General features: G+C 67.1%; 194 protein-coding genes, 1 tRNA gene and 5 pseudogenes (2 of these 200 cut by a window edge). 105 read left to right on the top strand and 95 right to left on the bottom strand.

What is annotated here, in order from left to right; genetic code table 11:
* Positions 1-381, bottom strand: the 5' portion of a protein-coding gene (locus OG947_RS07170; RefSeq protein WP_328813481.1) for a GntR family transcriptional regulator. The gene continues 369 nt to the left of window position 1, outside the view; the window shows 381 of its 750 coding nt (coding positions 1-381); its start codon is at positions 379-381; its stop codon lies off the left edge, out of view.
* Positions 382-717: 336 nt separating this feature from the next.
* Between OG947_RS07170 and OG947_RS07175 the strand changes: the two genes are divergently transcribed.
* The 3 genes from OG947_RS07175 (at position 718) to OG947_RS07185 (ending at position 4,842) form a co-directional block, all read left to right on the top strand.
* Positions 718-1,278: a hypothetical protein gene (locus OG947_RS07175; protein WP_328810447.1), complete on the top strand. Its 561-nt coding sequence runs from the start codon at positions 718-720 to the stop codon at positions 1,276-1,278.
* On the top strand, positions 1,275-2,465 hold the full coding sequence (locus OG947_RS07180) for a PrsW family intramembrane metalloprotease (RefSeq protein WP_328813482.1): 1,191 nt from the start codon (positions 1,275-1,277) through the stop codon (positions 2,463-2,465). Before OG947_RS07175 ends, OG947_RS07180 begins: the two co-directional genes overlap by 4 nt.
* Before the next feature lie 64 nt (positions 2,466-2,529).
* Positions 2,530-4,842 (top strand): putative bifunctional diguanylate cyclase/phosphodiesterase, encoded by a 2,313-nt coding sequence (locus OG947_RS07185; RefSeq protein ID WP_328810449.1) that lies wholly within the window; start codon positions 2,530-2,532, stop codon positions 4,840-4,842.
* A gap of 925 nt (positions 4,843-5,767) precedes the next feature.
* On the opposite strand, the gene OG947_RS07190 is transcribed toward OG947_RS07185, so the two are convergent.
* The 5 genes and pseudogenes from OG947_RS07190 to OG947_RS07210 all read right to left on the bottom strand — a co-directional run.
* Positions 5,768-6,940, bottom strand: coding sequence for a GDSL-type esterase/lipase family protein (locus OG947_RS07190; protein WP_328813989.1), 1,173 nt, complete (start codon positions 6,938-6,940; stop codon positions 5,768-5,770).
* An 804-nt stretch (positions 6,941-7,744) separates the two neighbouring features.
* On the bottom strand, positions 7,745-8,995 hold the full coding sequence (locus OG947_RS07195; protein WP_328813483.1) for an MCE family protein: 1,251 nt from the start codon (positions 8,993-8,995) through the stop codon (positions 7,745-7,747).
* Positions 8,992-9,333 (bottom strand): hypothetical protein, encoded by a 342-nt coding sequence (locus OG947_RS07200; RefSeq protein ID WP_328813484.1) that lies wholly within the window; start codon positions 9,331-9,333, stop codon positions 8,992-8,994. The genes OG947_RS07195 and OG947_RS07200 overlap by 4 nt, the downstream gene beginning before the upstream one ends.
* On the bottom strand, positions 9,281-10,405 hold the full coding sequence (locus OG947_RS07205) for an MFS transporter (protein ID WP_328813485.1): 1,125 nt from the start codon (positions 10,403-10,405) through the stop codon (positions 9,281-9,283). The genes OG947_RS07200 and OG947_RS07205 overlap by 53 nt, the downstream gene beginning before the upstream one ends.
* 16 nt (positions 10,406-10,421) lie before the next feature.
* A pseudogene (locus tag OG947_RS07210) lies at positions 10,422-10,583 on the bottom strand (XRE family transcriptional regulator); the annotation flags it as partial.
* 156 nt (positions 10,584-10,739) lie between these two features.
* On the opposite strand from OG947_RS07210, the gene OG947_RS07215 reads away from it, so the two are divergent.
* Positions 10,740-11,333: a TetR/AcrR family transcriptional regulator gene (locus OG947_RS07215; RefSeq protein ID WP_328813486.1), complete on the top strand. Its 594-nt coding sequence runs from the start codon at positions 10,740-10,742 to the stop codon at positions 11,331-11,333.
* A 418-nt stretch (positions 11,334-11,751) separates the two neighbouring features.
* Here OG947_RS07215 and OG947_RS07220 read toward each other — a convergent pair whose 3' ends face one another.
* Positions 11,752-11,931 (bottom strand): WhiB family transcriptional regulator, encoded by a 180-nt coding sequence (locus OG947_RS07220; protein ID WP_328813487.1) that lies wholly within the window; start codon positions 11,929-11,931, stop codon positions 11,752-11,754.
* Positions 11,924-12,301 (bottom strand): annotated as a pseudogene (locus OG947_RS07225) (PaaX family transcriptional regulator C-terminal domain-containing protein); the annotation flags it as partial. The gene OG947_RS07220 and the pseudogene OG947_RS07225, both read right to left, overlap by 8 nt.
* A 212-nt stretch (positions 12,302-12,513) precedes the next feature.
* Between OG947_RS07225 and OG947_RS07230 the strand changes: the two are divergent.
* Together OG947_RS07230 and OG947_RS07235 are read left to right on the top strand one after the other, a co-directional pair.
* Positions 12,514-12,891 (top strand): AMP-binding enzyme, encoded by a 378-nt coding sequence (locus OG947_RS07230; RefSeq protein ID WP_328813488.1) that lies wholly within the window; start codon positions 12,514-12,516, stop codon positions 12,889-12,891.
* Positions 12,892-13,144: 253 nt separating this feature from the next.
* Complete coding sequence (locus OG947_RS07235) at positions 13,145-13,513, top strand: hypothetical protein (RefSeq protein WP_328813489.1); 369 nt, start codon at positions 13,145-13,147, stop codon at positions 13,511-13,513.
* Between the two features lie 305 nt (positions 13,514-13,818).
* On the opposite strand, the gene OG947_RS07240 is transcribed toward OG947_RS07235, so the two are convergent.
* Positions 13,819-15,231 carry an amidase gene (locus OG947_RS07240; protein ID WP_328813490.1) on the bottom strand — a complete coding sequence of 471 codons (1,413 nt, stop codon included), beginning with the start codon at positions 15,229-15,231 and terminating at the stop codon, positions 13,819-13,821.
* A gap of 1,165 nt (positions 15,232-16,396) precedes the next feature.
* Here OG947_RS07240 and OG947_RS07245 point away from each other — a divergent pair.
* Positions 16,397-17,902, top strand: coding sequence for an MDR family MFS transporter (locus OG947_RS07245; protein WP_328813491.1), 1,506 nt, complete (start codon positions 16,397-16,399; stop codon positions 17,900-17,902).
* A 514-nt stretch (positions 17,903-18,416) separates the two neighbouring features.
* On the opposite strand, the gene OG947_RS07250 is transcribed toward OG947_RS07245, so the two are convergent.
* Genes OG947_RS07250 through OG947_RS07270 form a run of 5 tightly spaced genes read right to left on the bottom strand, consistent with a single transcriptional unit; the run spans position 18,417 to position 22,522 of the window.
* On the bottom strand, positions 18,417-19,814 hold the full coding sequence (locus OG947_RS07250; RefSeq protein ID WP_328813492.1) for a cytochrome P450: 1,398 nt from the start codon (positions 19,812-19,814) through the stop codon (positions 18,417-18,419).
* Between the two features lie 11 nt (positions 19,815-19,825).
* Positions 19,826-20,950 carry a DUF6545 domain-containing protein gene (locus OG947_RS07255; protein WP_328813493.1) on the bottom strand — a complete coding sequence of 375 codons (1,125 nt, stop codon included), beginning with the start codon at positions 20,948-20,950 and terminating at the stop codon, positions 19,826-19,828.
* Between the two features lie 8 nt (positions 20,951-20,958).
* The gene (locus tag OG947_RS07260) at positions 20,959-21,414 is read right to left on the bottom strand and encodes a hypothetical protein (protein WP_328813494.1); all 456 of its coding nucleotides are present in this window, start codon (positions 21,412-21,414) and stop codon (positions 20,959-20,961) included.
* 59 nt (positions 21,415-21,473) lie between these two features.
* Positions 21,474-21,863: a hypothetical protein gene (locus tag OG947_RS07265; protein WP_328813495.1), complete on the bottom strand. Its 390-nt coding sequence runs from the start codon at positions 21,861-21,863 to the stop codon at positions 21,474-21,476.
* A 23-nt stretch (positions 21,864-21,886) separates the two neighbouring features.
* A complete protein-coding gene (locus OG947_RS07270; RefSeq protein WP_328813496.1) occupies positions 21,887-22,522 on the bottom strand; it encodes an XRE family transcriptional regulator in 636 nt (211 codons plus the stop codon).
* A gap of 945 nt (positions 22,523-23,467) precedes the next feature.
* On the opposite strand from OG947_RS07270, the gene OG947_RS07275 reads away from it, so the two are divergent.
* The 17 genes and pseudogenes from OG947_RS07275 to OG947_RS07355 all read left to right on the top strand — a co-directional run bounded on the left by OG947_RS07275 (position 23,468) and on the right by OG947_RS07355 (position 37,332).
* Positions 23,468-24,175 carry a hypothetical protein gene (locus OG947_RS07275; protein ID WP_328813497.1) on the top strand — a complete coding sequence of 236 codons (708 nt, stop codon included), beginning with the start codon at positions 23,468-23,470 and terminating at the stop codon, positions 24,173-24,175.
* A 72-nt stretch (positions 24,176-24,247) separates the two neighbouring features.
* Positions 24,248-25,066, top strand: coding sequence for a hypothetical protein (locus OG947_RS07280; RefSeq protein WP_328813498.1), 819 nt, complete (start codon positions 24,248-24,250; stop codon positions 25,064-25,066).
* Positions 25,067-25,092: 26 nt separating this feature from the next.
* Entirely contained in the window at positions 25,093-26,745 is a 1,653-nt protein-coding gene (locus OG947_RS07285) for a cutinase family protein (protein ID WP_328813499.1), read from the top strand.
* A gap of 29 nt (positions 26,746-26,774) precedes the next feature.
* Entirely contained in the window at positions 26,775-27,419 is a 645-nt protein-coding gene (locus OG947_RS07290) for a DUF6668 family protein (RefSeq protein WP_328813500.1), read from the top strand.
* Positions 27,420-27,462: 43 nt separating this feature from the next.
* On the top strand, positions 27,463-27,756 hold the full coding sequence (locus OG947_RS07295; RefSeq protein ID WP_328813501.1) for a hypothetical protein: 294 nt from the start codon (positions 27,463-27,465) through the stop codon (positions 27,754-27,756).
* The gene (locus tag OG947_RS07300) at positions 27,753-28,061 is read left to right on the top strand and encodes a hypothetical protein (protein ID WP_328813502.1); all 309 of its coding nucleotides are present in this window, start codon (positions 27,753-27,755) and stop codon (positions 28,059-28,061) included. Before OG947_RS07295 ends, OG947_RS07300 begins: the two co-directional genes overlap by 4 nt.
* A complete protein-coding gene (locus tag OG947_RS07305) occupies positions 28,058-28,342 on the top strand; it encodes a hypothetical protein (RefSeq protein WP_328813503.1) in 285 nt (94 codons plus the stop codon). The genes OG947_RS07300 and OG947_RS07305 overlap by 4 nt, the downstream gene beginning before the upstream one ends.
* Before the next feature lie 40 nt (positions 28,343-28,382).
* Entirely contained in the window at positions 28,383-29,018 is a 636-nt protein-coding gene (locus tag OG947_RS07310; RefSeq protein ID WP_328813504.1) for a hypothetical protein, read from the top strand.
* Entirely contained in the window at positions 29,015-29,851 is an 837-nt protein-coding gene (locus OG947_RS07315) for a hypothetical protein (protein WP_328813505.1), read from the top strand. The genes OG947_RS07310 and OG947_RS07315 overlap by 4 nt, the downstream gene beginning before the upstream one ends.
* Complete coding sequence (locus tag OG947_RS07320) at positions 29,848-31,362, top strand: hypothetical protein (protein WP_328813506.1); 1,515 nt, start codon at positions 29,848-29,850, stop codon at positions 31,360-31,362. The genes OG947_RS07315 and OG947_RS07320 overlap by 4 nt, the downstream gene beginning before the upstream one ends.
* On the top strand, positions 31,359-32,876 hold the full coding sequence (locus tag OG947_RS07325; RefSeq protein WP_328813507.1) for an SCO6880 family protein: 1,518 nt from the start codon (positions 31,359-31,361) through the stop codon (positions 32,874-32,876). The genes OG947_RS07320 and OG947_RS07325 overlap by 4 nt, the downstream gene beginning before the upstream one ends.
* Before the next feature lie 76 nt (positions 32,877-32,952).
* Positions 32,953-34,770, top strand: a complete 1,818-nt coding sequence (locus OG947_RS07330) for an ATP/GTP-binding protein (protein WP_328813508.1) — start codon at positions 32,953-32,955, stop codon at positions 34,768-34,770.
* Positions 34,770-35,096, top strand: coding sequence for a transposase (locus OG947_RS07335; protein ID WP_328813509.1), 327 nt, complete (start codon positions 34,770-34,772; stop codon positions 35,094-35,096). Before OG947_RS07330 ends, OG947_RS07335 begins: the two co-directional genes overlap by 1 nt.
* Entirely contained in the window at positions 35,093-36,073 is a 981-nt protein-coding gene (locus tag OG947_RS07340; RefSeq protein ID WP_328813510.1) for a M23 family metallopeptidase, read from the top strand. The genes OG947_RS07335 and OG947_RS07340 overlap by 4 nt, the downstream gene beginning before the upstream one ends.
* A 216-nt stretch (positions 36,074-36,289) precedes the next feature.
* Positions 36,290-36,469 (top strand): annotated as a pseudogene (locus OG947_RS07345) (transglycosylase SLT domain-containing protein); the annotation flags it as partial.
* Between the two features lie 51 nt (positions 36,470-36,520).
* Complete coding sequence (locus OG947_RS07350) at positions 36,521-36,739, top strand: lytic transglycosylase domain-containing protein (RefSeq protein WP_328813511.1); 219 nt, start codon at positions 36,521-36,523, stop codon at positions 36,737-36,739.
* 17 nt (positions 36,740-36,756) lie between these two features.
* Positions 36,757-37,332: a hypothetical protein gene (locus OG947_RS07355; protein ID WP_328813512.1), complete on the top strand. Its 576-nt coding sequence runs from the start codon at positions 36,757-36,759 to the stop codon at positions 37,330-37,332.
* Here the strand turns inward: OG947_RS07355 and OG947_RS22635 are convergent.
* Both OG947_RS22635 and OG947_RS22640 read right to left on the bottom strand, forming a co-directional pair.
* Positions 37,305-37,448 carry an Lsr2 family DNA-binding protein gene (locus OG947_RS22635; RefSeq protein ID WP_442973122.1) on the bottom strand — a complete coding sequence of 48 codons (144 nt, stop codon included), beginning with the start codon at positions 37,446-37,448 and terminating at the stop codon, positions 37,305-37,307. The two genes, OG947_RS07355 and OG947_RS22635, sit on opposite strands and share 28 nt — an antisense overlap.
* A 122-nt stretch (positions 37,449-37,570) precedes the next feature.
* Complete coding sequence (locus tag OG947_RS22640; RefSeq protein ID WP_442973100.1) at positions 37,571-37,708, bottom strand: Lsr2 dimerization domain-containing protein; 138 nt, start codon at positions 37,706-37,708, stop codon at positions 37,571-37,573.
* 149 nt (positions 37,709-37,857) lie between these two features.
* Here OG947_RS22640 and OG947_RS07365 point away from each other — a divergent pair, with 149 nt between their 5' ends.
* Positions 37,858-38,148 carry a hypothetical protein gene (locus OG947_RS07365; RefSeq protein ID WP_328813513.1) on the top strand — a complete coding sequence of 97 codons (291 nt, stop codon included), beginning with the start codon at positions 37,858-37,860 and terminating at the stop codon, positions 38,146-38,148.
* A 48-nt stretch (positions 38,149-38,196) separates the two neighbouring features.
* Here OG947_RS07365 and OG947_RS07370 read toward each other — a convergent pair whose 3' ends face one another.
* The 13 genes and pseudogenes from OG947_RS07370 to OG947_RS07430 all read right to left on the bottom strand — a co-directional run bounded on the left by OG947_RS07370 (position 38,197) and on the right by OG947_RS07430 (position 50,045).
* Positions 38,197-38,451 (bottom strand): hypothetical protein, encoded by a 255-nt coding sequence (locus tag OG947_RS07370; RefSeq protein WP_328813514.1) that lies wholly within the window; start codon positions 38,449-38,451, stop codon positions 38,197-38,199.
* Between the two features lie 756 nt (positions 38,452-39,207).
* Positions 39,208-40,314, bottom strand: a complete 1,107-nt coding sequence (locus OG947_RS07375; RefSeq protein ID WP_328813515.1) for an XdhC family protein — start codon at positions 40,312-40,314, stop codon at positions 39,208-39,210.
* Positions 40,315-40,319: 5 nt separating this feature from the next.
* Positions 40,320-40,952, bottom strand: a complete 633-nt coding sequence (locus tag OG947_RS07380; protein ID WP_328813516.1) for an SRPBCC family protein — start codon at positions 40,950-40,952, stop codon at positions 40,320-40,322.
* Complete coding sequence (locus OG947_RS07385) at positions 40,949-41,458, bottom strand: (2Fe-2S)-binding protein (protein ID WP_328813517.1); 510 nt, start codon at positions 41,456-41,458, stop codon at positions 40,949-40,951. The genes OG947_RS07380 and OG947_RS07385 overlap by 4 nt, the downstream gene beginning before the upstream one ends.
* Positions 41,455-43,821, bottom strand: a complete 2,367-nt coding sequence (locus OG947_RS07390) for a xanthine dehydrogenase family protein molybdopterin-binding subunit (RefSeq protein ID WP_328813518.1) — start codon at positions 43,819-43,821, stop codon at positions 41,455-41,457. Before OG947_RS07390 ends, OG947_RS07385 begins: the two co-directional genes overlap by 4 nt.
* Positions 43,818-44,447: an FAD binding domain-containing protein gene (locus OG947_RS07395; RefSeq protein ID WP_328813519.1), complete on the bottom strand. Its 630-nt coding sequence runs from the start codon at positions 44,445-44,447 to the stop codon at positions 43,818-43,820. Before OG947_RS07395 ends, OG947_RS07390 begins: the two co-directional genes overlap by 4 nt.
* 61 nt (positions 44,448-44,508) lie before the next feature.
* A pseudogene (locus OG947_RS07400) lies at positions 44,509-44,670 on the bottom strand (FAD binding domain-containing protein); the annotation flags it as partial.
* The gene (locus tag OG947_RS07405) at positions 44,670-45,104 is read right to left on the bottom strand and encodes an MFS transporter (RefSeq protein WP_328813520.1); all 435 of its coding nucleotides are present in this window, start codon (positions 45,102-45,104) and stop codon (positions 44,670-44,672) included. The pseudogene OG947_RS07400 and the gene OG947_RS07405, both read right to left, overlap by 1 nt.
* Positions 45,105-45,138: 34 nt before the next feature.
* Positions 45,139-46,398, bottom strand: coding sequence for an FAD-dependent monooxygenase (locus tag OG947_RS07410; protein ID WP_328813521.1), 1,260 nt, complete (start codon positions 46,396-46,398; stop codon positions 45,139-45,141).
* A 1-nt stretch (position 46,399) separates the two neighbouring features.
* The gene (locus tag OG947_RS07415) at positions 46,400-47,431 is read right to left on the bottom strand and encodes a hypothetical protein (protein ID WP_328813522.1); all 1,032 of its coding nucleotides are present in this window, start codon (positions 47,429-47,431) and stop codon (positions 46,400-46,402) included.
* Positions 47,409-48,245 (bottom strand): carbon-nitrogen hydrolase family protein, encoded by an 837-nt coding sequence (locus OG947_RS07420; protein ID WP_328813523.1) that lies wholly within the window; start codon positions 48,243-48,245, stop codon positions 47,409-47,411. Before OG947_RS07420 ends, OG947_RS07415 begins: the two co-directional genes overlap by 23 nt.
* A complete protein-coding gene (locus tag OG947_RS07425) occupies positions 48,242-48,811 on the bottom strand; it encodes a flavin reductase family protein (RefSeq protein ID WP_328813524.1) in 570 nt (189 codons plus the stop codon). The genes OG947_RS07420 and OG947_RS07425 overlap by 4 nt, the downstream gene beginning before the upstream one ends.
* Positions 48,812-49,001: 190 nt before the next feature.
* Positions 49,002-50,045 carry a formamidase gene (locus OG947_RS07430; protein WP_328813525.1) on the bottom strand — a complete coding sequence of 348 codons (1,044 nt, stop codon included), beginning with the start codon at positions 50,043-50,045 and terminating at the stop codon, positions 49,002-49,004.
* A 118-nt stretch (positions 50,046-50,163) separates the two neighbouring features.
* On the opposite strand from OG947_RS07430, the gene OG947_RS07435 reads away from it, so the two are divergent.
* The gene (locus OG947_RS07435) at positions 50,164-51,174 is read left to right on the top strand and encodes a LacI family DNA-binding transcriptional regulator (protein ID WP_328813526.1); all 1,011 of its coding nucleotides are present in this window, start codon (positions 50,164-50,166) and stop codon (positions 51,172-51,174) included.
* 65 nt (positions 51,175-51,239) lie between these two features.
* Here the strand turns inward: OG947_RS07435 and OG947_RS07440 are convergent, their stop codons facing one another.
* The 3 genes from OG947_RS07440 to OG947_RS07450 form a co-directional block, all read right to left on the bottom strand.
* On the bottom strand, positions 51,240-52,886 hold the full coding sequence (locus OG947_RS07440; protein ID WP_328813527.1) for a tannase/feruloyl esterase family alpha/beta hydrolase: 1,647 nt from the start codon (positions 52,884-52,886) through the stop codon (positions 51,240-51,242).
* A 1,594-nt stretch (positions 52,887-54,480) separates the two neighbouring features.
* A complete protein-coding gene (gene acs / locus OG947_RS07445; RefSeq protein WP_328813528.1) occupies positions 54,481-56,400 on the bottom strand; it encodes an acetate--CoA ligase in 1,920 nt (639 codons plus the stop codon).
* Between the two features lie 567 nt (positions 56,401-56,967).
* Positions 56,968-57,264 (bottom strand): transposase, encoded by a 297-nt coding sequence (locus OG947_RS07450; RefSeq protein WP_328813529.1) that lies wholly within the window; start codon positions 57,262-57,264, stop codon positions 56,968-56,970.
* A gap of 228 nt (positions 57,265-57,492) precedes the next feature.
* On the opposite strand from OG947_RS07450, the gene OG947_RS07455 reads away from it, so the two are divergent.
* From OG947_RS07455 to OG947_RS07500, 10 genes are all read left to right on the top strand, one after another.
* Positions 57,493-58,083, top strand: coding sequence for a TetR/AcrR family transcriptional regulator (locus tag OG947_RS07455; RefSeq protein WP_328813530.1), 591 nt, complete (start codon positions 57,493-57,495; stop codon positions 58,081-58,083).
* A gap of 1,165 nt (positions 58,084-59,248) precedes the next feature.
* Positions 59,249-60,706, top strand: a complete 1,458-nt coding sequence (locus tag OG947_RS07460; RefSeq protein WP_328813531.1) for an amidase — start codon at positions 59,249-59,251, stop codon at positions 60,704-60,706.
* A gap of 11 nt (positions 60,707-60,717) precedes the next feature.
* Entirely contained in the window at positions 60,718-62,184 is a 1,467-nt protein-coding gene (locus OG947_RS07465) for an MFS transporter (RefSeq protein WP_328813532.1), read from the top strand.
* 110 nt (positions 62,185-62,294) lie between these two features.
* Positions 62,295-63,866, top strand: a complete 1,572-nt coding sequence (locus tag OG947_RS07470) for a tannase/feruloyl esterase family alpha/beta hydrolase (RefSeq protein ID WP_328813533.1) — start codon at positions 62,295-62,297, stop codon at positions 63,864-63,866.
* 80 nt (positions 63,867-63,946) lie between these two features.
* Positions 63,947-65,416, top strand: coding sequence for an amidase (locus OG947_RS07475; protein WP_328813534.1), 1,470 nt, complete (start codon positions 63,947-63,949; stop codon positions 65,414-65,416).
* 168 nt (positions 65,417-65,584) lie between these two features.
* Complete coding sequence (locus OG947_RS07480; RefSeq protein WP_328813535.1) at positions 65,585-67,105, top strand: AMP-binding protein; 1,521 nt, start codon at positions 65,585-65,587, stop codon at positions 67,103-67,105.
* 63 nt (positions 67,106-67,168) lie between these two features.
* Positions 67,169-68,764, top strand: a complete 1,596-nt coding sequence (locus tag OG947_RS07485; protein WP_328813536.1) for a tannase/feruloyl esterase family alpha/beta hydrolase — start codon at positions 67,169-67,171, stop codon at positions 68,762-68,764.
* A 219-nt stretch (positions 68,765-68,983) separates the two neighbouring features.
* On the top strand, positions 68,984-70,177 hold the full coding sequence (locus OG947_RS07490) for an alpha/beta hydrolase (protein ID WP_328813537.1): 1,194 nt from the start codon (positions 68,984-68,986) through the stop codon (positions 70,175-70,177).
* Between the two features lie 705 nt (positions 70,178-70,882).
* Entirely contained in the window at positions 70,883-71,476 is a 594-nt protein-coding gene (locus OG947_RS07495) for a hypothetical protein (protein ID WP_328813538.1), read from the top strand.
* The gene (locus tag OG947_RS07500; protein ID WP_328813539.1) at positions 71,476-72,381 is read left to right on the top strand and encodes a hypothetical protein; all 906 of its coding nucleotides are present in this window, start codon (positions 71,476-71,478) and stop codon (positions 72,379-72,381) included. The genes OG947_RS07495 and OG947_RS07500 overlap by 1 nt, the downstream gene beginning before the upstream one ends.
* Before the next feature lie 234 nt (positions 72,382-72,615).
* On the opposite strand, the gene OG947_RS07505 is transcribed toward OG947_RS07500, so the two are convergent.
* Positions 72,616-73,224 (bottom strand): mobilome CxxCx(11)CxxC protein, encoded by a 609-nt coding sequence (locus tag OG947_RS07505; RefSeq protein ID WP_328813540.1) that lies wholly within the window; start codon positions 73,222-73,224, stop codon positions 72,616-72,618.
* Between the two features lie 384 nt (positions 73,225-73,608).
* On the opposite strand from OG947_RS07505, the gene OG947_RS07510 reads away from it, so the two are divergent.
* Both OG947_RS07510 and OG947_RS07515 read left to right on the top strand, forming a co-directional pair.
* Entirely contained in the window at positions 73,609-75,528 is a 1,920-nt protein-coding gene (locus OG947_RS07510; protein WP_328813541.1) for a type IV secretory system conjugative DNA transfer family protein, read from the top strand.
* Positions 75,525-75,983: a hypothetical protein gene (locus OG947_RS07515; protein ID WP_328813542.1), complete on the top strand. Its 459-nt coding sequence runs from the start codon at positions 75,525-75,527 to the stop codon at positions 75,981-75,983. The genes OG947_RS07510 and OG947_RS07515 overlap by 4 nt, the downstream gene beginning before the upstream one ends.
* A 104-nt stretch (positions 75,984-76,087) precedes the next feature.
* Here OG947_RS07515 and mobF read toward each other — a convergent pair whose 3' ends face one another.
* Positions 76,088-80,812 carry a MobF family relaxase gene (gene mobF / locus OG947_RS07520; RefSeq protein ID WP_328813543.1) on the bottom strand — a complete coding sequence of 1,575 codons (4,725 nt, stop codon included), beginning with the start codon at positions 80,810-80,812 and terminating at the stop codon, positions 76,088-76,090.
* Positions 80,813-81,143: 331 nt separating this feature from the next.
* On the opposite strand from mobF, the gene OG947_RS07525 reads away from it, so the two are divergent.
* From OG947_RS07525 to OG947_RS07560, 8 genes are all read left to right on the top strand, one after another.
* Positions 81,144-81,503 carry a hypothetical protein gene (locus tag OG947_RS07525; protein WP_328813544.1) on the top strand — a complete coding sequence of 120 codons (360 nt, stop codon included), beginning with the start codon at positions 81,144-81,146 and terminating at the stop codon, positions 81,501-81,503.
* A gap of 17 nt (positions 81,504-81,520) precedes the next feature.
* Positions 81,521-82,138: a hypothetical protein gene (locus OG947_RS07530; RefSeq protein WP_328813545.1), complete on the top strand. Its 618-nt coding sequence runs from the start codon at positions 81,521-81,523 to the stop codon at positions 82,136-82,138.
* A gap of 124 nt (positions 82,139-82,262) precedes the next feature.
* On the top strand, positions 82,263-82,709 hold the full coding sequence (locus tag OG947_RS07535; RefSeq protein ID WP_328813546.1) for a VOC family protein: 447 nt from the start codon (positions 82,263-82,265) through the stop codon (positions 82,707-82,709).
* Between the two features lie 170 nt (positions 82,710-82,879).
* Entirely contained in the window at positions 82,880-83,155 is a 276-nt protein-coding gene (locus OG947_RS07540) for a hypothetical protein (protein WP_328813547.1), read from the top strand.
* A gap of 196 nt (positions 83,156-83,351) precedes the next feature.
* Positions 83,352-83,729, top strand: a complete 378-nt coding sequence (locus tag OG947_RS07545; protein WP_328813548.1) for a hypothetical protein — start codon at positions 83,352-83,354, stop codon at positions 83,727-83,729.
* Positions 83,726-84,718 (top strand): hypothetical protein, encoded by a 993-nt coding sequence (locus tag OG947_RS07550; RefSeq protein WP_328813549.1) that lies wholly within the window; start codon positions 83,726-83,728, stop codon positions 84,716-84,718. The genes OG947_RS07545 and OG947_RS07550 overlap by 4 nt, the downstream gene beginning before the upstream one ends.
* Complete coding sequence (locus OG947_RS07555) at positions 84,715-85,290, top strand: thermonuclease family protein (RefSeq protein ID WP_328813550.1); 576 nt, start codon at positions 84,715-84,717, stop codon at positions 85,288-85,290. Before OG947_RS07550 ends, OG947_RS07555 begins: the two co-directional genes overlap by 4 nt.
* Positions 85,291-85,401: 111 nt before the next feature.
* Positions 85,402-85,998: a hypothetical protein gene (locus OG947_RS07560; RefSeq protein WP_328813551.1), complete on the top strand. Its 597-nt coding sequence runs from the start codon at positions 85,402-85,404 to the stop codon at positions 85,996-85,998.
* 30 nt (positions 85,999-86,028) lie between these two features.
* Here the strand turns inward: OG947_RS07560 and OG947_RS07565 are convergent, their stop codons facing one another.
* The 4 genes from OG947_RS07565 to nrdH all read right to left on the bottom strand — a co-directional run bounded on the left by OG947_RS07565 (position 86,029) and on the right by nrdH (position 87,796).
* Positions 86,029-86,487 (bottom strand): hypothetical protein, encoded by a 459-nt coding sequence (locus tag OG947_RS07565; protein ID WP_328813552.1) that lies wholly within the window; start codon positions 86,485-86,487, stop codon positions 86,029-86,031.
* Positions 86,488-86,761: 274 nt separating this feature from the next.
* Positions 86,762-87,349, bottom strand: a complete 588-nt coding sequence (locus OG947_RS07570; RefSeq protein WP_328813553.1) for a DnaB-like helicase N-terminal domain-containing protein — start codon at positions 87,347-87,349, stop codon at positions 86,762-86,764.
* Between the two features lie 12 nt (positions 87,350-87,361).
* Positions 87,362-87,511 carry a hypothetical protein gene (locus OG947_RS07575; RefSeq protein WP_328813554.1) on the bottom strand — a complete coding sequence of 50 codons (150 nt, stop codon included), beginning with the start codon at positions 87,509-87,511 and terminating at the stop codon, positions 87,362-87,364.
* A gap of 42 nt (positions 87,512-87,553) precedes the next feature.
* A complete protein-coding gene (gene nrdH, locus OG947_RS07580) occupies positions 87,554-87,796 on the bottom strand; it encodes a glutaredoxin-like protein NrdH (RefSeq protein ID WP_328813555.1) in 243 nt (80 codons plus the stop codon).
* A 233-nt stretch (positions 87,797-88,029) separates the two neighbouring features.
* Between nrdH and OG947_RS07585 the strand changes: the two genes are divergently transcribed.
* Entirely contained in the window at positions 88,030-88,212 is a 183-nt protein-coding gene (locus OG947_RS07585; protein ID WP_328813556.1) for a hypothetical protein, read from the top strand.
* Between the two features lie 278 nt (positions 88,213-88,490).
* On the opposite strand, the gene OG947_RS07590 is transcribed toward OG947_RS07585, so the two are convergent.
* The 4 genes from OG947_RS07590 to OG947_RS07605 all read right to left on the bottom strand — a co-directional run bounded on the left by OG947_RS07590 (position 88,491) and on the right by OG947_RS07605 (position 90,961).
* Positions 88,491-89,474, bottom strand: coding sequence for a DUF4192 family protein (locus OG947_RS07590; protein WP_328813557.1), 984 nt, complete (start codon positions 89,472-89,474; stop codon positions 88,491-88,493).
* Between the two features lie 45 nt (positions 89,475-89,519).
* Positions 89,520-89,660 (bottom strand): hypothetical protein, encoded by a 141-nt coding sequence (locus OG947_RS07595; protein ID WP_328813558.1) that lies wholly within the window; start codon positions 89,658-89,660, stop codon positions 89,520-89,522.
* A gap of 556 nt (positions 89,661-90,216) precedes the next feature.
* Positions 90,217-90,456: a hypothetical protein gene (locus OG947_RS07600; protein ID WP_328813559.1), complete on the bottom strand. Its 240-nt coding sequence runs from the start codon at positions 90,454-90,456 to the stop codon at positions 90,217-90,219.
* 178 nt (positions 90,457-90,634) lie between these two features.
* Entirely contained in the window at positions 90,635-90,961 is a 327-nt protein-coding gene (locus OG947_RS07605; protein ID WP_328813560.1) for a hypothetical protein, read from the bottom strand.
* 284 nt (positions 90,962-91,245) lie between these two features.
* Here OG947_RS07605 and OG947_RS07610 point away from each other — a divergent pair, with 284 nt between their 5' ends.
* Entirely contained in the window at positions 91,246-91,425 is a 180-nt protein-coding gene (locus OG947_RS07610) for a hypothetical protein (protein WP_328813561.1), read from the top strand.
* A gap of 63 nt (positions 91,426-91,488) precedes the next feature.
* The gene (locus OG947_RS07615; protein ID WP_328813562.1) at positions 91,489-91,863 is read left to right on the top strand and encodes a histone-like nucleoid-structuring protein Lsr2; all 375 of its coding nucleotides are present in this window, start codon (positions 91,489-91,491) and stop codon (positions 91,861-91,863) included.
* 380 nt (positions 91,864-92,243) lie between these two features.
* On the opposite strand, the gene OG947_RS07620 is transcribed toward OG947_RS07615, so the two are convergent.
* The 5 genes from OG947_RS07620 to OG947_RS07640 form a co-directional block, all read right to left on the bottom strand.
* On the bottom strand, positions 92,244-93,908 hold the full coding sequence (locus tag OG947_RS07620; protein ID WP_328813563.1) for a ParB/RepB/Spo0J family partition protein: 1,665 nt from the start codon (positions 93,906-93,908) through the stop codon (positions 92,244-92,246).
* Positions 93,909-94,046: 138 nt separating this feature from the next.
* Positions 94,047-94,307, bottom strand: coding sequence for a hypothetical protein (locus OG947_RS07625; RefSeq protein ID WP_328813564.1), 261 nt, complete (start codon positions 94,305-94,307; stop codon positions 94,047-94,049).
* A 458-nt stretch (positions 94,308-94,765) separates the two neighbouring features.
* Positions 94,766-94,936 (bottom strand): hypothetical protein, encoded by a 171-nt coding sequence (locus tag OG947_RS07630; RefSeq protein WP_222633471.1) that lies wholly within the window; start codon positions 94,934-94,936, stop codon positions 94,766-94,768.
* Positions 94,933-95,262, bottom strand: a complete 330-nt coding sequence (locus OG947_RS07635; protein ID WP_328813566.1) for a hypothetical protein — start codon at positions 95,260-95,262, stop codon at positions 94,933-94,935. The genes OG947_RS07630 and OG947_RS07635 overlap by 4 nt, the downstream gene beginning before the upstream one ends.
* 31 nt (positions 95,263-95,293) lie before the next feature.
* The gene (locus OG947_RS07640; protein ID WP_328813567.1) at positions 95,294-96,052 is read right to left on the bottom strand and encodes an ArdC-like ssDNA-binding domain-containing protein; all 759 of its coding nucleotides are present in this window, start codon (positions 96,050-96,052) and stop codon (positions 95,294-95,296) included.
* Positions 96,053-96,298: 246 nt separating this feature from the next.
* Between OG947_RS07640 and OG947_RS07645 the strand changes: the two genes are divergently transcribed.
* Complete coding sequence (locus OG947_RS07645) at positions 96,299-98,386, top strand: heavy metal translocating P-type ATPase (protein ID WP_328813568.1); 2,088 nt, start codon at positions 96,299-96,301, stop codon at positions 98,384-98,386.
* 101 nt (positions 98,387-98,487) lie between these two features.
* Here OG947_RS07645 and OG947_RS07650 read toward each other — a convergent pair whose 3' ends face one another.
* Positions 98,488-99,123, bottom strand: a complete 636-nt coding sequence (locus OG947_RS07650) for a DUF305 domain-containing protein (protein ID WP_328813569.1) — start codon at positions 99,121-99,123, stop codon at positions 98,488-98,490.
* An 84-nt stretch (positions 99,124-99,207) separates the two neighbouring features.
* On the bottom strand, positions 99,208-99,636 hold the full coding sequence (locus OG947_RS07655; RefSeq protein ID WP_328813570.1) for a hypothetical protein: 429 nt from the start codon (positions 99,634-99,636) through the stop codon (positions 99,208-99,210).
* Positions 99,637-99,910: 274 nt separating this feature from the next.
* Here OG947_RS07655 and OG947_RS07660 point away from each other — a divergent pair, with 274 nt between their 5' ends.
* The 4 genes from OG947_RS07660 (at position 99,911) to OG947_RS07675 (ending at position 103,331) form a co-directional block, all read left to right on the top strand.
* The gene (locus OG947_RS07660) at positions 99,911-100,375 is read left to right on the top strand and encodes a VOC family protein (protein ID WP_328813571.1); all 465 of its coding nucleotides are present in this window, start codon (positions 99,911-99,913) and stop codon (positions 100,373-100,375) included.
* 78 nt (positions 100,376-100,453) lie between these two features.
* Positions 100,454-101,584, top strand: a complete 1,131-nt coding sequence (locus OG947_RS07665; RefSeq protein ID WP_328813572.1) for a tyrosine-type recombinase/integrase — start codon at positions 100,454-100,456, stop codon at positions 101,582-101,584.
* Positions 101,584-101,931, top strand: coding sequence for a helix-turn-helix domain-containing protein (locus OG947_RS07670; protein ID WP_328813573.1), 348 nt, complete (start codon positions 101,584-101,586; stop codon positions 101,929-101,931). The genes OG947_RS07665 and OG947_RS07670 overlap by 1 nt, the downstream gene beginning before the upstream one ends.
* A complete protein-coding gene (locus tag OG947_RS07675) occupies positions 101,928-103,331 on the top strand; it encodes a hypothetical protein (RefSeq protein WP_328813574.1) in 1,404 nt (467 codons plus the stop codon). Before OG947_RS07670 ends, OG947_RS07675 begins: the two co-directional genes overlap by 4 nt.
* On the opposite strand, the gene OG947_RS07680 is transcribed toward OG947_RS07675, so the two are convergent.
* From OG947_RS07680 to OG947_RS07705, 6 genes and pseudogenes are all read right to left on the bottom strand, one after another.
* Positions 103,307-103,549: a hypothetical protein gene (locus tag OG947_RS07680; RefSeq protein WP_328813575.1), complete on the bottom strand. Its 243-nt coding sequence runs from the start codon at positions 103,547-103,549 to the stop codon at positions 103,307-103,309. The genes OG947_RS07675 and OG947_RS07680 overlap by 25 nt on opposite strands.
* A gap of 796 nt (positions 103,550-104,345) precedes the next feature.
* The gene (locus OG947_RS07685; RefSeq protein WP_328813576.1) at positions 104,346-105,566 is read right to left on the bottom strand and encodes a PrsW family intramembrane metalloprotease; all 1,221 of its coding nucleotides are present in this window, start codon (positions 105,564-105,566) and stop codon (positions 104,346-104,348) included.
* Complete coding sequence (locus tag OG947_RS07690; RefSeq protein WP_328813577.1) at positions 105,563-106,195, bottom strand: hypothetical protein; 633 nt, start codon at positions 106,193-106,195, stop codon at positions 105,563-105,565. Before OG947_RS07690 ends, OG947_RS07685 begins: the two co-directional genes overlap by 4 nt.
* Positions 106,192-107,379: a PrsW family intramembrane metalloprotease gene (locus OG947_RS07695; protein WP_328813578.1), complete on the bottom strand. Its 1,188-nt coding sequence runs from the start codon at positions 107,377-107,379 to the stop codon at positions 106,192-106,194. Before OG947_RS07695 ends, OG947_RS07690 begins: the two co-directional genes overlap by 4 nt.
* The gene (locus OG947_RS07700; RefSeq protein WP_328813579.1) at positions 107,376-107,918 is read right to left on the bottom strand and encodes a hypothetical protein; all 543 of its coding nucleotides are present in this window, start codon (positions 107,916-107,918) and stop codon (positions 107,376-107,378) included. Before OG947_RS07700 ends, OG947_RS07695 begins: the two co-directional genes overlap by 4 nt.
* A 461-nt stretch (positions 107,919-108,379) precedes the next feature.
* A pseudogene (locus OG947_RS07705) lies at positions 108,380-109,515 on the bottom strand (IS110 family transposase).
* 332 nt (positions 109,516-109,847) lie between these two features.
* On the opposite strand from OG947_RS07705, the gene OG947_RS07710 reads away from it, so the two are divergent.
* Positions 109,848-110,639 (top strand): hypothetical protein, encoded by a 792-nt coding sequence (locus OG947_RS07710; protein WP_328813580.1) that lies wholly within the window; start codon positions 109,848-109,850, stop codon positions 110,637-110,639.
* 95 nt (positions 110,640-110,734) lie between these two features.
* Positions 110,735-111,472 (top strand): nucleotide-binding protein, encoded by a 738-nt coding sequence (locus OG947_RS07715; RefSeq protein WP_328813581.1) that lies wholly within the window; start codon positions 110,735-110,737, stop codon positions 111,470-111,472.
* A 261-nt stretch (positions 111,473-111,733) separates the two neighbouring features.
* Here OG947_RS07715 and OG947_RS07720 read toward each other — a convergent pair whose 3' ends face one another.
* The 3 genes from OG947_RS07720 to OG947_RS07730 form a co-directional block, all read right to left on the bottom strand.
* Complete coding sequence (locus OG947_RS07720) at positions 111,734-112,309, bottom strand: recombinase family protein (RefSeq protein WP_328813583.1); 576 nt, start codon at positions 112,307-112,309, stop codon at positions 111,734-111,736.
* 274 nt (positions 112,310-112,583) lie between these two features.
* Positions 112,584-113,561 carry a hypothetical protein gene (locus OG947_RS07725; protein ID WP_328813584.1) on the bottom strand — a complete coding sequence of 326 codons (978 nt, stop codon included), beginning with the start codon at positions 113,559-113,561 and terminating at the stop codon, positions 112,584-112,586.
* Positions 113,562-113,676: 115 nt separating this feature from the next.
* Positions 113,677-114,039 carry a hypothetical protein gene (locus OG947_RS07730; RefSeq protein ID WP_328813585.1) on the bottom strand — a complete coding sequence of 121 codons (363 nt, stop codon included), beginning with the start codon at positions 114,037-114,039 and terminating at the stop codon, positions 113,677-113,679.
* A gap of 414 nt (positions 114,040-114,453) precedes the next feature.
* Between OG947_RS07730 and OG947_RS07735 the strand changes: the two genes are divergently transcribed.
* A complete protein-coding gene (locus OG947_RS07735) occupies positions 114,454-114,786 on the top strand; it encodes a hypothetical protein (RefSeq protein ID WP_328813586.1) in 333 nt (110 codons plus the stop codon).
* A gap of 278 nt (positions 114,787-115,064) precedes the next feature.
* Positions 115,065-117,839 carry a DUF4365 domain-containing protein gene (locus tag OG947_RS07740; RefSeq protein ID WP_328813587.1) on the top strand — a complete coding sequence of 925 codons (2,775 nt, stop codon included), beginning with the start codon at positions 115,065-115,067 and terminating at the stop codon, positions 117,837-117,839.
* A gap of 219 nt (positions 117,840-118,058) precedes the next feature.
* Here the strand turns inward: OG947_RS07740 and OG947_RS07745 are convergent, their stop codons facing one another.
* From OG947_RS07745 to OG947_RS07770, 6 genes are all read right to left on the bottom strand, one after another.
* The gene (locus OG947_RS07745; protein WP_328813588.1) at positions 118,059-118,700 is read right to left on the bottom strand and encodes an RloB family protein; all 642 of its coding nucleotides are present in this window, start codon (positions 118,698-118,700) and stop codon (positions 118,059-118,061) included.
* On the bottom strand, positions 118,687-119,931 hold the full coding sequence (locus OG947_RS07750) for an AAA family ATPase (RefSeq protein ID WP_328813589.1): 1,245 nt from the start codon (positions 119,929-119,931) through the stop codon (positions 118,687-118,689). The genes OG947_RS07745 and OG947_RS07750 overlap by 14 nt, the downstream gene beginning before the upstream one ends.
* Positions 119,932-120,218: 287 nt before the next feature.
* Positions 120,219-121,391: a site-specific integrase gene (locus OG947_RS07755; RefSeq protein ID WP_328813590.1), complete on the bottom strand. Its 1,173-nt coding sequence runs from the start codon at positions 121,389-121,391 to the stop codon at positions 120,219-120,221.
* A gap of 124 nt (positions 121,392-121,515) precedes the next feature.
* On the bottom strand, positions 121,516-121,857 hold the full coding sequence (locus tag OG947_RS07760) for a hypothetical protein (RefSeq protein ID WP_328813591.1): 342 nt from the start codon (positions 121,855-121,857) through the stop codon (positions 121,516-121,518).
* Positions 121,844-122,644, bottom strand: a complete 801-nt coding sequence (locus tag OG947_RS07765) for a ParA family protein (RefSeq protein WP_328813592.1) — start codon at positions 122,642-122,644, stop codon at positions 121,844-121,846. Before OG947_RS07765 ends, OG947_RS07760 begins: the two co-directional genes overlap by 14 nt.
* A gap of 846 nt (positions 122,645-123,490) precedes the next feature.
* Complete coding sequence (locus OG947_RS07770; RefSeq protein ID WP_027506918.1) at positions 123,491-123,688, bottom strand: excisionase family DNA-binding protein; 198 nt, start codon at positions 123,686-123,688, stop codon at positions 123,491-123,493.
* A gap of 273 nt (positions 123,689-123,961) precedes the next feature.
* Between OG947_RS07770 and OG947_RS07775 the strand changes: the two genes are divergently transcribed.
* The gene (locus tag OG947_RS07775; protein ID WP_328813594.1) at positions 123,962-124,459 is read left to right on the top strand and encodes an XRE family transcriptional regulator; all 498 of its coding nucleotides are present in this window, start codon (positions 123,962-123,964) and stop codon (positions 124,457-124,459) included.
* A 293-nt stretch (positions 124,460-124,752) separates the two neighbouring features.
* On the top strand, positions 124,753-125,757 hold the full coding sequence (locus OG947_RS07780; protein WP_328813595.1) for a tyrosine-type recombinase/integrase: 1,005 nt from the start codon (positions 124,753-124,755) through the stop codon (positions 125,755-125,757).
* Between the two features lie 138 nt (positions 125,758-125,895).
* Here OG947_RS07780 and OG947_RS07785 read toward each other — a convergent pair.
* The 3 genes from OG947_RS07785 to OG947_RS07795 all read right to left on the bottom strand — a co-directional run bounded on the left by OG947_RS07785 (position 125,896) and on the right by OG947_RS07795 (position 128,384).
* A tRNA-Thr gene (locus OG947_RS07785) sits at positions 125,896-125,970 on the bottom strand.
* 25 nt (positions 125,971-125,995) lie between these two features.
* On the bottom strand, positions 125,996-127,132 hold the full coding sequence (locus OG947_RS07790; protein WP_328813596.1) for a GGDEF domain-containing protein: 1,137 nt from the start codon (positions 127,130-127,132) through the stop codon (positions 125,996-125,998).
* 160 nt (positions 127,133-127,292) lie between these two features.
* Positions 127,293-128,384, bottom strand: coding sequence for a GGDEF domain-containing protein (locus tag OG947_RS07795; RefSeq protein ID WP_328813597.1), 1,092 nt, complete (start codon positions 128,382-128,384; stop codon positions 127,293-127,295).
* Positions 128,385-128,587: 203 nt separating this feature from the next.
* On the opposite strand from OG947_RS07795, the gene OG947_RS07800 reads away from it, so the two are divergent.
* Positions 128,588-130,057, top strand: coding sequence for a threonine/serine ThrE exporter family protein (locus OG947_RS07800; RefSeq protein ID WP_373425300.1), 1,470 nt, complete (start codon positions 128,588-128,590; stop codon positions 130,055-130,057).
* A gap of 3 nt (positions 130,058-130,060) precedes the next feature.
* On the opposite strand, the gene OG947_RS07805 is transcribed toward OG947_RS07800, so the two are convergent.
* The 4 genes from OG947_RS07805 to OG947_RS07820 all read right to left on the bottom strand — a co-directional run bounded on the left by OG947_RS07805 (position 130,061) and on the right by OG947_RS07820 (position 148,689).
* A complete protein-coding gene (locus tag OG947_RS07805; protein WP_027506921.1) occupies positions 130,061-130,309 on the bottom strand; it encodes an MbtH family protein in 249 nt (82 codons plus the stop codon).
* Positions 130,306-131,679: a lysine N(6)-hydroxylase/L-ornithine N(5)-oxygenase family protein gene (locus tag OG947_RS07810; protein WP_328813598.1), complete on the bottom strand. Its 1,374-nt coding sequence runs from the start codon at positions 131,677-131,679 to the stop codon at positions 130,306-130,308. Before OG947_RS07810 ends, OG947_RS07805 begins: the two co-directional genes overlap by 4 nt.
* An 86-nt stretch (positions 131,680-131,765) precedes the next feature.
* Positions 131,766-147,845, bottom strand: a complete 16,080-nt coding sequence (locus tag OG947_RS07815) for a non-ribosomal peptide synthetase (protein ID WP_328813599.1) — start codon at positions 147,843-147,845, stop codon at positions 131,766-131,768.
* Between the two features lie 31 nt (positions 147,846-147,876).
* Positions 147,877-148,689, bottom strand: a complete 813-nt coding sequence (locus tag OG947_RS07820) for an alpha/beta fold hydrolase (protein WP_027506922.1) — start codon at positions 148,687-148,689, stop codon at positions 147,877-147,879.
* 163 nt (positions 148,690-148,852) lie between these two features.
* Here OG947_RS07820 and OG947_RS07825 point away from each other — a divergent pair, with 163 nt between their 5' ends.
* From OG947_RS07825 to OG947_RS07835, 3 genes are all read left to right on the top strand, one after another.
* Positions 148,853-149,020 (top strand): hypothetical protein, encoded by a 168-nt coding sequence (locus OG947_RS07825; RefSeq protein WP_200933864.1) that lies wholly within the window; start codon positions 148,853-148,855, stop codon positions 149,018-149,020.
* A gap of 119 nt (positions 149,021-149,139) precedes the next feature.
* Positions 149,140-150,615, top strand: a complete 1,476-nt coding sequence (locus tag OG947_RS07830; protein WP_027506923.1) for an alpha,alpha-trehalose-phosphate synthase (UDP-forming) — start codon at positions 149,140-149,142, stop codon at positions 150,613-150,615.
* 13 nt (positions 150,616-150,628) lie between these two features.
* A complete protein-coding gene (locus tag OG947_RS07835; RefSeq protein WP_442973101.1) occupies positions 150,629-151,384 on the top strand; it encodes an FAD-binding oxidoreductase in 756 nt (251 codons plus the stop codon).
* Positions 151,385-151,387: 3 nt separating this feature from the next.
* Here OG947_RS07835 and OG947_RS07840 read toward each other — a convergent pair whose 3' ends face one another.
* Genes OG947_RS07840 through dnaK form a run of 4 tightly spaced genes read right to left on the bottom strand, consistent with a single transcriptional unit; the run spans position 151,388 to position 155,512 of the window.
* Positions 151,388-151,810, bottom strand: coding sequence for a heat shock protein transcriptional repressor HspR (locus OG947_RS07840; RefSeq protein ID WP_027506925.1), 423 nt, complete (start codon positions 151,808-151,810; stop codon positions 151,388-151,390).
* Between the two features lie 27 nt (positions 151,811-151,837).
* Entirely contained in the window at positions 151,838-153,019 is a 1,182-nt protein-coding gene (dnaJ, locus tag OG947_RS07845; protein ID WP_027506926.1) for a molecular chaperone DnaJ, read from the bottom strand.
* Between the two features lie 43 nt (positions 153,020-153,062).
* Positions 153,063-153,671 carry a nucleotide exchange factor GrpE gene (grpE, locus tag OG947_RS07850; RefSeq protein ID WP_328813601.1) on the bottom strand — a complete coding sequence of 203 codons (609 nt, stop codon included), beginning with the start codon at positions 153,669-153,671 and terminating at the stop codon, positions 153,063-153,065.
* Complete coding sequence (dnaK, locus tag OG947_RS07855) at positions 153,668-155,512, bottom strand: molecular chaperone DnaK (RefSeq protein ID WP_027506927.1); 1,845 nt, start codon at positions 155,510-155,512, stop codon at positions 153,668-153,670. The genes grpE and dnaK overlap by 4 nt, the downstream gene beginning before the upstream one ends.
* Before the next feature lie 452 nt (positions 155,513-155,964).
* Between dnaK and OG947_RS07860 the strand changes: the two genes are divergently transcribed.
* Positions 155,965-156,822, top strand: coding sequence for an ABC transporter ATP-binding protein (locus OG947_RS07860; protein ID WP_328813602.1), 858 nt, complete (start codon positions 155,965-155,967; stop codon positions 156,820-156,822).
* Between the two features lies 1 nt (position 156,823).
* Positions 156,824-157,951, top strand: a complete 1,128-nt coding sequence (locus OG947_RS07865; protein ID WP_328813603.1) for an ABC transporter permease — start codon at positions 156,824-156,826, stop codon at positions 157,949-157,951.
* Positions 157,952-157,956: 5 nt separating this feature from the next.
* Here OG947_RS07865 and OG947_RS07870 read toward each other — a convergent pair whose 3' ends face one another.
* Positions 157,957-158,673: an SDR family oxidoreductase gene (locus OG947_RS07870; protein WP_328813604.1), complete on the bottom strand. Its 717-nt coding sequence runs from the start codon at positions 158,671-158,673 to the stop codon at positions 157,957-157,959.
* Positions 158,674-158,824: 151 nt separating this feature from the next.
* Between OG947_RS07870 and OG947_RS07875 the strand changes: the two genes are divergently transcribed.
* Positions 158,825-159,658 (top strand): hypothetical protein, encoded by an 834-nt coding sequence (locus tag OG947_RS07875; RefSeq protein ID WP_328813605.1) that lies wholly within the window; start codon positions 158,825-158,827, stop codon positions 159,656-159,658.
* Positions 159,659-159,682: 24 nt separating this feature from the next.
* Here OG947_RS07875 and OG947_RS07880 read toward each other — a convergent pair whose 3' ends face one another.
* A complete protein-coding gene (locus OG947_RS07880) occupies positions 159,683-160,978 on the bottom strand; it encodes a lipase family protein (RefSeq protein WP_328813606.1) in 1,296 nt (431 codons plus the stop codon).
* 181 nt (positions 160,979-161,159) lie between these two features.
* On the opposite strand from OG947_RS07880, the gene OG947_RS07885 reads away from it, so the two are divergent.
* Positions 161,160-161,717 carry a hypothetical protein gene (locus tag OG947_RS07885; RefSeq protein WP_222633014.1) on the top strand — a complete coding sequence of 186 codons (558 nt, stop codon included), beginning with the start codon at positions 161,160-161,162 and terminating at the stop codon, positions 161,715-161,717.
* A gap of 2 nt (positions 161,718-161,719) precedes the next feature.
* Here the strand turns inward: OG947_RS07885 and OG947_RS07890 are convergent, their stop codons facing one another.
* From OG947_RS07890 to OG947_RS07900, 3 genes are all read right to left on the bottom strand, one after another.
* A complete protein-coding gene (locus OG947_RS07890) occupies positions 161,720-163,189 on the bottom strand; it encodes a dynamin family protein (protein WP_328813607.1) in 1,470 nt (489 codons plus the stop codon).
* Entirely contained in the window at positions 163,186-165,108 is a 1,923-nt protein-coding gene (locus OG947_RS07895; RefSeq protein WP_442973102.1) for a dynamin family protein, read from the bottom strand. The genes OG947_RS07890 and OG947_RS07895 overlap by 4 nt, the downstream gene beginning before the upstream one ends.
* Before the next feature lie 146 nt (positions 165,109-165,254).
* Positions 165,255-170,900: an IniB N-terminal domain-containing protein gene (locus tag OG947_RS07900; protein WP_328813609.1), complete on the bottom strand. Its 5,646-nt coding sequence runs from the start codon at positions 170,898-170,900 to the stop codon at positions 165,255-165,257.
* Between the two features lie 308 nt (positions 170,901-171,208).
* Between OG947_RS07900 and OG947_RS07905 the strand changes: the two genes are divergently transcribed.
* From OG947_RS07905 to OG947_RS07930, 6 genes are all read left to right on the top strand, one after another.
* Positions 171,209-173,074: an Hsp70 family protein gene (locus OG947_RS07905; protein ID WP_328813611.1), complete on the top strand. Its 1,866-nt coding sequence runs from the start codon at positions 171,209-171,211 to the stop codon at positions 173,072-173,074.
* Positions 173,071-175,014, top strand: coding sequence for a LuxR C-terminal-related transcriptional regulator (locus tag OG947_RS07910; RefSeq protein WP_328813612.1), 1,944 nt, complete (start codon positions 173,071-173,073; stop codon positions 175,012-175,014). Before OG947_RS07905 ends, OG947_RS07910 begins: the two co-directional genes overlap by 4 nt.
* Complete coding sequence (locus tag OG947_RS07915; protein WP_328813613.1) at positions 175,011-176,111, top strand: hypothetical protein; 1,101 nt, start codon at positions 175,011-175,013, stop codon at positions 176,109-176,111. Before OG947_RS07910 ends, OG947_RS07915 begins: the two co-directional genes overlap by 4 nt.
* 127 nt (positions 176,112-176,238) lie before the next feature.
* Complete coding sequence (locus tag OG947_RS07920) at positions 176,239-177,348, top strand: hypothetical protein (RefSeq protein ID WP_328813614.1); 1,110 nt, start codon at positions 176,239-176,241, stop codon at positions 177,346-177,348.
* Between the two features lie 201 nt (positions 177,349-177,549).
* Positions 177,550-178,821 carry a S1 family peptidase gene (locus OG947_RS07925; protein ID WP_328813992.1) on the top strand — a complete coding sequence of 424 codons (1,272 nt, stop codon included), beginning with the start codon at positions 177,550-177,552 and terminating at the stop codon, positions 178,819-178,821.
* Between the two features lie 454 nt (positions 178,822-179,275).
* The gene (locus OG947_RS07930; protein WP_328813615.1) at positions 179,276-179,614 is read left to right on the top strand and encodes a hypothetical protein; all 339 of its coding nucleotides are present in this window, start codon (positions 179,276-179,278) and stop codon (positions 179,612-179,614) included.
* 68 nt (positions 179,615-179,682) lie between these two features.
* Here OG947_RS07930 and OG947_RS07935 read toward each other — a convergent pair whose 3' ends face one another.
* A complete protein-coding gene (locus tag OG947_RS07935) occupies positions 179,683-180,393 on the bottom strand; it encodes an ammonium transporter (protein WP_328813616.1) in 711 nt (236 codons plus the stop codon).
* Positions 180,394-180,886: 493 nt separating this feature from the next.
* Between OG947_RS07935 and OG947_RS07940 the strand changes: the two genes are divergently transcribed.
* Together OG947_RS07940 and OG947_RS07945 are read left to right on the top strand one after the other, a co-directional pair.
* Positions 180,887-184,273, top strand: a complete 3,387-nt coding sequence (locus OG947_RS07940; protein WP_328813617.1) for a (Fe-S)-binding protein — start codon at positions 180,887-180,889, stop codon at positions 184,271-184,273.
* 296 nt (positions 184,274-184,569) lie between these two features.
* Positions 184,570-185,490 (top strand): type IV toxin-antitoxin system AbiEi family antitoxin domain-containing protein, encoded by a 921-nt coding sequence (locus OG947_RS07945; RefSeq protein ID WP_328813618.1) that lies wholly within the window; start codon positions 184,570-184,572, stop codon positions 185,488-185,490.
* A 283-nt stretch (positions 185,491-185,773) separates the two neighbouring features.
* Here the strand turns inward: OG947_RS07945 and OG947_RS07950 are convergent, their stop codons facing one another.
* The 4 genes from OG947_RS07950 to OG947_RS07965 all read right to left on the bottom strand — a co-directional run bounded on the left by OG947_RS07950 (position 185,774) and on the right by OG947_RS07965 (position 188,672).
* Complete coding sequence (locus OG947_RS07950) at positions 185,774-186,241, bottom strand: SRPBCC family protein (RefSeq protein WP_056444006.1); 468 nt, start codon at positions 186,239-186,241, stop codon at positions 185,774-185,776.
* A complete protein-coding gene (locus OG947_RS07955) occupies positions 186,238-187,290 on the bottom strand; it encodes an AAA family ATPase (RefSeq protein WP_328813619.1) in 1,053 nt (350 codons plus the stop codon). The genes OG947_RS07950 and OG947_RS07955 overlap by 4 nt, the downstream gene beginning before the upstream one ends.
* Entirely contained in the window at positions 187,287-187,916 is a 630-nt protein-coding gene (gene pnuC, locus OG947_RS07960) for a nicotinamide riboside transporter PnuC (RefSeq protein ID WP_037186937.1), read from the bottom strand. The genes OG947_RS07955 and pnuC overlap by 4 nt, the downstream gene beginning before the upstream one ends.
* A gap of 69 nt (positions 187,917-187,985) precedes the next feature.
* A complete protein-coding gene (locus tag OG947_RS07965) occupies positions 187,986-188,672 on the bottom strand; it encodes an SOS response-associated peptidase (RefSeq protein ID WP_307109460.1) in 687 nt (228 codons plus the stop codon).
* A gap of 85 nt (positions 188,673-188,757) precedes the next feature.
* On the opposite strand from OG947_RS07965, the gene OG947_RS07970 reads away from it, so the two are divergent.
* Genes OG947_RS07970 through galK form a run of 4 tightly spaced genes read left to right on the top strand, consistent with a single transcriptional unit; the run spans position 188,758 to position 193,418 of the window.
* Complete coding sequence (locus tag OG947_RS07970) at positions 188,758-189,531, top strand: ABC transporter ATP-binding protein (protein ID WP_328813620.1); 774 nt, start codon at positions 188,758-188,760, stop codon at positions 189,529-189,531.
* Entirely contained in the window at positions 189,516-191,063 is a 1,548-nt protein-coding gene (locus OG947_RS07975) for a hypothetical protein (protein WP_328813621.1), read from the top strand. Before OG947_RS07970 ends, OG947_RS07975 begins: the two co-directional genes overlap by 16 nt.
* A 55-nt stretch (positions 191,064-191,118) precedes the next feature.
* On the top strand, positions 191,119-192,264 hold the full coding sequence (galT, locus tag OG947_RS07980; protein ID WP_328813622.1) for a galactose-1-phosphate uridylyltransferase: 1,146 nt from the start codon (positions 191,119-191,121) through the stop codon (positions 192,262-192,264).
* Positions 192,261-193,418, top strand: coding sequence for a galactokinase (gene galK / locus OG947_RS07985; RefSeq protein WP_328813623.1), 1,158 nt, complete (start codon positions 192,261-192,263; stop codon positions 193,416-193,418). Before galT ends, galK begins: the two co-directional genes overlap by 4 nt.
* On the opposite strand, the gene OG947_RS07990 is transcribed toward galK, so the two are convergent.
* Positions 193,409-194,425 (bottom strand): DUF3068 domain-containing protein, encoded by a 1,017-nt coding sequence (locus OG947_RS07990; protein ID WP_162246758.1) that lies wholly within the window; start codon positions 194,423-194,425, stop codon positions 193,409-193,411. The two genes, galK and OG947_RS07990, sit on opposite strands and share 10 nt — an antisense overlap.
* A 5-nt stretch (positions 194,426-194,430) precedes the next feature.
* Positions 194,431-194,610 carry a DUF2613 domain-containing protein gene (locus OG947_RS07995; RefSeq protein ID WP_235579024.1) on the bottom strand — a complete coding sequence of 60 codons (180 nt, stop codon included), beginning with the start codon at positions 194,608-194,610 and terminating at the stop codon, positions 194,431-194,433.
* A gap of 147 nt (positions 194,611-194,757) precedes the next feature.
* Between OG947_RS07995 and OG947_RS08000 the strand changes: the two genes are divergently transcribed.
* From OG947_RS08000 to OG947_RS08050, 11 genes are all read left to right on the top strand, one after another.
* Positions 194,758-195,198 (top strand): phage holin family protein, encoded by a 441-nt coding sequence (locus OG947_RS08000; RefSeq protein ID WP_328813624.1) that lies wholly within the window; start codon positions 194,758-194,760, stop codon positions 195,196-195,198.
* On the top strand, positions 195,195-195,566 hold the full coding sequence (locus OG947_RS08005; protein WP_222647317.1) for a DUF3618 domain-containing protein: 372 nt from the start codon (positions 195,195-195,197) through the stop codon (positions 195,564-195,566). The genes OG947_RS08000 and OG947_RS08005 overlap by 4 nt, the downstream gene beginning before the upstream one ends.
* Complete coding sequence (locus OG947_RS08010) at positions 195,563-195,835, top strand: DUF4235 domain-containing protein (RefSeq protein ID WP_027506952.1); 273 nt, start codon at positions 195,563-195,565, stop codon at positions 195,833-195,835. Before OG947_RS08005 ends, OG947_RS08010 begins: the two co-directional genes overlap by 4 nt.
* A gap of 22 nt (positions 195,836-195,857) precedes the next feature.
* Positions 195,858-196,436, top strand: a complete 579-nt coding sequence (locus tag OG947_RS08015) for a hypothetical protein (RefSeq protein ID WP_328813625.1) — start codon at positions 195,858-195,860, stop codon at positions 196,434-196,436.
* The gene (locus tag OG947_RS08020; RefSeq protein WP_222626572.1) at positions 196,433-197,080 is read left to right on the top strand and encodes a hypothetical protein; all 648 of its coding nucleotides are present in this window, start codon (positions 196,433-196,435) and stop codon (positions 197,078-197,080) included. The genes OG947_RS08015 and OG947_RS08020 overlap by 4 nt, the downstream gene beginning before the upstream one ends.
* 85 nt (positions 197,081-197,165) lie before the next feature.
* Positions 197,166-198,437 carry a pyridoxal phosphate-dependent aminotransferase gene (locus OG947_RS08025; protein ID WP_027506955.1) on the top strand — a complete coding sequence of 424 codons (1,272 nt, stop codon included), beginning with the start codon at positions 197,166-197,168 and terminating at the stop codon, positions 198,435-198,437.
* Positions 198,434-199,441, top strand: coding sequence for an adenosine deaminase (gene add / locus OG947_RS08030; RefSeq protein WP_328813626.1), 1,008 nt, complete (start codon positions 198,434-198,436; stop codon positions 199,439-199,441). Before OG947_RS08025 ends, add begins: the two co-directional genes overlap by 4 nt.
* Positions 199,442-199,903: 462 nt before the next feature.
* Positions 199,904-201,157, top strand: coding sequence for a YibE/F family protein (locus tag OG947_RS08035; RefSeq protein ID WP_056443987.1), 1,254 nt, complete (start codon positions 199,904-199,906; stop codon positions 201,155-201,157).
* A gap of 155 nt (positions 201,158-201,312) precedes the next feature.
* Positions 201,313-201,567: an acyl carrier protein gene (locus tag OG947_RS08040; protein ID WP_027506958.1), complete on the top strand. Its 255-nt coding sequence runs from the start codon at positions 201,313-201,315 to the stop codon at positions 201,565-201,567.
* Between the two features lie 6 nt (positions 201,568-201,573).
* Entirely contained in the window at positions 201,574-202,770 is a 1,197-nt protein-coding gene (locus OG947_RS08045) for an acyl-CoA dehydrogenase family protein (RefSeq protein WP_027506959.1), read from the top strand.
* A 2-nt stretch (positions 202,771-202,772) separates the two neighbouring features.
* A complete protein-coding gene (locus OG947_RS08050; protein ID WP_027506960.1) occupies positions 202,773-203,717 on the top strand; it encodes an amino acid--[acyl-carrier-protein] ligase in 945 nt (314 codons plus the stop codon).
* 1 nt (position 203,718) lies between these two features.
* On the opposite strand, the gene OG947_RS08055 is transcribed toward OG947_RS08050, so the two are convergent.
* From OG947_RS08055 to OG947_RS08065, 3 genes are all read right to left on the bottom strand, one after another.
* Positions 203,719-206,151 carry a glycosyl hydrolase 2 galactose-binding domain-containing protein gene (locus OG947_RS08055; RefSeq protein WP_328813627.1) on the bottom strand — a complete coding sequence of 811 codons (2,433 nt, stop codon included), beginning with the start codon at positions 206,149-206,151 and terminating at the stop codon, positions 203,719-203,721.
* Entirely contained in the window at positions 206,148-207,152 is a 1,005-nt protein-coding gene (locus OG947_RS08060) for a DUF1839 family protein (RefSeq protein ID WP_442973103.1), read from the bottom strand. Before OG947_RS08060 ends, OG947_RS08055 begins: the two co-directional genes overlap by 4 nt.
* A 79-nt stretch (positions 207,153-207,231) precedes the next feature.
* A complete protein-coding gene (locus OG947_RS08065) occupies positions 207,232-208,206 on the bottom strand; it encodes an Hsp70 family protein (protein WP_328813628.1) in 975 nt (324 codons plus the stop codon).
* A 472-nt stretch (positions 208,207-208,678) separates the two neighbouring features.
* Here OG947_RS08065 and OG947_RS08070 point away from each other — a divergent pair, with 472 nt between their 5' ends.
* The 8 genes from OG947_RS08070 (at position 208,679) to OG947_RS08105 (ending at position 219,801) form a co-directional block, all read left to right on the top strand.
* Positions 208,679-209,761, top strand: a complete 1,083-nt coding sequence (locus OG947_RS08070) for a glycosyltransferase family 4 protein (protein WP_027506964.1) — start codon at positions 208,679-208,681, stop codon at positions 209,759-209,761.
* Positions 209,758-210,915 carry a glycosyltransferase family 4 protein gene (locus OG947_RS08075; protein WP_328813629.1) on the top strand — a complete coding sequence of 386 codons (1,158 nt, stop codon included), beginning with the start codon at positions 209,758-209,760 and terminating at the stop codon, positions 210,913-210,915. The genes OG947_RS08070 and OG947_RS08075 overlap by 4 nt, the downstream gene beginning before the upstream one ends.
* Complete coding sequence (locus OG947_RS08080; RefSeq protein ID WP_222640702.1) at positions 210,905-212,290, top strand: lipopolysaccharide biosynthesis protein; 1,386 nt, start codon at positions 210,905-210,907, stop codon at positions 212,288-212,290. Before OG947_RS08075 ends, OG947_RS08080 begins: the two co-directional genes overlap by 11 nt.
* Entirely contained in the window at positions 212,287-213,288 is a 1,002-nt protein-coding gene (locus OG947_RS08085) for a CgeB family protein (RefSeq protein WP_328813631.1), read from the top strand. The genes OG947_RS08080 and OG947_RS08085 overlap by 4 nt, the downstream gene beginning before the upstream one ends.
* A 36-nt stretch (positions 213,289-213,324) precedes the next feature.
* The gene (locus tag OG947_RS08090) at positions 213,325-214,731 is read left to right on the top strand and encodes a hypothetical protein (protein ID WP_051613634.1); all 1,407 of its coding nucleotides are present in this window, start codon (positions 213,325-213,327) and stop codon (positions 214,729-214,731) included.
* Positions 214,722-216,689 (top strand): Wzz/FepE/Etk N-terminal domain-containing protein, encoded by a 1,968-nt coding sequence (locus tag OG947_RS08095; protein WP_328813632.1) that lies wholly within the window; start codon positions 214,722-214,724, stop codon positions 216,687-216,689. Before OG947_RS08090 ends, OG947_RS08095 begins: the two co-directional genes overlap by 10 nt.
* 68 nt (positions 216,690-216,757) lie before the next feature.
* Complete coding sequence (locus OG947_RS08100; RefSeq protein ID WP_156380614.1) at positions 216,758-218,452, top strand: alpha/beta fold hydrolase; 1,695 nt, start codon at positions 216,758-216,760, stop codon at positions 218,450-218,452.
* Positions 218,449-219,801, top strand: a complete 1,353-nt coding sequence (locus OG947_RS08105; RefSeq protein ID WP_027506969.1) for a glycosyl hydrolase family 28-related protein — start codon at positions 218,449-218,451, stop codon at positions 219,799-219,801. The genes OG947_RS08100 and OG947_RS08105 overlap by 4 nt, the downstream gene beginning before the upstream one ends.
* 3 nt (positions 219,802-219,804) lie before the next feature.
* On the opposite strand, the gene OG947_RS08110 is transcribed toward OG947_RS08105, so the two are convergent.
* Together OG947_RS08110 and OG947_RS08115 are read right to left on the bottom strand one after the other, a co-directional pair.
* A complete protein-coding gene (locus OG947_RS08110; RefSeq protein WP_231476457.1) occupies positions 219,805-221,064 on the bottom strand; it encodes a glycosyl hydrolase family 28-related protein in 1,260 nt (419 codons plus the stop codon).
* A gap of 231 nt (positions 221,065-221,295) precedes the next feature.
* Entirely contained in the window at positions 221,296-222,072 is a 777-nt protein-coding gene (locus tag OG947_RS08115) for a GNAT family N-acetyltransferase (RefSeq protein WP_222640710.1), read from the bottom strand.
* 180 nt (positions 222,073-222,252) lie between these two features.
* Here OG947_RS08115 and OG947_RS08120 point away from each other — a divergent pair, with 180 nt between their 5' ends.
* From OG947_RS08120 to OG947_RS08130, 3 genes are read left to right on the top strand one after another with little or no spacing between them, the layout of a single operon-like run.
* Positions 222,253-222,543: a phosphopantetheine-binding protein gene (locus OG947_RS08120; RefSeq protein WP_285187499.1), complete on the top strand. Its 291-nt coding sequence runs from the start codon at positions 222,253-222,255 to the stop codon at positions 222,541-222,543.
* Positions 222,540-224,102 carry a sugar transferase gene (locus tag OG947_RS08125; RefSeq protein WP_222650760.1) on the top strand — a complete coding sequence of 521 codons (1,563 nt, stop codon included), beginning with the start codon at positions 222,540-222,542 and terminating at the stop codon, positions 224,100-224,102. The genes OG947_RS08120 and OG947_RS08125 overlap by 4 nt, the downstream gene beginning before the upstream one ends.
* Positions 224,103-224,107: 5 nt before the next feature.
* Positions 224,108-224,644 carry a YdcF family protein gene (locus tag OG947_RS08130; RefSeq protein WP_328810703.1) on the top strand — a complete coding sequence of 179 codons (537 nt, stop codon included), beginning with the start codon at positions 224,108-224,110 and terminating at the stop codon, positions 224,642-224,644.
* Between the two features lie 140 nt (positions 224,645-224,784).
* Here the strand turns inward: OG947_RS08130 and OG947_RS08135 are convergent, their stop codons facing one another.
* On the bottom strand, positions 224,785-226,341 hold the full coding sequence (locus OG947_RS08135) for an Hsp70 family protein (RefSeq protein WP_328813633.1): 1,557 nt from the start codon (positions 226,339-226,341) through the stop codon (positions 224,785-224,787).
* 137 nt (positions 226,342-226,478) lie between these two features.
* Positions 226,479-227,801, bottom strand: coding sequence for an NAD(P)/FAD-dependent oxidoreductase (locus OG947_RS08140; protein ID WP_328813634.1), 1,323 nt, complete (start codon positions 227,799-227,801; stop codon positions 226,479-226,481).
* 112 nt (positions 227,802-227,913) lie between these two features.
* On the opposite strand from OG947_RS08140, the gene OG947_RS08145 reads away from it, so the two are divergent.
* From OG947_RS08145 to OG947_RS08155, 3 genes are all read left to right on the top strand, one after another.
* The gene (locus tag OG947_RS08145; protein ID WP_328813635.1) at positions 227,914-229,026 is read left to right on the top strand and encodes a GGDEF domain-containing protein; all 1,113 of its coding nucleotides are present in this window, start codon (positions 227,914-227,916) and stop codon (positions 229,024-229,026) included.
* A 26-nt stretch (positions 229,027-229,052) separates the two neighbouring features.
* The gene (locus tag OG947_RS08150) at positions 229,053-229,565 is read left to right on the top strand and encodes an arsenate reductase/protein-tyrosine-phosphatase family protein (RefSeq protein WP_027506976.1); all 513 of its coding nucleotides are present in this window, start codon (positions 229,053-229,055) and stop codon (positions 229,563-229,565) included.
* Between the two features lie 85 nt (positions 229,566-229,650).
* Positions 229,651-230,025, top strand: coding sequence for a hypothetical protein (locus OG947_RS08155; protein WP_037186942.1), 375 nt, complete (start codon positions 229,651-229,653; stop codon positions 230,023-230,025).
* A gap of 237 nt (positions 230,026-230,262) precedes the next feature.
* Here OG947_RS08155 and OG947_RS08160 read toward each other — a convergent pair whose 3' ends face one another.
* Positions 230,263-230,686, bottom strand: partial view of a polysaccharide biosynthesis tyrosine autokinase gene (locus tag OG947_RS08160; RefSeq protein ID WP_328813637.1) — the end only. 1,196 nt of this gene lie beyond the right edge of the window; 424 of the gene's 1,620 nt are visible here — the last part of the coding sequence; its start codon lies off the right edge, out of view; the stop codon is at positions 230,263-230,265.

Below are 230,686 nucleotides of genomic sequence, written 5' to 3' on the forward strand. Positions count from 1 at the left end.
GCGAACAACTTCGACCACGAAATCGTCGATGTCGATCCCCAGCGTCTGGGCAGCGACTGCTGACGCCCGCCGACGCGACACCTCCAGCGTCTTGCTGCCCGATCTACGCCCAGTGCGCCGCGCCCACTGAGAGAACGGAGTGAACGTGTCCAGGGTCTGCGCAGAATGATCGGAGCGCACCACGGCCGGACGACCTCGAGAAAGGTGGACCGCCCCCTCTGCTGCGAGCGACGCCAACGCTTGTCGCACCGGCCCGCGAGAGACTCCGTACTCGGCGCAGAGCGCACTCTCACTCGGAAGCGACTGCCCCACCGCATAGTCGCCACTCGCGATCAACGCACGAAGTCGCCGAGCGACGAACTCGTGCCTCGCCTCGGCCACGCTCGATCACATCCCCCCACTCGACAGGTACGACCCCAATCGTAAGCCGCAGCTCGGCGACCTCCCGCACGACGGTCGCCGCCCGCCCGCGAGTGGTGTGCGTTCGACGCATCGCGCGGATCGGCCCGCATGTCATTCGACCGAATGACACGGCGATCAATCGAACTGCGTCGACACGACGAGGACCCCACGCAATGCTTCATCATCTGAAATAGTGATTGCACCCAAACATCGGAGAACACGTTGGTATCCCACACAGAATCACCGACAAGACCCGAGCATCCTCACCGCCGCCGGCCACCCGCCGACCACCGCTTCCTCGGCCTCGACACCCGCGTGTTCCCGCACGCCCTGGTGATCCTCGCCGTCTGGCTGCTCTGGGTCATCGCCGTCCCGGCCCTCGACTCCGCTGTGTCGCAGGAGAACCCCGTGCGCTCCGGTGATCGGCTCTCGATCACCGACAGCGTGACGATGACACCGGCCACCGAATGGAACATCGCCAGCGGATTCCGAGTCGACGAGCGCGCGACCGACGACTCCCTGCCGAGCATCGAACTGACTCGGGGCAACATCTTCCTGACCGTGCGCGCCGACTCCTTCGACGGGACACCCGACGACCTGCTCACCCAGGTCGACACCGTCAGCGCCTCCGTCAGCGGGAACTCGGTCCTCGGCCTGTCCGGAGCGCGTACCCCGTTCGTCACCGACACCGGTCTGACCGGTGTGCAGGTCACCTTCACCACTCCCAGTGCCGCCGGGTCGCTCACCGCCTTCGTCGTCGACGGCACCGGTCTCGACGTCGAGGTGTCCGGTCCGCCGGCACAGATCACCGACCGCACTCCCGAGATCACCGCCATGATCGCCAGCATCACCGCCGAGAATCGAGCAGCCCAGTGAGCACCGACACCGTCAGCGCCCGCAGCCGCGCCCTCGAGACGACCGCGTGGGGCGAGAAGTTCCACTTCGTGCAGCCCCGCAACATCGTGTTCTGGATCTACCTGTGGCTCTGCGCCGCAGGGCTCGTGAAAGGGTGGCAGGAATTCTCCCCCTTCGCCGGGTACTTCGGTCGCGCCCTGCTCATCGCCGGCGTCGTCGGCGCCGTCAGCGTCGCGGTGTGGACGTGGTGGTTCCGACACATCGACCGCTACGAACGCCAGCCACTGGCCCTGGTGATCACAGCCTTCGTCTGGGGCGCCACCGCCGCCCCCTTCGCCATCGCCCTCACCGCCAACGGCGCCATGGGATCGCTGTACGCGAAATTCTTCGGCCAGGTCTTCGCGCAGGACTGGCAAGCAGGACTGACCGCCCCGTTCGTGGAGGAGACCGCCAAGGGAGTCGGGATCGTCGTCCTCCTCGCCCTGGCACCGCGTCTGGTGCGCACCCCAGTCGACGGCCTGCTGCTGGGCGCGTTCCTGGGCCTGGGATTCCAGACCAGTGAGGATCTGCTGTACTCCATCGCAGGCGCAACCCAGGGTTTCGGAGCACACCAGACCGACGGACTGATCGAATCCATCGGTACCCGGATCTTCTCCGACATCGTCTCCCACCCCCTCTTCACCGCCCTCTTCAGCGCCGGCGTGATCTACCTGATCGGCACACCAGCGCAACCGAGACGCATCGTCCGAGGCCTGGCACTGATGCTCGCACCGGTCGTGGTGCACGGAATCTGGGATTCGATGGTCGCCCTGTCCGGTGGCAGCCAGGTCCTGGCGGGCGTGCTCCTGATCGGCGACTTCGTGTTCGCCTTCACCGCGCTGTGGATCGCGTTCGTATGGGCGCACCCACGCGAGTCACAGTTCGTCCGTGAAGTCCTCGCGCCCGAAGTCGAGTCCGGGGTCCTCACCGACGAGGAGATCACCGCCGCCGGTGGATGGCGCCAACGACGCCACTACGTCAAGGCCGGAACCGACCGTGCCGACCGGCGTCGACGCGGGCACATCCTCGCTGCGGCTCTCGATCTCCTGGCCGACCTCGCCGCCGGCAAGGGACACGACACCCCCGACGTGATCGCCGCACGCGAGGAGATCACCCGCATCCGCGGCGGCGCACTGCACTCCGACACGCACCCGTCGACCGCGCCGTGACGCAACGCCCTTCTCACGCGCGGACGGTTCTCGGCTTCTGCGACCGCCAGGTGCGCAGCCCGAGATGATCCCGCGCACGGGGGACACGTCCCCACGGGGAACAACTCTGCGCGATGCATCGCCGCCGCCGCCCACGTCGAGGATGTGGACGGCGGCGGCGATCGCCGTCGGGATCACCGCCATCGGCGTGGCGTTGGCCCTCACCCCTGGTGACCACTTCTTTCGCGGTGAGTTCGAGTGGTCGTATCTCCTGACACCGGTTGTCGGTGCGTACACCTGTTCCCTGGCAGCAACCCGGACCCGAGGTATCGACCGCCGGTTCTGGTCCCTCATGACAGCGTCGATGGCGATCTGGCCCGTCGGGCAGCTGATGTTCATCATCACCTCGGCCGTAGGCGCCTACACGTTCCCCTCCTGGGTCGAGATCCCCGTCGTCGCCTCCAACACGATCACGGTCGTCGCGCTGGTGCTCTATCCCCGGCACGGGGCGGCATTCACCGCGCGCAACGTCCTCGACGCCTTGATGGTCAGCCTCTCCGTCGGCCTGATCACCTGGCACCTCTGGCTGCGCCCACTGGTCGAAAACCTGGACGGCGCAGCCGAACTGCGCAGCGTCGCCGGGTTGTACTTCCCTCTCGTCGGTGCCTTGCAGCTGACGCTCGGCATCCTTGCGCTGGGTCGTGCGAAGTACCGCGACCAGCTCCCGCTGACCGTCATCGTGCTGGGTCTCGTCCTGTTGGCAGCCGGCGGGATCTGGTACGCGCAATGGCAATCCGACGGTTCCACATCCACGTCGGGCTTCGCCTTCAACATGCTCGGCAACCTGTGCACGACCCTGGCTCCGCTTCTCGTCTTTCGATCAGCCGACCGATCCCGACGGGCACGGGCAGTGCTGTATCCGACATCCATCGTCCCGTACATCCCCGCCGCCGCTGCTGTCACCCTGTCTGTGGTCTCCGTGCACCGGGGCACCGCGCAATCGGCCGAACTCCTCGTCGTCCTCGTGGTGATTCTGATGCTCTCCGCTCGCCAGTACGCCGTGCTGTGGCAGAACACCCAGCTCCGGCGAACCATCGAGGACACCGAACGACAGATGCGCCACCGCGCCCACCACGACGCACTGACCTCGCTGGCCAATCGGGCTCACCTGCGGGAGAGACTCGACCACCTGACCGAGGCGCGCGAGGAATCCGCGGCCACGGTGTCGCTTCTGTTCATCGATCTGGACGACTACAAGATCGTCAATGACACGCTCGGACACCGGATCGGCGACCAGGTGCTCGTCGACTTCGCCGCGCGCCTGCGGAACGGTATCCGCCGGGCGGACACGATCGCACGCCTGGGCGGCGACGAGTTCGTCGTCCTGCTCGACGACGTCGACGAGGCCGCGAGCACCGTCGCCGCACGAGTGCTCGAGATCCTCGACGAACCGTTCACCCACGACGGCCACACCGTCACCGTTTCCGGCAGCATCGGCGTCGTCACCCACGGGCCGTCGGACCCTCCCACGACATCGGAGGAGATGCTCGCCCGCGGGGACACCGCGATGCTGCGAGCCAAGCGATCCGGGAAGGGCACCGTCGTCGAGTTCGACACCGGCATGGCCCTGGTCGACCTCGACGACACACACCTGCGCGCGGCGCTCACCACCGCGATAGAGCTCGAGACGCTCGGCATCGCACTGCAGCCCATCGTCGACACCGCCACCGGACGGATACGGGGAACCGAAGCGTTGCTACGCCTCTCGCGCGGAAGCACGGCAGTCGACCCACTGTCGGTCGTCGCCGCCGCGAGCCGGGGAGGCATCCTCCCGGAACTCACATCCGCCGTCCTGCAGCACACCGGCCGGCGCATCGCACCCAGCGCCGGCGACTCTCCGCACCCTGGAACCATCCACGTCAACGTTCTCCCTGTCGAACTCGACACTGCGCACCTCGAAGCGTCACTGAGATCCGTGTTCGACACCGGTCTACTACGACCCGACGACCTGGTTCTCGAGATCGCCGAGAACGCCATCGCAGCGCACCACGAGGACATCCGCCGCGGCATCGCGAAGATGCACGCCCTCGGCGTGCGGATCGCGCTCGACGACTTCGGCAGCACCGACACCAGCCTGTCGACTCTGGCTGCGCTCGACGTCGACATCGTGAAACTCGCACCGACACTCGTCGACGCACTCGATCGACTGCCCAGGATGGCCACAGTCGTCAGCTCTCTGGTGCAGTTGGCCGACAGCCTGGGCGCCGTGGTCATCGCAGAAGGTGTCGAACGGCCCGGGCAGCTCGACATGCTGCGCCACCTCGGAGTGCCCCTCGCCCAGGGGTACCTGCTCGGTGCTCCCCACCTCGACACCGCGCGGTCCGCTACCGCGATCTGACGCCACAACACACCTCTGGGCAGGCGTCGGCCCTGGCCTTCGTCGGGCGGCCCGGCCCCCATCACGAGGCTGTCGAGAACGAACGGTTCATCCCGTCGATGAAGGTATGAACACGTCCATGCCGCCGGCGATCGACGCGAAGCGAGTGGTGTCCGTCCACAGAAGTCCTTGCAAGTCCGCGACGGTAGTGGCCATTCCTGCGCTGAAGTCCACCCACGGCCACTGACGTCCACCCGCGTCCATCGAACGAGTTACGAACGAGTTGTGACAACTCGTGACATCGAGCCGAGATTCGGCAGTTCTCGCAGGTGACCGGACGCCCCGGACCTGCGCGGACGTACCGGGGGAAGTCGTGAAACGAGAGGTCAGATCAGGCTATTTAGGAGCATTTGTGCTGGTCAGAGGCATATCGAGAGCCTCCTTTCGGGATTGAACCGAAGACCGCTCGCTTAAAAGGCTTCGACGACCCGATCAGGTGGATTCACCTGGACTCACCAAAACCGCCCTGATCTGCGTATTCGTCCATCAGCGTCCGTCCCGGTCCACCTCCGTCCGTCCCGACTTGTGACACTCTCGTGACACCGAGAGCGCATCACCTCGATCACACTGCGTCCTAATCCGTTGCATCGCAGCATAGGTCACCAACAATGGGGACAACCACTTCAGACACATCGGGATCGCTGTGGCAGCAATCAAGGAGTTCGCGAGTTCATCAGACCTGTCGTCTGCACGCACATGCCTGTGCGGCGGCGCCGGCCCTGCGCAGACATACGGCTCTCATTGACCGGGAGAGCGGCCCACGCAGTGGGTCACTCCCCTCCACAGCCCTGCAAATTATGGAACGGAGAAGACCCGCTTCGACTGAGAGAACACCGAAGTCGCTGAACCCGCTCTACGTTCACAGCGCCGGCGCAAAGAAGCGATCTCAACAGCCGTCGTTGCCGAGGACTGCGAGGTCGACGACTTCTGCCATGCGCGCGTAACCCGCCGCGTTCGGGTGGAGATTGTCGACACCCGCGTATCTCGCATCGAGGATGTCGGTGTTCGACGGGTCACGGAGCGCAGCATCGAAATCGACGATGGTGTCTGCGGGAGAGGAGTGGCGAATCCATTCATTGAGCCGGAGTCGTGTGGCGTTCGCGAACGGGGCGGTGACACCGTCCGGGATCGCGTTGGAAGCCGGCAACAAGGTTCCCTGGTGCACTCGAATTCCTGCGGTTTGGAGTCGATCGATAGCCGTGACGTACGCCCCGACCAGTTCGTCGTAGGTCGCCCACGGGGGTATTCCAAGATCGTTGATGCCCTGCTGAAGGATGACATCAGAGACACCCGCGACCGCGATCGCGTCCTCGTCCAATCTCGACAGGCCGCTCCGCCCCGTCGGAGGCGCCAACGAATCAGCTGTCAGCTTCGACCCGGACACACCAGAATTCACCACGGACAGGGAGCGTCCGGAAGAGTCCACTCTGCGCTGCAGGAAGTCGGTGTACCTGAGATCGGTCCCCACTTCCGCTGCCGATTGCGGGACCGAGATCGGGCCCCCTGCGAGGAACCCGTCGGTGATCGAGTCCCCGTATGCGACGACTGCGGACGTTTCGCCCGTGGCCATGACATCCAGCCCTGACGCCAACACCCCCATCGTGGTGTTCAGAGTGAACGCATCACCGGTCAGATCGTCGGACCTGTCGCCACTGTTCGGCGGGGTGTAGTAGGTGGTGTCGTTCGCTGTCCAGTGTCCGGTCGGGAACGTCGTCGCGTCGGGAAGGTAGGTGGTCACCAGAACCGGCTGGAACGAGCGCAATTCGAGTTCCACAGGATCGGAGACGACGTCCATCCCTGGTGGAATGGTCACGGTGGTAGCTCCGCCGAAGGTGAGGCCGGTGGGCTCGGTGGCGAGGGACGCGCCGACACCTTGCTCAGCGATGGACACCGTGCCGACCACCATGGGGCCCGCGCTGTACCGGTTCGTCAGGTGCACCCGCACGCGGTCACCGGCGAGATGTGGCGTGAGGACGGAACGAAGCGTCTGGTCGCGCACGAAGGACGTCGGACGAAGGGACGCGTCGACGATCGACAATCCGTCGGACGGAGCCCACATCACGCTGTTGACCCAATGCTGTTCGCAGCCCCGGTTTTCGGACGCAGCATATGCATTCACTGGTACACCGGTGACGAGCAGAACGGAGACGCTTGCCGCCGCGAGAACACGGCCCGCGTGTCGAGATGAGAATCGGAACATCCTGGTGTGCCTTTCGTTACTGGGACGGGCCCGCCCGCGTCGTGGCAACCCACGGCCGAATGGTCAGTCCGCCTGATGTTTTGGTTCAGATGATGGTGCCCACCTCGGACCACAGCGGTGTCCAGGGCGCGCCCTGCCACCGCCGTGGTGGTCTCGACATGGTGCAAGCAACGGAGTTTTGCGGGCAGCGTGGCGCCACCTGGACGACACCGGAGTGAACCGGGACGTCAGGCGGCCGACCGACCGCTCTCTTCACGGATCATCTCCGCGGGTATCGACCGCCGAACCACCGAACGCGCGGAAGACGCCCGAGTCCGTCGGTCACTGCAGGCCACGCTCGACAGTCACCAACAAACAACGCTGGAGACAACGGGGCTCGCTGTGCGCGTGCGTGGATGCCTCACTCACCACGCTCTGAGCGGGTGCTCCGGGCGCGCTTGCCCGCGATCAAGGTCCGCAGCGGATCTGATGACGGTCACATGGCACGCAAGTCTTCACCATCGAATCCCCCCCGAGGTTCGAAAACCCACCGACGTCACCCCCGGTGGAGCCTCGACCGCGTCGGCCGAGTGACCAAAATCTGACAGATACCGTCGACGGTGTCAAGTGCAAGGTGCGGAAGCCCCAGGGACGGGCGGCCGGATCCAACCGTCCCTGGACCTGTCACCGAACTGTGACGCCGAGCAGCGGGGCAAGTTGTTGCGCTATGGAATTCAGGTCCAGAGCACCGGGGTCGACCTTCGGCTTGTCGTCCCATGGTTGCGGCACAGCAGGATCGAGGTATGGGACGCTGCCCGCACCGCGCACGCCGGTGACCGACCCCCTCGGCGCTGCGCATCCCGCCGACAGGTCGATCGGGAAGTCCTGCGCGGTCTCGTCGAAGTTCGGATCGAGCGCACGTTCACGTTCGAGAATGCGCTGGGTTCCCTCGTACCCGACCGTGCACGGAGATGGGTTGTTCGTCTCCAGCACAAGACCGAAGTGAGTGGTCCCGTCGCCAGGACTCTGCGACTTCGCGCCCTCCGCCAGACCGGGGAGAAACTGCAGCAGTGGCCGCAACGCCCATATTCGCGGAGCGATCGACGACGTCGTCGTTGCGAGGTCGGACGCGACGGACGTGAGTGCCGGCCCGGCGGCCGTGACCAGCGCCCCGGTCTCGAGGGCGGCGTCGGTACCGGTGTCGATGATGCGACGTAGATCGCCGTCGTTCGATCGCAGCTGCGCAGTGATTTGATCCAGTCCGGTGCTGAAGTCGATGATCGCAGAGGCGCGATCGCTCTGCGTGTCGAGGACGGTCCTGCCGTCTCGGACCAGCTCGACCGTCGCGGGCAGGGCCTCGAGCTGCGCCGCACTGAGGCCGTCGAGCGAGTCGACGAGCGTTTCCAGCTCGTCGCCCATGCCGTCGAAGCCGTCGCCCAGCTCGGTCACGACGGTTCTCAGGTCGTCGACGGGGATGCTACGAGCAAGCCCGTCGACGTTCGCAAGGAGGCTTTCCACCGGGATGGGGAGGGAGGTGCGGTCACGATCAATGACGGATCCGTCGGCCAGATATGGGCCGGCGTCGGTGTTCGGCCGGAGATATATGTATTGCTCACCGATGGCCGAGCGCGCGGCGACGACGGCCGCGCTGGACGCGGAGATCGGCGGCGCGTCGTCGTCGATGAACACGTCGACGTCGACGCCGTCGTCCACCAGCCGCAGCGCGCCGACCCTCCCGACGGGAATGCCACGGGAGGTCACCTCGGCATTGGTGAAGATGCCGCCGGAGTCGGTGAGCTCCACGGTAACGGTGTACTGGCCGATGCCGAGCAGGGAGCCCATCCGGACGTATGACCCGCCCGCGACGGCGACCGCGACAGCCACCACCGCGAGGGCGCCAAGCTTGACGTACGTCGACCGGTCCGTGGCGCTCATACCGTCGTGACCTTGGCGCGATGCGCCGCTCGATCGGGGGCCGTGCGGGGGCGCGACGGTAGGAAGATTGCCGCCACCACGGCGCCCACCGCGGTGACTCCGGCCGCCACGTACGAGCCGGCCGCGAGACCGTCGAGGAAAGCACTGTTCGCCGCGTCGGTGACCGACTGCGCCAGCCCGGAATCGCCCCCGGCGCGGATCTGCTCCGACACGACGACGGCCTGACCGACGGACTCGCCGGCGATATCGCGAACCTCGGACGGCAGCGCCTGGACGACGGCCGAATCACTCAGCGACGATACGTACAGTGACGCGTAGACACTGCCGATGACGGCCACACCGAGCGTGCCGCCGACCTCCCTGGTCGCGTCGTTCATTCCGGGAACCGATGCCGGCCATCTCCGGTGTGACGGCACCCATGATCGCCTCGGTCGCGGGGGCCGACGTCAAGCCCAGACCGAGGCCCAGAGGAATCATCTGCAGTGCGATCTCGAGGTACGAGGTGTACTCGCTCACGGTGGAGATCCAGAGGAATGCGCCGGAGAACAGGACGAGGCCGCCGGCGACCACCAGCTTGTTGCCGATCCGCAGCGCGAGCACCGTGCCCAGTACCGAGCCGACGGCGATGGAGGCGGCCACGGGAATGAACTTCACTCCGGTGTCCAGCGGGCCGAATCCCCGCACCAGCTGGAAGTACTGCGAGATGAGGAAGATAAAGCCGAAGAGGGCGAAGTAGGCGAAGGTCACGGACGCGCTCGCCGCGGTGAAACGCATGTTCGCATACAGGCTCACGTCGATCATCAGATCGTCCTGGCGTCGCTCCCACAGCACCAGGCCGATGAACAGCGCGGCAGCGGTGGCGAATCCGACCAGGGTGGTGACGCTACTCCAGCCGTGTTCCGGTGCCTCGATGACCGTGAACACGAGAATGCCCACAGCAAGAACCGAGAGCACCAGTCCCCCATGGTCGATGCGAGGGGTCGCCGGGTCTCGTGAGGTGGTGATCACCACGACCGAGACGAGAACGGCCACGGCCGCACCGACGGCGAGAGCGAGGAACACACTGCCCCACCAGAAGTGCTCGAGAAGCCACCCACCGAGGACCGGCCCGCACGCCACCCCGACACCGGTGGTCGCACCCCAGATGCCGATCGCGCGCGCCTTCTCGGCCCGCCCGGTGAAGACGTTCGACAGGATCGACAGCGTGGTCGGGTAGACGAACGCCGCACCCAGGCCCATGACGCCCTGCCACGCGATCAGCTGCCCGGAGCTCTCCGCGAACGACGCACCGACGGCGCCGCCGCCGAAGACGGACAGTCCCAGGACGAGCGCACCCTTGCGTCCGTACCGGTCGCTGAGACTGCCGAAGGCGAGAACGAACGTGGCGAACAGGAGGTTGTACGCATCCACGATCCACTGCAACGCCCAGCGGGATAATTGTCTGACCGTTCCTTGTGGCTATGGGTCGCATGCTGATGCGCGGGTTACCGGTCGGCGGCGCGTCGACCAGCTCGTACAGCGTCACGCCGTGGAGGCGTGAGAGCGGCAGCAGTTCCTCGATAGTCGGCCGGCGCAAGCCGGCCTCAAGGAGTACACACTCGACGCCGCCGTAGCGCTCTCGGCGGTCACCCACCCATCAGCCGCCTGTCACCGACCCGATGGCCGGGTACCGCTAAGCGCACAGTCTATTGTGTGAACACGTCGTGTGTGCTCTTGCGCACCATGGAGAACAAGAGGGGCCTTAATGGCGAAAGTAACAAGCCTGCAGGAACAACAACGCGAATTTACGAGGTATCGCCTAGTCGATTCAGCATTCGAGCTGTTTCGCACTAAGGGCTACATCGCGACCACAGCGGAGGACATTGCATCGGCGGTGGGGTGTAGCCGCGCTACTTTTTACCTTCACTTTAAGAGTAAATCTGCTGTCCTCATTGAGTACTTGTCGCGGGTGTGGCCCTCGGTTGATGACGCAATGAACGAGTTCGCGACGGCAGTGGCCGAAGGAATGACGAAAGAGGACTTGCGTCGGCGGCTCGGTGACCAGCTTCGCGAGTGGCACTCTGTCGCCGGCGCACCGACGGCGCTCAGCGTCGCACGGATGACGGACCCGGACATCCGGCTATGGTTCAACAGCAGAAGTGCCCGATCAGCCGAACTTGTGGCGGACGCGCTCTCAACCGCGCGAGGAGAACCACCCGAGGGCCACTTAGCGCGGATTACGCTACTCGGTGAAATGTCCTTCGCAGCAATGACCCTCGAAGAGGGCGAACGCAAATTTTCGGATAATGACGTCGTCGACTACTTGACAGACCTGTGGGCGACACTGCTCATCACCTAACTTCAAACCATCTTTAGTTTCCCCGAATACTGTAGCCTCGCGTGGCGCATCGAGAGGTGGGCCTGTCTCCTTGCGTGTGTAAACCCACCAATTCGTTCGCGGCGATGTCGAGTTCACCAGCGGTGTTGATCGAGATCCTTACCAGCGACGCACCGTCAATTCCAGCGAGCGCTTTCGACAGGTATCAGACAGTGCATCTTCCGGCGGACGAACGATCGGCCTCAGATTACACGGATTAGAGTATTCGCGCATCGCATTTTCTCCGGGCACCTATTGGGTAGAAGTGACGACGCACGCGTCTGGCCGCATGTGCTTACACTCGGACGGGGGCTCATCCGAAGTGATACATACATATGAGCGAGACATCTGCGTCGTTCGCGGAGGGTGTGCATCATCCAGTAGCACGCAGCTCCTCCACTCACCACGATGCTGCCCGGTAGTAGGCACGCCGCTGGCCCATCGACCTGCCGCCCCAAATGCCGTTGGTCTCGTGCACGGACAAAGCGGAGTCTAGGCATTCCCTGCGGACCGGGCATCGACTGCATATGCCCTTTGCCGGTGTCGGATCGAAAAGCTTTCCTCGGGCTACCCAATCCAAGCCATGTCAGCTTGGTGCGCAGCTGATGACGAAGTTTACGCCGAGACTCCGAAATGGACACGGAGAGCACAAGCCATCGGCCGTCCCAGGGTCGCCCGCTTCGCAGGAAGCTGTAGATGCGGTCGGCCCCCTGCTCCAACAGGGTTCGACCTAGTGGGGTCAGTGACCACAGCACTCGGCGCCCACGGCGCGTTGACGTCAAGAAACCCTCGGCGGCGGTCCGGGTCAGCGCCTGGCGGGCCGACTTTCCCTCCACGCCGAGCGCTCCGAGGGCCTCGATGAAAGTTACAGTCCACACCGATTCCCCCCTCGGGTGAACGAATTCGCCGAGGACGTTCAACAGTTTTGAGCAAGCGCTGGCCGACCCCACCGGGGGCCGCTGGGTTTCGGCCTGGCACCACAGGGACCGCCGTTCCCGCGTACGACGTCGTCATTCGTGATGACAAGGGTCGTGACGTCCCTGCTGGACAGCCTGGATACCTTCACGTCAATGGCGCCTCGATCGCGGTCGGCTACTTGCGGCGCCCAGAGGACGCTCGCCACGTATTCCGTGGCGACTGGCTGGTCATCGACGACACCTACGTGCGTGACGAGGACGGCTACCTCACCTGCTTAGGCCCAGAGTCTGACCTGCTCAGGGCAGGTGGAATTTGGGTCTCGCCCACGGAAGGGGAGTCACGCCTGCTCGAACACCCTGCAGTTGTTGAGGCGGCGGTGGTCGGCCGCAATGATGACGATTGGCTGGAAAAACCTGTCGCGGTCGTAGTCATTACTGCGGGCGCGACCGTAAGCGGACCCGCCCTCATCATGTGGTGCCGAGGGAGCCTCGCACACTTCAAGGCGCCCCGCCAGGCGATCTTCACAGACGAACTACCTAAGACCCCAACTCGAAAACTACAGCGGTTCAAGGTGCGGTCGCTGCTCGCCGCCACGTACTACGAAGAAGTATTTGATGCCTGATGCGATCATTAGGCATTCGTGACCACTGAACTACGAATGCTTGGCCGAGTCGAATTAGGAGGTTCCAGCAACAGGCGCCAGGCGGTGCACGAGGAAGTAACGTCATGACTACGCTATATCCGAAACGGGCACCGCGCTCGGGCCTGTATCAGACGCCGTCTGGCGTCCAATTAGCCTCCAGTTCAAGTCGTCGGTGCCGCTTCACCGCTGACAAGGGGAAAGCGAGGCCTGACTTGGGGCGGCGGGTTGCTCGATGAGCCACAGCGCGGAAGAACACCGGACCGAGCCGGCCACCTACACCGCCGCGGTCACCCTGAACGACGCGGCGTGTGAGTTAAAGGTCAGCGATCACCGGATCAACGGCGGCAGCCTGTCGCAGCTGGTGGAAAGCATCGGGGCTCAGTACACGCCAACACGCTTCTTCGGTGATGCGCACGTCGGTTTCGCGTACGGCCCATTCGGTGCAAACACCGTCATGATCAACGGCAAGCCGCCCGCTCTTTGGCCGACGTTCCGGCTCAGGCCGAGAACTCCGCATCCGCACGGTCGAATTCGTCGACATAAACAGCGAGTCGTTCGATATTCAGGGGATGCGCACACAGCCAGCCAAGATTGCCAATGATAACTCTGCACTCAAAAATAGCTCGTGTTCCAGGGATTTCTGGCTAGCGATCTCGAACCAACAACAACAAGCTTCCCGAGGTCGTTGCATCGGTCTACTGCCGAGGTCAACTTGCGTATTTCGCTTCAGGAAGTCGATTGAACGCGCTACCGCTGACTCTTGATCCACACTTGTGACTGTGCAAAGCCTCTGCAGAACAGCGGGTTACATTGCGCGCGACGAGAACGGGAGTGACGGCGCAAGCGCCGGGACCAAGCCCTGATGCCGATAGGGCGGGTTGACTACCCGATCGGCCTCTGCGTCGGTCAGCAGGCGACAGCGGGTCTCTCAGGACGGGGAAAGGCGTCGAGGAAACTCTTCGCCGCTCGGAAGAGCAAGTCCTCACGGCCCGGACGAGCTACCAGTTGCATACCCACGGGCAGACCGTCGATGAAACCGCACGGAACAGTCAGCGCGGGGAAACCCAGAAGATTGAACAATGCGGTGTGAGCGGCGTACGAGGTGAAGATGAGGTCTCGCCCTTGGAGCCCCCACTCCTCGAACGTCTTCGGCAGCAGCAGGGTGGTCGGGCTGGCGATGATGTCGTTGCTGTCAAAGACTCGCATGGTCGTCGACCACAGGCGCTTGCGCTCCAGGGCGGCGGCCTCGTAGTCCGCCGCAGTCGCCTCCGGTACATCGACTACCGCCGTTTGCTCTTCCGGCTCGAGCCCGAGAGCGACGTCGTAGGCCGCATTACGTCCCTGGACCTCCTTGAGGTCGACAGGAAGGTCGGGTGACATCCTCTTCATTGCTCCCTGGAGTGCGAAAAAGGCTCCCAGCGAGTTTCCCCACACCTCCGTTGTGGTGTTCACCGCCGCGCCCAGAGATCTGAACTCGAAAGCTGACCTACGGGAAGCGGCAACGACCGCTACGCTTTCTTCTCGGTGATAAATGCTCGACCATCCGAAGTCGTCGGTCCAGGCGATTCGCAGACCTGATACACCTTTGTCAAGCGCGGCGAGGTAGTCCCTCGGCTCGTCCTGAATGGAGAGGAAATCTCGGCCGTCCGGGCCGGCGATGGCCTGCGTGATAACGGCGGCATCGCGGGCGTCACGAGTGATCGGGCCAACACTTACGCCGAACAATAGGCCGGGCTTCTCGTAGTTGATGTGCGGGATCAACCCACGGGAAGGGTGCAATCCCAGTAGACCGTTCCACGCGGCAGGCAGCCGAGTCGATCCTGCGCCGTCTTGCGCAAGAGTGAAAGGCAACAGTCCGCCGGACACAGCCGCGGCGCTGCCCCTGCTGGAGTTCCCGGTGTCTCGATCAAGGTTCCATGGATTGCGGGGGCGATCCTCCGGCTTGAAGTAATACGAGTTGGTGGTGCCGACGACAATCGCACCAGCGGCGCGCAGTCTTTCGACCACCAGGTCATCTGCGGAGCAACTTTCAGAGCCCCATGGAATTGACGGCATCCCCTTGACCCTCGTCATCTCCATCACAGCGAAAGGGACACCGTGCAAAGTTCCCAGGGTTTCTCCGTTCGCGACGTCGTCCTCAGCGCGCTTGGCCTGCTCCAATGCTCCAGCAGCGTCCAGATGTGCGAATGCGTGCAGCGTGGAGTCGAGTTTCTCGATACGATCGAGAAAATGTTGCGTCACTTCGATTGGAGACACCTCGCGCGCCGCGACAAGAGCGGCGATACGCCAGGCGGGTAGCCACGTCAAATCCTCAGTCATGTTGCCTACTTCCCGTTGATGAATCGCAGGACGCAGCCACCGACCGCACACCGTACCGATTCTGGTGGCAGTGGGGTTCGTCTGCGTTGCGGCGGAGCCTTTCTCTAATTTCGACAGACGATGCTCGCCCAGACCGGATCTTGATAGTCGCTGGACCGCGTCTGCCACCGCCACCCTCTTGTGTGACTGATGTCATACTTACATGACACTAGACACATCGTCAACTCACACGATGGCATGTATTGTCAGGTTCAGCAAGAGCGCCGTCACATCTGCCGAGCACCGCGACCCGCCCACCCATGGCGAGGGCCGGGCTCGGCCTCCCGTGTGCAAGACGCAGTGAGAACCAAGTCCGCATCCAACTACAAACCGGATATGACCGGCCGAACCAAGGGATACGCGCGCAGATCACCTCACAACGGTCACCATCGAACGGAGGAACGACTGAACCGCAGCCGCGGACCCGCTTCTCGACCACAGGCTAGGCGCTCGGCGCAATCATCAGGGGCGACACGGCTGGCTGTCCACGCGGTTTTGACCAGTAAGCGAGCATGAGTTCGGGACTTAGCGCCCCTACAATTTCTCGGCGCTCGAAGAGGTGGTTTTAAACTGAGCAGCGGATTCTGCGGCGTACGCACCGGAGCACAGGTGCACGTCAACTCCAATCAGGCGTCTCGTGCACAAGACCCTGTTGCTCAAATCTACCGACGACTCCACCAACCGAGCGATCAAACTCCCGTAAACCCATTTCAGTCCGGCGAGGTTGAGAGCATCTGGACGGATGGACTCCAATCACTGAGCGACGTCAGATGCGAAATCACTTTCACTGCAAGAGGGGAATCCTCGTTCAATAAAGAACCGAAAGAAAGTGGTTGGAGATACTGCCGCGTGACGAAAGATGTCATCGACAGTTGTCGAGGCACCTTCCGGCGCTCAAACAGTTGAAGTGCAGCACGTGACACCTAGAACCCGGTCTCGTGCCGTGTCGCTCCCTCAGATGAGGGTCACGGCTGCCGTCGACCGTCGCTGCATGCGGCCCGTTCGCGGCACCCCCCAAAAAATTGCTGATGGTAGTACGTTTCACATTGACAGTCACTGTTATATAGGAACGCAATGCCAAGTAGAAAGAACTATCACTCATGGTCAAGCCACGAAAGCTCCCCACATGCACATACATGAAGTAGAAACCCACTCGGAACCTGTACCCGACGCGGATCACACACCGGGCAACAAGCTCCTCATCGGCGTCTTGGTCATCGCGACTTTCGTGATGGTCTTCAACGAGACGATCATGAGCGTCGCCCTCCCTAAGCTGATGGTCGACCTCGAGGTGACCGCCAGCACAGCCCAGTGGCTCACCACTGGATTTCTTCTCACAATGGCAGTCGTAATTCCCACGACCGGATACTTGTTCCAGCGCTTCACGCTGCGGCAGGTTTTCGTCTCAGCCATGTTGCTGTTCACGACCGGCACCCTGCTGGCTGCAACTGCACCGGGATTCGAACTGCTGCTGGTCGGCCGGGTAATCCAGGCGAGCGGGACTGCGATTATGCTGCCACTGCTGATGACAACGGTCCTTCGACTCATACCAGCGCACGAGCGTGGTCGCATGATGGGGATAATCTCGATCGTCATTGCAGTCGCGCCCGCAGTCGGACCCACCATTTCGGGAATAATTTTAGACTCACTCGATTGGCGGTGGATGTTCTGGCTGGTCTTGCCCATTGCAATAGTTGCGTTTGCGATCGGCACCGCTCTGATCAAGAATTTCACCACCGTCGGCACGACACCATTCGACGCTATCTCGGTCGTGATGTCCGCCTTGGCGTTCGGTGGCATCGTTTACGGGCTCAGCAGTCTCGGTCATTCGGCGGAAGCTCCGCCCGTCCCGATCTGGATTTCACTAACGGTCGGCATCGTAGCCTTGTTGCTTTTCGTATTGCGCCAACTGTCGCGCCAACGTAGCGGTCGTGCACTACTCGACCTGCGCCCCTTCGCCACACAGACCTTCAGTGTCGGTCTGGGCATGACCGCGGTCAGCATGATGGCACTCTTCGGTGCACTCATTCTCCTGCCAATGTACCTGCAGAACGTACTCGGCCTGGATACACTCTCTACCGGTCTGACATTGCTGCCGGGCGGTCTTTTGATGGGTATCATGGCACCGCTGGTCGGTCATGTTTACGACCGGATAGGACCGCGCCCGCTGGTAATACCTGGCGCGGTCATCATCAGCGCGTCGCTGTGGCTCATGACTCTGCTGGACACTGAAACTTCGGCCACGATGGTCGTCGCGACACACATGATGCTTTCGGCCGGCCTTGCCCTAGTTATGACTCCGTTGATGACATCGTCACTTGGCGCTCTCCCGCGAAACCTCTATTCCCACGGCAGCGCCATCTTCAACACGGTGCAGCAATTAGCAGGCGCGGCAGGTACCGCACTGTTCATTACGGTCATGACGCGAACGACGGATTCGGCGATCGCAGGTGGTAGGACCGAGATCGTATCGGCGGAGTCCGGAATCCACACGGCATTCCTCGTTGGGGCCTTCGTGTCTCTGGTCGCGGTAGCCGCATCGTTCGTTGTCGGTCGGTCGGTCGTGGCGAACAAGTCGACGCGTGCGAGTGGCGCCACGTCCGCACCCGCTTCGAACGCCGAGGAAGAATAGCCCTGGTGTAGTTGTGGAAACATCGGTAGACCGGGGTCCAAACGCCGGCCGTTTGACCGACCTGTCTGAGCTATGTCGCCTTAGAAGTGGCGGCAACCGTAAAGACCGGGCAGCCAATCAACTAGTCGGTGTCGAAAGACGACCCGCGGTACCTCAACACTGGACCCACTGCGGCGACCATCTTCGTCGATCAAATCCCAAACACGCTGACCGGGTGCCCCGCGCTGGCGAAAAGTGCGCATCGCTTATCGCTTTCATCAGGTTCCACGGTCCTGCGACCTACTGATTGCTCCGCGCGAAGGCCGGCATCTGCCGCATCTCGTCCACGGAGAACCTTCGCATCTCCAACTCGTGACATCGGGGCGTGCCGCCTATCTCCACGAAGGGACGAAGTCGCGAAACCCCAGGTCACGGCACCTAAAGTCGGAGCCTCCTGTCAGGATTGAACTGGCGACCTATCGCTTACGAAGTCGAAGGGCTGAGCCTGCTTGCCGACAAGGCTTCGCCTTCTAGGTCAGGGAACCCAATCGTATCGTTCAAGGGTCTGCACGGTCAGATTTCGGGGCTTCAAAGTGACCGTCTCGTCGACCTTCAACGAGTAACCAGATGCCGCGATCAAGTCGACTCGACCAACTATGAGGGCGAGAGCGACGAGCACCTCGTGGTACGCGAACTGCCTACCGATGCAGGCGCGCAGGCCCGTTCCGAACGGCTTGTACAGATCAGCCAGGTTCCCCGGAACGCGACTGCGCTCGAACCGATCCGGGTCGAACTTCTCTGGGTCGGCACCCCACGCCGCATCACGATGCAGTTGCAGCAGCACCACGAACACCCACTCCCCCTTCTCGAAGGGGTGCTCCCCGACCATTGTGTCTCGCCTAGCTTTCCGGTAGTAACCGGGCGCCACCGGCCACAGCCGCAACGTTTCGTCGACCACGCGCCGTAGGTACCGCAGCTTGCCCACGTGATCGAAATGGAGATCACCATCGGGGCACACCGCCGTGAGCTCCGCGCGGATTCGCTCGACCACGTCCGGGTGGGTCGACAAGAAGTGCAGAGCGAACGCCATCACCCCGGCTGACGTCTCCTGGCCCGCCACCAGGAACGTGAGGATCTGGTTGCGAATGTTCTGATCGGACAGCCGCTCCCCCGTTGCCGGGTCCGCGGTGCCCAGCATCAGGTCGAGAAGATCACCGCTCCCCGGGGCGTCTCGCTCGCGCCGCGTCGCGACGATGTCGTCCACGAGCCGTTGAGCTATTTCGATATCGTCTCGGTGCTGGTTACGTTCATGCCTGTATATCGTCGCCTCGACAGCGGGGTGGGAGTACGCGGCCCGGTTGATGTACTTCAGTGCACGGGAGATCCGCACCACCAACTCGTGCGGTGCTGCGTCGTCGAACGATCCGAAGTCGTAGCCGAAGGCCACCTCGCCGATCACTCCGAGAGCGAGTTTGTTCATATCCGCCGGTACGTCGATCCACGCTTTCGGACCTCGGGCGGTCCACGAGGACAGCAGTTGCTCCGTCTTGCCCACCATCGTGCCGTGATATCGGCGCATCGACGACTGGGTGAACGCTGGTGCCAGAATCGCGTGGGCGGTAGCCCAGGACGGTTCCGAGTTGTACGCGGTGAACAGCCCGTCGCCGGCTACTTGTCGGAGGTTGCCCATGGGAACACCGAGGAACTTGGCCCATGTCGTCTCGTCGTTCACCGCCGCGACCTCGACGGGTCCCGACACGTACGTCACGCGGGTCCCGAACACGTTGCGTTCGTAGATCGATCCGTACTTCTGTGCGTCCCGCATCGCCCATTGGCTGGACTCGGTGACGTGGAGGTCAAGGATGTCGCCGACTACTGGTAGTCGCCGTGGTGGATGCGGCAGCACGCGGTCGGACGCTCGTACAGGTCTCACGGTGTTGTCGTTCATTTCTGCTCCCCCTGCGTTGTTGCGACAAGTCTCGGCTCGGTCGGCCAGTGACGGCCGATGGCGGCCAGCACTCGAACTTCTTGCTTCAAGTCGACCGACGGCTCGATCGGCACTTTGGTGAACGCTCCTGCCGGCTTGTCGGCGCGTCGTCTGTGCGCTGCGAGGTAGTAGACCTCTGCGGCCGACCGGCTGTCGACCGGCCCCTCCGCAGGGAGGTCTCCAACGTATCGGCCCAGCAGACTCAGCGAATCCCTGATCTCCACGCACATGCGATGAGCTCGGTGCACGGGCGACGACTGCGGAGACGGGTGACGGAGGACAACCTCCGGACAGGTCTGAACGAGGTCGGACCACATGGGCGTCAGAGAGCGGATCGACCGGGTCCAGCTGTCGACGCCCAGCGACTCGGTGACGGCTCGCCAGAGAGGTAACGCCGCGCACAGCGTTGCCACTGCCAGCAAGTAGATGAAGCTGACCTCGTTCAGCGTCACCCGCAAGGCCACGAAGGCCCGAGCAATTCCGATTGCGGCGAACACTCCCATCAGCAAGATCGAGACGGCCTCCTCCAAACCCCACACGGCCACGATCGCGAACAGCCAGAACACCATCGACACTTGTGTTGGCAGCTGACCGCGGCGCAGCTCCCCCACAGAAACACGCAGGTAGAGATACGGCATGGACGCTGCCCACGCAGAGAACAGCGCGAAGTACACCGCCGTTCGCCAACCCGGTTGGACATCGATGTACTCGCCAGAGCCCCGCGCCGAGGAACCGACGACGATCATCAACGCTCCGCTGGCAAGTGCAAGCATCATCACTGTGGTCGTCGAGGCGTGTCCCTCAGGTCGTCGCCAGCGGAGGGCGATAGCGATCAGCGGTGCAAGCGCCAGAAGTAGCGCCACGGTACCGACTTGCTGCATCAGCGGCACGTTGATCACGGTGCCGGTCGCTGACGCCACCGCCGATTGAATCGCCCGTTCGCGAGCGAGACCAGACGAAATACCTAGGGCCAAAGCAATATTGACGAGACGAGAGGTGGCAGTCCGGCTCGCAAGCACAAGCCTGGCGAGGAGGATGCCAACGCTCCACAGCAGCAGTGGGTATGACACCAGCACTGGCACCGAAGACGTCACGTCAGACCCAAAAAGTCGTGCATCGCGGAGGAACGCCGGTAGCGCGACACTGCCGCCGACATGAGCAGATCAGCGAAGGTCTCGGCTTCGCCTTCCTGATCATCATCGAAGTTCGACCTTTTCATGACCGATTCGAGCGCATCGAAGTCGATGTCGGGGCAGAGATCGCGGAGCGTGGTGTCTGCAGCTGTCGATCCCCCGTGACCCAGCATCATGTGTCCGACTTCGTGCATGATCGTCTGGTCGACGTGGTAACTCGATGAGTCCGCGTGAAAGCCGATTTCGTCATGATCGCGGAACTGCAGCCACAGTCCGCACGGCAAGCCCTGCAGCGTCACCGCGTCAATGGGAACCAGCGCGATCGGCCGACCTCTGTGATGCGAGAGAGCTTCGAGGAAGGCTGTTCTGTTCCACGGGCGCGGAACCAAGAGTTCGATGGCGCGAGCAGCCACGATCACATCATGTGCTGAAAATGTCATTTCCCCCCCAGGAATGTGCGAATCAAACGCTGTTAGGGGCCGGCCTCGCGCGCGCGGCGCAAGTCGGCCAAGAGATCTGTGAGGTGCTCGATGCGAAGACGTTCGTCACCTGTTCGGAGCCTCATGCCGGTGATCCCCCCATGGAGCACCTCTTCGATCAAACTGAGTTGGCTGTGGATGTTCGGCGCTGCCGAGTCATCGAGTAGGTAGCTGCTGCTCGACGGGAACACGGTCGAGATCGCCTCGAGCATGTCTCGTGTGGCAGTACGCGTCCCCTCGCGTAGGGCGGCGATGTCGCGTGCGGTGACGCGCCTGCCCAGAACCGTAGTGACGTCCGATGCCACAGACTCGGGGCTTCGCTCCGAGCCATCCTGGGTGCGCCAGACCTTGAATAGCAGGTCCAGTCGCAGATTGACTGGCACTGCCTCCTGCGCTGCAGTTCCCGTCACTTCTGCCCCTTGTGTAGTCGCGCTTCGAACCGGGCCACCGTCTCCGCCGGCACATCGACGTCACGACCGGCGAGCCAGCGTCGGTAAAGACGCTCCTCCCGCTCCACCTCGTCGGTGGACTCACTCGGCTCGTCGAGTAGTTGCCCGAACATTGCGTAGATCGGCGACAGCGAACCGTTCCGTCGCCTATTCTCCTCGAACAGGCGCGTGACGTACTCGCCGTAGATCGGACGCAGGGCAACTCCCATACGTCGCGACAGAGCACTCAGTCCGGCGAGGTCTTGGCGGTCGCGCGCCATCGCGTCCAGTTCTCGGGAGATGGACAACAGGTCGAGGACCACTCGCACGGACACGACAACCGTGTCGGGGCCCAGAACGGCGTCCACGTCGGTCGACGACTTGCTCCGCGGTTCGCCACCTCGAAGGACATCGGCGGCGCTCCCTGGCTGCCACTCGAGACCGGTGTCCAGCTTGCCGAGCGTTCCGGCCGACACGGTCCGCCCACTTCCCTCCTCGATGTCCTTGAGAGTCGGCACTGATGGGCCGCCCCGCTCGCGGACTTGCGGACGCGACAGACCGAGCTGCGTACGGCGCTTCCACGCGTACTCGGCCAAACGTCCATAACCGTCCACGCTCGGAACAGTAGGGGGTCCGAACCTGGACCGGCAAGAAAAGCCAAGACCAACGCGGCTGCCTGGAGATCTCACAACATCTTCCGAATTTATCGAACGTAGTTGTTTTTATAGCTTTATTTGCGTTTTTCTTGCTATCTTTACCGTGCTGCAACGACGGGGGTAAGCGACATGGCATCAGAGAGCGATACGGCAACCGGGCCTGGGTGTGCGGAGACTGTCGTCGACGTAGTCACGGGCGACCGCTTCCGCTGCTCGTTGGTCGAACACCTCGACCGCGAGCACGAATCGTGGTCGGACGACGGACTCGTCGTCGCGCGGTGGGTCGCACCGAGACCGCTCACCCTGTGCGAGCCGGACTTCGCGGCGAGATGAGGGCCGCGATCGGAATAACCGAACGTTGAGCGCAACGGCACGTCACAGTGTCATCCCGAGTTCGACCCTCTGACCCGGGCGGGCACTCTCGAACCTCGATGTGGTTGTGCCACAACCAACTAGGCAAGGAACTCTGCAATGCACAAGGCCGTTAGACACAACGTTCATCGATACCGAGCAGGAGCGTGCACTGCGATGCCTCTCTTGATCGCACTCACGGTCGGTCAGGGAATAGCGAAAGGTGCGCCACAAGACTTCGTCACCGCGCCCGACACGGCCCAGTCTGGAACAACGGACACCACTCCCCCAGCTCAGCCGCCCGAGCCCACCGCGGAACGAGATTTTCTACCGGGCTTCCAGGCGTCACCTCGCGTGCAGCAGACCGACTGGCGTAGCTACGACGACTATCGATCCGGCAATCAACAGCCGTCTTACGTCAAGCAGGCACTCGAGTCGGCGGCGGTGACGCCATCTCCTCGTCCATCGTCACCGCCCGCACCGACATTGCGTCGCACAGCCATTGCGCCCGTCGACATTCCGAACGGGTACATCGGCGTCGGCGGTGAAATCGTGCCGTATGACGCGACGGTAGTCGACCCGAATCTGGTGGAGCAGTTCAACAACACCAGTCAGGCCTTGCAGGCAGACGGCGGGAACTTCCTCGTCGACGCCGGATTCGCCGACGCATCCCGTGCCGACCGCATCTCCGCGGGGGTCGCCACCGGCATCGTCGCCGGCGGTACCGCAGGGCTTTTGACCTCGCTCGTCCCGGCGACCGTCATCACGGCTACCGGGGCAGGACTCGGCGGCGCGCTCGGTGTCGCTGCGAGCACCGGTAGCGGGGCGATCGTGTGGGGTGGACCCGTCGGGTGGGTGTTCCTCCCCGGTGCAGCCGCGCTGGCCGGTGGGGTTGCGGGCGCGGCATTGTCCGCGCCGATCGTCCTGGGTCTGACCGTCACCGGCGCCGCACTCGGCGGCCTCCTCGGCGCCACGGTGACCGGTGGTGAGCAGCAGACTATCGAGGAGCCCGCCCCTGTCCTCGCACCTGCAGCCGAGGCACAGGCTCCCGCCCCCGCCGCTCCGGTGTGGCCGCCCCCGCAGGACGTCCTGCAGGTGATCGACACGGCCCCGGCTTATGTCGAGCAGGCCCGTCAGGCAGTCACAGACATGCCCGTCGGCGCCGACGTCGAGACCGTGATCGCCGACAACGCCCCCGCGCTCGATCAGGGCGCAGCAGCCCTGTCCGGCGCACTGTCCGCTCTGAACATCGGAGCCTGACCGATGTCGGGTGCGGCAGGCACCGCTCGTCCGCACCCGACGCTCGCCCGATCCAACCGAGGAGGTCCCGCTGTGGTTCATCCCGACGACACAGCAGCCGACGACTGGTTCGCCGCAGCACAGCCCGCCACGGGCGGGCGGTCGCCCGTCCCGACCGACAGGCCCGCCGCGTCCACCGACACGCCCCCGAACCGACGCCTCACCGTCCTCGCCGACCGAGACCCCCAGTTAGACGACGACGGTTGGCTCGCGGACGCTCCGACACCGTCGTTCGACGCGGCGACCGAGACTATGCGCAGCGGAGCCGCCGGCCCCGCTGTCAGGCCCTCGTGGTGGCGTCGTCGCCGGTCCGGCGTGGTGGTCACCGCGTCCCTCCTGGTCCTGGTGGGTGCGGTAGGAGCCACCGCGGTGTTCCTCACCGGAGCCACCGAGGACACCCTGACCGCGGATCCGGCACCACTTCTTCCGACCACGCAGGCCGCTCCTACCGTCGCGGCGGAACCAGCAGCGGGCGGTGTTGCCGCTGCGGACTTCACCTGGTGCGCCGGTCAAGGTGCCGGTGAGCCGGTCACCGAGGACACCACCGATCCCGGACTGAGCGCGATCTGGCGCTTCGAGAAGGCGTTCTACTACGACCGTGACCCGGTTGCGGCCCGCGCCGTCGGTGCACCGGAAGCCGTCATGGCGTCGGCGGAGCGCCTGCGCATGGGCATCGACGCCCTCGAACCGGCGGTCGAGTTCTGCGTGCTCGCCGACCCCGTCTCATCCGGCGTCTACGACGTGACCGTTCTCGAACGCGGACCCGGCATCGACCCGCGCACCTCCTCTCAACGCTTCACCATCGCCGAGTCCGGCGGCACCACCTCCATCACCGCCATCACCCGCCGCTGATCCCAGCTCGACGAGAGGCACCACCCATGACCCCCGCCCTGCACCGCAGAACGGCTCGCGTCGCCGTCGCGGGCACCGCTGTCGCCGCGACCCTGCTCGCCGCCGCGACCGCGCACGCCGCGCCGACCACGACAGCACCCGCCGCCGACGGGTGCGCACCGCTGCACCTGGTCGTCGTCCCCGGTACCACCGAGATCGACGAGAACAGCTCACCCGACGCCGATTCCGGGTTCTTCTCCCGGCTCACCGTCCCGGCCATGCGCGACGCCAACTCCGGCGCACAACCCGCGCTGGACCGCAGCTACGTCCCGTACCCGGCGTCGTTCGGCGGCAAGCCCGGTGACCCCTCCTCCGACACCTACGCGACATCTGTGCAGACCGGCATCGACAACGCCACCACCATGATCGGCGACATCGCCGAGAAGTGTCCCGGCACCAGGGTGTTCGTCTCCGGGTACTCCCAGGGTGGTCAGATCGCCTCCGAGGTCATCCGCAAGATCGGAGCCGGGACCGGACCCATCGACGCCGACCGGTTCGCCGGCGGTGCACTGTTCTCCGACCCCACGCGCGGACAGGGCGAACCGGTCCTCGGCGGAGGTGACGCCAGTCCCGCACCCGCCCCCGGTACCGACGGCGCGGCGGTGCAGTCCGTGCAGCTCGCACCGGCCGTCGCCTCGACACCACCCGCCGGGGGCGGCATCGCCCCCGACCCCGCCGAGGCCGACTTCGGCGCAGTCGCCGACCGCGTCGCCTCGTACTGCACCGCAGGCGATCTCGCGTGCGACACACCCGCGAACACCCCCGCGGCGAAGATGGTCGCCAACATCGCCGGACAGTCCTCGATGGACACCCGCGACCCGGTGCGGATCCTCACCGATGTCTCCACCGCCGTCGGACGCTCCGCACTGCTCACCGGCGCCTCGGTGGTCAACGACAACCTCGACTTCGACAGTGCCCGCGGTCAGTTCGAGGTCACCAGCGCCCCCGACACAGTGCTCGGGAAGATGGACAAGTACTCCGACCCGACGGCCGTCGGCGACGACGAAGCCATCGACGAGGCGGTCAGCGCGGTCACCAAGATCGCGGGCATGGCGATCGGCGCTGCCATCACCGTCGCCAAGGACGTCATCACCCCGGAGACCATCGGCCAGCTCGCCGCCGTCGGCCTGACCAACCCCCCTGCCGCACTGGGCATCCTCGCCGCGAGGGTCGGCACCGCCGCGGTCGAGCTGGTGCCCCCGGCAACGATCGACTCCGCCGTGAACGTCGCGTTCGAGGAAGTCACCCGCACCATCGACGACAACGCCGGTCTCGCGCAGCTCGTCACCGATACCTCGTACTGGAACACCGCCGTCAAACACGGCTCCTACGACAGCGTCCCGGTCGGCACCCGCGGCGAGACTCCGGTGCAGTTGACGGTGCGGTGGATCGTCGCGCTCGCCGCGGATCTCACCGGCGACAGCACCCTCGCTGACAAGGTCGGGGCCGTCCTCGGCCGCAGCGCCCAGCTCCTCGCCACCCCCGACACCGTCCGCAGCGCAGGCCAGATCCTCACCGCGAGTGCGCGGACCGCCGTCGGCGCTGCACCGACCAGCAGCCGGTCCGCGACCACCAGCGGCACCACCACCACGCCGGCACCGCCGACGACGGCCGGGTCCACCCCGACCGCCGCCAGGTGACCGACTCACCCGCAGAAGGAGACGTCGACATGGCCGCACAGCCGATCGACAATCACGAGCTCTACAGCGACGACACCTCGGGATCGGCCCCCGTCGTCCCCGCCGGTCTGCGGATCCCACCGGCCGATCGCCAGGCACCGGTCCACACAGAACCGGTCGCCGGTGTCGGGCGACCGCCGGTGATGTGGCTGCTCGGCGCGCACGGCGGCGCGGGAGTGTCCACTCTCGCGCGCGTCTGGGCACCCGCCGCCGATGCGCACGGTGGGTGGCCGGCCCACGACCGGTACCGGTCGGTCATCGTCGTCGCCCGCACCCACCGCACCGGGCTCGCCGCCGCCCACGACCTGCTGCTCCAGTCGGCCGCCGGTCTCACCGGTGGGTGCACCGTCCTCGGTCTGGCTCTGGTCCCGGACGCACCGGGGAAGTTGCCGAAGACGCTGCGGCGCAGCGCCGACGTGGTGGCGTCCGCCGCACCCGCGGTGTGGCATCTGCCGTGGGTGCCGGACCTGCGCGTGCACACCTACTCCGACCTCGCGGTGTGGTCACCGGCCGAACCGGACCCACCGCCTCCTGGCCGGATGCGGTCGGTGACCTCCGCGGCCGCCCCGCACCCCGGCCTCGTCGCCGCCGGTCACACCGCCTTCGACTCCGCCCGCCTCGCTGCTCAGCACTGACCCTAGGTCGGTTCGATCTACCCCGTTTCCGAAAGGACCCACCATGCTCTCCACGCTTCGCACCGACGTCACCGTGTTCCTCGCTCAGAACATCGGCGACGTCGAACCCATCATGCCCAGTGGGGAATTCGGCGACAAGATCAACATGCTCATGGGCTGGCTGATGATGGGCTGCATCTTCGGTTCCATCGCCGCAGCCTCCATCTGCAGCGTCAAGCTCGGCTACGACAAATTGACCGGTAGAGGTGGCGACGCCACGGGCGCGCTCGGGTACATCCTTGTCGGGGCGGTCGTTCTCGGTTCCGCCTCCGGCCTGATCAACGGCCTCGTCCTGTGAGCGCCGTCGCGATCGTTCGCATGGGCTTAGCCGAACTCGAAGATGCCACAACCGATGTTCTCAACTCGGCGCTTGGGCTTCTCGATACGATCGCCCGCGGAACCCTGATAGCGTCCGGTATCGCCATCGCCTTCGGAATAATTCTGTTGGCGTCCGGTAGTTCTCGCGCCCTGGGCACTCTGCTCAGCGGCATCTGCGGCTTAGCGATCTGCGCTGTCGCCCTCAGCGGCGGAACTGACTGGATGATCGACAGCGCCCAGACGACCGCCGTCGCCACCTCCACGGACGGCAGTACCGCACCGTGATACCTGCAGTATCGATCATTGTGGTCCTCGCGCAGCCGCCGACCGGCCCGGTGACGTTCCCCGCCGAGGTGTGGGATCCGCTGATGAGCGCTCTCTCATGGCTGATGGGGTTTGCCGTCGTTGTCTGCATCGCAGCGCTGTTCGTGTGCGGAGCGGTCTTCGTCAACCAGCGCAAGTCCACCGGCACGCAGGTCGTCGAAGACGGCACCCTTGCCCGCATCCTCCTTTGCGCCGCCGTCATCGGTTCCGCCGCCGGCATAGCCAGAGCGGTCTTGGCGTGAATCCCCGGCACTGCGTCGATCCCCGAAAGGTGCACCGCCCGTGACACTGTCCCGTACCGCCCGCCTGACCTCCGCCGTCGCCGTCGTCCTGATCGCCGCAGCCTGCGGGTCGGAGTCGAGCGACACCGCCGCGCCTGCCGAGGAACAGATCGACACCGCCTCCGCACCGGCCGACCTCGAGTGGCGCACCGTCGGGGGCGTCGACGTGCCCAGCTCGCCCAGTGCCGGACCGTCGGCGGGAACCGGAGTCACTCGCCACGGATACGACAAGACCCCGCAGGGAGCGGTTCTGGCCGCGATCAACGGGCAGACCGCGCTCGCCGTGGCCGACGACCGCACCTGGCCCGAGGTGGTCAACACCGTCACCGCGCCGGGCCCGGGACGCGACGCGTTCGCGGTCGCCCGCGCCGCCGTCACCGTCGCCGGGGCCGTGCCGCAAGGGTCCGCGCCGCGGTTCGTCGGCTTCGACGTCACCGCCTACGAGCCCGACGCGTCGACCGCCGCAGTGTCGGTGGCACAAACAATCGGCGAGGACTCGCAGCTCTACAGCTACCCCGTCGCCCTGCAGTGGGTCGGCGACGACTGGCGGATCGTGCTCCCCACTCCCGAGGAGAACATCGACGCCGCCGAGCTCGACGACCTCGCCGGCTATACCGAACTGAAAGCTGCCTCATGAGTACCCTCGTCCGCCGGTTGCTGATCGCGGCCGCCGTCCTCGTCGTCCTGGCCGTCATCGGTGGCCTGATCTTCGTCGTCCCGAACCTCGGGGACGACGACGCGGCCACCGACACCGCCAACCCGTCGACGACGTCTGCGCCGGCACCGGCCCCGTCCGTCCCCGGCTCGATCGACAACGGCCGCACAGGGTTCGGCACCCCCGTCGTGGACATCCTCGGCCGCAAGGTCACCGTCCCGAACAACCCTGTCGGAGCACCGCTCACGCAGGAACCGGCAGGCGAACGCAGCGGATGCGCCACCGCCGGACCTGTCTCCTCTCCTACCGGCGTGCAGATCCAGCAGACCGTCGGACTGCCCACGCTGGTCTCCACCAGCGACGGCCCCACCCGCGTCGACGGCAACGTCCTCACCGGGTACGCCCGCACCCCCCAGGGTGCGGCGCTCGCCGGGTGGAACTGGATCGGCCGCGTCTACGGCCCCGGCCCGGTAGCGAAGGACGCCTACGAGAAGTTGACCGTCGCCACCGACGAGCTGGCGCAGAAGTCGGCCGGCCAGTCCTGGGACGGTGAAGGACTCAGCGGTTCCTCGTTCCCCGCCCCCGAGGCGTTCCGGATCGTCAGTTGCACCGACGACTTCGCCTCCGTCGAGTATGCGATCAACATCCCCATCGACGACAACGGTCAACGGCGCACCACCCCCGCCTGGACCGTGATGCGAGCCGCACTGTTCCACGACAGCGGCGAGTGGCGCGCTCGACTCGACGGTCGATCGGTCTCCGCGACACCCGACGTCACGAGCATCGCCGGATTCACCCCCTGGACACTCTCGTGACGCGGCTGGCGCGGCTCACCGCGGCAGTCGTCGTTCTCCTCGCCCTGCTCGGTCTCGGCGCCGGCACCGCAACCGCCCAGGAACCGACCCCACTCCCGGTGGCCCCGGTGACCGGCATCGCCGACGACGGCAACGCCTTCCAACAGGATCGGCGCGAATGCCTCGCCGAGACCGACGCACCGTGGATCGGCGACCTGATCAACGGTGCAACCGGAAACCTCGTACCGGAATCCTTGTGCCTGATCAACGCGTTTGAGGACAACCCCGGCGCAGCCGTGGCCACCGCAGCCTCGTCCGCCGCCTCCGCGTTCTGGGGCGACTCCGTCGGCGACTTCGCCAAAGCCGTCATGGAAGGCAACGCCCAAGCCTTCCGCACCGTGATGACGTTCTGGATGACCACCGGCATACCGGGACTCGGAGCCGAAACGGCGATGTCGGGACTACGCAACATCGTCTCCGGCTTCACCATCGCGGCACTGTTCGCCTCCATCGTTATCGCCATGACCAAACTCGCCATCGCCCGCAAACAAGCCGTGATGGAAGGCGCGACGGAGACCGCGAACATGTTGGTACGCAGCGTCTTCACCGTCTCGCTGCTTCCGATGCTGGTGCTCATGCTCCACCAGGGCGGGGATGCCGCATCGGCGTTCGCCCTGAAGGAGTTCGTCGGGGCGGACCTGAACGAGAAGATCACCGCCATCACCGCGTTCGACGACAAGACCGGCCTCGGCCCGGTGTTCGCCCTCGCGTGCGCCGGATTCGCCTTCCTCGGCTCCGTCGCCCAGCTCATCGCCCTGCTCATCCGCGAGGCGGTGCTCTGCGTCGTCGTCGCGGTCATCCCGCTCGCCGCGGCATCCTCGGCAACGGCCACCGGCCGCTCGTCCTACAAGTCGATGATCGCCTTCACCATCGGTGCGTTGCTGTTCAAGCCCGTCGCGACCCTGCTGTACCTGTTCGCGTTCTGGGCGCAGTCCGCGACGTCCGGTGATCCGGTGTCCTCGGTCATCATCGGGTCGGTGCTGCTGGCGATCGTCGGATTCGCCCTACCCACGCTGGTGCGGATCATCGCCCCGGCCGCGGAGACCATCGCCGCCGGGGGATCGCAGGCCGCGGGCCTCGCCGCCGCCGGCGGCGCGCTGGCGGGTGGGGCCGCCGCGACCGGTGCCCGCGCACTGGGCGGTATGGCACGGGCCATCTCACCGGCGGCGTCCGGCGGCGGTGGCGGCGGGATGGGCGCTGCGGGCACCGGCGCGAAACCCGTCCCCGGAATGCAGGGCCGCTACACCGGCAGATCGGCCTCGGCCGGCTCGTCGAGACGATCCGGACCCACGGGCGCGCTGTCGAGAGCGGCCTCCGGCGGCCGCCAGGCAACGGACGGTGTCATGTCCGGAGCCGCGGGTGCGATGCGCACTGCCGGGTCCGGCGTCCGAGGTGCCGCACAGATCGCCGGGAGCCTCGGCGCCGCCGCCGACGGCGCAGTCGGCAACGACCACGGACGGGTTCAGCGATGACCACACCCACGTTCTCCTCCACTGCGGCCGTCCACGAGGAACCGGCGATCTACTCCGCCGGAACACGCCCCAAAAGCACCTTCGCGTTCGGGCTCTCCAACAAGGTCATCGCCTACGCAGGCGGCTTCTTCGCCCTCGCGTTCGCCGTCCTGATCTGGGGCAACGTCCCCGCCGGCCTCGCCCTCATGGCGTTCGGCGCAGTGCTCCTCGCGCCGCTGGCGATCGCGCCGGGCGGGCGCTCCCTCTACGAGAAAGGCCACCTGAGAATGCAGTTCTTCCGCAGCCGCGTCAGCCGCTCCGCCGAGTACCACGCCGGACCGCACTCTTCGATCCCCGGTGGCCGCTACCGCCTGCCCGGGTGGCTCGCGCACACCAAGCTCTACGTCGGAATCGACCGGCACGGCAACGAGTTCGGGATGATCCACCACCCCAAGAAACAGCGCTACACCGTCGTCATCGACTGTCTCCCCGGCGGCGACGAGGCGGTCGCCCGCGGGGAGAAGGACCTTTACACCGCCGAATGGGGTGTCTACCTCGCCGACCTCGGACTGCCGGGCGACATCGTCGGCGCCGAGGTGGTCGTGGAGAACATTCCCGCGACCGGGCTGCGCCTGTCTCGTCTGGTCGAGCGTGAAGTCGTCCCGTACGCGCCGGAGCTGTCCACGGCGTTCGTGCGGCAATCGTCGGTGCGGATGCCGTCGGGCCGTCACCGCACGCTGGCCCGGTTGTCGATCACCTTCCGCGCCACCACCAAGGAACGGCAGAACGATCCGGAGGAGATGGCGGTCGAGCTGGCGCGGCGCCTGCCGGACCTCTACGGCAACCTCGCCGGTGCGGGCATCGACGCCCAACCGATGACCGCGGCGGAGATCACCGCCGCGGTGCACCGCTCGTACAACCCGTCGACGGAGAACGACTTCGAAGAACTCGACATCGCCGGCCTCGATCACGGGGTGGCGTGGGAGGACGCCGGTCCCGGCCGAGCCTCCTCGGTGTGGGGACAGTACCGGCACGACGGAGTCGTCTCCGTCGTCTACGAGATGGCCGCGCCGCCGGAATCGGTGTTCACCGACACCGTCCTCAAGCCGCTGCTCCAACCCCACGACGACCTGCTCCGCAAGCGCCTCACCCTGATCTACCGGCCGTTCTCCGCCGGTGACGCGGCCAAGAAGGTCGAGAAGCAGCACCGAGACGCCCTGCACGCCATCAACTCCCGCGGAGCGAAGATCAGCTCCGCCGAAGCGGAGAAGCGCCTCGAGATCACCTCCCAGACCCGCAAGGAGATGGTCGCCGGGGCAGGACAACTGCGCTACTCGGCGCTGGTGACCATCACCGTCGCCGATCCCGCCGACGTCGCGAACGCCGCCGCGGTCATCGAATCGCTCGCCGCCCGCGCCCGCCTCGGACTGCGCCGCGCCCACGGCTTCCAGGACGCCGCGTTCGCCGCCGGCCTGGGCGTCGGATTCCTGCTGCCCGACCACGTCACCACCTCGGCGCTGTTGCGGCACAGCTGATCTGCTGCACCACTCACCTCCGCACCACCCACGCCTGCTCCGCCACCCGCCCGCCGTTCCCACCGGAAGGTTCCCCATGAGCGCAACCACCAGTCCCCGCGACGACCTCGTGCCGGAGGGCGGCGTGGAGGTCCAGCTGCAGATGCTCCCTCGCGGGGTGCGCTGGTTGATCGCCGACGTCGACTACGAGCAGTTGGCGCAGCGCATCTCCGACGGCGACGACGACGAACCGGCCTGGTGGTCGCGCACCGGCCTCGGGCTGGTCCGGTGGCGCAACGCCCACGGTGAGGTGACCGAGGAACTGGCGGGCGATCCCTGGTGGCGCGGAGCCAAGCGCGCCACCTCCCGCGGCTACACCGGCCCGGGCGGCGGCCGGATGCTCGCCAGCCCCGCGCCCATCGAATACGAGGCGTCGTCGGTGCAGGTCTGCGGGTTCAACCCGTGGGCCATCGGCGCCGCCGCACCGGCCTCGGGCACCATCGTCGGCCAGCACGCCATTACCGGCGAGGCCGTCTCATGCGATCCGTTCGCCTACTTCCGCGACAACCACATCGCCAACCCGTCGATGTTCGTCCTGTCCCTGCCAGGGCTCGGCAAGTCCTCGCTCATCCGCAAGATCCTGCTCGGCGCGATCGCGTGGGGGCAGACGCCCATCGTCGCCGGCGACATCAAGGCCGAGTACGTCAAGCTGGCGCATCTCGTCGGCGGCCAGGTCGTCACCCTCGGCTACGGCGGCGGGCACCTCAACCCGCTCGCCGCCGGAACCCTGGGGCAAGCCGTCGCCCGCATCCGCCGCGCCCGCATCGACGCCGCGGCCGCCGGGGACCGCGCCAGGATCGCCCAGCTCGACGAGCTGATCGGCACGGCCGAGCTGACCGTGCGGACCCGGCAGGTCAACGCCGTGTGCGCCCTTGTGGAGCTGATCCGCTACGACACGCACTCGGTGAAGGCGTTCGAGAACTCCCTCATCGGTACCGCCCTCGACGAGCTCTACGCCGACGGCGGTTTCAGCTACGACCGGCCCCCGCTGCTGGTGGACCTGTACGAGCGCATCGACGCCGGATCCGCGGCGATGCAGCGCGCGGCCTACCAGACGACGCGCGAGGGATACCGGGAACAGATCACCGAGCTGATGCAGGCGCTCGGAGCGCTCATCTCCGGCCCACTCGGTGACATCTTCGCCGACCACACCTCCGAACCGCTCGACCTCGACGCCCCCATGATCGTCATCGACGTCTCCTCCCTCGACCGCGGCGACACCACCCTCAAAGCGGCCGTGATGCTCTCCTGCTGGGCCGACGCCTACGGCACCGTGGAAGCGGCGCACCTGCTCGCCGACGCCGGACTGGACCGCCAGCGTCTGTTCCTGCTCGCCCTGGACGAGCTGTGGCAAGTCATCGGGGCCGGCCCCGGCATGGTCGCCCGCGTCAACGAGATCTCCCGACTCAACCGCACTGACGGCGCCGGACTGCTGATGATCACCCACACCGGCCGCGACCTCGAGACCCTGCCCACCGAAGCGGACATCAAGACCGCGAAAGGGTTCATCGACCGCGCCGGGATGGTCGTGTGCGGGGGGCTGCCCATCGGTGAGGTCGAACGACTCTCCGGCGAGCTCAAGTTCACCCCCGCCGAAGCGAGCATGGTGACCTCCTGGTCCCGCGGGGCCGCGCTGCGCTCGGCGGAACGGCGCACCGCACGAGCACCCATCGGGCGGGGAAAGTTCCTGATCAAGGTCGCCAAGGACAACACCCCCGGCATACCGATCCAGACGGTGTTCACCGATGTCGAGCTCGACACCGGAGTCCACGACACCAACGCCCGCTTCGCGGAGTACTTCCAGGGCAATCGCGGCGATCTCGTCGCCGCCCACACCGGCACCGGGGACTTCTGATGCGGCCCCGCTACGAGGCGGACGTCCGGAGCTGGGCGCTGAGCACCTACCGGTCCTCGCGCCCCAACTACGCCTCCCGCGACCAGTGCGTCACCGCCATCGCCGAGCAGATCGGCGCGCACGGGAACACCGTGAACCGGTGGATCAAGACCGAGTTCGGGCCCTCCCGCGCCCCGGCCGCGGACGAGGTCGTGGCGAGACTGCGGGCCGCCGAGGCCGAGATCGAGCGGCTGCTCGCGGTCAACCGCCGACTCACCGACCGGCTCGCCGCCACCGCACCGCGTTCGGTGGCCGCCGAGTCGGTCATGAGCGGGGCGCGGCTGTGAAGAAGGGCGGGATCGTCGCCCTCGTCGCGGTCCTCGCGGCGGCACTGTTCGTGGTCCTGTTCGTCACCACCCTGAGCCCCAGCGGCGACGAGGACTGCCTGCCGTCGGGCACCTCTGTTCCGTCGGCCGGGGGCGTCCCGGCCGGATCGTTCGCCAAGCCCATGAAGACCGGCGAAGCGCAGCTCACCAGCGGCTTCGGGCCACGGTGGGGCACCCAGCACAACGGCATCGACCTCGCCGGTCCGATCGGCACACCCATCTACGCCTACGCCGACGGTGTCGTCGCCAAAGCCGGTGAGGCGCAGGGATTCGGGCAGTGGATCGTCCTCGACCACAACATCGGCGGGCGCGTCGTCTCCACCGTCTACGGGCACATGTTCCCCGACGGCGTCCTCGTCAAGGTGGGGGACCGGGTCACCGCCGGGCAGCACATCGCGAACGAGGGCAACAACGGTGACACCACCGGAGCGCACCTGCACTTCGAGTACCACCCAGGCGGGTGGGCACCCGGCAACGCCGTCGACCCGGCACCGTTCTACGCCGGAGCCGCCGAGCCCGGTTCCGGTGCAGCTGGTTCCGGAACGCCGGGCAGCTCGCCGTCGACCACCCCGCCGGCCCCGGCCGCACCGGACGTCGCCGTGTCGGCGAATGGCGCGGAGTTGGCAGCGCTCCCCGCGGCGGTCGGGTCGGAGGAGCACTTCCAGGTCGACACCGTCCGCGTCGCCCGCGCCGTCCACGCGAAGTTCCCGCAGATCACGTCCATCGGCGGATGGCGGGCAGACGGCGGCGGCTTCGACGACCACCCGTCCGGCCGGGCCGCGGACATCATGATCGACAACTGGCCCTCGGAGGAAGGCAAGGCGCTCGGCGATCAGGTGAAGGACTATCTCTGGGCCAACCGTCAGGTGTTGCAGATCGAGTACATGATCTGGCGACAGCAGTACATCCCCTCCGACGGTGAACCGAACGTCATGTAGGACAGAGGATCACCGACGCAGAACCACTTCGACCACGTCCACGTCACCACCATCGGCCACGGACCGCCCGCACCCGGGCAGAGTTACGGGGCGCCGCCGGGTGTAGCGGGATCGGCCCCGAAGGCGAACGGCACCTGCACCACCGCACCCGGCGCGGGGATCGGCGACCACGCCGACCTCGCAGCCGGTCAGATCCCACCGGAGTTCGAGAAGTGGCTGCCGCTCTCCGCGGCGCAGTGCCGCGAACTCTCCCCGGCGATCCTCGCCGCACAGCTCGAGCAGGAGTCCGGGTTTCGTCCCGGCCTGACCAGTCCTGCCGGGGCGCGGGGTTACACCCAGTTCCTGCCCGGCACCTGGGCGTCCTACGGGTTCCCCGTCGACGACGAGACCGGCGAGGTCACCGGACCCGCCGGAGCCGGTGACCCGGACGACGTCGGGGATGCGGTCGTGGCGCAAGGACGGTACAACTGCGCCGTCCTCGACGATCTGCGCCCGGGTATGGAATCCGGTGCCGTCACCGGTGATCCGGTGGAGCTGATGCTCGCCGGTTACAACGCCGGCCCCGGAGCCGTGCAGCAGTTCGGCGGCATCCCCCCGTATGTGGAGACGCAGAACTACGTCACCACCATCACAGCCGCCGCCGGCGACTACGACCTCGCCCGATGACCCGACAAGGAGGACCCGTGTTCGACACCCACCACCGCCGACGCCTCACCGCCGTCGTCCTGTTCGCGGCCCTGGCTGTCGTCCTGATCGTCGCCGTCGGCACCGCCGCCGCGCTGTGGGTCACCGGCGACCGTGACGACACCCCCGCGGCTGGGGGAACCGACGCCGGGTTCACCATCGACCCTGTCGGCACCGATCCGGTCGACGTCGCCACCGTCGTCATGGCCGGCGTGTTCACCTGGCAACCGGCAGTGCAGGACTCGACGTGGGACGCCCTGCACACCCAGGCCGGGCATCTCACCGGCCCGATGGCCACCGCCGCCGCGCAGGCGCCGTCACCGGCCCCGAAACCCATCTCGGAGTGGGCGGCATGGGGGCGCAGCGGCGACACCCTCACCGCCGTCGTACGGCCCGATGGGGACACCGCCGTCGACGGCGACACCGCCACAGTTCCGGTCACCATCGCGCAGACCGTGCAGCACCAGTCCGGGCAGGCCACCCCGTACACCACCTACACCGCCACCATCACCCTCAACGACGCTGCGGGGGAATGGAAGGTCAGCGACTACCGGATCACCAGCAGCAGCCTGTGAGAGCAACTAATGGTCGGCGTCGAACGCTCCACCACTGCCGCGGGGAACCGGCCGCGGTCGCTGACCTCGTACCCGCTCGCGTTCGCCCACTCCCGGATCGCCCGCGTCTGTTCCAGATCACGCTTCGTCGATTTCCCGGCGGCCGCCGGGAAGTCGCGAGCTGCGGAAGATGAGCGGTCCGCTTGCGGCCACCGACCCGCTCGCTGTGCTCGATGTAGTAGTCGAGCTTGCGGTCAAACTATCTCGAATTCTTCTCTTCCGGGTCGATTCGGTAGTCGATTCCGTTGACGGAGAAGTCGATCGTTTCCCCGGCTCCGTCGGCGATGCTGCTGACGTCTATATCGTCGGTCAATTCCACGATCTCGCGTTTCGCCACGACAGGAGCCTAGTGCTCGTTCTTCACCCTTCGATTCACTACACGCGACCCTTTTGAGGGATGCGACGGTTATTGGCGGCCAGCCTGGCAACGAGCGCACATCGGGTTCGAGTAGATATTGGGGTGTGCGATCACAGGGCGAGCCCACGGTGTCTCTGTTCGTCGAGTATGGGTCACCGTTCCCCGTCTGGCTGTTCGACTACCCGTTCTGTGGGCGCCGAGGACCGATGAACGTCGAGAAGAACGAATTGCCGTTGACCGGCGATCTGATCCGCGACCTGTACGACTTTCAGCACAACTTCGACGAGTGCTACGACGCCTTTGCTGGCTGGAAGACCCCGGGCGAAGAGCGTTCGTACCACGAGCAGGGCGCACGGTTGCTCCTGGACCTGCAAACGCAGACGCGGCACCTCGGGTTGATGGTCGTGTCGAAGTACTGACAACCGTGCGCAGGTGTCGATGCGCATGGAAGTCGGTGCGGTTGAACGTCAGACCCACAGAATGCCGTCGACGGCATTCTCGGCCGGGGGGTAGGAGCGCATGGCGGCCTGCTCGGCGAGCACCTCGGCTATGTAGCTGGGCGCGCTCTCCACTCTCTGGCCGTTCTCGTCGTAAATGTTGCATCGAGCGATAAGCGTGAGCCCTGCGTACGCGGCGTGGCGAAAGGTCACGTGCACCTGCCCGTGTGGCCATGCACCCGTGAACGACACGCGGACATCGGTGATGTCGGCGGAAATCGACATGGAACCGACCTGCGCGAGGCAGTATCGGACATAGGAATCATGGTCCAACGGTTCTGTACCAGGGGGCGGCACCGGTCGGTGATGTCGATGTCACCAGCGGGCACAACTGTCAGCTCGCCCCTGGTGTCAACGACCGTGACGCCGTACTCGCCGGGCCCGGTGGTCGCCCACATAGCCCATCGGACGTTATCGTGTCAGCGGTGGGATGCAGTCGTGCGACGTTCTACCTCCACTTCCGTAGTAATACGGCTGTCTTGATCAAGTACCTCACTAGGGTCTGGCCCTCGGTGGATGGTGCGACGGACGACGTCGCGGCGACGGTGGCTAGGGGAATTACGAAGAGGGAGTTGCGCGAGAGAATCAGCGACCAACTCCTACTGTGGCGGGCGGTTGAGGGCGCGCCGACTGCAATCAGCGTCACGCGGCTTACCGACCCAGACGTGCGTGTGTGGCTGGACACGAAGAACACCCGTTCCATCGCTGCCGTTGTCGCCGCAGCCACTCACCAGCCGGGACACGTGGACCGTGTTCGTCGATCGCGTATCGCCCTCCTCACCAATATGACGTCCACCGCCATGAGTCTCGAGGACAATGAACTCCAAGTTCTCCCGCGATGATCAAGTCGACTACTTGACCGATCTGTGGGCCGATCTCAGCGTCTGAGTGACTGCCTGACGCTTCGACCCACGTACACGACGCCAGCACCGATGGTTGCGCCGCTAGCCAGAACCTATGGTGGGTCTCGTCGGCGACTCGTCACATCGTGCTTGCTGATCCTCTGATTGATCCAACGCCACGACGCAACGCCCCTCCCGAACGCCCGCGACCAGACGCGACTATCTCCGCCACGATGGACAATGCCATCTCGTGTGTAGTGTGACCGCCGATATCGAGGCCGATTGGAGAGTGCAATCGTGCTGTTTCCTCGACACTGAGACCGTGTTCCAGAAGGCGGGTTATTCGATTCTCGTGGGTTCGACGACTACCGAGCACCCCGATGTATCGGGCCGCAGTTCGTACCGCTACTTCCAGCAGGGGTTCGTCGAACTTGCTGTCGTGAGTGAGAACACACAAAACGGTTGAAGGATCAACAGATCCGGCATCCGACTGCTGTTGCAGATACTGATGTGGCCAAGCGTGTACGACTTCGTCTGCATGAGGGAACCGACTGGCGGTAGCGAACACCGGGCGTGCGTCGCATACGACCACGCGGTAGCCGACGAGCTTCGCGATTTGCGCAACCGCATCTGCGAGGTCGAGACCGCCAAAGACGAGCATTCGTGGTGGTCCAGGGAATGAGTGTACGAAGACCTCGATCGCCGCACCATCCGATTCGACATGCGCCAGTCCCGAGGTACCAGAATGAAGCATCTCCCGGCCGAGTCGTGTAGCGGCAGCATCGATTTCAGGCGTTCCAAAAGATCCATACATCTCGGATGGACTAACCACCAGGTGGACAGGTCCGGAGGTCGCATTCAGATCCACGATCTCGCACACGGCCGACTGGCAACCTACGTGATCCAACAACGTTCGATAGTGCGGCCGCGTTCGACAATCCAGCCTCTCGACGACGATCTCGATCTCGCCGCCGCATGTCAGCGCGACCGCAAAGGGGTCGGTGTCGTTCGCTCCGAACCACAGTCGGTCTCGTGTGCCGTCGAGCGCAGCTGCTGACGCGGCGTCGAACACCACTCCTTCTACGCAACCGCCGGACACCCCGCCGACCGCCTGTCCGTGCGGGCCGACGGCCAGCATAGCCCCGACCCCGTGAACAGCACTCCCTCTCGCTCGAACCACAGTTGCCAGGCCGACGGGGGATCCCTCTACATACCATTGCTTCAACGACTTCACGAGCTCGCGCACTGGGGTCAACGCCTAGTGAAAGCTCTGGAAATCAACCATCCTTCGATGGCTCCTGCGGTGAAGATGCCGACGTAGGGTGCGTACTTTTTTACCGATGTCGGTGCGAAAGACATCACGTTCAACTCACTTGAGACCTGTTCCATGGCCCTCGTCGGGACAACATGGAGTTGTGGTGCAGCATCAGTCCCAAGCGATCGTTCATTCAGGAGCGCACCGAGGTTGACCGCGAACTGTTGCATGACCTTGTTCGACACCGCAACGATAGCGCCCTTGCCGAACGAGACGATCTTGCCACTTATGACGAGGTCGGTACGCAACGTCAGCCGTGACCTGTCGCCCATGGATTCGACCGCCAGGTCGACTTGGGCCTCGGCGTCACCGTTGCCGTGGGAATCCGCCCCTTTGGCTTCCAACGTCAGCGTGTGAGCTTCGCTGTCGACCTCGATGAAACGGATCGTACCGGCGTAGGACGCGCTGATCGGCCCTACTTTGACCTTGACGCCGCCGAGGAAAGTGTCGCCGTCCTTACCCGTGATCGCCGCGCCGGGTACACAGGTGGCGACTTTCTCGACGTCGTTGATCAGCCGGAAGACGTCGTCGGCGGACGCATCGATGTCGAGGGTGTTGGTCAGTATCACTGCGGAACTCCGTTCATTTTCACGCAGCCGGCGCAACGACGTTGCTCGGCGCACGAGTCGATGGCTTCGACGATGGTTTGGTAACCGGTGCATCGGCAATAATTCGACGCGACGACTTCCCGAATTTCGTCTATTTTCGCGTCTGGGTTTTCGGCAAGGAATCCTTCGGCCAGCATCAGGAACCCAGGTGTACAGAAGCCGCATTGCAGGCCGTGGTGTGCGGAGAACGCTTGCTGGAGGTCACTCAGAGTGTCGCCGTTGGACAACGATTCGACAGTGCGTATGTCCGTGTTCTCGACCTGTGCTGCGAAGGTCAGGCATGCACGAGTCGGTTTGCCGTCGATGAGGACGGTGCAGGCTCCGCAGACGCCGTGCTCGCACCCGACGTGGGTGCCCGTCAGGCGCAGATTGTGACGCAGTACGTCCACGAGTGTGCGACGCGGTTCGATGACCACCTCGTGCTCCGTGCCGTTCACAGTGAGTTCGATCAGGTGCTTGTTGCTCATGCTGGTCCCTTCGCCAGTGCGGCCTGTACGGCAACAGGCGTGATCGGCGTGTTGTTCAATTCGACTCCGGTGAAGCGTAGTCCGTCGTTAACGGCGTTAAGCACGGCTGCCGGAGCGCCGATCGTGCCGCCCTCCCCCGCACCCTTGGCACCGGATTCAGTGAACAGGCAGGGGGTTTCGAGGTGCGCGATGCCGATGTCGGGGATCTCGCAGGCAGTCGGCACCTTGTAGTCGATGAAGCTCGCACACAGCGGATTGCCGTTTACGTCGTACGACACCTGCTCGAACAGGGCGCCCGCGATGCCCTGTGCAATACCGCCGCGGCACTGACCTTCGACGATCTTGGGGTTGATGGCGACGCCGCAGTCTTCGACGCAGAAGTAGCGCAATATCTCGACCTTGCCGGTGCCCTCGTGCAGTTCCACGACCACTCCGTGCGTGGCGTTGGAAAAGGTGCCGTCGTTGAACACGTCGAAGCTTGCGGTCGCGGACAGTCCCGGTTCGACGCCCTTGGGCATCAAGTGCGCCTTGAGATACGAGACGTCCGCAATATCTATGTAGGTGACGAACTTCGAATGGTCGTCACGCTGGCGGACGAGGCCCGACCCCAATTCGACATTGTCGTGTCGAGTTTCCATCAAATGTGCCGCAATCTCGCAGAGCTTCTCGCCCAGTTTGTTCGATGCCAGAGCGACCGCGCTGCCGCCGATAGTGATAGATCGCGATGCGAACGAACCGAATCCGTAGGTGATCCGGTCGGTATCGCCCTGCACAATCTTGACCTGCTCCACCTCGATGCCGAGGCAGTCGGCGACAATCTGCGCCATGGTCGTTTCGTGGCTCTGGCCGTGGCTCATCGTGCCGGTGGTGACGACGACGGTCCCGGAGGTGTCCATCTTGACCTCGGAGATGTCGAATCCCGGGACCACGTTCATCTTGCGCGCTGCGAACGCGCTGCTGCCGTAGCCGGTCCGCTCGCTGAAGCAGGAGTAGCCGATGCCGACGTGCCGTCCGGCGGCGAGCGCCCGCTCTTGATACGAGTACCAGCCTTCGTCGCGCAGCGTCTTCTCGCACAGGTTCAGGGCTTCGAGGTAGGAGCCGGGGTCGTAGGTGATGTTGTTGACGCCGGTGTACGGGAACGCGGTGATTACGTTGCGGCGACGGATCTCGACGGCGTCGAGCCCGAGCGCCCGTGCCGCCCGCTCGAACAGTCGCTCCATCACCATGACGTACTGCGGCCGAGAGACGCCGCGATACGGAGCGGTCGGGGTCTTGTTGCTAAAGATCGACCGTCCGCGCACGCGGTATGCCGGAACCTTATACACACCGGGCATTTCCGCCGAGGCCATCAGCGGTTCGATACCGGCGGTGAACGGGTAGCACGAGTAAGCTCCCATATCGCAGACGACGTCCGCGTCGAGCCCCAGGATGTGTCCTTCGGAGTCGAACGCTGCGCGCACGTCGTACTGCTGCTCGCGAGCGAGGAACGACGCGGTCAACGCGTCTTTTCGGTCCTCGATCCACTTGACCGGGCGACCTAGCTTCAGCGCGGCTGCCGCTACGGCAATCTCTTCGCGACCCACGACGCACTTCTGGCCGAATCCGCCGCCCATGTCGGGGACGACGACGCGCACCTGACGCTCGTCCAGCCCGAGACACAGCGCGGTGACGGTACGGACCTGGTGCGGGACCTGGGTGCAAATGTAAATGATCAACTGCTCGTCGCGGCCGTCCCAGTAGGCGAGGCAACCACGAGTCTCGAGGGGCAGTGCGTTCTGACGTCCGGTCCGCGATCGAACGGTAACGATGGTGTGGGCGTCGTCGAAGATCACGTCGATGCCCTCCGTCGCGAACATCTGTACGTCGACGACCGTGTTGTTCGGGACGCCGTCATGCACCAGCGGGACGCCGTCGCTCACCGCCTGATCGGCGGACGTGATCGCGGTGTCGGTCTGGTAGGCCACGCGTGCTGCCTCGAGCCCGTCCTCGACGGTGTAGGCATCGTCGGCGACGACCAACGCCAGCGGTTCCCCCACGTATCTGACAACATCGCTACTGAGCACGGGCATGTCTGTCGGCACGAATTCCGACAGTGGGCGAACCAATACGGCGCGAATTGGCTTCAAGTCGAGGTCCGCGGCAGTGAACACGGCGCGGACGCCGTCGACCTCGGTCACATCACTGACGTCCAGGGTCGTCACCGAGCCGGCGGCCACTGTACTGCGCACGAACTGCGCGTGGAGCATGCCCGGCATGGCGATGTCGTCGACAAAACGGCCGCGCCCGGTCAACAACCGGGGATCCTCCCGACGGGCCACCGATGTTCCGACGAACTTGGGGGTCAGCACTTCGGTACTACTCATGTATGGGCTCCTTGACTGACCAGCGCGTCGCCATACGCATCCGTAACGAGGGTGCGTACGAGGGTGCGGCGGTATTCGACGGTGAACATGCCTTCGTCTTCGAGGTCCAGGGCGTCCGCAGCTGCATCGGCGCAGTCGGCGAACGTGCCGCCCGCAGCGAGGACTGCTTCAGCGGCTGGCGATCGCACTGGAGTGGCGCCGACGCCGGCGAGGGCTACGCGGCCCCCGACGACTTCGACGCCGTCCAGGTCGAGCGATACTGCCGCGGCGACGATCGCGAAATCACCTCGACGCTCGGCGAATTCGGTCACCGCGGCATGGGGTGCCCGGTTCGGGAAGAAGATCTCTACGATCATCTCGTCGAACGCCAGGTCGGTTGCGTAGTAACCGAAGAAGAATGAATCTGCCTCGATCATCCGACGCCCACGCACGCTTTCGACCACGATGCGAGCATCGAGCAGGATGGCCAGCAAACACCATTCCGCCGTCGCGTCGGCGTGGGCGATGCTGCCGCCGACGGTGCCACGCGTTCGGATCGGGTAGTGCCCGACCCAGCGCATGGCGTCGCGCAGCACTACGAAATCCGTTCCCAGGTAGCCGGTCTCGACCTGTTGATGCGTCGTCAAAGGCTCCAATGTGCAGGCCGTCGGACTCCTCGCGGATGTACTGCAGCGAGTTGAGACCGCCAACGTCGACGAGGTGCCCCGGCCGGGCGAGTCGGAAGTTCATCATGGCGACCAGGGATTGGCCTCCGGCGATGATCTTCGCGTCCTCGCCCAACTCGGTGAGCAGTCGTAGTGCGCCCTGAACGTCGCGAGCGCGGTGGTAGTTGAACTGTGCGGGTTTCATCAGACCCGAGCCTCGCTTGCAATGACGTGGGGAGTGTCGTCGACGAGGGTGTCGAGTTCTCGGCCCTTGGTTACCGGTGCGAAGTACGCCATCCAGATTATTGCGAACAGGACGAACGCGGTGACGATGCCAAACGTCAATGGCAAACGCAGGATTGGCCACATACCTGAGCCGAACAGCAGTGGCGCGAAGCCGGTAGCGACGCGGCTGACCGAAGACGCGTAGCCCAAGCCCGACGCTCTGATCTGCGTCGGATACAGCTCGGAGTCACAGCAATACAAAACTGGGAAGTACGAGCCGAGGAGCGGGGTGAGGACGCCGTTAAGTGCGACGTCCCATGCGTCGAACATGTAGCCGAGGCCGCCGATTGTGAAGATCTTTCCCTGGACACCCCATTTCCAGGGGAGCTCTGTTATTTGTTCACCTGTCTTCATCGCAGCCTCCGGCGCGGCGTTGTCGTCCGAGCACTCATCGAGCGAACGAGTAGTGGAATTTCTCGTCGTCGCTGTCGTCGAGCGGCGTTCCGCTCCACAGCCAGTCGTACGAGATATCGGACTCTCCTTCGAACGACGCCAGTGTCGCGTCCCGCTTCTCCTGTTCGGGTCCATCGGGAATGTGGTAAAAGGTTTTGTTCCGCAGGCTCGCATCCTGCACCATTCGGGCGTGCCTGGCTCGTCGAAAGACATACCGTGCCAACGCTCCGTCAATTCCGGCGGTGGTCACCTTCGCGAGTTCTTCGGCTAGCACAGCGGCGTCCTCCATCGCCTGAGATGCACCTTGAGCTTGGTACGGCAACATGGCGTGGCACGCGTCGCCCAAGAGTGCGACGCGGCCGTCGGTCCACCGAGGGTCCGGCTTGCGGTAGTACAGTGCCTGGCACAGGACATTCTCGTCGGCCTTTGACAGCATCGCGTGTGCGCGGTCGTCCCAATCCGGAAACGTGGCCATCAGTTCCTCGGGCCCGACGAGCCGTGGACCACCGTCGCGGACCTCGTCGGTACACGGGGCCAGAGCCACGATGTTGAGGTATTCGCCGTCACGGATCATGTAATGCACCAGGTGGCGGTCCGGGCCGTACCAGATGGTGCTCTGGTAGCGGTCGACGAGCCATCGCGTGGCCAGGTCCTTGACAATGCGGTCGCCGGGAATCAGTGCGCGATACGCCATTTCGCCGGAAAATACCAGGGTGTCCGGCAGACCGATGAGATCGCGGACCGTGGAACGGATGCCGTCGGCGCCGATCAACAGGTCGGATTCGTAGCGCTTGCCATTCGAGGTCACGGTGACCGGGCGCAGCGGGTTCGTGCGGTCGACCTCGACCACCTTCGCGTCTGTCTCGAAGGCCACCATCGGGCCGGGGCCGTCGGGATCGAGGCATCTGGCGTGGATGGCGGAGTGCAGGTCGGCTCGGTGGTAGTGCCAGTACGGTGCGTTGAACGTCTCCTTGCAGTACTCGCCCAGGGCCGTCAGGGCAATGACCTTACCGTTTTCCCACCGTCGACGCACCTGATCCATAGGTTCGGTCTTGATCGCCTCAAGCTGCTTGCGCATACCGAGTGCGATGAGGATCCGGCTGGCGTTGGGCGCGGTCTGAATGCCCGCACCGACCTCACCGAGTTGCGATGCAGCTTCGAGCACTGTGACGGCAATACCGCGATGGCGCAACGACAGTGCTGCTGTCAGGCCGCCGAGCCCGCCGCCTGCAATGACAACTTCGATCGGTGCCATATCAGTTCTCCACCAGTCGGCCCTCGTTGACGACGTCGATGCCGTCGATAGAAACGGTGCATCCACGCATGCCGATGTCGAGGTGCGCGTACGAGTCTCTCCCGAGCACGGGGTGTGGTCCGGTGGACCACAGGAAGCTGCCTGCGAATGCGCGGGCGTCCATACCCATGATGTCGTCCTTGCCGTACATCGCTGCAGCGAACCAGTCGCCGGTCTTCATCAGGCCCCAGCCCATGTGCGAGAGGTAGCGCGACCACTTGTCGTTGGAGTCATCGAAAAACATGTTGAGCAGTGCCGCTTCGCCGCCGCCGGTGACCTCGTCGATGTGCCCGTTGGTGATCGTCAGCGCGGTCTTGTCGCGAACGTACTCTTTGAACGGCAGCAGAATGTCGCCCTCGGACAACACGATCTGCCCGTTCGAGATCTCGGGCCAGCACAGCACCATCGTCGACGGCCAGTGATCCCAACGTCCCTCGTCGTCGGCGAATCCGACTTGAAATTCGGGCTGCGAGTTACTCAGCTGTACGGTCAGGTCCGTGCCTGCGTCGTTGGTGATCTGCATGATCGACCCGTTGCGGACCAGATCGACGCCTGCCTTCACTCGTTCCTTGTCGCCATCCTGGGGCATGTTGCGTATCAACACATCCGGGGCATCGCAAACGAAGATGATGCGTGTTCCGGTTGCGAGGATCTCCTGCTGAATCGGTGCGTGGATGAAACCCTCTGCGGTCAGATCGACGACCAGGTCCGCACCCTTGAGCATGTCCTGAGCCACCGAGCTATTCATGACGGAGAGGAGTCCGGGTCCGGCACCGGTGTGGGTGCTGGGCATCGGGGCCGGGCTTCCGCCCGGTACTGTCGCCGCGAGTACCTGTGCGCCGAGGCTCTGTGCCGCGCCGAAGGCGGCAGAGATGTAGTCACCGCGGCTCGATGGTTCGGCGAGGATCACCACTTGCTCACCTGGCTGGACATTGCACAGCTCAAGCTGACGGGTGAACGCACCTAGTAGATCAGCGGATCGCAGATCGAACATATCGGTTCCTCTCATTAATGTCAGTGATGCCGCCGAGGCGGTCGAGATCTCGCAGATACGGCACTTCGTCTCGTGCTTCCAGAATCGCCTGACTGGCGACTGCAGCGGAGACTGCACCGACCCGTTCGTCCATTTCGATGATCGTGCGTCCACGTGGGTCGACGATGACGCTGTGACCAGCGAATCGTGGCCCGTCGCCGCACTGACCTGTCAACCCGGCGGCCGCGACGACGACACCGTTCTCGAGAGCGCGAGAGCGAGTGAGAAGTTTCCACACATGAAGTCGGACGTGGCCGAAAGCTGACGGGACGGCCACGATCTCGGCACCGCGTCGCGCGAGATCGCGGACCGCCTCGGGAAAGCCGGCTTCGTAGCAGATAACGACGCCGACCGTACCGAACGGGGTCTGTACGACGAGTCCGCTGTCTGCCCCGGGGGTAAATACCGTCTTCTCACCTGCCCAGAGAAAACGTTTGTGGCCTATCGCAAGTAGGCCTCCAGGGCCGACGACGAGCGAACTATCCGAGATGCCGCCACCGGGTAGTCGGAGCGCGATCGCCGTGACGAGCACGGTGCCGGTCTCCACGGCCAACGCGGTCAACGCACGCGACGTTCGTCCTGGCACCACTTCCGCGAGTTCTTGAATGCCCGTGCCGAGGTCGTAGCCGGTCGCAAACAATTCGGGTAGCACGATGATTCTCGACCCGTGTCTGGCGAGACTTCGAACCTGCGCGCCAGCGGCGTCGATGTTCTCTTCCCAGGCGCCGAGCGACGACAGTGTTTGCACGACCGCGACACGGAACTGCCGCGTCACTGCGCCACTCGGTTCATCTCGGTCACGTAGTATGGTCCCGCTAATCGACCCAGGAAGGGATGCGCCAGGGTGTCTACGTGCAGGTTGTCGGCCAGGAGACCAGCTCTGCTCGTGACGGTCACCACGGTTCCGAGTACTAGCGTGTCGGTCCCCAGCGCAACTTCCTGGTGTGTCTCGCACTCGAGCGATATGAGCGCTTCCATCACTGAAGGAGCAGTAACGGATTGCGAGTCAATTGCAGTCATCCCGGACAGGTCGAATTCATCGATGTTGGGATGAACCGTGTCGCAGCTGACTGTCACTGCATCCGCACTGTCTGCCGATGGAATATTGACAACGAAGTTTCCCGTGTCTCGGATATTGACGAGTGTGTCCTTCTGTTCACCTGGACACCCGATGCGTTCGCCTATCGAAACCATCAGAGTTGCGGGACTCCGTGACGCGACGTTGAAAAAACTGAAGGGTGCCAAATTGTTGACACCAGTCGCCGAGACGGTCGAGATCCATGCGATCGGCCGTGGCTGGACAGCGCATGACAGCAATTTGTAAATGTCGTCTTCGGTCATGGTTGTGATGTCGTGACATGCTCTGCCCGGCACCGCAATGCGTGCGCCAATCGTAGAGTCCACTGCTAAGCCCTCTCTTCTGCAACAGGTTGTGCAACCGGTTGCGTCACCAAAGTACAGACAAATCCGACAGTGTGTCGACCGTTGGGGCAAGTATCGCCGGTAGTTAATCAGCCCGTTACACAGCGCGTCACTCTGTCGCTGCGCCCCGCAAGCCGGCGCGCGCGGAATCAACAGGATTGTCCGCAGTGCGCGGCGGACCATAGCCCTCCGAAGATCCGTCCAAAACCTGCACGTCTGCTTCCCAGGGGACCTGGTAGCGACCATCGACCAGCGCCTTCATGTAGGAATACGGGCAGTCACGGGCGCCACCAGCAAGGGCTGTATAACCGCGGTGCCCGAGTTGGTAGATGTTGTTCTCCACCCCCCACTCGCGTCGGGCCACGTCGGCGCGAGTTGGCTCGATCGAGGTCGTGACGATGCGGCCCGGCGTCGAATCCCCTTGCTCCACGATCGTGCCCTCGTAATCGCATACCATGGCCTCGCCCATCGACGGAATTCCATTGCCGTCGTCACCCGCCAGACACACTGAGGCTGTAAACGCAAGGTTTTGAAATGCGTTCGCCTCGTTAGTGATACGCCACGCTTGCGCCAACGGGAACTTGTACCCCGCCGTACGGAGCAGCACGTTCGCACCGCGGTAGCATGCCTCACGCGCCATTTCCGGGAACATTCCGTCGTGGCAGATGAGCAGGGACAACACTGCCCCCTTCGGTCCCTCGCAGACGGGAACACCGAGATCACCCGGTTCCCACGGCTCCTTCGGTGTCCAGGGATGGAGCTTGCGGACGTAGAGCACAATTTCACCGTCGGCGTCGACGATGATCCCGGAGTTGAAGGGCGCACCGTTCGGGTTGCGTTCCATGACGCTGAAACAACCCCACATTGTCGACTCTCGGCAGACCTCACGCAGCCGGTCTACCTGTGGACCGTCCATGTCGCACATGACGTCGTCGAGAGCCCATGACGATTTTCGCAGACCATGCAGGGAGTATTCCGGGAAGACCAGCATGTCGAGGGAGCCAAACCCGGACTTGGCCTCACGCACCGTTCGACACACTAGATCGGTTGTCGCATCGACGTCCGCGATGGTGCTGATCAACGGCACCTGCTGTTGCACTAGTCCAAGCGTCAGCGCGGTCGAGGTTGGGTTGAGTCCTCCGAGACTGGTCATCGACGTCCTTTCTCTGAGCGATTTGGTGCGCAGTCGTTTGCACACAAAGTGCTAGTTTTATTCGGCCGGTAGCTCCGCTGCGGACTGGCGCGAAATGGAGGACACGACGGTGAGGAGTGTGACGCAGGGAACTGTCACGCTGCGGACAGTCGCACAGGCGGCCGGGGTGCACGTTTCGACGGTGTCGCGTGCTCTCCGACGGGTGGCCGCAGATCGGAACGGCGCAACTGCTGGCGACCTCAGGCTGTTTGAACTCGCGCAGAACTTGGGCTATGTGCCGAATCCGAACGCGGCCAGCTTGACCACCAAGAAGTCGACCGCTTTCGGAGTTCTCGTCCCCCGCCTTACCGATATCGTGCTGTCCGCCATGTACGACGCTATCGAGGACACCGCTAACCGAGCGGGATACGAGACTTTCGTGGCGAACACGCACGACGATCCGATCCAGCAACGCCGACGGATAGACCTGCTGCTCGGTCGCAACGTCGACGGCCTCATCGTCGGTGATGCCCGGCTGGACAACGACAACCTCGATCAACTCGCCCGTCGTCAGGTGGAATTCGTCCTTGTCAGTCGTAGCTACCCCGGTGTGCTGTCGGCGACGTGCGATGACTTCAGAGGTGGCTGGCTCGCGGGCGAGCACCTCGCAAGACTCGGCCACACACAGGTCGCGGTAGTGTCCGGCCCCACCTGGACCAGTACTGGTCTCGACCGTCAACGCGGATTTGTGGCTGCTCTTTCCGACTCGGGAATCGATATCCCTCCCGAGTACATTCGCGCGGAAGGCTTCGACTCTGCTGCAGGTACGCGGGGCGCTGAGGCTCTGCTCAGTTTGCGAAGACCGCCTACCGCCATCTTTGCCACCAACGACTTCAGCGCGATCGGCGTACTCGGCGTGTTGCGACAACGCGCCCTCGAACCAGGGCGGGACGTTGCCGTGATCGGATACAATGACATCTCTATAAGTTCGGACCTCACGGTCCCTCTCAGCACAATAAGAACTCCGCATCACGAGATCGGTGTTCGTGCCGCTGAAATGCTCCTCGCCATCACGCATGGCTTGCCTGTTTCCTCTGTAGCATTACAACCAACCCTTATGGTACGTGAATCGACGGCCCCCTCTGACTAGAGTCAATGACGAAGAGAGGGTATCGAGCTCTTTTCATGCTAATCCGTAGCGGCTCTGGGGTTCTGTCAATCCTGCAATGTGGATGGCTCGTAATTGACAGCTTGAAGGGGATCACCGCTTCCGAGATACTGTGCGACGGCAGGGTACGGGTAGATCGGTCTGGTCGAGAGTATCTCGACACCACCCTTGTCCCAGCGCTCTGCGATGAATGAGGTCGGAGCAATGCCTTCTTCTACCCATTTCATCAGGCCGGACATAGCTGCACTTGCCGTCAGGCCCGGACCTTCGCCGTCTGCGCTAATATGCCCGGCACCCGGCGCCAAGAACAAGCGTGCGAAAGTGGACGTCTTGTCTAAGCCGCCCATTTCGTGCAAGACCCGTTCGAAATACAAAACGGATCCTTGATGTGGTATTACCTCGTCATCCATTGCGTGGGTCAACAGAAGTTTGCCCCCAGCTTCCCGAAAGTTGGACAAGTTCGGATCGTCGGTATCAGTGAACGCCATTTCTTCGATGCTCTGCTGAAACAAGTCGTGATAGCTTTTCAATGTAAGGTCGCGCCAGTTCCATTCATCTCTCTTCGCGATCCACCCACCGAGGTAACGCTCAGCAATAAAGAATGGAGCGGGCTCTGGACCTTCCGGCGTGTCAGCGACAACAGCCAGCCCGATTGCGCCCCAGCTGCGAACTCCGGGTCGCAAACCAAACCATAGCGGTGAACCGTCATCGGCTTTGGGACCCTCCCAGATTTGCTGCATCACGGACGCATCCGCTTCAGTGATCACACCCTCGGAAGTGACCGTGTCGATGAGGTCGAAGGGGTCGACGTCGACAGGGTCGAGTGTCGACACAAAATTCAAACCGTCTTGTAGAGATCCGCCGCCAGCGATTACCGCCGCTTCCCTGAAAGCTTCAAATTTGGCGGGAGGCATGGGGTTCTCGGCGGCGTGCATCACCATTGCCGGCCAGAATTCCGCCGGGTACAACTTGCTGTAGCTAATGACCGGATCCTGAGACCAAATTCCCTGGTAGTCATCAGGATACCGCTGGGCCTCCATCAGGGCCTGGCGGCCGCCACCTGACCCACCAAAGAAATAGCTGAATAGGGGCGGTTTGTCGTGAATCGCCTCGGTCACAGCTTTGCCGATCACCGTCATATCGTGCGTGCTCCGGTGCACCCAGTTTTGAATCAGCTCCATATCGAGTGTGCCTGTGTCTCCAATGAGCGGCCAGTCGATCATCCGGGGATCCGTGATTCCCCCGTCCGTCGACGCGCTTGAGAACCCGTTCCGAATCGCGTCAGGTAGAGAGAGGATTTGAGCGGTCTGTGGAGGATCCATGATCATGGAGTTACCACCGGGCCGGTTCCCACCGCCTCCGAGTCCCAGGAAGCGCTCATTCCAGATAAGGGGAACCCAAACCCTAACGTGGGCATAGTGGCCACCTGGGGTTTTCATCTGCACAGACACATCGACGAAACTGGGCAGTCCGTTGATCGTTGAGACTGGAATGGGGAGCCAGGGCGGTGGTTCTGTGGCGACGATTCCGTCAATGTTCAAACTGACGGACAGCAATCGGGCGCCGTCGATATGGTTGAGGGCACCACTGATGATTTCCGACGTGGCCCTGTCCTGGGCGTCACTGGTGCTGGCGTCCCCGTCCATAGTGATCCAGCGACGTGGCGCAAGCCCTGTGTATTCGAAATTTGACATGTCTTCTCCTTTAGTCAGAGGGGGTCGGATCTCATTTGCGTTCGTCGCTGCACCTAGGAGAATGACTCGGAGGACTGTCGTCCTCAAGAGCTCTTTCCACGAACGACCGCACTGAGCAACGTGACAAGCGCCGTCACGCCGGTATCGAACCGGTTGCCCTAGGTGTGTCTGCGCCCTGACGGCCAGCGTCCTGCACTCGGCTACTGGGCTACTGGGCTACTGGGCAAGGATCTCGACGGTCATGCGCCGTTGAAGACGTCAGGTAGGTGACACGCGGCCAAAGGTCCGTACTCGCACCCAACGGTCAGTTCTGCCGTCGCGGTTCCTCGTCCCTGTGCGCTAACACATCGAGTTGGGGGCTGTCACCCTGCAGAACTGCGCTGTTCTGCAGCCGATTGCTTCGACCGTACACAGTGTCTCACAATTGGACGATATGTCTACCCGAATGCCCCGCGCCCACGACGGAGAACCGGAACAGGTGTCGATCGGGTCTCGGCGCCTACTTCTGGCACGAACCGGCGCTACTGGTGGTCCGGTAGCCATCGACCGTCCACTTTCAGCGAGGTCGTCGAGGGTAAGGGTTACGGTGTGCGTGTGGCAGGGCTTGGCTCGCAGGACTGGCGCCGCACGGTCTGCGCGACGGTGATCGCCACCGTGATCTGTGTCGCCGTCGACGGCGGTGTCCATGTCGGCCCATTCGACGCGGTGAGGTGTCGCCGCTGCGCGTCGACGCCCCCCCCGCGTTGGGTTTCGGGGCCGGTGACGGTGGTTGTACAACGGCGATGGTCATCGGTCCGGTATAGGGTGCTCGGTCCTGGTGTCCAGTGCCTCCAGGTCGAATCTTGCACTGCCAGTCTCGAGGTGATCGCCCCGGCGGACAACGAGGGCGATATCGTGCGCCGGTCGGAGTTGCTACATCGCAGAGCGGTGCTGCTTCCAGCTGGCCGATGAGGTCACGGTTGAAGCGCCGCGGCCGGTCGATCTCCGCCTTTGCAGTTCGCAGTTTCGCGGTGATCTCATCCGCGGCCGGTGTACGGGGCCGAACCGACCCTCGATTCACCGGTTCTCGGTGTGGAAGTACGCACCGATCTGACTGGCCGGGGCGCGACGCACCCGGCGCACGACGAATGCTTCTCGCGGGATTCGTGGTTCTGGTCAATCGTCAAGGATCAGGTGCAGGAGTCGTGGTCCGTGGACCGCCTCCCGCATCTTGGGGCTCTGTTCCGATGCGTTCTTCAAGGTCTCAGATCAAGAAGTGACGCAGACACGTGAACAATTGCATTGAGGTTCGCTACCACCCAGGAGGAGGTCGAGACCTGTTGTGTCGGGTACTTCGATGTCGTACCGCCCGAACATGACTAGTGGTCGACCGTAGTCACTTTCTCTAGGCGCACCATTGGGCAGATTGTGATTGGACGCCAAACGCCCCTACGCTCGGTCGCCCGGCGCACCTCGATATCCTCACTCGCCTCGCCTCGCCTCGCCTTGACCGGACCGCACGGCGCAACGCGTGGCGCAGTCCGTTCGCTCCCATCGGGTTATGCCCCCGGGGTGGCGTCGAGATGCCCAACAGCTCAGGTGCAGCAGTGTCGCGCTATCGGCTGTTGGTGATCGCGTCGAAGACCGCCGGGTCGACGAGGGTCGAGGTGTCACCGAGGTCGCGGCCCTCGGCGACGTCGCGGAGCAGGCGGCGCATGATCTTGCCCGAGCGGGTCTTGGGCAGCTCCGGCACGACCGTGATCTGTCGCGGCTTGGCGATCGGGGAGATCTCCTTGGACACCTGAGCCTTCAGCTCGGTGATCAGCGCGTCGCCGGTGTTCTCGATGCCCTCGCGCAGGATGACGAAGGCGACGATGCCCTGGCCGGTGGTCTCGTCCGCCGCGCCCACGACGGCTGCCTCGGCGACACCGGGGTGGGTCACCAGAGCCGACTCCACCTCGGAGGTGGAGATGCGGTGACCGGAGACGTTCATGACGTCGTCGACGCGTCCGAGGACCCAGAGGTCGCCGTCGTCGTCGAAGCGCGCACCGTCACCGGCGAAGTACCAACCCTCGGTGGCGTAGCGGGACCAGTAGTTGTCCTTGTAGCGCTCCATGTCGCCCCAGATACCGCGCAGCATCGACGGCCACGGCTCGTCGAGTACGAGGTACCCGTTGCCACCGGGCCCGAGCATCTTCGCGTCGTCGTCCACGATGGCGGCCGAGATGCCGGGGAGCGGTGTCTGGGCCGATCCCGGCTTGGTGGCGGTGACACCGGGGAGCGGCGAGACCATGATCGCGCCGGTCTCGGTCTGCCACCAGGTGTCGACGATCGGGGCGCTGCCGGCGCCGATGACGTCGCGGAACCAGCGCCACGCCTCGGGATTGATGGGTTCGCCGACGCTGCCGAGCAGGCGGATCGAGGAGAGGTCGTGTGCGTCGGGGATCTGTCGTCCCCACTTCATGAACGTGCGCACGAGCGTGGGCGCCGTGTAGTAGATGGTGACGCCGTACTTCTCGACGATGTTCCAGTGCCGGTGCTCGTCGGGAGAGTTGGGCGTGCCCTCGTAGACCACCTGCGTGGCGCCGTTGGCCAGCGGGCCGTAGACGATGTAGCTGTGCCCGGTGACCCAGCCGATGTCGGCCGTGCACCAGTAGACGTCCTTGCCCTGCTTGTGGTCGAAGACGTAGTGGTGCGTGTAGGCGGTCTGCGTCAGGTAGCCGCCGGAGGTGTGGATGATGCCCTTCGGCTTACCGGTGGTTCCCGAGGTGTAGAGGATGAAGAGTGGGTGCTCGGAGTCGAACGCCTGCGCCTCGTGCTCGGGGGAGGCGGATCCGACGGTGTCGTGCCACCAGAGGTCGCGGCCCTCGGTCCACTGCACGTCGATGTCGGTGCGCTTGACCACCAGGACGTGCTCGATCGACGCGGCGCCGTCCACGGCCTCGTCGACCGAGTCCTTGAGCGGCGCGGCCTTGCCGCGGCGCCACTGGCCGTCGGTGGTGACGACGAGCTTGGCCTCGGCGTCGTCGATGCGCGAGCGCAGTGCGGAGGACGAGAAGCCTGCGAAGACGACGCTGTGGGTCAGGCCGAGGCGCGCGCAGGCGAGCATCGAGACGATGGCCTCGGGGACCATGGGCATGTAGATGGCGACGCGGTCACCCGAGACGAGCCCGAGATCGGTGAAGGCGTTCGCGGCGCGGCTGACCTCGGCGAGGAGGTCGGAGTAGGTCATCTCGCGGCTGTCCCCGGGCTCGCCCTCCCAGTGGATCGCCACCTGGTCGCCGCGGCCCTCGACCACGTGCCGGTCGACGCAGTTGTAGGCGACGTTCAGTTCACCGCCGACGAACCACTTCGCGACGGGGGCGTCGGACCAGTCGAGGACCTGCTCGAACGGGGTGTGCCAGTGCAGCCGGTTCGCCTGCTCCGCCCAGAACGCGAGTCGGTCGTCCTTCGCCGACGCGTACAGCTCGGCCCCGGCGTTGGCCTGCGCGACGAAGTCGTCGCTGGGTGGGTAGCAGTCTTCCACAGGTTCCACTGACAACTCTCTTTTCATGTCTACCGTGGTCATCGAAGGCACGCTTCTCGGTGACAGCCGATCTTGAGCATCTGGTCGAACCGGGTCCCAGCGCCAACGGTCAACTGTCAAAAGGACGCGTTGGTTCGGTCGGCAGTTCGGTAGGTCGACATACGTCGAAAGCAAGGTAGTGCCGACGGAGACGTACCCACGCCGACCGTCACGGATTAGCCTCGTAGCTGACATAGTGTCATCTATCAAGACGAGATGTCAAGTCATTAGGGTATGTGCATGCGCGCCGACCGGAATGAGGTCGCTATCGTCACCGGCGGAGACGTGACCTCGACGTATGTCAACGTCAAAGTCACGGAATCGACTACCGAATCGACCCGGGAGAGAAGAATTCGAGACAGTTTGACTGCAAGCTGTACTACTACATCGAGCACAGCGAGCGGTCGGTGGCCGCAAGCGGACCGCTCACCTTCCGCAGCTCGCGACTTCCCGGCGGCCGCCGGGAGGTCTACGAAGCGTGATCTGGAACAGACGCGGGCGATCCGGGAGTGGGCGAACGCGCGGGTACGCCCTTCTTCACAGCGCTGCCGCTCCGATTGACTGGGCTGCGAAAGAGCGGTGGGCTCGGGCCGCGAGGCGTTCGGTCAGAGTGCGGTTCTCCTGGCGCAGGCGTTCGCACTCCGCCTCGGCAGCACGCAACTTCGCGGTCATCTCATCGGCAGCGGGTGAGCGCGGTGATCCGAACTCCGCCTTGATCCACAGCGCGACGGTGTCCTCGTGCGCCCCGATCGCTTTCGCGATCGCGGCGACGCACTCGGCTGCGGGTCCACCGCCAACAACCAGAACGCGCCGGCGACTACTCGCAGCAGGCATGCGAACCCCGTACGACGACGTGGATGCGTCGGCAGATGACATGGCGCCGCGCCACGAGGGGTGGCTCTAGACCCCGCAGTGCGTCCCGCTGGGAGAGGAAGCCGTCGATCAGTGGGATAACCCAGAGCCAGACCATGACATACTGTTGAGAAACTAGTCATGATGGTCGGCCAATGAAGAGGCGATGCATGTGGTCAGACTCTGTGTAGCGGACTGCAGGAGGAGATAGTGGAGAATCGATCCACGCTGCTAGAACAGAAGCGCGAATTTACGCGGACACGGCTCCTCGACGAGGCCCTGGAGTTGTTCCGGACGAAGGGCTACGTCGAAACCACGGCAGAGGATATTGCCTCGGCGGTCGGGTGTAGTCGAGCAACCTTCTACCTGCATTTCAAGAGCAAATCTGAAATAATGATCGGGATCTTGGAACGAGTGTGGCCGTCGGTCGACGACTCGGTGGATGAGTTTGCAGCGGCAGTTGCAGCGGGATTAACCAAGGATGAACTCCGCGTCCGAATCTCCAACGACCGGGCCGTCTGGAGTATGTACGCCGGTGGACTTCGAGCGTTTAATGTGGCGCAGATGGTGGACCCGGAGGTTACCAAGTGGCTGGAATCAAAGGCGGCCCGAGCAGTCGAGCGAGTTTCCCGAGCTGCCCCAGAGAAGATCCATATGTCACCGCGAGTGCAACGCACGAGAATTGTGATACTTAGCCGAATCGCCAATGGCGCCCTCGAAATGGAAGACAGCGTTGACTGTCCGAGTTCGGAGGTTGTGGATTACCTCACCGACCTATGGGCAGATCTCATCTGCGTATGAACAGGCGCGGCCGTCCGAGAGGACACCGACGCTGTCATGATCGGCTGACGAGGTGACCTAACTGACTGTCGTCGACACGGCAGGCACGCATTATAGGACCTCCAGCTGAGCCGATCGCGCTTCCGGGCGACCCTTTCTCGTGATCGCCAAGAGCGCAGCCCGAGCATCCAGTCGCATCGCGACTTATTTCCTTACTCGGGTTGCACTTGCCGCACGAATGACACGAGGTTATGGGTTTCGGAGACACGGCGCGGTCGGCTCTCTTTCGACACTCCGCGCCGACGGGAAACCGTGCGCAAGAAGGAAAGCCCGCCGCCGCGGGACCGCCGGCGCGATCGGGGCAGTTCTGCTCGTCCTGCTCGTGTTAGGGCCACAGCGAACTCCTTAACTATGTCCGCTGCATCTCGGCGTCATCGGGGAACCATCTAGTCGCGCTCCGACGTGTGACGCCGTCGTTGGACTTTACCGCTCCCGTGAAACTGCCCGCGGCGATAACGTGCGAACTCCCGGGCCGCAGGCAGCACGAGCAGATGCCGTATTTGTCATTCTGTGTGACTCCGTTAAAGAATCGCACCCGCTGGTCGATGACCGAGGCGCGGTGGCCGGGGGCCAATGTCAGAGAGCAGCCCGGTCCGGTCGGATCGAAGATCTGGCGAAAGTAACTGTTTCAGGTTGCGGCCATCGCCTTGGCTACTCCTGAGTCAGGAACTCCCTCTCCGTGCATCAAGCTGGCCCACGAGTGCAGTTCCGGCACGCCGGCGTGACCGGCGCGGGTGATCCGACTGATATCGAACTGGCCCTCTGTCATCGACGGCTTCCTCTCCCAGCTCGATGCCAGCGGGGTCTAGAACCACCCCTCGTGGCGCGCGCCATGTCATCTGCCGACGCATTCACGTCGTCGTACGGGTTCGCATGCACGGTGCTTGTCGCGCCTTCATCGGCGAACGTCCCGCTCACAACAGAACGACAAAGTGCTTGACACGGCGTCTAGTACTACGGCATTGTGACTGGTGTCACGCCGATCTCCTGAGGGGATTGACTCCGTGACGGCATCAGGCGCCATCCGCGGCGTCTGGCCGCGACCCGAGCGTCCCGGAAACGGCGCCGCTGTGTGTGCAGGGCACGGCTACGTGCGAAAAGACCGGATCACCCTGAAGGGCTACGAATGAGTGACGATCTGACTTGGCTTCCCGCGTGGCGAATTGCCGCCCTCATAGCAGCGCGTGAAGTGACTGCGGTAGATGTGACCAAGCATTTCCTGCGGCGCATCGCCGCATTGGACCCGTCTCTGCACTCCTTCTCCTACCTTGATGAGGCAGGAGCCATGGAACAAGCCGGGCGCGCAGCGGAAGCGGTCGAAAGCGGCCAGCGCCTGGGGCCGCTGCACGGCATTCCGTTCGCTGTGATGGACCTGACCCGCGTCAAGGGCATGCCCACTGCCGGGGACTCCACGCCGAGCCGGTGGGACAGCGTTGCCGTTGAACGGTTGCGAGATGCTGGCGCAGTAGTGTTCGGCACCCTGAACACGTACTTCTTCGAGGCCGACACACGGCCGCGCAATGTTTGGGATCTGAACCGGGATCCCGGCAACTCAAGCCGGGGTAGCGCCACTGCGGTCGCAGCTGGAATGTTGCCGTTCGCCCTCGCGGAGGATGGCGCTGGGTCTACGCGCTTGCCGGCTAGCTGGAATGGTGTGCTGGGGCTGCACCCAACGCGAGGTCTCATCCCGCGGATAGATCACGACAATCCCGCGCAGATGAACGCTCACGGCGCCTCCGTCGGTCCGATTGCGCGGGACGTCCGCGACTGCGCGATCATCACGAACGCGCTCGCCGGACCGGATGGCCGGGACCAAACCGTCATCCAGTCCACCCCTCGCAACTACATCGCTGACCTAGATCGAGGAGTCTCCGATCTAAGGATCGCGTGGACCGATGACTTCGGTTGGTCAGGAATTCATGCGAGCGAAGAGACTCCCAAGGTCACTTCGATCGCCCGAGGCGCGGCGTTTGAACTTGCCTCGCTGGGAGCGACTGTACGGCCCACCCCCGAGGTGTGGGAGGACCCGCTGCCAGCGAACGGCACCTTCGGACGACTGATCGTCTCGTCGGGCTTCATCCTTGCTCTGGCTGGGGATCAAGCCCAGGCTCGCCAAGACCGGCTCGACCGGGCGCTGGGGCTCGAGCCAGCAGAGGCACCCATGGTCCCGGAATTCACGAGCCCGACCGCCGATGAGGTCGCAGCTGCCTGCGACCTGCGAGACCGCCTCTGGCGCACGACGATGCGCGCTCTCGAACAAGATGACATCATCGCCAGCCCGACGACACTAATCCTGCCCAAGACCCTCGAGGAGTGGGGCCTGCAAGGACGAGAGTTCATTTTCTCGTCGTACAGCGCCCATACGTCGATGTTCAATCTACTTGGGTTTCCCGCGCTGACAGTCCCCTGCGGTTTTGAGGAGGGGCTACCCGTCGGCCTGCAGCTCGCGACGCGACCGGGGCGCGAGGATCTCCTGTTCCGCGCCGCAAAGTCGTACCTAGACGCTTTCCCGCAGCGTTCACAACCGCCAGTCGCGACCACAGCCGCCCTTGACCCCACTCGATCTTTTTCACCTGCCAGATAATGGAGCCGCAAATGACCAGCAACATTGCGACCGTGAATGAATTCTCCGACCACCTTTCACCCAATCGTCGCCGTGCCACGATCGGCATCATTGCGGCCACTGGGTTTATTATCGCCACCAACTCGGCAGCGATCCCGCCGCTCCTCCCTCTTCTCGGAACTCAGCTGAGCCTGACTGTCGGTCAAACATCATGGGCCCTAACCGCTTTACTGCTGGCTTCCGGCATCTCCGCGCTCGTCATCCCCAGGATGGCCGATCTCAGAGGGGATAGATGGGCACTGATAACGCTGCCTGTATTCACGACGGCTGGCTGCGCCATGGTGGCATTCGCAAACGGCGCCGTGATGCTGATACTTGGTGCCGTCCTCGTTGGCATGGGGATTCCTATTTCGGTGGCCGCGATGAACGCCTATCGGCGCTTGCTCGGCGAAGAGCACATTGGGAGGGCTGTCTCGGCCGCGACCGTTTGTGTGATGGTGGGTTCCGCAGTGGGCGGGGTTATCGCAGGTGCGCTCGCCGATAAAGTCGGCCTTCCCGCAACCTTTCTGACGCTGACTGTGGTGAGCATTTGCTTGGTCATCACAGTATTTGTCGTTGTGCCCCATATGCCACCTGCCGAGAAGGGAACCGTCGGGATCGTTAGCGTCATCCTTGTTGCAGCTTGGGTGGTCGCGTTGCTGTTCGGCTTGTCTCAGGGACCCACCTGGGGATGGGGTGAACCCAATACCTGGATCACAATCGGGTCCGCAGTGGTGGTAGCAGCGCTGTGGGCAATGCGCGAGCACCGCCTCGCGACCCCCCTGGTCGACTTTTCCGTCTTCCGCGAAAGTGCTGTGACTCGGGCAGTCGTCGCAGGATTCCTCGTTGGTTTTCCGGTCACCAGTCTCTACGTGCTCTTACCGATGATCACGCAGATGGACCCCGCCGTGGCATCGTGGGGACTAGGAAGAAGCGCACTGGCGACTGCTCTCATCATGGCTCCGTACTCACTCATCGGAGCTGTGGGAGCGGCTATCTGCGGAAGATTCGTTTCCCGAGGCTACCCACTTACGGTTGCAGCGGGCGGCGCCATCCTCCATCTCATAGCTGCTGTCACACTCGGATTCCGGCACGACTCGGTGGCCGTGCTAGCCGCAGGAGCCGTGATTTACGGCATGGGTGTCGGCTTTGTCACCGCCGGTCTCTACGGATCGATCCAGCGCTCCGTTCCACCCGAGCGTGCCGGCATGGGCGCCGGCGTGCTTGCACTCGCGCAGACCATCGGCGGCGCTGCTGGCCCGATCGTCGTGTCCATTGTTCTGGCACGCGAAACGCTCCCTGCGAATCCAGCAGTTCCGGCCGGCGGGGCAGTCACGCACGCATTCTTCGTCGCGGCTACATGCGAGGTAGTCGTCATTGCGGTCTGTGCCAGCGGCATCATGCGCGAGGTACGGGCGCGCCGATCTCAGGTCCTTAGGGCGGAGACGCTCGCTGTGTGAGGTTCTCCCGCAACAACTTCAGCCATTAGCGCGTGGCGTTAATTCCTGAACAGTTTTGTTTCTGAAGTCAAGGAGGAATGAGCATGGATAGTGCACCGACGTACGGTCCGATGAGCACAACGCACTGGGTGGATGTCGAGCATCTCGCCCGCGATCCGAAGGTCGTGGACCGTTGCACTCCCGAGGGCGTTGCCGCCGGACTGGCCCACCTGGGCGGGGTGGAGGTCGTCTCGGTCACCGTCAACACCAGCGGACGGTTCCAGCCGCCGCCGCCCAACATGGTCCTGTCGATCCCGCCACCTCCGGAGCTGGTCGGCTTGCCGGACTACTGCGACGTCCGCATCCGTCACACGGGCCTGGGCGGGCACGTCGCCGACATCGTGGTGTGGCTTCCGCTGGACTGGAACGGCAGGTTCCTGGGCTGCGCCGGAGGGGGAAACCGAACGGAAACGTCCTGGTATTACCCCTTCGCAATGCCGTGCCGGGCAATCAGCCTGGAGAGAGCGGTGGTGAATGGATTCGCTACGGCCACAACCGATGCGGGCAATCGTGATTCGCGGTCTGTCGCCTGGGGGTTGGACCCCGCGACGAGGGAGTTGGATTGGGACTTGATCGAGAACTGGGTGCACCGTAGTACCCACGAGATGACCGTCATCGGCAAGGCAGTCACCGAGGCGATCTACGGGACACCGCCGCAGTACTCCTACTTCCAGGGCTCCTCCGGCGGCGGGCGGCAAGCGATGATGCAGGCCCAACGGTACCCGGACGACTACGACGGGATCTGGAGTTCAGACCCGGCGATCAACTGGAGCCGCTTCATCCCGGCCGAGATCTGGCCGGCGCTGGTGATGAAGGAAGAGAACAACCCCCTGGCACCAGCCAAGCTCGCAGCGTTCCGGGACGCGTTCCTGACAGCGGTCAACGGACCTGACGGGGAGCGCTACCTGACCGAGGTCGCAGTTCCGGACTGGGATCCACACAGCCTCGTGGGCACCGAGACCGACGCCGGGGTGATCACCGAAACCGATGCCCAGGTGATACGCAAGATCTGGGACGGTCCCCGTCGCGCCACCGGCGAGCAACTCTGGTACGGCCTGCGCCCCGGCACCGAATCCGAGGGCAGGCTGATGGGGGCTGCGCTCGCGTACACCGAGATCATCGACGGACAACTCCGGCCGGTCCCATTTTCGCTGGCGGCGGACTACCTGGGGGCTTGGATTGCGCGCGAGCCGGAGTGGGACTGGACCACCCTGACCTACCAGCAGTTCGAGGAGTACTTCGATCGCAGCGTGGCCGAGTTCGCCGCGACCGACACCGACGACCCGGACCTGTCCGGTTTGCGCGACGCCGGCGGCAAGGTGCTGCTCTCCCAGGCCCTCGCTGACCAGGTCATCTTCCCCGAAGGCACCCTGCAGTACTACCAGCGGGTTCTGGACACCATGGGTGGCCAACAGCACACCAACCCGTACCTGCAGCTGTATGTGTCTCCCGGCGACGGTCACAGCACGATCAGCGCGGATGGACCTGGTCTGACCCTGGCTGCCGGCATGGCCGCGCTGATGAACTGGGTCGAGCACGACACCGTCCCGGCGTCGATCGTCGGAGAGCGCTACGACCCGAGCGGAAACCACCTCGGTTCGCACCCGCTGTTGCCCTACGAGGCACAGCGTGAGCACCCGTAACACACCTGCACCGTGCTCACCCGCGAGGTTCGCTTGCGATTCCTGGATGCATCTACACCACGTACAAGAGAGGGATTCGAATGACTGACACGATCGTCACGGCCGCAGGAGATTCGGCTGTTTTGCCCGACGACTTCGTTTGGACGCCGGCCTGGCGTGTGTGCGAACTCATCGCTAACCGGGACGTCTCTCCAGTGGACGTGCTCGAACTGTTCCTGGCCCGCATCGAACGTCTCGAACCGACTCTGAACGCGTTCGCCTACCTCGATGCTGAAGGTGCACGGAACGCAGCCCGCGAGGCCGAACGAGCGTTCGACGCCGGCGATCCGATCGGCCCCCTCCACGGGTTGCCCGTCGCGATCATGGACGGCATCAAAGTCAAGGGCATGCCCACCCCCCATTGGGGTTGGAAGGTCGCCGGCTACGACGATCTCGCCGTTGAGCGCCTGCGAGAGGCAGGTGCCATCATCCTCGGCACGACGCACACCTACCTTTTCGATCCCCACAAGCGGCCCCGGAACCCATGGAACCTCGAGCGCGACCCCGGCAACTCCAGTCGGGGCAACGGCCCGGCAGTGGCAGCGGCGCTGGTACCCGTCGCAGTTGGAATGGACGGCGCCGGTTCGACCAGGCTTCCCGCCGCCTGGTCAGGGCTTGTTGGGGTGAACCCCAGCCGAGGGCTGATCCCTTACACGGATTACGAGGGGCCCGGCCTGCTACTCACGACGACCGTCGGCCCTATGGCGCGGACGGCGCGCGACGCGGCGCTGCTTCTGCAGGTCATGGCAGGGCCAGACGGGCGCGACTACGTATCGACGCAGGCTGCGCCCCCCGATTTCATTGCCGGCATCGACGGGGGCGTGAATGGGGTGCGGATCGCTTGGACGGACGACTTCGGCTACTCGCGGCCGCACTGGCAGGAGGAGTCCGAACGAGTCGTCGCCGTCGCGCGTGAGGCAGCATTCGCCCTACAGAGCGCGGGCGCTGAAGTAGAGCAGATCAACGACGAGTGGGAAGATCCGCACCCGACGATGTTCGCCCTCGGAGCGATCTTGTCGTCAGTGGCCTACGTTCCGCCGGTGAACTTGGACGAGATGACTGAACGTATTCGTCTTGTCGATGAAGTTAGCGGGCGCGTCAGCGACAAGCCGGCAGGAATGACGGTGCCTGCCACCGGATTGCCTCCGGAGCCGACGCCAGAGGACTACCGAAGGGTATCGGAGCAGCGGCGCGCCGCATGGAACACGATGCGGCACGTGCTCGCCAAGCATGACGTCATTGCGGCAGTCACCACTCCCCTGCTGCCTCGGACGCTCAAGGAATGGGGCCTGCAGGGCCACGATCTCATGTGGCACGTTCAGACGGCCCACACCACACTGTTTAACCTGCTCGGATTCCCGGCCATTTCCGTGCCGTGCGGATTGCTCGACGGACTCCCCGTCAGCATCCAACTGGCGGGGCTCCCCGGCAGTGAGGACCTCCTGCTCCGCGTAGCCGCCAGCATCCAGGCCCAAAACCCCCTGCCCGAACGCCCAACTGCGATCGCCTAGCGAGAGTGAGTTCCCTCGGTCGCCACCGACCGAGGGAACTCACTCTCGCAGAACCCGTTCGGCGCGCACGAGCGAACTAGTGGTGGTCATCTCCGTCGGTTCGTGCCTACCGCCATGCCGTCGACGAGAAGGCCGGGGAGCCGGCCAAACATACTTGGAGGAGCATCCATGAAGGTCCCGTTCAGCATCCGCGATTTCCTCGATCGTCCGCACACCGTCTATCCCGACCGGATCGCGATCGTCGACGAGCCGCGCCAGACCGCACCGTCGTGGGGCGAACTCACATATCGCGATGTCATGCGGCTCGCTCGTTCGCAGGCCGCGACCCTCGACGAGCTCGGCATCGAGCGCGGGGCCCGGGTGGCGTGCGTCTCCCACAACTCGGCCCGGTTACTGGTGTCGTTCTTCGGTGTCTCGGGGTGGGGACGCATCTTCGTGCCGGTCAACTTCCGACTAGCGCCGGCGGAGGTTGAGTACATCGTCGAGCACAGCGGTGCCGAGGTTGTGCTCATCGACCCCGATCTCGCTCACCTCGCCGACATTGTGAAAGCGAAGCACGTGTTCATCCTCGGTGAGGACGATGAGAAGATTTGGTCGAGCACGGCCGAGCCCAAACCCTGGGAGACGGACGAGGACTCAACAGCCACCATCAACTACACCTCGGGGACTACAGCTCGACCCAAGGGCGTGCAGCAGACACACCGCGCGCTTTGGACGAATGCAACGGTCTTCGGCTGGCAGGCGTCGGTGAACGACAGGGATGTCTATCTGCACACGCTCCCGATGTTTCATTGCAACGGCTGGGGACAGGTCTACTCCGTCAGCGGCATGGGCGGCCAGCACATCGTTCTCCGGCAAATCGACGGCGCAGAGATCTTGCGCCGCATCGAGCAGTACCAGGTGACTTACCTGTGCTGCGCTCCAGCCGTGCTGGCAATCGTGCTCGACGCGTTAAAGGACTGGGATGGGCCGACCGGCCGCGGTCGCATCCGTTGTGTGGTCGCCGGTGCCCCGCCGCCCACACGCACGATCGAGCGGGTGCGCGAGGAACTCGGTTGGGAGTTCATCCAGATCTACGGACTCACCGAGACCGCTCCCTTGCTGACCATGAGTCGGATGCGTCTCGAGTGGGAGGGCGAGGACCCCACCGAGCAGGCACGACTCCTCGGCCGGGCCGGGGCGCCCGCACTGTCCACGCGGCTCATGGTTGACGATGCAGGGGAGATCCTCACCCGTTCCAATACCGTGCTGGAGGGCTACTGGGAGAACCCAGAGGCAACCGCAGAGGCCCTAGCGGGTGGCTGGTTCCACACCGGCGACGGCGGCACCTTCGAGGACGGCTATGTCGCGATCCTGGACCGCAAGAAGGATGTCATCGTCTCCGGTGGGGAGAATGTCTCCTCAGTCGAAGTCGAGGACGCTCTCGGCTCACATCCGGCCGTGCGCGAGGTCGCGGTCATCGGCATCCCCGACGACAAATGGGGCGAGCTTGTCACCGCCCTCGTGGTGGTCGAGGGCGAGCTCACCGACGACGAGCTGAAGGCCCACGCCCGCGAGCGACTCGCCGGTTACAAGGTACCGAAACGCTTCGTGTTCCGCGACGAGCTCGCTCGCACCGCGACTGGAAAAGTGCAGAAGTTCAAACTGCGCCAAGAGTTCTGGTCCGGTCGTGAACGCACGATCAACTGACCAACGTCATTTCAGTGAGCCCAGTAACCACCATGCTTTCAAGAATTTTGAATGGAGAGATTCGTGAACAACGCTGACGAACCCAGGCGGATCACGCCGTACGAGTGGATGCCGGCGCCGAGTTCGGAGCCGGATCAGACTGACATCCTGGCGCGCTGCACCGACGTTGTGATCGGTGCTGCGGTCGCCGGGATCAAAGGCGCAGAACTGAAGTCAGTCAACGTCAATCGTGCGGGATCGCTGGACGTACCCACCAGCACGCTTGGCGTGCCCGCTTTCACCGAGACGGATCTTCCCGTCTACTGTCAGGCAGTCGTTCATCAGACCAGCCCCGCTGGGAGTGTCGCTGAGGTGCTGGTGTGGGTGCCGCTGGTGTGGAATGGACGTTTCCTCGGTACTGGAGGCGGGGGAACGCGAACTACAGGTGGTCACCTGCCCCGGGGCTTTGGGAGGTCGGCGACGCTTGCGAGCAGCGTCCGAAACGGCTTCGCGAGCGCCAGAACCGATGGCGGGGTCGGCACAGACCCGCGCCCCGACGAGTGGGTTCTCGATGAAGACACCGGTCAACTGGATTCGGACCTGTTCGAGAACTGGGCGTACCGCAGCACGCACGAGATGACGGTCATCGGTAAAGCCGTCACCGCTGCAATCCATGGACGAAATCCCGACTACTCCTACTTCCAGGGTTTCTCCGGGGGTGGACGTCAGGCCCTCGCGCAGGCCCAGCGATACCCCGATGACTACGACGGAGTTTGGGCAGGCGACCCCGGGATCAATTGGACTCGCACAATTCCGGCGATGATGTGGCCACCGCTGGTTATGAAGGAACTCGGCGCGCTCGCTCCCGAAAAGTTCGACGAATTCCGCTCAGCCGCTGTCATCGAAGCCAATGGACCCGGCAGCGCATGCGGGTGGAAAGCTCAGTACGACGAGTCCAGTTTTGACGCTAACCGCCTCGTGGGTCAGGTCACTGAAGCTGGTGAGATCACCGAGAACGATGCGATCGTGATGAACAAAATCTGGCAGGGCCCCGTGTCACCGACCGGCGAACAGTTGTGGTTCGGGCTGCGTCCCGGCGTCGAAAGCTGGGGAGGAGAGCCGCTCGGGGGGCAAGGTATTTGTCTGACATCGATCAACAACGAAGGGCACCGCGAACCCAAGCCATTCGCTTTGGCGCATTCGTGGCTCCAGACGTGGCTTTTGCGAGATCCCGAATGGGACTGGCGGACACTCACATTTGATGAATACGCCAAACTATTCGAGCAGAGCGTCACCGACTTCGCACCTGTGGCAACCGATGATCCCGACCTCGCTCCTCTTCGGAACTCCGGCGCGAAATTGCTGGTCACTCAAGGGGCCGAAGACCAGGTGATCGCGGCACAAGGCACCAGACTGTACTTCGACCAGGTATTCGACAGCATCGGAGGAGTCGAAGCTACGGCGGAGTTCGCACGATTATTCCTCTGTCCAGGTGACGGACATAGCTCTCCCATCGTCGGGGGTTTCGGCGTCGACCTCGCGATTGGAATGATTGCGCTCATGAAGTGGGTGGAGAACGGTGTGGCACCCGAAACGCTCGAGATCCTGCAAACAGGTGCAGACGGCACCGCCCAATCAGCTCATCAAGTGACCGCCTACCGCGGTCAGGTCCAGAAGTAAGACATCGTTGCGACTCCGACACGGCGGCTTCGATCTCGGACGGTAGGCCGATGCCCGCCGCAGAATCGGATCCATTGCCCAGCTGTGAGTGAGTTCCGCCTTTCATGTACGGAGCAGCGGGACGGAAATCGATTTCGCCATCGACCGACGTTCAAGAAGATATTGATCCCCGCTTTGTATAAAGCGTCTCTACCCCCAATCCTGACGTGAGGTGTATGTATGACCATGGAAGTTCCCGCCTACGACATTCATCGACCAGCACAAGAGACCGCCCGCGGAGAACGAGACGGTTCCTCTGCGGGTCGCGATCTGGCACGCCCCGCGCTCGACGCGGAAATGTACGAACTGATGTGGCGGGACGTGGAGGCCGGCGAAAGTCCTGCTCTGTTGGCCACACAGACCGCCGAAGGTATTCCGGAACTACGCGAGCGGTCGACAAAATTCCTTGCCAATGACGAGGACTTGAGCCTGGGTGGCCGAGTGGAGTTCGAGGAGCTCAGCGTTCCCGGCTACGAGGGGGGCCCCGACGTCTCGGTGCTGATCTTGCGCCCGGCCGGGCTGAGCTCCCCTCGGCCCGCCATCGTTCTCACAAACTGCGGCGGCAAAATACTGAGCGACCGTCGCCTCCTCAAAGGCACTGGGTTCGTAGAGGTAGTGGCGGATTTTGACGTATCCATGGTCGTCGTCGGAATGCGGGTGGGTCCAGAGCACAGACACCCAGCTCAAGTGCACGACGCTTACGCCGGCCTGTGTTGGACGGCACAGAACACCGACGCGTTGCGCATCGACCCGGGCCGTATCGCGGTCATGGGTGTGAGCGGCGGCGGTGGTGTCGCGGCTGCGACGGCCCTGTTCGCTCGTGATCACGGCGGTCCCGAGATCAGCCAACTCATCCTGTTGACGCCCATGCTCGACGACCGCGAAATCACCGTCTCGAACTGGTTCCAGGATGTCAGCTGGCCGCGTGCCTCCAACCATGTGGGGTGGACGGCGATGCTGGGAGACGCCAAAGGCGGCCCACTTGTCGACGCTTACGCTGCCCCGTCGCGCGCCGACTACCTCGGGGCCTTGCCCCCCATGTACATGGAGACGGGTTCGGCCGACACGTTCCGCGACGAGATTCTTGACTTCGCGGCCCGGGCCGGTCACGCCGGCGTGCCGGTAGAACTGCACTCGTGGGCCGGGTTGATGCATGGAGCGGGGGTTCCCGACACAGAAGTAGCCAAGGCGATGGCCGCAGCCCGAAACAGTTACTTCCGCCGGATCTTCGGGCCGACCGGCACCGGGCTGGTCCCTAACACCAGGCCCCCGGCGACCGCGCCTCGGTCGTCGACAAGCAACTTCGACCTCGACACAACGAGCTCGGACCGGACTGTCGTCGGGATGGGTGGCCTAGGGTGGCAACCCCTCTAGTTCGCGCCATCTGTGTAGAGGCGGTCGCTTCCTCGAATGAGGGGTATCAATGCATCTTCTCTTGCCCGGCGGTGACAATGCTCGCTCGATGACCGAAGCTACGTAAAGTGATCTTCTGACTGGGATGTGTCTGATCGTCGATGTGCCCCGATGTACTGATCGACCACCGAGCGTCCGGGTTGGCGAGCCAACTCGGTATGGATGTGCTCGTCGAGGTGCCGCCGATTCAGCTTGCGCCGGGATGCTGCAATCATGGTCAGGCCTGATGCGCCGCCAAGCTTGTGACACTGATAACCACTACCGATAATTATATTATGACATATACGCTGCTTGATGGCCTCCCAGGACCCACCCTAACCGTGAATCGTTGTCGAGGTCGCCTGCCTCGCCAGCCGTGCACACGTAGGTGCGACAGCGACAGCGACAGCGACTGCGTCGGCGAGCGCGCCATTGGGTTCACCTGGGCTCAGCCCGCACAGCTTGAGAGTGGCCCGCAAGCATCTGTCGGTGCTTACGTGTATGGATTGCATGTACGGAATAGTCGAGGGATTCTCACCGGGGGGCGATCAGTGAGCTCGTTCAGTCCAACCAGATGGCAGCCGCAGCGACGGATCTTCGCCTCGATGAGGTCAAGATGAGCCCCCGCAGCGCGCAAGAGGCATTGTGAAAGCCTCAACGCGCGTCCGGACTACGGCCTACATCGTCGTGGGCGCCTACTCGGTTGTGTTCCTGATCTATGGCATCTCATTGCCGCACGCCGCGGGCAAGGTTCTCGGTTTCTTACCCACCGTGTTGGCGTTGCTTTTCGGGGCGTACGACACCTACGCGTGGCACTGGGGCCCGCTGTTGCGTGCGGCCCGCCAGCCCTATCTCGTCGGAACATGGCACGGCGAGCTCAAGTCTTACCGCAGGGACAACGACGGAGTGCCAATTGACTCCACCCATGAGGTCTTCTTTGTGATCCGCCAGACGCTGACCACGATCTCGATCACGATGATCAGCGCAGAGAGCAAATCTCGGTCGGCCGCGGCCCAAGTCGTCCAGAATCAGGCACAGGACTTCTCCGTCCAGTACCAGTATCAGAACGAGCCCCGCCTTGAGTTCAGGCAAGCGGGCAGTGCGACGCATACGGGTGGGTCCTCTATCGAACTAGGAGGCCTGCGTCCCATGACGCTCACCGGTGAGTACTGGACCGCTCGCGAGACCCGTGGCACCTACCAAGCCAGTCGAGTCGGGAAGGATCTAGTCAACACGTTCGACGAGGGGCAGCGGATGGTGCGGGAGACAGGAGGAAGCTAGTGGACTGGGAATCATGGCTACGCAGTGCTGCAAAGCGGCCGAGTGACAACGAGGAATCTAAACGCGATCGCACTGAGCAGCAGATCCGTGCCGCTCTCAACGACTACGTGCCTCTATCGGGCAAGTACAGGGTCTACGTCAAGGGTTCGTACGCCAACAACACGAATGTCCGGCTTAATTACGATGTCGACGTAGCGGTTGAATACACGGGCTACTTCTATTCAGACCTCTGCTTTGACCTACAGGGTCACGACGATTCTGAGGTTGGTGTTTACGCCTCAGACGACACCTACAGTCGAGAAGACTTCAAGCGAGACATAAAAGCTGCACTCATCAATACCTTTGGCTCGGACGCTATCGAGATTGGGAAGATTGCTTATCGCGTGCGGGAAGATAAGACAACCCTGCCGGCTGATGTAGTGCCCTCGTGGGAGTATCGCCGTTTCGACCGAATCAATGCTTGGGGCGACCCCGTGGTACATGTGGGCTCACGCGTCTACCCGAGCGATGGTGGATACAAGAACAACTTTCCAAAAATTCAGGTGATCCGCGGTACCGAGAAAAATGAACGAACGCACCGCCGGTACAAGCGGATGGTTCGCTGTCTAAAGAAAATGCAGACTCGTCTAATGGATGCTGGTGTGCTTGAAAACGAACTTCCTTCCTACCTGGTTGAGTGTCTCGTTTACAACGTGCCAGACTCCTTATTCAACAACTCAACCTACCTGGAAGATTTCCGAAAAGTTGTCTGCACTATTTGGGGATCGACACAGCCAAACGGCGACTGGGATGAGTGGGAAGAGGCGCATGGCCTCCACTATCTCTTTAAGGGAAGTTTTGCTGGCATGCGCGCAGACGCGCACACACTTGCTGACAAAGCCTGGGACGAGGTCGGTATCGAGTAGCTACTCGAGGTGTCCCAGATGTGTCACCCCGAAGTGGGCGGAGTGTTTCAACGACCACAACAGGCGCAGGTCGATCCTGTTGGCCCAAGACTGACCCGACTTGCTCCAAAACTTTTTCGGAGACTCGTCCGTTCAGTAGCTCCGCCTTGGTTGTAACGGTTCAGAACCCTGATGAACTCTTGTTGCTCTTCAGGTCGTAACTCGACAAACCCGTTGAGAACGAGACCTACCCGCCTACTTGGCCCAGCGCTTGGGGAAGTCACCACACACTCCGCAATCTGTCGGTTTCAATGATGTCGGGACGATAGTACATCCAGCACAGGGTTTGCCGCGGGAAAACAGAGCACAACGCATACCAAACCGTTTCTCTTGGCGTGTTATTTGGTTGGCTAAATCACTATCCTGTTGAGCAAAGTCTCTTGCTTCAATTACGTCGAGAGCGCTTTGTAAATCATCCACGTCAGGCGGCGGTTGGGTCGCGAGACGCGTATAGGACTCCGCAAGCTGGCGGTTTGTCATCATCGATTGAATCGCGTGACTATTTTTCCCGCTCCAGTTTGCCACCAATGACCACAAGCTCCAGACTAATTGAATACCGCCCAATGCGGCCGCAACTATTAACACAACATCGACTGCCGACGCCGGTAAGCCAATTGCTGCAACGATGCCGACAATAATTGGGATACCAAAACCTGCAAAGGACAACGCATTCAATCGCCCGCCTAATCTACCTGCGCGAGCTTCGAACAGGCTAGCCGTGCCGGACGCGTCAAGAGCGCGATCCCAGGCTTTCCGCCGGAGGAAGTCCGTCGACTGAGGCGGCAGCGGAGGCGTCGATGTCATCAGCTCATTCTGGCCCATACGAGTACGGGCCGCCCCCTATCCACATTTCGGCTGCGTGCGCCCAACACCCGGGGGATCTTTCACCTCGCGGTACTCCTCATCCCCTTGGTACCCCATTCCTGTCGATTGGTCACTTACTCACGGGCCGCCGGCGTTGCCAGATCGCCCCCGCTCGCACCGCACCGAGATCGGCTATCGTGAACCGTGTTCGACCGTCGATGAGGGTCACGGTCAAGCGTCCATCCCGTCAAAAGGGTCGGTGTCGCTGCGCATGACGATGCGGCGGCCCTGGCCCTGCGGTGTCGTGCCGACGCTCCCGAAAAGGACCCTCATGAGATCCATTGCCCTCATTTCCTTCGCACTTGCCCGGACGGCGGTCGTCCAGTGACACGCCGCAAAGACGGTGTGATCGTCCGCGACCTCTACCGCAACGAGATGTGGGCGACCGTTGCGTTGTGGTTGTTCGGATTATTCGTTATTGCAGCCGTGCTCGTCACGGTTGCCGCGGTGTGGGGGTCGGCCCTGGCGCACGGTGACGGCGACGTCTCCTACAACCCGTTCGCCACGGTTCCCGCGTTGCTGACCGGGGAGGTCGTGTGGCACCCCGCGTCCACGGTCGTCGCAGTGGTGCTGGCCGCTGTTCTTGTCGTCGCCGCGGGATTCGCGGTTCGGGCAGCGGCGCGGCGCCGGTCGCGGGCGCCGATGCCCACACCGGAAGGTCTCGCGACGAAGGCAGACCTGCACCGGTCGGGGATGACTGAGAAGAGTGTCCGCCTCCGGGGGCAGGAGAACTCGGCCCGCTACGAGCACACCGCGACACTGGCCACCGACTCCGGTGCTGCCGCGTTCACGAAAGACGGCGGAGCGACTCGTCGTCGCGGCTCCGAACACGACGACACCTCGGTTCCGTCGACCCGTTATGGCGCTCTGTTGGGTTTGGAGCACGCCTCCGGCGTTCCGGTGTGGGTTCAGCACGCCGATTCCCACCTGATCGAGGGGCCGGCACAGGCGGGTAAGACCTCGCAGATCGTCGTTCCGAACGCCCTTCCCGCGCCGGGGGCGTTGGTGCTGTCCAGCACGAAAGCTGAGATCGTCTATCTGACGTGGTTGCCCCGCTCGCGGCAGGGCACGATCGCCGTGTTCGATCCGGAGAACATCTCGCAGTGGCCGGACCGGATCAAGTTCTCGGCGGTCGCGGGGTGCGAGGATCCGGATGTCGCTATCCGGCGAGCCGTTGCGCTGGTCTCGGCCCGCCCGATGGAAGGCGCGACCGGCGCGGACTTCTTCGAGGGCCGCGCCAAGACGATGCTGCGGTGCTACCTGCACGCCGCGGCGCTCGCCGATCTCGGCCTGGCCGCGGTCGCCCGCTGGTGCTCGTCGAAAGCGCCCGAAGAAGCGTTGCGAATCCTGAGCGAACACCGCCCCGACTGGGCCGAAGCGCTCAGCGGCATCCTCGACTCCCGTGCAGACAAGACCACCGACACAATCGTCCAGGTGCTCTCGTCCATCATGGAACCGCTCGCCTCCCCCGCGCTGCTCGCCGCGGTGGACTGCCCGGCCGAAGAGTCCTTCGACGTCGCGGAGTTCGTGCGCACCAACACAGGCACTCTGTACCTGCTCTCCGAAGGTGGCAACGAGTCCGTCGCACCGTTCGTGGCATTGCTCGCGGCGGAGGTGTTCAAGGTCGCCTCGGACTACTCCCAGACCTTGCCCTCGCGTCGGATCGACCCGCCACTCAAGATGCTCCTCGACGAGGTCAACAACGTTGCCCCGATCCCGGAGCTGCCGGAGAAGATGAGCGATTCCGGCGGGCGCGGGATCTCGCTGTGGTGCTTCACCCACAACCGCTCGCAGACCGAGAAACGCTGGGGGCGAGAGGGGGCTGCCCTGTTCGTCGGATCGGCGAACACCCGGATCGTGCTGCCCGGCTTGCTCGACACCAACGCGCTGCGTGAGATCTCCACGCTGATCGGGCAGCGCGAGGAACTGGTGCTGAACGCTCCCGACAACAAACGCGACGGGGGAATGACCCGGCAGCGGCAAGGATCGCTGGTGGTGCGGCCGATCATGACCGAGAGCGCGATCCGCGAGATGCCCGACAAGACCGCGCTCGTCATCCGCCGCAACTCCAAGGCGGTGATGGTGACGTTGCTCGGTTACTACGAGGATCCCGCCATCGCCGAGATCGTCGCCGAGTCGGAACAATGGGCACTGCGCAGTGTGGCGGCCGGGCGGGTGCTCACGCCGACGTCCGCCGACGGAGTCGTCGTCGACGAAGAGCAGGGCCAGGAGGCGAGACTGTGACCGATTTCGACGACGTCGCGGACCTCGAAGGCGAGGTGCCCACCGCAGGGGACGCCGATGTGGTGTCGTATCGGTGGGCCAATCTGGACGCCGACCGGGCGGAGGAGCTGTGGGGACGCCTGACGGTCTGGGTCGAGTGGTTCCGGCGGCGGTACCCGGCGCCGGCCGACCTCGCGATCCCTCCCTGCTGGTTCCGGCACAGCGTGGCCGTGGAGGAGCTGACCGCGTTGATGGTCGCCCACGACGCGGCCTACTACAACGGTGAGCCGGGGTCCGATCTCGTTGCGTGGCATGTGATGTGGTGCTGGCCGGTCCTGGGTCGCCTGGGCGGCACCGCCCGGTGGAACGAGTGCTCCCACACTGCTGTGGATGGGTGCGTGTACGTGCCGGCGACGGTGATCGAGGACGTCGACGGCGCGGCCACGTTCATCTACGACGACTTGGGCAACCGATAGGACACCGAACCAGTAACGACGTGCGCGCCCCCGAATCTCCAGGGGCGCGCAGTCGTGTGCGGGCTGTGAGCCTGCAGGGCCACCGCGCCGACGCAGCGGCTCGGTCAGAGCTGCCGTTCACTTCCCCGATTCGCACGCTCGCGCTGCACCTCGGCCGCTCGCTCACTGGCTTGTTGGCGTTCGAGCTGCGCCTGTGTGGCGGCGACGTGGGCGGCATCCCGGTACGTCTCACCGTCACCGGTTCCTCGTGTGGTCTCGACCTCCGCGGGGCGGCGGAGCTGCTGTTCGATGCGGGTCGACGAGTCGTCGAGGCCGCCTCTGCGTTCGCTCTCCTCACGTAAGCGACGCCGGAGTGCGGCGACACTTTCGCGGTCGCGCTCCACTCGTACGGCTGCGGCGTCGGCTCGCTCGGCGACGGAGCGGTCACGCTCGGCGGCCGCGGCAAGCCTGTCGTCGAGAGTGGCTTCCGATCGCGCCGCGGCCTCGATCAGTGCTGCGCGTTGGGCGGGGGGCGGCGCCGCCTGCGTCGCTCGGCGCACGTCGTCCGCTGCGGCGAATCGTGCGACGTTGAGTTGTTCACGCTCGGCTGTCAGGGCAGCGATGCGCTCGCGTGCTTCGGCCTTGGCCGCGCCGGCGAACCGCCCGGCCCTTGCGAGGTCCAGTTGCGCGGCGTCGAGGCCGCGGACTGTGGCGGCGAACTTGGCGTCGAGCTGGTCCTTGCGGGCGCGTGCCTTCTCCACGGCCACCGCCGCCGCTGCGGGTGCTGCTACCGCTGCGTGCTCTGCGCGCACCGCGTGGACCGACCGCTGCCCCAAAGCCGCGGCCTTCGCTGCACGAGCGAGGCGCATCTGCTGGTCCAGTGTCGCCCGGCGACGAGCTGCGTCCGCCAGCGCCGCGTCGAGGTCCTGCGTGGTCAGGAGTCGCAGCGGGTCGCGGGACATCGCCGCTGCGACCTCTCTTGTCTCGGCGTCGGCGCGCGTGGGCAGCGCAGGATCGGTGCGGGCACCGCGGTCATCGAGCACGGGAGTCGGCATTGGCGTCGAGCGGTCCACCCTCTCGGCGGCGGAACCGGGCCGGTCGGCCCGGGGTGCCTCCGCGTCGGCCTTGGTTTCTGCCTGCCTGCGGGAGTCGGGCAGGTCGAGGTAGCCGCGCAGCTCGTCGACGTACACCGCCAGGTCGACGTCGGCGGTGTCGACGGCGAGGGTCTGTGCGAGTGTGCGCACGGCTTCAGCTTCCGTGGTGTCGAAGCGGGCGAGGCTGAGCTCGAGACGGTCTGCGGCTCCGTCCACGGCCTGCGCGGTGTCGACGACGCGGCGGGTCAGTTCGGTCCAGTCGCGGTCGGTGAGGGTGTCGGCGACGCGATCGGGCAGCGCGTGTTGCAGGGCGGTGTCGGTGTCGGTGTCGATCAGCGCCCGCACCGCGTTCCGGTACGCCTGTTGCTGGGGGTGGGTGTAGTCGAGGTCCGTCGCCCACACCGCGTCGGGGCCGTGCGGGTCGATGATCGCCGCGACCATCGCGGTGGCGAAGGTGCGCAGTTCCGTGTCCGCTCCGTGGTGCTGCGGGGGCAGCACGGGCACCGTCGACGGGGCCGCCGGTGTCTGAACGTTCTTGAGGCGGGCGAGGATCGCGACGGGGATGTTGCCGGCGCTGTGCAAGCCACGGTCGCTGAGGACGTCGATGACGGAGTCGACGTCGGCGCCGCGGGCGATGGCGTCGCGGACACCGGCCACGGCGGCGTCCCACCCGCGCTGCGCTCGGGCGGTGGTGTGGATCGCGGCCGGGAGCACCGTGTCGAGCAGGTGGCGGGCGTGGGCGTCGCCGAGTTTCGCGGCGGCGGTGTCGTAGTACTCGCGGAACCGGTGCGGGTCCGATGCCCGGGCCAACCCGGCGCGTAGGTGCTCCACGGCGGCGCGTTCTTCGCCGTCGCGCGCGAGAATGCCGGCGAACACTGTCGTCGGTGTCGCTTCCGGCCGCGGGGCGTGGTCGAGGTCCGGGTCGGGGAGCTGGTCGGTGACGAGGTAGGCGTAGTTACCGGCCTTGCCTCGGGTCATCGCCACGTACGCGGCCTGTCTGTCCACGGCGTCGGAGAGCAGTGCGCGGCCGACGTCGACGGTGAGCCCCTGGGCGCGGTGGATGGTGTGGGCGTAGCCGAGTTCGGTGTGCCCTTGGGCGTACCAGGCGGGCAGGACGGTGCGCGCGCCGTGCCGGTTGCCGGTGACGGCGATACTGCCGTCCTCACCGACACCGGTGACGGTCCACAGGTCACCGTTCTGCACGGAGAAGCGGCGTCCGGCGGCGTCGGTGGCGCGCAGCTCGGCGCGGTTGCGCCTGGTGACCACGACGTCGCCGACGTGTGCGCGGGCGGTGTCCGACAGCGGCGCGGAGATCCCGTCGCCGGTGCCGGCTTCGGTGTGGTGGATCGCCTGGGCGGCGGTGTTGAGCCGGCGGACCTGCTCGTTGGTGGGGGCGAGCATCACCGACGACAAACCGTCGCGGGTGTCGGCGAGGTTATCGTCGAGCAGACGCACCAGCAGCTCGTCGTCCGTGCCGCCGATCATGCGGTCGTGGGTGCGGTAGAACTCGATCGCCGTGTCGTCGCCGGTGCGCAGTGACAGCGACGCGGTCGCCTCCGCGGGGTCGCGGAAGCGCACCACGTCGACGAGCTCGGGCGCACTCGTCTCGCGGGCGAGCATGCCGAGCGCGCCGCCCGCGTCGACGGCGCCCAGCTGTGCGGAGTCGCCGATCATGCGCACCACCGCGCCGCGCTCGGCGGCCAGGGCCACGAGTTTGTCGAGGTCGCGGGTCGAGGCCATGCCCGCTTCGTCGACGAGGATCAGGGTGCCGCGATCGATACCGGTCTCGGTGCCGATGGCGTGCCGGTGCAGTACGGCGGCGATAGTGCGGCCGGGCACACCGACGTCCTCGCCGAGCACCGTCGCGGCGGCGGCGGACGGTCCCAGCGCGAGGACGGTGCGGCCTTGTTCGTGCCAGGAGTCGACGAGCAGTTTCATCGAGGCGGTCTTGCCGGTGCCGGCGGGACCGATACCGACGGCGACGAGTGTTTCCGCGGTGGCCAGGCGGCGTGCCATGTCGAGCTGTCCGTCGTTGAACACGAACTCTCCGCCCGTGCGGGCGGATTCGAGTGCTTCGCGGCGTGCGCGGGCACCGTCGAACGCGGCCTCCGAGACGGTGAACACCGTCTGGGTGTGGGCGGCGTCGATGAGGCGCTGTTCGGCGTCGAGGACTGCTGCGGAGGAGTAGCGGGATGCGCCGTGGTCGGTGAACACCGACTCCCCCGATGCGCGCGTCAGCGCGGACGGGAGGTCGTCGAGGGTGATGTCGAGGAGCAGTGATTCGCGGTGCAGGGCGGCGTGGGTGACCTGTTCGACGGCGCGGCGGGCGTGGGCCGGGTCGGCGAACCGGATGCGGGAGAGCTCGTCCTCGACGACGGTGCGCACGTTCGCCTCCGTCCACGTCGACCGGGCGGTGGACACGCGGTCGATGACGCGCTCCGCCCACTGGTCCGCGTCGATGTCGGTGACGATGTCGAACGTGGCGGTCGGCGATTGCACCGAGGTGAGGAGTGCGTCCACCCCGCCGTCGATGCCGCGCTCGGCGAGGAGGGTCTCGGCGCGTTCACGCCACTGACCGCGCATCACCGACAGCGACACCGGCGGCGCTTTGCCCGACCGGGTGTCGAGCGTCGCCTGCTGCACGAGTCGGATCTGCTGCGCCTTCGACGGGGCGCGTCCGTGCTCGGCGCGGTACTCCTCGGTGAGCTCGCGGGCGCGGTCCATGATCGCGTCGCGGCGGGAGAACTCCGACAACAGTTCCTGGTCGAACCCGACGATCTCGCGCACCGGACGTTTGCCGTCGGCGCGGGCGCGGTCCTCGAACTGGACGCCGGCGTAGCGGGCGGTCTTGTCCGCGACGAGGGAGTTGTAGCGGGCGGCCGCGGCGACCGCGGCGCGGTGCAACGGACGCGCGTCGAGGGCGCGCCACTTGCCGTCGACGGTGGTGCGGACCTTGTTCGACACCGCGCAGTGCGTGTGCAGGTTCGGATCCCCCGTGCGGTTGTCGTAGTGCACGAACTGGGCGATGACCAACCCGTCCGTCTCGACCTGCTCGGTCGATCCGTTGCCGCGGCGGGTGAACCCGGCCTCTGCCTGGATCCACTCCAACGTCTCGTTCACCGCTTCGGTGTGGGCACGCTCGACCGCTTCCTTGGCGGTGGCGTCACCGAGTCCCCACAGGGCGCTGATCGACTTCTGCGGGGTGAACACCAGGTCGTATCCGGCGACGGGGTGACGCACCTTCGACTCCTGGGCGCGGATGAACTCCGTGAGCTCCTTCGGCAGTCCGTCGCGTCCGTGCGCGTCGCGGAAGAACGACTGCGCGACGTCGAGGCGGACACGCTGACGCTCCCCCGCCGACAACGCCTTACCGGCGTCCTTCGCCGCGGCGTTCGCCGCGTCCTTGACGGCGGCGAGGTAGGGCACCTTGTTCTCGAAGCTGGGGAACGGGCGACCGAGCTGCTGCGCGGCGGCGGTGCGGTCGACGTTCTCCCCCGATACCGCGGCGCGGGCGATGTTCGCCTCCGCGTCCGGGTGCAGCCCTTCGCCGAACAGTGCCTTCATCTGCGTCTCGGACACCACACCGTCGACACCGAGTGCGGTCGCTCCGCGGCCGGCCCACAGTCCGGGAGGTGCGCCCTCGGCGGTGTAGTAGTCGGCGATGTTCTGCCCGCGCGTGACGGTGTGATCGCACGCCGCGACCTGCTTCGTGAGGTAGGTGTATCCGTCGCCCGCGTGCAGGCGGTGCAGCGTCATCACCGCACACCACCGCCCCTGACACCCGTGAGCAGTGCCCCTGCAGGGTGTTCTGCTGGGGTGCAAAATGGCCGCTCAGCGGCCCATTCGGGGCGCGTCAGACCCCCCTTGTAGGGGTCGAGCGACCGGGTGTGCACAGTCCGATAGTGCCGCAGGCGCTCTGCGAGAGCAAATGGTGTGTGAAGTCGGGGTGAGACGAGGAACGAGGTGCTGGGTGACGACGGAGGAGGAATGGTGGTTTCGTGGTCGACAGCGGAGCGGAACGTCGACACGGGTGGGGGTTGTGTTAGGAATCGGCGGGCAAGTGGCGATTGCGGTTAGGGTGACCGGCATGGCGTCCACCTCGGCCCGCGTCGCGGCGCGCACTCGCGCACGCGACGCGCAACGCAAAGTCCTCGCCGCCCGCGCCGAACGCGACAAGGCGAACATGGACTCGCTCACCGAGTTCTTCACCGCAGCCGAAGAGATCGAGGCTTCCCGCCGCCGTCAGGCCGGCGCCCTCGCCGCGATCCGTCAGCGGGAGGGAACGCTCACTGCGGCCGCTGCGCTGGCCGGCCTCACCCTCGGCGAAGCGCGCACGCTGCTCGCCGTGCTCACCGCGCCGGGCCCGGCGCCCGACGACGCCGCCGCGGCGACGTCGACCACGAATCCCGTCCCGCACACCGCCGACGCTTCCGACTCGGCGGTCTAGCACCACTGCGGGTGCAAATGCCTCCCCCCGATCCGGCGTTGCACGACCCGGTCCCCGGTCAACTCGCCCTGCCCGGTCTGCCCCCGGTCGACGGTCAACTGCTCCTGCCCGGCTTCGCCGGCGTCGCCGCGCCGTCGGCGCGCAGCTCTCACCGCGGTACCCCGCTGGCCGCTCCCCCGTCGGCGGCGACGATCGAGCGGTTCCGCTCCAAAGTGGTCGTCACTCCGGGGTGCCACTTCTTCGTCGGGGCGGTGTCGAACCCCGACGGGTACGGGCGCATCAACTTCCTCGACGGCGCCGTCCAGCGCACCATCGGTGCGCACCGGTTCGCGCTGATCCTCGCGCACGGCGACCTCGGCCCCGACGTCGTCGGGGAACACCAGTGCAACGAGACGTTGTGCGTGCGCGTCGGAGACGGACACCTCAAACTCGGCACCCAAGCGGGCAACCTCGCCTACGCCGTCGCCACCGGCCGGCACCTCGGACCGACACCGGCGTACGCCGATCCGCGCGGCCGCTACGGGCGCGCGCTCGCCATCCGCGACGCGCTGATAGGTGGGTACGACGCCGACCGATTGCATGCTGCGCTGACTAGTGCCGCTACCGCCGGAGCTGCGGGGCCGACTCTGTTCTGACCCGTCGCCGCGGCGGCGTCGTCGGGCGCCGGGTCCGGCGCGGCGAGCACGGCAAGCAGCGTGCGCGCTTCTGCCTGCGAGCTGTGGACCTCTATCGAAGGGTCCACTATGAGAGCGTCTACTGATGGAAGCTTCTTGGCCGAACCATCTCGACGTCAACGCCGTACGGTTTGCTCGGCCAACCGCCCGGTACAACGACGTCTTGGTGTTCTATCGAAACATCGTCGGCCTACCGGTACTAGCGCAATGGCTAGACCACCAGGGGTACGACGGCGTTGTGTTCGGATTGCCGAACAGTTCAGTTCAGATGGAACTCCTACAGGTGCGCGACGCACCGTCGATCCCGGATCCGAACCCTGAGAATCAGTTGGTTCTCTACCTCAACGGCGCCGAATCGCTGCGCGGAGCGTGCGACCGATTGGCCGCGCGCGGACAGACGCCGGTCACGCCCGCTAACCCCTACTGGGCTGACAACGGTGCTGTCACCTTCGTGGATCCGGATGGATGGATGTTGGTCCTGGCTCCAGACGTCATATTCAGACCACTTGCCGACCCTGGAAGTACGGGATGAAGCCCGCCGAGTCCTGACGGTCCGGCGGGCCTCGTCTCGACATCGCTCTCGGCCGAACTACGCACCGTACCCGAGGGCAACAACTACGTGTCGTACCCCCGATGTAGACAGCAGGTCACGGATACGTGCGCCGCACCTGGTGGTGCACTCCCCGACCGGGAGGACCCACCATGCTCACACCACTGGCACTGGTCGGCGGCGGACTGCTCATCCTCGGGATCAAGTACGTCGCCGAACATCGCACCGGCCCACTCGCATGGGTCGCCGCCGCGATCATCTGGCTCGGCACCATCGCCGTCGTCGGTGCCGTCATCGCCGCGCTCGTCGCGGGCGCCGCGGTGTTCGCGCTCATCGCGGTCGTGTTCGCGTTCATGATTCCGCTGGCGATGCTCGGCGGGTCCGTCGGCAACGGCAGCCGTGGGGTCTACCCGCGCCGCTACTACTGACCCTGACACCCGGACATGTGTGCGGCGCGGCCGTGCACATGTCGGGGCCATGATTTAAAGTCGTCCATGTTCGACCGTCGATGAGGGTCACGGTCGAGCGTCCATCACCACCGGCACCACCGCCGCACGGCAGCTCCACCAGTCGTGTGTGTTCGGTTGCGTGTGCCGGTCGACGCTCCCATCTCGAAAGGCCCTCATGTCTGCCATCACCACGCTCGACAAGTCCGCTGTCCTCGCTCGCGCTCGCGAGGCGATCGACACCCGCACCCGGTTCGTCGAGACGCTCTTCGACGCCGCCACCGAGGCCGCCGCCGCGCACTCCGCGGTCGCCGACGCACGCGACGCCGCCGCGACCGCGGACACTACGTTCGAGAAGGCGTACCGCGACGCGATCGCTGCCGGATGGACCGCCGCGGAGCTCAAGGCCGCCGGCCTCCCCACCCCGGCCGCACCACGCCGGTCCGGCCGCCGCAGCACCCCCCGGCGCAGCAAGGCAACGACCCCGACAGTGCGGACACCGGTCGACACCGAACCGAGCGACGGTGCGGCCGTCGACGAGCAGGCGACCGCATGACCGGCGCGACCACGGCGGTCGAGGCGACGGTGTGGCGGCGCACTCCGGCGGGGGAACCCGGCCGCACACCGTTGGCGCACGGGGTGTTCGTCGACGACGTCGGCGCGCACGAGTTCATCCGCCACCAGGTGCAGACGCTCCCCGATCGTGGTGTCGACGACGTGATGATGCAACTCGTCACCGTCCACGGAAGCGGCCCGGCACGACCGACCCGCAACATCGTCGGGTCCACCGAATCGGTACTCGCGGATCTCGACCACCCCGACCAGGCGGCGCACGCGATCTCCTCCGTCCTCACCCGCATCGCGCAGACCCGCAGCGTGGACGTCGCCGCAGTGTTGGAACTCGCGGCCGCGTCGGCGGCGGCGAACGTCGGCGGCACCGACACCCTGTTGGCGGCGTCCCCGCAGTCCGAGTCGGCGCAGCACGTCGCCGCACTGGCGGCATTCGGAACCGACCCTCAGTTGCCGTTGGCGAAGCGGACAGCGCCGGTGGTGCTCTACCTCGAGACCCGCGACCAACAGCTCTCCGACTACGGGATCCAGGAACTGTGGCACCGGGACCGGACCACCATCCGGGCGGCGATGCGGCCGGCCGACCTACCGTCGGCGGCGGTGACCGAGCTCGGCGCGGAGCTGGTCGCCGTGGACCGGCTCTACGCCGCGGACACCGACGCCTACCTCGCCGCGTGGACCGCGGCGGCGACGGAGAAGGCGCGGCGGATGGGGCTGCCGGAGTCCGTGCCGGTGGTGGTGTCGACGGAGGAGACGGAGTTCTTCGACGACGGGGATCTCGAACCGATCTACGACCACGCGTTCGCCCTCGCCCCATTGCCCGGGTGCGGGTACATCCCCGGCACGTTCCCGCACCGGACGCCGGACGGAGGTGCCGACGTCGAGGCGTTCATCACCGCCGAACATGCCGCACGCCGCGGGTACCGCGACCGCGTACGCGATCAGGGCGGCACCGGCGAACAGGTGGCGTCGTGACCCGGCGTCGCCGAATCGGCGTCGCGGTGGTCGGCGCACTGTCCGTGTGCGCAGTCGCTTCCGGGTGCAACCAACCACCGGCGGACTTCTCGGTGTCGCCGGAGGCGCCTGCCCGCGGGTGGTCGGAGGTCGGCGGTGTCAGTGAGACGGTGACGGTGACGGGCGTCGTCGACGGCGACACCGTCGACATCGTGACCTCCACAGGCGGGATGGCACGGGTGCGGGTCATCGGCATTGACACCTCGGAGACGAAGCGGCCGGAGACGCCGGTGCAGTGTTGGGGTCCGGAAGCGACCGACTTCTTGAGATCGCTGCTCGACGGGCGACAGGTCGGGATGGTCACCGATCCGAGCCAGGACGAGGTGGACGACTACGGCCGGCTCCTGCGGTACCTGGTCCTCCCCGATGGGCGGAACTACTCGGTCGCGGCCGCCGAGGCTGGCGCAGCGCGCTCGTACGTCTACGACCGCGGCAATCCGCCCACCGCCGCGGTGGACATCAACGACGCAGAGAACCGCGCACAGGCAGCGGGTGCCGGTCTGTGGGGACCGCCCTGCAACGGCGGTGCATGAGCGTCGACGTCCGTCCTTCGCACCTTGTGTGCGGGCCGCTGTGTCTGCGGGACATCGACAGGGTTGGATGGCGTTCCAAGACCGATCGGGACGAAAAGGATGCAGCGGGCGATGAGCACCACGACACCGACAGCGATGTCGAACATGAACATGCCCGGCTACGTCCTCGCGGCGCTGTCGTCGTTGGCTCTGGTCATCAGTGCGCTGGGTCCGTGGGCTACCACCAGGTTCCCGTCTGCGTCGACGGCGGGAACGAGCACACCGGACGGGAAAGCCGTTCTCGGACTGGGTGCTGCGGCGCTGCTCTTGGTGTTCGTGCGCGCGGTGTTCGCATCTCGCACGGTGATGGCTCTTGCCGCGTTGTGTGGAGTGCTCGGTGCTGTCGTGGGGGTCGTCGACATCATGGACACCAGTCGCCGCATCGCAACGGGGTCCGGTGTGGTGGCGTCGACCGCGGAGGTCGGGTGGGGGTTGTGGCTGACGCCGATCGCATCGGCCGGTGTCATGGTGGCGTCGATTATCGTCGCGTCCACCACTCGTCCTCGCGCAACGGCCGGAACAACACCGCCGCGAACGCGTGCGGTGTCGCCGCAGCGTTCCGGTGTTGCCGCGTCGTCGACCAACATGCTCTACGCCGCCGCCGGGATCGCTCTGCTCGTCGTCGCCACCGCTCTCCTGGTCACGACGGCAATCATCGGCCTCACCTAAATCGTCAAGGGTTGTCGCCGAGAATTGACGTTATTGCTTGGGTAGGGCTCGCAGTCGCTGCAACTCCTTGACTGCCACCTCACCCATCCATTCACCGGCCGGCATCATCGTGCAGTAGCTCATCTGGCTGCCTGGGCTAGGGACGTAACCGAGTTCGGGGAAGCACTCGCGCTCAAAACCGATCATGGAGTCCAGGATGGTGTCGAACATCCCAAGCTCCGCCTCGGGTACCTCTAGTCCTCGTAACGTGCCCATGGTGCCGCCGGTTGCTGCAATAGCGTCCCTCACTGCGAACTGACATTGCTTGTCTTCCTTGTCCACCTCGCAGGGGCGCATCAGCCGACCCGATTGCTCCCACAGGGCGACGAGCTCGTCATATGTCTCGTCTGCTGTGAGACCGGACGGTTCCGGCGTCCCGGAATCGGAACAACCCATCACCATCGCGGCCGAGACGAGGGTGACGACCGCGACCGCAACTGTGTTTTTCACGCGTACTCCCTTCGCGAGTGAACGCCAGGATAATTCCGTCGAGAAGGCCACGTACGTGACATCAGAACAGCGCATGTCGAACTTCGACCGCCACGTGGTCGTAAGGTGGGAGGTTCGCACCATCCTTGCCCGCACCTCACAGGTGCCGAGAGTGTCAGTCAGCACCTCGTGTGTCCGATGTCGAGCCACCGGTCGGCGTCGTCACCGTCTGCGATGAGCGTCCCGTCGGCGGTGAGGTACCGATCCGGATCCGCAGCGGCGGTGTCGTCGCCGTTCATGCGTGAGCTCCCCCGGCCCGGAAGGTGTTGAGCCTCTTCCACGCTGCGCGCTGTGCGGTGCCGAGCTGCACCATGTAGTCGAACAGCTCGTCCTCGGGGCCTTGCTCGGCCGCCTGCATGAGTCGCTGCCCGGTGATGTGGAAGCTCCGCCGGTAGGACTGGGAGAGCACGATGTCGGCGTAGTGCACCGCGGCGGAGGATCCGGTGGTGTCGGCGGTGACGACGTCCGCCAACGCGCGGCGCAGCGGTGCGTCCTTCTGCCCTCCCCCGGCCCGGTGCAGGACAGCGGCGACGGAGGCGGGGTCGTGCGGCTGTCCGGTGGCAACGAGGTCGGCGATCAGGGTGAACAGTTCCGCGTAGGCGGGCTCGGCGAAGTCGGCCGGCACGAGGGCGTCGGTGACGCGGACGGCGGCGGCGGTGTCGGTAGACCACATGAGCGCGCAGAGGGTCAACGATTCCGGGTCGGTCCGCGGGTCGAGGCCGGCGCCGGTGTCGGTGCCGGGATCTGCGACGTCGGGTGCGAGGTCGAGGACCGGGTCGGTCGGGTTCTGCTCGGGTTCGGGGACTGCCCGTAGTGCGCTCATGACGTCCTGGCCTTACCGGGCGTCGGTGGAGTCGGCGGTCGGGTGGATGTTCCAGGGGCCGGGGATGATGACGGCGCTGGTGGTTTCGGCGGCGAGGTCCGCTTCGACCTGGGCGGCGATGAAGTCGTGGTCGGGCTGGTAGTCGAACGCGAGGTGCGCCATGGGTGGGTTCTCCTTCGGTCGGTGGTGGGTTGCGGTGTGCGGTCAGGCGGCGGAAGCGGCGACGAGCTCGGACAGGCGGTCGTCCCGGTATCCGCTCCAGTGGGTGTCGGCGTCGACGACGACGACGGGCGCGACGAGGTAGCCGAGAGCCATCACGTAGTCGCGGGCTTCGGTGTCGGCGCTGATGTCGACGGCGGTGTAGTCGAGGCCGGCCTTGTCGAGCGCCCGAAACGTCGACCGGCACTGCTGACAGTTGGGCTTGGTGTAGACGGTGATTCCGGACATGACTCGCGCCTTTCGACTATTCGGTGGAGTGGTTCCATTCTATTTCACGGACGGGATTATTTCCACCGCTGGAGTGTATTTGTTCGATAACGATAAAGCGGCTTTATCTGTTGCGTTGCAACTGATCTGGCGACGTTCTGGAATGTAATTCGGTCCCGGTTCGGCGGGTTTGTGTAATGCGCTTTGTCCGTCACTTGCGGGGTTTGTTCGTGGCGTTCGTCTAGGATCGCGGTATGACGTATTCGCGTGTGGAGTCGGAGTTGGTGTCGATGGTGTTCGATCGGTGCGCACCGTCGGATCTCGCGGTCGAGGCAATGGTCTCGGGGGTGCCTGTCGAGGAGACGCTGCCCCGCACCGCTCCCCCCGGCACGGTGGATGTGGCGTTCCCGCCGGCGAACCTTCCCGACTTTTTCTGACCCGGTCTGATTGTTTTCGCCTGTACCGGCCGGGTAGCGAAAAGGTGTCCGTGTTCGTGACCGGACGCCTGGGGGCGCGGGGTTAAGACGGCAGCGTCGCGCGCGGAGCGTCGATCTGACCGGTCGGCGGCTCCACCCCGTTACTGCACCTGACCGTCAGTGGTGGGTGCGTCGCAGGTCGGTGTGAGGGCTCGATGCCCGATCGCCGGCTATCCCCCGCCGGTGGCCGGGCGTTCCCCGCTGGCTGCGGGAGTCGCCCGGCCCGGTGGCCGTTCCGGTCAGTTCCGGTCGGGTGCTCCGGGGAGGTGCGCTCCGGTGCTCGTGCGGACGTCGTCGGCGCTCAGTCCGGTGGTGAGGTCTCGGGCGATCTTGGGGTCGAGTCCGGAGTTCAGTGCGGTGTCCAGCAGGTCGAGCAGGCGGGGTGTGTGCTGCCCGGTCTCGGCGGCGTGGGCGTGCGCTGCCTCGTAGGCGCTTGCGGCGTCGGGGCCGTTGCCGATGGTGTGCGCGAGCCACCCGGCCAGGCACAGTGCCTGGATACGGGCGTCGCCGCGGCTGTGGCGGGCGATGGTGGCCATGGCGGTCCATGCGGAGATGCGGCCGTAGAGCGCGAGCCGGAACATCGCGTCCCGCACGGGGATGGTGGTGATGACGGCGGCGGTGCGGGCGATGAGGTCCCGGTCGGGGAGTTCGTCGGCGTAGATGACGACGGCCAGTTCCTCGAGCACCTGCGCGGGGTCGGCGTGCTCGGCGGCGGGGATGTGCTCACCGCGCCGGTAGCGGGCGTCGATGGCGTCGCGGCGGCGTTCGATGGGCTTGCCGTCGGCGATGTGGTCTGCGGCCAACTCGGAGGCGTAGGGGTCGACGTGCACGACGTCTCCGGTGTCCAGGTTCTCGCAGGTGGTGGCCTCGGCCAGGGTGGGGAGGTAGTAACTGCCGATGACCTCGGTGGTGCGGCTGATTTCGCGCAGCGCCAGCATGTGCTCGATGACCGCGTGCGACCGCAGTCCCGGTGCGGCGATGGTGACGACGATGACGGCGGTGATGCCGTTGTTCGCCAGCGCCCCGGACGGGGTGCTGGTGGTCGAGGATTGAGCGGCGTCCTCGCTGGTGGTGCGGGTGACCAGTTTGACCACCGATGTTCCGGCCGGGTCGGTCTCGAGGGCGATGACGACGAACGATCCGCTGTCGGCGGGGACGTAGCCGAGCAGGGCGGGGATCGCGGCGAGGAGCTGGGCGGTTGTGGTGATGCGGGGTTGCGTCATGAGGGTGAACCTTTCGGGTGGTATGTGGGGTGCGGCTGGTGACGGTCAGGATCGGAGTGCGCGGCGTGCGCTGCGGCGGTCGTAGCGGGCGCTGGCTCGTTTGACGGTGCGGCGGATCTTGGGGGCGCCCTGCTTGTGGACGAGGATGTCGATCTCGTCTGCGGTGGACGGGTGCTGTGCGCGCATGACTGGTGCTTCCTTCCGGAACTCGTGTGGCTCGGGCCCTTGCCCTCACCACGTTCTTTCGCCGTCATCTGGCGTGGCGCAGAGGAGGCGGCGCACGGGAACGGCGTCCAGCACCCGATACGAAAAGTTCTCAGCCGCAGGCGTTCTGAGAAGTTTTCGGACCCCGTAGGGGCCGGAGCGCAGCGGAGGTCGGGTGTTGGTAAGACGGGCACGGGTGACGCAGCATCGGAGTAGCCAGATGTGTCGAAAGAACGAATGCCCTTCAAGGGTGCGGAGCGCAGCGGAGCTCCACCAGGCGGACGCCCGCAGGGCGGCCCACGCCCGGGCGGTCACGGCCGGCCTGCGATCAGGAACCGTCGCCGACTCCCCCCCCCCCCCCGAGCTGCCACTTTCCGCCCGGACACGCTGGTGACCGGCTGTGCGGGAGCGACGGAGACCACGTCCCGCGGGCCGCGGTAGCACTGGTCGGACGGGGTTAGAGCGTTCGCGGCTAGTGATGTTCGCGTCGGCGGGGCAGGAGCGGTCGACGCCTCGGGCGGGCGATCGGTGCTGCTCATCAGGGGTAGCGGTGGGTGCGGCAGATCGTGTCGGCGAGTGCGTGCACGTCCATGTGTCGGAGTTCGGCGTGGGCGGCGATCCGCGCATCGGCTTCTCGTGCGTCGACATCGTCGATGACCATGATGATGCCGATGGCCGTGGCGTGGGTGTGTCGGTGTTCGAGGCCGGCCCGGACCGAGTGCGCCGGTTCGTCGTCCGGGTCCTCACGCGGGGGATCGTCGTGGTGGTTCGTCGGCATCGGGGCACGCTCCTCGTCGAGATCGCGTCCCGGGTGGGAGGCCGAACACGACCGAGTTCGGATTCTGGATCCGATCGGCAGGTTGTGAACCGAGCAGGAACTCACCGAACGCCCCGCTGGGGCGGCTGAGGTCGACGCTGGGACCACTTGCCTGGCGTCGGCGCCGGCACGGGCCCCGTCAGTGGTGTTCGCTGGGTGCAGGGGCGATGGCCCCTGACGGGCACCACTGGTGGGTGTGGAGGGTGCCGTGGCCGTTTCCGCTGTGCAGCTCGACCTCGCACAGTCCGATCCAGTCTCCGGAGGTGGTGCGCACCCACGCTCTGAGAAGTCCGCGGGCCGTGCCGGTGAGGTGCAGTCCTTCCGCTTTGACTCTCAGCGCGAGCCCGCGGTGTGCGGGCCGTGGGGTGCGGGCGAAGGCGCGGCCGAGGTCGATGACGACTGGTACCGGCGGGTCGTAGACCCGCCGCGGTGCGGGGGTGAACTTGACAGGCCAGTCCTCGAACATGGCCTGGTCATTCTTCGGTGCGGGTGGGCGCCGCTGCGGGTGTCATGGGCGCTCCGCCTTCGCTGTCACAGGGGTGTCGCGGGGCCGGGTGCTTCCCGTGACGCCCGGGCTCGGCCCGTTCGTCACCACCCGGCCCGCATGCACAACGTAGCAACTATCGAACATGTGTTCTAGTCCGGGTTGTTCACCCCGGGGAACCTGGGCGGGGCGGTCGTGCTGTACCAGTCGCGGAGTCGTCCGGGGGCGACGGTGAGGTGGCGGTGCGCTCGTAGGACGGCGGTGACGTGGTCGTGTGCGGCCCGGAGATCAGGATCCTCGAGGTCGTGGCCGTCGCCGGCGAGGACAAGGCCGGCGCGGTCGTCGTCACGGTTCATGGCAGGTTGGACGGAGCCGGCCATCCGGTGGTTCCCGCCGGCACACCGCGCGCCGACACACCGGCCTGGTCCTACGGACAGGTGGTGTGATTGTGGGACTGTGAGCAGGCATTTGTCGACCGTTTTACCGAGGAAAGACGGGTACACCGCACCGTGGCCAAGAATCTGATCGTCGAGCTGACCGATGACATCGACGGGTCCGTCATCGCCGACGGCGCCGGGGAGTCGATCGAGTTCTCCGTCGACGGTGTCGACTACGCGATCGACTTGAAGGACAAGAACGCGGACAAGTTCCGGAAGGCGCTCGGCTACTACATCGAGCACGCGACCAAAGTCGGCGGCCGCAAGCGCGGTGGGCACACCTCTGCTGTCCGCGCCGCGGCTGAGGCCGCCACCAAGAGGTCTCCGAAGCGTGATCTGGAGCAGACGCGGGCGATTCGGGAGTGGGCCAACGCCAACGGGTACGAGGTGAGCGATCGGGGCCGGATTTCTGCTGCGGTCGTCGAGGCGTTCGACGCTGCTCACTGACCGGGTCTGCTTGACCTGTCGCGGCGTCGCATCTGGTGGGCCGCCCGGCGGACTGGGGTACCGGCGGTGGTCCGGCGCTCCTCGGGGGAGCGCGAGGGGGCGTCCCCCTCGCCCGGCCGGGGACCGTCAGGACCGGACACCACTGCGAAACCTGCTTATCCGCGAACCCACATTCCTAGGAGCTACTTCATGGCTCGTAAGACTCGTCGCTCGTACACCCTCGTCAACTTCCTGGTCGACGTCATCCTTTTCTGCCTCACGGCTGGGCTCTGGCTCATCTGGATCTTCGTTCGCGAAATGCGCCGCTGACCTTCCTGAACACACCCACTGTGGGCGGTGCGGGTGCCCCGAGTTGTGGGACACCCGCACCGGTCACCGGGTCATTCGCCGCTGGTGGCGGTGACGTCGGTGTAGGCGTCCTCGGCGGTGTTCTCGCCGGTGACGACCTTCTCGACCGGGCCGGTGGTGTAGCCGTGCTCGGTCAGGAACGCCAGGTACCGGGCGGCTCCCCCGGGGAGGCCGTCGCGGGTCCACCGGGTCTGCGGGCTGGCCCTCCACCACGACTTGTCGGAACCGGCCATGCGGGCTTCGAGTGCGGCCAGCACCAGCGCCAGGGTGAGCACCTGGGCGCGGGCGTCGGTGGCCTTGTCGATCAGGTCGGCGATTCCGGTGAGCGGGTCTGCACCGGGCACCACCTCGCGCAGCACCTCCCCGGCCTTACCTTCGGTGAGCAGGTCGGGCGAGGCGGCGAGGGTCGCGGCGACCCATCCGGCGCTGCCCTTCGGCGCGGTCTTGCGCGTCAGGAGCGCCTTGATGTGCTCGCGGCGCAGCGTGGTCTCGGCGAGACCTGCGGCGTTGAGCGCCTTCACCCTGCGACGCTCGGCCTTGTCCGCGTCGGCGGCTTCGGCGGCGCGGCGTGCCGCGTCGTCGGTGTCGACCCCGGCAGCACCGGCGGCGGTGCGTCCGTGGGCCACGGGGGTTGCCTGCGGCACCTGGTAGCCGTGCTGCTCGGCGTCGTCGGCGCTGATCCAGTACGACGTCTCCCATGCCCACCCTTCCGCCACGGTCCCCCGGTGGCGCTTGCCCTCTGCGGGTGCGTCGTCGGGGCCGTCGGCGTCCCAGTCGACGCTGTCCTCGTCGACCTGCTCGCCGGTCTCGGCGTCGATCCATGCCTCGACGCGGTCGGCCCACACCGACCACCGGTCGGGGTGCTCGGCCACCTCGACCGGCTCCCCCTCGGCGGTGCGGATCTCTCCTGCGTAGTACCAGCGTGCGTCACCCGTCTCGGGGTCGACGGTGAGCACCGGATGCCCGGCCTCCCCGTATGCGGTGAGTGCTTTCGCTCGGTCGCGTGCGTTCTTGCGGTCCTCGGTGAGCCTGCGTGCCAGGTGCGGGAAGTTGTACGGGCGGTTCTCGGCGGCGTCGAGAAGCTGCGCGACGGCGTCGGCGTCGCCCAGCTTCTCGAACGCGGCAATGATCGACGCCTGCTCGAGGTCGAGTTGCCCGGTGTCCAGCGCCGCCCGCGCGGCGTCGGAGCCACCGACCCGACCGGCGACCTTCGCGGCCTTCTGCGTGACCGACAGGGCCTGGGCGACCTCTTTGACGGACACGCCGAGGTCGAGCAACTGGGCGACGCCTGCGGCGCGCTGGCCGTCGGTGAGGTCGGCGCGCTGGTCGTTGGAGACGATCTGCTCCACGATGCGGGTGGTGTCGGCGGCGACCTGGTCCCCGTCCTGGGTGCGGATGAGCACCGGGACGACGGGGGTGTCGGTGGCGATCGCGGCGAGGGTGCGCCGTTGGCCGTCGATGACGGCGAGGGTGCCGTCGCCCCGGCGCACGGTCAGGATCGGGTGCAGGACTCCGTGCTCGCGGATGGAGGCGACGAAGTCGGGGGTCCGGTCCAGGTCGACGGTGTCGCGGACGTTGTCGGCGACGTCGAGGGTGGTGGGGTCCACCTGGGCGAACACCGTTCCCAGCGCACCGGGATTGGTGTGCTCGGTGGCGGGTTCGGTTGTCGCGGTGGTGGTGTCGATGGTTGCGGTCATGATGGTGTCTCTCCTTGATATGGTTTCGGTGAGACACCGGGCAGTTAGGCGCTGTCCGGTGTTTTTCTGTTCTGGTGGTGCTGGTCGGGTGGTGTGATCCCCGGCTCGGTGGTCCCCGGCTCCGCTCCTGGTCGGTGTTCATGCGGTGCCCTGCGCCGTTCCGGCTGCTTCGGCGGTGTCGATCTGGGCCTCGGTGGCTCCGGCTTCGCGTGCGGTGCACGCCCAGTAGGCGGCGCGTTCGCGGTGCGCGGCCTCGGTGGACGCTTCGGGGTTCGCCGCTGCCTTCTGCGCCCTGGCGGTGTAGGCGGTGATCTGGGTGAGCGCGTGGGTGCGGATGGTCAGCACCGCCTCCCCCACTGCCCCCATGGTTGCGGTCTGAAAACTGGTGGTGACGCTCATCGGTGCGCTCCCTCGACTCCGGTGACCTGGCCTTCTGCCCTGCCACGTTCTTTCGCCGTCATCTGGCGTGGCGCAGAGGAGGCGGCGCACGGGAACGGCGTCCTGCACCCGATACGAAAAGTTCTCAGCCGGAGGCGTTCTGAGAAGTTTTCGTATCCCGCAGGGGCCGGAGCGCAGCGGAGGTCGGGTGTGGGTAAGACGGGCACGGGTGACGCAGCATCGGAGTAGCCAGATGTGTCGAAAGAACGACGCTTTTCACAGGACGGAGCGCAGCGGAGTTCCGATCAGGGCACGCCCGCAGGGTGGGCTACGCCCGGCCCGCTGGGCCGGCCATCGCACCCGTGACCGCCGGCCGCCGAACCGTGCGGGTAGCGACATCGGCATCCGCGTCGTCTGCGGACACGAAAGAGGCCCGCACCCTGGGGTGCGGGCCTCTCTGTTGCGTGTCTGTGCGCTGGTCAGGACTGTTCGGGCGGCACTGTGGTCGGCTTGCCTGCTGCGGCGTCACGGATCCACTGCGGCACTTCGCGCCCACTGCGTTCGCGCATCGCGATCGACGCGCGCGCGGCGGCGGCGGCGACGCGGGGTCGCGGTGTCTTGTCGACTGCGCGTGATTCGGTGGTGGTCATCGCGGGCCCTCCTGATCGTTCTGGTTGTCAGTGTCCTCTGTGTCGACGAGTTCCGCCACCGTCGACCGAATCGCTCGGTCTGCCACGGCGACCAGAACTGCCTCCTCTGTCTTGGTGATGAGAGGTGAATCGGTGACGGTCGCGTAGACGTCCCAGCCGAGTTCGGCCTCGTCGTCGTCCTTGCTGAGAGTGTGGTCCAGGCACCAGGTGATGCGGTCCCATGCTTGGGCGCGTTTGTCGGCGACGGTGCGTTGTCGGATGGTGAGGGCGACCCCGACGACGGCGAGGACGCCGACGATCAGGGTCACCCATGCTTGTGCTGGCACGTGGGTTCCTTCCGGTGGTGGGTGGTGCTGGTCAGGCGGCAGCGGTGTCGCCGCTGTCGGTGTCGCTGTCGACCTGCGGGTCGAGGGCGTCGGCGAGTTCGTGGACGGCGGCGAGGACGGCGCGGGCGGTGTCGGTGACGGTGTCGAGATTGCCGTCAGCCCATCCGGCGACGTAGCCGACGCTGTAGGCGGCGGTGTCGAGTCCGAGGATCCCCGCGAGAACGTACGCGACGGATTCGGCTTCGACCTCCATCCGGCCTCGGTGCAGGTCGCGGCGATCGTCTGCGGCGACGGCGTCGGCGGTGTGCATGAGGGCGTGGGCTGCTTCGTGGATCATCGTCTTCGCTGCCTGCGCGGGTGCGAGGCGGGCGTCGACGACGATACGGCGGCTCCCGTCGACGGTGGTGTACCCGTTGGTCTCCCCGTCGATGACGTCGCGGGTGACGGTCCAGCCGCGCGCGGTCATGAGGGCGTGGACACGGTCGTAGATGGCGGCGGGGTCGTCGCCGGTGAGGCGGTGGGCGATCTGCTCGGCCTGGGGGTGGCCGTCGATGGGGTCGGTCTGGTCGTGGGCGAAGACGGAGAAGATCGGGAAGGTGGGGACCTTGCGGGTGGTCTCGTCGCCGGTGGCCTGGTCGGTCTCGGTGACGGTGCGGCTGCTGTAGCCGTAGATGCGGATCGCTTTCTCACCCTTGCGGACCTGCCGCCCCCGGGCCTGCCATGCCCGGAATCCGGCGACCTGCGTCGCCGTCGGCCGCTGAGCGAGGATCAGCATGACGTTGTTGAACAAGGGTGCGGAATCGCATCAGCTGCACGATCCGGTGCGTGCAGGAATCGAGTCCGAGTGAGACGGCACACCTTCCCACAGCCAACCGAGCGGCGTATGGTCTGCACTACATACCCCCTGGGGGTATCAACCCGGAGCAGGACACAGCGGGCAGCCGACAGCAGAGATGCGGTAGGACCACGGCACGTCCGGACACTCCGACCGGTACAAGGCATTGCACAGCAACACCTTCGAAATCGAGGAATTGACATGATCGAGTCATCACCGGCCACCGTTCGGACGGACAGTTCGCACGATCACGACCATCACGGCATGGCCGGCGGCCACGGCGGCCACGGCGGCCACGGCGGCCACGGCGGCCACGGCGATCATGCAGGGCAGTTCCGCAGGTTGTTCTGGGTGATGGCCGTACTGGCGGTTCCGGTGATCGCAGCGTCGGACATGTTCGCGATGATCCTCGGGTACTCACTGCCGGACAGCTCCTGGATCGGGTGGGTGTCCCCCGTGCTGGGCACGGTCATGTTCGTGTGGGGTGGCTCCCCGTTTCTCACCGGTGCGGTCGGCGAGATCCGCAGCCGCACACCGGGAATGATGCTGTTGATCGCGTTGGCGATCACCGTCGCGTTCGTCTCGTCTCTCGGTGCGAGCGTCGGTCTGCTCGATCATCAGCTCGACTTCTGGTGGGAGCTGGCACTGCTGATCGTGATCATGCTGCTGGGGCACTGGATCGAGATGCGCTCGCTCGCGCAGACGACGTCGGCGCTGGACTCGCTGGCCGCGTTGCTGCCCGACACCGCGGAGCGGGTCGACGCCGATGGTGAGGTGACGGTCGTGGATCCGGCGCAACTGCAGGTCGGGGACGTGGTGGTCGTGCGCCCCGGCGGCCGGGTACCGGCCGACGGTGTCGTCGTCTCCGGGGCGGCGAGCATGGACGAGTCGATGATCACCGGCGAGTCGCGCACCGTGCGCCGTAGCGACGGGGACACCGTCGTCGCCGGCACCGTCGCCACCGATTCCGGGATCCGCGTGAGGGTGTCCGCCATCGGGGAGGACACCACTCTCGCCGGGATCCGCCGACTGGTCAGCGACGCGCAGAACTCGACGTCGCGGGCGCAGCGCATCGCGGACATCGCCGCGGCGTGGCTGTTCTGGTTCGCCCTCGGCGCGGCCGTTCTCACCGCTGCCGCCTGGACCGTCCTCGGCTCCCCCGACGACGCGGTCGTGCGCACGATCACCGTCCTGGTCATCGCCTGCCCCCACGCGCTGGGCCTGGCGATTCCGTTGGTGGTGTCCATCGCGACCGAACGCGCCGCACGCGGCGGCGTCCTGATCAAGGACCGCCTCGCACTCGAATCCATGCGCACCGTCGACACCGTGCTGTTCGACAAGACCGGCACTCTCACCCGCGGCGAACCCGCCGTCACCGGTGTCGAGGCCGTCGCGGGACGCACCGAGGACGACGTGCTGGCGCTGGCGGCCGCCGCGGAAGCGGACTCCGAGCATCCGTTGGCACGCGCGATCGTCGCCGCCGCCGAGAGCCGTCGGCTCGATGTCTCTCGTGCACAGGACTTCCGGTCCTCCCCCGCGGTCGGGGTGTCCGCGGTCGTCGACGGCGCCGCCGTGCGGGTGGGTGGTCCGGCGATGCTCGAGCAGGAGCACCGGTCCGAGCTCGGTGTGGCGAATCGGTGGCGGCAGGACGGGGCGATCATCTTGCATGTCCTCGGCGACGGCGCCGTGATCGGAGCGCTGAAACTGGCCGACGAGATCCGTCCCGAGTCCCGCGCCGCGGTGGCCGACCTGCACGCCCGTGGGGTGCAGGTGGTCATGATCACCGGCGACGCCGACGCGGTCGCCGCCTCGGTTGCCGGTGAGCTGGGTATCGACCGCTACTTCGCCGGGGTGCGCCCCGAGGACAAAGCGCAGCGGGTGGCGGACCTGCAGGACGAAGGCAGGAAGGTCGCGATGGTCGGTGACGGTGTCAACGACGCCCCCGCCCTCGCCCGCGCCGACGTCGGCATCGCCATCGGTGCAGGCACCGATGTCGCGATCGCGTCCGCCGGGGTGATCCTCGCCAGTGACGACCCCCGCTCGGTGCTGTCGGTGGTCGACCTCTCCCGCGCTGCGTACCGGAAGATGAAGCAGAACCTGTGGTGGGCCGCCGGATACAACCTGCTCTCCGTCCCGCTGGCCGCCGGTGTGCTCGCACCCATCGGGTTCGTCCTGCCGATGTCCGTCGGAGCGATACTGATGTCCCTGTCGACGATCATCGTCGCCGCCAACGCCCAACTGCTCCGCCGACTCGACCTCCGGCCCGGCACTGCTACCCCGCAGGACTGACCTGCACCCTCCGACACGACGCAGCCCCGCATCGACATCGATGCGGGGCTGCGTCGTTCGTCGAACAGGACCCGAAACTGCGGTTCCGGCCGGGTTCTCGGTCAGCCCAGGAGCTGCTGCATACGCGAGATCTCGGCGTTCTGCGTCTCGACGATGGTGCGGGCCATCGCGACCGCGTCAGCATTGGAGCCGTCAGCGATCTCCTTCTCCGCCATCGTGACCGCGCCCTGGTGGTGGGCGATCATCATCGTCAGCCACTGCCGGTCGAAGTCAGCACCCGACGCGGACATCAGCGAGTCCATGTCCTGCGCGGTCATCATCCCGCTGCCCGATCCGTGATCCATACCTTCCATCGAGCTCGCGTCCGACGACGGCGCCGGCTGACCCCACTGCGCCAACCACGACGTCAATTGCTCCATCTCGGGTTTCTGGGCGGCGGCAATCTCCCCGGCCAGGGCGACGATCTCCGGGTTCGTCGTGCGCCCGTCGACCATGGTGGCCATCTCGACGGCCTGCGCGTGATGCGGATACATCATCGACGCGAACATGACATCGGCGTCGGTGAACGTCGCCGCGGGATCCGCGGACTGCGCCGACGAAGACTCCATCGAGGTGGACGAGCCCATCGAGTGGCCCTCCATCGACGTGTCCGATCCGTCGTCGCTACACCCTGCGAGGAGAGTGATGCCGACCGCCGCGGCGGCGAGGACAGTGGTCGTTTTTCTGTTGATACGCATGGAAGTACTCCTGAGGTGTGTCGAACGAAAGACGAGGTGGATCTGCCTGCGATCCGCCGGAGCGCCATGGCCCCGGACTCCCCGTCACACCCGAAGAAGTACCGACTTGTCCAGCGAGCGCACAGCCCACGGGGGCGCACGACCTGCCCGAGCCACGATCGCGACAACGCGGTCGGACACGGTGTCGAGTACTGGCATGAGCTCGGCGGTCCCGGTCGGCACCGACATCGCAGGGAAAGACGTGACCGTCCCGATGCACGGATGCACCATGTCGTGGCCGCTCGGGCACGGCATATGCGCCGCCGCCGTCTCGACGTCGACGGTGTGTGTGTCAGCAGAGTGGTGGGCGACCACGCTGCTCACCGGCCCTGGTGCGGACATCGCGTCGTGGGCCGCGGCGGTGGGGACGGGCAGGGTCGTGTGCATCAGCACCACGCCGAGCGCGATCAGCACCGTCCGCAGCACCGAGAGCGCAGACGAGGCCGACGATCGTCGCCGAGCACCGTCACACACGTTGCCAGCGTACCAACCCATACCCCCTACGGGTATCACCGAGGCCCGAAAACAGATCCTGACGGCCGTGGCCACAACATGATCACGGCTCATCCGGACCTGCGAGGGGCACCCTGGTCTCCATGGAGCTGGGATTCCGGGCGCATCCCCACGTACGAGGGCCGCGAAGTCCGGCCCGACACAGCAATGCTGAACCGCCGGACGGACTGGCGGCGCCGCGGGTGCGGCGATGCTCGACCCGTTCCTCTCCCGTTCGTCGGCGTTAGGGTTGCTCATGGGCATGTCGAGAGTGGTTCCCGCGCTGCCGGTACGACACATCGAGACCGCGATCGCCGTCTACACCCACTCCTTCGGCTTCACGGCGCAGTACTCCGATCCCACCTTCGCCAAGCTCACCCGAGACGACGTCGAGATCCACTTGTGGGCCGCCGACGACGACAGCTGGAAGGACCGCCCCGAACCCGCACCCTGGCCGGTGCGCAGCGGAGCGGAGAGTTTTCTCGCCGGAACGGCCAGTTGCCGCATCACCGTAGACGATGTCGCCGAACTGTATGACGAACTCTCGCGTGCAGGCGTTCTGCACCCGGCAGACGCCGGCCACCCCGGCGCGACCGATTGGGGAACGACGGAGTTCGCGACTGTCGACGGCGACGGCAACCTGATTACGTTCTCCACGAACGATATTCGGACTGCTGACACTCCCGGCGCCGGTGACGGTGACGCTGTGGCCACTCCCTGACCGCGAATCCATCGATCGCCGATGGAACCCATCGACGTCGTCACGATTCTTGCATTAGATGCATGATACGTTCATGCAATGTCGGCCAAGGAAACAGTCGGATCCGGCGCTCCTCGCACCGAGGGGTCGGCAGATCATCTGCTGCGAGACGGCCTGTCGCTGCTCGCGCCCGAGGAGACCGTGCTCGCGGCGATGATCGAGGGGTGGGAGCAGCAGCAGCGTTCGCGGATGCTCGCGAACCTGACCATCGAGCGTCGCACGCAGATTGTGCACCGGTTGGTGGTCTTTACCAATGACTACCCGTGGCGGTGGTCATCGGCGGACGTCGAGGAGTGGACGACGCATCTGGTGGAGTCGGGGGCCGCGCATTCGACGGTGCGGTTGTATCAGATGGCGGCATCGCTGTTCTGCAGCTACATCTCCGACACCCGTTACCGGTGGCACGAGGTCTGTGAGCGGCACTTCGGGGTGCACCCGGTGCAGATCTTCCACGAGTGGAACATGGTCGTGCACCGCAGCGACTACGAAGGGCGGCCAGGGAATCGCCCGCTCACCCGCGACGAGTTGCAGGCGTTCTTCGACTACTGCGACACCCGGGTGAACCGGGTCGGCGCCTCCGGCCGTAAGGGATGGCTGGCGAGCTATCGCGACGCAACGCTGTTCAAGGTGATCTATGCCTGGGGCCTGCGCCGGCGAGAAGCCTCGATGCTCGACACCGTCGACTGGACCGCGAACCCGGCGGCCACCGAGTTCGGCCGCTACGGGGCGCTGTCGGTGCGCCACGGCAAAGCCCTCTCCGGCGGACCACCACGGCGCCGCACGGTCCTGACCACCATGGAATGGGCCGCCGAGGCCGTCGACGAGTGGGTCACCGAGATCCGGCCTCTCTACGGCTCCGACCAGCTCGCCCTCTGGCCCACCGAGCGCAGCGCACAGGTGGGAGCGGTGTCGATCTCCCAACGGTTCGCCGAATACCGCGACGCCATCGGGCTCGAGAAGCACCTCGGCCCGCATTGTCTGCGCCACTCGTACGCGACGCATCTGCTCGAGGACGGCTTCGATCACCTCTTCGTCCAACAACAACTCGGACACTCCTGGGGATCGACCACCGCGATCTACACAAGCGTCGGCACCGACTACACGAACAACGCCCTCCGACGAGCACTGAGTCGGGCGTTCACCACCACAAGCACCGACGGGGAGCACTGATGCCGCAACCGCAGCTGAACTACCACTGGCACCTGCGCCGCCTCCTGGCCGACCAGGGCATCTTCGCGACCACCGGACTCGGGCCCCTCCTCGCCGAACGGGGAATCACACTCTCCGAAGCACAGGTGTATCGCCTGGTCACCGGCACACCCGAACGTCTGAGCCTGCGGACCTTGATGGCGTTGTGCGACATCCTCACCTGCACACCCAACGACCTCATCGAGCCTGCCACCGAATCAGCCGCCCGGGCCGCGACAGGAACGTCGACCCACCGCCCCGACACCGCGGCCGCGACGACTCGCGCCAAGACCCGCACACCTCGACGCGCGGACATCCGGCGGCAATGATCATCGGACTGTGCCGCATCTGCACCACCGTCGAGGTGCGCGGCAAGACGGTCTGCGACCGCTGCAGGAAGCGAGCCACGCAGCACCGCGGCGCGTGCTCCGGCTGCGCGAAACCGGACAAACTGTTGGACGACAACGGCACCTGCCGGTGGTGCCGCGACAAGGCACACCGCACCTGCGCACAGTGCGCGACACCAGGTCGAGCCCTCACCAGCGTCGAAGGCGACGCCCTGTGTCACCGGTGCACACTGACCCGCCGCCTCGACGCGATCATCCCTCCAGAAGCCGACAGCCCGCTCGCACCGCTGCGGCAACCGCTCCTGCGCGCCGAACCCGTCACCACCCGCCGGTGGCTGATCCGCACCACACCCCTGCTGCTCTCCATCCAGGACGGCAGCACAGCCCTCACACACACCTCGTTCGACACCCTCCCGCACCCGAAGTCGGTCGAGCACCTGCGCTCACTCCTCGTCGCCACCGGCATCCTCGGTCCCGACCTCGACCGAAGCCTGCGCCGCCTCGAAGCCCAACTCCCCCAACTACTGAGCAGCCTGACCCCGAACCACCGCGCACTCCTGACCAGGTGGACACAGTGGGCCGTACTACCCAGACTGCGCGCGGCGACCGAGAAACGAGAATCCCATGTCGGCGCCCAGAACGCTCGCTCACAGATCCGACAATCGGCACTGTTCCTCGACCTGCTGCAGCAGCACTCGACCGAGCTCGGCGAGTGCACACAACACGACATCGACACCTGGTTCAGCGCGCCCGGAGCCGCCCACTGGCGCGTGCGGTCGTTCCTGACGTGGGCACGACGCAACCGGCATTTACCCCGCACACTCACCCTCCCCTCGAGCTACCGAGGCCAGGCCGAAGCCCCTACCGGCGACAACGAGAGGTGGCAGATCTGTCGACGCCTCGTCCACGACGAGTCGCTGGACCCCGCCGACCGGCTCGCCGGCGCCTTGATTGCGCTGTTCGCCCAACCACTCACCCGCATCGCCGGACTCACCACTGCCCACGTCACCGAAACCGACGCCGGGGTCGAACTGCGACTCGGCAACGTCGACACGCTCCTGCTACCGGATCCGTTCGCCCAGATCGCACTGCAACTACCCCAACTACGACGCGCAGGAACCGCCGAGCAGATACCCCAGACATGGCTCTTCCCAGGTCACCGTGCTGACTCGCCACTGACGGCAACCGCACTCGGAAACCGGCTGCGACGCATCGGTATCACTCCGCAGGCCCTCAGGCTGTCCGCCATCGCCCACCTCACCCGAGAGCTCCCACCGAGCGCACTCGCCACGATGCTGGGCCTGAACGCACACACCGTCGCGCAACACACGCTCCGAGCCAACGGCCAATGGACGAACTACGCCGCCGACCGCCACTCCTGAGTCACGCTATTCGCAGGATCGAATACGGCAACCCTGCCAGTGGAGTACGAGTGGAACGCGGCCATGTGGTCGAGGTAGGCGCGCCAGGACGCTGAATCTACCAGTGCAGCAACCTGGTCGGTGATCGAGTTGTGCAGGCGTTCGGCCAACTCGCGGCGGGCTTGGGCCTTGTCCTCGGCGGACGTGGTGCTGGTGCGGGCGGCGCGGCGTGTGGTCATGGTGATCGGTCCCTCTCTCCCAGTGTTCTTTCGCCGTCATCTGGCGTGGGGAGAGAAGGGCGGTGCACGGGAACGGCGTCCTGCACCCGAGCTGAAAAGTTTTCGAGGGGAGCGCAGCGAGGCACGGGTCGACAAGTTTTCGGACCCCGTAGGGGCCGGAGCGCAGCGGAGGTCGGGGTGTGGGTAAGACGGGCACGGGTAACGCACGATCGGAGAAGCCAGATAGTCGAAAGAACAGTGCTCTTCACGGTGCGGAGCGCAGCGGAGATCCGATCGGTGGACGCCCGCAGGGTGGCCCGCGCCCGGCCGGCCTGCGACCGGGAACTACCAGCTACTCCCCCGCGGCTGCCACCTCCCACCTGTTCGGCTCGGTGGATCTCAATGCGGGAAGCAACATGCGGGCGACATGGATTGCGCTCGTCCCCGGGTGTTAAGGCCGGGGAAGCGATGATCGACGGGTGGCCGACGCCGATGACAATGCTCGGGCCGGGCGGTAGTAGGCAGGTCGCCGAATTCTCGTGTGGACACGGCCAAAGGTCAGGGCGGCGTGGTCGAGCTGTTGCTGGTGGAGCTGGTGCCTCAAGAGCCGATGTTGCAGAGGCGGTCTTGGTGGCTGCGTTCTTTCGTTCCGACGGCCGGTCTCGCCCGGGTGGGCACCGATGAAAAGCATCGCCGCCAAATGATTGGTGCTCGATCGAGGTGGTGACGGTGTGCACCGATCGGCCACCGTCGCGACGGCCGACGCAAGCCCCTCCAGCAGACTCTTTGACGGCGGGTCTGCTGGAGGGTGTCCCGTTTACCGACCTTGCGGTGTGCGGGCGAGGTCTGCGACGCCGCGAAGTCGCTGGACCTCGGACCGGGAGTGCCGCACGGCGTGGGTGTCGGCTCCGTCGTCCCGGGCGACGTCGTGGGCCAGGTCGAGTATCGCGGTGCGCAGGTGGGCGTCCGCGCGGCGCGCTGCGCGGTTCGGTGCACTCTTGCGGCGAGCCTTGCGTACGTCGGGATCGAGGACCTCGTCGATGTCCGCGTCCGTCAGGAACTGGCGGTCGACCTCGGGGGCGAGGATGTCGCGGACGAATCGGTGTTCACGTGGTGCCGCGCGGCGGAACGCGATCGTCAGCATGGTGAAGGCAAGGATGACCGAGGCGATCATGACACCGAACATGACGAATCCGTTGCCGGCTCCGAGTCCGACGGCATCGTCCCAGGTGAAATGCAGGAACACTCCAGCGGCCACGAATATCGACCCGAGTCCGATTCTGCGGGGTTGCGCCGCGGTCCCGATGAGGTAGACGGCACCGCTGCAGACGAGGGCGCTGAACAAGGGATGAGAGACGAAACTGGCGCCGATTCTGGTGAGTGCCATGTGTGCCGCGTTACCGGCGGGGTCGGTCCCGAAGTTCGTCGCCGCGGAATTGACGGCGTAGAGGAAGTCCTCGAAGACACCGAAACCCAGTCCGATGAACGCGCCGACGATGAGACCGTCGTTGGCGGTGCGGATCAGACGCGGTGCCAGACTCATCAGCAGCAGGAACCCGCAGAGCTTCGCGGCCTCCTCGGTGATCGGTGCCGTCGCGCCGGCACCCCAGTTTGCTGCCCATTCCTGGCCGAAGAGCTTGGGATAGATGCTCAGCATCGCCGTGTTCGCGGTCATGGCGAACCCGAAGGTGCCGGGGATCGCGCCCCACACGATCGCTGCCACCACCAGCGAACCGGGCTGCCTCTCCCAGCGGTCGATGTGGCGCAACCAGAAGAACCAGGCGACACCGCACAGCAGACACAGGATGGCGGCGACGGCGTAACCGCCGGCGTAGAAGGAGGCTTCGGGTGCGAAGTAGGCCCATGTCTGATGCACGCCGATGGCAGTGAGCACGATGTACACCCAGAACGACGCGTTGTGCGGTTGCAGGAAGTGGAACCTCTCGCCCCACCCGGACACCTCCACGGCACGGCGCCGGCGTTCGATCGAGTCGGTGCGCGCCGAGTCCGTCGAGGAGTCGGTGTCGGTGTCTCTCACGAGTCGTTCCTGTCGGTCGTGCGGATGCTGGCGAGCATGTCCTCGACGTCCGCGGCGGAAGCGATCATCTGAGCGGGCGGGCCGTACACGCGGACCCGAAGGCCGGTGCCGTCGATGACGAACGCGGCGGCCAGTCCGTCGCTGATGACACTCGAATACGGCTGCATCACACCGGTTTCCCCACTGGCGGTGGTGAGCGTGGTCACGTCGCCGACAACGCGGAACGTGGGGTCGTTCGCGAGGGTGGTGACCTTGTCCGTCTGCTCGAGCAGTTCTGCCGGGGTCCCGTCGAAGGAACCGGGGAACACGTCCACGGAAACTCCGTCTCCGGTGACGGTCAGTTCACCGGTCTGCTGGCTCGTGCTCTCCTCGTCGAGGCGAAAGCCGCTCTCGACGCTCCACCCGGTGACCGGCGTGATGTCGATGGTGTCCGCGAGCGCGAATCGTTCGCCGGCGCGCACGGAATCGTCCCAGCGGATGAAGGTGTCGACTCGGGGCACCACGACGGTCAGCAGCAGGAAAACCCCGGTCACGACCAGCGCGGGCAGCAGCGTGCGCCGATCGAGACCGAGAACGCGGTGCTCTGCCGGAACACGTGTCCGGTGATGATCCGGAGCGGTCGATGTCATGAATGGCCCTGCGCGGTCACGGTTGTCGGGCGGCCGTGCCGAAGTCGCGAGATCTCCTCGCGCGCCGCAATGACATCGGGGGTGTCCTGTCCCTTGGCGGCGGCGAGGTCGGCCAAGAGATCGAGGGCCGCGCGGACGATGTGACCGCGTCGGCGACGATCGGCGTGACCGGTTCCTGCGCGGACGTACTGAAGTCGTTGTCGCCACCCGCCGGCGGCGGTGATCTCCTCGTCGGTGAGGACACCGGCCTCGACCTCTGGCGCGAGGACGTCCCGGACGAACTGTGCTTCACGGGGGTGCGCCCAGACGAACGCGATCGACAGTGCAGTGAACGCGAATACGAAGTCGCCGATGATGACGACGATCACGCCGATGCCGTCACCGCCGGACAGCGCGATCATGGAATCCCAGATGCCATGTATCAGGACGGGTGCCACGATGAGAGCCAGGCCCCGGATGATGCGCCGCGGCTGTGCCGGAGTGCCGATCAGATAGATCACGCCGGCGCAGAACAAGGCTGTGAAGAGGGGGTGGGAGAGGATGTCGGAGAAGACGCGCAGCCCGATGGAGTGGGCCAGCCCGTCGGTCTGATGCGCACCGAACCCTTTGGTGGCGCCGGCGACCGAGTACAGCAGATCCTCGCTGGTCTGGAATCCGAGACCGATGAAAGCTCCCAGCAGCAGACCGTCGACGGCGGTACGCACCAACCGGGGAGCGAGGGCGAGAAGTACGACGATCCCGACGCCCTTCGCGCTCTCCTCCACGAACGGTGCGGACAGTCCCGCGTGCCAATCCTGCGCCCAGACCTGTCCGAAGATCTTCGCGTACAGCGATCCGAGGGTGCCGTTGGCGGAGACGGCGATCGCGAAGGTGGCGGCGGTGGCGCCCCAGACGAAGGCCACGATCACCAGGGTCAGAGGTTGGCGTTCGTAGCGGTCGACGTGCCGGAACCACCACGTCCAGACCGCGACACTGATCACGCCGACCACGGCAGCGATGAACATGGCGCGGCCGTAGTATCCGGCGAGGGGTGAGAACATTTGCCACCCCTTCACGACCCCTGAGATGCAGAGCCACAGGTAGATCCAGAACACGATGTTGCGGGGCTGCACGAAGCGGAATTTCTCGCCCCATGCGGTCGTGTCGAGGGCACGGCTGCGTGCACTGAGGGCGTCGGTGTTCACTGGGCTTCTCGATTCTCGGCGCTGATGCTGGCGATCATGGTGGTGATCTCGGGGGCGCGGTCGGCGATCTGCTCCGGGGGACCGGACACCTGCACCTCGATCCCCGTGCCGTCCACGATGAGGGCGGTGATCGATCCGGCGATGCTGGGGGTGGTGAAGTCGACCTGCGCACCGGTCAGTCCGGTGTCGGTGGCGAACGGGGTGGGCGACCCGGACAGCTCGAGGACGGAACCACCTCCGGTGGCGGCGCTGACAGCGTCGACCTGGGTGAGGAGCTCGTCGGGCGTGCCGTCGAAGGTGTCGGCCCTCGTAGTGAGGGTGATGTTGCCTCGGGTCAGCTCGATGTTCGGAACCGAATCGTCGGCGCCGCGTTGGTCGATCCGGAATCCACTGGCAACGTTCCAGTCGGTGGCCGGCCTCATCGTCACGCTCTCGGTCACCGAGAGAACATCGCCCGGCATCACCGGATCATTCTGCGGCAGAACCGAATCGACGGCGGGAAGAGCGACGGTCCACAGCAGCCAGACGGCGAGGATCACGAGCGCGTGCGGGAATACGCGAGTGTCGAGGCCGAGGAAGCGACGATCTACCGGTGGCCGACGGCGATGAGGATGCTCAGGCCTGCTCGGGGCCTCTGTGTGCGATACCAACATGATCTCCGATGATTGATGTTTCATCACTATCTCAGAGACTGAAGCAGCGTGACGGTCCTAGCGCTGTCCATGTGGACAATGCGGCTTCGCCGCGGCATGGCTGCTTCGCCGAACGCGCCGACGGCTGATCGCGTCGACCAGCTTTGAACCGGCAGTCTCGAAGAACTCTTTCGCCGAAAAGGTGCAACCGATCCGAACCCGCGGAGTTTCTGACGGACCCACCCGGTGGGCCCCGGCCAGCGTTGCGCCAGTGGCGATCGGGGATGACCTCAGGCAGCGTCCGGCGCGGATTCGCAGCGCTGGGTAGTACGTTCCGGGGTCCATTTTCGGTTGTCACGGATGAGTGCCTATACGACGTCGACGAGGCGACGAGCGAGCGCGATCAGCGCGTGGACGGCCGATCGTTTCTCGCAGCGTTTGCGTTGGTAGAAGTCTCGAGACGGCCCGTCGCGCTGGGAGCTGTTGAGGGCGGCCATGTAGAACACCTTCCGGAGGCCGCGGTGGTAACGCTGCGGACGACGCAGCGCCCCGTGTCGGTTGCCCGAGTCGTGGGGAACCGGTGCAAGGCCTGCGTAGGCGGCGAGTTTAGCGGCCGAGCCGAACGAGGCGAGGTCACCGCCGGTGATTGCGATGAGTTCGGCGCCGCTGCGGGTACCGATGCCAGGCACCGATTCGAGGATGTGCGCGTGCCGATGCCGACGGAAGACGTCGGCGATCTGTTTATCCAGGTCGGTGATCTGGCGCGTGAGCATCATCAGCGACTGGGCTGTCTGCTGGACCAAGCCAGCAGTGGTTTGTTCGCCGGAAAGAGCGATGGCCTGTGCCCGTGCTGCGGCGCGAGCCGCGGCAACCATTTTCGGAATCGAAGGTCGGCGGACGCCGTGACCGCGTAAGTGATCGTGTATTTCTTCGTCGGACGCAGTTGTGATAGACGACGGGGTAACGAACTTGGTCACGAAGGCCAGACCGGTCAGCGTCGAGAAATCGAAGCTCCGCTTCAGGCCGGGGAATATGCGGGTCAGCATCACACGCAGGCGATTGATGCCTCGGGTGCGTTCGGCTACGAGATCGCTACGATGACCGGTCAACAACTCGAGCTCGATCCAAACATCATCCGGCACTGCGACCAGAGCGAGGTCGCCGCGCAAGCGTGCTGTCTGCGCGATGATCACCGCATCGCGGGCGTCGGTCTTGCCTCGCCTGCGAAAGCGCCGGTCATACTGTGCACGACCCGGCCGGGCACGTACCGCACCTGCTGACCTTGCGAGAGCAGAACACCGCGGAGCAGCGCCGATTCCGGTGCGGTCATGTCGATCGCCCACACCACCGACTCGACATCTGCAACCCGGTCGATCAGCGCTCTAATTTCTGCCTCATCGTTGCGAATGCGACGTGACCACAGCACGGCACCGTTGCGGTCAACGGCCGCGGCGTGATGAGCGTGGCGGCCGATGTCGACTCCGACCCAAACGTTTTCGACCATATGGACTCCTGTCCTGCGCATCGGACTCGTCTGGGTTGTTTCGCCGGCACACCTTTACACAGCGACAAAATTCGCGAACACATCTCAATCAGCGGCCGAAACGACCCGTCACGGTCCGCGGTGGCCTTCCACGAGAAGCCACCGAGGCAGCAGGTGATTGTCGAGCCACGCCCCGGACCGCCGACATGCGCCTGAAGCGGGTGCCTCAGACTCTTCCAACGTAAAGGTGATTGTGTGGGAGCGACGAGGCTGGGCCACGTCCCGCGGGTCGCGGTGGCCCACAGTCTCCGCGGCTGAGGATGTGACTCGATCAGCGGTGGTTTGATTTGGTGATGGATGAGATTGACCGGCGGGTGACAGAAGAGGATGTCGAGGCCAAGTGGGCTGAAATTTCACCTCTGATCGAAAGGGTGACGGTCCGCATCGGTACGCCCAGCGAGTTTCCGGTCGGGTCGACGTCGTCTCTGGCTGGCGACGATGCCGCGAGCGCCCCTTATCAGGTCTCGCATTGCGTGCGGATGTGTATGACAGCGGGGGTGGATCATCTTCACGCTGTCAAGAAGTTGGTGGTCGACTCAGGATTCCTTCATGTGGCCGCGCCGTTCTCGTTGTCGCGCGGTGCTTTAGAGAGCTTCGCTGCGGCGTTCTGGATTCTGGATCCGCCGACGCGTGACGTGCGGGTCGAGCGTGTTTTACGTTGGAACGCGAAAAACTTTCGGGATGGGGAGCGTGCGTATGGACGGCTCGGTGTTGCCGGTCGTCGGTCGTTGGAGAGCAAGCTCGCGAAACTTCAACGGGTTGCTGACGCGCGAGGTATCACCGAGAGGGTGACCGGGGGGTTCACGAGCACGGAAGCGCTTGTTCACACGGAGGAGAACTCTGGGTTGAAGGTGATGTTCCCGTGGCAGCTGTGTTCGGGCTTCGCACACGGCAGGCCGTGGGCTTACCTCGGCGTGTCCGATATCGAGCGGTACGGCACGGCGGATCCGGGTGTGCACGATCTTCAGCTGACCAGCAATCGCTCCACCGTTCTGTATCCGGCGCTCGAGGCTTTGCATCTGCTGCAAGTTCTTCTGCGGGTCTACGAGCGGCGCGCTAATCTCGCGTTGGATCGCCTCTCGTGATCGCCTGTGCGTGGGGACGCCGCTGTGGTGCCCTCATTTCCAGTCCGGCGGTGTCGTGCAGGACACTCTTCATGCGTGCCCGATAGCATCTGGGCGTGAGTCTGCCGAAGCTGTTCATAGGTTCGTCCCGTGAGGGAAGCGCGGTTGCCTACAACTTGCAGAGCGTTCTGCAAGAACGGCGGGTGTGTGAAACCACTGTGTGGGATCAGGGTGTGTTTGCCCCCGGCGGGTATGCAATCGACGCTCTAATCGACGTCGCACGGGGACACGATTTCGCGATTCTTGTTGCTTCTCCGGACGATACAACGACCAGCCGGGGCAGTATGTCACCTGCGGTGCGTGACAATGTCATCTTGGAGTTGGGCCTGTTCATTGGCGTACTCGGCAGGGAGCGTGCCTACCTGCTGCTCACAGGCGATGCGCGATTGCCGTCGGACGTCTTTGGCCTCACGACCCTTAAGTACCCCGAACGTGAGGACGGCAACGTGGAGGCGGCCGTCGGTCCGGCTGTTCTGCAGGTTCAGAAGCAAGTGGACAAGTTGGGGCCGCGGCTGACGGCTCCTGCGGTCGTTGCTTCCGAGGTCGGTCGCTCTCTGGAAGCGGAACTGGAGCTGTTGTGCGCTAACGCCGAGGCCCAGGGATGGACCGTGAAGAAGAACAGCAAGACCACGTTACGTCTGTTGTCCCCGAACGGATCCCGAGTCCATAGTCTGACCAAAGGCAACGCCCAGTTGACCCGCGATGAGTTACGGACCTTCGCTGCCGAGCTGAGAGCGGACGGTTTGAGAGTCAACCAAGCCGTCTTGAGGCCTGCTGCTCAGTCGCCATTATGAGTCGAGCATGCTTCCCTGCACGTTGTAGCTACCGTGGCGGCATAACGCTGTCGTGCAGGGAAGCGGCACTCCAACCTGGGCACTACCAGGAACGCCGTGAGGCGCCGCGCCTCGGCCAGCTTCTGCACATCACGTTTGCCCGCAGCGTCGCGCTGCGCGCCCGCCTCCTGGGCGGGCTGAACTCCGCTCTTGTGCGTCTACTGACGCTCTGACTCTAGTGCCGTGGGAACCGTCGATCGGCGCAAGGTAGGGGTCTTCCCGTCAGTGGTTTTCACTGAAGTGCCGGTACAGGGTTCGTTTACTGACGCCGAGCACGTCGGCGATATCACCGACTGTGCTGCCCTGGTTGCGCATTCGGGTGGCCTCACGCTTTCTGGCCGGTGAGAGTGCGGGTGGGCGGCCTCCGATCTTCCCGCGCTCGCGGGCTGCGGTGAGGCCGGCGTTGGTGCGCTCGCGGAGCAGTTGGCGTTCGAAGGCGGCGAGGGCACCGAAGATGTGGAAGACGAGCTCGCCGTTGGCGGTGCTGGTGTCGATTTGTTCGGTGACGGATGCAAACGCCACTCCCCTGGCTTTGAGTCCATCGACGAGCTCGATCAGGTGCGGCAGATTGCGACCGAGTCGGTCGAGCCGCCAGACGCACAACGTGTCGCCAGGCAAAAGCGTGGCGAGGAGCTCAGTGAGCGCCGGCCTCGTCGTGGTAGATCCGCTGACGGTGTCGATGAAGAGGCGTTCGCACCCGAAGGCCGTCAGAGCATCGCTCTGTAGAGCGGGGGTCTGTTCGGTCGTCGAGACCCTGGCGTAGCCGTATTTGTGTCCCACAGGATCGAAGGCTGCCACAACTCACCGACACGAACTGTTTTGACACGATCGGTTCCGCTCACGTTCTTGGCACGCGGCCGCCCCTGGTCGATCGATCAGCAGAACTAGGCTGCACACCTGCGCCAGAAACGTTCGTTTCTCGCACGGAACCGGCTCCTCGCCGTACCCCGGTGCCCATGCAGCTCTGCTAGCTGAGCTATCACCCACGTGTCGTCGGCGAGTTCTGCGTGTCCCTGCGCACGCGGGCGCTGCCCGGGGCGGCGCCTCGTCGACGTCCCGGCGACGACTCCGGTCAGAGGTTGTCGAGCAGGGCGAGGGTGCGGCGCAGCAGTTCCTCCGCACGGTCCTCCACCTCGTCGAGGACGTCCCCCACGTCGGCGAGCGCGGTGTGCGCCGCCGACCGGGCCGCGACACCCGCCGCATAGGTGTCGGACAGTGCCGTGGCGTCATCGCCGGGCACCGCTGACGGCTCCGCCGACGACCTTGCCGGTCCGGGGCGCGCAGGAAGAGGTCGGTGTCGTGCGGGTGTACCCGCCAGGTGGCTGGTCATCACGGACGTGATCGCCGCCGGTGTCATCGCCCACGGCGGGAGCGGGACCGCGCCCCATCGGTCGATCGGCACCATCACCGGCCCCGACACATCCCGTCCGTCGTAGTCGGGAAGCGCGCCTGCCCGCAGGTACTGTTCGAGCACCCGAGTGGACGGGTGCTCCTGCACCATCCGCAGCACCTGCTCCCACTGCCGCCACACCGCCACGTAGTCGATGACCGCCTCACCGCCGCTGTCGACGTCGGGGTACAGGTGCAGCTGGTGTCGACCACCGATGCGCACACCGTCCCCGACGATGGTGATGTCCCGCCGGTCGAGGCGGCTGATGTCGACCGCACGCAACCCCGCCGCGTGCAGGGCGAGGATCACCGCGTCGCGGCGCCCGAACATCCCGGTCGGCCACCCCACCACCGGGAGCTCGGCGATGATCGGTGCCACCCGTGCCCGCAGCACCGCTGCCCGGTCGGTGCGGGCCCGGTCGAGCTGCAGACGGATCGCCGTCACCGTTCCCGGCGCGGGGCACCTGGCAGCGGTGTGGATGCGGTTGACGACCGCCACCCGCCGACGCTGGGCAGCGTCCCCGGCGGGATTCTCGGCCAGGAACACTGCCAGCGTGAGTGGTGACGCCGGCAGTGCGCTCACCTCGGCGGCGGTGCACCAGTCCGCGAACAGCGCCCACTCGTACCGGTACCTGCCCGGAACATCAGCACCCTCCGCCATGATCGACGACGTTATCGCCGCACCCCGACACCCTCGACCCCACTGCCAGGGCACACCCGAACAGAAAGCATCGACACCTGTTCCGTGTAGTTGCGAGCGCGGCGGGCGGAGTGGGTCAGAACATCGACAGTTGCGCCGGATCCGGTCGCGGCCGCCGCCGGCGCGGTGACACCGCCCCCGAAGTGCCGCGGTGGTGACCCGAAGGGGGCGCAGCGGGGTCGACGACGCCGGCGCGGGCGGCGATCATCGCGCGCACCGCGGTGCGATCGTCCGCCCGAACAGCGCTGGTGAGCGCACCCTGGGCACCGAATCGGGCCCGCCAGGACGCCGAACCCGCTGTGGGAGCGCCCATCACCGAATCGGTTAACCGGTCGAGCAGGACGTCGAGGCGGTCGTGCAGCACCCGCACCGCGTCGTCGACCGCTGCACGGGGCACACCGAGTGCCGAGTCGCGTTGCTGGTCAACGGGTGTCCCCATGACGGTCACCGTACGCCGCCTGCTCGCCGAGACAGCGGACCTCGCTTGGACAAGGCCGGCGAGTCAGGTCGATCTTGACTGTTCCGTGTCGGCTGCACCGCTGTTCTGCAGACACGGCGACGCGGTCGACGCCCGAATACAGTGGCCTGGCGATGTTGTCCGACAACGTGATCGCGCCCACGGTGTCGACGACGAGTTCGTGCGGCAGGGGCGTGCCCAGCACCGGCATCGACCCCAACGAGCTGCGCGGGACCTTCCGAGTACGCGGCGCTGCGAGCGGAGATCGGCCACGCCGCCAAGAGCGCAGCCCGCGAGCACTGACCGAAACGACGTCCACGGGCGCCGGCATTCGGCACCCTGGGCGCATCCGACGGTGCTCCGGACGTGTCGGTACCCAACGGCACACTCGAGCCCATGCTGATTAGCCAGAAGTTTCTCACCCACCACCCGTTCGCGGTTCTCGTCGACCTCGGATGGGTCTGCGAGAGCCTCGGGCCGCCGGTGATGCGGCGGGGAGCGTCGGAATTCATCCGAGTCGCCACCTTCGGGCGCGGACGCAGAAGTGCGTGCATGGACGTCGACAGACACGGCCAGATGAGTCAGTTCGCCACCTACGACGCCGGCGAGGACACCGGCTTCACCGCCGAGACACCCACCGCGTTGATCGCCCTGGTCCAGAGCCCGGACGGGACGCCCGTTCAATTGCTCGCATCGATCCGGGACGTCACGACACGCTCGATGCTCTGACTCCCGATGCGCTGTAACGCACCGTGCCTCAGCCATCGTTCTCGCGCCTCGTTCTTCGATCGACTCTCGACGCGTTCTCGCATACCCGGGGGCTCCTGACCCGCGGTTCCGCCGAGGCGGTCCACCACAACAGCAGCGCGATAGTTCTGCGGCGCCACCCGTGGTCGCGAGCACTAGGGTTCAGATCCTACGAGGAAGTCGGTGACGACTGACATGCTCTGAGTAACCATCTACAACCCAGAATGCGAGCGGACCCGGTGCGAGCTAGTGAAACTGGATTGACGGGCTCCGCCGGCGAGCTGGCGGTCGCGCAACAATTCGTTGCGTTGGGTTGGGGAGTAGCGCCGAACCCCACCGAACACGACCTGGGAACCGACCTCTGGGTCGCCGCGCGAGACTCCCGACGCTGGGATCTCGGATCCCTGCTCGGCGTACAGGTCAAGTCGGGCATCACTCAGTTCTATTCGACTTCGCGCAGCGATGACGGTGCTGTCGACGGATGGTGGTTCCGCGAGTCGGACGGTGACCACTTCGACTACTGGCTCAACCACCAGGTGCCGCACATCATCGTTCTGCACGACCCCGAAACAGGACAGTCCACCTGGGTGCACGTCACCGAAGCGAACGTCACCTCGACGGGCAACGGCTACAAGATCCTGATCCCTCGGACGAATCCACTTGCACCGAGCACCGTGGACGAACTCGTCCGAATCGCCACCGCTGGCCGGCTACCACCACATTGGGAGGGCAGCGCGTGGACCGGTGCGCACCAACTCCTGCATCATGACCGGTTGCGTTACGCGCTGCTCACGCCTCGCCTGGTCGCACCGCACCCGAACCTGCACACCATCGAACTCACCGCTCCCGAAGGCATCGCATGTCTGATCAAGATGCGACGAGACGACCTGTCGGAACGACCCGGGCGACCCTCATTGGTCCCCACCGTCGATCACTGCAGGACATCACCGAACTGGCAATGGCAGCTCTACGCCGCACTCCACGATGCAGTCATCACCGGAGCCGACAACGCGGTCCATGGCGTGTCCAGCCTCATTGCCACCGCGGCCACGGGTGCCGAACGCGCCGCTGCCACAGCACTGGCCGCGGCGCTACTGATCGAACAGCGTAACCCCACAGAAGCTCTCGACGCACTCCGGCGCACACTCGCATACGACGACGCCTCACCAGTCGACCACGCATGGCTGACGATGCATCTCGCCAGATGTCTGGCCGACACCGGTCAACTCGACGACGCCCGAGAATCAGCGGTGGAAGTACAAGCGCTGCGCCACACGCACTCTCAGGACCCGACGGCACTGGCCCTGGCGGGCGCCGGCACCAACCTCATGTTCGAGCTCACGGACTGGTCGAACCAGAACGTCGGCGAAGCGATCACCAACCGCGACACCCATGCATCGTGGTGGCGCACGCAGGACATGGCGTCCGGACTGCAGTACACAGCCGACGAAGCCTTCACGCGATGGGGAGCTAGACGCGGTGCCGTCACAAGAGTGAGCGGCCAGCCCTGGAACCATCTACGCGCAGCCTCCTTGATCGCCGGCACTGCCGCCGATCATGCCGCGTGGCGTCATTCGTTTGCTCAGCTGGCCAAACGCAGCGCCACTGTGGGCACGGAAGCCAAACATCTTCGTGCTGCGCTCGAAGCTCTATACACCGCCGGGGACGTCGACGCGCTCAAGCTGGCGGTACCTCACTTACTCGACGTAGGACCGACCTCAGCGGTAAAAGACACCGCCGATGCGCTCGACTTGTCCGTCTCCACCCGAACGACCCTCGATGCTGGCGTGGAGCTCATCATTCATGGAGCTGACGTCATCAGTGAGTCGACTGCTGACAGATGCATCGACTGGGCTCTCGACGTGCTACCCGACCCGGTGGCTGCATCCGCGGGGATCATCACGACCTACCACTCGGTCCGTCGCATCCGCCAATTGCTAGCAGCAGTCGTTCCCGCCGCGTCGACGACCGCGGTCGACAAAGTCGTCTCGATGATCGTGTCTGCAACCGAGGTCGACGATCAATCCATTGCTCATGAATACGCCGAAATAATCCAGTCGATCCCCGACCACGCGTGGACCCCACCGCGCATCGCGGCACTGTCGGGGCGGTCGATTCGCCCGACTGACAACTTCGAGTTCACAGAAGCTGTCACCGAAGTACTAGCGGCGCGCGATGCTGACCGTCGCACCAATCTGCTGGATCAGATAGCCGACGGTGACTTGGGCGCCCTCCAGGCCTATGGAGATGTAAGAGACCTGCCACCATCTATCGTTGACAGCCTCGCAGTTGTTCTCGAAGACCGGATCAGCCGACAGATCGCCGAACTGAACCAAGGCAGCGGAACGTTCGGAGACGGAAACGCCGCCGGTACCTTGATCCTTCTCAACGTTTGGCACCCGACCCGCGCGCACTGGACCGAGATCGAGCAACTGCTGACGCATTTTTCAGTGTTTACGCACCAGCTCAAAGCGCCTCTGCAGGCTCTGCGTCGTCACGCGGGCCGAATCCCAGAAGACGTGATCGAGAGACTAGTGCCGGTTCTAAGAACACTCATGACTGATGCACAACCGGAGCACCCCTTCTTTGGGGGCACCGACATTCGAAGCGACGCCGCATCGGCCCTGGGTGTTCTCTCACCGGACTCGTTGGACGACCACGAACTGTGGGCGCTCATGGGGGGCAGTCCGAACCAGCGTGCCGCTGCCGCGCTTGTGGTGGCGCAGCAGGAACCGAGTACAGCGATGCACACGCTCGCCGTGATGGCGCATGACACCGACCCATGGGTACGAGCAGTGGTGGCAAACTGCCTCGCGCGTTGGACCGTCGACGGCCATGATCACGTCGCCGCCAACGCACTGCTGACGCGGCTACTAGACCCCAACGCGGGAACACTGGTGTCAAGAATGGTCGCGGTCGCGTTGCGACATACTCCTTTGAACGATATGACGGCATCGCTCGCTCAGAAACTGGCTTCAAGCCCTTCCGCCGCCGCACGCTCCGACGCGACCGCAGCCTTGGCAGCAAATCGGTGATTACCCGACCTTACGCGCCATCCGTCTGTTCATCGGGTTGAAGATTTGAACCGCTGTTCATGGATCGGCATGTGTCCCATCGGCAGGACCGCCTTGCGTCCCGAAGTCAATTCAGAACGGCAACCGTCCGGCAAGGGCCTACGACACTGGACTGTCACCGCAGATCGCGCTACCGCGAGGTTCGCTAAACCCGTGTGCGCTGAGTCCACAATGGTGTTCTCAGTAACGCGCGTCAAGAGAGTCGACCAACTCCCAGATGTTAGACGAAGGATTGTCCTGCGGAAACGGTGTTTCATCGCGTAGATGTTTTGCCTCAAGAAACTCCGCATGCTTCTTTGCCTCGTCGAACTTACCAATGAGCGGCTCTATGTCTACGATGTTCTTCTCATAACCCGGCATATTATCCTTCAGTTTGCGCAAAGCCTCTTTCCTGTCAAGAAACCCACCAGGAGTAGCGAAATGCATCAAGAGCCAGACCTCTAAACACGGGTTCGAAACCGCAGTCTTTATTCCTTTATCTTCCGCCCTTTGCCTTGACTCTTTGAGATACAGGTGCTCATCGACATCAAACACGCACCAGATCTCATCGATCCGCGAATTCGGATCCCTTGTTCTTTTCGCGGTTCTTGTCGAAACATCTAGTTCATGACATGCTCTGTCTACCAATTCTCTCGGAGACGTTGCTCGCTCGTCTACAAGAACTAAATCAATGATCGAATTCTTGACCTTCGGATGTATCAACGTGAGATAATTAGGCTCAGACTTCTCACCTTCACAAACAACCATAACGCGTTTCTTGGGATTTTTTTGACCCACCTTGCGCGAAAGGCTGGAGTTCGATCGGTTTCTACGCGTCGCCATCGGTACCAACCCCCACGGCAGCCCGAGCGACCGTACTACGCGCTATACGTGGGGTTCCCCCGTAACGTCCTTGAAGGTATCCACGCGCTAGGTCTTCTCCCTTACGGGGCTTGTAGTCTGACAGCGGTACTAGCGTCGAATCCCCACCCGAATTCTTCTCCACCATCCATATTTGACCTCGCGACAAGCTATGCCCGTCAAGATCCCTACCCAAGAGGGTCACATCATGAGTGGTGAAAATCAGTTGTGCACCACGCGTATTGGCTGTCGACTGAAAAAGTTCGATTGCTTCGCGCAGCAGTATTGGATGCAAACTCGCATCCAGCTCATCAACCAGGAGAACAGAGCCGTTTTCGAGCGCGTCCAACGCATACGTGGAAAATGATAACCAAGACTTCGTACCCAGGCTTTCTTCATTGTACGGCAGAGATATTGCACGGTTTTCTGGTCCTCGGTGAATCATTTCGACGACAGGGTTGCTGTCATTCTGACTCTTCTCGATATTGAGTAGCACCTCCTCTATTTCTGCCGCCCGCTCGTCTTCGGTCGCGCCAGGAGTCAGGTTCCATGACTCTTCGATGTACTTCCTGTAATGCTGCCGCTGTTCTTCAGATAACCGAGTCTTAGTAACTTTCGCGTCTACGATACCCAGATCGGCGAGCGCAAGCATGTCAATTGATTTGCGACGCTTACCTTGGAGTCTTCTCACCGTCGGAGGACTGACATGCCCACGGTTGGGCACGTCGAGAAGAATTAAGTTGTCGCGGAAAAATGAATAAATTCGCAACATCAACTCGTTATTCAAATTTGCTGCCATTGACAAGAAAAGGACATCCGGGCGCGTGAGCCCGGCGACCGTCCGTGTCCGCGGTGGTAAGTTCTTGCCCCACTGATAATCTTCGTTCTCGTCTCGATCAAACAGCACCTGGGTCCGCTTGTGTGGAAATGTGTGCAGCCATTCGCCAATAACCCTGTTCGCATCAATTTCAAAGCCGTACTGAAAACGTTCCCCCTGCATTGTGAAATCAATTTCCATCAGAGTTGGTCGTTGTCGATAATTTGGGTCGAGAACGAATGGGTCTATCGGCATGCCCTCCATAGGGGGACGCTGGGCGGACTCCAGCACCAAGTCCCGCATGAAGTCCATCGCGCGGAGCAGGTTGGACTTCCCGGATGCGTTCGCTCCCAGAACTGCCAGAACCGGCAGAACGTCAACGGTTGTTCGATCCACCGCTACCCTCGTCGGCAGTCCCTGACCAGCGTCAAGCCTCGTCGCGACGGTAGAGATCGACACCTCGTCCCTGAACGATCTGTAGTTGGCGACTCGAAATCTCAGTAGCATGGACACCCTTCGGTAGAGCTTGCGTTGATCGCGATTTGTGCAGATTGTATGCGCAAACTTGGACGAAGGGCTGATCCGGCCCTCGTTGAGCCCGCTCATCGCTTGACACGGCTCCGGTCAGGTCGAGCTACGAGCCCCTGGCCGACCTGGGTGAACCGGCTATGAGTAAGCACGCACTACAGACCAATTTCTGTCACCGCGTTACCAATCAGTGGAGCGTTCTCGCGTGCGTAGCGTTCAAGCATGGCAGGCGTGGCGTGACCGGTCTGTCGCATGATGGCGTGTGCGTCCGAGCCGTTTCGGAAGGCTTGGGTGACGAACCCGGATCGGAGCGAGTGCCCACCTAGCTGTGCGGTCAGTGTGGCGTCATAACCGGCGCGTTCGGCGCGGCGACGGATGGTCTTATGTATCGCGGCCCCGGACAAGGGCGTGGTGCCGAGGTTGCCGTTCTTGGCTATCGCACGGAACAGCGGTGCACGTGGGGTGGTGCGTGGGGCTACCCCTCGGCAAATATGGTTGTCAAATCCCTCGCAACCACGAAGTATTCGTATAACGGAAGGGCGGCCGCCTGCGTCGAAGGCTGACACAACCTGGACCCATCGCACGTACGCGCAGGGTGGGCAGGTGGTGTGCGAGTCAGTCGTCGGGAGTGCCCGGATGATGCCTCTTCCCTCCTGGTCGGTCTTGGTTTTGCGAAGCCGGATGTGCAGACCGTCCTCGCGGTGAAGGCTGACGTCGCGGCTTTCGAGGCCCGCAAGCTCGGAGCGGCGGAACGCGCCCGCGAACCCGAGGAGCAACAGCGCGGTGTCGCGGCGTTCGTAGACCTCAGTGGCCCACCCGTCGCACTGTGCGCGGGCGGTGTCGACGAGGTGCCGGATGTCGGACACCAGCAAGGGTGCCCGTTGGATGCGGGGTCGATCGCCGGCGCTGGCGTACTGCCGCCGGATACCCGCGAGCGCAGCCGTGACGAGGTAGTGCTTCGTGGGTGAGGCGTGCCCGGCCGTCTGATGAAAGTGGTTGATCGCTGATGCCCATGCCGACAGAGTGCTGGCGGCGTAGGCCCTCTCCCCCGCCGCGGTGACGGTATCGGCAGCGTCGACCAGGTACGCAGCGACAGTGACGGGGTGCGCCGGGAGCGCGGCGTGCCCGTTGCGGATGCACCAGTCGGTGAACCGTCTCCAACCGGATCCGTAGGCGCGGCGGGTGCCGGCCGAGCGGGACGACTCTACCGCCCCGGCGATCCGTGTGGCCACTGCAGCGGGGATTGTCGGGACCGCCGCGCTGCCCGAGCGTCCCTGGGCAGTCACCGAAGGATCCACCGGAACCGTTTCGGCTGGTCGGAAGTCCATATTCGCAGCTTAGACCTCTCGCTAGACAAATTTGCGGGCCAAAAGTGCGCTGAACTGGCAATTCAGAGCTTATGGTGCGTTAAGTGAAATTAACGGGCCCAACAACCGGCGTTATCAAAGCGAGCTACCGAACGCGCGGCCCCCGCTGAAGCGGCCCGCTTCGCTGTGCGAACGGTCGGCCTTCGTTGTGGGTGGCCTCCAGATAATCGACGTACCGTTCCACCGCCTCTGCAGCAAGGTCGGACGGGCCGCGTGGCGCTCCCGGTGTAGCCATCAGGGCCTCGGCCGCATTCAGGAGTCGCTCACTGGTCTCGACGTAGAAGTAGAACGTCCGCTTGGTCTTGGCGGGCTTGTCCCCCGCCGGTGGCGCTGGAGCAGCGGCGGCCGTAACTGAAGCCACCTCGGACACCGGGTCAAGTGGGCTCGAATTGCCCAGGCTGCTCTTCAGACGCTCAGGACGCACCATGGCCGACACCTTCCATGAGCAACTCCGACGTGCGGCGGTAGATGCTCGCCAGATTGCGGGCGTCCGTCGTCCCCCAGTCGAGCAGACTGGTCTGCGCCTCGGAGGAATCCTTCAACACAACCCGCTTGGGTACAGGGTCGCCAACGATCGTGATGCAGTCGGCGATCTCCGCCAGCTGCTCGCGACCAGCGATGGTGTTGCGTTCGTGAAGGTTGATGACCGCTCCCACCAGCTCCAGCGTCGGGTTGTAGCTGCGGCGCACCACGTCGATGGTGCGTCGTAGCCGTGCCAGACCGTTCGCGGAGAAGAGCGCGGACTGACTGACCACGAGCGCTCGGCGGGCCGCCACCAGAGAGTTGATCGTCAACAGGTCCAGACTCGGCGGGCAGTCGATCACCACCAGTCCATACTCCGGAGCGAGTGGCTCCAGCGCATCGCGGAGTCGCCGCTCGCGTCCTGCGCCGCCGAGAATCAGCTCATCCCGCACGAAGGCGAGAGATTCCGAGTTCGGGTCGGTGGCGACCAGGTCCACACCGTCCCAGATGGACGGCGCCACGACGTCGGCGAGGGTCGCGGTAGACCGGTCCGACAATGCGTCCGCCATACCCGCGTCGCCGGGTGTGGGCTCACCGGCGCTGAGGACGGTGCTCAGGTTTCCCTGGGGGTCCATGTCGAGTGCCAGAACTCGGTGGCCGGCGCGACGGGCAGCATCAACGATGTGGAAGGTGGTCGTCGTCTTGCCCACGCCACCCTTTTGGTTACAGAAGGCAATTACGTTGTGTGACATGTGTGTCCTCTCGTGTGTCGGTGATTCTGAAGAGTGAAACTTCCCTTACCTGCAATGCTTGCAATACGGGTAAAGGACTAAAAGCAAGTGATGGCCGTATCGGAGGAGTGGCGGCGGGTGCCTCCACGCATGCCACACCAGCGAAAAGTCCGATACTGGTAATGATTGACTGGGACGTGACACCCGCACGGGACGTAATACCAGCAATGCCACCTTTACTGGGATAGCGGTCATTGCTGATAACACTGCCGATACAGCAATCACTGGTTATTCGGAGTGTTGTCATCGAACCCGCACCCGAGTCGACCGTTTGAGAGAACCAGGGATTCGGTCTTCGATCACTGAACCTCAAAATTGATGGCATTGAGGGTGGTCCCGTCTACTGCATCGGACTACGTGCTGCTACACCCGGACCCCCCAGGGGTTACCCCCAATGTCCGCACCCACGTTGTCCGCTCCACGCCCTCTGGCCCCGCACCCGGATGGGCGCGTGGCTTTCGGTATCGCCACGTCATCAATGATCAGTCGACGGCATGGTGCCCGGGGCCGGTCTCCGGGGATCGCTACAGGGTGCACAGGCAACGGCGGCAGGCTGGTTATCGTCGGGCTCTGCCAGAGAACGACGGACGCGGGCATAAAAGGTGCCCAGCGTTCAGCACCATCAGCCGAATAGCTGATGTGCGGCTCGTCCCGTCAATAATCATCATTGAAGGACGAGCAGGAATGACCTAAGGTCGAATGCAAGAACCTCCGATCTGATGTGAGGCGGTTTGGACGCCCTCGGCCTCGGTGCTGGTGACACCGAGATGCGCCGAGGGCGTCGTTTTGTTCGGGCAGTACCTCAGCTCACGCGACATCCGTCGACAAAGATGCCTGCGCCTCGAGGCGTTCGATGTACTCGTCGATCGCGGTATCCGGTATGAGGCGGCGCTTGCCTACCTTGATGCTTTTGATCTCACCGGATGCGAGCTTGTTGAAGAAGTTGGACCGGCCCAAGCCGGTGCGGTCCATACCCTCTTGCACGCTGAACAGCTGTCTCGTCATGACACCCTCCGCTGCGTTGATTCACCACATTCGTTCCGCTGAATACGGTGCGTCCACGTGGTTCCACCACAAACTAGCGGACGCGTGTAATCACCGCAAGAGAACTAGGAGAAGGCGGTAGAGTGCGTGTTCATGACGCAAAGCTGGGCCCAAGCGATCGTGGATCGAACGGGGGCCGAGGTCCGCCGGCTCCGAACGTCGGCGACCCCGCCGATGTCCGGGCAGGCACTCTCCGACCGCACTGCCGAGCTCGGCCACCACATATCGAGGGCGGTGATCTCCGACCTGGAGACAGGGCGGCGGAGGGGGCTCGACGTCGCCGATCTCCTCACACTGGCCGCAGCGCTCGACGTAGCACCGGCCCAGCTGCTGTTCCCTGATCTTCCCCGCGGAACTGTGGACGTGCTCCCCGGGGTTTCCCAGGAATCCCACGACGCCGTCAGGTGGGTGGGAGGGGAAAGCGGCCTGTTGATGCTCGAGGAGTCGGGATGGTCCGACGAAGCAACCGGGCAGCCGGTTCCGGTGTTCGTGCGCCGCCAGTTCGACGTCCGCAGAGACCGTACGACGCTGACTCACGAATGGCACCGCTCGATCACCGCGATGCGTAGCGCACGCAAGCAGCTGCAAAGGGCACTCGAGAACAACGAATCGCCCGACCAGATCGAAGCCCTGGAGATCATCTACGAGAACGCGCTCAAGCAGACGGCAGCGCATCGGGACACCATGGCCGGACTCGGCATGACTGTCGGAGATGGACTCCCCCGTGGCTGATCGCTTATCGAGTATGCGAGCGGCGCGGATTCCGGAGGCACTGAGAAGATTCGCTGCCAGTTCGGCTCAGTCGGTCGATGGCTAGAAACCAACTACCTCCGCAGATCCGCAAAATCTCGGTCATCGATCGCCGTACAGGGAAAGACGTTGTTCGATACCAGGTCACTGTCGATGCAGGGACGCGAGAGGTACCGCGCCTGCGACCTGACGGATCCACGTATCTGCACACGACGCGAGCACAGTCCCGACGGCGATTCGACACCGAAAAGGACGCTCGCGCGTATCTGGCCCGCGTGACCGACGAGGTCAACCGTGGTGTTCACGTCTCGGGTAGCGCTCTGTCCGTCGACGAAGTCTGCGAGGCATGGCTCGCGGGCCGGCGGGTGAGACCCACGACGAAGAACGCCTATCGGCACGCGCTCGAACCGCTGAGGCAATTCCATGGATCTATGCCGGTACAGAGATTGACCAAGGGCCACCTCGACTCGCTTGTGACCGCACTCGCCGCCGGCGGAACACCGATGACACCCCATTCGGTGCGTCGACCGTGGAGCCCGCAGTCCATCAATCCCATGCTCAACATCATCTCGGCGGTGCTGACCGACCTCGTCAAACAGGGACTGCTGGTGCGGAACGTCGCCTTGTTGGTGGATCGACTGCCGCGCACCCAGCCGCAGATGCGAACGTTCTCTGTCGAGGAGATGCGCCAGATGTTGGCTTTCGCGCAGACCGATCGAGTGGGACACGCGTGGAACCTGGCCTTGTCCGGCCTGCGCCGCGGTGAAATCTGCGGTCTTCGGTGGTCCGACGTCGACCTGGACGCCGGCGTCATGTCGATCCGCAACAACCGAGTGTCTGTCGCGGGTCAGGCCGTGGACGGACTGACCAAGACCGAACGGTCGAACCGCGATCTTCCGCTGACCCCGGTGCTGACCGCCGCTCTGATCGCCGCCCGTGAGCGTCAGGACCTCGAGAGCGCCGCTGCCGGTTCGAACTATGGGCCGGGCACCCATATCGTGTGCGACGTACTTGGCCACGCCTACCACCCCGACACATTGTCCAACTTTTGGCAGACGGCGTGTAAGCGCGCCGGGGTGCCGCAGATCAGGTTGCACGATGCGCGCCACACCTGCGCGACGTTGATGCACCTGCAGAACGTTCCCATAGCCGTCATATCGGCGTGGCTGGGCCACGCGGATTCTGCCTTCACGATGCGCACGTACGCTCACGCCCCGAACGACGCTCTGAAGATCGCGGCCCAGAGCCTCCAGACGATGTCAGACCTTCACGGAAACTGACCACCTCCGCAGGCCCGGTTTTCGACCCTCTCTGAAGCAGTTCCGAGCGACTTGTGACAACTCGTGACATCGGGGCCTTATCGCCCATTTTCGCGAAGTGGGCGGAGTCGCGAAACCGCAGGTCACGGCACCTAAAGCTGGAGCCTCCTTTCGGGATTGAACCGAAGACCGCTCGCTTACAAGGCGAGTGCTCTACCACTGAGCTAAGGAGGCGTGCCCGGCGAACCGAGCGGCACCATCATAACGAGAGCCCCTCCTGTCGGCGCCCGCCCACCCCGTCGGTTCCGGGGTCGGCGACGCTGACCCTGTTCCCGCCCTGTCGCTTCGCCTGGTACATGGCGGCGTCAGCGCGATCGAGCAGGCTGTTGAGCATCACGGCGGTGTCGCCGCGGGCCTGCGACAGGGGTAGGGACGCCACCCCGATGGATGCGGAGATCGGTGTCGCGTCATCGTCTCGATGGATGGCGTGCAGCAACGCGCGGGCGACCGCCGGTCCCCTCGACTCGTCGCCGGCGACGACGACCAGGAACTCCTCGCCGCCGATGCGCGCGGAGACGGCGTCGAAGGACACCCGACCGATCCGGGCGGCGGCGCTGCGGAGGACGTCGTCGCCGATGGTGTGGCCGAAGCGGTCGTTGACGGACTTGAAGGCGTCGAGATCGAGGCAGACGGCGGACACGACGGTGGCGCCGTCGGCGGGTGCGAGTCGCGCGCTGCGGAGCATCGACTCGACGTCGACGAGCAACCCGCGTCTGTTCCGGAGACCGGTCAGCTGGTCGTAGAACGCGCGCGCCGCGTCGTCACGCAGTGCGGTGAAGAACAGGTGATTGAGCGACGACGCGGCGAAGAGGACGACGAGGACGGTGACCAGGGTCGACACGGCGGCGGACACCTCCACCGACGTGGTGGTCACCAGTCGGAGGAACAGCAGCCCGGCGACGCCGATGGCCCAGGCCTCGTGGCAGACGAAGACGCGCACGCCGTGGAACGCATTGGCGTAGTTCCCCACCGTCACCAACAGCGCGGCGGAGATGACGACGATCTGGGACGGCGGTAACGCGAACAGCACCGCGGCGATGGTGACGTCGCCGATGATGACGAAGCGCAGCGACCACGTCCGGGACAGGAAGTGGCCGCGCCCCCACATCAGACCGAGCGCGATGGAGACGACGGTGGCCACGGCGAACACCCACCCGGATGCGCCGAGTCCGGCGTCACGGGCTGTGATCAGATCCGCGACCGTCTTCACTGCGAGCAGGAAGCAGGCCACGCTGATGAAGTACGGCGCCGACCTCAGGTAGGCGTGGGTCCGGTGGTAATTGGCGACCCACGCGTAGTCGATGTCGGACGACCACCATTCGCGGAGAACACGCACTCGAGCCAGCCTTGCATCGAAACGGACAACAGTGTCGACGGTGGTCCCCACACCGTCGTCGACCGCAATGGTAGGCACACGATCCCCGGTCGACACGGTCATTGCGGGAACAGAGCCCGAAAAAGACCGACCGAACGAGGTATAGGACGGTTTCCGGTCGTCAGAGGCAGTGCACGTCGTCGCCCGTCGCGACGGCTGCGCGATGACCACCGCACCGTTTCGCCTCGTACATGGCTCGATCAGCAGAGGCGAGAACCGTGTCCAGAAGGTCCTGAGTATCGACGCGGCCGTCCGGCAGGGGAACGGTGGCCACACCGATGGACGCAGTGACGGGGGTGGGATCGTCGGGGCGGTGAATGGCGTCGAGAAGGGCGCTCGCCATCTGCGGCCCGGGGTCACCCACACCGACGACCACGAGGGCGAACTCCTCCCCGCCCGTCCGCGCGCTGACGGCGTCCCCGGCGACCGCGGCGATCCGACCGGCCGCGCGTCTGAGCACCTCGTCGCCGGCCGCGTGGCCGTGCCGATCGTTGATCGACTTGAACGCGTCGAGATCGATGCACAGGATCGACACCGCGACCGGCGTGCCGGCGGCGTCACGGATCTGCTTCTCCACGTCGACGAGCAGGCCCAGACGATTACGCAGCCCGGTGAGCTGATCGTGATAGGACCGCACCGCGTCGTCGCGAAGCTGGGTGAAGAAGACGTGGTTCAGCGTGGATCCGCCGTACACGACGAACGCGATGACCACAGCGGTCGCGGCCACGACGACCAGGCTCTCGGACCCCACGGCGAGCGCTCGCAGCGCCAGCGCCGTCGTCACCCCGAGGACGAGGATGCTGTGCACGAGGTACACGCGCAGGCCGTGGAACGCACTCGCATAGTTGCCGACAGCGAGCAACAGCACGCTCTGCACGACGATCACCGACGACGGCGGCAGCATCACCAGAGGGACCAGGACGACGATGTCGGCGATCGCAACGAACGCGACCGATCCGCACCGGCGCGGCATTCGTCCGCGGACCCACCACAGCGCGAGAGCGGCGGTGACGGCTGCGCACACCAGAAGGATCGGCGGACGGAACCGGTCGCCTCGGACGGTGGCCAGATCCGCACCGGTCTTCACGAGAAGCAGGATGCATGCGAACGCTATGAGGTACGGCGCTCGCCGGATCGCGGTGCCGTGGCGGTGGTACGCCACGACGCTCTCGTAGTCGACGTCGGCCGCCGAGATTCCGGGGAGCACGCGCACGGTGTGGCCGTCCTTGCAGGGTCGGACGTCGTCGCCCCCCGACGGTCGACGTGGTTCCAGCACTGTGCCACGAGTGGGCGCATCCGGACGCCGAAAACGGAGTGCGGGCGTGAGCCGCCTCGGTCAGGGAACACCCGGGTGGACCCGGTACCTTCGTCGGGACAACCGGACACCAGAGCGGACCGAGAGAAGGAATGACCTACCTGCAGGGCTTCGCGTCGACGTTACGACGCATGACAGGCGAGCGACGCGCCATCGTCGACACCCCGGCGGGTGCACCCAGTCCGCTCCAGCCCATCGACCTCACCGACGACGCCAGCGTGTCGGAGGTGCTCGACCTCGCGGTGCGTGTCGGTGAGGTGACCCTGGCCGCCGGGACCGGTGCCATCGACACCGCCAACCAGGTGCAGTTCATCGCCTCGACGTACGGCCTGGCCCGGTGCGACGTGGACGTCACCTACAACTCGATCGTCATCAGCGCCTACCGCGGCCCGACCCTCCCCCCGGCAAGCACGATGCGCATCGTGCACTACCGGTCCATGGACTTCACGCGCCTGGCCGACGTGGACGCTCTCGCCCGCAAGATTCGCCTGGAGGTGCCGACACCGGCGGTCGCGCTGGCGGAGCTGAAGGAGGTCACCCGGGCACCGCACCCCTACAACCGGTGGATCGCCACCCTGGCGTGGGCGGGCATGGCCGCGGCGATCTCCGTCCTGCTCGGCGGCGGTGTGCTGGTGGCCGCCGTGAGCTTCCTGTCGACGATGGTGATCGACCGCGTCGGCCGAGTGCTGAACCGTGCCGGTCTGCCCTTCTTCTTCCAGCAGGTGGTCGGCGGTTTCATCGCGTCGGCGCCCGCCATCACGCTGTACAACTTCCAGGAACAACTGGGCATCTCGATCCTGCCGTCCCAGGTCATCGCGGCCGGCGTGACAGTGCTGTTGTCGGGGCTGTCGCTGGTCGGCTCGGTGCAGGACGCCATCACGGGCGCCCCGATCACCGCCGCGGCCCGCTTCTTCGAGCTGTTGATGATGACGGGCGGCATCATCGCGGGCGTGGCGACGACCCTGCGACTGGCGGCGCTGCTGGGCGCCGAGCTGCCGGTCATGAGCAACGTCGCGCCTCCGGACCTCGCCCAGGTGCCCACCAAGGTGCTGGCCGGCGCCTTCGCGGCCCTCTTCTACGCACTGGCCTGCTACGCGGAGCGCCGAGGTCTCACGGCGGCGTTCGCCGGTGGTTTCGCCGGTGCGCTGGTGTTCCTCATCGCGCAGCAGGTCGGCTTCGGGCCGGTGCTCTCGTCCGCGATCGCCGCGACGGTGGTCGGCTTCGCCGGTGGTCTCATGGCTCGCCGCGCCCTGATTCCGCCGCTGATCGTCGCGGTCGCCGGTATCACCCCGCTGTTGCCGGGTCTGTCGGTGTACCGCGGCCTCTTCGCCCTGCTCAACGATCAGACGTTGCTGGGCCTCAGCGCACTGCTGGCGGCGGTGGGCACGGGCGGCGCACTGGCCGGCGGCGTCACGCTGGGCGAATGGGGTGCGCGCACACTGCGCCGCCCCCGCATAGTCGAACGCACCGAGTCCCTGCGTCGACCCATCATGAGACTGGGCCGCGCGGACTCGGTGCGCTCGAAGCTTCCGGTCAGGTCGCGGAGACGGTCCGCGGCGCGCTGGAAGTAGAGATCAGGAAGGATTCTCGACGCGGTGACGACCCGCGGCGTCCTCTTCCATGGCCTCGCGGAGACTGCGGGGACGCATGTCGGTCCAGTTCTTCTCGACGTACTCCAGGCACGCTGCCCGGCTCTCCTCGCCGAACACGACGCGCCATCCCTGGGGCACCTCGGCGAAGGTGGGCCACAACGAGTGCTGATCCTCGTCGTTGACCAACACGTAGAAGCGTCCGTCTTCGTCGTCGAACGGGTTGGTGCTCATCTTGCCTCGCTCACTGCAAACGTCGATGCCGGGCGTTCCCGGCGGGCCTTGTCGGTCTCGGCGCGGGTCGCCGCGCCTGTGGAACCGGTGTCGACCCTAGCAAGGACCGCGCCACCGGCACGCCTCGCAACGATGGAGTTCAGGATTTCTCCGGATCTGATCGCGACATTCGAGAGCAACGACGACGTGATGCCGTGCGTGGTCTCGGTGCCGCCTTGCAGGTAGACACCGGGTGCACCGGCGGTGTCGGCCTCCGGTGTCGCCAGCAGGCGATAGTCGCGTGTGACGACGCGGGGGCCGCCGTCCTCGGGCGCCAGTTCGCCGAGGAGCGGGCGCAGAGGCGCGGGCCGGAAGCCGGTCGCGAGCACGAGCGCGTCGCAGTCGAGGGTGTCGGCGATGCCGTCGATGCTGTCCCGGATGGTCACCTCGATGCCGTCGGCCGTCTCGACCACGCCGTCGATGGTGGACGCGCGGCGCATGAACAGCCGGCGGTGACCGCTGACGCGCTCCGCGTACTCCGCGCGGTAGAGCTCCTCGATCAGCTCGATGTCGACGACCGAGTAGTTGGTGCTGCGGTGCAGCGCGATGAGCCGCTCCCGCTCGAGGGCCGGTGCCCGGTGCAGTTCGTCGACCGCGGACGGATCGAAGATGCGGTTGGCGTAGGGACTGTCGTCGGCGGGGCTGTAACCGTACCGCGTGAAGACACTGTGGACCTCGGCGTGCGGGTAGTGACCGTGCAGGTACTGCACCACCTCGGCTGCCGACTGGCCGGCACCCAGCACCACGAACCGTCCGCGGGTCGGCTTCGGCAACTCGGCCATACGTGGCAGGAAGTCGTGGTTGTGGAAGCACCGTGCGGACAGCGATGCCCACTCGGGGACCCGCTGGGTCAACCCGGCGCCGACGGAGACGTTGCGGGTGCGCACAACTGTGCCGTCGTCGCACCGGACGGTCAGGACGTCGCCGTCCTGCGTGATGTCCGTGACCGACGTACTGAAGCGGACGTCGGCGTCGACCCGGTCGGCAGCCCAGGACAGGTAGTCGTGGAACTCGTGCCGCGTCGGGAAGAACGTCTGGTGATTGACGAAGTCCACCAGCCGGTCGCGTTCGTACAGGTAGTTGAAGAAGGTGAACCCGCTCCGCGGATTGCGGAACGTGACCAGGTCCTTCGGGAACGCGATCTGCATCGTCGCGCCGTCGAGCAGCATGCCGGGATGCCACCCGAAGCTCTCCTGACGTTCCACGAACACCGCCCGGACGCGCTCGTGCTCCGCGCACGTCTCGTTGTGTTCCTCGATCGCGATCGCCAGCGCGAGATTCGCAGGTCCGAAACCGACACCCACGACGTCGAGTACTTCTGGACTGCTCATGCTTCTCCCACCCGTTCCGTCCCGGATCGGATCGTCGCGTGGACGTCGGGACCGTCGGTCAGCTTAGCCTAGCCTTTGCTGGTCCACTAGCCCTCGACGACCGATCGCAGGCGCAGAGTGAGCCGTTCCACGAACCGACCGATCGCCCCGCGATCGGCACCCGCAGCGAACTGCAGCTGCGCGAAAAGCGCAGCGTCGTGGTCCGATTCGCTCTCGTGGACACTCAGCGTCAGGTCGGCCCACGGTCGACCGACGGGTACCGGCAGGAGTGCCGCGCCGGCGTCGCCGAGATCTGCGACGTGGTGGTGCACCACCAGGAACTGCGGACGGTGCATCTCCGGCACGCCGGCGCCCTCGACGATGTCGACATAGGAAGGACCGGAACGGCTCAGCGCCGCGACGGTCTCCGCCTGCACCCGACGAGCCACCGTCGCCAGATCGGATCCTGTTCGCGTGCGGATCGGCACGACGTCGGCGAACGCACCCACCATGGCGTGCGTGCTCTCGTCGTCGCGGCCGGCGACCATCGTGGCGATCGCCAGGTCCTCACCCGCACCGAGGTCGGTGAGAGCGAACGCGAAGGCAGCGTGCAGAACCGACACGAGACCCGCACCCTCGATGCTGCGTAGTGCTCGCACCACGTCGACATCGATGTCGATCGCGACGGCGTCGGATCCGGACTCACCCAGTGCGATCGGAAGACTCACTCGACTCGGCACACCGTCCAGGGTCTCGCGCCACGATGTGATCGCCGAGTCGTCGGCCTCCCGTCGGGCGACGGCCCAGCGCGCGACGTCGCTGTACCGCAGCGGTAGCGGCGTGAACTCCGGCGCCTCGGCACCGGAGCGCGCCTGCGCAGCGTGCATCAGATCGGTGAGCAACGGGACGACCGACCACTCGTCGACGGCCCAGTAGTGCATGACCAGGAGAACGATTCTTTCCGTGGAATCGTTCTGTAGCAGCATGATTCGCAGACCCGGTCGCTGCGTGAGATCCAAGGGTTCCTGTGCGATCTCGTAGGCGCGGCGGCGGATGTCGTCTGTCCCGACGTCGACGGTCTCGAGCGCCACCGGATCGCCGAGGGCGGACCCCTCACCCGGCACCAGAACCGAGTGCAGCGGTTCGTGCCGCTCTGCGACATCGCCGACCGCGGCGGCGAGCACCGCGGTGTCCACGTCGGGCAGCTCGAGAACCAGAGCGTGGTCGGCCTGCACCACGTGCCCGTTCTGCAGCCTGGTCTCCTGCATCGGACTCAGCGGCACCACGTCGGGCCTGTCCGGGTGCGCGGTCAGGTGCGGTCCCTCGTGTCCACCGCGATCGGCGAGTCGCTCCGCCAAGGCGCAGACGGTCGACGCCTCGAAGACGTCGCGCACCGAGATGTCGACGTCGAGTTCGGCGCGGACGGCCGACACCCACTGCATCGCGGCCATCGAATGACCGCCGAGAGCGAAGAAGTCGTCGTCCGTCCCCAGCTCGTCCAGGCCCAGAACCGCTGCGGCACTGCGCACCAGCGCACGCTCGACGTCCGTGGTGGGAGCGCGGCCGCCGACCACCGACGACCACTCCGGCTGCGGCAACGCAGCTCGGTCCAACTTGCCGTTGGGTGTCAACGGCAACGTCCCGTCGACCACCACGACGAGAGTGGGCACCATGTAGTCCGGCAGCACCGTCGCCGCGTGCGTCCGCACCGCGGCCCCCGTGAGATCGTCACGTCCGGTGACGTATCCGACGAGTCGGCTCACCTCGGACGACTCGTGCACGACGACAGCGGTCTGATCGACACCGTCGAACGACGCCATCGCGGCCATGATCTCGCCCGGCTCGATCCGGAACCCCCGCACCTTGATCTGGTCGTCGACGCGCCCCAGGAAGTCGAGATTGCCGTCGGCACGCCAGCGTGCCCGGTCGCCGGTGCGGTACATCCTGCCGCCGGGAGCGGCGACATCGGGCACGAAGCGGTGGGCACTGAGCCCCCGCTGCCCGAGATAGCCGCGCGCCAGCCCGCGGCCGGCGATGTACAGCTCCCCCGACACCCCGACCGGGACGGGCCGCAGCCGATCGTCGAGCACGTACGCGCGCTCGTTGGGATCGGGTACGCCGATGGGCACGGAGGACGTCCAGCCCGGACGGGCCTGCCACAGAGTGTTGTTGACCGTCGCCTCGGTCAGTCCGTACGCAGCGAGCAGGTTCAGATGCTCGGACCAGGCGGAGATCACCGCGGGCGGCACCGTCTCGGTACCGACGAGCACGGTGCACCCCTCGGGCAGTGCGCATCCCGGCGGGAGCGCCGCCATGAGCGACGGCGGGATGATCGCGTGGGTCACCCCGTGCTCGGCGCAGAAGTCGGTGAGCTCGGGACCCGCCACACGCGCGTCGTCGGGCACGATCACCAGTCGCGATCCCGTGCACAGGGCCATGGCGAGTTCGAAGACCGCGACGTCGAAGCCGACGGACGCGAACTGCAGGACCACCGATCCGGTGGTGAGTCGCATGCGGTCCTCCGCCGTGGCCACGAGTGACGAGACGCCCTCGTGCGGCACCACGACGCCCTTGGGGCGGCCGGTCGAACCGGACGTGTAGATGACGTACGCCGCGAGTTCGAGCGAGGCCGGTCGCGCGAGCTCGACACCGGTCGACGGCGGGATGTCCTCCACGAGGACGTGTTCGGCCGCGGACGGCACCTGCGCGGTGGCCGCGGCCGACGTCAGGGCGAGGGTCGCACCCGCATCGGTGACCATGTACTCGAGCCGGTCCGCAGGATGCTTCAGGTCGAGCGGGAGATACGCCGCGCCCACCGCGAGGACCCCCATGGTCGCCGCGATGGTCCACACCGACCGCGGCACCGCGACCGCGACCACGGCCTCGGGGCCGACACCGCGCCGCTGCAACTCCGCGGCGATGTCGAGGACGTGCTCGTGCAGATCCGCGTACGTCCACGTCGTGGTCTCGTCGACCACAGCGATCGCGTCCGGAGTGGTCTCGACCCACCGCAGGTACGACTCGAACAGCGACTCCTCGGGCACCGCACGGGCGGTGTCGTTGAAGCGCCGGAGGACGTCGTCGCGCTCGGAGGGCAGGAAGATGTCGACGTCGTCGACCACCGCCGTGGCGTCGGTCGCCAGTGCGTCGAGCACCGCGAGCTGACGTGCTGTGACGGCCTCGGCGGTCGACGCGTCGAACAGATCCTCGGCGTACTCGAGCTCGAGCACCAGGCGGTCCGAGGTGAGATCCTCGGTGTAGTTGAACACCAGGTCGAACTTCGCCGGTGTCATCAGCGCCGCGTCACCGTCGCCGAGCGGACCGGTGTGATGGCTGATCATGACCTGGAACAGCGGGTTCCGCGACATGCTGCGCTCGGGAGCGACCCGCGCGACCACCGCGTCGAACGGCACATCCGCGTGCGCGAAGGCCTCGAGGTCGACGCTGCGCGCCTCCTCCACCGCCCGCTGCAGCGTGGAGCGGCCGTCGACCGCGGTGCGCAGAACCAGCGTGTTGACGAAGAACCCGACGAGCTGGTCGAGCCCCTCCTCACCGCGCCCGGCCACCGGGGCGCCGAGCACGATGTCGTCGGACCCGGTGATCCGGTGCAGCAGCACCGCAGACGCCGCGTGCAGGGTCATGAAGACACTCGCGTCGAGACTCCGCGCGAGTGTCCGCAGGGCGCGCACGGTCTCGGGATCGACGGTGCGACGCACCACCGATCCGCGATGACTCGGCCGCGGCGGACGCGGCCGGTCGGTCGCGAGTTCGATCTCGTCGGGAGCGCCGGCCAGGGCGGACTGCCAGTAGGCGAGCTGACGCCCCGCGAGCGACTCCGGATCTGCGGCGTCGCCGAGCAGGTCGGCCTGCCACAGCGTGTAGTCCGCGTACTGCACGGGCAGCGGAGGGCGGGCATCCGTGTCACCGGACAGTCGCGCGGCGTAGGCCGCCATCAGGTCGGCCAGCAGCGGCCGGTCCGACCACTCGTCGGTCGTGATGTGGTGTAGGACGAGCACGACGACGCACGAGGTGTCCTCGTTCCGGATCAGCGCCGCGCGGACAGGAATCTCCCGGCGCAGATCGAACGGCCGCGCCGTCATCTCGGCGACCACGGCGGCGGCATCGCCTTCGTGAACGAACAACTCCGGTGACGCTGTCGACAGGACATGCTGCGCCAGAACGCCGTCCGCATCGCCGAAGACGGTGCGGAGCGACTCGTGCCGTTCGACGACGTCGGCGAGGGCGAGCCGGAACGCATCCTCGTCCACCTGCTCGGGGAGCGGCAGGACGATCGGAAAGTTGTAGGCGGTCGAGTCCGGATCCAGCTGATGCAGAAGCCAGAGCCGTTGCTGCGCAGCCGACATGGGCACGACATCCGGCCGGTCGTACCGACGCAGAGCCGGCCGCGCGTCATCGCCTCGCGATCCGACGAGCGCGGCGAGACCCGCCACGGTCGGCGCGGCGAACAGATCGCGCACACTCAGCTCGGTGCCGAGCGCGGTCCGTGCACGGCCGACGACGCGAGTCGCCAGAAGTGAATGGCCACCGAGATCGAAGAAGTCGTCGTGGATCCCGGTGCCGCGGCGGCCGAGCACGTCGTCGAACACGTTGCACAGCAGCCGTTCGACCTCGGTCCGCGGCGGCACAGCGTCGACGGCACTCTCGTCCGGCGCCGGCAGTGCGGCGACGTCGAGCTTGCCGTTGACGGTCATCGGGAAGGACGAGACGAGCACGACGGTGGGCACCATGTAGTCCGGCAGGACCACGGCGCAGGCCGCCCGTACCGATTCGGCATCCGCGTCGGTGTCGACGTAGGCGATCAACCGGGCCAGCCCGCCCGGCCCCGTCGAGGTGACGACCGCGGCGCGGCGGACGCCGGCCACCGACGACACGACCGAGGCGACCTCACCGAGTTCCACCCGGTGACCGCGGATCTTGACCTGATCGTCGGTGCGGCCGAGGTAGTCGATCAGTCCCGTTCCGACGCGGCGACGCACGAGGTCACCCGTGCGGTACATGCGCTCCCCCGTCCCGAAGGGGTCGGCGACGAAGCGGTCCGCCGTGAGGCCGAACCGTCCCGCGTAGCCACGGGCGAGTCCGGCTCCGGCGATGTACAACTCGCCGGCCACGCCGTCCGGTACGGGCCGCAGCCAGCCGTCCAGCACGTGCGCCTCGGTGGCGCGGATGGGCAACCCGACCGTCGGCGTCTCGCTCTCGTCGGTACCCGCGCCGAGGGTGTTGATCGTGTACTCGGTGGGGCCGTACAGGTTGTAGCCGAGCACGCCGTCGGTGGATCGCAGTGCGGACCACACGTCGTCGCCGACGGCTTCACCGCCCAGCAGAACGAGTGCCGGTCGATGCCCGTCGAGCAGACCTGTCTCGAGGAGGAGGGATGCGTACGTGGGGGTCACATTGATGACGTCGATGCACTCCTCGTCGATGTAGCGGACCAGGGCATCGGCGTCGCGGCGCAGCACCTCGTCGGCGACGTGCACCTCGTGACCCTCGACAAGCCACAGGAGTTCTTCCCACGACATGTCGAACGCGAACGACACCGTGTGCGCGATCCGCAGTGTCCGACCGTGTGCCGCATCCACCACCGGGTCGAAGATGGCGGACCGGTGGTTCAGCTGCATGTTGGTCAGTCCGCGGTACGGCGTGACTACGCCCTTGGGCGTCCCGGTCGACCCGGACGTGTAGATGACGTAGGCCGGGTGATCGAGCCGATGCGGCGTTCCGGGTGCGAACGCCCCCAGTTCGGCTGCGGTGAGCGGTGACTCGTCGCGGAGTGGCTCGAGCACGACGATGCCGTCACGTCCGCTCAGTCGGCGACCGACCGCATCCGTGGTCACGGTGCACAGCGGACGAGCGTCGTCGAGCAGAGCATGGATGCGAGCATCGGGATGATCGAGTTCGAGGGGCAGATAGGCCGCGCCGGTGCGCAACACGGCGAACAGCGCGACCACCATGTCGAGACTGCGAGGCAACGCGAGAGCCACCACGGTCTCCGGTCCCGCACCGCGGCCCAGCAGGACGCGCGCCAGACCTTCCACCCGGCCGGCCAACCCGGCGTAGGTGAGGTGCTCGGACCCGGCGACGAGTGCGATCGCGTCGGGGTTTTTCCGCGCTGTGCGGAGCAGCATCTCGGTCACGGTGAGATCGGGAACCTCGTCGACCTGTCGGTCGAGGCGTGGCAGCGCCGGCAGAACCGAACGCGACCCCTCGGTCGCGAATCCGGCCACCAGGCGGGTGAACTCGTCCGCGATCAGGTCGACGCGCTCGACGTCGATCGCCTCCGGCCGGTACTCGACCGTCACGGCGATCCGAGCGCCCGGCGTGACGACGACGGTGAGCGGATAGTTCGTGTGGTCGATGCTGTCGGTGCCCGCGACACCGTGCGCCGCGTTCAGGGACGCCGCCGAGTCCTCGGAGACGAAGTTCTGCACCACGCAGAGCGTGTCGAACAGAGTGCGGTGCGGCGACACCTCGATGATCTCGGCGAGACCGAGGTGATCGAACTCCATCGCCTCCACGCGGTCGCCCTGGACACGGCGGACCAGGGCGTCGACGCTCTCGCGGGGATCGAGCACGGTACGGACGGGCACCGTCGACAGGAACATCCCTGGTGCGGTGTCGAGTCCCTCGACCTCGGGCGGTCGGCCCGCGACCGTGATGCCGAAGACCACGTCGGTGCGGCCGGTGGCCGACGAGATCGCCAGTGCCAGAGCGGCCGTGACCACGGCGTTGAGCGTGACACCGCGCTGACGGGTGGCGGCGACGAGCGCGGCCGTCGTCGACGCATCGAGCTCGTCGCGTCGACGCAACGGGATACCGACCGGCGGCGCGGCGCGGTGCGCCACCGGCGTCGGCTCGTCGAGACCGGCCATCGCCGTCGCCCACGCGGTGCGGGCCGCGACGCGGTCGCGTTCCGCGAGCCACGTCAGGTACCGCTCGAACGCGGTGTCCGCCGGCGCGGGCAGCCCCGGATTCTCGTAGCGGGCGAGCAACTCTCCCACCACCACACCGTTGGACCAGCCGTCCCAGACGAGGAACTGCCGGTTGATCACCAGGCGATCGCGCCCACCGTCGAGATGCAGCACGAGCACCCGCCACAGCGGTGGTGTCGACAGGTCGAACGGGGTGTCGCGGTCCTCCTGCATCCACCGCTCGGCCTCGTCGTCGTCTCCGGCGTGTGCCTCGCGGACGGGCACCTCGCACGACGACGACACGACCTGCACCGGCACACCGGCGGCCGTCTGCGTGAACCCTGCGCGCAGCTGTGGGTGGCGGCGCTGCAGCCCGGCCAGGGCACTACGCAGCCGACCGAGATCGAGGCGGTGATCGAAGTCCAGCGCGAACTGCGCCGTGTAGATGTCGCGCTCCCCCGCGGACAGACTCTCGAAGACCAGCCCCTCCTGCAGAGGAGTCAACGGCCACACGGTCTCGACGGATCCCTGTGCGGTCAGCGCCGTCAGCTCGTCGGGAGTGAGGTCGACGAGAGGGACGTCCGACGGCGTGAGGATCGGCGGTCCGTCGTGTGTGCGGGCGGCCTCCGCGAGATCTCCGAGCGCCGTGCGGAACTCGTCGGTGAGCGAGGTGACCGCCTCGGACGACAGGTGCGCGGACGACCAGGCGAACTGGGCCGAGAGAGTCGGCTGTGCACCGTCCGTCACGTGCGCGTTGATCACCAGACGGTAGGGACCGCCCATGTCGGCATCGGGATCGGTACGCACGGTCTCCGGAGCCCTGTCGAACGGGGCCGACCCGGCGGCCGGCACCCGGCCCAGGTAGTTCAGCAGGATCTGCGACTGCTCACCGTGCGCGAGAAGGGCTGCGGTGCGGGCATTCCCGTAGCGCAGGAGCCCGTATCCGAGGCCACCGTCGGGCGCCGCACGCAGAGCCTCCTTCGTCTCCGCGAGCACCGTGACGGGATCGGTTCCCGGCCGCAGCCGGACCGGAGCGATGGACGTGAACCACCCCGTGGTGCGCGAGAGATCCGCCGCGTCCGACCGACCGTGGCGCTCGAGGTCGACGAGGACATCGTGGTCGACGGACCACCGGGTGAGCGCGAGCCGAAGCGCTGCGGCGACGACGTCGGTCACATCGCCGCGCACGAGAGCGGGCACACTGCCGAGAACCTCGGCGGTGACCTCGGACGACACGTCGACGGTGCGGACGTCGCCCTGACCGACCACGGCGTGGTCGGTGTCTCTCGGTGTGAGCGCGCCGCCCGGAACGGTGACGGCGGTCCAGTGGTCCAGTTCCGCGAGACGAGCGGGGCTGTGGGCGCTCTCGTCGAGCAGGCGCCCGTACTCCCGCAACGAGGTCCGCACGCGGTCCAACGTCGGGGTCTGGCCGCTGTCGTGCGCGATCCACGCCAGTGCGAGGTCCTCGACGAGGATGCCCCACGAGACCCCGTCGACGACGAGGTGATGCGCGACGAGCAGTAGCCGGCCGGGCCCGGAGCCACGGTCGAACCACACGACCTCGAGCACGGCGCCGGCCTCGGGAGCCAGACGGTCGGTGGCGGCATCGGATTCGCGCGCGACGAGGTCGGCGAACGCAGACTCGTCGAGATCGACCGCGTGGACGCGGTGCACGGTGACCGAGGCGTCGGGGCGCACCGCGGTGGTCCAGACACCGCGGAGGTGACGGGTCAGGACGAGGCGCAGGCTGTCGTGATGCTGGACCAGCGCATCGACGGTGCGCTGCGGCGTTGTCTTGTCGACCGGAGCCGGAACCACCAGCAGCAGTGACTGGTTGAAGCGATCGGTGCTACCGGACCACTCGGACAGTCGGTGCACCACGGGGAGCGGACGCACCTCCCCGACACCGGACTCCGCGACCGTGGCGGCCTGCGGAGACTCGACCCGTGCGACCTCCGCGAGCGCACGCGGAGTGCGCTTCTCGAAGACGTCGCGGGCGCTGATCTCGAGACCGCTGCCCCGCGCCAGGTTCACGAGCCGGATGGCCAGGATGCTGTCGCCGCCGCGGGCGAAGAAGTCGTCGTCCTCACCGACCGCCGCTCCACCGAGAACGGTGTGGAAGTGGGTGCACAGCAGCGCGACCGGACCCGACCCCGTCTCCGTGGTGGTGGGAGTGTCCGCGCGTACGGCGGCCAGCAGCGCTGCCCGGTCGAGCTTGCCGCTGGGGCCGGTCGGCAGATCAGCCACCACGGACAGCGTCGTCGGCACCATGTGCTCGGGCAGACGGTCGGCCAGGTACGACCGCAGTGCGGCCTCGTCCACCGACCCCACCACGAACGCGGCGATCTGCGCGGTCCCGCGGTCGGTGCGCACCACCGTGGCGGCCCGGTCGACGGACGGATGCGAGCGCAGCGCCGCGTCGATCTCACCGAGCTCGATACGGAAGCCCCGCACTTTGACCTGGGTGTCGGCGCGACCGAGGTAGTCCAGCGCCCCGTCGCGCCACCGCACGATATCGCCGGTGCGGTAGAGCCTCTCCCCGTCCGGCCCGGCGACGAACCTGGTGGAGGTGAGACCGGGGCGGCGAAGATACCCGCGCGCCAGCTGCGGACCCGCCAGGTACAGCTCGCCCGGCACGTCCGGTCCCACCGGCGACAGCCACCCGTCGAGTACGCGGAACCCGACGGCGGGCAGCGCAGATCCGATGGGCACCGCGTCGCCGGGGTGGTTCTGGACGCCCTGTGCGGCGGTGACGTCGACCGCCGCCTCGGTAGGGCCGTAGAGGTTGTCCAGGCGCACGTGTGGAAGCAGCTCGCCGACGCGGCGCGCGGACTCTGCGGACAGTGCCTCACCGCTGCAGACGATCACGCGCAGCGACGTGCACGTCGCGACGTCCGGATCGGTGAGGAACGCGTCGAGCATCGAGGGGACGAAGTGCACCCAGGTGATCTGCTGCGCGCGGATCACCTCGACGAGACGGGCGGTGTCGCGGTGCGCATCCGGGTCCGCGAGCACGAGCGTCGCTCCGGACACCAGCGGTCCGAAGAACTCGCTGACCGAGACGTCGAAACTGGAGGGCGTCTTCTGCAGCACTCGGGTGCCCACGGCGAGCGGAGTGTGATCGCGCATCCACTCGAGGCGGGGCACGATGGCGCTGTGCGGCACCACCACTCCCTTGGGACGGCCGGTCGATCCCGAGGTGTAGATGACGTACGCGGCGTCGGCTGGGGCGGGCCCGGGTGCTGCCGTCGGCTCGGCCTCGAACGGTGCGAGATCGCCGTCGATCACCGCGGCGGGATGCGCGTCCTCGATCATGAAGGCCAGACGCTCGGCCGGGTACCCCGGATCGAGCGGCAGGTACGCCGCGCCCGACCGGACGACCGCGAGCAGTGCGACCACCAGATCGATCGAGCGCGGAAGTGCCACCGCCACCACCGATCCCGGACCAGCGCCACGCTCGCGAAGACCGGCGGCGACCCGCTCGGCGCGCGAGTGCAGCTCGGCGTAGGTGAGGGACTCCTCGCCGTGGACTAGGGCGACGCCGTTCGGGGTGGTCCGGCGCTGCACCTCGAGGAGATCCACCAGGGTGGTCGAACTGTCGGACGAGGGCGGGTCGACGACCGCCGGACGGTCCGTCGCCGTCACCGCGGACACCAGGGTGTCGGCCGGTGCGGTCGCGACCGCGACGACGGTGTCCAGCATCGACTGAGCCGTCGCTGCCGAGACCAGCGCCGCGTCGTACTTCAGCTCCAGCGTCAACCGATCACCCGGAATCACCATGAGCGTCAACGGGTACGGCGAGTTCTCCTCCACCCGAATACCCGTCAACGCGATGGTGCCGGACGGATCGGCGATGGCGGTGTCGCCCAACGGGTAGTTCTCCACCACGACCAGCGAGTCGAACAACGAGTCCACGCCCGCGACACGACGCAGCGTCGGCACGCCGACATGGTGGTGATCGAGCAGATCGGCCTGCTCCTGCTGCCAGCGCTGTACCGCGGAGGCGACGGTGTCGTCCGCTCGCAGTCTCCATCGTGCCGGGATGGTGTCGATGAAGAGCCCCACCATGGACTCGATACCGGCGACCGGTGCCGACCGTCCGGACACCGTCGACCCGAACACGACGTCGCGTCGACCGGTGGCGCGTGCGAGCGCGAGACCCCAGGCTCCGTGCAGCAGGGAACCCTGCGTCACCGCGGCATCGCGCGCACGTCCCGACACCACGGCGGTGACGTCGGAGGAGAGGTCGACCCGCACGGATGCGGTACCGCTGCCGGCGGCGCCGAACGCCGGGACGGGTACCGACTCGCGGACACCCTCGAGTGCGGCGCGCCAGACCCGCGCCGACGCGTCGATGTCGCGCTCGGCGAGGTGGCGGACCCACGCCGCGGGTGCCGTGACCGCCGGAAGAACCGGAGTGTCCCCGTAGTGAGCGAGCATCTCGCGCAGCATGATCGGGATCGACCACCCGTCCGCGACGATGTGGTGGATCGACTGCACGAGAGACGAGCGGGTCTCGTCGTGGCGGACGAGGGTGTAGCGCACCAGCGGCGCGGAGCCCAGATCCATGCCGGCGCCGGCGTGATCGGCCAGCACCACGTCGACGGTGCCGTCGGACACGGTGAACGGGACATCGACGGTGCGGTGCACCACCTGGACCACGCGCCCGTCGGCGAGGGGCCGGAAACTGGTGCGCAGTGATGCGTGTCGCGCCACCACGTGCTCGAGCGCGGTGCGAAGCACAGCACTGTCGACCGGGCCACTGATCTCGACCACCTGCCCCACGATGTACGGGTCCGCGTCCCCGAAGGTGCTGTGGAAGTAGATGCCGTCCTGCACCGCGGTGAGGGGCAGGACGTCCTCGACGTCGTCCGGGAGCGCCGCGACGTCGTCCGCGCCGAGAGCGGCGAGCGGGAAGTCTGCGGAGGTGCGGCGAGCGCTCGACGCAGATCCGGCGACGCGGTCGAGTGCGGCGGTCCACGCATCCACGATGCTGTCGTCCACCACACCGGGCACCCAGCGCAGGGTCGAGACGAGCTGTCCCCCGGTCTCGATCACGTCGATCGTCAGCGCGTGCGCCGCAGGCTGATCGGGGTCGGAGCCGCCGGTGACGGACACCCCCACGTCGGTACTGCGGCCGAGGTAGTTGAGCAGGACGCTCGGCGCCGCGGGCTCCGTCAGGGCGGGCTCGCGGCGCAGGTACCGCAATGCGCCGTATCCGACGCCCGACGCAGGTGCCGAGCGCAGCGAGTCCCGGATCTGCAGCAGGACATCGGCGTCCGAGTCCGGACCGGTCGGCAGTGCAACGGGACGGACGGTGGTGAACCACCCGACGGTGCGCGTCAGATCGACCCCAGCAGCCTCGACGACCTCGATGTCACGGCCGTGTCCCTCCACGTCCACGACGACCGACGGCGCCGAGTGCCCGTCCCACGACGCGAGGGTGCGGGCAAGTGCTACGAGGAGCACCTCGGTGGGCCCGGTGCGGTAGGCGGTGGCGACGTCGGTCAGCAGTGCCGCCGTGACGTCGGCGGGGGTGGTGACCGTGTGCGTCGCCGACAGTCGATCGGCCGCGGTGAGTGTGCGAGCACCGACGGTGTCGCTCGAGGTCGTCAGAACCTCACGCCACCAAGGTAGTTCGTGGTCGAAGTGGCCGGCGTCCGCGGCATCGGCGACCAGGCTCGCCCAGCGGCGGATCGACGTGGTGACCGGTGGCAGCGTGGGCGTGCGGTCCTCGCTCAGCGCACCCAGTGCCGTCAGTAGATCCCCGAGCAGGATGCGCCACGACACCCCGTCGACGACGAGGTGGTGCACCGACAGAATCAGCGTGTCGGCCTCGAGAGACACGGCCACCATGCCACCCGGCCGCGTCGGATCGAGGCGGGCCACGGTGTCCGCGACGGAGCCCGTCCCGAACTCGGGGGACACGGTGTCGGCGGGCACGGTAAGACCCTCGCTCCACACGGCACGCAGCGCCGGATGGTGGGCGACGACGAGCTCGACGGCCGCACACACAAGAGCCGGGTCGGTGCCCGGAGGCAGTGCCACGGAGGCGGTCTGGTGGAACGCGGCGCCGATGCCGCCGTGCTCGAGTGTCCGCGCGACGATGGGCGTGGCCACCACCTCGCCGACAGGATCGTCGTCGACGGTCACCAGCTCCGCCGGAGCCGCGCCGGCGATCGCCTCGGCGGTACGCAGGGTGAAGACGTCGCGCGGGCCGATCGCCAGACCTCGTTCGCGGGCCTGCGCGACCACCGTGATCGCCACGATGCTGTCGCCGCCCAGGGCGAAGAAGTCGTCCGTGACGCCCACACTCTCCACACCGAGCGCCGACGCCATCACCTCGCACAGCACGCGCTCCCGCTCGGTCCGCGGGGCCACGGCGTCGCCGCGCACCTGCTCCGGATCGGGCAGAGCCCGCCGATCGACCTTGCCGTTCGCGGTGGTGGGGAAGGCATCGAGCACCACGTAGGTGGACGGCACCATGTACTCGGGGAGGACGCGTGCACAGTGCGTGCGCAGCACCTCGGGTGTCAGCGCGGCGCCGTCCGGCACGACCCAGGCAGCGAGAAACGCCGCGCCCGCACCGGTTCGGCGCACGTCGACGGCGGCGCGTCGCACACCGGGGCACGAGCCGAGCGCAGCCTCCACCTCCTCGAGCTCGAGGCGCATGCCGCGGATCTTGACCTGGTTGTCCACCCGGCCGAGGAAGTCGAGGGTGCCGTCCTCAGCCCAGCGGGCGCGGTCGCCGGTGCGGTACAGCCGGGCGCCGGCGGGACCGAACGGATCGGCCACGAAACGCGACGCAGTCATGTCCGGTGCGCCCACGTAGCCACGACCGAGGAGGAACCCGCCCGCGTAGAGCTCTCCCCCGACGCCGACCGGCACCGGGCGCAGCAACGAATCGAGCACGTAGAGGCGCGTGTTCGGGTTCGGGCGGCCGATCGACGTGGCGATGCGAGGAGCGTCGCCCGTGTAGATCACATGGGACACACCGATGGTGGCCTCCGCGGGCCCGTACCCGTGATACAGCGTGGTGCCGAGTCGAGAGCGGAAGCGCACGAACAGCTCCGGAGTGAGCACCTCACCGCCGCACCACACGTGCCGCAGGCCGGACAACGATCCGTCCGTGTCGAGGGCCAGCAGCGCGTCGAGCATGGAGGACACCAGGTAGACGAAGGTGACGTGGCGACGCGAGATGACATCCAGGAGGTACAGACCGTCCCGCTCGCCTCCCGGTTCGGCGATCACGAGGGTGCCACCCGACAGCAACGGGAGCAGGATCTCGTTCACCGAGATGTCGAAGGACAACGGCGCCTTGAACAACGACGCGTCGCCCGGTCCGAAACCGAGCACCCGATCGCGTTGCCACACCATGCGGGCACAGATGGCCTCGTGGCGGATCATGGCGCCCTTGGGCGTCCCGGTACTGCCGGAGGTGAAGATGACGTAGGCGAGCTGCGAGCCGTGCACCACGATGTCCGGTGCGGACGTCGGCCTGTCGCCGAACTGCCAGTCGTCGAGATCGACCGTCCACCGGCCCTTCTCGTGGTCCGCACCGGTGAGAACGACGCGGGTGTCCGCATCCTGCTGCACCCGCTCGCGGCGATCCGCCGGCCAGTCCGGATCGAGCGGGACGAACGCGCCGCCCGCCACCATCGCCGCCAGCACTCCCACGACCATCTCGATCGAGCGCGGCATCGACACGGCCACGACACCCTCACGGGGGAGGCCCGCGTCGAGAAGTGCACGAGCGAGCTGGTGCACCCGCTGCGAGAGCTCGGTGAACGTGAGCGTCCGCTCGCCCAGTACCACGGCCACCGCATCGGGGGTGGCGGCGACCTGCGCCGCGAACAGAGCGGGCACCGACGTCGACACGGACGGTTCCGCGGTGTCGTTAAAGGTGTGCAGTAGGCGATCGAGATCGGGCTCCGACATCGTCGACAGGGAGGACAACGTCCGATCCGGCTGCGCGAGAACCTGATCGAGCACCCATTCGAAGCGGTCCCGGTGGCCGATCAGCGCGTCGTGCGCACCGGGGCGCGAGCGCAGGTCGAAGACCAGCGGCTCGTCGTCCCGGCCGCCGGTGACGGTGACGTCGAGATCGCGCACCGGTCCGGTCTCGAGGCTGTGCATGTGCGCCGGCGAACCGCCGATGTCGATGCCGTGCTCCACCATGAGGACGTTGATGCCCGGCCCGTGCACCATGCGGTCGCCGGAGTCCCGCAGCTCCCGAGCGATGTCCTCCCCGCGGAAGCGCCCGTGCCGGACCGCGCCGATCGATGCCCGCTGCAGTTCCCGCGCGACGTCGGCCACCGTCATCGACGGCGAGAGTCGCAGTCGCACGGGAAGGATGGTCGACGCCATGAACGGTGTCGTCCGCGCACGACGGCCCACGCGGGCGGTCGACGGTAAAGAGACGACGAGATCGTGACGGCCGGTGACCGCGGACAGGTACGCGATCCACACCGCCGGCGCGAGGCGGGTGCGTCGGACGTCCTCCGTCTCGGCGACGTCGTACAGCGAGGCGAGGCGGTCGATCGGCACCGAGACCCGCTCGGTGACCGCAGCCCCCGTGTCGGGCACGTCGGGCAGCAGCACCGGCGGCTCGGGGGCGTCGGCCATCTGGTCGAGCCAGTAGTCGCGGTCGCGACGGAAACCCTCGGACGCGCGGTACTCCGCATCGGCCACCACCAGCGGCTCGAGAGCCCACGCGGATACGGTGGAACGAGCGGCCTCCGGCGTGCCCGCGGGTGCGACTCCCCGCTCGGGATCCGCATAGCGCGCGCGGACCTCGTTGAAGATGATCGACATGCCGAAGCCGTCGACGATGCCGTGGTGATAGCGCTGGTGCCAGAGCACGTGCTCGTCCCCGAGGCGGAGGAGCGCCGTCGCGAAGAGATCGCGGGCGCCGCTGGTGTCCGCCGACGCGATGTCGGCCGCGATCCAGGCCTTCGCCTCGGCCATCGGGTCGGCAGCCGCGCGTAGGTCGACGACCCCGACCGACCACTCGTCGTCACTGCGGTACTGCACGGGCTCGGGACCGGAGAAGTCGAATCGCACATGCAGCGCGTCCGCGTCGGCGATGACCGACCGGATGACGTCACACGCACGGTCGAGGTCGAGCGGGCCGGTGATCTCGACGAGCAGCGAGATGACGAAGTCGGTGCGGTCACCCAGCAGGTGCTGCGCGGTCCAGACCTCTGTCTGGGCAGCGGTCAACGGCAGCACAGCGGTGGTGACGACAGATCCCCGAGACATGAACGTAGGCTAACCTAACGCTCGACCGGCGTTACTCGCGGAGGAACGTGAGAATCGCCTGATTGACCTCGTCGGGCTTCTCCAGGTATCCGTAGTGCCCCGCGTCGGCGATCTCGACGTAGCGACCGCCCGGAACCAGGTCGGCCACCTCGCGCGAGAGGTAGGCGGGAATCATCCGGTCGTCGGCGAAGCCCATCGCCAGGCACGGCACCGTGATGTCGCGGTAGGCGGACCGGCGGTCGAACGACTCGTCCAGAGAGAGCTGGGCACGCTGGCCCGGGGTCAGCGGCTGCACGGAGAACTCGAACAGGTCGAGCCAGTCCCGTGCCTTCGCGGGGTCGGCGAGCGACGCGGGAGAGAGGTTCAGGGCCGCCGTCACCGCGGCCGCGTACTTCGGCGGCAGCGTCGCCGAGCTGTCAGCCAGCTCGCGCTCGCCGGCGCCGAGCACCTTCTGGAACTCGTCGAGCCGGGCGTGACCGGCCGCGAAGATCGCTCGCGACACCAGGTCGGGCCTGGTCAAGGCCAGTTCCTGCGCCACGCGCGCACCCATCGACGTGCCCACGACGGCTGCCTTCTCGTCGGGGCCGGACCGCAGGTACTCGATGAGCGCCGCGGTGTCCGCGACCAGATCGTCCATCGTCATGCCGCCCGCGCACTCGTCGGTCGGGGCGATGCCGCGGTTGTCGAAGGTGCACACCCGGAATCCCGCGGCCGTGAGCGCCGGCACCTGATGCAGCTGCCACACCCGGCCGGGGCTGCCCGTCCCCATGACCATCACGACGAGCGGACCCTTGCCCGTCACGGTGTAGTTGAGGCGGATGCCGTTGATGGTGCCGATGGGCATGGCGGATGTCCTTCTTCCGATACGACAGCTGTTCGGGGCAGACGCTACCGGTCACGGTGCGCGTCCGGTTTTGCCGGGAACGAGCGCGAACTCGTAGAGTTCAGGTACGCGAGTGCGCCCCACCGGGCTGCACCACCACATCGTTCGACCCCAGGAGACCCGCATGGCCACCGAGCCCGCCGAGACCGACATCGCCGACGAAGAGATCGAGACCCTGTCCGACGAGACCGCCCGCATGGCACGTCGCGTCGTCGCCGCCTACGCAACAGACGCCGACGAGTGCCGCATGCTGCTGTCCATGCTGGGGATCAACCCGCCCGTCCGCGCCTGAGCGCCGCTCGCTCCCGCACTCCGATTGGCGTTCGGCGAGTGGGGTAAGCACGTGCTGACACCGTCGCGGCAGGCTGCCGGCCTCACCGCGCGCCCCGACGTCGAGACAGAGGATCAGCAGTGACCGCATCAGGTTCGGACTTCGTCGTCGTCGCCAACAGGTTGCCTGTCGACCTCGACACGGCGCCCGACGGTTCCCGAGTCTGGAAGCGCAGCCCCGGTGGTCTCGTCACCGCGCTCGAGCCGATCCTGCGGAGCAACAACGGCGCCTGGGTCGGATGGGCAGGTGTCCCCGACGTCGACGTCGACCCGTTCGAGGACGACGGCCTCGAGCTGGTCCCGGTCCCGCTCTCGCAGCAGGAGGTCGCCGACTACTACGAGGGCTTCTCCAATGCCACCCTGTGGCCGCTCTACCACGACGTCATCGTCCGGCCCGTCTACGACCGGAGCTGGTGGGACGCCTACGTCGAGGTGAACCGACGCTTCGCCGAGGCCACGTCCAAGGCGGCCGCCGAGAACGCCACCGTATGGATCCAGGACTACCAACTCCAGCTGGTCCCGAAGATGCTGCGCATGCTGCGCCCCGATCTGACGATCGGCTTCTTCCTGCACATCCCGTTCCCGCCCGTCGAGCTGTTCATGCAGATGCCGTGGCGCACCGAGATCGTCGAGGGCCTGCTGGGCGCGGATCTCATCGGCTTCCATCTGCCCGGTGGCGCGCAGAACTTCCTCTACCTCGCACGGCGTCTCGCCGGCCAGCCGACCTCGCGCGGCAACATCGGAGTCCGCTCCAAACTCGGTGTGGTGCAGGTGGGTTTCCGGTCCGTGCGCGTGGGCGCCTTCCCCATCTCCATCGACTCGGGCGATCTCGACGAGAAGTCGCGGCGTAAGCCGGTGCGCGATCGTGCACGAGAGATGCGCGAAGAGCTGGGCAATCCGAAGACGATCATGCTGGGCGTCGACCGACTCGACTACACCAAGGGCATCGACGTCCGTCTCGAGGCGTTCCTGGAACTGCTGACCGAGGGCCGGGTGGATCCCGAGGACGTCGTGATGATCCAGCTGGCCACACCGAGCCGCGAACGCGTCGAGAGCTACAAGCAGATGCGCGGCGAGATCGAGGGCATGGTCGGGCGCATCAACGGCGAGTTCAGCCGCGTCGGGCATCCGGTGGTGCACTACCTGCACCGTCCCATTCCGCGCGAGGAGCTCATCGCCTACTACGTGGCCGCCGACGTCATGCTGGTGACGCCCATCCGCGACGGCATGAATCTCGTCGCCAAGGAGTACGTGGCGTGCCGCAGTGACCTGGGCGGTTCCCTCGTGCTCAGCGAGTTCACCGGCGCCGCAGCCGAACTGCGCCAGGCGTACCAGTGCAACCCGCACGATCTGAACAGCGTCAAGGACGCGATGATGGCCGCGATCGAGCAGACGCCGGAATCGGGCCGACGCCACATCCGGGCTATGCGGCGGCAGGTGCTCGCGCACGACGTCGATCGCTGGGCACGGTCGTTCCTCGCCGCGCTGGGACGCACCGGCGACGAGGAGCCCAACCAGATGATCTCCAACCGGGACATCGGTCAGGCGACGATGTGATGCGCGAAGACCGGTGACCGTGGTCGAAGCGCAAGTGGTGCAGTGCCATCGGCTGCGCCGTGATCTTCTGATCGTCCGCCTCGTCGGCGAGCTGGTTCCGTTCGCCGCCGGGCAGTCCGTCGCCGTGACGGTGCCCACCTCGCCGCACCTGCCTCGTCGGTACTCCCCCGCCCTACCCCCGTCGCGAGACGGCAAGTACGAGTTCCACATTCGCGAGGTACCGGCAGGCTGGGTCAGTCGCAGCATCGTCCGCGAGACCCGTGAGGGCGACATCTGGACTCTCGACGACCCGGCGGGCGACCTCCGTGTCGACAACACCGACGACGACGTCGTGATGGTCGCGGGCGGAACAGGTCTCGCACCGATGCGCGCACTGCTGCTGGGCCTGGCACGTCGGCCACGACCTCCGCGGGTGCGGCTCTACGTGGGAGGCAGGCACCCCCGCGATCTCTACGCCGCCGACATGCTGTCCCTGATGGCAAGATCAGCGCCATGGCTCACGGTGATCCCGGTGGTGGACGAGCCCGTGGACCCGCCGTACCGCGACGAGTTCTTCGATGCCGCCGAGGCCGTGCGGCTGCAGACGGCACCCGACTCCGGCTTCGCACCTCACGAGTACCTCGTCGGCCGCGTCGGAGAGGTGGTGGCGCGGCGCGGGCCGTACCTGTCGCAGCGCGTGCTGGTGTGCGGATCACCGGCGATGTCGAGCTTCACGACGCGTGCCCTGGTGACGACGGGAACCCCGGCGGAGAACATCCGCACGGGGTGAGGGTCAGGTCTGCTTCGGGTTGCGCGGTGTCCACACGACGAGCGCGTTACTGCGTTGCACCGGAACGAGATCGCGTCGGTACCCGGCGTGAACCTTGGCCAGCTCGGTCGCCATCTCGGTGACGCGGGCCTGCAGCGCCTCCACCTGATTGGTGAGTTCGATGATGCGCTTGATACCCGCCAGATTGACGCCCTCGTCCTGCGAGAGACGCTGCACCTCGCGGAGCAGCGCGACGTCGCGCGGAGAGTACCGTCGCCCACCGCCGGTGGTGCGGAACGGCGTCACCAGTCCGAGACGGTCGTAGGTGCGCAGTGTCTGGGCGTGCATGCCGGCGAGCTCGGCGGCGACGGAGATGACGAAGATCCGGGCATCCGGGTCCGCGCCTGCGTCGCGCGCATCCTGCGGATCGCTGGGCGTCCGAGTCATCTCATCTCTCCTCTCGCATCAGAACCGTCAGGCTCCGGGCCACCCGGAGCGGGGATCGAAACCACTCGCCTTCTCCGCCGCAGCGTAGGCCTCGAGGGCATCGCGTGCCGCGTCGTCCAATTCGGACGGCACGGCCACCTTCACCGTGACCAACAGGTCACCGATCTTCGACTTCTTGGGAATGCCGCGACCCTTCACCCGGAAGGTGCGGCCGTCGACCGTTCCCGCTGGAACCTTCAGACCGACTCGGCCGTCGAGCGTCGGCACCGACAGCGTCGTGCCGAGCACCAGTTCGCTGTACGCGACGGGAACCGTGAGGGTGAGATCGTCACCCGTGCGGCCGAACACGGCGTCGCTCTTCACGTGCACGGTCACCAGCAGATCGCCGGCGGCAGCGCCGCGCAGACCGGCCTCGCCTCGGCCGGCCACTCGGACACGTTGCCCGTCACTGACACCGGCAGGAACCCGCACCGTCACCGACCGGGTGCGGTTCTGCACCCCGGTGCCGCGGCAGTCGGTGCACGGATCGTCGATGATCGAGCCGGTGCCCCGGCAGTCGTCGCACGGCTCGCTGAAGCCGAACGCGCCCTGGTTGCGGCTGACCACACCGGCACCGTTGCACCGCGGGCAGACCCGCGGGCTCGTGCCGGGCTTCGCGCCACTCCCGTGGCAGGTGGTGCAGGACGACGGGCTCGTGATGGACAGCGGGACAGACGTTCCCACCGCCGCGTCACGGAAGTCGAGTGTCACCTCGGCAGCGAGATCACTCCCACGCCGGGGACGTGACGACGCGGCCTGGGTACGACCACCGGCCGCGCCACGGTTGAACAACCCGCCGAACAGATCACCGAGATCGGCTCCGCCACCGGCACCTCCGAAGAGGTCACCGACGTCGAACCCGCCGGCCGTACCCCCGCCGCCGAAGTTGGTTCCGCCGCCCGGCGAGAATCCGCCGCGTCCGAAACCACCACTGGCGAACAGTGATCGGGCCTCGTCGTACTCCTTGCGCTTCGCGGGGTCGGAGAGCACCGCATTGGCCTCGCTGACCGCCTTGAAGCGCTCCTCCGCTTTCGCGTCCCCCGGATTGGAGTCCGGATGGTTGTCGCGCGCGAGCTTGCGGTACGCCTTCTTGATCTCGTCCTGCGACGCGGAGGAGGAGACGCCCAGCTCCTTGTAGAAGTCCTTCTCTATCCACTCCCGTTGGCTCACCGGTCGCCTCCTCCTCTCACATCACATCTTCGTTGTGGTCGAACTATGCCTGGTCGGATGCCACGTCGGCGCCCGAACCGTCGACGACGGCGACCATGGCGGTGCGCAGAACTCGATCACGCACCTTGTACCCCTTGCGGAACACGCTGCCGACGACAGGATCGGTGCCGTCGCCCTCGTGCTGCACGGCCTCGTGCAGCGCAGGGTCGAACGCGTCGCCCTCGTCACCGAAGGCGACGAGACCCTGTGCGGTGATGACGGATTCGAGCTTGTCCGCCACCGACTTCAGCGGCCCCGTCTCGAGGTCACCGTGCTTGCGCGCCCGATCGAGATCGTCGAGCACACCCAGCAACTCGGCCAACACCGACGCCTTGGCGTTGTCGATGTCCACCTGCTTGTCCCGAGCGACGCGTCGCCGGTAGTTGGCGAACTCGGCGCTGAGGCGCTGCAGGTCGGCCGTCCGCTCGGACAGCTCGTCCCTCTCGGGTGCAGTCTCGGATTCCACGGAACCCTCGGACATCTCTGCCTCGAGAACCTCTGCTTCGTCCTCCACGTCACCGGGCTGGGGCGCCGTGGCGGAGCCCGCGAGGGACTCCTCCACGGCGGGGTCGACGTCGGGTGCGTCTACCTTCCCGGTGTCCTCAGCACTCACTTCTTGTCCGTGTCGACCGGCTCGTCCACGACCTCGGCGTCGACGACATCGTCGCTACCGTCGGTCGGGGCGGCGCCGTCGGCACCTGCTCCGTCGGCTGCTGCCGACTCGTACAGTGCCTGACCCAGAGCCTGCGACTCCGTGCTCAGCTTCTCCACCGCTGCCTTGATGGCAGCGATGTCGGTGCCGTTCAGAGCAGTGCGAGCCTCGGCGATGGCCGACTCGACCTTCTCCTTGGTCTCCGCAGGAACCTTGTCCTCGTTGTCCTTGACGAACTTCTCCGTCTGGTAGACGAGCGACTCGGCCTGGTTGCGGGTCTCGGCCTCCTCGCGACGGGTCTTGTCCTCCTCGGCGTGAGCCTCGGCGTCCTTGACCATGCGCTCGATCTCCTCCTTGGAGAGGCCGGAGCCCTCCTGGATCTTGATCGTGTTCTCCTTGCCGGTGCCCTTGTCCTTCGCCGTCACGTGCACGATGCCGTTGGCGTCGATGTCGAACGTGACCTCGATCTGGGGCACACCGCGCGGGGCGGGCGGCAGCTCCGTCAGCTCGAACGAGCCGAGAAGCTTGTTGTGCGACGCGATCTCGCGCTCACCCTGGAAAACCTGGATCTGCACCGACGGCTGATTGTCGTCCGCCGTGGTGAAGGTCTCGGACCGCTTGGTGGGGATGGTGGTGTTGCGCTCGATGAGCTTGGTCATCACGCCACCCTTGGTCTCGATACCGAGGGACAGCGGCGTGACGTCGAGGAGCAGAACGTCCTTGACCTCACCCTTGAGCACACCGGCCTGCAGTGCGGCGCCGACGGCCACGACCTCGTCCGGGTTGACGCCCTTGTTGGGCTCGCGTCCACCGGAGAGCTCCTTGACCAGCTCGGAGACTGCCGGCATACGGGTGGAGCCACCGACGAGCACGACGTGGTCGATGTCCTTGACCGCGATGCCCGAGTCCTTGACCACGGCCTGGAACGGCGCGCGGGTGCGGTCGAGCAGGTCGGCGGTGATCTTCTGGAACTCGGAGCGGCTGAGCTGCTCGTCGAGGAAGAGCGGGTTCTTGTCCGAGTCCACCGTGATGTACGGCAGGTTGATGGACGTGCTCTGGCTCGAGGACAGCTCGATCTTGGCCTTCTCCGCAGCCTCACGCAGGCGCTGGAGAGCCATCTTGTCCTTGGTCAGATCGATGCCGTTCTGAGCCTTGAACTTGTCGACGAGCCAGGTGACGATGCGCTCGTCCCAGTCGTCGCCACCGAGGTGGTTGTCGCCGGACGTGGCGCGGACCTCGACGACACCGTCGCCGATCTCGAGCAGGGACACGTCGAACGTGCCGCCACCGAGGTCGAACACGAGAATGGTCTGTTCCTTCTCGCCCTTGTCCAGGCCGTACGCCAGAGCGGCGGCGGTGGGCTCGTTGACGATGCGCAGGACGTTGAGGCCGGCGATCTGGCCGGCTTCCTTCGTGGCCTGACGCTGTGCGTCCTCGAAGTACGCGGGCACCGTGATGACCGCGTCGGTGATCTCTTCGCCCAGGTACGCCTCGGCGTCACGCTTGAGCTTCATGAGCGTGCGCGCGCTGATCTCCTGCGACGTGTACTTCTTGTCGTCGATGCCGACGGTCCAGTCAGTGCCGATGTGGCGCTTGACGGAGCGAATGGTCCGGTCGACGTTCGTGACGGCCTGGTTCTTCGCGGACTGGCCGACGAGAACCTCTCCGTTCTTGGCGAACGCGACGATGGACGGGGTGGTGCGTGCACCCTCGGAGTTGGCCACCACGACCGGTTCGCCGCCCTCCAGGACGGACACGACCGAGTTGGTGGTCCCGAGGTCGATTCCGACCGCACGAGCCATGTGAAGACCTCCTGATAGATGCTGCTGTGATCGTTCGAGCGTCTGCCTGAGCGAACTGCGCTCAAGTCTGCCTGTCGGATTCTCGCTCCGTCAAGTCGTACTTGAGTGACCCACGCTCAATGGCAGTCGTACGGCTCAACGGAGGGGTGTGCGAGTTTGTTCCCGGAGTGGTCGGCCGGCTGTGGTCCGCGCGTCTGGACCCACCCGATCGCGAGGCTTTCTGCGGATCGGCAGCATTCGACGCGAAAATGTGGCAAAACCTGCACTCGGCCGTGCCTCAGCATCCACAGGTCGACCGGATCGACGGGATCCCGCCTCCGGCAGCGAGTTGAGGGCACTCACGCATGGTCGGCGCGTGTGAACCCACCCGATCGCGAGGCTTTCTGCAGATCCGCGGAATTCGACGCGAGAGTGTGGCTGAACACGCACGTCCGACGGTTAGGGTCCACGGCATGTCACCGGTTCCCGGCACGACCCTGACGGCCCGAGGTCTCACCCGCACGTTCGGACGCCACACAGCAGTCGCCCACGCCGACGTCACTCTGACCCCCGGCAGGGTGACCGGGCTGGTCGGACCCAACGGCGCCGGAAAGACGACGCTGCTGCTGATGCTCGCAGGGCTGCTGGCTCCCGACTCCGGGACCCTCGAGCTGGACGGGTCTCCCGTCGAGACGGTCGCACTCCGGCGGGCCGTGGGGTGGATGCCGGATGTGTTCGGCACCTGGGACAGCCTGACCGCGACCGAGATCCTGTCGACGTTCGGACGGCTGCACGGGCTGTCGTCGAAGGACGCCCGTGCCCGCGCCGCCGAACTGCTGCAGCAGGTCCACCTCGACGATCGCGCCGACCGACCCGCGCACGAGTTGTCCCGCGGCCAGAAGCAGCGGCTCGGGTTCGCCCGCGCACTGGTGCACCGACCGCGATTACTTCTACTCGACGAGCCGGCATCGGGCATGGATCCGCGCTCGCGAGTCGAACTGCGTGACGAGATCCGACGCCTCGCCGACGGAGGATGCGCCGTGCTGGTGTCGAGCCACATCCTCACCGAACTGTCGGAGATGGTGGACGACGTGCTCATGATGACGGACGGGCGCACGCGGGAGTCGGCACCCGCCACCGAACGATCGTGGCGACTACGCGCGGTGGGCCGACCTGCATCGTCGGCCGACATCCTGCACTTCCCCGACGAGGAGGCCGCGGCGCGACACCTGCGCACGGTCGTCGACTCGGGAGTGCTCGTCGCCGAGTTCGCCCGCGTCGACTCGGAACTCGAGGACGCGTACCTCGCCCTCGACGCGGACAGGACCTGACATGGCGGCACGGATGAGCAGCTGGTGGTCGGTGGTCGGCGTACTGATCGGCCTCGAACTCCGGCAGCGACTGCGCACCACGCGGTGGCGCGTCACCCTGGCGGTGACCTTCACGGTGATCTCGCTGGCCGTGTTCGGATCGATGTATCTGGCACTGTCCGTCGACGAAGCCGATGCGAACTACGACGGCTGGGCGCGCAACCTGTACGCGGTCGTGCTGGGAGTCGAGCTGTTCCTCGGCGTGATCCTCGCCCCCACCCTCACGGCGACCTCGATCAACGGTGACCGCAAGGACGCGACGCTCGCCGTGGTGCAGGCGACGCCGATCAGCCACCGGCAGTTGGCCGTAGGCAAACTTCTCGGGTCGTGGGTGTCCTGCCTTGCCCTCGTCGCCGTGGCGTCGCCGTACCTGGTGTGGGGCATCGTCGCCGCTCCGTACGGCGTCGGCGCTTCTGTGCTGGGCGTGATCGTTCTGTGCCTGATCTTCCTGTGCTACTGCGGGATCGGGCTCGGGTACTCGGCGCTCACCGCACGCCCGGCGGGATCGGCCGTCCTGACGCAGGCCACCGTGTTCTTCCTGGTGTTGGGCCTCCCGGCACTGTTCGGCCTGCTCTACTCGACCACGGCGGAGGACCACGAGGTGGTGGGCGCCGAGTACACGTACGTGGACGATTCGTTCGACACCGTTCCGGACTGTCGCGACGTGGCCACGGTGCGCTCCTACGAGCACACCGAGCGCATCTGGTGGCTGTTGGCGCCCAACCCGTTTCTCATTCTCCCGGATGTGGTGGCCGTACATGACAATCCGAGCGTACGTGTGTGGACGTCGGACGAGCGGCCACCCGATCCCAGCGTGGCGCGCCCGATAGCCGAGACGCTCTCGACGGCGCGCACGGGCCCGTACCTGACGGAGCCGACCTGCGCGGACACCGTGTCGACCTACCGCGTGAGCGCCTCGAACCGCAGCTTCTACGACGAGCAGGTCGCGTTCGAATCCGGAAAGGTCGGCGACAGTTGGTACCTCGGGCTGGCCGTCAATGTCATCCTGGGAGCTCTCGGACTCACGGTCGCCGCGCGGCGACTCCGCGTTCCGGCCCGCACCTTGCCGAGGGGCGTGCGGATCGCCTGAGGCGCTCAGCTCAGCCGTCCACCCCCGTCGACGTGGAGGGTGGATCCGGTGACGAAGGTGTTGGTCAGGGCGAGCAGCACCGCTGCCGACACGTCCTCCGGGCGGCCCACGCGCCGTGCGGGATTGGAGGCAGCCGTCGCGTCGAACATCTTCTGCTTCCCGTCTCCCATGCCGTCCCACGAACCCGAGTCGACGATGCCGGGCGAGACGGCGTTGACCCGCAACGGTGCCAGTTCGACGGCCAACGCTTCCGCGAGGAATGCGACAGCACCGTTGGTCGTGGCCATGACGGCGAGGCCCGGCGCCGGCTTCCATGCGGCGACACCGGAGAAGAACACGAACGAGCCGCCGTCCCGCAGCGTGGGCGCGACGTGCTTGGCCAGCAGGATAGGTCCGACGACCTTGGCTGCGAACGCGCGCTCGACGGCGGCGCGGTCGAGGTCTGCGACCGGGCCGTTGGCGTGGTTCGCCGCGAGCGACACGACGTGATCGAGAGGTCCGAGCGTGGTGACGGTGGCGGCGATGGACGATTCGTCGTCGAGGTCGAGGTGCACCGCCGATGCGCCCGAGCCGAGCTCGGCGACCGTGTCGGCCAGGGCCTCCGGGCGTCGACTGCCGAGGACGACTTCCGCGCCGGCGGCGAGCGCGTCCTTGGCAATGCGCCGCGCGATGCCCGACGAGCCGCCGACGAGAAGGATGCGGGTGTTCTGCAGGGTGCTCATGACGGTGTGTCCCTTCCGCGGCCCCGTCTCTCGCGGCCACGGAAGGTTCAGCGCACCGGGCCCGCAGCATCATCCCCTCGCGCTATCGATAGTTCCGGGACTTGCCATTCATACCTTCTATGGCCACAGCGTGGCGGCATAATCGACCAGCATGACGTTCGACGAGGTGGCCGACGAGCTGTACGGGCTGGACCCGTCCGACTTCGTCGCCGCGCGCACCGGCCGGCAGAAGCAGGCGCGTTCCGACGGCGACAAGGACCTGGCCAAGCAGATCGGTGCGCTGCGCAAACCGACGATCGTCGGGTGGGTGCTGAACGTGACGGTGCGCGACGCGGAGGACGACGTCACAGACCTGCTCGACCTCGGCGAAGCACTTCGTGAGGCGCAGCAACATCTGCGGGAAGGCCGGAGGCCGGCCGGTCGACCGTCGGGCGCCACCCTCCGCACGCTGACGAAGCAGCGGCAGCGCGCCGTGCGTGCACTGGCGAACCGCGCCGCGAAGATCGCAGAAGACCGCGGTCACCCGATCGGCGAGGACGTCGGGCGCGAGGTGACCCAGAGCCTGAATGCGGCGCTGTCCGATGCGGACATCGCCGACGAGGTGCGGCGCGGCCGGATGCTGGGGGCCGCCGAGTACAGCGGGTTCGGCCCGATGGGGCTGGTGTCCGTCGATCCCGAACCCGCGAAAGAACCGGAACCCGCACCCGACAACACGGCCGAACGGGAGATGGAAGAGCAGCGAGCCCGCGCACAGGCCGAACTGGACGACGCCGAGGCTGCGCTGCAGGGTGCGACCGAGGCGCTGGAGAAGGCCGACCATCGCATCGACGAGCTGCAGGACTCGGTCGACGCCCTCACCGAGCAACTCGAAAAGGCACGCGAGGACCTGGAGGCGGCGCAGGACGCGCGTTCCGAGGCGGCGTCGGAGAAGGACGCGTCGACCTCGAGGGTCCGGAACGCGACGAAGCGCCTCGATCGACTGTGATCGAGGCGCTTCGGCGGTGACGGGTCAGGCGCAGTTGCCCGCTGTGGGGACGTCGCGGAACCGGGCGTCGAGCCAGTTGGTGCCGGCGCCGAGTCCGATGAAGTCGGGCAGGACGTGGCCGAGCGCGAGCCCGGGGAGGAAGAACGGCAACTGCTGCGTGTTCAGCTGGACGTTCGAGCCCTTCCCGCACCAGGTTGCGGCGAGATCGACGGCCTGGCCGTGCGGCACGATGTCGTCGCCCGTGCCGGTGTCGATGTAGACCGGCGTGGTGGGTGTGCGGTTACCGATCTTGTTCTCGGCGAGAACCGTCTGCGCCTCGGGAATCCGCTTCAGGTAGTCCGACAGCGACTCGCCGGTGGTGATCCACTCGTTGGTGCGGTGGAAGCCCACGGTGAGTGCACTTTCCACGACGCACTGATTCTCGAGTGCCGCCAGCGCAGCCTTGCCGGCCGGGTTGGTCGACGCGTCGATGATCGGGCCCAACTCGGGGTTGGACCGGCGCAGACCGTTCAGGGTGTAGCCGATGACACCGGTGAGGATGGTGCCGTCGACCTGGGCCAGCGTCGCTGCCAGATCGGCGACGGGGGCACCGGCGTAGGTGCCCTTGATGTCCAGCTCCGGTGCGTACTCGGGAGCGAGCTCCACGGCTGCTGCCACGGCGCCGCCGCCCTGCGAGTAACCCCAGAGGCCGACCGGGGATTCGGGTCCGATCTTGGTGTTGCCGAGCTGCTGCGCGGCGCGGGCCGCGTCGAGCACCGCGTGCGCTTCGGCGGCGCGGTTGACGTAGGTGTGCGCACCCGGCGTGCCCAGACCGTCGTAGTCGGTGATGACGACGCCGTAGCCGCGGGCCAGCAACGCGTAGGTGGAGAGCAGCTCGTACTCGACCATGAGTCCGAGCACGGGTGTGTAGGTGAGGACGTTGTTGAGCTGGTGCGACGGCGCGCACTGGTCGCCCTGGCCGTGGGTGCCGGGGGCGATCACCACGAGCGGGCGCGGACCGGGGCCGGTCCACTCGGCCGACGGGTCGATGTACGTCCCGGTGACGGCCACCGGCGCGTCGTTGGCGTCCTGCGACCGGTACATCAGGCGCGTCGCGGTGCCGGGGATCGGTCCCTGCGGCAAGGGAAGCGACAGTGCGAGATTCGACGGCCCGGTACGGATGAGGTCACCGTCGTTCCCGGCGGGAAGCGGTGAGGGGGGCGTGTAGAAGCTCGACGCCGGGCCGGGGGGTTCGGCGGTCGCCGTGGGCACCACCGCGCCGAACAGACCGAGACACATCACCAGACCGACGCCGGCAGACCGCAGTTTCCGCACATTCATCCCATCGACAACGGGGCCCAGGCGGGCCCACTACCGTCCTGACCGTAAGTGACGGGGCCCACTTCCGAGAAGCCAGTGTGACCCCGACCGCGGACTTCGTGCTCGATCACTTTGCGAGCCCGAACGGACGGGGCCGGACCACAACAGGGTCGGGCGGAAACAGACCCTCTAGCCTGAAGCCATGAACGCGTCGGACAGTGTCGAAGGCTCGCAACCCCCGAAGCCGCCCCGCCCGTCGGTGCACGTGACGCCCATGCGGGAGCCGGTTCCCGACGAGCGCCCACGCGCCGTCGATGCCGCCGTGATCCTGTGGAGTCTGTGCCTCGTCGTCCTGGCGGCCACCGGCGCGCTGCTGGGACTCGACCACCAGGGACTACGGTCGCGCCTCGCCGACGTCCTCTCGGCCGACGCCCCCGGCACCTCGGCGGAGGACATCGACTCGACGGTCCTCATCACGCTCGTCGCCGGTGCTGCCGTCGGCGCCGTCGTTCTCCTGGTGGGACTGGCCGGCATCCTGCAGATCCGCGGCCGACGCCCCACCGGACGATCCACGCTGACCGTGGTCGGCATCGTCGCGGCCGCGGGATCGATCGCGTTCTGGATCGCGACCTCCGATGCGCTGGAGCAGCCCACGACGTATGCGCCGTTCGTCGTCGCGGCCCTCGCTCTGCTGGGCACCGCTCCGCTGTTCGTCCCCGCCGTCGGGCGATGGCTCGCAGCCGCTCCCGTCCGGCGCTGATCTCAGCGGCGGTCGAGCTCCGCGAGGATGCCCTCGGCGCTGCGCGCGGCGATGTCGCACGCCCGCGCCGTGAACCGGTCGAGCAGCGGATGGGACGCGCGGGAGCGCCAACTGCGGACCGCGTCGAAGGCCGTCTTGCGCTGCAGTTCCACCGAGTCGTCCGGATCGAGCCCCAACCGCGTCGTCGTCTCGGTGCCCTGCGCACCCACCAGTCGAGCGAGCTCCGCCTTCTCCGGCTCGGGCAGCCGCACCTCGCGTGCCCGTAGCTGACCGAGCAGACGCAGTTCCTTGAACCCGTGGACGTCGGCGAGGGTGGATCCCACCTCGTCGATGATGGCGCGCGATCCCGCGGCCGGTGAGGCGCGCAGCACGCGATCGAGAGCGACGAGGGCCGAGTGCGCCTTGAGCTGGTCGGCTCGCTCGCCGAACTGAACGTCGATGATGTGCCGTAGCTCCTCGAGTCCACTGCGCTCGACGAGTTCCCGTGCGAGCGAGGGCGAATCGCGCGTGCCCATGCGGATGAGCGTGACGGCCATCCGGATGCCGAAGAGCCCGAAACGGTCGACGAGTCCGGCGCGCGTCTCCGCATCGACGGGGAGTGGCATGTCCGGGCGGGAGAAGCGGTCGGCCGACAGCATCGCCAGTTGGAGGTCGTCGGGCGGAGCGTCGGCCAACGCGACGAGCGCGCCGAACTCGCTCTGCCGCAACGTCCGTGCCCCGAGGGCGAGCAGGCCGGCGACGGGCACGACGGCCTGGCACAGACCGGTCTTCTCGAGCTCCACCGCGAAGCGGGACGCCACTTCCTTGGCCGACATCATCGCGTCCATGCGACCGGCGCCCACCTCGTCGGCACGCGAGACGACGCCGACCACGCCGAGGGGGCCCGAGTCGCCACCGACCGCGTCGTTGATGCGGGTGAGGAACGACGTGTCGGACGCGCTCAGGGTGCGCAGGAGATAGACCACGGCGTCGGCGCCGGACGCGGAGTCCTCGGGCGTCAACATCGACAACGTCCGCTCGGACACGTCCAGGGACAGCGACGACGTGCCGGGGGTGTCGATGATGGTGTTGCGGGCCAGGGTTCGCGCCGGCCACTCGACGTCGAGGCGGTCCACGCGGTCCGCGGTGAGATCGCCGAAGTCGAACGACAGTCGACCACCCCGACGCAACACCGGGACGCTCATCGAGCGGTCCCCGTCGTACCGGGCCGTCACCGAGGGCGACGTCCCGCGGCGGTACCACGTGACCACGCGGGTGCACTCGGTCGCGTCGGTGGGGGCGATGTCCTGTCCGACGAGCGCGTTGAGGAGCGTCGATTTGCCGGCCTTGAGCGATCCGGCGAGCGCGACGCGCAGCGGCTCGTCGAGCCGGTCCGCGCAGACGCGCAACGCATCCCGGACGTCCGGCTCCCGCACGTACTCCGCCTGCGCCGCCGCGACGAGTTCCCGCGCACGGTCGAGCGTGACACTCACGAGCCGGTACCGATCTGCGTGCGGTCCGCACGAGCCGCCTCGACGACCTTGTCTGCCTCGGCGGCCTCGACGGCCTCGGGGTCGAGCTTCTGCGCGATGCTGCGCAGTGCGGAGATCTTCTTGAGGGTCTGCTCCAGTTCGGCTGTGCGCGCGGCACGCTCGGACGAGGCGCCGGTCGCCGCCTCCTGCGCGGCCCGCAGCGAGTCGCTCACCGAGCGCACCGTCTGATCGGCCATGTCGGTGAAGTGGTCACGGAGCTGGCGCTGGACGAGCCGCAGGCGGTCCTTGGACTCCTTGCCCACCTGGAAGCTGACGTCGTCGGTGAACTTGCGGATGGCGACCTTCGCGTCGGCCCGCCGCTTGAGCACCCGCGCCTCCTTGTCGTCCTTGTAGGCCTTGCTGCCCAACAGGACTCCGGCGCCGAGCGAGATCGGATTGAGCAGGGCCAGTCCCATCATCGTCGTGATGAGTCCGAACATGAGCACGCCACCGTAGGAGCCGCGCATGCCCACGAGCACCTTCGAGGTGATGCCCATCCGGCCGGACTCGAGGTCCCCCAGTGAGGTCACCGGGTCCATGACGCCGTCGACGTTCGCGATGTTCATCGCCGGGATGTGCGCATCGGCCGTCTCGGCGAAGTGCCGAGCGACCGTCTCGGCGAGCCACAGGGACCGCTCGTGCGCCCAGACGAAGTTGTCCCCCACGGCGGAGGCGATCTGGTCCTCGAGCCACTCACCGATGCGCGGCCAGTCCTTGCCCGGGTCTCCCCCGTCGACCGCCTCCTCCGCCTCACGGGTGATGACGCGCAGCCGGTCTCGCAGGTCGTGGTCGATGTCGGCGGCCAGATCGGTGATGCCGTCGTTGAGTGTCTGCTGCCACCGACTGCTGCGCTTCTGCATGTCCTCGGCGTTGGCCCGCGCCTGTTGCAGACCGGCCACCGCCGCGGCGGCGGTCTCCGGATCGCGAAGCGCCGCGAGTTCACTGCCCAGGGCGAGGGCGAGGTGCTCGGACACCGAGCGGACGTCGAGAGCGACGGCCTTGCGGGTGGTGGCGTCGGCACGCTGCACCACACCGCGGAGGAAGTCGTAGAGAGCCGGGAAGCCGGCCTCCTTGTCGAGCGAATCGTCCTTCAGCCGCAGCGCGTGCGAGCGGAGCATCGACGAGATCGGCATCAGCGGAACGTCGATGCCCTGCCGCGCGAGGTGCCCGCGATCGGCCTCGACGATGCGCCGCCAGTGCGGGTACAGGTCGGTCTTGGTCACCAGGCACGCGACCGCCGGGCACAGAGTCACCACCTGGCGCAGGAAGGCCACCTCGGGCTCGGTGAACTCCTGACTCGAATCGGACAGCACCAGAACGGCATCCGCCGACGTGACCAGACCCAGGGTGCTGTTGGCGTGCGGGTTGCCGTGGCCGCCGACGCCGGGGGTGTCGATGACGACGAGCCCGTCCTTCAGCAGCGGGCTGGGCACGGAGATCTCGAGGCGCAGGATCTCGCGACCCTCCGCGCGCGGGTCGGTCGGTGTGACGGCATGGATGTCCGCCATGGGGATGTCGATGCGCACCGGGTCGGCACCGATCTCGCCGACCACCAGCTCCGCCCGCTCGGTCTCCGCGTACGCGACCATCGTGGGCACCGCGGTGGTCTCGTCGTCGCCCACCGAACACACGTCGAGGCCCAGCAGCGAGTTCACGAACTGGCTCTTGCCCTGCTTGAGCGGTCCGACCACGACGATGCGCAGGCGCGGATCGAGCACCCGCTCACGCGCCGCCGTCAACCGGTCGAGAAGGTCGCGGCGACCGGCACCGGACGCCACCTCGCCCATCCGGGACAGGAGCTCGGCCAGCTGCGTCGCCTGCGTCGGCGCGGGGGTCTTCCCGGCGCCGGTCTGCACGGCGGGTGGTGCGTCGTTCTGCATGTGGTCCCGATCTGTCTGCGGTGGCAACGGGTCGAGCGCGTCTGTGAGCATTCACCATCTGCGGCGGTGTGACCCTCACGGTAAGCGCCGACGACCCCGTACGCATAAGCGCGTACGGGGTCGTCGGTGTTACAGAGCGCGGGTGATCAGTTGGCGTCTCCCGCGTCGGCCGCGTTGTCATCGGCCACAGCGCCGGTGTCGAGGCCGTCGTCCGCGGAGCTCAGTCCACCGCCGAGGGTGTTCGACAGGCCGTCGGTCAGGCCACCGGTGAGTCCGCCGCCGAGCCCGGAGACGGTGTCGGTGAGGCCGTCGCCGACTCCGCCGACCGCCGCCGCGGGGCCGTCGAAGGCACCCTCGGCGTCGACGTCCTGCCAGGAGGTGGCCTCGCCGGCGATGTCGCCGCCGAGTCCGCCGTCCGTGGTCACTGCGCCGAGCGCGTCGCCGGTGACGTCGGTGACCGCGCTCAGGCCCAGTCCGTCGGTCGCTCCGGTGACGCCGCCGAGCACGGCGTCGGTGGAGTTCTGGAACTGGCCCACCGCGTCGGCGGTGGCGTCGATGCCGCCGTCGAGTGCCCCGGTGAACTCGGACGTGTTGTCCAGTCCGCCGGTGACCTCGCCGTCGGGCGAGATCTCGAAGCCGCCGAAGACGCCGCCCGCGCCGGTCGCAGCGCCGGTCAGGCCGCCCTGCAGCTCCGAGCCGAGCTCGAGCCCGCCCTGCGTGACGCTGTTCAGGCCCAGCCCGAGGCCGCTGGCGAGGCCGCCGCCCAGGCTCGCCACCGCACCGGTGACCGCGTCGGGATCGGTGACCGCGCCGCCGACACCGGTGAGGGTGCCGTCCAGTCCGCCGGCGACCGCACCCACGGCGCCGAGGCCACCGGTGAGGGTGGTCAGTGCGCTGAGGCTGCCGTCGAGGCCGGTGTTCGCGTCGAGCAGTCCGCTGATCGGCAGACCCTCGGCGTCGAGCGCGCCGCCGGCGGAGACCGCCGTGTCGAGTGCGGCGTCGAGCATCGTGGTGAGGTCACCCGTGGCTCCGAGTGCCGTTCCCAGGGACGCCACCGGATCGCCGCCGCCGGCGATGTCGAGCAGAGCGCCGAAGGCTCCGCCGAGCTCCGCACCCGCCGTGCCGCCGACGCCGAAAGCTGCGGTCAGCGTCGCGGGCAGGTCGCCCAGGGCGCCGGTGTCCACGCCGCCGACGAGGCCGAGCGCCCCGTTGAGCGCAGTGCCGAACTGGCCGACCGGGTCGGTCTCCAGGTCGAGGACACCGCCGACGTTCAGTGCGTCGCCGAGTGCGGCGGAGACGATGCCGCCGAGGTCACCCTCGAGCAGTCCGTTCGCATCCAGATCGGCGAGCACCGTGCCGCCGAGCACCGTGCCCAGTGCGGTTCCCAGTCCTGCTGCGGCTGCGCCGCCCAGTCCCAGTGCCGCGGCCAGGCTGCCCGTGAGGTCCGGCAGCTCCGTGTCGGGCAGGCCGACTCCCGCGACCAGGCCGAGGCCGGTCGAGACAGCGCCGCCGAGCAGGCCGGCGAGGTCTGCGTCCAGATCGAGATCCGGAGCCGCACCGAGCACCGCGCCGAGCGCGGCGTCGAGGTCCAGCCCACCGGCCAGCAGTGCACCGAGCTGGGCCTGCAGATCGGCGGTCAGGGAGCCCCCGAGAGCGGCACCGAGAGTGGCGCCGACCGTGGCGGCGACATCGCCGCCGGCGGCCAGAGCACCGCCGAGTGCAGCGCCGACCGTGGCGGCAAGATCTCCGCCGACCAGGCCGTCGAGATCGAGCGCCCCGCCGAGTCCGAGCGCCGTGTTCAGGGCGCCGGCCAGGGTGGCCGCACCCTCACCGGTGATGCCGAGAGCGGCGGTGACGGCGGCACCCAGATCGGCACCCGCGGTCAGGTCGGTGACGCCGGCGAGGACGCCGCCGAGGGCGAGTCCGAGTTCACCGGCAGCGTCGCCGCCGAGGCCGAGAGCCACGCCGAGGGCGGTGGACAGCTGCGCCGCCACATCGCCGCCGAGCAGTGCCTGCAGGTCACCGGTGAGCAGCCCGCCGGCGCCGAGGGCAGCGCCGAGCGAGCCGGCGAGCGCACCGACGATGTCGGTGTCCAGTGCGCCGGTCAGGCCGCCCAGCAGGTCGGCGTCGAGCAGACCGCCGACGGCTCCGAGCCCGTCCAGATTCGCGAGCCCGTCGAGATCGACCAGCCCGCCGAGTCCGAGTGCGCCGCCGAGGACCGTGCCGAGTGCGGCGTCCAGATCGACGCCGCCGCCCAGCAGACCTGCGAGCTGTGCGCCGAGGTCGCCCGACAGGGCGGTCCCGAGCACGCCGCCGAGGGCGGCGCCCACGTTCGCGGCCAGCGGGCCACCGGCCGACAGTGCTGCGCTCAGCGCGGCTCCGACGGTGGCGGCGACGTCCGCGTCGGCACCGAGGATCGCGGTGAGGTCGAGACCGCCCGCAGCTCCCAGCATCGCCTCGAGTGCGCCCGAGAGCGTGGCGGCGGCATCGCCGGTGACACCGAGTGCACCGGCGAGGACCAGTCCGAGATCGGCGCCGGCCGTGAGGTCGGTGGCCGCACCGACGAGCCCGCCCAGTGCCAGGCCGAGGTCGCCACCCAGTGCGCCGCCGGCGCCCAGGGCGCCGGAGAGTGCGGCGCCCAGGACGGCGGTGAGGTCGCCGCCGAGCAGTGCGGTGAGGTCGACGTCGGTCAGTCCGCCGACGTTCAGTGCGGCGGCGAGCGTGGTGCCGAGCGTGCCGACCAGGCCGGCGGCCGCGTCTGCACCGATGCCGAAGACCCCGTCGAGGTCGAGAGCGCCGCCCAGGACGGCGGTCAGTGCGGTACCGAGATCGGCGCCGCCTGCCAGCAGTCCGGTGAGCTGGGCGCCGAGGTCGGCGCCGAGCACGGCAGCGAGGGTGGTGCCGAGTGTCGCGCCCAGTCCTGCGGCGACGTCGCCACCGGCGGCGAGTGCGCCCGTGAGCGCGGCCGTGATGTCGGCGCCTCCGACCACACCGAGTGCGGCGTCGAGCGCGCCGGCGAGCTGCGCGGTGAGTCCACCGGTCAGGTCGCCGTCGAGGCCGAGGGCCGCGGTGAGCGCCGCTGCGAGGTCGGCGCCGAGGACGCCGTCCAGGTCCAGACCCGCGGTGACCGTGCCGAGCACGTCGCCCAGGGCCAGGCCCACGTTCGCCGCCACGTCGCCGCCGGCCGCGAGAGCCGTCGCGAGTGCGGCGGAGAGCTGCGCGGCGAGGCCGCCGGTCAGCAGGCCCGCGAGATCGGCGTCGAGCAGACCGCCCGCACCGAGCACGGCTGCGAGCGAGGTGCCGAGCGTGGCGACGAGGTCGCCGCCGAGGCCGAGGGCACCGGACGGATCGAGGACACCGCCCAGCAGGGTGGTGAGGCCGGCACCGAGGTCCAGACCACCGGCGAGCAGGCCGACGAGCTCGGCGCCGAGGTCGCCGGACAGGACACCGCCGAGGGCCGCGCCGAGCGTGGCACCGAGGTTGGCTGCCACCGCGCCGCCGGCGGCGAGAGCGCCGGAGAGTGCGGTACCGAGGGTGGCCGCGAGGTCCAGGTCGCCGAGGACGCTGAGGTCGTTCAGCACGTTCAGGTCGCCCAGCACGCCGAGTCCGCCGAGCAGGTCGAGATCGCCGGCCAGGCCGAGGACACCGTCGAGAGCGGCACCGAGCTGAGCAGTGAGGCCCGCTGCGAGTCCACCGGTGAGTCCTGCGCCGACACCGAGTGCGCCGGTGAGGGCTGCGGCGAGGGTGGCACCGAGTCCGGCCACCGCGTCGACGTCGAGACCGCCCGCGACGTCCACGAGTCCGGCGAGCACGCCGCCGAGGGCGAGTCCGAGGTCGCCGCCCAGGTCGCCGCCGACGGCGAGAGCGCCGGCCAGCGCGGCAGCGAGCTGAGCACCGAGATCGGCACCGAGCAGTGCGGTCAGATCGCCACCGAGCAGGCCGCCCGCGCCGAGGAGAGCCTCGAGGGAACCGCCGAGCGTGGCCAGGACACCGGCACCGAGGCCGAGTGCGCCGTCGACGTCGAGCAGGGCACCGAGGTCGGCGAGAGCGCCGATGTCCAGGAGGCCGCCGAGGCCGAGAGCGCCGTCGAGGATGGTGGCCAGTGCCGCACCGAGGTCCAGCTCACCGGCCAGCAGTCCGACCAGCTGAGCACCGAGGTCGGCCCCCAGGACGCCGCCGAGGGCGGCACCGAAGGCCGCGCCGAGCGTGCCGGCGACGGTACCGCCGGCGACCAGCACGCCGCTGAGGGCAGTGGAGAGAGTGGCGCCGAGCGTGGCCGCGATGTCGGCTCCGCCGGCCAGGGCGGCCGCGAGGTCCAGGCCACCGGCCAACTCCAGGACACCGTCGAGCGCGCCTCCGAGCTGCGCACCGATACCGCCGCCGAGGCCGAGCACACCGGCGAGGGTCGCGCCGAGGGTGCCGCCGACGCCGAGAAGAGCGTCGAGGTCGAGTGCGCCGGACAGGCCGGTGACGGCTCCGAGGAGCGCGCCGAGGGAGGCGCCGAACTCACCGGCGACGTCTCCGCCGGCAGCGAGGGCTGCGCCGAGAGCCGCGGAGAGCTCGGTGGTCAGCGTGCCTGCGAGCGCGGCGACGACGTTCGCGTCGAGGATGGTGGTCAGCGTCGCGCCGAGATCACCGGCGACGTCGACGGCAGCGGCGAGTGCACCCGAGAGAGCAGCGGTGATGTCGGTGGTCACACCGAGCGCGCCACCGACGACGACACCGAGCGATCCGGCGACATCGAGTCCGGCGGTGAGGGCGGCGGCCAGATCGGCGCCGAGCGAGCCACCGGCGGTGACCGCTGCGCCGAGCACGCCACCGAGTGCGGCGCCGACGTTCGCGCCGAGCACACCGCCCACCGAGAGTGCGTTGGAGAGAACGCCGGACAGACCGACTACGGCGTCGAGGTCGAGACCGGCGACGGTGCCGAGCACGGCGTCGAGGGCGGCCGTGAGCTGGGCTCCGGCACCCACGCCGAGGCCGAGCGCTGCGGTGAGCGCACCGGCCAGGGTGGCGCTGAGGTCGACCAGCGTGTCGAGGTCGAGGACGCCGCCGAGGGCGAGGAAGGCGTCGAACGCCGCGCCCAGTGCGGCACCGAACTCGGCGGCGAGGTCGCCACCGAGGGAGAGTCCGTTGGCCAGGACGAGGGCGAGGACGGTGGTGAACTGGCCCGCGATGTCGAGGTCGCCCAGGTCGATGAGGCTGAGGTCGAGTCCGCCGAGCAGGTCGATGTCGCCGATCCCGCCGAGGTCCAGCGAGGCCAGGTTCAGGCCGCTGAGGTCGAGCGAGGCCAGGTTCAGGCCGCTCAGATCCAGGTCACCGAGGTTCAGGTTGCCGATGTTGCCGATGCTGCCGATCGCCAGGCCGCCACCGATGAGGGTCGGGCTGAAGGTGAAGCCGCCCAGGTCGAAGCCCCCGAAGTTGTTGTTGCTGAAATTTCCGTTGTTGTTGTTGTTTCCGAAGTTCACCGCGTTGCTGCCGAACGTGGGGCCGCCGACGGCGACGTTGTTGCCGCCGAAGACGGTGCTGTTGTTCACGCTGCCCGCATTCACGCTGGTCGAGTTCACGACGTTGGAGGAGCTGCCCGCGTTCACGATCGAGGCGAGGCGCGATCCGCCGGCGAACAGTCCGGACTCGGCGACCATGGGCGCCACGGCCACGATGTCGGCGTGGCACACGTCGGGCAGGCCGGCAGCGTCCAGCGAGGCCTGGGGGTTCGCGCAGTAGGCGGCGGCGGCCTTGTCGTCGCGAAGAAGGCTGAGGATGAAGTCGAGTACGGCGTTCGTGGCCATCGGGATCTCCTGGGTGTGTGTGAACCGGTGTCGGCAGACGGTGTGTGTGCAGGCGTCGAGGTGGTCGGGCCGACTGTCTCGGCACGTTGAGATCAAAACTAGGTCGACTAGTGAGGTGTCCCAACGGGGCGCAGCCCCCTTCCTGCACCCCGGGGGTCGCCCCGGGGCAGATCGGGGTGACTAGGGGGCATAGGGGATAGGACCGCTCTACTCTTGTGACCTGTAACGAAACGGACCATCGGGACGACAGTGCCGGTGGACAGCTACGGCGTCACGGCGACGTGCCCGACAGCAGGTCTGACACAGCCTTGACGAGCACGAATATCGACGAGCACGGAAACGGAGTCGGCGCCATGGCAACGGATCAGGGACGGTCATCAGGTCTGGGACTGGACGTCGGCTCGAGCACCTCGACGGCGGTCGCCGTGGACGGTCCGGGACACCTCGGTGACGCCGTCACCATCGTGCGGTCCACCGCACTGTCGGTCACGCCCGACCGTGAACCCGCCCTGGCCGCGCCGGGCACCGTCGACACCACGGCCCTGACCGGCTTCGCCGGCCGCGTCGGCGATCCGGTCGCGCTGGTCACCGAGGACGGACGCAGCTACACCGGCGACGAGCTCTACGCGACGACGCTGGACTGCCTCGTCCGGGAGGCACGCACGGCCGGCGCCGACGACGACGCCGCGATCGTGGTGACCTACCCGACGTCGTGGCCCGAGTACACGGTGGATCGGCTTCGCAACGCGGCTGCCCGCCACGGCCTCACCGACGTCACCTTCGTTCCCGACGCTCTCGCCGCGACGGCATGGATGCAGCAGTCGCCGGACGCGGTGGCGGACGGCGTCGTGCTGGTCGCGGACCTGGGTGCGAGCGCCCTGACCGTGTCGGTCGTGCGCACAGGTGCCGATTCGGCGATCCTCGGACGCGGTGCGCGCAGCGAGGACGTCAGCGGCGCCCACATCGACCAGGTCGTGTTGGCGCACGTGCTCGACAACGTCGACTCCTCGTCGCTCGATCCCTTCGATCCCGCGACGGTCGAGGCCCTCACGACCCTGCGCACGCACTGCGCGACGGCCAAGGAAGCACTGTCCTCCGACACCGAGACGGTCGTGCCGGTGCACCTGCCCGGCATCGACACCGACGTGCGACTGGTGCGGTCGGAGATCGAGGAACTACTGCGCGAGACGTTCGACGACGTCACCCGGGTACTCGGCGAGGCGCTGCGCACCGCGGGTGTCGACGGCGACGCGGTGGACCGCGTGCTGCTGGTCGGCGGCGGCGCGTCGATCCCCATGCTCACCGAGACCGTGTCCTCCGCGCTGCGCAAGCCGGTGACCGTCGGCGAACAGCCCGCGGCCACCGCCGCGACCGGAGCCGCACTGCTCGCCGCCGACATCGCTTCGGCCGGCGCAGAACTGAACCGCCCGGGCGCAGCGGCACTTGCTGCCGTCGCCGCCGGTTCCACCGTCGACGACGACGAGACCGACCTGCTCCCTCCGGTCACCGAGCGTCCCGCCTCGGCCCGCACCTCCACGCCCGCACCGGTGTCGCGCTCGGCACACGCCAAGGACGCCCCGTCGCGCGGTAAGCGCACCGCCGTCATCGGCGGCGTCGCCGCTGCCGTGATCCTGCTGGCCGCGGGTGGCCTCTCCGTCGGCACCGGCCTCGTCGGCGGATCGTCGGAGAACACCGGCCCCTCCACCAGCAGCGCGGTGGCCCCGGCCGCCGCGGACGGTTCCGTGAGCGCGACCCCGACCACCGCCGCCGCCGGCGTCGATCCCGTGACGGGGCAGCCGCGCACCACCGGAGCCGCCGGAGCGCCGACCAGCGGCGCCGCAGCAGCACCGGGGGCTGCGGTTCCCGGCGCGACCGCGCCCGGCTCGACCGGATCGGCCGCGGTACCGGGCGCCACCGCGCCGAACGCTGCTGTGCCGAACGCACCGGCGCCGCAGTTCACCGCTCCCGACCTCCCCACTGCGCAGGTACCTCAGGCTCCGGCCCTCCCGGCTCCGTCGTTCCCTTCCAACCCGCTTCCGGGGTCCGGAGTCGTCGGAGGCCTGACCGACGGTGTCGGAACCGTACTCGGGGGTGTAGGCGAGGTCGCGGGAGGTGCTGCCAGCGGCTTGGGGAACACCGTAGGCAGCCTCACGAATCCAATTCTCGGGCGGTGACCTCGCCCGACGAGCGGTCGGCTCTCGACGCTCTGCTGTCCTCGCACGATCACACCGCCCTCGTGGTGGTGACGCTCGCGTCGGTCGGTGTGGCCCCGGATCCGTACCTCGTCGCCGACGTCGCCGACGTCCCGATGCCCGCCGCCGCCGCCGCCGTGGAGCGCGCCCGGGGCTGCGGGGTCCTGTCCGACGAGGGCCTGCTGCCGGACTCCGCGCGCGGTGCCCTGCGCGTGGTGATGGGCGAGCACGGAATGCTCGGCGTGCTGCGTCGCCTGGCACGGGTGCACCTCGACAGTGGCGGTCTCGGTGGTGATCTCGCGGTCTCGCTCGCGGATGCGGGTCTGCGCGATCCGGATCTCGCACAGCACCTGGTCGAATTGGCCTCCGCCGCAGACCGTCTCGCCGCACGACGACTGTGGGACGCGGCCGCCGCGGCGGGCGCGCAGGGCACCGACATCTCCGTGCCCTACGCCGACGCCCTGCTCGCGAGCGGCGATCTCGACACCGCGGCGCTCACAGTGGACGCGGTGCTGTCCGCCGAGGCGCCGTCACCCGACGGAGTACGCGGAGCCGTTCGCGTCGCGTCCACGGTCGCACTGATGCGCGGCACCGCGTCGCACGCCGCCGACCTCTACCGGTGGCTCGGGCCGGACCGCATCGGACCGGATGCGGCGTACGCGGTGACGACGCTTCTCGCCGTGGGGGACGCCGACTGCGCCGCGACGTTCGTCCGCGCGCACGGCGGCCTCCGCCCCGTCCCGCCCACGTCGGCGAACGCCCGCTCGACGCTGGTGGCCCGCGGGCTCCTCGACTCACTGACCGAACCCGCCACTGTGGCAACGGGTTCGCTGCTGCGCGCCGCCTCGATGGCCGACACCGCGGTGGGCGCCCGGGCCGAGCCGGAACATCCCGCGGTGATCGCGGCACTGATCGCTCTGCACACCGGCGACCCCGCCACCGCCCGAGCGGTGCTGACCGAGACCATTGCCGCGGATCCGGGATGCGCGGTGTCCACGCGGTGCCGTCTGCTGCTCGCCTGGTCGGCACTCGTGGCCGGCGACACGGGTGTCGAGCCCACCTCGGGCGTCGACCCGGCCACGCTCCCCCAACGGGACGCCCTGTCCTACTTCGCACTTCGCGTCGCCACCGCCCGCCGACGCGGAGATACCGGCGCCCTCATGTCCGCGTGGCAGGAGGCCCGGCGCACCGTCGCGGAGGCCGAACCCGATCTCTTCTCCCTCATCCCGCTCGGTGAACTGTGGCTCGCCGCAGTGCGCCTCGGGGACACGGCACGCATCGCGCACTCCGTCTCCGCGGCCACCGCACTGGTCGCCTCGCTCGGCGAACCACCGACCTGGGCGGCCACGTGGCACTGGTACGGCGTGCAGGCCGCCATCCTCGGCGGCGCCCCGGCCGACCTGCTCCCCCACGCTCGTGCGCTCGGCTCGTTCGCCGACCGCAGTCCCCACGCCGCAGCACTCGCCTCCGCCGGCAAAGCATGGCTCCGCGTCCTGCAGGGCGAGCCCGACGTCGCCGAGGTCGAGACGTCCGCTCGCACCCTGGAGAAGTTCGGGCACGCCTGGGACGCGGCGCGGCTCGCCAGTGACGCCGCCCTGCGTGTCGCCGACACCCGCGACGCCACCGCCCTGCTGCAGATCGCCCGCGACATCGGTGCCGTCGCGGCGACGGCCGAGCCCACCGAGCCCGGTTCCGCGTCGCTGGGGGCGCTGACCGAGCGCGAGGCGGAGGTGGCGCATCATCTCGTACTGGGCCTGACGTACCGCGAGATCGGCGCCCAGATGTACATCTCGGCCAAGACGGTCGAGCACCACGTCGCACGGATCCGTCGACGTCTGGGAGCGCAGTCGCGCTCGCAGATGCTGTCGATGCTCCGCGCGGCCGGCTACGCAGAGGACAAGGAACGACGGGTACACGCATGAACACCGGGCACGACGCCGCACCGATCACCCGAGCCACCGGGATCCACATCACCGATCTGACGTCGACGGCCGTCGTGGTGTCGACGACCTCGGGTGAACTGGTCCGCGTGCCGGTGACGGCCGAGACGGTCCTCTACCTCCTGCCCGACGGCACGACGACACTGCACCGACCCGACGCGCTGACGGCGGACATCGACGTCGTCGATCGCTTCATGGCTCGCGTCGGTGACCCGTCCGGCGTGGTCTCGTCCCGCGGTGTGCCCATGCGCGCCGAGGACCTCGTCGCGACCATGATGTTTTTGCTACTCAGCGAGACCGTCGACGCCGGCGAGGACGTCCGCGCCCTCACCGCCGGCGCTGCCCATCCCGCCGACTGGTCACCCGAGCGCATCGCCGCGCTGCGGGACGCGCTCGACTTCGTCGGACTCACCGCGCTGACGCTGCATCCCGAGTCGGCCGATCCCCACGCCACCCTCGGCGCGTCCGAGGAACGGCTGGCCGCCGCCGCGGCCGCCGCACGTGCCGCCGCCGGGCTCGCGCCGACGACGGGGGCACCGCTGCTCGCGACCGCTGCCGCCTCGACAGCCACCGACAGCGGTGCATCGAGGTCGACACCGCGCGGCCCCCTCGCCCTCCTCGTGGCGGCCGCAGTCGCGACCATGCTGATCGTGGGCGGCGGTATCGCCTACCTCGCGTCCGATCGGACGGTCAGCACCGCGGTTCCGGCCGTCGAGGACGCCGCCGGTGTCACCGCGCGGCCGACGACGACTCGTCCCGCCCCGTCCACCAGCATCGGCTTCCCGACCGTCGTCCCCGGCGCACCCGCGCCCGTCGAGGCCACACGTGCACCTGCTCGGATCTCCACGACGGTGCCCCCGCGCGCACCGGACCCCGAGCCGGCACCCGCGCCCGCTCCTGCCCCGGCGCCGGCACCCGAACCGGCACCTGAGCCCGTGCCCAGCGACCCGCCCGTCGTCGAGGAGCCAGTCGACCCCGCGGAGGGAACGGACCCGGACCCCGGCGTTCCGGATACTCCGGACACTCCTGCCGAGCCCGAGTCACCCGCGCCGTCACCCGGCACCACGCCGGTCGGCTAGATCCCCCCTGTGCTGGGGCGGAGCTCAACCGGTACCCCATGACCGTGACGACCGGTACGGTGATCGGACGGGTGCTCGCGGTCGACGTGGCACCGTGTCCGCAACTCGCCGAGGGGGTCGAGTCCGAATGAGCGCGCGCAGCCAGGGGTTCGACGGCCCCCGGGTCGACAAGACGATCCACCTCGTCATGGCGTTGACCGACGCCGAGACGGCCGTGTCGGTCGACATCGACGGTGGTACCGAGCTGTTCGAGTGCCCGACGGCGGTGGGCCTGGACTCCGACGGACGCGTCCGCCTCGACGACTCCGACCAGGGAGTTCGCGGATTTCTGTACGCGGTGGGAGACCCCCGCGGACTCGGTCTGGCCGACGGCCGCGTGGTGCGCGCCGAGGACCTCGTCGCCGGATTCGTCCACGCTCTGACGGGCATGCTGTCGGAGCTCTACTCTCTGCCCGCCGACGCGCGATGCATGCTGCTCCACCCTGCAGGACTGTCCGCCGACTCGATCGCCGCACTACGGGACGCCCTCGACTACGTCGGTCTGCAGGACTGCTCGCTGGCTCCCGCGATGTCGGAGAACCCGGCGGTGGCCGTGCGCGCCGCACCCTCGCATCGGTCGTCGCCGGCCACTTCGGCGGCCTCGGACAAGGCATTTGCGGCGATGGTGTCGGACTCGGCCACCGGCAGGACGCGCCGCAGTCGGGCTCACAGGAGAACACCCACGCGCGCAGCCGTCTCGGTCGCCGCGGTGGCGCTCGCGTTCCTCGCCGTCGGCGGCGCCGTGGGCACCCACGACCTCGACTCCAGCTCGGTCGCGCCCCTGAACTCGCAGCAGGCCATCACGCCCGCCGCTCCCGTCGTGACGTCGTCGTTGGACAGCACCACGACGTCCGCCGCGCCGCTGCCCGTCCAGGAGCAGGCACCGGTTCCGGTGCAGGAGGCCCCGGCTCCGGAGATCGACACGCCCGACCCCGTCGTGCCGCCCGCACCGCCTGCCGCCGCGGTGGAACCGAGCACCGGTCTCGGGCTCCCGACGGACCGGTTCCCGTTCGCGCCACCGGACATCGACTTTCCCGACTTCCCGTCGTTCCCCGAGGTGACCGTGCCGACGCCGCCGACCGTGGCGAGTAGTACACCCGCACCCACGACCACGTCGACTGTTCCCACGACGACCTCCACGGCGCCGTCCGTCGCGATTCCACGGCTCGGCCCGATGCTGTCTGTGAACCGTCCCTGACGCTCGTCGGGCGCCGGAAACGCTCAGGATGATGCCCTATGCTCGTGCGCTGGCATCGGTACCTCTGCAAACCATGTGCGGACCCGACGGGCCACGGACTGTCACCACTGCGAAGGGAACTTCTTGCGTAACTCGGCGGCCACAGCGGCCACGGGCCAGAGTCACTCCGAGTCGAGCGGCGCATCTCGCAGCGCACGGGTGATGGGGGTGGTGGGCGCGTCGCTGCTGACGCTGAGCCTCGGCACCGCCACTGCCGGCGCAGCACCCGCGTCGGCGGCTCCCGAGCAGCTGTCCGCGGATCGCCTCCCGTCCGAGTTGGTCGACGCCGTGCAGCGCGATCTGAACATGTCGCCGCAGGAGTACCTCGACCGCGCTGCCGAGGCGCAGAAGCTTCGTACCTACGCCGACGACTTCCGTCAGCAGCGCCCGGCGGACTTCGCGGGTGCCTGGATCGGCGACGACGGCGTTCCCGTCGTCGCGGTCACCACCTCGGAGGCCGCGAGCCAGGTGGCGCAGGACGGCTACCGCAGCCGCCAGTCGCCCGTGTCGGCGGACACGCTCGAGCAGTCCCTCGACGACTTCGGTCGCTGGGTGTCGGGTCTGCCCCGCGAGGTCTCGTCACAGATCAATTCAGCGGCTGTCGACGTGCTCGGCGGACGGGTGATCGTCGACATCGCCAACAGTCCGATCGGGCGCGCACTGAATCTGCCGACCGCCATCGCCAACCTCCAGGTGCAGCTGTCCCCACCCGCTCCCGGTCCGACGCCTCCGCCTGCCGTGATGGGCGGCGACGACTACGTGACGTCCGCCGGCGACATCACCACCGCGCCGCTCGAGGACATCGAGATCTGCTCGTTCGGGTTCAGCGCCACCGACGGGGCCGGCACGCCGGTCAATCTGTCTGCGGGACACTGTGATCCGGGCAACTCCGCCTCGGTGTACCTGCCGAATCGCGACGACATCCGCGCCAGTACTCCCGTCGGCGATTTCACCGCGTCGAGTGTCGGCGGCGGCGACGGACTCGACTACTCCGTCATCGCGCTGAACGACGCCGGCGTGGCCGCGGGGCTCGACCAGCCCACCGTGCGGGGAGCCAACGGCACCGCCCTCACGATCACCGGAACGGCCTCGCCCGTCATCGGTGCCCCGGTGTGCAAGTCCGGTCAGGCGTCGTCCTTCACGTGTGGTCTCGTCGCTGCGGACCGCGTCGAGACGCAGCTCTTCCTGGGTGACGGCGACAGCCGCACGGTGCGTGGATTCGCCAGTACCGCCTGCACTCTCGCGGGTGACAGCGGCGGCGCCATCGTCACAGGGACACTCGCACTGGGCATCACCAGCGGATCCAACAGCGGCGCTGCTCCGAGCTGCGGCGAGGCCAACCTGGCGCTGGCTCAGTACGGCGGAACCGCCAGCCTGGGCATCCCCGTCGACGCCGTCACCGCGGCCACCGGAACGACCGTCCGCACGTCGTGAGATAGCACAACGTTCGGTCTCCTTGGTGCGGTAATGTCACGTGTCGAGGCGAGGCGCCTCAGCGCCTCGGTGGGCGCGTAGACACGGAAGGCCCGATATGGATTTGCTCAGGCTCGCTTTCACCGTCTTCGGATACATCGTCGGAATCATCTCCAACGCCGGTGTTCTGAGCTGACCGACTGCGCAGTGATCGCGGCCCGTCGTCTTCGGACGGCGGGCTGTCGCCATTTCTGAAGGGAACCAATATGACACGGGCACATCACTTTTCGGATTCCGTCACGTAACGCACTCTGATCACAGTGGTATCGTGGGACACGCGCAGTCCACTCCGTCACCAGCGTCGGTGACGTCCGAGTGTCGACCGTTCCGTTCATCCCACGAGGAGGTGTACCGCTGTGCTGCGCTGCGTTCGATACCCGATGACCTTCGGCCGTTCCCCGAAGGAGGTATCGCTGTGACCGACATCGCCGATTCGTCACTCCCCCGCGAGACTCGGTCCCCCGCCGCGATCTACACCGCGGCAAAGATGTCGTCTGCTCGGGCGGCCCTGAGTTCCGTTGCCCACGATCCCCGACTCGCCGACGCTTCCGTGCTGTTGGGTGCGCTGTCGGTGGTGGCGTTCTGGAGCTTCGGCTTCGGCGTTCTGCTGGGCATCGCCGCGCTCGTCGCCGGCGTCCTGGCCACCCGCGTTCCCGATGCCGATCGCGCAGACACCGTCATCGGACTGCTCACCGGAGCCGTCGGTGTGATCGCGGGTGGCATCTTCCTCGCCGCCGCCGTTCCCTGGCTCTGAACCACTCCGCCTGGAACGAAAGAAGGCCGCCACCCGATGGGTGGCGGCCTTCTTTCGTGTCGTGAGTCCTACTGAGCGAACTTCGAGGTTCCCGGAGCCGCGTTGTACGTGTTGAGCAGATCGATGCCGGCGACGACCAGGGTCGGTCCACCCGCAGTGATCGTGCCGATGACGCCACCCAGTCCGGCACCTACTACTGCCCCGCCCAGGCAGGTCGCGAGAGCAACCGGGATCGCGAGCGCGATCGGAGCCCCGCCGATGATGCAACCAATACCTGCACCGGTGATGGTGCCGGTCAGTCCGCCGATGGAGGTGGCGAGACCGAGCTGCGAGGCGAAGGACTGCTCGGCAGCGGTGTTCTCGGCGGGCGATGCCACCGTGTTCTCGAGCGCGTTCGGGGCGAGGCCCATCGGTGCTGCGAGGTTCGGGATGAGCTTCACGGTGCGGCCCTCGTCGGTGTACTCGACACCGTAGGGGAACTCGACGCCGTTGAGGTTGAACGACAGCGGAAGGCTCAGGATCGTGTTGCCCTCCTCGTCCACCAGGTCGACGGTCTTGCCGTCGTCGGACGCACGGAACATACCGGCGTCGACGGTGGTGACGACGCCACCAGCCTCGACGCGCGATGCCCAGTTCAGCTCGGAGTTCTCCGCGGGAGCACTCTCGGTGGTCGTCGCGGAGGGGGTGGTGGTGGCCGGCTGCGCGTACGCAGTACCGGTGGCCACGCCCAGGGAGGCGATCGCGATCGCAGAGGTTGCGACGAGTCGACGCAGTTTCATCTAGATGTTCCGTTCGTTCAGGTTCGTGGTGTCGGACCCCGACACGAGCACTGTAGCGGTTGACAGGGACACAACCGAATATCAGGTCCGTTTCCAGTGCTCGATCCGGGAATTGTCCGTGTGAACAGCCACGATGTGACCTCATTCACGGACGAGGTGGCTCGTGAAGGGTAACAAAATGGTCGCGATGAGGGGCGACTTCCTCGGCGGCCCGAAGTTACCCACGAGGCAAGTTAGGAATACCTGTGCGGGAGGCCTGTCGCTGTGCCGTAATACGGTAGGGCTCATCGCGTGTGCGGGACGGACCAGCCCTCCGTCCGACCTGCGGTGATGTCGACCGAAATGCTAAGTTACCGATCGGTAGAACCCTTGTGGTTACCGGCTGGTAACTTCGAGTGGGACAGATGCATCCGGGCTGACCGTCGGACCGCCCCCTGTGGCCGGCCGGAAGCGTAGGGCGACGGAATGGCCGTCGCCGAAGAAAGGCAGCGTCATGAATGCCCTGACGATCACCCTCGGCACCGTCGGTGCCCTGCTCAGCATCGTGTGTTGGGCCTACTTCTTCCGCGGTGCCGCGATGATGGTGCGATCCATCGCGCTGGGACAGCCGGACAGGACACGTCTGCGACCGTTCGTTCCGCGGTTCAAGCAGATGTGCATCGAGTTCGCTGCGCACACCCGGATGAACAAGTTCCGCTCCGTCGGCTGGGCGCACTGGTTGGTGATGGTCGGCTTCATGCTCGGCGCCATCCTGTGGTTCGAGGCCTACGGGCAGACGTTCAATCCCGAGTTCCACTGGCCACTCATCGGTGACCTCGCGATCTACCACCTCATGGACGAGATCCTGGGCCTGGGCACCGTCATCGGCATCGTGACGCTGATGATCATCCGGCAGCGGAACCACCCTCGCTCCCCCGAGCGCCTCTCCCGCTTCTCCGGCTCCAACTTCCGTGCCGCCTACTTCGTCGAGTTCGTGGTGCTGCTCGAGGGCCTCGGCATGATCTTCGTGAAGGCCGGCAAGATCGCCACCTACGGACACGCCAACCCGTGGACCGACTTCTTCACCATGAACCTGGCCAAGCTGCTCCCCGCGAGCGCGGTCCTGGTCTCGATCTTCGCCTTCGTCAAGCTCATGTCCGGCATGGTCTGGCTGCTGATCGTCGGCCGCAACATCACGTGGGGTGTCGCATGGCACCGGTTCAGCGCGTTCTTCAACATCTACTTCAAGCGTGAGGACGACGGCGGAGTCGCGCTCGGCGCGGCCAAGCCGATGATGTCCGGCGGCAAGGTCCTCGAGATGGAGGAGGCCGACCCCGACGTCGACGCGTTCGGTGCCGGCAAGATCGAGGACTTCACCTGGAAGGGCTGGCTCGACTTCACCACGTGCACCGAGTGCGGCCGCTGCCAGTCGCAGTGCCCGGCGTGGAACACGGGGAAGCCGCTCTCACCCAAGCTGCTCATCACCTCGCTCCGCGACCACGGCAACGCCAAGGCGCCGTACCTGCTCGCCGGCGGCCGCAAGGACATGGCGGGCGACGAGGTCGGCCTGGTCGACGCGGACGGCAAGCCGGACGAGGCCAAGCTCGCGAAGATCCCGCAGGCCGCCCGTGACGAGGCCGAGCGCCCGCTGGTCGGCGAGACCACTCTCGACGGCGGTCTCGGCGGAATCATCGATCCCGAGGTGCTGTGGAGCTGCACCAACTGCGGCGCCTGCGTTGAGCAGTGCCCCGTCGACATCGAGCACGTCGACCACATTCTCGACATGCGTCGCTACCAGGTGCTCATCGAGTCGGAGTTCCCCTCCGAACTGGCCGGCCTGTTCAAGAACCTGGAGAACAAGGGCAACCCCTGGGGCCAGAACGCCAAGGACCGCACCAACTGGATCTCGGAGCTCGACTTCGACGTGCCGGTCTTCGGCCAGGACGCCGACAGCTTCGAGGACTTCGAGTACCTCTTCTGGGTCGGCTGCGCCGGCGCCTACGAGGACCGCGCGAAGAAGACCACCAAGGCCGTCGCGGAACTGCTCGCCACCGCCGGCGTGAAGTTCATGGTGCTCGGCGCCGAGGAGACCTGCACCGGTGACTCCGCTCGCCGCGCGGGCAACGAGTTCCTGTTCCAGCAGCTCGCGATGCAGAACATCGAGACCCTGAACTCCGTGTTCGAGGGTGTCGACGAGAGCCGTCGCAAGATCGTCGTCACGTGCGCGCACTGCTTCAACGCACTCGGCAACGAGTACCCGCAGGTGGGCGGCAAGTACGAGGTCGTGCACCACACCCAGCTGCTCAACCGCCTCGTGCGGGCCAAGAAGCTGGTGCCGGTGGCGTCGGTGCAAGAGGACGTCACGTACCACGACCCGTGCTTCCTGGGACGCCACAACAAGGTGTACGACGCACCCCGCGAGCTGATGGCGGCGTCGGGCTCCACACTCAAGGAGATGCCGCGTCACGGCGAGCGCTCCATGTGCTGCGGCGCCGGTGGTGCTCGCATGTGGATGGAAGAGAAGATCGGCAAGCGGATCAACATCGACCGCGTCGACGAAGCGCTAGACACCCTGGGTGGCAGCACCACCGCGACGCAGAAGATCGCGACCGGCTGCCCCTTCTGCCGCGTCATGCTCAACGACGGTGTCACCGCACGCCAGGAGGCCGGCGGCAACGACAACGTCGAGGTCATCGACGTCTCGCAGATGCTGCTCAGCTCGATCACGCGCCTGGACTCCGCACAGCTCGGCGAGAACATCAAGGTGGTACCGCGGGCCAAGCCCGTGGTCGTCCCTGCCGAGGAGCCCGTCGACACCCCCAAGGCCGAGTCCGTCGCCACCGAGGACGTCGCCGCCGAGGAGGAGAAGGGTCGCGTCGAGGAGATCGAGACGGCTGCTGCGGGTGGCGATCCCGCTGCCCCCGCGCCCGGCAAGGGTCTGAAGATGAAGGGCCTGGCCAAGGCTCCGGGCGCCAAGGCACCCGGCGCGAAGGCTCCGGCCAAGACCGCCGAGTCGCCCAACGCCGACGGTGACGACGCAGCCGACGCGTCCAAGCCGAAGGGCCTCGGCATGGCCGGCAAGGCGAAGGCACCGGGCGGCAAGGGGCTGCAGCTCAAGGGTCGTCCTCCGGGCGCGAAGGCACCGGGATCTGCCGCAGCTGCTCCGGCCGAGAAGACGGAACCGACCGACGCTCCCACCGAGACGGCCAGTGAGGCATCCGAGTCGTTGCCGACGGTCAAGCCCAAGGGTCTCGCCGTGAAGTCCGGGTTCAAGAAGCCCGGCGCCACGGCACCGGGGTCGGCGGCTCCTGCTTCCGAGGCTCCCGCTTCCGAGGCTCCCGCTTCCGAGGCTTCCGCCGAAGCACCGTCCGAGGCTTCTGCCGATGCACCGGCACAGGCGTCGGAGTCGATGCCGACCGTCAAGGCCAAGGGTCTCGCCGTGAAGTCCGGGTTCAAGAAGCCCGGCGTCAAGGCACCGGGTTCCGCAGCAGCACCGGCGGCTGAGGCACCGGCCGAGGCATCTGCTCCCGCACCGGCGGCCGAGGCACCGGCAGAGGCTTCTGCTGCGGCACCGGCACAGGCGACCGAGTCGATGCCGACCGTCAAGGCCAAGGGTCTCGCCGTGAAGTCCGGGTTCAAGAAGCCGGGCGCCAAGGCACCGAGTTCCGCGGCACCCGCCGCAGCGCCCGAGCCGGAGGCACCTGCCGAGTCGGAGGCACCGGAGTCGTCGGAACCCGCAGAGCAGGCAACCGAGGAGACGGCCGCTCCTACGGCGGAGTCGAACGGTGCCGCCGAGTCGAACGGTGCCGCGGAACCCGCAGACACCCCGGCGCCGCCGCAGCCGAAAGCCGGTGGGCTCGGGTTCAAGTCGGGAGCGAAGGCGCCGGGCAAGAGGTCCTGACCGAACACCCTCTGCACCAACCGAGCACCCCCTTCAGCACGCTGGAGGGGGTGCTCGCTTTATGACAGGGGTGTGTACACACCCTGGCGCTGGCCAACGCGTGCGGCGACCAGCAACCAGCGACCAAGCCTCCTTACCGAACACCTCCTGCACCAACCGAACACCGCCTCCAGCACTCCGCAGCAGGTGTTCGCCTGACGTAGGCCGTGTGCGCTCGCTCATCCACAGGGTGCGCGCTGTCCACAGCGAGCGCACGGGCACCGATCGGAGACGCCAACGTCGGCAACGATCGACCGATGGCGCGCATCACCTCCCGCTCGGAGGCATTGACTCAGGGTTACACGGACTCCGAACTGCGGCGCATGTGCAGAACCGGAGATCTCACACGTGTGCGCCGTGGTGCCTACGCCAGCTCGGACGACATCGCGGACCTCTCCGGCCAGGAGCGCCACCTCCTCCTGGCGCGCGCGATGATGACGACCGGCAACACGGCCCCCGACGCAGTGCTGAGCCATGCGTCGGCAGCGATCGCTCACGGTATCGACTTGTGGAACGTGCCCCTCTCAGCAGTTCACATCACGCGCAACCGGCGTACAGGCGGCCGTACGGGCCCCGTGCGTCACGTTCATGCGTCGCCTTATGACGCCGACGAGGTCACCGATGTGGCGGGATTCCGCTCGACTACCGTCAGCCGCACCATTGCCGATCTGGCCTGTTGCCTGCCGTTCGAGGAAGCGGTCTGCGCGGCGGACGATGCAGCACGTCGATTCGGACTGGCAGGCGCGCAGGTCGAGGAAGTACTCTCTCGACGCCCCACCCGCAGTGGCCATGCGCGAGCCCACCGCGTAGCGCTGTTCATGGACGCCGGGTCCGAGAGTGTCGGTGAATCACGCAGTCGCGTGCTGCTACACGCTGCAGGCTTCGCGGTCTCCACTCAGCACACCATCACGTGCGGCAACACGTCCTACCGTGTCGACTTCTTGGTGGACGGCTCCAACGTGATCGGCGAGTTCGACGGTCGCGTGAAGTACGGACGGCTCGTACCGGCGGGCGAGACCCCGGCCGACGTGCTCTGGCGGGAGAAGCTCCGCGAGGATGCACTGCGCGACGCGGGCTACACGGTGGTGCGCTGGACGTGGCAGGACCTGGCCACGCCGAGCATCATCATCGAGCGCATCCGGCGAGCACTCGCCCGTAACCGCACACCCCCCGCATGAACCGCACACCCCCAGCAGCCTGCAGCGAAGGGTGTGCGCTCACCGCACCAGGTGTGCACACCCCCTCCAGGCGCGGAGCGGACCCTGGCGCGCGCCCATCCAGTCGCGGAGCGGACCCGGGACCCCTCAGCAACCGCGCAAAGCGCACACCCCCTACACGAACCGCACACCCCCAGCAGCCTGCAGCGAAGCGTGTGCGCTCACCGCACCAGGTGTGCACACCCCCTGCAGGCGCGGGCGGACCCGGCAACCCCCGACCACCACCACGTGCCCACCGTGCATGTCAGGACTCGACGATCGCCTTGATCGCGGCGAGCGTGCGGGGAATCCCGTCGAGTGCGGCGGTACGGCGGATCTCGATCTCCTCCTGCGCGCGATCGCCGAACTTCGTGTGGAAGTACTCGATCCCCTGCTCGGTGAAGAGCCACGATTCGGTGAGCTGCGTCGAGTTCTCGTCGATTGCCTCGAGGGTGTATCCCCACCGCACGAACGAGTCGCCGACGAGCCAGGCGAACTCGGTGCCCGGGATGGCGACGGCGACGGTCGAGACCGTCTCCCAGGTGCGGTCGGCGGTGACGTTGCGCCCGGTGAAGGTGGACCCGACCACGTCGGCGCTGCCACCGTCGTTCCACCAGCACTCCTGGCAGATCGGGCTCCACTCCCCGGTCCGGGTGACGTCGGAGACGAGGGCGTACACGGCGTCGGGCGACGCGGCGATCACGATGGAGTCGGAATGCTCGAGTGCGGTCATGCCTCGAGTATGCCGCCGAGCGGCGCCGTGAAGGTGGTTCGTCGCCGAAGTTCCTGCTCCGCCACCCGGATCGCCAACTGCAGGCGCTCCGCACGGCTCCCCGTCAACAACACCCAGGACCGGCCGGTGCGCGTGAGCGCGTCGAGGAACCACCCGGTCATGTCCGCCCGCACTTGTTCGCCGTCACGAATACCGTCCTGCACGAACGGAACTCCATGATGATCCGTCACCAGATACACGGCGGGGCGATCGTCGGCGACAGCGTGGTGTGACTCGGGGCCGAGGTAACGCCGCTCCCACACCGTCGTCGCGAACGCGTCGGTGTCGCAGATCAGCACAGGCGATCCGCGCCGCGCTGCCGCGTCCTCGTGGGCAGTCTGGGTGCGCGCGATGCGGGCGAAGTCGTCACCGGTCCACACGATGTCGTCGACCGACCCGGCCTCCGCGACCTTGTCGAGGGTGTCCTGCCGGCCGAACTCGTCGACGCACTCGGTGTCCGGCCACCGTTGTCGGAAGTGGGCAGCCAGCGCGCCGGCGACAGTGGTGGTGCCCGTCGACTCGGAACCCACCACGACGATGCGCGTCGCCAGACCGGCTCTGGCGGGCGCGTCGAGGCAGCGCCACGAGGCGGCGAGGTTGCGACGACACGCGGTCCCGGACACCGGGAAGGTGCTGCGCGGCAGATCGAACGGCACGTGTCGAGCGTCGAACCACCGCGCCAGTTCCTCGCCGTACGGCTCGCTGGTGACCACCACGTCGACGGGCTCGTTCCCGAGGGCCGCGCGCATGCACGCCACCTGGGCCGCCCACACGGCCCGTGAGGCGTGGTCGATCGGTGCGTCGCAGACGATGCCGGTGATCGTGACCGTCTTCTCGCCTGCGTGCGACTCGGTCATCCACGCCACACGGTCTCGCAGAGACACCGACTCCACGGTGGCTGCCATCACCACGACGGTCACCCGGTCGGCCACCGTGGCGGCGAACCGGACCATCGCGTGGTGACCGACGTGCGGCGGATAGAACTTGCCGATGATCAGCGCGTGCCTCATGCCGGCACCTCGACGGCGGCGGGGGTCATCGACCGTGTCCACGCTCGCAGCCCGGCAACGCACAGCGCGATGAATCCCAGATAGAGAACACCGGTCAGCACCAGGTCCTTGTAGAGATAGAGCGGCACGTACACGACGTCCGCGGCTATCCACAGGAACCAGGACTCACGACGCTTCGTCACCTGGCCCCACGTCGCCAGCAGTGACAGCACGGTCGTCACCGCGTCCCAGAACGGCACGACCGACGTCGTCGCGGTGTCGAGGAACCACGTCATGGCCAGCGTGGCCGTCACGCCGACGGCGCCGAGCCACCACCATTCCCGACGGCTGGTGGACGTGACCACCAGCGGCCCCTGCGTGCCGCCGCCGACCCACAGGACCCATCCGGACACGGCGAGAGCGATGTAGACGAACTGCAGCGCCGCGTCGGCGAACAACCCGGCGCCGAAGAACAGCAGGACGAACGCGAGGTTGTTGGCGATACCGATGGGCCAGTTCCACACCGACTGCCGTGCGACCAGGACGACGCAGGTTGCGCCCGTGACGAATCCGACGACCTCGACCCAGGACGTCGGTGCCCCGAACGACACGAACGCGGTGGATCCGAGCCACTCGATCAGGGTCATGACGCCTCCTTAGCGTGATTATGCGCTAAGCACGGCGCAGAAGTGCTCGAAGTGCAACTCGACCCCTGGTCAGGCCACCGGCTCGAGCAACTGCGGCCCGTTGTTGCGCACGCTGTTGACGGCCGTGCTCACCTCGTACGGAGACAGGTGCGGCTCGGGCATCGACTGGACCAGGTCCGCCACCGCGCCGAGATCGGTCAGCGTCGGGTCCAACCAGGCATCGCGCATGTCCGCAGGCACCACGACGGGTGACCGGTCGTGGATGTGCCCCAGCGCGTCGGTGGCCGTCGTGGTGAGCACAGTCGTGGTCCACACCCACTTGCCCGGATCATTCTCGGGCAGTGCGGGATCCGGCCACAGCTCGTACAGTCCCGCCATCGCGAGAACACCGTCCGTGTGCAGGAAGTGCGGGATCTTCTTCCCCTCGCGCTTCTCCCACTCGTAGTACCCGTCGGCGGGAACGAGGCAACGCCGCTTCGCCGCGGCCTTGCGGAACGCCGGCTTCTCGGTGATGGTCTCGGACCGCGCGTTGATCAGCCTGCTCGCGATCTTCCGGTCCTTCGCCCACGACGGGATCAGACCCCATCGGACCGTCCGCAGCTGGCGCGCTTCCTCCCCGCGCTCGAGCACGATGCGCACCGGATCCGTGGGCGCCACGTTGTAGGACGGTTCCGGCGCCTCCCCCAGCGCCACGGCGGCATCGAAGATGGACGACAGGTCGTCGTCGGACCGGGTACTGGCGTAGCGACCGCACATCCCTCGATTCTGCCCCGCACGGGTAGCGACATGCCAGGCGGTCTGGTTAGTGTCGGAAAGTACCGCAACCGACGAGGGGGATCGCATGTCGACCGTGGACGAGACACCCGGCGCGCTGCAGTCGTGGGGGCTGAGCAAGCAGTACGACGGGAGCGCACCGGCCGTGCGCGACCTGTCGTTGTTCGTGCCGGCCGGCACGCTGTACGGGCTGGTCGGACCCAACGGAGCAGGCAAGACCACGTTCCTGTCGATGGCGACGGGCATCGTGCGCCCGTCCGCCGGGCAGGTGTGGATCGACGGTCACGACGTGTGGGCCGATCCGGTCGCCGCCCGCGGGCGCGTCGGACTGCTTCCCGACGGGCCGTCCCTCCCCGAGGCCCTGCCCGGTCGGCGCGCACTGCACTACGTCGGAGTGCTGCACGGTCTCGATCCGGCGGTGGCGCACGATCGCTGCGAGGAACTGCTCGCGGTGCTGGACATCGCCGAGGCCGGCGACCGCGCGGTCTCCACGTACAGCGCCGGAATGAAGAAGAAGATCGGCCTGGCCGCGGCGATGATCCACTCGCCACGGCTCCTCGTGCTCGACGAGCCGCTGGAGGCGGTGGACCCCATGTCCGCCCGCACCATTCGGCACCTTCTCGAGAGTTTCGTCGCGCGGGGCGGCACCGCGATGGTGTCGAGCCACTCCATGCCGCTCATCGAGCAGATGTGCTCGCACGTGGCCATTCTCGCCCGCGGCTCTCTGCTGGCCGCCGGCACGATCGACGACGTGCGTGCCGGCAGCACCCTCGAGGGCGCGCTGTTCGACGCGGTCGGCGGCGGTGACCAAACGGCCGAGTTGCCATGGCTGGGCTCATGATCAGCGCGCCGGTCCGCACACTGTTGTCGTTGGATCGCGAGATACGCAGAGCAGCAACCGGATCGGGTGCCCGCATCGCGATCGTGATCACCGCGATCGCGTCGCTCGGGGCGATGTACGCGATCACGCTGAGCGCACAGCCCTCGGCGCGTGCCACGCTCGCCGCACTGTGCGCCGCAGTGGTGGTAGTCCTCACCGTCGTCGCTCCCCTGCTGACCGGAGTGGGCGACCGCGGACTCGTCCCGGCGCACGTGCGCCATCTACCGGTGCGTGCCGACGATCTCCGGAGAGCCCTCGCCCTCATCGGTGCGCGCAGCGGGGTGACCGTCTTCCTCGTCGTCGGACTCGCCCTCACGCCCGTCGCGGTTCCGGACGTCTCGCCCGTGGCACGCATCGTGACCGCCGTGATCGCCCTGCTCACCGTCGGTGTCGCGCTCGCCGTGTCCCGTGTCGCCGTCCTCCGCCTGGATGCGGCATCGCGCACTCCACGCGGCCGCATCCTCTCGACGATCGGTGGCACCGTCGTCGCCGCGGCCGCGTACGCGGCCTTCCTTCTGCTCGGCAACGTCTCGACGTCGTTCGCCGACAACACCTTCCTGCGCACCGCGGTGCGCGTCCTGCCGACGGGATGGGCGGCAGTGTCGAGCGAGGCAGTCGACGACGGGAGGTGGTGGGTGCCCGTCCTCGTCGCCGTCGCGCTCGCCGGACTCGGCGCACTGGTGGTGCGGTGGTGGACCTCGGCGGTGTCGGCCGGGCTCGACAGCACGCCGCCCCGCTCCCGGACCGACCGCCGTCGGACGACGACGTACCGTGCGCGTGGACCGATGATCACGGCCATCGCCGCCGAGAGCAGGTTGCTGCTGGTCGATCCGCGCCGAGTGGGACTGCTGACGATGCCGGGGGTGTTCCTGCTCGTCGGAGTCGTGCTCATGGCCACCTCGACCGACATCTACGGCCTGCAGTACGGCGCACCGATCGTGATCCTGCTGACCAGCAGCATGTTCGCCAACTCGTACGGCCTCGACGGCGCAGCGGCGTGGCGCGTCACGTCGGTGCCGGGTGTGGCGCGACGCGTCATCGACGCGCGTCTCGTCATCGCTGCGTTGGTGGCCGTGGTGTTCGGCGCCGTCGGGACTGTCCTCGGTCGCCTCGTCGGCGATCCGTCGCCGCGCACTCTCCCCGTGGCGGCCGCCGTCGTCGTGGCCGCGTCCCTGGCCACTGCCGCGGCCGGCGCCGTGCAGTCGGCTGCCAGCCCGTACGTCGTCGCAGGACAGACCGCGGGGAGCGCGTTCAACTCCCGCGGGTCGATGACCGGCCGTGCGATCGGGTGGACGCTCGCCGTGATGGCCGGGGGTGCCCTCCTGTGCCTGCCGGGCGTCCTGATCGCGCTGGCCCTCCCGGGCGTCCTCGTCTGGCTCGCGCCCGTCGTCTCCCTGCTGCTCGGCGGATGCATCGTGGTGGTGGCCCGGCGTCGAGCCGTCGCTCTGGTGACCAGCCGCGGCCCGGAGATCTTCGCAACCGTCAGCGCCTGATCACGATTCCGTGCACGATGTGGTCCGGGGAGCCGAGAGCGAGGAACACACAGGCATGACCATGCACGAACCGTCGACGCACGTCGTTCGCAAGACCAGCACCACCCTCGCCGACGGTCGAGAGTTGCTGTACTTCGACGACTCCGAGCCCTGGGTGTCCGGGGAGAAGACGCGGGACCTGGTGGACACGCGCCCCCTCCCCGCGTCGGAGTCGTTGTCGCAGATGCGACTCGACGTGCTCACCGGCGACTGGGTGGTCATCGCCGCGCAGCGGATGGACCGCACGTTTCTCCCACCGCCCGACGCGTCCCCGCTCGCGCCGAGCCGCCCGGGACGCCCACCCACCGAGATCCCCGCTGCCGACTACGACGTCGTGGTCTTCGAGAATCGCTTTCCCTCCCTCGCGCAGTCGGCAGCGGCGCAGCACCTTCCGTCGCACGTCGACGGCGAGGAGCTCTGGCCGCTCGCTGCCGGCACGGGCCGGTGCGAGGTGGTGTGTTTCGCCAGCGACCCCGACGCCTCCTTCGCCTCGCTCGACCTGCACCGGGTGCGCACCATCGTCGACGTGTGGGCCGACCGCACCGAGGCGCTGTCCGTCCTCCCCGGGGTGCGCCAGGTGGTCTGCTTCGAGAACCGGGGGCGGGAGATCGGGGTGACCCTCACTCACCCGCACGGGCAGATCTACGCCTACCCGTACCTGCCGCAGAAGACCGACGCGATGATCCGGCAGTCCCGGCTGCACCGGGAGCGCACCGGTCGCTCACTGCTGTCCGACGTACTGGACACCGAGCTGCGGTCCGGCCGCCGCATCGTCGTCGACACCGAGCACTGGGTGGCCTACGTGCCGGCGGCCGCCCGCTGGCCCGTCGAGGTGCACCTCGCCCCGCGCCGCGCCGTTCCCGATCTCGCTGCGTTGTCGACGGCCGAACGCGACGCGTTGGCCGGTGTGTATCGCGCTCTGCTGCGTGCGGTCGACGACTTCTTCGAGGGCGTCGACGAGGTGCCGTACATCGCCGCGTGGCACCAGGCTCCCGTCGGTGCGGACCGTGATCTGGGGCGTCTGCACCTGCAGCTGTTCTCGATGATGCGATCGCCGGGACGGATGAAGTTCCTGGCCGGATCCGAGTCCGCCATGGGCGCGTGGATCAACGACACCACACCCGAGGCCATCGCGGACAGGTTCCGGGAGGTGCTCGCGTGACCGCGTGGCTGCCGGTCGTCGACGAGGCCGAGCTCGCCGACGGTGCCGTCGAACGGTTCCGCACGACCTTCGGCGGCGAGCCGGACGGCGTCTGGATCGCGCCGGGACGGGTGAACCTGATCGGCGAGCACGTGGACTACGCGGGCGGGCTCGTCCTTCCCTTCGCGTTGCCCTACGTCACCGCGGTCGCGGCCCGCCGACGCGACGACGCAGTACTGCGGGCGGCGTCGACAGGCTCCGACATGCACTGGGGTATCGCACTGTCGGCCATCGCTCCCGGCAGCCCGGACGGGTGGGGCGCGTACGTCGCCGGCGTCTCGTGGGCGCTGGGGCTCACGATGGGCGCGGACATCGCGGTGCACTCGTCCGTCCCCGTGGGCTCCGGCCTGTCCAGCTCGGCTGCTCTCGAATGTGCTGTGGCGGTGGCACTCCGGGACCTGTTCGATCTCGACGCCGACCGGCGGGCACTGATCGACGCGTGCATCCGCGCCGAGAACGAGATCGCCGGCGCATCGACGGGCGGGATGGATCAGTCGATCGCGATGCTCGCGGAACCGGGCCACGCGCTGCTGCTGGACTGTCTCGACTTCTCCTCCCGGCAGATTCCGCTCGATCTCCCGGACGCGGAGATCCTCGTCATCGACACGAACGCACCGCATCGGCTGGTCGACGGTCAGTACGGCCGGCGGCGCGCGTCGATCGAGAAGGCGTGCGCCGACCTCGGCGTGACGACTCTGCGCGGTCTCGACCCGGAGGCGGCGGCGTCCGCGATGACCGACCAGGTGTCGGCGGCACGCGTCCGGCACGTCACCAGCGAGATCGTCCGCGTGGAGCAAGCGGCCGAACTCCTGAACGCCACACCCGATCTCGCGGCGTTGGGGGCGCTGCTGACCGCATCGCACCGATCACTGCGTGACGACTACGAGGTGAGCTCGCCCGAACTGGACTCCGCCGTCCGGGCATCGCTGGACGCCGGCGCGTTCGGCGCCCGGATGACCGGCGGCGGGTTCGGCGGTTCGGCCATCGCCCTGGTCGACCGGACGCGCACCGAGGCGGTCGCGGACGCGGTCACCGAGGCGGCATCGGCAGCCGGGCTGCCCACCCCCACCTTCCTCACCGCCACCCCGTCCGGGGCAGCGCACCGTCAGCGCTGAGAACGCCGACCCGAGACGACGAGTAGCGCCGCACCCAGAACCAGACCGACACCCCCGACGGACCACAGCAGCACAGGTCCGCGGTCGGTGAGCCACATCAGCTTGGTGGCCGACTCGCGGGCGCGGTCGAGCTGCTCCTTCTGCCCGTCCTCGTCGAGCCCGAGGGTCGCCTTGAACACGGTGACCTCCGGAACGGCAGGGTCGCGCGCGAAGTACTGGTAGGGCTGCTCACGACCGCCGACGAGACTGCCGCTGCGCGGCTCGACGTAGATGTCGCGAACGGTGGAGTAGTACCGCTTCATGGTGATCGACTGCTCACCGAGCCCCTCGAGCCCCCACTTCGACGCGGGCAACGTCACGGAGTTGATCGGCGACTGCGTCGTCTCGGAGAGATCGGCACCGGTGACCTGCGTGCGGAAGTGGTAGATCGGGAGCCCGTCCATCGAGATCTCCTCGACGAACTCGGCAGGGAAGCTCGTCCAGGCCGTCGCGTCGTAGACCGAGTACGTGATCGGCTGGGTGTCGAACGGGAAGCGCTGCTGATATCCGGTCCGCGGCACCGGGATGGCGGGCTTGCCGACGGTGGTCTGCAACGACGCCACCGGATCGACCGGCTGCGACGTACGTCGATCGACGGTGACCCGGTCGACCGACGCGGTCAGCAGACCGGCATCGCCCTCCCGGTCCGCACGGCGCACGGTCGCGCCGGACTGGAACGTCACGCGATCCGCGTCGCTCGGATCCTCGGTGGTGATGAAGCGCTGCACCACCAGCGGGACCCCGGTGGCCACGGAAAGCGGGCCGGGCCGCGTGATGGACGTCGCGTCGAGCACGTCGCCGCCGGTTCCCGGATCGGTGACCGCGACCGTCGTGGTGCGGATGTCCAGGGGCGTCACGGCGAGTCGATGCTCGACGTAGGTGGGCAGCATGATCGCCCCCACCACGGCCGCACTGCCGATCGCGAGCAGGACACACGCGCTGCCGCGCAGGAGGGTCGGTCGCGCCACGTCGGTCACCTGCTCCCGTACTGCACGTCGCCGAGCACCGAGGCCGACGGATCGGCGGTGACCACCGGCTCCGGCCGGACGGTCTCCTCGGCGGACCACGTCAGGCCCACTACCGCGCCGGCGGACAACACCCCACCCACGAGCAGGCTGGCCACAGCCGGCACCACGACACTTCTCACAGCCACGTCCCCCACATCCGATCCTCTACGTCCAACTGTGTCATTTCGGACACCGCCCGAGGCCGTCCCGACGTTGTGAACAGTCCACGATCTGGGCGCGGACCTCTGGAGGCTCCCGTTTCACCCGGTCGGGTCGCGGGTACAACCCGGCTCATGAACGAAACCCGGCACACGAGCGATACGGGCGGCCCCGCGCCGGCCGCGGCCGATCTGTCCACCGTGCAATTGGTCGAGCGCCTGACCCAGCAGGTGAGCACGCTGGTGCGCACCGAGGTGAGCAGCGCACTCGACGAGGTCAAGTCGAAGGGCACCAAGCTCGGGGTCGGCATCGGTGTCTCCGGCGCCGGCGCCCTGCTGCTGTTCCTGGGCCTCGCGACCCTCGTCGCCACCGCCGTCCTCGGCCTGGCGACGGTCCTCGACCCGTGGCTCGCGGCACTGATCGTCGCCGTCGTCCTGCTGATCGTCGGCGGCATCCTCGCCAAGGTCGGCGCGACCAAGGCGAAGAATGCCGTTCCGCCTGCACCTGCCGCCACCGTCGCCAGCGTCCAGCGCGACGTCGAGACCGTCCAGAACGCCCGAAAGGCTCACTCATGACCGACCCGAAGGACGCGTCCGAACCGCGTCACGCCCTGCGTACCGAGGCCGATGCCGAGCCGCCGTCCGTCGAGCAGCAGCGCGAGGAGCTGGCCGAGACCGTCGAGGCGCTCGCGGCCAAGGTCGACGTGCCCGCTCGCGTCTCCGCCGCGGCCCACGAGTCGACGGAGAAGGTGCAGGAGGTCGCTCAGCAGGGCGTCGCCAAGGCACAGGAGGGTGTCGCGCAGGTGAAGGAGAACCCGCAGGTCGCGGGCATCTCGCTCGCCGGTGCGCTCGCCGCCGTGGTCCTCGTGGCCCTGGTCCGCCGCCGCCGTGCGCGCACGGCGCTGCGCCGGCAGACCGTCCTCGACATCCTGGCCGGCCGATGACCAGCACGTCGAAGGCCTTCTACAAGCCACTCTCCCTGGCCACGAGCATCGTCGGTGGACTGGTCGCCGGACAGATCTTCAACCAGATCTACAAGCGCGTCGGCAAGAACGACGCCGAGATGCCTGATCCGAAGGACCTCTCACGCACCAACCGTGAGGTCCTGATCGCCGCAGCGCTGCACGGCGTCGTGTACGGGCTGGTCAAGGCCGGGGTCGACCGCGCCGGCGCCAAGGGATTTCGCGCACTCGCCAAGGAAGACCCCAAGTGACGATCATCAGAAGGAGCCTTTCGTGACCGAGAACCAGGGTGCAGCCTCCGAGGCGCGCAGCGACTTCGTCGACAAGATCAAGGGCCGGGCCAAGGAAGTGGCCGGCGCCGTGACCAACAACGACGAACTCGCCGATCGCGGACGGCTCGAGCAGGCGGAGGTGGAACGCCGCCGCGAGGCCGAGGCCACCGAGACCGCCGCCGCCCTCGAGATCGAGGAGGCGCAGCAGGACATCGCGGAGACGGAGGCCGAGGCGGACGTCGCACGGCAGTCCGTCGAGGACCGCACCGACGCGTCCGAGGCTGCGGCACAGAACGACCGGCTCCGTGCGCACACGACGGCGGAGGCCGACGCGATGCGTGACGCCGAGCAGGGTCGCGTCGCCGCCGAGGCACAGTCGGAGCGGCGCATCGCCGAGGCCACCAACGAGCGGCAGCAGGAGGAGGCCCGTGCGGCCGACGAGATCTCCGCTGCACGAAGCGAGTACGACGAGAAGCTCGACGAGGCCGACGCACTGGAGCAGGAGGCGGCGCAGGCACGCGAGCGCGCCGCCCGGGCCGAGCGCGAGGCCGCGTCGACCGACACCGAGGAGACCAAGTGAGCCTGTCCCTGCCCCGCCGGATCCTGCGACTGCAGTACTCGATCGCACGACTTCCGTTGCAGGCGTTCGAGTCCACCGTGATCAGTCGGCTCGACGCCGAGGGTCCGGTCCGTGCGACGTACCAGCAGATCGTCGGAAGCATCGACGCCACCGCGGGTGCCGTCCTGGGTGACGAGGACCTCGCGCGGCGCGGCCAGAAGATGCGCAGCGCGGCCGCGGATCTGGAGAAGGCCACCCGTCTCGAGGCGCAGGCCCGCGAGAAGCGTGCACAGGCGACACGCGAGACGCAGAACAGGGTCGACGAGGCGACGACGCGGGCGAAGAAGGCTCGCGAGACCGCCGAGGAGAAGGCGACCGACGCGGCCGACCAGGAGATCGAGAACAAGGTGGCCGCGGGCAAGAAGGCCGCCGCACGACTCGAGGACCGCAAGTCGCGCGCCGACGACATCGCCGACAAGCGGATCTCGGCGGCCGAGGCCGAGCGTGAAGCGAAGCTGTCGGAGGTCGAACGCCGCGAGGCCGAGGCCAAGGCTCCGCGCACCGAAGAGATCGAGGACGCGGCGGAGAAGCTCGAGGACGCCGCCGAGAAGCGCGACGACGCCGAACGCCTGGCGGACGTCGCGGAGGCGTCGAAGGACAGCTGACACCGCCCGTCGACTCACCGTCTGCCCCCGGACAGTCACTGGACTGCTCGGGGGCAGACCACTCGACGGGGCCGACAGTGAGACGATGGCGGACGTGAGCACATCAGACACGACGCCGCGCCAGGCCGGCCAGCGCACGCTGCGCCCGCTCGAGCAGTCCGTCAAGCTGCAGAACGTCCTCTACGAGATCCGTGGACCCGTGCACGCCCACGCCGCCCGTCTCGAGGCCGAGGGCCACCGCATTCTGAAGCTCAACATCGGCAACCCGGCGCCGTTCGGCTTCGAGGCACCCGACGTCATCGTGCGCGACATGATCGCCGCGCTTCCCACGGCGCAGGGGTACTCCGAGTCCAAGGGCATCATGTCGGCCCGCCGCGCCATCGTCACCCGCTACGAGCTGGTCGACGGCTTCCCGTTCCTCGACGTCGACGACATCTACCTCGGCAACGGCGTGTCCGAGCTGATCACGATGACGATGCAGGCGCTGCTCGACGACGGCGACGAGGTCCTCATCCCGGCGCCCGACTACCCGCTGTGGACGGCGATGACGACGCTGTCCGGCGGCAAGGCGGTGCACTACCGCTGCGACGAGGAGAACGACTGGAACCCCGACCTCGCGGACATCGAGTCGAAGATCACCGATCGCACCAAGGCGCTCCTGGTCATCAACCCGAACAACCCGACGGGTGCGGTGTACTCGAAGGAGGTGCTGCGGGGGATCGCGGCGCTGGCACGCAAGCACAGCCTGTTGCTGCTGGCCGACGAGATCTACGACAAGATCCTCTACGACGGCGCCCAGCACGTGTCCATGGCGACGATGGCGCCGGACCTGCTGTGCCTCACCTTCAACGGTCTCTCCAAGGCCTACCGGGTGGCCGGATACCGCGCGGGCTGGCTCGCGATCACCGGACCCAAGGACCACGCCGCGGGCTTCCTGGAGGGCATCAATCTGCTGGCTTCCACCCGCCTGTGCCCCAATGTGCCTGCGCAGCATGCCATTCAGGTCGCACTCGGTGGCCACCAGAGCATCGGGGACCTCATCCTGCCGGGCGGGCGACTGCTCGAACAGCGTGACGTCGCGTGGGAGGGACTCAATGCCATTCCCGGCGTGAGCTGCGTCAAGCCGCGCGGTGCGCTGTACGCCTTCCCGCGCCTCGATCCCGAGGTGCACGAGATCCACAGCGACGAGAAGCTGGTGCAGGACCTGCTGCTGCAGGAGAAGATCCTGGTGGTGCAGGGAACCGGCTTCAACTGGCCCGACCACGATCACCTGCGCATCGTCACGCTGCCGTGGGCCCGCGATCTGCGCACGGCGATCGAACGGTTCGGCAACTTCCTGTCGTCGTACCGGCAGTGACCGTCAGGGCGTTCGTCGAGGCGCTGCCCAAGGTGGAGCTGCACGTCCACCTCGAGGGGTCGATGTGGCCGAGCACGCTGAAGGCGCTGGCCGACAAGCATCAGGTCGAGGCCATCCCGCGGACGGAGGACACGCTGCGGGAGTGGTTCGAGTTCCGCGACTTCCCGCACTTCATCGAGGTGTACCTGACGTCGATCGGCGTGCTGCGCGATCCCGAGGACTTCGCGCGGCTCGCGTACGACAGCCTCACCGCGCTGGCGACGCACGCCGTGCGGTACACCGAGATGCACATCAGTCTCTTCGGGCACCTCATGCGTGGGGTGGACGCGGCGGCGGTGTTCGAGGGCGTCGAGGAGGGCCGGCTGCGTGCTGAGGCCGAGACCGGCATCGTCGCGCGCTGGATCCCCGATTTCCCGGGTGACTTCGGTACCGACGCCGCGAACCGCACCCTCGACGCCGTGCTGGCGCATCGCGTCGACTCGATCGTCGGATTCGGCATCGGGGGCATCGAGGTGCCGCGGGCGGAGTTCGCCGACGTGTTCGCGCGGGCGAGCGCGGCGGGACTGCACTCGCTCCCCCACGCGGGCGAGACCGGCGGGCCGGACAGCATCTGGTCGGCGCTGCGCGATCTGGGGGCCGAACGCATCGGCCACGGCATCGCCGCGCTCGGCGACCCCGAGCTCGTCGCGCACCTGATCGAGCACCGGATCCCGCTCGACGTGTCCCCCACCTCGAACATCCGGACCCGCGTCGTCGAGTCGCTCGACGTGCACCCGCTGCCGGCCATGATCGACGCGGGGCTGACGGTCACGCTCAACAGCGACGACCCGTCGATGTTCGGCACCGACCTCACCACCGAGTACCTCGCCGCACACGGCATGGGGCTGGACGGGTCGGCTCTGCGTTCGCTCGCCCTCGCGGGGGTGGACGCGTCGTACGCGGACGCGGACCTGAAGGAGCAGTTGCGGGCGGAGATCGCGGCGGTCGAACTCCCGGAGGTCTAGGGGCGCTGCACGCCGTCCAGCGCTCCACACCCCTCCCCGCAAGCTGCAGGGGGGTGTGCGCCTCACGGAACCCTCGCAGCACGGCGTGCCCGTGTTCCCGCGGGCGTTCCAGGTTCCCGCGGATGCTGCAACACCTACGAGAACCCGGAACCCCTACGGGAGCGCCGGCACACTCCCTGACCTGCGCTTGGTGTGACGCGCAGTGCCATACACCGCGCTGTGTGACACAACACAACGTCTCGGGCACATTTTTCAACCCCGTGATGATCGAACCGTGCGTTCGCGGGTATGTTCGTACATGAGCCCTTCGGGGTTCCGAAAGCGCCGAACGGCCCCCCACCCCCCCGGTGGGCCGCTCGGTCGGTGGCGGGGGACACCCCCCCTGCTTCCCCGCCACCCGCTTTCGTCCCGCGTCGCTCGCGCCCCCAAATCCTTGACCGCGCCACCGTTAGTGTTGGCGTCGTGACACACGGCCACGGACACAGCTCCGGTCCCGCCCCCATCGGGAAGATCGCCGCGAGACTGGTGCTCGGCATCCTCGCCGTCGTCGGCATCGCCGCGATCGTGGGCGTGGTGCTGCTGTGGCCCAGCGATCGCACCGTCGAGGTCCCCGCGCCGTTCCAGAGCGCGGCCGGCGGCGTCGTGGCCACCGAGTACGGCACCGTGGTGTCGCAGGACATCGGTCCGTGTGGCAGTTCGTCCAACGGTCGCGTCTTCAGCGGCGCCCCCACTCCGCCCACCGTCTCGGGCTTCGAGTGCAACCGGAGCATCGTCTCGATCGACACCGGCGTGAACGAGGGCACCCGCACCCTGCTCGAGGTGACGCCCGGGCCGGGCACCCCCGATCTGCGCGTCGGCGAGGAGATCCGCCTCGTCCGCGGCACCGACGACAGCGGGACCGCGATCTACGGGTTCGACGACTACTCCCGCACCACGCCGCTGCTGCTGGTGGTCGCGGTCTTCGCCGTCGTCATCTGCGTGGTCGCGCGGTGGCGCGGGCTGCGCGCCCTGCTCGGACTCGGTCTCGCGCTCGGAGTGCTGGTGGGCTTCGTGCTCCCCGCGATCCTCGACGGCCGGTCCGCCATCCTCGTCGCCCTGGTCGGCGGCACCGTCATCCTCTACGGCGTACTGTATCTGGCGCACGGGCCCAATCTGCGGACCAGTTCGGCGTTGCTCGGCACCGTGGTGTCGATGGGCGTCGCCGCGGGACTGTCCGAAGCGGCCATCAGGCTGACCCGGGTGACCGGTCTGTCGGAGGAACAGAACACCGACGTGCAGGCCTATCTCGACCACGTCAGCATCACCGGGTTGCTGCTCGCCGGGTTCATCATCGGATCGCTCGGCGTACTGAACGACGTGACGATCACCCAGGCGTCGGCAGCGTTCGAGCTCGCGGCACTCGATCCCGACGCCACCCGGCGGTCGATCTTCACGTCCGCGATGCGCGTCGGGCGGGACCACATCGCCAGCACCGTCTACACGCTCGTCCTGGCCTACGCGGGTGGTGCGCTGCCGCTGTTGCTGCTCTTCAGTGTCGCCGGCCGCTCGTTCGGCAACGTCCTGACCGGAGACGCGGTGGCCATCGAGATCGTCCGCTCGTGCGTGGGCGGCACGGCGCTCGCGCTCTCCGTTCCGCTCACCACCGCGATCGCCGTGATGCTCGCCCGGCCGCCCCGCGGACGCGCCCCCGTGAGCGGTCGGCACTCCGCGCGCTGACGCTCGACCGCGCATCGGGAAACTTCACAGAGTTCGGCCACGAGGTATGCACTGGCACTACAAAACATTCTCCTGTATTGTTTCAGTGGGTTCGGGAACCTGCGCGTTTGTTTGACGCAACTTCGCAGAGCACGACGACTATGTGAGGACACACAATGAACACTCTGGCCGCAGAGGACGTCGACCGTATCCGCCGGGTACTCGACAAGTACGGAAAGCTCCCGGTCGCCATCGACGCAGTCGCCAACGACGCCGATCTGTACGACGCAGGTCTGACGTCGCACGCGAGCGTCAATGTGATGATCGGCCTCGAGGACGAGTTCGATGTCGAGTTCCCGGATCGCCTGTTGCAGAAGGCCACGTTCGCGAGCGTCTCGGCCATCGCCGACGCCGTCGCAGAGCTGGCGTGATCTGAGATGACCACACTCGAGGCTCCCTCCGCCCTTCCCCCCATCGATCCGGACGCGCCCGCAGGCCTGGCGCAGATCCCGCTCGAGGACGTGCTCGCCGTGGTGCGCAGCAACGCCGAGCTCGTCGACCGTGAGGCTCGCTTCCCCACGGAGTCGGTGCAGGCGCTCAAGTCCGCGGGCCTGCTCTCCGCGTCGGTTCCGACGTCGCTGGGGGGCGCCGGACTCACACTCACCGAACTCGCGACCGTGGGCCGCGCTCTCGGTGGCGAGTGCGCGTCCACCGCGATGATCTACGCGATGCACCACACGCAGGTGTTGTCGCTGACCCGCCACGGCATGGAGTCCCCGGTCATCCGGGAGTTCCTGGCGAACATGGTCGTGGAGCAGCCCCTCGTGGCCTCCGCCACCACCGAGATCAACATCGGTGGCGACGTCCGCACCAGCGGGTGCGCGGTGGAGTACGACGGCGACCGCTACACGCTCACCAAGAACGCCCCCGTCATCTCGTACGGCGAGTACGCCGACGTCATCCTGGCCACGGCCCGTCGGTCCCCCGACGCAGCGCCCAGCGATCAGGTGCTCGTCGCGTGTCAGCGCGAGGACGTCACGCTGCAGAAGACCGGCACGTGGGACACCATGGGCTTCCGCGGTACGTGCAGCCCCGGCTTCATGCTCCGCGCATCGGGTTCGGCGGAGTGGGTCGTTCCCGCCACGTACAGCGACATCTCGGCCCAGACGATGCTGCCCTCGGCACACGTCCTCTGGGGTGGCGCCTGGTTGGGCATCGCCGACGCCGCGGTGCGCAAGGCTCGCAAGTCCGTGCAGAAGCTGGCCCGCAAGACGCCCGGTGTCACGCCGCCGTCCGCCGCGCGCCTCGCCGAGCTGCTCGTGGTCCATCAGCAGCTGTCCGACACCGTGTTCACGGCCGCCGCGAAGTTCGACTCCATCGCCGACGATCCGGCTGCGCTCAGCGCCATCGGTTTCGCGCTGCAGATCAACAACGTCAAGGTCACGGCGTCCGATCTGCTCATCGACATCGTCGCCCGCGCGCTGCTCATCTGCGGCATTGCCGGCTACCGCGAGGACAGTGAGCTCCGCATGAGCCGCCACCTCCGCGACTCGCACGGTTCCGCGATCATGGTGAGCAACGAGCGCATCCTCAACCACAACGCGCAGCTCTCGCTCGTCTACAAGGGGATCTGACCATGACCTCCACACTCGACCGCGACGTGGTCTCCGATCTCGATCTCGCCCGCGCCGATTTCCGCGATCAGCTCGTCGGTGCCGGTCTCCTCGTCCCCAGTTCCCTCGACGGTCTCTACGGCCGCTCGGGCGAGTTCGAGGACATCATCGATCTCATCGACTCCAAGGTGAAGGCCGCAGGCGCTGCCGCACACGGAGATGCGCTGCGCCGCTTCCGGTTCCCGCCGGTGTTCCCGCGCGACGCGTTCGAGAAGACCGACTACATCGCCTCGTTCCCCAACCTCACCGGTGCCATCACCACTTTCTCCGGTGACAACAAGGCCCACGCCGAGCTGCTCGCGGCACGGTCCGAGGGCAAGGACTGGGACCACTGGCTCGAGTCCGCCGGCACCATGCTGGTGTCGGCCGCGTGCCACCCGTCCTACTCCATGCTCACCGGTCAGCTTCCCGACGGCGGCACCATGCTCGACGTCTACGGGTACTGCTTCCGCCACGAGCCCGCCGTGGATCCTGCTCGCATGCAGGCGTTCCGGATGCACGAGTTCGTCCAGGTCGGCACCCCCGACCAGGCCGTCGAACACCGCGAGTCGTGGATCGAGCGCGGCATGACGGTGCTGGCCGACCTCGGGCTCGACGCCTCCCCCGTCATCGCCAACGACCCGTTCTTCGGTCGCGCGGGACGCATGCTGGCCGCGAACCAGCGCAACGAGAACCTCAAGACCGAGCTCGTGGTCCGCCTCTACGGCGACCTGGACGAGGGCACCGCGGTGGTGTCGTGCAATTGCCACCGCGACCACTTCGGCCAGACCTTCGACATCCGCACCGCGGACGGCAACGAGGCCCACAGTGCCTGTGTCGGTTTCGGTATGGAGCGCATCGCCCTCGCGATGGTGCGTACTCACGGCCTCGACACCTCACAGTGGCCGGCGTCGCTCCGCCTGAGCTGATCTACCTCTCGAGAACCGTCACCGTCGCCCTGGCTGTGCTGTTCACCGCTCGGACATGCCCTCGCGGCGTGGTCGAACCCGAGCGTGGCAGCAGAGTCAGGGCGCGGCCCGTTCCGGGGGCGAGGTGGAACCACGAGTCGGACGCCCGGTAGCCGTCCACGTCCACGCACACGTACTGCGCGGCATCCGTGCACGCGACGGTGAGGGTCCACCGGCCGTCGCCCTCCGGGGCCGCCGACGCGGTGAGACCCACCGAGTTCTGCAGCGGGAGCAGCCCGTTCTCCACCAGATGCACTGCCTCGGCGAGCACGGTGCCGTCCGGGGCGGCCAGCACGACACTCACCGCGTCGTTGGTGCGCGACCCGAATCGGTGAGCGTGCGTCATGTCGGTGAACCTGCCGACTACACCGTCCGCGGTACCGGTCCACGACGAGTGTGCATCGAGAGCGAGCTGCCGAACACCCTCGGCAGCAACGGCTCCCGTGCGCTGATGCGCCCGCACGGTGAGTGTTCCGGCGACGGGATCCGCGCCGTCGTTGATCACGTCGAGACGAAGCCCGTCCATCCCCTCGTCCGTCACGAGGACGGTGATCGGTGCGCTGGCCCGCGCCACCGCGTACCAGGGCGCCTTGGCGATGCCGGTGCTGTCGGTGAATCCCCATCCCGCGCCTGGCTCGAGGTCGCGCAGAGTCAGCACCAGCGCTCCCCCGCAACCCGAGTCCACCTGCCTCCAGAACCCGAACGACTGCGTCACCGCCTCACAGACGGCCGCGCGACCCAGGTCGAGGTAGCGCTCCGGATCGTCGCGGCGCACCGCGGACGGCTCCACGTCGAAGAGGGTGCGCACGTAGTGGTCTCGCACGTCCTCGAAGTCCCACGACGCTCCCCGATCACGCGGAACCGTGGCCTTCCAGCGCGGATCGTGGCCCGCCGGATGTGCCGAGCCGAACACGGAGTCGACGACGCGCCGCTCCGGGGGCACGGAGAACGCCAGGCACTCCGTCGCGAATGCCACCCGGGCGTACCGCACGTCCGAGAGAGGTCGCAGGTAGCCGCCGATGCCGAAGTAGTGCGCGAAGCCGGAGCCCACGTGGGTGGCGAGGTCGCCGCCCGACGGGGTGGACGGGACGTACGCGACACCGGAGAAGGCGTGCACCACGTCTGGAAGGATGCTGTCCAGCAGTGGTATCCGTGACTCGTCCGAGGCGAGCCCGAGCATCGTCGGCTGCTGGTACGTCTCGCTACCGCCGCTCACCACCACGAGGGAGGGCCCACCGGCGGTCGCGAGCATCGCCCGGACCTCGTCGACGACGGCGGACTCGACGGCGGGATCGTCCGGTGGATCGATGGTCGCCAGCATGACGTCCTGCCACACCATGATGCCCAGTTCCGAACAGAGCGTGTGGAACTCGGCCGACTCGTAGACCATCGTGCCCGTGAGTCGCACCATGTTCAGCCCGGCCTCGACATACGAGGTCAGGGTGTCCCGCAGGTGGTCGAGATCGTTCTGCAGCGTGATCGGGTCGAGCGGGACCCAGCATCCGCCGCGGCAGAAGACGGGCACCTCGTTCACGAGCAGCGTCGTGTCGCGCAGTGCGCTCGAGCGGAACCCCACTCGGAAGTGCACGACGTGACCGTCGACGGTCACGGTGACGTCGTGGAGGGTCGGATCACCGTGCGTGTGCGGCCAGCACAGGGCCCGCTCACCCGCGTCGATCTCGTCCGTCACTCGTCCGTCGGCATCGGCCGAGAGCTCGAACACGCTGTCGCCCAGCTCGATCCGCACAGCAGCGCCGGTCGTGGCCGCGCCGTCGACCTGCAGGACGCAGCGTCCGTCCCGCACCAGCCCGCGCACCGTCACGGCAGGGACGTCCACGGCAGGGACGTCCACGGCGACACAGCGCACGGCGCGCCAGGGTCCGACAGGAGCCGGGGCGCCGGTGAACACGGGGGCGCGGCCGAGCATCGAGGTGCGGACCCACCGCAGGCCCTGCGACGAGATCATGGACGATCGCCACCGGCCGCGCGGGCGGCGCTTCGCCAGTGCCGCGTCGAGCGAACGGCAGCACAGCGCGATCGAGACGGTGCCGGCGACGAGGGCCTCGACGGTGACGGGAACGAACATCGACGTGCTGGTGGTCGTCAGCGTCCCGTCGACCCAGACCTCCGTGAGGGTGGCGATGCCCTCGAGATGCAGCCGTATCGACTCCGTCCCGTCCGGCACCGACACCTCGGTGCGGAACCACCAGTCGCGCCCGTCGAGGTCCTCGATCGGCAGCCCCGCCGCGGCCAGCGCGCCGGCGACGGTACCCGGAACCCGTGCGGGCACAGCAGTATCGGTGTCCGGGAGACCATCGGGGCTCTCGACGGCACCGGCATCGGTCGACAGAAGCGTCCAGTGTGCGTCGGCCAGCAGATCGAGCGGCGCGGTCACAGTGCCGAACGCACTGCGTCTATACCGCGCTGCCAGGCCGCTGCCATGCCGGCCATCGAGTCACGCACGTCGACGTCGCGTCCCCGAGCGGCTCGCGCCATCCGGAACTGCACGGATTTGGCGCCGGACGCCACCTCCCGGAAGGGCTCGGCGGCAGCAGCCGCACCCTCGACTCCGCGGCGTTCGAGGTACTCGGCCAGGTCGGCCGCGAGTTCGGCGGTGGAGCCGCACTGACGGAGGGTGCCGAACGACCACAGGTGGAAGAAGTCCGGGCCCGCCTGCTGGATCAGCGCGACGTCCTCGACGACCCGCTCTCCGAGGCGCTCCACCGGGTTGCCCGCATCGGCGCGCTCGAGGTGAGCACGCACCACCTGCAGGTCGTGATCGTCGGTCTCCGGACCGGCGGCCAGAGCGTCACGGTCGACGACGACCCGTTCGACGTAGGGCGGCAGCGCCACCGTTCCGGGAGCGAGCGACCGAGCGAGTGCGCCGTCGAAGTCGTCACCCTCGAGGCGGAACAGACCGGCGTTGTGGAAGTAGTCGAGCCGGCGCGCGTCGGCATCGATGGCCGTCGGCACGATCGTCGTCTTGGTGTGCTCCCGGCCGTAGCTGGTGCCGTCGGTGTCGGGGAGGTAGAAGGCGTCGATCTCGACCGTGCTCAGCACACCGTCGTGCATGTTCTCGATCAGGTGCTCTCCGAACGGCTTCCAGATGTTCATCTCGGAGACGTCCACCCCGTAGAGGAGGCGGAGATCCTCGGGCTGGAACTTCACGAAGTCCCACTGCCGGCCGTCGAACCCCGCGCTGAGGGCGAACGCCAGTGCGGGTGTCGGATCGGCGCCCATCGCGTGCAGCAGTTCGATCCACAGGTCGACGTAGCAGTTGGTCTCGGACCACGTGCGCTCCGACGAGTGCAGCGAGTGCGATCGGTACGTTGCGGGATCGAGGTCCGCGGGCAACGGGGACCCGCCCACCGGCGTCGCCGAGAGATTCACCGTCACTGCTCCTCCATTGGTCGTCGACACGAGGTGTCGGCCCACGCGTTCACATCACGCACGACAGTAGCCGCGAGAGAGGTGATCAGAACCCCCCGAAGTCCCCGCCACCACCGAAGTCCCCGCCACCGAAGTCCCCGCCACCGCCGAAGTCCCCGTCGGTCTCGTCGGCGAACGGGTCGGCGGTGGTGGTGACGGGCGGCGGGACTCCACGCGACCCGACTGGCGCCACCGCGCTGGTGGGTGCCACGGACGGGGTGCTGACCGTGGCGGGGTCCATCGGCTCGGGCATCGAGGTGAAGGCCCACGCCGCGGCGCCCGCCATGACGGCGCACGAGAAGGCGAGGACGAGGGCGACGGGGACCCTGCTGCGCTTCGGATCGGGCACCGGTTCCCCGCCCACGTCGACGACGTCCGCGGGCGCCGACGCGTCGGGCTCGCGTTCCGGCTCGGCGGGGGCGGCCGCGAAGGCGACGGTCCGATCCGTGGACGAGGGCTCGGGCGCCGGTACCGACACACGCGTCGCGCGCGGGTCCAGCGCGGTGAGGACCGGAACGCCGAAGCGTTCCGCGGCAGCGATCGACAGGATCGGGATGGGCGAACCGCCCCCGACGAGGATCACCGCGTCGAGGTCGCGCTCGCCGAGAAGCGACGCCGCGGTGTCGAGCGAGAGGTCGAGCAGAGGGCGAACCGCGGTCTCGAACTCCTGACGCGTGATCAGTGTGGTGCCGCCGCCGGGGGTGCGCGCGACGGTCGCGGAGGACAGCGACTCCTTCACGCGGCGGCAGAAGACGATGACGTCCGTGTCGTCCGCGCCCTCGGCGGGGCGCTCCAGAATGCCGCGGTCGACGATGTGATCGAGCACGATGTGATCGAAGACATCCCCGCCGGCCACCGAGGAGTCGACGGAGCCCAGGACCGCCATCTCGTCGACGTCCACGAGGCTCGCCGTCGCGCCGCCACGGCCCAGGTCGTAGAGCAACACCGTGGTGAGACCGGACAGAACGCCCGAATCGACCACGTCCCGAGGGACCGACGTCACAGCTTCGGTGTCGGACATCCGTCGGCGCTTCCTCTCGGTGGATGGTGATTCCCCTGCGTTGTCACTTGTCACAGCCCTGTTCACGTCGCACCCGCTTCGAGCGCAGGAACCGGACAGCTCCTGCTGTATGGCGCCCAAAAGAATCTTCCGGTATGTTAAACGATGAAATAGGGAACTGCGAGATCGATACCGGTCGTGGATGCGACCGGGCACACCTTACTGCCAGGTAGGGCCCCAGGGCGACTGTCAGTGGCACATCGATCGCAGAAATCCCTCACCGAGCAGCGTGTCGAGCGGGGCCGACGCGCACGGCCGAGCTTCGCCGATGCAGACGCGGCGCACCGGACGCTCCGATCCAGAAGTTTGGTTCGGAGTCACAAACCCGGCGCCGTGGACGCATCGACGAGCACCGGACCGAGACGAAAGGCTGTCGACCCCGATGATCCCCGCACCCGCTACTCGTGACCGCACGGCCACGGTGCAGGTACACATGACCGGCGCCGAGTGGTTCGCCGACTCGCCGGGTGGCCTCAACCGCTACTTCACCGATCTCTACGTCGCGCTCTCCGCTCTCGACGGCGTCAGCGCCTCCGCGTCCGCGTTCGGCGACTCCGATCTGAGCGACGGCCACCACGGCACGTCCTCGTGGGGACCCTCGACGGGTTCCACGCTCTCGCGCGTCTGGTCGGCCCTCTCCGCCGATCGCGGTCTGCCGAGGAACACGGTGATCGACCGCCACTTCAGCCTCTTCGGACGCCCCACCGTCGGCCTGCGCGGTGCGCACCCGTCGGTGGCGCACTTCCACGGACCCTGGGCCGCCGAGAGCGCCATGTCCGGCGAGAGCGATCTGGTCGTGCGCGCCAAGTACTGGGTCGAGCGTCTGCGCTTCCTCGACGTGCGCCGGTTCATCGTGCTGTCGGGGCACTCCGCCCGCATCCTCACCGAGGACTACGCCGTCGATCCGGCCGCGATCACGATCATCCCGCCGGGTGTCGACCTGGACCGTTTCGCCGTCACCCCGGCACCGAGCAACGCTCGCCCCACCGTCCTCTGCGTGCGCCGACTCGAGCGCCGCATGGGCATCGACCGGCTCGTCGCGGCCTGGCCCGCCGTCGTGGCGGACCACCCGGACGCGCAGCTCGTCGTCGTCGGGACCGGCACCGAGGAGGCGGCACTGCGCAGCCAGGCCGCCGAGTCCACCGCCGGCGACTCCATCGTCTTCACCGGCCGGACCAGCGACGAGCGCCTCGCAGCGCTCTACGCCGAGGCCACCGTCTCCGTGGTCCCGACCCTGAGCCTCGAAGGCTTCGGGCTCATCGCCCTCGAGTCCTGCGCCAGCGGACGCGCCCCCGTCGTGACCGACTGCGGCGGCCTGCCCGACGCCGTCGCGGGCCTCGATCCCTCCCTCGTGGTGCCCGCCGGCGACGTCGACGCACTCGCCCACCGCCTCTCCACCGCGCTGAGCGGCGACGTGCCGAGTGCCGCCGCGTGCCGCGCCCATGCCGAGTCGTTCTCGTGGGAGTCCTCGGCCCGCCGCCACGTCGACGTGTACCGAGAGTTGGTCCATCGATGACCCGCGCACTGTTCCTCGCCCACACCGCGGCGCCGTCCGGCGCCGAGATCGCGCTGCACCGCCTGGTGCGCGCCATGGACAAGACCGAGGTCACCGTCGTCTTCACCGAGACGGGTCCGATGGTGGACAAGCTCCGGGCCGACGGCATCGACACCGTCGTCGTGGACGGCGCGTTCGACAGCCGCTCCGTGACCATCGAGGGCATGTCCGTCCGCCGCATGATCGGCGGAGTCACCGGCCTGCTCCGGCTGGGGTGGGCCGTGGGCGCCGTCGTTCGCGAGTCGGGTGCCGACGTGGTCGTCGCCGAGTCGTCCAAGGCGTTGCTCATGGGGACCATCGCCGCACGGCGAGCGGGCGTGCCCCTGGTGTGGCACTCCCACGACCGCATCTCCCGCGAGTACTTCGGCACGCTGTTCACCGCCGTCCTCCACGTTCTGGGGTGGACCGCGTGCCGCGGCTTCATCGCCAACAGCACGTCCACGCTGGCCTCGCTGCCCACCTGGCGTCGGCCTGCCGTGGTCGCCTACCCCGGTGTCGACGGGTCGGCGGACCGCCCGGTGGGTGCCCGCCCCGAGCAGTCCGCTCCCGCGGACACGGTGCTGTGTCTGGTCGCCCGCCTCACCCCGTGGAAGGGACACGTCCTCTTCCTCGAGGCGGTCGCGGCGATGACCACCCGGCCGGCGCACGTCTTCCTCGTCGGCGGCACGTTCTTCGGCGAGGAGCCGTACCGCGCAGAGCTCGAGGCCATGGCTGCCGAGCTCGAGCTGCCCGTCACCTTCACCGGCCACGTCGACGATCCGCGGGACTACATGCGGATGTCCGACGTGCTGGTCCACTGCACCCTGACGGCGGAACCGTTCGGTCAGGTCGTGGTCGAGGGCATGCTCGCCGGCTGCGCCGTGGTCGCGTCGCGGCCCGGCGGACCCGCGGAGATCGTCGAGCACGGTGTCAACGGCATGCTCGTCGACTCCGGCGACCGCGCGGGCCTCACCGCCATGCTCGATCGCGTCGTTGCCGACCGTGACCTGCGGACGCGCCTGTCCGCCGCCGCGCCGGCCCGTGCCGCGCACTTCGACATCGAGGAATCGGCCCGCACCGTCGAGAGCTTCCTCGAGGACGTCCTGAACACCGTGAGCGTGCGTCATGGTCGGTGAACTCACTCGTGGGGGGTCGCGCGGCGGCCCCACCACCGAGCCCCCGAAGCACCGCCGTGGATCGCTGCACAAGCTGTCGGCGGTACGCGACATCGCCTTCGTCAGCTTCGGCAAGTACGGCCAGTACCTGGTCACGATCGTCACGCTGCCGCTCACGGCCCGCATCCTCGGCACCGAGGGGCTGGGTCTGCTCGCGATCGCGATGTCGGCGTACTTCATCGGCTCGCTGCTGGTCGACTTCGGCATCACCACGTTTCTCGCGGCGATGGCGAACGACGAGAACCTCAATCAGCTGCGCGGCAACTACCTCGCACTGCGCGCCACGGTGCTCGCCGTGATGGGCACCGGGCTGCTGGCCAGCCTCACCGTGGGTGCGCACGTGCACCTGCACATGATCCTGCTCGGCCTCTTCGCCGGCGGCTTCGCGTCGTTCGGCGACGACTGGGTGCTCGTGGCCCAGGCCCGCTTCGGTATCGGCGTGGTCTACCAGGGCATCGGCCGCATCCTGTACCTCGTGCTGCTGGTGACGCTGCTGCCGATGTTCCCCAGCGCCGCGGTCGCGATGCTGTGCCTGCTGGCGTCGTCGGTGGTGTCCGTGGCCCTGACCTGGCGGCTCACCATCCGCGAGTTCGGCCCGCCGAGCAAGCCGAAGGACGTCACCGCGATGGTCCGCATGGGCGTGCCCGTCCTGACCTCGCGGCTGCTCATCACCAGCTACGGCCAAGGCGCCGCGACCTTCTACTCCGTGGCGCTGTCCGCGGCGTCGCTCGGCATCTTCTCCGCCAGCGACCGGCTGATCCGCGCGTTCCAGTCGCTGCTCGACGCCATCGGCTACGGCCTTCTGCCGCGGCTGGCCCGCGGCCGGGAGGACCACTTCTGGCAGAACGCACTGCGGGGACTGACCGCGTGCGTGGGTGTGGCCGTCGTGGCCACCGTCGTGCTGTGGGTGAGCGCGCCGCTGCTGATCTCGCTGGTGTTCGGCGATCAGTTCTCGTCCGCGGTGGACATCATGCGCGTGCAGGTGTTCATCCTGCCCTTCACCGCCATCACCTCGTTCGTCACCACCGCGATCCTGCCGGTCCGCCAGGACACCAAGGGAGTGCTGATCGGCGCCGTCGTCGGCACCGTCTTCGCCGCGGGAGCGCTGGCCACCGCGCTGTCCACCGAGTCCGTGTGGGCGCTGGTCTACGGCACGCTCACCTGCGAGGTCGCAGTCGCGGCCTGGTACCTGTTCCGAGTGCGCATGCTGCATCGCCGCAACGACGATGCGCTGCACGCGGAATCGGAGGCACCCACCGTGCCGATGGCCGTGGTCGCCTCCGATGCCCCCACCGTTCCCCTCGCCGTTCGCCGCTTCCGGGAGGCAAGTCGATGAAGATCCTGTTCCTCGGAGACGACTGGATCGGCAGCAACGCCCGGTCCATGGCCGACGGGTTCCGCGAGGCCGGCCACACCGTGCTCGTCGTCGACACCACTCCGGTCGCGCTGCCGACCCGGCTGTCCCCGCCGTGGGTGTACAGCAAGCTCGGCCGCGGCCGCGCCCCCTGGGTGCTCGAGGCGCTGCACCGTCGCATCGAGGCGGCGGCAGCGCAGTTCCGCCCCGACATGCTGTTCGCGTTCCGCACCGTGCATCTCGACCAGGACCGACTGCTGGCTCTGCCGGCGGGTCTGCACGTGCACTACAGCCCGGACGACGTGTCCAACCCGTACAACACCACGCCGGAGTACCTGCGCCGCGAGGCCGACTGGGACCTCGTCGTCACCACCAAGCGGCACAACGTGCCCGAGCTGGAGTCGCGCGGCGCGAAGTCGACGCTCTTCGTCCACAGCGCGTACGACCCGGCCTGGCACCGTCCGACCGCCCGTCGTGATCCGGCCGAGTACCTCGTCGGCTTCATCGGTGCCTGCCGACCGGACCGCCGCGACTCGATGGTGGAGCTGGCCCGCACGCACGGCTCGGCGATGACGGTCCAGGGTCCGGGATGGCGACGGGTGTCCGCGCTGCGGACGACGTCGGCTCACATCGGCGGCGCCGTGTACGGCGAGGGGTTCTCGGTGGCGGTGTCGGCCGTGCTGGCCAACCTCGTCCTGCTGAACTCGGACAACCGCGACACCCACACGTGCCGCACGTTCGAGGTGCCCGCGGCCGGCGGTCTGTTCGTCGGTGAGCGCACGGACGAGCACATGGCGCTGCTGGAGGACGGACGGGATTGCCGTCTTTTCTCCAGTTCGGGCGAACTCGATGACATCCTGGCGTGGTGCCGCACCGAACCTGATGCAGCCAGAGAGATGGCGGAGCGCGGCCGGCTGCGGATCGTCGGTGATCACCACGCGTACGTGGACCGAGCACGGGAGATGACCGATGCGTTGTGACATCGTCGCCCTGCGCCGCCCGACGGGGGTCGCGCCGTGACCGCCTACACCGCCGTCGCGCTCACCACTGCGGCCATCGTCGCCCTCGTCGTGTCCGCGATGTTCGTGCCGGGTGTCGCCAAGGTGTTCCTGCTGGCGCAGTCCGCCTACTGGTCGCTGAGCTACGTGGCGCGTCCCCTCGTCCTGCTGTGGACGCTCCCGCAGCCGCAGTTCGCGGACAGCCTGGCGGACCCGCGACTGGCGAACATCGGCTACGACATCGGCATCGCCGAGGTGCTGAAGCCCGTCGTGTTCGGTCTGTGGTTCTACGTGGCTCTCGTCGTCGGATACGTGCTGTTCCGTCGGTGGCGCCGGGGACCGCAGGAGCGGACCACCATCGGAGCGGCCGTCGCGGATCCGTACTTCTTCCGCAGCCTCGGCACCATCTACGTGCTGGGTCTCGGCGGACGCTTCGTGTCCTTCGCGACGGGCAACACCGGATCCGCCGGTGAGGTCAGCAGTTCCAACCCGCTCCTCGACTTCGCCGCCACGATGGCGACGGTGGGCGCCCTCGGCCTCATCGTCTTCGCGCGACCGGAGAAGCTGTGGCAGACCGCGGTTCTGCTGCTCGGCCTGATGGGCATGGAGCTCGTGTGGACCGTGATCGTGGAGTCCAAGACCCCCGTGCTCGGTGCGGCTCTCGCCGTCGCCGTGCGCTTCGCCCTCATCGGGTGGACGCGCGGGACCATCCTCGGCGTGCTCGGTATCTCGGCGGGCGCCATCGGCGCGTTCGGCATCCTGCAGTCGCTGAAGGTGGACCCCGAGGCCCGTGCGATCTCGGCGGCCGCCGAGGCCAGCTATCCCCCTGTCGTGCAACCGTTCCTGCCGATCCTGCGCCGCTTCGACCTCCTCGAGGCCGCGACGGACGCGTACTACATGCAGGGCCGGGAATGGATCTCGCACGGCGACGTGGTGAAGAACGCGCTCCTCAACTTCATCCCGTCCCAGCTCCTCGGATCGGAGAAGTTCCAGTCCGGCACCGCGTGGGCCAACCAGGTCCGTGGGTCGTCGGTGGACATGCGCAACGTGTCCGTCTCCCTGGCCGAGGGAAACATCAGTGAGGGCTTCGTGTTCGGCGGGTACGCCGGCGTGGCCGTCACCATGACCTTCACCTTCGTCATGGTGCTGGTCGCCGTTCGATGGCTCCTCGCGAGGAACTTCCTCTTCGTGGTGCTCGGGCTGACGCTCATCGAGTATCCCGTGCTGTTCGAGCGCGGGATCCTCGGGACGACCGAGTCCATCGGCAAATCACTCCAATTGGCAATTCTCGTGTGGATCGTGACGCTTCTCGTCGGCGAGTACTCCCGACAGTGCGCGGAGACACCCCCTCCGACCACGCACGTTCCCGACGACATCTCCACACTCGACCGCTCTTCGAGCAAAGGATCTGCATCATGGGTTTGATCGATTACGTGAACATCGCACGACGCCGGTGGATGACCATCCTGGCCTTCGTCGTGTTGGGAACGGTGGCAGCGGCGGCGTACACGTCGACGCTGAGCTACTCCTACACCTCCTCGAGCCGTCTCTACGTCTCGATGGCGACCGGCACCTCGGTGTCGGACGCCTACCAGGGCAACATGGCGGCGCAGCAGCGTGTCACGTCCTACGTGAACCTGGTGACCAGTGAGCGCGTCATGTCGGGTGTCATCTCCGATCTGCAGCTCGACACCACGCCGGCGGCTCTCGCGTCGACGGTCACCACGTCCTTCGCGCCGGCCACCGTGCTCATCGGCATCTCGGTGTCGGACACGACGCCGGACGGTGCGCGGGCGATCAACGACGCGGTGGTCACCGAGTTCCGTGATCTGGTCAACGAGATCGAGACCACGGAGATCGGCGCGGCTCCCGCGGCGAAGGTGACCGTCGTCGACCCGGCGACCACCCCGGCCGCCGTGGGCGGGCCCGCACCGATGCGCACCCTGCTCATGGGCGCCGTCGCCGGCATGCTGCTCGGCTGCGCTGCGGCGTACCTGCGTGACAGGCTCGACAAGCGCATCCGCACCACCGGCCAGGTCGCCGCGGTCGCTCCCACCACGTTCCTCGGTGACGTCAAGGCGGCCACGCGCACCGCGGACGCACGGCGCGCCGCACTGCGCCTCGACGCCTCGGTCGGCCGGACGACCCCGCACTCCATCGCGGTCGTCGGCGTCTCCCCCGCCGGCGGGTCGGACACCGTCCTCGCCCTGGCGCGTGCGCTCAGCGGACTGGGCCGCCCGACTCTCGTGGTCGACGCCTGCACCGACGGCACCGGAGTGTCGTCTCGCATGCAGAACGCCGGCGGGCTCGCCGATCTCGCACGCTCGCCCAAGCGGTCGGCCACCGATCTCACGCGGCCGAGCCAGGTCGAGGGTCTGAGCATCCTGCCCATGGGCGTGGGTGACGATCGGACCACCCTGTTCCTGGCCTCCCCGCGCTTCGGCACCATCGTGCAGAGCCTGAAGGCCGATCGTGACTACGTGGTGATCGACGCGACCTCGGTGGCGGACGCGACCGATGCACTCGCCATCGCCGTGCACGTCGACCACGTCGTCGTGGCCGTCGAGAACGGCACCACCACCGCCGCGCAGCTCCGCGCACTGCTGACCGAGCTCGACAGCATCGGGGTCGCCGTGGCCGGAACCGTTCTGGTGCCGCACGTCTCGGCTCGCCGCTGGCCGCTGTCGCTGCTGAAGTCCTCCGCCGCGAAGGACGACGTCGTGCCCGCGACGTCGCCGAAGGCTGCTCCCGTGGCCGAGGTGCGCGACGTGCCGACCACCACCCGGACCACCACCGCTGCGCGTCCGACCGCACCGCAGTCCTACCGCGCGCCGTCGCCGGTCCACGAGTCCGAGTACCGGAACGACGACTACCGCAGTGACGGCTACCGCACCGACGGCTACCGGGACGATCACCAGGATCGCTGGGACACCGTCCAGCCGGCACCTCGTGCCGAGCGCGCCGCCCGTCCCGAGCCCCGCCAGGAGGAGCGTTACGACGTGGTCCAGTCGCCGGCGGACGCCGAGACCGACCGCTTCCACGCGGTGACGGCGGAGCCGATGAAGGTTCCGCAGGACGACGCAGAAGATGGTGTCGCGGACAAGGGCTCGACCGAGTCCGAGGCGAGCGACACCATCACCGCGGACGTCGAGGACGTCGACACCGACGAGTCCGAGACGGACGACGCCGACACCAGCGCGACGCCCGAGCCGGTCTCGATCACCAAGGCCGACACGACCACGCCGGCCGCGTCCGACAAGGCGGACAAGGTTGCGCAGGACACGACGGTCACGAAGGCGACCCGTCCCGCGGAGCCCACCACCTCGCGGCCCGTCCGCCCTCGGACGCAGACCGGCCGCCGCACCTTCCGGGTCACCAAGTGACGCAGACCCTTCACTCCACCCGCACCCCGAGCCCGATCGGCTCGCACTCCCGAGAGGACCGAGCACCCATGTCGACAACACCGACCTGGTTCGGATCGGACGGCCGTCGCCTGTTCGGCGTGGTTCACCTTCCCGAAGGCGACCACGCGCGCGCGGGCATCGTGCTGTGCCCGTCGATGGGCAAGGAGCACGTCGACACCTACCGCGGACTCAAGCTGCTCGCGCAGGAGTTGGCCGCGGCAGGCTTCGCCGTGCTGCGGTTCGACTACCTCGGTGTGGGCGACTCGGGCGGCGACCAGAACGACGCTGCGGCGATGGACGGGTGGCTCGCGAGCATCGGGGACGCGGTGAGCCTGGTGCGCTCGCTCGGCTGCACGACGGTCTCCGCCGTCGGCCTGCGCGCCGGTGCCCTGCTTCTCGATCGCGCCGCCGACGCGGTCGGCCCGCTGCACACGGTCGTCCTGTGGGATCCGGTGCCGCGCGGCCGCGCGTACCTGCGCGAGCAGCAGGCGCTGTACCGGCTCGGTGTGGGCACCGACACCGTCGGAACCGACACCGACGACACCGATCTGCACACCATCGGGCACTCGCTGTCCACCGAGGCCGCGGCAGCGCTGTCCGCCCTCGAACTCACCGCGGCGTCACCCGCCGTGTCGCAGTGGATCTTCGCGCTGCGTGACGGGTACTCCTCGCCTCGGCTCGACAAGGCGATCGAGCGGTCGGGCGCGACGGTGCGGCACGTCGGCACGATGACCGAGTTCGTCACGCCCGAGAGCTTCCTGGTGCCGCTGCCGAACACGGCGATCCGCGCGGTCGTCGACATCCTCGACGGCGCACACGACTCCGCCCGCGACTGCGCGGTCGAGTTCACCCCGACCACCAGCGTCACGCACCAGGCGAGCGACGGGTCGACCTTCACCGAGCACATCGAGAGCATCGGTGCGCACGGCCTGTTCGGCATCCGATCCACTCCGGTCGGGACACCGGACTCCGCACCCACTCTGGTCTTCTGCGCCACGGCGAACGACACGCGCACCGGACCGGCGCGGCTGTGGGTCGAGCTCGCTCGCGAGGCGGCGCGCTCCGGTGCGTCCGCGCTGCGCTTCGACCGACGCGGAACCGGTGAATCGGAGGTGGTGCGTGCCGACGAGCACACTCCGATCTACTCGGCGGAGAGCGCCGACGACGTGGTCGCGGCCGCCCGTGCGGCGCATGCGGATCCGCGTCGCGTGGTGCTCACGGGCATCTGCTCCGGGTCGTGGAACGCGGCCCACGCCGCCACGGAGATCGGGGCCGGCGGCGCCGTCATGGTGAACGCCATCGCGTGGAGCTGGAAGCGCAAGAAGTCGACGCAGGGCGAGATCGATCCTGCCGATCTGGGGATCCCGCGGTCGGATCCGGCGTGGCAGAAGACGCCCCGGGCGCGCATCAAGAACGCACTGCAGACGCACCTGCCGTACCGGGCGTGGCGGCTGCTCGGTGTGCGCGGCGTGACCCAGGTTCCCGAGGTCATCCTGCGTTCGCTGGCGGACAACGACGTCGACGCCACCGTGATCCTGGCTCCGGCCGATCACCGCTGGTTCGTCGATCAGCGTGGGCCCGAGGGCCTCACGCGCATCCAGCGCCGCAGCGGCACCGTGCCGTTGATCGTCAGCGCGCCCGTCGGTGACCACTCGGCGTACCACGCCGACATGCGCCGCACGATCATCTCCTCGGTGCTCGCCCGGACCATCGAACCGCAGAGACAGCAGGTCACCGCGTGACCGCGAGTTCCTTCGGCCGGCGACGGCTGCTCACCGGCACCCTCGTCGCCGCCACCGTTCCGCTCGCGGTCGCGTGTTCGCGCGACGACGCCGAGTCGGTGCAGTTCCAGTCGCCGAACGTCACGGACACCCCGGCTGCGCGCAACGTGCGTGACTTCGGGGCGACGGGCGACGGCACCACCGACGACACCGAGGCGATCGCGCGGGCGTTCGAGGGCATCACCCAGGCCTCTGCGGTCTATCTGCCCGGCGGCACCTACCGGGTGACGGCGTGGCCGGCGATGGCCGACTACGCCACCGTGTACGGCGACGGCGCCGATGTCACCACCGTCCTGTACGAACAGAACGGCACTCTGATCGACCTGCGGGGACGCCAGCGCGTCAACTTCCGCCGGATGGGGTTCTTCACCACCGGCGCCACGTCGACGTGCTTCTCACTGTCCGCGTGTTTCCGCTGCTCGTTCGACTCCGTGACCATCCGCGGCAACCACTCGTCGTCCACGTTCCCTCAGTACGAGAACCAGCGCGGAGTGCTGCTGACCGACAACACGGGCGGCACCACGTTCACCAACTGCGACATCAACAACTACGGCATCGGCCTGACGTCGGAGTGCATCCAGAACTACGTGACGGCCTCGAAGTTCACGAGCAACCGCGTCGGGGTGCTCGGCACCGGTGGCGACTTCAACGCCGGCATGGCGTTCACCAACGTCGAGTTCGTGTCGGACAACGACCCGGACACGACGGATCGGCACGTCCGCGTCGACGGTCCCGCGAACGACTGGTGGTTCACCAACGTCTGGTTCGAGGGGTCCGAGGTGGCCCTGAGCATCGGCACGCGCGAGACCGGCGGGCCGTCCCAGTTCGGCATGGTCAACTGCAAGATCTCGGCGCGCACCACGTGTGTCGAGCTGCTGTACTGCCGGCAGCCCTACCTTGCCAACATCATCTTCGATCCGGACCCGAACAGCCGGCCCGCCGAGCTGGTCATCGACGCGGAGCACGTCCCGACGGGCACCGCGGTGAACCTGATCTCGGGCGTCAACGACGACGTGAACGGCGCGGTCTTCCCCGATGCGTGGACCGTGATCGGTCGCGGCACCATGTCGGGGCCCACCTTCACCAGCACCGTGGTCACACGCACCGTGCAGGACGACGTCGACCTGCTGCAGGCGCGGGACAGCGGCGATGCCGTGACCGCCGCCGTCCTGTCCGACGGCACCTGGTTGTCCGACCGCCGCGAGGCGGGCGTGGTGCTCAAAGACGAGTCCAACGCGTACTGGCGTCTGGTGGTGGGGACGGACGGAACCCTGAGTACCGAGTCCCTCGGCACCGATCGGCCGCGCTGACCGCTACAGCACCCCGAGGTTCTGCCCGCTCACCACACCGGTGTTGCTGATCGACAGCCGCCAACTCTTGCCGTCCGGCGACTTGACGACGGGTCCGCCGCCGGCGGAGAAGAGCTTGCCGCGGCCGAGCACCGACCAGCCACCAGGGAAGGTGTTGCCGGGGAAGTCGGCACCCTGGCTGGTGATGAGGTTGATCGCGGTCCCCTCCGCGACATACTGCGCGTTCACCCTGATGAGCTGGGGATTCGACTGTTGGTCGGCGTCGAACGCCACGTTGGCGAGGTACGGCTGGCGGCAGTGCTGCAGATCGAGGCAGATCCCGCGAGCGGCGACCTTGCAGTTGACCATGCCGAACTGCGACGGTCCGCCCGTGCCCGCCTTACCGATGGTGAGGGCCGTCGCCGCTCCCTCGAACCACACGTTGGTGAGCCACCAGTCGTTGGCCCGGCCGTCCACGACGAGATGCGACGTGGTGGTGTTCGCATTGATGTCGGAGACGAACTCGGTGTTGACGATCGACATTCCCGACGCGAAATTGTTGCCCGTTCCCAGCAGCCCGATCCAGTTGGTCGCGAACTTGCAGTTGGCGATGTACGACTGAATGGCCGTCGTCGACATCGCCGTTCCGTAATTGTTGAAGTCGCAATTCACGAACGACGTTCCGCCGGTGTTGTTGATCAGCGACACGCCTTTCTGCGGCAGGAAACGGGGGTAGCTCTGCGGGGTGTGGTTACCGCGGAAGACCACCGAGTCGAACGAGCAGCGGAAGCAGGCGTCGAGAAGCACGGCCAGCGACGAGGGATCCAGCGAGAAGATGCCCAGGTTCTTCAGTGCGACGCGCTGACGGCCCTTGAGGGTGAGCAGCGTGCCCGAGCTGGTGTGCACGATCGTCGTCAGATCGGCGCCGGCTCCGAACACGGTGGCGTAGTTGGCGAACTGTGGGAGCGAACGCACCCGGAACATGCCGGGCGGGAAGTACAGCGGCCGGTTCTGTTGCTGCGCTGCGGTATACGCGGCGGCGACGGCGGCGGTGTCGTCGGCGGCGTTGTCACCCTTCGCGTTGTACGGGGCGGCCTTGACGTTGACCCACCCGAGCAGGGCGCCAGGGTCGGTCTCGCCCGCCGCGAGGGTCACGGCCACGGGGTCGTCGGCCTGCGCGAGGATGCTGCTCGCCGCGAGCGTGGTGCCCACTCCAGCGGCCAGTCCCCCCATGAGCAGTGCGCGACGGTCGAGCCGCGAACCCGAAGGACCTCTGTCGTTCATGGTTTACCCCTTCACCATCGTGGTCGGCGCACCTCCTGCCCCCGCTCGGCGCCTGCCCATACACAAGCAAAGAAATGCGCATTCACGACGCGACGCGCCGCCGCGGGAGACCCGCGATACACGGCGGTGTGAAAAAGACCGACCGCGGCTTCCACATCGAAAGCCGTTCACTGATGGGCATCGTGTTTCGCGCCCGCCCACCAAGACAAAGGCAGGAAAGTGTGTCGCCCGTCACGCGGCGCCGAGCACCCACCGAGGCCGCGACCACACCTGCCAGTACTCCGTCGTGTGAAAGCCCAGCGACGCGTAGAGCGGCACTCCGGCCGGGGAGGCGAGGCACAGATCCTGCGACGGCCCGTGCAGTCCGGTCTCGACGTGCTTGCCGCCCGCGATGAGGCGCGCCGCGTGTCCGGCACGGCGATGGTCGGGGTGGGTGGCCAGCGCCCACCCCGTGACGGTGTCGCCGGCGCGGCACGACAGCAGGCAGGAGACGAGCTCGTCGTCGACGAACAGGCCGAACGCCATGGCGTCGGGACGGCGAAGCGTCTCCGCGGTGTAGACGGCGGCGGCCAGCTCGGGTCCCACCCCGAACGCGAGCGACGCGACCTCCTGACAGGCGGGCAGGTCTGCTTCTGTGATCTCGCGCACCCCGTCGACCGGCTGCGACCCACCGGCGGACCGGTGCATGAACGGCATGGCCTGCAGGCTCACCCAGCCGGCGTCGGCCAGGGTCTGCGCCCCCGAGAGGCCGGCGCCGGCCAGCATCACCAGAGCCGGTCGGCGGAGCGCGGTCACCGAGTCGATCACTCGTCCGACCTGTTCAGCGGCGTCTCCGCCGTGAACCAGGGCGAGGTTGTAGTCGGGCCGGGCCAACCCGCTGAACGCCACCCAGCCGGAGTCGGTCGACTCGAACGTGTGGTCCGCCCAGGAGCGCGTCGTCTGTCCGAACGACTGCCGGAGCGCCTCCATCTCGCGCTCCGACGACCGTCCGATCGGCATCTCACTCACGCCTTCACCAAAACCTTCCTGCGGTACGGAAACTTCTCATATACACTTCTCGTAGATTGTTGTGGCGTCCACAAGAGCCGACGCGGTCGAGTTCTTCCATGTAAGTCGACGATGCATTCGCCGCGGGGCGCGATATGAGCGTGACTGTCTGTCTGAACCGTAGGCAAGGAGTAAACCCTCGTGACGCACCCGTCACCAACCCGGGACACCATCGTCCGTAGCTCGCTGCACCGAGCCGGTCGACTACCCGTCGACCCGTGGACGCTGGGCGACGACGAGAACCTGTTCGACGCCGGCCTGAGTTCGCACGCCAGCGTGGCCGTGCTCGTGGATCTGGAGGAATCGGCCCAGGTCGAGTTCCCCGATCACCTTCTGCGTCGTTCCACGTTCTCCACGATCGCCGCCATCCGTGACGCGCTGGACCATGTGTCCGACACCTCCGCCGCCGTCCAGCCGGAGGCGAGCCGATGACCACCTCGCACCCCGACACCTCGCCGATCGATCTCCGTGGCGACAACCACCGAGGCGACAAGCGCCGCGGGGCGGACTCACCCGATCTGGAGCCGGAGAACCTGCTCCCCCGCTTCGCCCGCCATGCCGAGGCCGTGCAGTACGCACAGGCAGCGCAGGAGGCGACGGCCACCGAGGTCACCCCGCCCATCCCGCTCCGTCCCAACATCCCGGATCCGCGCAGCCGTCTGTCGCGCTGGCCGGCTCTGCACCTGAGCGCGGTGCTCGGCATCGTCCTCGAGTCGATGTTCGTCTCCCTCGCGATCGCGCTCGCGCCGTTCGACGGCCACCCGGTGATCGTGACCGTGCTGATCGTCGTCTTCGCGGTGCTGCCGCAGCGCCGTCGTCAGCGTCTCACGCTGTCGATGCTGGACGATCTGCCGCTGATGGCCGCCATCGTGCTGCTGGTCTCCATGAGCGCCATCGTCATCGTGGCGCCGTCCACCACCCTGCTCACGGCCGCCCTCATCTCCCTGTCCGTCCTGGCGGCCACCATGGCGGGGCGCGAGGCGTCCTACTTCGTCGCCCGTCGGCTGCGGCGTCGGCCGCGCTTCCAGCGCCGCACCGTCGTGATCGGCAGCGGGCTCGTGGCCACTCAGCTCGTCGAGAGCATGCAGTCCTACCCGGAGCACGGTCTCGAGCCGCACGCCCTGCTGGACGATTCACCGATGCCGGCGAGCGTGGCCAGCCACATCCCCGTCGAGCCGCTGGCGAACCAGCTGCGGACCTACATCGACCTGCACCAGATCGACACCATCGTCATCGCGTTCTCGGCGATGCGGGAGTCGGCTCTGCTGACACTGCTGCGCGAGTGCGACCGGATGGACTGCGAGATCTTCGTGGTGCCTCGTCTGTTCGAGTTCGTGAGCGTCACCGGTGAGATGGACCGACTGCACGCCATCCCGCTGGTGCGTATCCGACGCGACGCGCACCGGTCGCTCGCCTGGCGCATCAAGCGCGTCCTGAGCAGCATCCTTGCGGGTATGGCTCTCTTCGTACTGTCCCCGCTCCTGCTCGCCATCGCGGCAGCCGTGCGGTTCTCCGATCCGAGCGCGCCCGTGCTGTTCAAGCAGTTGCGCGTCACCGGCAACGGTCAGCTGTTCGCCTGCCTCAAGTTCCGGTCGATGAAACCCGCGTCGCGCACCGAGTCGGACACGACGTGGAACATCTCCCAGGACGACCGCGTCGGGCGACTGGGCCGCTTCCTGCGCAAGACCTCCCTGGACGAGTTGCCTCAGCTGTGGAACATCATGGTGGGCGACATGGACCTGGTGGGCCCGCGCCCCGAGCGACCGCACTTCGTCGACAAGTTCACCACCGAGATCCCGGGCTACTCCGCGCGTCACCGCGTGCCCGGCGGGCTCACGGGATGGGCTGCGGTGCACGGACTCCGAGGCGACACCTCACTCAAGGACCGTGCGCTCTACGACAACTTCTACATCGAGAACTGGAGTCTCTGGCTCGACGTCAAGATCCTGCTCCGTACGGTCCTGTCCGTACTGCGGCGGACCGGTGGCTGAGACTCGTGACCTTTCGCCGCCTTCTGGTGGCGTTCTCGGTGCTGCTCGTGGCCATCGTGGCCGCGGGATGGCCCGTGTACGTCCACCCTCAGACAGACCCACTCCGACCGGCCGACGCCGTCGTGGTGCTCGGGGGAAAGCCCTACGGGCGCTTCCACTACGGCATCGACATCGCCGAGCAGGGGTACGCACCCGAAGTGGTGCTCTCCAACTCGGTGGGCCCGGACGACGTGCGCATGCAGCAGATCTGCAACGGCACCTACACCGTGACGGTGTCGTGCTTCCTCCCGGATCCGTACTCCACGAAGGGCGAGGCGGAGGAGATCGAGCGCCGCGCCGCCGCGGAGAACTGGAAACACATCATCGTGGTCACCTACACGCCGCACCTGTCTCGGTCGCGCTACATCGTCCAGCAGTGCTTCGACGGCGAGGTCACCATGTCTCCCAACCCCACTCAGGAGGGGATCGGAGAGTGGATCGGCAGCTACATCTATCAGACTGCCGGCTACATCAAGGCTGCACTCGACAGCGAGTGCTCGTGACCGTGGCCTGAGGCCCGGACACGCGACGAACACGAACGCCGTAGTGCGGCATCGCTGCGATGCGATGCCGTCGGGGGCTACGGCGCTCGTGTTCGACGACGTTCACAGCAGGACAACGACTTTCGCTGCCACCGGAAGGATCAGAACCCGGGAATCAGACCCGGTGGGATCTGGATGCCGGGCGGCAGCTGCACACCGGGGAGACCCGGGATGGTCGGCGGAGCAGGCGCGGGAGCAGGCGCCACGTCGGGAACCTCGACGGCCGGAGCGGGCGCCTCCACCGGAGCCGGAGCGACCGGGGGAACGGTGGTGGTGGTCGGCGGCACCGTGGTGGTGGTCCGTGTGGTGGTCGCCGTCGTCGTGGACGGTGCGTCCGAACTCGACGTTCCCGCCTGATCGGCCGGGGTGACGTCGGCGGTGGACTGCGACGGCGTCGCGCCGTACCCGAGCGCGAGCCCGACGGCAGCGATCACCGCGAGACCGACGGCCGCGATGAGCGGCAGCCGTGGGCGTGACGAACGCTGTTCCGGCGCTGCGGAACCGGACCCGGAGAGCCACGAGGGAGTCTCCGCCGCGCGCGGATCCGCCACGTCGGGGCGATGCTCCGAGTCGCGAGCCGCATGGTCGATGTCGCGCGCGGAGTGCTCACGGCTCTCCACGTCGCTGTAGGCCATGGTCTCCGCGGACGGTGCGCTGAGCGCCTTCTCCGGCGCCGGTGCGTCCGGCGTGCGCGGCTCGACCGGCCCGGCGACCACGGGAGCGGACACCAGCGGTGCCGCGACGGTCGGAGCGGGAGCAGCGGGACGAGGGGCGGCCATCGGGACGGGACCGGAGTTCGACTGGCCGTCCACGGGAGTCGCGGACAGTGCCGCACCCTTCGCGGCGACCAGCTCGGGCTCCGCGGGCGTGATGGTGGGGAGACCGACCCAGCCCGCGAGCGTCGCCCGGACCAGGGGGATGCGGGATCCGCCGCCGATCATGACGAGAGCCTCGACGGGGCGGCCGGCGCGCGTGATGACATCGCGGGTGAGCCGCGCGGACTGCTCGATGGGGACGGCGACCATCGACTCGAACGCCTCGCGGGACAGCAGGATGAGCCCGCCGATACCCGGCAGGCACACGGCGCCGCTCGAGGAGAGTTGTTCCTTGGCCACGCGGCACCGGAGCTCGAACTCGCGTCCGTCCACGTCGTCCAGGCCGCTCTGCTGGCGGCCGATCTGGTTGTCGCGGATGGTGGCGTCGAACATGTTGCCGCTGACGGCGAAGCTGCGCTCGGAGGCGAGCACCTGCCCGTTGTCGAGGTCGACGACGGTGACGCTGAGACCCGAGCTGCCCAGGTCGTACAACCCGACGACGTGGAGCCCGTCGAGGTCGCCCGTGGACCGCAGGAACTGCACGGCGGCATGCACTTCGGGGACGAGGCGGTAGTTGACGATGTGCTGGCGGGCCATGGCCCGGGCGACGGCGCCGGCCTGCGCGTCGTCGCGGTAGGCGACGCCGGTGGCGGAGATCGACTCGGGGTCGGCGGGGTCGGCGAGGATGACGCCGATGGACTCGGCCGCGAGCTGCTCGGCCTGGTCGAAGGTGGTGTCGATGGCGCGGTGACGGAAGGCGGCCTCGACGCCCGCGCGCAGCCCCTGAACGGGCCTGGCCAAGCGCACGGCACTGGTGCCCACCGACACTCCCAGTACTGTCATGAGCCGCCTTGTCCGGACCGATGTACCGCACGACGAGCGCGTGCGATCACAGAGTGTAACCAGGCCGCGCCATCGCCGTCACATCGGCTGTTATGACCTGACAAACGGGGTAGGCGTCCACTTTGTCCGGAGGCCGGTCACGCGTAGGGCATGCGGGCGGTCTCCGGATCGCCGAACGTGACCGCTCGCTCGCGTCTGGTTCCCGAGGCGAGGGTCGCGGCCCAGTTGATCAAGGTGCCGGCACGGTTGCGTCGACCCGAGAGGAACGCGATGTGGATCGCGCCCCACGCGGCCCACCCGGCGAAGCCCGAGAGCTGGATGGGGCCCGCCTGCAGCAGGGCGTGCCGACGCGCGATGTAGGCCGCGCTACCGAGATCGTGGTACTTGAACGGCGACGACGCGCGCGTCCCGTTCTCGATGGTCTTGGCGATCATCGCGCCCGCGTGGCGGCCGCCCTGCATGGCGACCTCCGCGACGCCGGGCAGATCGTTCAGCGCGGCCACGTCGCCCACGACGTACACGGTGGGGTGCCCCGCGACCGAGAGGTCCTTCTCCACCGGGATGCGTCCGCCACGCGCCTGCGTGACGCCCAGTGCCGACGCCAGGGTGCCGGCGAACGGCACCGCCTCGACGCCCGCGGTCCACAGCACGGTGTGGGTGTCGTACGTCGTCTTCTGCTTGTCCGACTTGCGGGTGACCTCGATGTGGTCGGCCGTCACGTCGGTCACGTGGACCCCGAGGTGGGTCTCCACCCCGATGTGGTCGAGGGTCTTCTGAGCCTTTGCCGACAGCTTGGCGTCGAACGACTCGAGGACGCGGTCACCGCCGTGGAACAGCAGCACCCGCGCCTCGCTCGGGTCGATCGAGCGGAACTCGTGCTCGAGCGCCCCGACGGCGAGCTCACGGATCTGCCCGGCGATCTCGACGCCGGTGGGGCCGCCACCGGACACCGCGAACGTGAGCCACGGCCGGCGCTCCTCGGGAGTGGGCAGCGACTCGGCCATCTCGAACGCGCTGATGAGCTTGCGGCGGATCGCCAGCGCGTCGTCGACGGTCTTCATGCCGGGCGCGTACTTCGCGAACTCCTCGTTGCCGTGATAGCTCTGCCGCATGCCGGCGGCGAACACGAGGTAGTCGAAGGGGAGCTCGAACGTCGACCCGTCGATGCGCGACGCGGTGAGACGTCGCTTCTCGAGATCGATGCCCGACGCCTCCCCGAGCGCGACGTGGGTGTTCTTCTGTCGACGCAGGAGGTGCCGCAGCGGCGAGGTGATGGATCCCTCGGACAGCAGGCCGGTGGCGCACTGGTAGAGCAGCGGTTGGAAGACGTGCGAGGTGCCGCGGTCGATCACGGTGACGTCGCCGTCGATGTGGCGCAGTCGCCGGGCGGCGTACAGCCCGCCGAATCCGCCGCCGACGACGACGACGCTCGGGCGCTGTCGTGAGAGTTCATCAGCCATGCTCGAAATCCTGCCACGCGAGGCCGCAGCGCTGTAACGAAGCGGGGCGTCGTCACGAACCTGTGAGTAGGTTTACCTTTCACCATTCTTCCCAGCCGAGAGTTGCCAGTCGATGTTCCGTGTTGTGGGCGAGTGGTGGAGTCGACCCTTCGACTACTCCGCGATGCCCGGCTACATGGCGCAGCGCGGACTGCAGCGGCCCTACCGCCGCATGATGGCCGCAGTGGTGCTCATGGTGGTGCTCGCCGGTTCCCTGCTGCTCTTCACCAGCGGGGCACCTCCCTCATCTGCCGCCCGCGCCGTGTTCATCGCGTGCCTGGTCACGGGCGCAGTGTCGGCGCTGCTGTGGCTCCGCGGGACGTGGCCGACTCGTCGACAATCCCTCGTCTTCCTGTTCGGCGACGACGTGGCGCTGGTGGTGGGGCTGTCGATGCTGGCCGACGTGCAGGCCTCGTTCACCGTGTCCGTGGTGTTCGCCCTGCTCGGCATCTACTGCGGCTACTTCCACTCGATCCGCACGCTCGTGGCGCACATCGCGCTGACGGTGGCCGTGTCGCTCTACTTCTTCGGCTCGGCCGCCGCGGAGGGCGACAGCGACGTGGCGTACCTGTCCGTCCTGCTGGTCGTCCAGCTGGCACTGTTCCTTCTTGCACCGCTGCTCTCGCAGATCCCGCTGTCGAACCTGCGGGACGACGCGTACCAGTCGGGCACCGATCCACTGACCGGGGCGCTGAACCGTCGGGGGCTGAGCGCGGTGGTGCACGCGCCATTGCTGGCGGCGGCACGTCACGACGAGGTGGTGGCGATGATGGTGATCGACCTCGACAGGTTCAAGTCGGTCAACGACCGCGTGGGCCACGAGGGCGGCGACGAGGTGTTGCGACGTGTCTCCGAACGGTTGCAGACCAGTACGACCACCTGGGCGTATGTCGCCCGTCTCGGCGGCGAGGAGTTCTGCGTCGTCGGGATCGTGTCGTGGGCGGAGATGCGGAACCGTCTCGACGACGTCCACGCCGCCGTCCGGTGCGACGCCGACGAGGTACCGGTCACGGCGAGTGCCGGAGTGGCGTGGATCCCCGGCAGCCGGTGGACCCGCAACGCCGACGACGTCGAACTGCTGATCCGCCGCGCCGACCGTCTGATGTACGAGGCGAAGCGCGCGGGAGGGGACAGCCTGCGGTTCGACGACCAGGCGTACACCACGACGGACAACGCGCGCACCTGACACCGGGGCGGACCTACACTCCGCTCATGCATGTCCTCTACGTCTGCACGGGCAACATCTGCCGCTCCCCCACCGCGGAACGGTTGACCGCCGCGTTCGCCCGTGACCTGAACCTGGACGTGACCACCGACAGCGCCGGCACTCGTGCCGTGATCGGGCACGGTGTGCAGGCCGAGGCGGCCCGCGTTCTCGAGTCCCTGGGCGGCGATCCCACCGGGTTCGTGGCCCGCCGGCTCACCCCGACCATCGCGTCCGGGGCGGATCTGGTGCTGACGATGACGTCGCGGCACCGTGACGAGGTGCTGACGGTGGCGCCGCGCAACCTCCGCCGCACGTTCACGTTGCTCGAGGCCGCGGAGTTCGCGCGGCGCACCGGTGTGATCGACACGTCCGCGTGGGTCTCCGAGCGAGCGGCGAACCCGGTGACGCAACTCGACATCATGGATCCGATCGGTCAGTCGACCGACGTGTACGAGCGGGTGGGCGACGCCATCTCGGAGGCGCTCGGTCCGCTGTTCGAGATCTGGGGCGCTCGCTGATCGAAGTTCGGACTGCCACCCGCCGTCTCCCCGGCTACGGTATGACTCGGCTCGAGGACACGGGCGGAAACGGAGCGCGGAGACCATGCGTGAGAGAGCTGCCGTCGCCGTCGTGATGGGCATCGCCGCGGCCGCCCTGGCCGGCGGGCTCACCGTCGCTGCCGCCGGCGGAGTGTTCGACGCGGACGTTCGACGGGTCTCTCCCCCACCCATCGACGGCACGGTCGCCGTCGTGGGCAGCCTGACCTACGCGCCCACCATCGAGGTGCCGCCGTCCCCGACGTGGCAGATCGCGCCCGTCACCACACCCCGGCCCACCACCACGCCTCCGCCGACCACCACCGCGGCCACGACGGCCGACGAGCCGACCACCACGACGAGGCGCACCCGTACGTCCACGACGACCACCACCGACGCGGACGACGCCGAGTCCGGTGACACGGACTCGGGGGACAACTGACAGTGCCGCGTCCCCCGGTCACGGACGTGGTGCACACCCGGAATACTCCGGCCACGGGCGCCGTTGAACAGACCGACGGTGTTCGATCCCACTGCCCCGGGTACCAACCATCAGCCGCTTCGAGCGGCCACCTGCCGAGAGGCGCACTGGCGGGCACCGTCGCCTATGACAAAGCCGCAGACTCCTGGTCTGCGGCTTTCGTCGTTCACACGGTGCGGGTCCGAGCACCCGCCTCTGTCAGGACTGATACGGACGGCGAGGCGGCGGACGCATCGTCGACCGACTCGGAACCTGCTCGGCCTCGTACCCGTTGCCGTTGCCGTTCGCGTTCTCGGCCTGACGCCGGGCAGCTCGGCCGCCATGGCTCCGGGTGGCCTCGTAGCGGGGCGCGGGGTAGGCCTCGGGGGCGGGTTCCGGAGTGGGCTCCGGGGTGGGTTCGGGCACCACGACCGGCGCTGCCGGCCGCACGGCGGCGGACGGAGCGTCCTGACGAGCGACCGTGGTGTCGGTCTCGTAGTAGTGGCGGTAGTCGTAGTCCCGCTTGCCACGTGACGGGGCCATCGTGAGAATGACGCCCAGGATCGGGGCACCCACCTGTGTCAGGTTGCCCAGTGCACGGGTGAGCTCGTCCCGCTTGGTGTGGCCGTGGCGCGCCACGACG

Source organism: Rhodococcus sp. NBC_00297, assembly GCF_036173065.1.
Lineage (GTDB): Bacteria > Actinomycetota > Actinomycetes > Mycobacteriales > Mycobacteriaceae > Rhodococcoides.

What these genes read in the sequence shown, in the direction of transcription:
- OG947_RS07550 (WP_328813549.1), top strand. Translation starts at nt 83,726, where the DNA reads ATGACCGGCGCGACCACGGCGGTCGAGGCGACGGTGTGGCGGCGCACT.
- OG947_RS07840 (WP_027506925.1), bottom strand. Translation starts at nt 151,810, where the DNA reads ATGACTCGGACGCCCAGCGATCCGCAGGATGCGCGCGACGCAGGCGCG.
- OG947_RS08140 (WP_328813634.1), bottom strand. Translation starts at nt 227,801, where the DNA reads ATGGCTGATGAACTCTCACGACAGCGCCCGAGCGTCGTCGTCGTCGGC.
- OG947_RS08075 (WP_328813629.1), top strand. Translation starts at nt 209,758, where the DNA reads ATGACCCGCGCACTGTTCCTCGCCCACACCGCGGCGCCGTCCGGCGCC.
- OG947_RS07765 (WP_328813592.1), bottom strand. Translation starts at nt 122,644, where the DNA reads ATGTCACACAACGTAATTGCCTTCTGTAACCAAAAGGGTGGCGTGGGC.
- galT (WP_328813622.1), top strand. Translation starts at nt 191,119, where the DNA reads ATGACCATGCACGAACCGTCGACGCACGTCGTTCGCAAGACCAGCACC.
- OG947_RS07760 (WP_328813591.1), bottom strand. Translation starts at nt 121,857, where the DNA reads ATGGTGCGTCCTGAGCGTCTGAAGAGCAGCCTGGGCAATTCGAGCCCA.
- OG947_RS07405 (WP_328813520.1), bottom strand. Translation starts at nt 45,104, where the DNA reads ATGAAGACAGGTGAACAAATAACAGAGCTCCCCTGGAAATGGGGTGTC.
- OG947_RS07820 (WP_027506922.1), bottom strand. Translation starts at nt 148,689, where the DNA reads ATGCCCATCGGCACCATCAACGGCATCCGCCTCAACTACACCGTGACG.
- OG947_RS07870 (WP_328813604.1), bottom strand. Translation starts at nt 158,673, where the DNA reads ATGAGCACCCTGCAGAACACCCGCATCCTTCTCGTCGGCGGCTCGTCG.
- OG947_RS07215 (WP_328813486.1), top strand. Translation starts at nt 10,740, where the DNA reads ATGGCGAAAGTAACAAGCCTGCAGGAACAACAACGCGAATTTACGAGG.
- OG947_RS07710 (WP_328813580.1), top strand. Translation starts at nt 109,848, where the DNA reads ATGGATGAGATTGACCGGCGGGTGACAGAAGAGGATGTCGAGGCCAAG.
- OG947_RS08010 (WP_027506952.1), top strand. Translation starts at nt 195,563, where the DNA reads ATGACCAGCACGTCGAAGGCCTTCTACAAGCCACTCTCCCTGGCCACG.
- OG947_RS08005 (WP_222647317.1), top strand. Translation starts at nt 195,195, where the DNA reads ATGACCGACCCGAAGGACGCGTCCGAACCGCGTCACGCCCTGCGTACC.
- OG947_RS07240 (WP_328813490.1), bottom strand. Translation starts at nt 15,231, where the DNA reads ATGACTGAGGATTTGACGTGGCTACCCGCCTGGCGTATCGCCGCTCTT.
- OG947_RS07600 (WP_328813559.1), bottom strand. Translation starts at nt 90,456, where the DNA reads ATGCCGACGAACCACCACGACGATCCCCCGCGTGAGGACCCGGACGAC.
- OG947_RS07680 (WP_328813575.1), bottom strand. Translation starts at nt 103,549, where the DNA reads ATGACCACACGCCGCGCCGCCCGCACCAGCACCACGTCCGCCGAGGAC.
- OG947_RS08065 (WP_328813628.1), bottom strand. Translation starts at nt 208,206, where the DNA reads ATGTCCGACACCGAAGCTGTGACGTCGGTCCCTCGGGACGTGGTCGAT.
- OG947_RS07430 (WP_328813525.1), bottom strand. Translation starts at nt 50,045, where the DNA reads ATGACCAGTCTCGGAGGACTCAACCCAACCTCGACCGCGCTGACGCTT.
- OG947_RS07630 (WP_222633471.1), bottom strand. Translation starts at nt 94,936, where the DNA reads ATGACCACCACCGAATCACGCGCAGTCGACAAGACACCGCGACCCCGC.
- OG947_RS07295 (WP_328813501.1), top strand. Translation starts at nt 27,463, where the DNA reads ATGCTCTCCACGCTTCGCACCGACGTCACCGTGTTCCTCGCTCAGAAC.
- OG947_RS07770 (WP_027506918.1), bottom strand. Translation starts at nt 123,688, where the DNA reads ATGACGAGACAGCTGTTCAGCGTGCAAGAGGGTATGGACCGCACCGGC.
- OG947_RS07975 (WP_328813621.1), top strand. Translation starts at nt 189,516, where the DNA reads ATGGCTGGGCTCATGATCAGCGCGCCGGTCCGCACACTGTTGTCGTTG.
- OG947_RS07660 (WP_328813571.1), top strand. Translation starts at nt 99,911, where the DNA reads ATGGGCATGTCGAGAGTGGTTCCCGCGCTGCCGGTACGACACATCGAG.
- OG947_RS07525 (WP_328813544.1), top strand. Translation starts at nt 81,144, where the DNA reads ATGGCGTCCACCTCGGCCCGCGTCGCGGCGCGCACTCGCGCACGCGAC.
- OG947_RS08095 (WP_328813632.1), top strand. Translation starts at nt 214,722, where the DNA reads ATGGGTTTGATCGATTACGTGAACATCGCACGACGCCGGTGGATGACC.
- OG947_RS07875 (WP_328813605.1), top strand. Translation starts at nt 158,825, where the DNA reads ATGACGTTCGACGAGGTGGCCGACGAGCTGTACGGGCTGGACCCGTCC.
- OG947_RS07745 (WP_328813588.1), bottom strand. Translation starts at nt 118,700, where the DNA reads ATGGCGACGCGTAGAAACCGATCGAACTCCAGCCTTTCGCGCAAGGTG.
- OG947_RS07465 (WP_328813532.1), top strand. Translation starts at nt 60,718, where the DNA reads ATGACCAGCAACATTGCGACCGTGAATGAATTCTCCGACCACCTTTCA.
- OG947_RS07385 (WP_328813517.1), bottom strand. Translation starts at nt 41,458, where the DNA reads ATGAGCAACAAGCACCTGATCGAACTCACTGTGAACGGCACGGAGCAC.
- OG947_RS07865 (WP_328813603.1), top strand. Translation starts at nt 156,824, where the DNA reads ATGGCGGCACGGATGAGCAGCTGGTGGTCGGTGGTCGGCGTACTGATC.
- OG947_RS07935 (WP_328813616.1), bottom strand. Translation starts at nt 180,393, where the DNA reads ATGAAACTGCGTCGACTCGTCGCAACCTCTGCGATCGCGATCGCCTCC.
- OG947_RS07945 (WP_328813618.1), top strand. Translation starts at nt 184,570, where the DNA reads ATGGCGCGCATCACCTCCCGCTCGGAGGCATTGACTCAGGGTTACACG.
- OG947_RS07860 (WP_328813602.1), top strand. Translation starts at nt 155,965, where the DNA reads ATGTCACCGGTTCCCGGCACGACCCTGACGGCCCGAGGTCTCACCCGC.
- OG947_RS07245 (WP_328813491.1), top strand. Translation starts at nt 16,397, where the DNA reads ATGCACATACATGAAGTAGAAACCCACTCGGAACCTGTACCCGACGCG.
- OG947_RS08155 (WP_037186942.1), top strand. Translation starts at nt 229,651, where the DNA reads ATGCGTGAGAGAGCTGCCGTCGCCGTCGTGATGGGCATCGCCGCGGCC.
- OG947_RS08000 (WP_328813624.1), top strand. Translation starts at nt 194,758, where the DNA reads ATGAACGAAACCCGGCACACGAGCGATACGGGCGGCCCCGCGCCGGCC.
- OG947_RS07900 (WP_328813609.1), bottom strand. Translation starts at nt 170,900, where the DNA reads ATGGCCACGAACGCCGTACTCGACTTCATCCTCAGCCTTCTTCGCGAC.
- OG947_RS07815 (WP_328813599.1), bottom strand. Translation starts at nt 147,845, where the DNA reads ATGTCTCGGGGATCTGTCGTCACCACCGCTGTGCTGCCGTTGACCGCT.
- OG947_RS07450 (WP_328813529.1), bottom strand. Translation starts at nt 57,264, where the DNA reads ATGCCTGCTGCGAGTAGTCGCCGGCGCGTTCTGGTTGTTGGCGGTGGA.
- OG947_RS07235 (WP_328813489.1), top strand. Translation starts at nt 13,145, where the DNA reads ATGAGCCACAGCGCGGAAGAACACCGGACCGAGCCGGCCACCTACACC.
- OG947_RS07480 (WP_328813535.1), top strand. Translation starts at nt 65,585, where the DNA reads ATGAAGGTCCCGTTCAGCATCCGCGATTTCCTCGATCGTCCGCACACC.
- OG947_RS07970 (WP_328813620.1), top strand. Translation starts at nt 188,758, where the DNA reads ATGTCGACCGTGGACGAGACACCCGGCGCGCTGCAGTCGTGGGGGCTG.
- OG947_RS07585 (WP_328813556.1), top strand. Translation starts at nt 88,030, where the DNA reads ATGACGTATTCGCGTGTGGAGTCGGAGTTGGTGTCGATGGTGTTCGAT.
- OG947_RS07335 (WP_328813509.1), top strand. Translation starts at nt 34,770, where the DNA reads ATGCGGCCCCGCTACGAGGCGGACGTCCGGAGCTGGGCGCTGAGCACC.
- OG947_RS07290 (WP_328813500.1), top strand. Translation starts at nt 26,775, where the DNA reads ATGGCCGCACAGCCGATCGACAATCACGAGCTCTACAGCGACGACACC.
- OG947_RS07925 (WP_328813992.1), top strand. Translation starts at nt 177,550, where the DNA reads ATGGGGGTGGTGGGCGCGTCGCTGCTGACGCTGAGCCTCGGCACCGCC.
- OG947_RS07665 (WP_328813572.1), top strand. Translation starts at nt 100,454, where the DNA reads ATGTCGGCCAAGGAAACAGTCGGATCCGGCGCTCCTCGCACCGAGGGG.
- OG947_RS07670 (WP_328813573.1), top strand. Translation starts at nt 101,584, where the DNA reads ATGCCGCAACCGCAGCTGAACTACCACTGGCACCTGCGCCGCCTCCTG.
- OG947_RS07950 (WP_056444006.1), bottom strand. Translation starts at nt 186,241, where the DNA reads ATGACCGCACTCGAGCATTCCGACTCCATCGTGATCGCCGCGTCGCCC.
- OG947_RS07735 (WP_328813586.1), top strand. Translation starts at nt 114,454, where the DNA reads ATGCTGATTAGCCAGAAGTTTCTCACCCACCACCCGTTCGCGGTTCTC.
- OG947_RS07575 (WP_328813554.1), bottom strand. Translation starts at nt 87,511, where the DNA reads ATGGCGCACCTCGCGTTCGACTACCAGCCCGACCACGACTTCATCGCC.
- OG947_RS08040 (WP_027506958.1), top strand. Translation starts at nt 201,313, where the DNA reads ATGAACACTCTGGCCGCAGAGGACGTCGACCGTATCCGCCGGGTACTC.
- OG947_RS08045 (WP_027506959.1), top strand. Translation starts at nt 201,574, where the DNA reads ATGACCACACTCGAGGCTCCCTCCGCCCTTCCCCCCATCGATCCGGAC.
- dnaK (WP_027506927.1), bottom strand. Translation starts at nt 155,512, where the DNA reads ATGGCTCGTGCGGTCGGAATCGACCTCGGGACCACCAACTCGGTCGTG.
- OG947_RS07185 (WP_328810449.1), top strand. Translation starts at nt 2,530, where the DNA reads ATGATCCCGCGCACGGGGGACACGTCCCCACGGGGAACAACTCTGCGC.
- OG947_RS07440 (WP_328813527.1), bottom strand. Translation starts at nt 52,886, where the DNA reads ATGTCAAATTTCGAATACACAGGGCTTGCGCCACGTCGCTGGATCACT.
- OG947_RS08150 (WP_027506976.1), top strand. Translation starts at nt 229,053, where the DNA reads ATGCATGTCCTCTACGTCTGCACGGGCAACATCTGCCGCTCCCCCACC.
- OG947_RS07885 (WP_222633014.1), top strand. Translation starts at nt 161,160, where the DNA reads ATGAACGCGTCGGACAGTGTCGAAGGCTCGCAACCCCCGAAGCCGCCC.
- pnuC (WP_037186937.1), bottom strand. Translation starts at nt 187,916, where the DNA reads ATGACCCTGATCGAGTGGCTCGGATCCACCGCGTTCGTGTCGTTCGGG.
- OG947_RS08070 (WP_027506964.1), top strand. Translation starts at nt 208,679, where the DNA reads ATGACCGGCGCCGAGTGGTTCGCCGACTCGCCGGGTGGCCTCAACCGC.
- OG947_RS07625 (WP_328813564.1), bottom strand. Translation starts at nt 94,307, where the DNA reads ATGAGCGTCACCACCAGTTTTCAGACCGCAACCATGGGGGCAGTGGGG.
- OG947_RS07530 (WP_328813545.1), top strand. Translation starts at nt 81,521, where the DNA reads ATGCCTCCCCCCGATCCGGCGTTGCACGACCCGGTCCCCGGTCAACTC.
- OG947_RS07690 (WP_328813577.1), bottom strand. Translation starts at nt 106,195, where the DNA reads ATGACATCGACCGCTCCGGATCATCACCGGACACGTGTTCCGGCAGAG.
- OG947_RS07560 (WP_328813551.1), top strand. Translation starts at nt 85,402, where the DNA reads ATGAGCACCACGACACCGACAGCGATGTCGAACATGAACATGCCCGGC.
- OG947_RS07805 (WP_027506921.1), bottom strand. Translation starts at nt 130,309, where the DNA reads ATGAGCACCAACCCGTTCGACGACGAAGACGGACGCTTCTACGTGTTG.
- OG947_RS07590 (WP_328813557.1), bottom strand. Translation starts at nt 89,474, where the DNA reads ATGACGCAACCCCGCATCACCACAACCGCCCAGCTCCTCGCCGCGATC.
- OG947_RS07755 (WP_328813590.1), bottom strand. Translation starts at nt 121,391, where the DNA reads ATGGACTTCCGACCAGCCGAAACGGTTCCGGTGGATCCTTCGGTGACT.
- OG947_RS07195 (WP_328813483.1), bottom strand. Translation starts at nt 8,995, where the DNA reads ATGAGCGCCACGGACCGGTCGACGTACGTCAAGCTTGGCGCCCTCGCG.
- OG947_RS07940 (WP_328813617.1), top strand. Translation starts at nt 180,887, where the DNA reads ATGAATGCCCTGACGATCACCCTCGGCACCGTCGGTGCCCTGCTCAGC.
- OG947_RS07675 (WP_328813574.1), top strand. Translation starts at nt 101,928, where the DNA reads ATGATCATCGGACTGTGCCGCATCTGCACCACCGTCGAGGTGCGCGGC.
- OG947_RS07880 (WP_328813606.1), bottom strand. Translation starts at nt 160,978, where the DNA reads ATGAATGTGCGGAAACTGCGGTCTGCCGGCGTCGGTCTGGTGATGTGT.
- OG947_RS07595 (WP_328813558.1), bottom strand. Translation starts at nt 89,660, where the DNA reads ATGCGCGCACAGCACCCGTCCACCGCAGACGAGATCGACATCCTCGTC.
- OG947_RS07315 (WP_328813505.1), top strand. Translation starts at nt 29,015, where the DNA reads ATGAGTACCCTCGTCCGCCGGTTGCTGATCGCGGCCGCCGTCCTCGTC.
- OG947_RS08085 (WP_328813631.1), top strand. Translation starts at nt 212,287, where the DNA reads ATGAAGATCCTGTTCCTCGGAGACGACTGGATCGGCAGCAACGCCCGG.
- OG947_RS07190 (WP_328813989.1), bottom strand. Translation starts at nt 6,940, where the DNA reads ATGTGGGCTCCGTCCGACGGATTGTCGATCGTCGACGCGTCCCTTCGT.
- OG947_RS07825 (WP_200933864.1), top strand. Translation starts at nt 148,853, where the DNA reads ATGGCCACCGAGCCCGCCGAGACCGACATCGCCGACGAAGAGATCGAG.
- OG947_RS07645 (WP_328813568.1), top strand. Translation starts at nt 96,299, where the DNA reads ATGATCGAGTCATCACCGGCCACCGTTCGGACGGACAGTTCGCACGAT.
- OG947_RS07965 (WP_307109460.1), bottom strand. Translation starts at nt 188,672, where the DNA reads ATGTGCGGTCGCTACGCCAGTACCCGGTCCGACGACGACCTGTCGTCC.
- OG947_RS07570 (WP_328813553.1), bottom strand. Translation starts at nt 87,349, where the DNA reads ATGAGCGCACTACGGGCAGTCCCCGAACCCGAGCAGAACCCGACCGAC.
- OG947_RS07370 (WP_328813514.1), bottom strand. Translation starts at nt 38,451, where the DNA reads ATGTCGATTTCCGCCGACATCACCGATGTCCGCGTGTCGTTCACGGGT.
- OG947_RS08080 (WP_222640702.1), top strand. Translation starts at nt 210,905, where the DNA reads ATGGTCGGTGAACTCACTCGTGGGGGGTCGCGCGGCGGCCCCACCACC.
- OG947_RS07410 (WP_328813521.1), bottom strand. Translation starts at nt 46,398, where the DNA reads ATGGCACCGATCGAAGTTGTCATTGCAGGCGGCGGGCTCGGCGGCCTG.
- OG947_RS07505 (WP_328813540.1), bottom strand. Translation starts at nt 73,224, where the DNA reads ATGACATCGACGCCTCCGCTGCCGCCTCAGTCGACGGACTTCCTCCGG.
- OG947_RS07955 (WP_328813619.1), bottom strand. Translation starts at nt 187,290, where the DNA reads ATGAGGCACGCGCTGATCATCGGCAAGTTCTATCCGCCGCACGTCGGT.
- mobF (WP_328813543.1), bottom strand. Translation starts at nt 80,812, where the DNA reads ATGACGCTGCACCGCCTGCACGCGGGCGACGGATACACCTACCTCACG.
- OG947_RS07490 (WP_328813537.1), top strand. Translation starts at nt 68,984, where the DNA reads ATGACCATGGAAGTTCCCGCCTACGACATTCATCGACCAGCACAAGAG.
- OG947_RS07650 (WP_328813569.1), bottom strand. Translation starts at nt 99,123, where the DNA reads ATGCGTATCAACAGAAAAACGACCACTGTCCTCGCCGCCGCGGCGGTC.
- OG947_RS07470 (WP_328813533.1), top strand. Translation starts at nt 62,295, where the DNA reads ATGAGCACAACGCACTGGGTGGATGTCGAGCATCTCGCCCGCGATCCG.
- OG947_RS07605 (WP_328813560.1), bottom strand. Translation starts at nt 90,961, where the DNA reads ATGTTCGAGGACTGGCCTGTCAAGTTCACCCCCGCACCGCGGCGGGTC.
- OG947_RS08145 (WP_328813635.1), top strand. Translation starts at nt 227,914, where the DNA reads ATGTTCCGTGTTGTGGGCGAGTGGTGGAGTCGACCCTTCGACTACTCC.
- OG947_RS07425 (WP_328813524.1), bottom strand. Translation starts at nt 48,811, where the DNA reads ATGACCGAAGACGACATTTACAAATTGCTGTCATGCGCTGTCCAGCCA.
- OG947_RS07915 (WP_328813613.1), top strand. Translation starts at nt 175,011, where the DNA reads ATGAACACCGGGCACGACGCCGCACCGATCACCCGAGCCACCGGGATC.
- OG947_RS07390 (WP_328813518.1), bottom strand. Translation starts at nt 43,821, where the DNA reads ATGAGTAGTACCGAAGTGCTGACCCCCAAGTTCGTCGGAACATCGGTG.
- OG947_RS08135 (WP_328813633.1), bottom strand. Translation starts at nt 226,341, where the DNA reads ATGACAGTACTGGGAGTGTCGGTGGGCACCAGTGCCGTGCGCTTGGCC.
- OG947_RS07810 (WP_328813598.1), bottom strand. Translation starts at nt 131,679, where the DNA reads ATGAGCAGTCCAGAAGTACTCGACGTCGTGGGTGTCGGTTTCGGACCT.
- OG947_RS07725 (WP_328813584.1), bottom strand. Translation starts at nt 113,561, where the DNA reads ATGGCGGAGGGTGCTGATGTTCCGGGCAGGTACCGGTACGAGTGGGCG.
- OG947_RS08025 (WP_027506955.1), top strand. Translation starts at nt 197,166, where the DNA reads ATGGCGGACGTGAGCACATCAGACACGACGCCGCGCCAGGCCGGCCAG.
- OG947_RS07895 (WP_442973102.1), bottom strand. Translation starts at nt 165,108, where the DNA reads ATGCAGAACGACGCACCACCCGCCGTGCAGACCGGCGCCGGGAAGACC.
- OG947_RS07325 (WP_328813507.1), top strand. Translation starts at nt 31,359, where the DNA reads ATGACCACACCCACGTTCTCCTCCACTGCGGCCGTCCACGAGGAACCG.
- OG947_RS07535 (WP_328813546.1), top strand. Translation starts at nt 82,263, where the DNA reads ATGGAAGCTTCTTGGCCGAACCATCTCGACGTCAACGCCGTACGGTTT.
- OG947_RS07460 (WP_328813531.1), top strand. Translation starts at nt 59,249, where the DNA reads ATGAGTGACGATCTGACTTGGCTTCCCGCGTGGCGAATTGCCGCCCTC.
- OG947_RS07415 (WP_328813522.1), bottom strand. Translation starts at nt 47,431, where the DNA reads ATGTTCGATCTGCGATCCGCTGATCTACTAGGTGCGTTCACCCGTCAG.
- OG947_RS07545 (WP_328813548.1), top strand. Translation starts at nt 83,352, where the DNA reads ATGTCTGCCATCACCACGCTCGACAAGTCCGCTGTCCTCGCTCGCGCT.
- OG947_RS07330 (WP_328813508.1), top strand. Translation starts at nt 32,953, where the DNA reads ATGAGCGCAACCACCAGTCCCCGCGACGACCTCGTGCCGGAGGGCGGC.
- OG947_RS07730 (WP_328813585.1), bottom strand. Translation starts at nt 114,039, where the DNA reads ATGGGGACACCCGTTGACCAGCAACGCGACTCGGCACTCGGTGTGCCC.
- nrdH (WP_328813555.1), bottom strand. Translation starts at nt 87,796, where the DNA reads ATGTCCGGAATCACCGTCTACACCAAGCCCAACTGTCAGCAGTGCCGG.
- OG947_RS08125 (WP_222650760.1), top strand. Translation starts at nt 222,540, where the DNA reads ATGACCACCTCGCACCCCGACACCTCGCCGATCGATCTCCGTGGCGAC.
- OG947_RS08110 (WP_231476457.1), bottom strand. Translation starts at nt 221,064, where the DNA reads ATGAACGACAGAGGTCCTTCGGGTTCGCGGCTCGACCGTCGCGCACTG.
- OG947_RS08050 (WP_027506960.1), top strand. Translation starts at nt 202,773, where the DNA reads ATGACCTCCACACTCGACCGCGACGTGGTCTCCGATCTCGATCTCGCC.
- OG947_RS07285 (WP_328813499.1), top strand. Translation starts at nt 25,093, where the DNA reads ATGACCCCCGCCCTGCACCGCAGAACGGCTCGCGTCGCCGTCGCGGGC.
- OG947_RS07620 (WP_328813563.1), bottom strand. Translation starts at nt 93,908, where the DNA reads ATGACCGCAACCATCGACACCACCACCGCGACAACCGAACCCGCCACC.
- OG947_RS07475 (WP_328813534.1), top strand. Translation starts at nt 63,947, where the DNA reads ATGACTGACACGATCGTCACGGCCGCAGGAGATTCGGCTGTTTTGCCC.
- OG947_RS07540 (WP_328813547.1), top strand. Translation starts at nt 82,880, where the DNA reads ATGCTCACACCACTGGCACTGGTCGGCGGCGGACTGCTCATCCTCGGG.
- OG947_RS07920 (WP_328813614.1), top strand. Translation starts at nt 176,239, where the DNA reads ATGAGCGCGCGCAGCCAGGGGTTCGACGGCCCCCGGGTCGACAAGACG.
- OG947_RS08100 (WP_156380614.1), top strand. Translation starts at nt 216,758, where the DNA reads ATGTCGACAACACCGACCTGGTTCGGATCGGACGGCCGTCGCCTGTTC.